Origin of the sequence: Microcoleus sp. Pol8_D6, assembly GCF_036700965.1 — a bacterium.
Taxonomy (GTDB): domain Bacteria; phylum Cyanobacteriota; class Cyanobacteriia; order Cyanobacteriales; family Microcoleaceae; genus Microcoleus.
Window position 1 is genome coordinate 1 of the sequence record NZ_JAUBPW010000003.1, and the last position, 211772, is coordinate 211772.

Genomic DNA, 211772 nt, shown 5'->3' on the forward strand with positions numbered 1-211772 from the left:
AATCGCATCTATCACGGGATGGGATTATATTCTATCGGCACTAAATACTGTAGCATAATTTTGGAGAATTGGTATTACTTTCATACAATCGTCCTTTTGCTAGAAGTGCTATTGTAGCATATTTTTGGAGAAGTGGTATAACTTATATCAGGCATCATTCTCAATCACCTGTTTAGCAACGGGCAAGATGCCCGTTCCACAAGAAAATGGAGTTTTCAAGAACGGGCATCTTGCCCGTTCTTGAAAACTGTACAACCTATGACTATCAACCTAGGCGATCGCCAAAATACTTCTGATACAACCGACATCTCGGAATGCAATGATTTACATCCAATTTCACCAACCCCATACTATTTAACTTAAACCCCAATTCTGACCTCAATCTAACTGGCTGGGAAACACTCACAACCTCTCTCATCGCCTCCATTAATTCCGAATATTTCTCTAAATTCCATAAATGCCGCCGCAAATGATCGCTATAAATTCCCGCTTCAGTTGCAGATTCTTTCACTAACCGATCTAAAGTCACATCTTGACGCGAAATATGATACATTCCTAGTCGCACTAAATAAGGATTTCCGCCCACTAACCCCATCAATTCTGCAACTTCATTTCCACTCCAATTCAATCCGTGTCGCGCTGCTAAGTCTTGGACTTGCTGGGAATTAAACTCAGGCAATTCAATCGGCAATCCCACATTAAACGGCGATTTATTCACATCCAGCGGAATATATACTTCCGTAGAATGCACCACAATCAAACGAAACTTTTTCCAAATATCTCGCCGTTTTGCTTCTTCGTGTAAAGCGCGCAATAACCCAAAAAAGTCGTCGGCAATTTCCGGCGATTCAAACAGGCGATCACTCTCATCTAAGCCTAACGTCAGAGGTTGTGAGGATTCTGAAAGCAAATACTGTTCAAAATAAGCCTTGCAGCACTGATTGCTGCCAATCAAATCGGCTAATTCCCAACACTTGGGCAACTGCTCCAGCATTCCTAACTCTTGACCGATGCTAGCACAAAACCACTGCAAAAATGTATCTGAACTAGCGAATATTTTCCGATTTGCTAGATGAAAACTCAGCGCTACCGTGCGAGAACCTTGCTCTTCTGCATGATGCAAAATCCTCGCCATCAAGGAAGTTTTGCCCATTTGTCTGGGTGCTTTTATGCGGATGAGGGCTCCCGGTTGGGCGATCGTCTCGTAACAGCGGGATTCGATCGGAGGGCGATCGATATAAAAACAAGAAGCTATTTCAACTTGTCCTCCCGGCAATTCTGGCGGTGCTGCTGGCAGGGGTTGAATTATTGACTGTTTGGTGCTAGTAATTACTTTCCATTCTACAGCTAACTCATGGTCGGCAGTTAAGGATGTGCGACCTTCTTTGATAATCGTTAAAATTTGTGATAATAACTTAAATGAGTCGCCAACACCGCGCCACAGCCAGGGCTGAATTCCTGCTAAATATCTCAGTAAATCAAAAGAAAGCGGTGTATTTAATTCAAGTAAAATCGGTAATATTGTGGGTTTATGAGCAGTTGAATTGTGCAGTTCTTTGGCTAGCTGCACTTGTTCCAATATCATTTCGCTAGCCGCCGATTCTTGGGAAATCAGCAACAGCAAATAATCGCAACTCTTTAAATATGAAGCTGAGTCGCTGCTGTTGTTAATAAAAAAGACTTCGTGGCCTCCCGCACTCAAAGCTTGGTGTAACTGCTGGGAAAGGGTGTTGTTTGAGGTTGATCGATGGTTGGCGTTAGCGAAGCGATCCGAAGCAAAGCCCTCGAAGACGATCGCCACTTTTGCCCTCAGCAGCACTACCTCGTCTGGCTCTGAATTCGCCTCAAAATCGGCTATATCGCGCCATTCCTGCCCCAATCCGCGACAAATTTCGATGAAATTGGCATAATCCACAGGTTTGCCATTCAGAAAATGACTGACAGTAGATTGGGCCATCCCTAAATCCTCAGCCAGGATTTTCTGACTGGGGAAGCCATTTCTCAGGAGACAGGATTTAACTGCGCGAATGCACTCTTCGCGCACCCTTAGCGATCGTGGCATTGCTTATCACAATCAAAACACTGAAACCATCATAAATGCCAACCGTACCTAAAGTCGATGAAAAGTCGATGAAAAGTCGATGATTTTTCAAATAACTCAGTCGCCAACTCAAATAGCCACCTGATTAGATTAGAAATAACAAGGTTGAATCCCATCAAAACGAGGTAAAAGCATTGTGTATTCTATCTTAATTTGGTCGCTGGCGTCAGCCACTAATCAACCAGGTTTCGCCTTCACCCCGCCCCTATTCTGGTTGGTGATCGGAGTTGTGCTTAGTGTGATGGAGCTATTAATTATCAAAACTCAGCCCCAAAAATACAGATTTTACCTGCTAATGATGGGAGCTTCGGCTTTAATTGAAGCCTTTATTTTGTGGAGAGGATCTGTAGCATTTCAGTTTAGTTGGGCGAACATAATGTATGAAGATTTTGACTGGCAAATCTTCTACTGGATGGGGATAGCCCTCGCGCTGAGCATCTGGATTAGACCAATTTTTATTGTTCGCAAAAAGTTTGTCATTCCCGAAGCAACCGAAGCAACAACAATCTCCGAAATTTTCCCCGGAGAAACCGGAATGGTGATTTATGAAGGGGCTTCTTGGAAAGCTCGCAACGAAGATTCCCAAGGGGCGATCGCACCCAGACAAAAAGTTTACGTTTTGCGCCGCGAAGGAAACACGCTGATTGTTGTACCTGACAGATTAATTCATATCAACAGCTAAATCTGAGTTAGCTCTTTTGTGACTCGGCGATTGAAATCGCTTCTTGCCAAACACAGTCCCTCTAAGAGACTAAGAAATCATCACTATCAACTGTCAACTGTCAACTGTCAACTGTCAACTATTTACCAGGAGATTCACTATGTATCAGTATTTTTTGACGGTATTGTTTGCAATCACCGGAGTATCCTTAGCCAACAGCGTAAAAATTGTCCGTCAAGGAGATGAGGCATTAGTTGAAATTTTCGGAAAGTATGATCGAAAAAAGCTCGAACCGGGTATAACATTTTTGATTCCCTTTGTCGAAACAGTCGCCTATAAACAAACTCTGCGCGAGCAAATTTTAAACTTGCCACCGCAAGAATGCACAACGCGCGATCGGGTGGCCGTCAATGTTGATTTTATTGTGTACTGGCGAATCATTGACTTAGAAAAAGCTTCCTACAAAGTGCAGAATCTCAAGGAAGCGATGTTAAATATGCTGATTCTTTCAATTCGCACTCACCTTGCTAAATTATCTGTTGAGGAACTCTACACGGCTCGACATGAGATTAATAATGCTTTAGTGGAAGAGTTGGATACAACGACAGATCCTTGGGGTGTGAAGTTTACGAGAGTGGAATTGCGCGATTTTGCGATCGGCAGCAAAGTGGTTCAGCCCACATCCATTGACAGGAAAGAAGTACAAAAGCTGCGAGCTTAGAGATTAGTATTTTCTCCTTTTTCTCGTTACCAGGCTCTGCCTGGTAACGCAGAGTCCGAGGCTCTGCATCGCCGACTTTAATTCGCATTGTATATACCATATAAGGAGACAAAACCATGACTAAATATCAAGAATCAAGTATTAGTAATTCAGGTTATAAAGGTTGCGGATGCTTATTGCTTTTAATTGGCATTGGAGCAATTGGTGCGATCGCTCTGCCATCATTTCTGAATAGTACCCATCAACCTATGATTTCAGAAGCCAAACAGTATGTTGGCTCAATGAACCGCGCACAGCAAGCCGTATTTATAGAAAAAAGTGCTTTTGCTACTTCTGTCGATGCTTTGGGAATTGGGATTAAAACCGAGACAAAAAATTTCAAGTATTCAGTTCGCGCCACTAAGAAAGCAGCATTTAATTATGCAGTTTCAAAGCAAAAAGACCTTAAAAGCTATGTCGGTGGTGTTTTTCTGGTGCCTGCTAAAAACTTTGAGCCAAATGCTGCTAAAGAGGAAAGAACTACAACCTCCATATTGTGCGGATATGATTCTCCCGGTACAATTAAACCAGCGGAACCCACCTATGAAAATGGTAAAATTGATTGTGGTAAAGGCACAACACAAGTGACCAGATAATCTCACTATAGGTAAGCTTATGACAGTCGATTACCACTATCAAATCGGCGGCAGTCTCCCGCAAAATGCACCTACTTATGTAGTGCGACAAGCTGACTCAGAGCTTTATCAAGCCCTGAAAGCCGGAGAGTTTTGTTACGTGCTCAATTCCCGACAAATGGGCAAATCCAGTTTGCTGGTGCGAACTGTACAAAAACTCTCGGCTGATGGCATTGCCTGTGCTACGATCGACCTTTCGGACATTGGCAACCAGCAAGTCTCTCTAGATAAGTGGTACGGCGGCGTCGCTTACAAACTCTTGTGCAGTTTCAACCTGTTTAACCCAGTCGAGTTTATGACTTGGTGGCGGGAGAGAGAGTTGATGCCGCCGGTGCAGCGCTTAGGAGAGTTAATTGAAGAGTTGCTGCTGGTCAAAATTTCTCAAAACCTGGTCATTTTTATTGATGAAATTGATAGCGTTCTGAGTTTCCAAGAACCGTTAGACGATTTTTTTGCATTAATTAGATGTTGCTACAATAAACGCGCTCACAATTCAGAATACCAGCGCATTACATTTGCTTTGCTGGGAGTAGCTACGCCATCGGATTTAATTAGCGATGCAACTCGCACACCCTTTAATATCGGTTTAGCTATTGAATTGCAGGGTTTTAAGTTACAGGAAGCCCTGCCTTTAGCAAAGGGGTTTGAGGGAAAAGTAGACAATCCTCAAGAGGTGTTAAAAGAAATTTTGGACTGGACTGGAGGACAGCCATTTCTGACTCAAAAGCTTTGCAAGCTGATTCTACCCCATTTAAAAAGCTTAGCGTCGGCTTCTATTATATCAGATTCAACGGATGAAATCAAAACTAAAAAAAATACTACAAATCACTTATTAATTAGCAAAATAGTGCAATCTAATATTATTGATAATTGGGAATCATCGGATGAACCGGTACACATCAAAACAATTCGCGATCGCCTTCTCAGAAGTCAGCACCACGCCAGTAGGTTATTAGGACTCTACCAAAAAATATTGCCACTTTCAGAACCCCCCGATTGTAGGGGCGGTGCCCCCGTACCCGCCCTGGTAGGAGGAATCTGGGCGGATGATACTCCCGAACAAACAGAATTGCGGCTGAGTGGGTTAGTAGTAAAACGAGCCGGCAAATTAACCGTATCCAACCGCATTTACGCAGCTATATTCAGCCATAACTGGGTAGAAAAAGCACTCGGCGACTTGCGCCCCTATGCTGAATCCCTAACAGCATGGATAGCTACAAATTGTCAAGACGAATCTCGCTTGTTGCGCGGTCAAGCACTGGAAGATGCCCGACAGTGGGCGGCAAATAAAAGCTTGAGTACCCAAGATTATCAATTTTTAGGTGCGAGTCAAGAAGCGGAATTTGCAAAATTGCGCGATCGCGAAAAACAAACTCAAACAGAAATTGAACAACTGCGCCGCGAAAAAAAGTTACTAGAGGAACTAAGCGAAGCACAAAAGCAGAAAAAAGCGATTGCAGTTAAACTTTGGCGCGAGCAACAACTGAGAGTGCAAACAGTTACAGGAGCCGCAGCCATATTAATATCAATCCTGATAGTAGCTTTTTGGGTTAAACCGTCAATCGAAGAAAGAAACAACAAAATTCTCACTCTCAGTTTGCTATCTGAAACGCTATTTGCTGCGGATAAAAAAGAAGAAGCTTTGCTAGAAAGTATCAGAGCTGTTACAGAAATGAAACGATCGCTCGGAGTGAGTTCAGATATTCAGATGCGAGTGGCGATCGCCCTCGAACAGGCAGTTTACAACTTTCGGGAACGCCGCCGCTTGCAGAGTCAAGCGAGTACCCTTGCTTTCGTGAGTTTCAGTCCCGACAGTCAAACAATTGTGACTGCTACCGATGATAATTATATCAAGCTTTGGCAAAATAATGGCACTTTGCAAGCAAGTTTGACAGCGCATACTGATAAAATTAGAATGGCAATTTTCAGTCCTAGCGGTCAGATACTCGTCTCTGCAAGCAACGATAAAACAGTCAAAATTTGGCAAAGAAATGGCGAATTGATTCACAATTTAAAAGGACACAGCGGTCAAATAACAAGCGTTTCTTTTAGTCCAGATGGTAAAATCATTGCTTCAGCAAGTACCGATGGAACATTTAAACTATGGAAAACAGACGGTGAAGAATTCTTAAGTTTAAAAGTGGAGCGAGGTTGGATAACCAGCGCAAATTTTAGCCCAGACGGTCAGATAATTGCTGCGGCTGGCACAGATGGCACTGTTAAACTTTGGAGTTTGAGAAAGGTTACGGAAAAGTTGCAAAAACAGCAGTCAATCGAAGCCAGCACCGATATCAAATTGCTCCGAATTTTACAGATAGAAAGTGATAAAATTATGAGTGTAACTTTCAGTCCAGACGGAGCAATGCTGGCGACTGCAAGTGCTGGGGGAACTGCGAGAATTTGGAGCAAAGACGGCACACCGCTAAGTACTTTAAAGCATACAAGTGGAGTGACAAATATCAGCTTTAGTCCCGACAGTCAAATGTTGCTATCTGCAAGCACAGACAAAATGCTGAGGCTGTGGAACATTGACGGTACATTGCTCAAAACTTTAAAAGGTAACAAGGATGCTGTGTGGAGTGCGACTTTTAGTCCAGACGGCAAAGTGATCGCTAGTGCTAGTGCTGACGGTACGGTGATGCTGTGGAATTTGAATCTTGACGATTTGTTGCTGCAGGGTTGCGATGGAGTCCGCAATTATTTGCAGACAAATCCGATTGCAAATCAAAACAATCGCCACCTCTGTGACGGGATTGGAACTCAGTCGGAACTCACGCAAAAAAAACCTGGTTAAGATTCAAAAGCTTAAGTTTAGCAGAAAAGTATTTTGGCAAAAACTAGCTTTTTGACCAAGAATTTCTTGATGGTACCCGCCACGTAATTTATCCGTGGAATCAATCCAAAATCTAAAATCGAAAATCCTCAAGCCCCCGCATTTATCGGTGGGGTAAATCTAAAATCTAAAATCTAAAATCGATTGACCGCCCCTGCGTCTAGGGCTGATATCGTTACAATTGGTAGCAGCTAATAGGTAATAGGTCAACCCGATCGGTGTATTCAACTCTAGAACAAAAGTACCAGCGCCTGCAAAAAGACTTAAGAAACGGAGTCATCGCCCTTGGTGGCATTTTCTGCACGGGTACTCTCTGGTATTGCCTGGTGGAAAAATGGTCTTTGCTCGATGCCGCTTACATGACAGTATTTACCCTAGCAACTGTGGGCTACGGTGAACTTCAGCCCCTCGGTCAACGCGGGCGAATATTTACTATATGCCTGATTTTGATGGGTGTGATTGTGATAGGTTTCATCGTCAACCGCTTTACAGAAGCGCTGATTGAAGGATATTTTCAAGAAGGAGCAAGAATTAGGCAGCAGCGACGATTGGTAGATTCTTTGATCGGGCATTACATTCTCTGCGGTTTTGGGCGCACTGGCCGCCAAATTGCCTTGGAATTTCAGGCAGAAAACATCTCTTTTGTGGTGATAGATTCGGCAGTACAGTCGGTTGAGGCAGCTTTGACGCTGGGGTACATGGCTGTCCAAGGAGACGCGACTTTGGACGAAATTTTGCTGAGTGTAGGGATCGATCGCGCAATTTGCATAGTAGCAGCTTTGCCTTCGGATGCCGAGAATTTATACACTGTCATGTCGGCGAAAACTCTGAATCCGAAGGTGCGGGCGATCGCCCGCGCCACCACAGAAGAAGCCGTAAAGAAGTTGCAGCGGGGCGGCGCCGATGCCGTCGTATCCCCCTACATTACCGGGGGAAAGCGGATGGCTGCGGCTGCTTTGCGGCCTCAAGTTATGGATTTTTTAGACGGTGTTTTGACCGGCACCGATAGTTCTTTTTACATGGAAGAATTTCTGGTCGATCCCAATAGTTGTGTCTACGTCGGGGAAACTTTGAGAGATGCCAAGTTGCGATCGCAATCGGGGGCCTTGATTTTAGCAGTGCGGCGCGCTGGCGGGACTTTGATTGTCGGGCCTACCGGAGAAACTGTGATCGAAGGAGGAGATATGCTGATTTGTTTGGGCACTGCTGAACAACTGCGAACTCTCAATCAAATCCTCAGTCCCCTGAGTTTTCGCCTCCCCCGGCCCCCGAACTAATACGATGTCATATCAATTCCGGTTGCAGTCCTCTTGACTGTTACTGTTGACTGTTGACGGGCGGGTCGAAAAACTGAATTGTTGAGTGTTAAATGTTGACTCGATTTTATTATTCCGATGCAACCGGAAACGATATGAGATCAAATCCCTTGGCATCGTCGTGTATTCATCTCTCTCTTCCCTTTCTCTGTATCCTCTGTGTCCTCTGCGGTTTCATCATTCCGATACAACCGGAATTGATATGACAACTGACTGTTTGGACATTTGAACAATACCGATGCAACCGGAAACGATATGAATTTAAAAAATTCATAATCTCCACCACACAAGGATTTAGAGCAAATAAAAATGCTCTCGGCTATTTTGCCGAGAGCATTTTTGATCCCTTAAACTGCGTTTTGCTCACAGTTTGATCTCACTCATAGACGAAAGCGTAGACAAAAATCGCTGAAACCCAAAGCCGATGGTGGGATTTGAACCCACGACCGTTCGATTACGAATCGAATACTCTACCCCTGAGCTACATCGGCACAGACAATTTTGAATTATAGCACAACCTAAGCGAAAAAAGCAAGGAGTTGTAGAATTTAATTCACAACTCCACAACTCCTAGCTCACCAACAGTTAAACGGTCACTTCCGCATCAGTTGAGCCACCTCTGGCCCCGGAATAAACTAAACCCCGCTGCATATCCAGCGTCAGCATAGTTCCGTCCCGAATTACCCGCGTGGCATTCTTGACGCCCACCATCACCGGCACGCCCAAGCGCAAACCGATAATCGCCGCGTGAGAAGTCAAACTGTCCTCCTCCGTCACCACACCTGCGGCTTTCCGAATCATCTCCACAAAAGCGACGCTTGTGTGTTCCACTACCAAAATTTCTCCAGGGTGGAAATTGCCTACATCCGCAGCAGTGCGAGCAACCCTGGCCAGGCCACTCACCGAACCCAAACCGACACCGGTTCCTTTTCCTAAAACTGCTGTCACTACTTCAACTTTGATCAAATCCGTCGATCCGGCAACCCCTTGCAGAGTACCGGCGGTCATCACAACTAAATCTCCGTCGCACACTAACTCTTTTTCCTGGGCGACTGTCATGGCAGAGTGAAATGTCTGGCCGGTGGAGGGCAAATCGAGCACCAGCAAGGGTTTTACTCCCCATACTAATTGCAGTTGTCGGGCTACGTCTACGTGAGGAGTAACTGCCAAAATCGGAGTTTTCGGTCGGAACTTCGAGACATTGCGCGCTGTGGCGCCGGTTTTGGTCAGCGTCATGATGGCCGCAGCGTTCAATTGTTCGGAGATTTGGCTGACTGCTTGGCTGATGCCGTTGGGGATCGATCGACCAATATCTTCTACATTCCTAATATTCCGTTTAATTCCTTCCCTCTCCATCCGCACCGCAATTCTCGCCATCGTCGCCACCGCTTCGACGGGGAACTTGCCGACAGCAGTTTCATTCGATAGCATCACTGCATCAGTTCCGTCAAGAATCGCGTTGGCCACGTCGGAAATCTCGGCGCGGGTGGGACGGGGATTGTTGACCATGCTGTCGAGCATCTGGGTAGCGGTAATTACCGGAATACCCAGGCGGTTGGAGGTAGCAATCAGCCGCTTTTGCAAAATCGGCACGTCTTCGGCGGGCAGTTCCACTCCCAAATCGCCGCGGGCGACCATCACGCCGTTGCAAAGGGTCAGAATTTCCTCCATTTGTTCGATCGCCTCGTGCTTTTCGATCTTGGCAATCACCGGTACTTGCTTGCCCGCACTGGCAATGAGCTCTTTAATTTCGAGCACATCTTGGGGATTCCGCACAAAGCTCAGGGCCACCCAATCGACACCTTGGTCGAGGCCGAACATTAAATCTTTGCGGTCTTTATCAGTCAGCGCTTTAATTGACAGGTAAACTCCCGGAAAGTTCACGCCTTTGTTGTTGGAAAGCGGCCCGCCGACGACGACGCGGCAGTACAATTCCCGCGCCGCGCGGTCTACTTTTTCTACCAGCATTTCCACTTTGCCGTCGTCAAGCAGAATCACTGCTCCCTCTGGAACTTCGTCTGCTAGGGGGTCGTAGGTGACGGAAGAAATGAGTTCGGTACCTGGAACTTGGCGACTGGTGAGAATGAAAGGATCGCCGTTTTTGACAACTATAGAGCCTGTCTCAAAGCGCCCTAAACGAATTTTCGGCCCTTGGAGGTCTTGGAGGATGGCAACCGGCTGGTTGAGTTCAAAAGACGTTTGCCGGATTAAGCGAATGCTGCGCTGGTGGTCTTCTTCTGTTCCGTGGGAAAAGTTGAGTCGCAAAGTTGTGGCACCTGCTTCTATGAGCTGGCGCAGCACTTGTGGGTCGGAAGTTGCTGGGCCAATGGTGGCGACGATTTTAGTCCGGCGTAGGGCTTTTGGCAATTGCATCAGCGGTGTTCTGGGGAGGCAGGTGGATTTCTTGTTTAAATTTCGGCTAACGTTTCATCTTTGCACTACAAGCAATGACGCTAGTCTCAAGTCTTAAAAATTTTGATAGTCGTCAAAAAAGCAGGTATTGAACAATATATAGAATATCTGACTTTTTACCGATCGGTAATCTTTTCTTGGGGAGCGCCCTTTTTTGCAAATTTTTCCGCTCTCAGGCTTGACATAAATACAGACATACCCATTGATTTTGTTTCTTCTGCTGAGTTCTTTTGGCTAATCTAGGACTGGTATCCTTGTACAACAGCAATACTTTGTTGTTTGTGCAGACGCTAGTGTCTGGCGATCGAACTCTGTTCTTTCATAAAACTTTACTATTGTCCGGCTTGTATCTTATACTACGCAAGAGTGAAATATTAAGGAGTCTTAACAAAGATGTCGGAGGCAGGACGGCCGCTGACAGTGCCGAAAGAGTTTCTGAGTCCTCCCGGTGACTTTAATCCGACACTGCTGCTATTTTTGAGTGCAGTAGCGATTATCGTGATTTCTTACTTGGGTTTCTGGTATTGGGAATGGCCCCAATGGTGCTGTTTTTTATTGAACGTGTTGGCTTTGCACATGGCTGGAACTGTGATTCACGATGCGTCTCACAATGCGGCCCATCGCGATCGCACAGTTAATGCTATTTTGGGACACGGTAGCGCGCTGATGTTGGGTTTTGCTTTTCCGGTGTTTACACGGGTACATATGCAGCATCACGCCCATGTCAATGACCCAGATAACGATCCAGACCATTATGTTTCTACGGGCGGGCCTTTGTGGTTGATTGCTGCGAGGTTTTTTTACCACGAGATTTTCTTTTTTAAGCGCAAACTGTGGCGGAAATACGAATTATTGGAATGGTTTCTCAGCCGTTTGTTTGTGATCGCGATCGTGTATATCTCGATTCAATACGGCCATTTAGATTACGTCCTGAATTTTTGGTTTTCTCCGGCTTTGGTGGTGGGGTTGGCCTTGGGGTTATTTTTTGATTATTTGCCGCACCGTCCGTTTCACGAGCGCGATCGCTGGAAAAATGCCAGAGTATATCCGAGTCCGATTCTGAATATCTTAATTTTGGGGCAGAATTATCATCTGATCCATCACTTGTGGCCTTCGATTCCTTGGTACAATTACAAGCCTGCTTATGAGGCTGTCAAGCCGCTGTTAGATGAAAAGGGTTCTCCTCAAACTTTGGGAATATTGGAAGGGAAAAAGGACTTTTGGAGTTTTATATATGACATTTTTTTAGGGATTAGGCTGCATCACAAGAAAGCATCTGATTGACAAAAAACCCGGTTTCTTTGAGAGGCCGGGTTTTTTTATAATAAAACCTTTTAACCATATATAGCAATCCTAAATCATTCAAATAAATTTGTAGGGGTAGTGCCCCCGTGCCTACCCCTATCTATCGGGGCAACCACGGGGGAATTGCCCCTACAATAATTACGCAAATCATTTAGGATTGCTATATACCCAGGGGTGGTTTTTTAATGTATCAAGTCCCGTAAAAAATCAACCCACCTATAATGGTGAGTTAACTTTTAAATCAAGCCCAAAGTGAATCTATAGTGAATCTATTACTTTTCTCCAACCACCGCCACTGCTAAATTCCTATCCGGGCGTAAATTTTGAGCTCCCCGCAAATAAGGATGATAAATTTCAACGTGTGTCGGCCAATTGACGTGAATTAAAAACCGGATGCAGCGTTCCAAAGCACCCTCAACGTGCATTTGCTGGACATCCAACAAAGGAACATTACACCAGTGAGGACGTTCGCGGGCGATCGCGGCCGGAAACACAGCATCTAAATCGCGAGTAGCAGAAAACGTAGCACTAATAATTAAATCTGGATTTATATCATTTTTTGCTTCTAATTCATCTAACAATTCTCTCACCGCTTCTCGAATTGCTGCCACCGAATTCTCGCTAGCAGTAGTTGCCCCACGAATCCCCCGCACTTGCCACTCCACGCAAATTTCCTCCATATTTTTGTTATTAGTCAGTTGCTAGTTGTCAGTTGCTAGTTGTCAGTTGCTAGTTGTCAGTTGTCAGTTGCTAGTTGTCAGTTGCTATAGCAATCCTAAATCATTCAGATAAATTTGTAGGGGTAGTTCCCCCGTGCCTACCCCCTATCTATTGGGGCAACCACGGGGGGATTGCCCCTACAATAATTACCCAAATCATTTAGGATTGCTATAGTTGCAATTACCCATTACTAATTACCAATTACCACTGTCAACTGACTACTGCCAACTGCCAACTGACTATTTAATCACGGGCGATACATCCACAGCGGCAAACCGCTAGTAGAAAGCTCGAATTCCAGCACATTATTGTAAGCTGAAAGCCCGGATATATCCAGACTACTCCCCAAGACGCGATTTAGGAAAGGTTTTTGTTTTTCTAGGGTGCAAGACTCGGTTTTTTCCGGGTCGAGGCCTGCGAGTTCGGCGGCAAGGCGGCGAGCGTCCTCTTCTGTTCCCAGTCGATCGACCAAACCCAATTCTAAGGCTTGCTGACCGGTAAAAACCCGACCGTCTGCAAAACTTTTGACTTTTTCAACAGCCAATTTCCGGGCTTCAGCAACGGTTTCCACGAATTGCTGGTAGCTGGTGTCGATCAAGTCTTGCAGAATTTGCTGTTCAGGATCTGTCAATTCTCGATCGAATGCCAAGATATCTTTATACGGCCCCGATTTAATCACCTGAAAAGAAACGCCTACTTTTTCTAACAGCCGTTCTAAATTGTTGCCCCGGATAATCACGCCAATGCTGCCGGTAATTGTACCCGGATTAGCAATGATATGCTCGGCTCCCATGCCGATGTAAACTCCGCCAGAAGCTGAAATATTGCCAAAACTGGCAACAATTTTGACTTTTTCGCGCAAACGCTTGAGTGCGCTGTAAATTTCCTGGGAATCGCCGACAGTGCCGCCGGGGCTGTCTATCCGCAGCAGCAAGGCGGGAAATTTGCGTTCTTCAACGGTTTTGAGAGCTTCTAGCACTCGTTTACGGGTTTCTCCGGCAATGGCTCCGGTGATTTCGATACGGGCGATTTGTTTGCGGTAGCGGGGCTTGAATGGCCAAATCATGGGCAGTTTTCGGGCAATGTTACGGATTTTTGTAGCTAACTTCTTATAGTGTGCCTTATTCATCGGGGTAGATGTTGTGCCTGTGTTCGCAACAGGCAAGATGCCTGTTGCACAATCAAGCAATTTCTTGTGGAACAGGCATCTTGCCTGTTCATAATTGCCACAACAGGCAGGATGCCTGTTCCACCTTGATTTTGTTGTGGAACAGGCATCTTGCCTGTTCATAATGGCCGAGATTTGTGCGATCGAATTTAACTCAACAGCGATATATAATTGTAAAAATTGCTTAACAAAACTACATCCTTCTCGTGAGAGCCACTCTCATCAATTATTTGGAGTCTCCGCCATGCAGCTAAAGCTTACCGATTCAAAATTGCCTTTTGCCCCGCTGTTGCTAATTGCGCCGTTTTTCCTGTGGGGAACCGCGATGGTAGCCATGAAAGGCGTGATGCCGCACACAACGCCGCTGTTTGTGGCATTCGTGCGTTTAGTACCTGCGGGCGTGTTAGTGCTGCTGGCGGCCGCATTCATGGGAAAACCACAGCCGCAGGGTTGGAAAGCTTGGCTGTGGATTTCGCTGTTTGCTTTGGTTGACGCTACTTTGTTTCAAGGCTTTTTAGCTGAAGGTTTGGCGAGAACCGGTGCGGGCTTGGGTTCGGTGATGATTGACTCTCAACCGCTAGCTGTGGCGATTTTGTGTTTGTGGCTGTTTCAAGAAAAAATTGGTTTTTGGGGCTGGTTGGGATTAGTGATTGGCGTAGTCGGCATCAGTTTAATTGGGTTGCCGGATGGCTGGATTTTGGGGCTGTTTCATCCTGAAAACGTGCAGGTTTCTGCGGGTATCGAACAGTTATTTCAGGGTGGAGAATGGTTGATGCTGTTGGCGGCTTTGTCGATGGCTGTGGGTACGGTTTTGGTGCGCTGGGTTTGCCGTTATGTTGATCCGGTGGTGGCGACTGGTTGGCACATGATTTTGGGCGGTTTGCCGCTGTTGGCAATTTCGGCTGCAACTGAGTCCGAACAGTTTGTGAATATCGACTTTTCGGGCTGGATGGCGTTAGGTTATTCTACCGTGTTCGGAAGTGCGATCGCCTACGGTTTATTCTTTTATTTTGCTTCTACCGGCAGTCTAACCAGTTTAAGTTCTCTTACCTTTCTTACGCCTGTATTTGCGTTGCTATTCGGCAATTTGTTCTTGGGCGAAGTCCTCAATCCGCTGCAATCGATGGGAGTTGGGCTGACTTTGGTGAGTATTTATTTGATTAATCAGCGGGATACTTTGGGTGAGAAATTGCGAAAAGTGCGGCACGGTGAAGCGAGTGCAGAAGTTGAAGCAACAGGATTGTTAGAGTCGTCTGAGTTGAATTCTGTAGAATTACCCGTGCAGTTGCGGGTTAGCGAATTGGAATCAGAAGTGTAGCAGGTGGAAAAGTTTAGGCAAAATTGCCTAAATTTACCACTCGTCTTCTAAAGGAATAACAATTTTCTTGCTTTCAATCTCTACTACAAAACTTGTCAAACTGGGATTGTGTTGGTAACAATCCATCAAATCTCTATGCTTTCTATATTTTTCGGAAATTTGCCGATAATATTGAGGCTTTTTAGCGTCAATTGTAAAACCATCTTTTTTATAAAGCTGCTTATTTAACGTACCTAAACAATTCTTGAAGTGAGATTTTTTATGGTCTTTATAATAAAGTGGCAACAACCAACACTCAATAGAGTGTACTGATATAGCCCAAATAATTCGCTGTTGACATTGACTGTAGAAATATTCGCCAATTATTTCCTCTTTAAACTTTTCGATAACTTTTTCAATCAACTCTTTAGGAGTAAATTCGCCATTTTCATCTCGCTGTGGGATATCATAACCATGCTCTTCTGAAACATCAGTATCTATTTGGATAATTATATAGTCATTAAATTGAAACGCTTCTTGAAAATCTTTTAAACGGCAATAAGCAAAAACTTGACTCCAACTACCATAACCTTTAAATTTGTTTTCATCTTTTTTATCTCTTTCTGGTTGAAGCGGTCTAATATCTAGATCGGGATTCTTGAAATATCCTGCTAAAATATTTTCAATCACAATCTGGTCAGTCAATCCCTCAGTAATTAATCCAAAACTAATCATATTAAAAATTCTTAGGAAGTCCTCCGATATAGCCCCTCAAAAAAGCCTCGGATAATTTTACAGGTTCCTGTCCTTCGAGAGGTTCAGGTTTGAGAATGCGTCTAGCTTTAGTATGCCCTAATTGGTTGCGGTAGATCACAAACAGCCGCTGTTCATCATCACCTAAATCTAAACCGTCCAAAACTGCCGGGTTGTGAGTTGTAAAAATTACTTGTTTGTCGTGTTTTTTTGCTAATTGGACTAATTCTTGCATTAATCGGCGGCACAATCTGGGATTGAGAGAAGCATCAATGTTATCTATTGCAAAAAAATTAGGTGTGAGATCGCTAATGAACAAGGCAAAGTAAAAGAGTAAAAATAAAAAGCCTTCATTAGAACTTCTTTGGTCGAAATAACTTAAATCTGCATCTAAGTACCTATCTGTGATTTGGATAGAAGTTTGCATTGCTGCTAAATTCTGAGGAACTTGAAAATCTTTAAACCAATCTATCAATTGCAGATTTTCTTTGATTTGATTGAGTTTATCTTGTTTTGGGTCGGCGCTCAAGACATTTATAAGTTTAAATAAGCCTTCGCCATTAATGCCTAACGGTTGAATTTGCCCTTCTTTTTCAAAAGTTCGTAACGCTGGGTTTTCAGGAGAGTAAATTATAAATTCATTTAACTTAAGTATTGGAATAAATGATTCGGCATCCTTTTTAAAGCTTGAGAATACTTGTTTGGAAAGCTCGGTTTCTTCTTCTAAGAGAGATTTTAATTTGTTTTTTCCCCCATATTTTTGAATAAGCAAATTAGCAGCATCCTTTATAGAGGTTTCAGTATTGGCTAAAAAGTTCTTGCTAATCCACTGAGAATAGGGAGAATTATCATTTTGTAAAATACAACTAAATTGTTCTTTATCATTCTGTCTTAATTCAATGCTGATCTCTTTAGTAAGATTATCTTTTTCAAAAGCCGATCGCATAAATCGAGGTTCAGTCACTCGAATCCCCCGTGCAGCTAGGAACTCATTATCAAGTTTATCATTAGCAGCCGCAGAAGCCAGGGCAATCGCCTCTAGGATGTTGCTCTTGCCGCAACCATTTTCCCCAATCAATACGGTGACTCGTCCTAATTCTAGCTTCAGCTTTTGAATGGACTTATAATTTTCGATTCTGACTTCTCCAATCATAATTTAATCCCATATAATCTTAGTGTACTCATTGTATCTCCGATCGCATGAATCTCAAAGAACGCTTGCACAGCCATCTGATTCAAATTGTACGCGATCGCAACCCATACCTCGCATCCGAAGGGCATTTTTATACTCAGCAATACATCCGCGAACAGTTGGCACAGTGGGGAACTGTAGAAATTGACGATTTTTCGGTGCGCGGCCGAATTCATCACAATTTGATTTTGGATTTACCCCCCCTCAGTCCCCCCCTTGCTAAGGGGGGGAAGCAAGAAGAATCACCCCTTGCTCAGGGGGAGAAGCAAGAAGAATCACCACTTGCTAAGGGGGGGAAGCAAGACAATGTAGGTATTGAAAAGCAGATTAAAAAGCGGTTGCCACCGATCGTAATTGGTGCTCATTACGATACTGTACCCGGAACACCTGGGGCCGATGATAATGCTACTGGTGTTGCTGTTTTGCTGGAACTCGCAAGGGATATCGCATCTGCGCCACTCACATATCCCGTGCAATTAGTCGCCTTCGATATGGAAGAATACGGTTGTTTGGGAAGCCGTCATCATGCAGCTAAATACAAGCAACAGCAAAAGTCAATCCGGTTAATGATTTCTTTGGAAATGTTGGGTTATTGCAACCATAATCCTAATTCTCAAAGCTATCCCGCCGGCTTGAAAAATTTTTATCCAAATAGTGGTAATTTTATTGCTTTAATTGGCACTTTCCGGACGGTTCCCGATTTGATTAATTTGAGTGGCAAAATTCGCAAATCTGGTCAGCCCTGCGAGTGGCTGCCGGTGCCGAATCGAGGTTTAATTGTGCCGGATACTCGCCGCAGCGATCATGTTCCTTTTTGGGATAATGGTTATCCGGCTATCATGGTGACTGATACTGCTAATATGCGAAATCCGCATTATCATCGAGAAAGCGATAGGATTGAGACTTTGGATTTGGATTTTCTGGCTGGTGTTTGTCAGGGGTTAGTCCAGGGCATTCGACATCTATAATTAACGCGAGTGATCGCCTGCTAGTTTGAGCTACGATAAATTATGACTTTTATGACCAGAAGCTATGAGTTTTATGAATTGACTTCAACAGAAGTTTGTTGAATACTTGTAAATTAATCAAGCAAAAATTTCAAAAAAAAGAGATATGAATCCTACTTATCCCGATCGCAGTCGCTGGCAATTTTGGATCGATCGCGGCGGTACTTTTACCGATATTGTCGCCAACAGCCCCGACGGTAAATTAGTCATTCACAAGCTGCTGTCGGAAAACCCGGAACGCTACACCGACGCCGCAGTCCAAGGAATTCGCGACATTTTGGGAATTCCCGCCGACGCAGCCATACCCGCCGCCGAAATTGAAGCGATTAAAATGGGGACGACGGTAGCGACAAATGCTTTGCTGGAACGAAAGGGCGATCGCACAATTCTGTTAATTACTAAAGGTTTCCGCGATGCGCTGAGAATTGGCTATCAAAACCGCCCGAATATTTTCGCCCGCCACATTGTGTTGCCCCAGATGCTGTACGATCGAGTTATGGAAGTTGCGGAACGCTACAGCGCTCAAGGTGAGGAGTTAACTGCTGTCAATCCCGAGTTTATCCCGTCTTTGCAGCAAGCATACGATGAGGGAATTCGCAGTTGTGCGATCGTATTCATGCACGGCTACCGCTACTCGGAACACGAAAAACAAGTTGCTCAAATAGCGAAAGAAATTGGCTTTACTCAAATTTCAGTATCTCACGAAGTTAGCCCGCTGATGAAACTGGTTTCGCGGGGAGATACTGCGGTTGTCGATGCTTATTTATCTCCGATTTTACGGCGTTATGTCGAACAAGTAACCAGTCAATTATCTGTAGGGGCGGTGCCCCCGTGCCCGCCCTCCTCCTCCTCCCCGTGCCCGCCACCCAAATTAATGTTCATGCAATCGAATGGCGGCTTAGTGGACGCGGCACAATTTCAAGGAAAAAACAGTATTTTATCCGGGCCTGCTGGGGGAATTGTCGGTGCCGTTCAAACGAGCAAAAAGGCAGGTTTTGATAAAATTATTACCTTTGATATGGGCGGAACTTCCACAGATGTTGCCCATTTTAACGGCGAATACGAACGCGAATTTGAGACGGAAATTGCTGGGGTGAGATTGCGATCGCCCGTGATGGCAATTCACACTGTAGCAGCCGGCGGCGGTTCAATTGTCTTTTTTGACGGGGCTCGCTACCGCGTCGGGCCGGAGTCTGCTGGGGCCAATCCTGGGCCCGCTTGCTATCGCAAAGGCGGCCCTTTGACGGTGACTGATTGCAATGTGATGTTGGGGAAAATTCAACCGGATTTTTTCCCGAAAGTATTTGGATTGAATGGCGATTTGCCGATCGCCCCTGACGTAGTAAAGCAAAAATTTGGGCAATTAGCGAGGGAAATTGGGGGCGAGAGGACGGCGGAACAGGTGGCGGAGGGTTTTTTGGCGATCGCGGTGGAAAAGATGGCAAATGCTGTCAAAAAAATCTCGCTTCAGCGCGGTTACGATGTTTCGGAGTATACATTGTGCTGTTTCGGCGGTGCGGGCGGCCAACACGCTTGTGCGATCGCCGATGCTTTGGGGATGAAACGGGTGTTTATTCACCCTTATGCGGGTGTGTTGTCGGCTTACGGTATGGGTTTGGCTGATGTGCGGGCTATTCGGGAAAGGGCGATCGAGCAACAATTAAATGCAGAATTATTAGCGGATTTGCATCATATTTTAACTGCATTGGAGGCTGAGGGGAAGAGGGAATTGAACCGCAGAGGCGCAGATAACGCAGAGAATGAGTCAGAGGTTTTAGTTATTAGGAAGCTGCGCTTAAAATCTCAGGGAAGTGACTCGGTTTTGGCGGTAGATTTTGCTGACAATATTGAGGTCATGCAGGCTGAATTTGAAGCAGCACACCGACAGCGTTACAGTTTTATTATGCCAGAAAAACCGCTGATTGTGGAAGCGGTTTCGGTGGAAGTTGTAGAAAGAATGGATGTGCCGGAAGCATCCACAATTTCCCCCTCTGGTGGTACGGGCATCTTGCCCGTGCAACCAATTTCAACGGTGCAAATGTATGTTGCTGGCGGGTGGCGGGCAACGCCTGTTTATCGGAGAGACGATTTGCGATCGGCCGACTGCATAGAAGGCCCTGCTATGATTGTTGAAGCTACGGGAACTAATATTATAGAACCGGGCTGGTTCGGGGAAATCACCGAAAATAATGATTTAATTTTGAACCGCAGATGCACGCAGATGGACGCAGATAATATCGGCGTTCATTCGGGTTTATCTGCGGTTAAATCCGATCCGGTTTTGCTGGAAATTTTTAATAATTTGTTTCGGGCGATCGCGGAACAAATGGGCGTCACATTACAAAATACAAGTACCTCAGTCAACATCAAAGAACGTCTCGACTTTTCCTGTGCAATTTTCGACAAAAACGGGCAATTAGTTGCCAACGCGCCGCACATTCCCGTACATCTGGGTTCGATGAGCGAAAGCGTTGAAGCTTTAATTTTAGCACAAGGCAATGCGATTCAACCCGGCGATGTTTATGTTTCTAACAATCCCTACAACGGCGGCACGCATTTACCAGATATCACCGTTATTACTCCAGTATTCGATCGTGATTCCTCCCTTCCTTTGTTTTATGTTGCCTCGCGGGGACACCACGCCGACATCGGCGGCATTACTCCTGGTTCGATGCCTCCTAACAGTACAACAGTAACTGAAGAAGGTGTATTGCTTGACAATTTCCTGTTAGTAAGCGAGGGCAATTTTCGAGAAAAAGAATTACTAAAAATTCTGACATCAGGGAATTTTCCTGTTCGCAATTCCGCTCAAAATATAGCCGATTTGCAAGCACAAATTGCTGCTAACAAGCGCGGCGCAGAAGAACTGCTCAAGATGGTAGATCATTATGGATTAGAGACTGTGCAAGCTTATATGGGCTTTGTGCAAGACAATGCTGAGGAGTCGGTACGCAGGGTAATTGATGTTTTGCAAGATGGCGAGTTTACTTATCCGATGGATAGTGGCGGACAAATTAAGGTAGCGATTACAATTGAGAAATCTGCGCGCAGTGCAAAAATAGATTTTACTGGCACTTCTGCTCAACAAACCAACAATTTTAATGCTCCCGCAGCCGTGTGCAAAGCCGCTGTTTTGTATGTTTTCCGCACATTAGTAGATGATGATATTCCTCTCAATGCGGGGTGTTTGAAACCTCTCGAAATTATCAATCCCGAAGGCTGTATGCTGAATCCTCGCTATCCAGCGGCGGTGGTTGCAGGTAATGTGGAAACTTCGCAGAATATTACCGATGCTTTGTATTGCGCTTTGGGAGTGATAGCTGCTTCTCAGGGAACTATGAATAATTTTACCTTTGGAAATCAGCGCTATCAATATTATGAAACTATTTGCGGCGGTTCGGGTGCTGGTGCAGATTTTGACGGTACGGATGCGGTTCAAACTCACATGACTAATTCGCGTTTAACCGATCCCGAAGTTTTGGAATGGCGGTTTCCGGTGTTGTTAGAAAGTTTTGCAATTCGGGCTAATAGCGGGGGGAATGGATATCATCGCGGCGGTAAGGGAGTGGTACGCAGGGTGCGGTTTCGGGAAGCGATGATGGCGGGAATTTTATCGGGGAGAAGGGTTGTTTCTCCTTACGGTTTGAATGGGGGAGATGCGGGGAAAGTTGGGCGGAATTATGTTGAAAGGGTTGATGGTAAAGTTGAGGAATTAGGAAGTACGGCGACTGTGCAAATGCAGCCTGGGGATGTGTTTGTAGTCGAGACTCCTGGGGGCGGAGGGTATGGTATGCGTGACAGGGTTGACGGTTAATAACTTTTATGTGCAGACAAATTTTGTTAATTTGCTTAATTAAACATGGTAAGCTGTTATAGCAATTTTCAGGTCAGAACTGTAGATAGACTCGACTCTAGGAAAAGTCAAATGACTCCACCAAAATTTAACTCTACTGCCTTTTGCGGGAGCTGAGCCAATACGAGTATAACCAGCATCTAACATGAGTTGTTCAAAAGCAGCAACAGGCAAAGTTTTAGATAAAATCGGCGAAACACCTTGAATTGTGTGCTTGTCAAGGGTCATAACTACCCTGGTAAGTGCTATAGATTCGATACCCTGGCAATACTAGCGCTGTGCCAGCAAAATTGTGAAGTGTACCGGGATATGTTTCTTCGGCATCACTACCGCCAATGCGGATTTTAAAAGGGCCAAACCAAGCATAAAAGCCAGGAATCAGAGCATCCATACTGTACGCGATCGCTCTTAATTTTTCGTCATGAACCGACACAGATTTTTTGCCTGAAGGTTCTTTTTGGTGGGGAGGGATATTGCCCAATTTTTTCATGGCTTTTATTTTATATGAAAAGTTAAATTTTATGATTCAAAAATATATATTATCATAACGTTAGCGATCAAAAAGGCGGCTCGTTTTTCGCCATGGGTTCTTGCAGCCGAGCCGTTAGGAAAATTAGTTCAGCGCCGGCAACAACTTAATTATATAATTAATTGAATTAAGTATCAACATAATTTCAACGCTGTTGCACCCAATGTAGATCGTAGTGTAGAATCGGGCTGCACCAGCACTTATTCTCAAAGCTATTCCAGAACAATTGTGCAAACACCTAATTTTTCCGAACTCAACCATCCTGTGGTCAAATCCCTGTTCCATCACAGCGACCAGGAATTATTGACTCTGTTTCAAAACCATCCCGATCAAGGTAGGTTCTTCACGGCGATTTTTTGCCGCTACGCTCAAATTGTCCACTCCCTGATTCGCCATTCCGTGCGATCGCCTGTACAAGGCGATTACCTATTTGCCCACACTTGGCTGCACATCTATCACGAACTCCGTGGCCTCGATTTGCGCCGTGAAACCCAAGAGTCTGATGGCGGAAATCTCAGTCTCCAAAACTGGCTGATTAATGTCACCGCAGTCTGCATAAATCAAGCTGAATTGCCCCCTGTTGAGTCGATTCACTACTCTTTACAATCGGCTCCACCTCCCCTGTGGTGTTACGTCAAACAAGCCTTAGAATTGTTAGCGCCACTGCCGCGTTTAGTGGTGTTGATGGCTCAGACTTTCCGCTGGAGCGAAACTCGAATTGCAGCTTATTTGCAAGCAGAAGGCGAAGCTATTTCGCCCGCTCAGGTAAAGGCTTTACTGCAAAAAGGATATCAAACTTTAGAATCAAATTTGCCGGAGGATATTCGGGCTATTTATCTCGATGAAAATCTCGATTATCAAGAAGCACTTGTCTAGATATACACCATATAAATCCGCCCTTTCTATTTGTAGGGGCGGGTTTTACCCGAAATATTTGCTAGGACTAACAGCATCGTAAACCCGCCCTTTCGCGAGGAATAAGAAAAAAATGGCAGTTTATCAAGTTCGGTTGGTAAATCAGGAACTTGCGCTCGATCGCACGATCGCAGTACCAGACGACCAGTATATCTTAGATATGGCAGAAGATGCCGGCATCCGCTTGCCGAATGGATGCAAGCAAGGAGAGTGTTCTGCTTGCGTTGTCAAACTGCTGAGCGGTGAAATCGACCAAAGCGAACAAAAGTTTTTGAAGCCCTCAGAATTGCAAGCTGGCTATGCTGTTACTTGTGTGGCTTACCCGCTTTCTGACTGCACTTTGTTAACTCATCAAGAACAAGTTTTATATCAAGCCGCTCTTTATTTTAAGTAATACGAAATCATTTTTTTACCATCTTTTCTTCTAGCCTCGCGGGGCGCGAAATTTGTTTGTAGAAGAGCGCATTATATTCGCCGATCAAATCGTTATCAAAGTAGATTTGGTATGGTGTCATATCGTTTCCGGTTGCATCAGAATAATAAAATCGAGTCAACAGTTAACACTCAACCATTCAGTTTTTCGACCCCGATTCAACAGTCAACAGTCAACAGTCAACAATCATGTATGAGTGCAACCGGAATTGATATAAGGTGCGTGACTTTCTAGCATCTCGCTGTTAATTGAGGAACTAAAAAGCCACGCACCCTAACGAGTATAGATAAACCCGCCCTTATTAATTCAGCAATTGTAGAATCCGCTGAAGCGGAATTTCCGCGAAATCTAAGCGGTAATTGAGTTCGTAGGCTAGCTCGGCAACCGCTTTTTCCAAAATGTAAGCATCCAGCAAAACTTGTAGTTCCGGTATAGATTTGGGCAAGAAACTTGCATCGGCTGCAGTCGCCAAATAACTCTTGACAAAAGTTAGGCTGACCCAGCGGTGCCAAACGTTCGCCCACTGCTGCATCTCCGGGAGATTTTCAGGGCGAATCATGCCGCTTTCTACTTCATTGCGGAGTGCCAAAGTAACAGCGTAACTTATAGATTGCAGCATTCCTGCAACATCTCGCAGGGGCGACCTCTTCATCCGCCGCTCGCTTAAGGGTCGATCGCGTTCTCCTCCGAAATCAATAATTACGAAGTCTTTACCTGTATAAAGAACTTGCCCGAAATGAAAGTCCCCGTGACAGCGAATTCTATCGGCGGTGATTCTCAAGTTCAAAATAGACTTGAAACGTTCCATGAGCAAATCTTCGCGATTGAGGAGCTTTTGCGCCGATTTTTGTATTTCTGGCGGCAGTTTGGACAGCCGTTTTTTCAGATCCAGCAAAGTTCTTCCCGCCAGATTTCTCATGTGTTGATAGATGGAACGCTGGTAAAAGGAGGTGAAGCTTTCTGGGGCAAAAGCGGGATTTTCTGCGTCAGACGCTAAAGCGAGGTGAAGTTCGGCTGTCCGTTGACCTAAAAGTTCGGCTGATGCTAAGTAAGAGCCGATGAGTTCGCGAGCTAATGGCGGAATTTCTAGGGATAAATCCGCTACTAGCGAGTTTGGCTGTCGCTGGGTTTGTCCGGTCAAAGCGTTCGGCAAATAATTTTCCGGGGCAGTAGATAAATTCTCGCCAGAATGCTTTGCTTCTACTGTCATTACTTGCTCGAAATAGTCGCGCAGTGTGTCTAATGTATAAGACCAAGCATCTACGCTGTCGGGGATTAATTTTTGTAGGATTCCGACTGTAAGGACTTGTTTTGCTGGTGTGTGATATTCCAATGCTCCGGCAATTGGAGCATAGTGTTGGATCGAGTTGCGCTCTGTTAAAAAGCGTCCTATTTCTAATTCGGGGTTGATTCCTTCCTCGATTTTTCGCAATATTTTCAGGACGAAGCGGTCGCCGTAACCTGCGGATGTATTGCTTTGTTCTTTTTTGAACAGGTGAGGTTCGAGCTGCGCTAACTCTTCTTCTGATTTGAATGCACTGTCGGCAATTCCTAGCAGTTGACCTGCAACACCTCTGTAACTGCGAGAATTGCCGATCGCCCCCAGCAGCGCGCTCAGAAAACCTTTCTCCCCAGCAGCATCAAATAGTACCCCGATTTCCTTTTTGGTTTCTGGGAAGTGCAGGCGCGCGATCGCCCGATCGTCCACATCGCCTTTAATCTCTTCCCACCCTAAAGGCAAAACGTAAGTTTCCGGCATACCTTCAGTATAATTCAACCGCAAAAACAGAATGTAAACTTGAGATTCCTCTCCCGCGCTATCTTTACATTCAATCGGTACAACCTCACTTATTTCTAAAGATTGAATTGTCCTATCAGAACCGCTAAACCAGCGATTACGCCGCAAGTATCCCGGCAAAAGATTAAGCAGCATATCGCTTAACTGACTTGTAGCAAAAGCAGTTTTCCAATTACCTATGACCGCCAAAGTAGGCAAGTCTGTGGGAACACCGTGCAGCGAAAAATCTTCGTGTTTAACAGTAAGAGTAAACCAGTAAAACGTGTGAGGACTCAAACTCAAAAAGTAAGGCGAATCGCCAACAGCAGGAAACTCCGTGCGACCGAAAATCTCCACCGGAACAGCACCTTTAAAAGGCGCCAGGTCTAATTCTGCCGTCTGGACGAAGCGTGACAAATTAGCCACTACGAGGATGTGTTCGTCTTGATAAGTGCGTACAAAAGCTAAAACTTTGCGGTTTTCCGGGTACAGAAACTCGCAAGTTCCGCGGCCGAATGCTTGGAAGCGCTGCCTAATTGCAATCAGGCGTTTCATCCACCACCAAAGAGAACTCGGATTCGCCCGCTGCGCGTCCACGTTAACAGATTCGTAGTGATATTCAGGGTCAACAATTGGCGGTGCGTACAGGCGCTGCGGGTTCGCGCGGCTAAAACCGGCATTGCGATCGCCACTCCACTGCATAGGAGTTCTCACCCCGTTGCGATCGCCCAAATAGATATTGTCTCCCATGCCAATTTCATCGCCGTAGTAAAGCACCGGCGTACCCGGAAGAGACAGCAGCAAAGCATTCATCAACTCAATGCGGCGGCGGTTATTTCCCATCAAAGGAGCCAAGCGGCGGCGGATGCCCAAATTAATTCTCGCCTGAGTGTCTTGAGCATAAACCCGATACATATAATCTCGGTCTTCATCACTCACCATTTCCAGCGTCAATTCATCATGATTCCGCAAAAATAATGCCCACTGACAATTATTGGGAATATGTGGAGTTTGCTGGAGAATGTCGCTAATTGGGAAGCTATCTTCCATATGCAAAGCCATAAATAAACGCGGCATCAGCGGAAAATGAAAGTTCATGTGACATTCATCCCCATTAGCGTAATATTCAACCGCATCCTCCGGCCACTGATTCGCCTCAGCCAGCAGCATCCGGTTCGGGAATTTCTCATCTACGTGCTGCCGCAATTGCTTCAGGAATAGGTGAGTTTCGGGCAGGTTTTCGCAGTTAGTACCTTCGCGCTCGTACAGGTAAGGCACCGCATCCATTCGCAGTCCGTCTACTCCCAGTGCCAACCAGAAATCTACTACATCTAAAATGGCTTGGCGGACGGCGGGATTGTCGTAATTCAAATCTGGTTGGTGGGAATAAAAACGGTGCCAGTAATAAGCTTTTGCTACCGCATCCCAAGCCCAATTAGATGTTTCAAAATCTTGGAAAATAATCCGAGCATCTTGATATTTTTCTGGCGTGTCACTCCACACATAAAAATCTCTTTCGTTACTGCCTTTCGGGGCGCGACGCGCTCGCTGAAACCAAGCGTGCTGGTCGGAAGTGTGGTTAACAATTAACTCAATAATGACCCTAATTCCCCGTTGGTGCGCTGCTTCTAAAAGGTCTTTAAAGTCCTCTAATGTGCCGTAAATCGGGTTGACCGTAGTATAGTGAGATGTATCGTAGCCGTCGTCTCGGAGCGGTGAAGGAAAAAATGGAAGTACCCAAATTGCTGTTACTCCCAAGTTTTGCAGGTAATCCAGTTTTTCTGTCAGTCCTCTAAAGTCGCCGATCCCGTCTGCATTGCTGTCGGCAAAAGCCCGAACTGGTACTTCGTAAATAATCGCGTCTTTGAACCACAAGGGGTCGTCATTTAACATTGAGTTGGGCATGATTTGTAGCGATGATTGGTAATTAGTAATTTGTACTTAAAATTTGGTAATTGGGATTTGTTAGTTCCCATCCAAACCGATAAATCATAACTCATAATTTGACCGCAATTCCTCATGCCAGCGGCAGACTTTTAATCGTAATTTATTAACGCAAAACTTATAATTTCTTAACTATAAAATCTCAAAAATCTGTTTTGCTATTTCGGATACAGTTCACAATCCGGGTACATATGCGCGGTGCACACCCTACCAAGCTAGCCCCGTCTAGATCCCCCTAAATCCCCCTTGATAAGGGGGACTTTGAGAACACTCTTGTTCCCCCCTTATTAAGGGGGGCTAGGGGGAATCGAGCCCTTGTTGACACTAAGCGCACCCTACAGACTCAGGATTAGGTGCGGTATTTACTACCTGCCGGACGGTTGCCACGACATTACACTACCTTGACGTTTATTAATAATATTCGTTACATTAGTTTACATAAAGCAACAAAAGTTAAGGAAAAAGCAAAAATGACTATTGTAATCGCTCTTTTAATCGTCGGTTGGGTCGCGGCCTCAGTAATTGGCACTCAAGCATATTTCCTGGGCGAACAGTCAAAGCCCATCCACGAGCGGAATTGGAACGATGAATCTTTTGAACAACTGGCAAAATCAGTGACGGGAACAGAAATTGATTACCGCGTTCGCGTTCCCGCCTACAGCATGGATGCCTATGGCAGCCGCACCATGTCTAATTCTTGACATTTTTCACCATTTTTAATAACAGGCAAGATGCCTGTTCCACAAGAAAATTGATCGTTTGTGGAACAAGCATCTTGCCTGTTCCTAATTTTCAATAACAGGCAGGATGCCTGTTCCACAAGAAAATTGATCGTTTGTGGAACAGGCATCTTGCCTGTTCCAAACTATTCGGCAACTACAAACTATTACCTACTAGCGCCGGACGAGACTCTTTTTTGCGAAACTGCAAAGTGTTATTTTCGCAGTCGATCGCAATTGTATCGCCCTCCACAAACGCATTTTCCAGAATCTTGTTAGCCAGCGGGTTTTCCAACTCCCGCTGGATAGCGCGTTTCAATGGACGAGCGCCGTAAACCGGGTCGTAACCGACATCTGTGATATGGTTTTTCGCCGCATCGGACAGTTCCAAAGTAATTTTTTGCTCGGCCAACAAACGCTCGATCCGCTTGACTTGAATGCTGACAATTTGCCGCAATTCGACCTTGCTCAAAGTGTGGAACAAAATTATCTCGTCCACCCGATTGAGAAATTCGGGCCGGAAGTGCGATCGCAGCGCTGTCATCACCCGTTTTAACATCTGTTCGTACTCTTGGTCTGTCTCCCGGTCTTGAGTCAATAAATTTTCATTTTCACTCTTGTTTTCAGTCTTGTTTTCACTCTTAGTTACAGTATCAACATCAACTCGCTGGGCCGACACCTCAACAGTACCATCGGCAGCCACTTTATAATCTGTCTTTTGACTTGACAAATCTTTCGTTTCCTGCTTCCGGCTAGCAGGTTTTTTGACGGTTTTTTCCTTCTTAGTAAACACGTCTAAAATGTGGTCGCTGCCGATATTGCTAGTCATCACAATTACGGTATTTCTAAAGTCAACCACTCGACCTTGAGAATCGGTAATTCTGCCGTCATCCAACACTTGCAGCAAAATGTTAAATACGTCGGGGTGCGCTTTTTCCACTTCGTCAAACAGCACTACCGAATAAGGATGTCTCCGCACTGCTTCGGAAAGTTGTCCGCCTTCGTCGTAACCGACATATCCGGGAGGAGCTCCTACCAACCGGGAAACGCTGTGCTTCTCCATGTATTCCGACATATCGATGCGGACGATCGCATCATCGCTGTCAAACAAAAACTCCGCCAACGCCCGCGCTAACTCAGTTTTGCCGACACCTGTGGGGCCCATAAACAAGAAAGAGCCGATCGGCCTTCCGGGGTCTTTCATCCCCGCCCTAGCGCGCCGAATTGCCGCTGCCACGGCTGTTACAGCTTCCTCTTGACCGATGACTTTTTGGTGCAAGTGTTTTTCCAATTGCAGCAATTTTTGGCGTTCGGATTCTAACAACCGGTTAACCGGAATGCCCGTCCATTTAGCGACAATTTCCGCAATGTCGCCCTCAGTAACTTTTTCGCGCAGCAGGGAAGAACCTTGAGCTTGCTGTTTCAAAAGTTCCGCTTCTTTCGCTTCGCGATCACGCACCGCAGTTTCCAATTTGCCGTACTTTAACTGTGCGGCTTTATTCAAATCGTAAGCCCTTTCTGCTTGTTCAATTTGCACTCGCAATTGGTCTTCTTCTGCTTTCAATTTATTGATTGCATCCAACAACTGCTTTTCGCCCAACCACTGAGAGGACAATTTTTCCTGCTTGACTTTTAAAATGTCAATCTCAGATGTGATGCGTTCGACGCGGAAGCCGAGCCCAGGGGCTAGAGCACCTTTTCCTTCGCCTTCGATCGACAATTTTTCCATTTCCAACTGCATCACCCGGCGGTCGATTCCTTCCAATTCCACAGGTTTAGAGGTAATCTCCATTTTCAAGTGGGCGGCCGCTTCATCTACCAGGTCGATCGCCTTGTCCGGCAAAAATCGATCGGAAATATAGCGAAAAGACAGAGTTGCAGCAGCTACCAGGGCAGAATCAGTAATTTTTACCCCGTGGTGGCGTTCGTAACGGTCTTTCAATCCGCGCAAAATCGAAACAGTATCTTCCACGCTGGGCTCGCCGACAAATACTTGTTGAAAGCGGCGTTCTAGTGCAGGATCTTTTTCAATATTCTTGCGGAATTCGTCGAGAGTTGTAGCGCCGATGCAGCGCAATTCGCCTCTCGCCAACATTGGTTTTAACAAATTTCCCGCATCCATTCCCGAACCGGAACTGCCACCGCCGCCAGTTCCGACAACCGTGTGCAATTCGTCAATAAATAGGACAATTTGCCCGTCGGAATCAATGACTTCCCGCAGAACAGACCGCAATCGTTCTTCAAATTCGCCCCGGAATTTTGCCCCAGCAATTAAACTGCCCATGTCGAGGCTGAATAGCTGGCGATTTTTCAAAGATTCCGGTACGTCGCCGTTGACAATTCGCTGGGCTAAACCTTCGGCGATCGCAGTTTTTCCGACTCCGGGATCGCCAATTAACACCGGATTGTTTTTTTGACGGCGAGAAAGAACTTGTACCACGCGGCGGATTTCCTCGTCGCGGCCGATTACTGGGTCGAGTTTGCCGGCTTTGGCGGCTTCTGTCAAATCGCGGCCATACTTGCTGAGGGCGTCGGAGTTAGCTTCGCCATCTTGATCTTGGGCTTTAGCGCTGCTGCGGCTGCCTTTCCCTGTTTCGGAATTTTTTTCTTGGGCTTTAGCAGTGGCGCGGAAAGATTTGATTGCTTCTTCGAGTTTTGGTCGATCGAGCGTACCGGCTGGGGGTTTGCGATCGTAACCGGGGCGGCCCGGCGGGCCGTCGCCTTTTGTCAGCAACCTGCGGCCGACTCGTTCGTCTTCTACTAAGCCAATTAATAAATGTTCAACGGCGATAAAATTATCTTGCCAAGTCGCCCTGGTGGCCTCGGCAACATCTAACATAACTTCTAAGCCGCGACCGAGGTATAGTTGGTCAGCGTTGGCAACTCTGGGCTGTCGTTTGGCAAAAGCATCTAACTGCTGGGCAAAGCGGGCGGCATCGACTCCAGCTTTGCTGAGAATGCTGTTGGCCTGGCCTTGCTGTTCGAGAAGGGCGATGGCTAAATGTTCAACCTCTAGCTGCTGATTGGCAAAGCGGCGGGCTACATCCTGGGATTTCACAATGGCTTCCCAGGCTTGATCTGTAAATTTGCTAGGGTCTGTTGGCTGCACGTTGGTTCCTCGCAATCAAGGGGATTCCTGTTGTTATCCGTTAATACATCGTCTCACAACCATCATAATCTTTAAACAGGATTATGAATTTATGAGTGCGGTTAACTAAGGCGGAAGTTGTGGCCTAATTGACCTGTTGCAAAAGCTTACACTCCGCAATCCACCCCGAAATTTGGTGCGCTCAGACCGACTCTGGCGATACCCTTGGGGATAGGTTCGCTAGCCGTACTTATAAAAATATTGCCAGAAACAAGATTTTTTATCGGCTGAGACTTATGCTATTTCCCACTTACCAATTTCTAGTTTTTTTCCTCATTATTTTTAGCCTGATCGTCTCTGTGAAACCCCAAGTCGATTTGTATAAAATTGTCTTGTTAGTTGCGAGTTTATTATTTTATTCGTTTTGGAGTTTTGACTTTCTCTTGCTCCTCATTTTCTCTACAGTCTACAATTATATCATTCTCCGGGTTCTCTGCAAGAGTAAGTATAAAAAATTTGCTTTAATCTCCGGTCTAATTTTCAACATTGGCTATCTCGGCATCTTTAAATATTGCAACTTCTTTGTAACTTCCTTATTTGAGATCCTGAACCAGCTAAAAATTCCAGCCAACTTTCCAGTTTTGCAAATAATCGCCCCCGTCGGCGTGTCTTTCTATACTTTTAGAATGATTTCTCATTTAATCGACTGCTACCAGCAAAAAATACCCTGTCCAAAATTTATTGACTATGCCGCCTACATTACCTACTTTCCGCAAATTGCCTCCGGGCCAATCTCGCGAGCTCGCGAATTTTACTTGCAGCTAAATTCACCGAAAAAATACGACTATCAAATTGAAGAAGTTATAATTTTGATTTTGTCGGGACTGTTTAAAAAATATACTTTATCCAGCTTTTTGTTTAACTTCACTGACTTGCCATTCAAAGTCCCCCAGCAGTACAGCAGCATCGATTTAATCCTCGCGGCAATTTCCTATTCCTGTTTAATTTACGTAGATTTCAGCGGCTATTCAGATTTAGCCAACGGCATCTCCTGTTTGCTGGGTTTCAAACCCATTGCCAACTTTAATATGCCATACCGATCGCTCAGTCTGCAAGAATTTTGGAAAAGGTGGCACATCAGTCTTTCCGAGTGGCTGAGGGATTACCTTTACTTTTCCTTGGGCGGCAACAAATACGGCAAGTTGAGGAAGTACCTAAATTTACTGATGACAATGGCGATCGGCGGATTGTGGCACGGCGCCGGTTTAAACTTTATTTTCTGGGGAGCAATTCACGGTTTAGGATTAATTGTCAACCATTTATGTAAAGATATCCCCCAAGCTATCCACTTTAAATTAGACTATGCCTTTCCCAGATTTGCTAGATTTTGCAGTTGGCTGCTAACATTTAGTTTTGTTACTTGTAGTTGGGTATTTTTCGGCACTCCCAACTGGGAAACTGCGGTGAGTTTTTTTGAAGGAATTGTCAATCCTGCTGTAGCCACTTTTCAATTTAACTTTTGGCAATTGTATTTAGTAATTGCAGTTATTGGCGCGATCAACTTGTGGGGCGATCGCATCTCCCAACTACTGCAAACCGTATTGTCAGTAAAAAACATTTTCTTTCGGGTTGTCTTAGTTTCACTGCTCGTGTATACTATCTTGATGTTGGGGCCGAGTACCGTTCCGCCTTTTATTTACTTTAATTTTTAAGAAATATGAAAGACCGGGAATTTTTGTTGATTGTTACTTCTGTAATTCTCACTTTAATATTTTCAAACTTATCATTATTTCTGAAAAGCTTCGCTTCAACTCCTTTCGCCAGTGCAGAAATTAAACAAGCCGCGCGCCTGATCGAAATAGACGGTTTCCGAAAATCAGAACAAGATTTTTGGAGCAAAATTAAAGATATTAACTTCGATAGTCTCCCCAAAGAACCAGAACTTCCTCCTGTCCCAACCGAAATAAAAGCGGCCTTTAAACCCCCAAAGCCTGCTAATGCTAAAAAACCAACCCCAGCTAAAAAACCAACCCCAGCTAAACCCAAACTGACCAGGCCTTATCGCAGATTTTTATTTATTGGAGATTCCGTAATGTTCGACTTAGGAATTCAACTCCAGTACACTCTTAAGAAAAAATACAATCTCGCCGATACGAAAATTGACTACAAGGTGTCGACTGGATTAAATCGGATAGATTATTATGACTGGTATGCCAGAACTCGCCAAATTATTAATAATTACCAGCCGGATGTAGTGATAGTTTTGTTTGGAACCAATGACCGTCAAAATATCATTGATTATCAAGGAAAAGCCTGGGCTGTCATGACCAAAGAATGGCAAAAAGCTTATCAAGAAAGAGTTGAAAGATATGCCAATTTACTCGATTCGTCATCTGTGAGAAAAGTTTATTGGGTCGGTCAATCGATGCCTAACAAATCTTCGTATCTCAAAGCTTTTCCCATCATGAACGCGATTTATAAAACTGCGAGCAAATCTTCATCCAAAATCGAATTTATTTCTACTTGGGAGACATTTGGACAAGCCGGAAAATTTGTTCCTGTAGTGGCTAATAAATCCGGTAAGCGAGGCTATGTAAAAAGTAATGACGGCTTGCACTTTACCTCCCACGGAGCTCAAATTATCAGCGACTTAATCGTTGATCAAATGGCGAGCGACAAAATCTTAAAAGAGCCGACAAAGAAATGAGTATAGTAGGTTGGGTTTCGTAGCCAAACCTAAAGTTTGGACATTTGACCGATTATTGCAAAATAATATATTTTAGTTCGGGACTCACATTAGTCTTGGTCAACTAGGTTTATAGGGAAAATATCGGCTTGACTTATAATAAATTTACTTGTGAAACCTGGTTTATAATTGCCTATACGTTCAGGACTAATATTGACAAAAAGCAGCAGTAGATATAAAGTTGAATTGAGCATCAAACAACAGCGTCAAGATATAGTAATTGTCATCGCGACAAATTATGACGAGCAATCTGTGGAAACTCGATCGCACTAACATCCCTGAGTCAAGGGGGTGCAGCGGCACAGCACTAATCTTCCTTCTCACTAAATATACTCAACCTTGGCAAAGAATAAACCTAGTTGAAAAATTCCTGCAACAGTGCGGCATCGAGCCTTTTGCTGAAGTTTTGGGCGTACCCAACAGCGGAATATTCAGAGAAAATATACCCATATCCGTCAGAAAACCGCATCCGAATTTGCTGTTTCGCGCTTTGGCAATTCAGGCATTGGGGAAGGTGCGAGAGGGGCTGATATCAAGTGAGAAAGCAGCTAGAGCAAGTGATTTTAGCAAAAATCTGCTGGCGGCGTTAGAACAGGAAGCGCGAGGGGGAGCGACTCCTTTAATTCGGTGGTCTGCGGCTGTTAGTATTAAGTCAATTTGGTTGGATGAAGCAGGGCAAGGGCAAGGCAAGGAAGGTGCTGTCAATTCCACAATCAATGCAGAGGAAATTGAGCGACGGGTTGTAGAAGAGCAAATTCAACTATTAGCAAGCAACAAATTTGCTTTAGGTGACAGCAGCAGACATGACAGCCACAAGGAATATGAGAATTGTCTCGATTTTTGGGTGTACGGCCCTAGCTGGCTGCTGCCCATTCTGCCAATGGATTGCGAAGAATATCTGTTTTGGATCGATCGAGTATTTGCTGCGATCGCACTTACGGGCCCGTACAAATTGAATGCTGAAAACGATGCAGCGGTAACAAACTTTTTGGAAGTTGCAGAAAATAATTTTAATGACTGGGAATTCTCTAAAATACTTGCCAAAATTTTTGAGTTCCTGCACCACCCGGAAGCGAAAGTCAAAAATCTAGCTACAATTATTTTAGAACCTTACAAAGATAAGCTAGACCGAAAATCGGCGCAGATTATGACAGCGCTGGTATATCAATTTAATGTAAAATATCAGCCCTTAGAATGTCTGACTCTTCCCGAAATAGAAGAGTACAAAGCGTCACTGTATTTCGGTAAAATGGAAATTGACGACTTGTATGGTGAGGCTTTGTCGCTGTGTGGCGATCGGGATGTCGAACTCGCAAGTTTATTGTCAGCTAAACAAAGGGAATCCCAAAATACTTTAGAGGAGCATATCAACAATCTGAGCAAGTTAGTTAAGTCAATCATAAATTGCCAGAGCTTGTTAGATGCTAATAGGGAACTTTTGTATTTGACTGTAGATCGGCTGGAAAAATGGGATTACACTCTAGACAATAAACTGGCGGCGCACCGCAAACAAATCCAAAACCTGAGCTTGGATAAAAGTACATCCGAGCAGTGCATAAACCTGGACAATGAACTCAATTATATCAGAGATGCTTTGCAGTATACTTTGTATGAAATCACCTCAAATATTAACAGCCAAATTAGAGAGTTAGAACTTTCTGTGTCCAAAAATAGCAAGACGGCAACAGATATGTTTAGGTGGACGTGGCTATTATTCAGGGTGGGGTTTTCAGTAGGGCTGTTTTTGTATTTATCGGATTTAGTGATTAAGTGGATATTCGCGGTCAGCTACACAAGCGAATTTCTAGTTTATTGGACTATTTTATTTAGTGTGATAGTAGTATTTTTGTTAGTATTATCTGTATTTTTTTCTGGGATCGCTGCTTTAGACCAGCGCCGAGAATCTAAATTAATTCCAAAATTTGATAGCTTAAGCCAAATAGGGAGCAGTTTTTCTATATTGTGGCAAAAAATTTATTTGCAGCAGTTTGTCCCGTCGGTGCGATCGAATTAAAAGTTTCAGTTGACAGTTGACAGTTGACAGTTGTGGGTACGACTGTTGTCCAAAGGAAAACGGAAGAGGGAAGATAGTTTTTCCTTCCCCTTCCCCCTCTTAAGAAAGTTAAGATGCGGTTGTTGCTGCTACTTTCTGGGTGTTGCTACCTTGATTTTCCAGTTGAATTAATTCAACTTTATATCCATCTGGATCTTGCACAAAAGCGATGACAGTTGAACCGTGCTTCATCGGGCCGGGTTCCCGAATAACTTTACCGCTGCGGGCTTTAATTTCTTCGCAAGTACCGTAAATGTCGTCAACGCCGATCGCAATATGACCGTAAGCATCCCCCAAATTGTACTCTGTGACGCCCCAGTTGTATGTTAATTCCAAAACTGTAGTGTCGGATTCATCGCCGTAGCCCACAAAAGCCAGAGTAAATTTACCGTCTGGATAGTCCTTTTGCCGCAGCAATTTCATGCCCAGAACCTCAGTGTAAAATTTGAGGGACTCTTCCAGGTTGCCGACTCGGAGCATCGTGTGTAGTAGTTGCATTTAGCTCACTCCAAATTTTTTAAGCTTTCATCTATTTTAGCGATTTCTTGCTGAAAAAACTCGCGCCTCAACCGTCGCAATTGCCACAGGTTGACAACTGTCTATTTGATTTATCTTTGTACTTCCACCACACCCCTAAACATATTCATGCCGCAAGTAAATAGGTATCGTCCAGGTTGTTGAGGGGTGAATTCAACAGCCATTACCTGATTTAGAGGTAATTCTCGCACAATGTGAAAATCTGGTAACACCACTTTTTCAAGACAACTGTTGGGGTCGCGCCTTAAGAAATTGAGCCTGACTAATTGACCTGCTTTCACAACTACAGTGGCAGGCTCATAACCCCCGTCTACAGTAATAATCAACTCTTGTATCCCCTGAATATATTCAGCTTGCTGCCCTTTAGCTTTACTGAACAAAAACCACCACAATTCCAAACCAATTAATGTCAAACCACCTATTGTGATGCCAACTTTTAAACCTAGTGGCTGTTCAATGCTGCGGAATTGAGTCGTTGAAGTAGAATGCGGGACGGACATTTCGGAAGCTTGAACTCCCGATGCCATTCCCATCACAAGTCCTAAACTCGCGAGACTTCCCCAAATTTGACTAGGCTGTAACATTTTTCTAATTTCTCCCAATTTATGCACTAGATTTGGCTTTAAAATTCCGCAATCGCAAAGCATTAGTAACTACAGAGACTGAACTGAAAGCCATTGCTGCACCGGCGATAATTGGATTGAGCAGCCAGCCGAAAATAGGGAACAAAATGCCCGCCGCGATCGGTATTCCAGCGATGTTGTAAATAAACGCAAAAAATAAATTTTCCCGGATGTTCCGCATGGTGGCGCGGGAAAGTTTAATTGCTGTAACTATGCCTTGCAAATCTCCTGAAATTAAGGTAATGTCACTGGCTGCGATCGCCACATCGGTGCCGGTGCCGATCGCAATTCCCACGTCTGCTAAGGCCAAAGCCGGTGCATCGTTAATCCCGTCTCCCACCATCGCGACAATTTTTCTTCCCCGTTGCAGGGCTTGGATTTGAGCTGCTTTTTGGTCGGGTCTAACTTCGGCAAAAACGCGAGTAATGCCCACGGATTGGGCGATCGCCTCCGCAGTCGCGCGGTTGTCCCCCGTCAGCATCGCCACCTCCAAACCGAGTTTTTGAAGCGCTTTCACCGCCTGCGCTGACGACGGTTTGAGAGCATCAGCAATGCCCAGAATTGCCTCTATTTTGCCTTCTACAGCCATCCAAACAACCGTTTTGCTCGCAGCTTCCAAAGCTCTCCCGCGCAGTTCCAGATATTCAGTATCGCAGCCTAGTTCCTGCATCCACCTCAGCGTTCCCAGGGCGATCGACTTTCCGGCTACAACTCCGCGAACACCACTCCCGGCGATCGCCTCAAAATCCTTAACATCCGTCAAATTTACCTCTTGAGATTGAGCGTATCTAACAACAGCTTCCCCCAAAGGATGCTCCGAATTTCGCTCGACAGACGCCGCCAATTGCAGCAACTTTAACTCATTGCTATTCTCCGTTCCTTTAATTGTCACAAAATCAGTTACAGTCGGCTTACCTTCAGTAAGAGTTCCTGTTTTATCTAACACAATGATTTGGATTTTGTGAGCCAATTCTAAACTCTCCGCTCCTTTAATTAAAATTCCGTTTTCTGCACCTTTACCCGTGCCAACCATCACAGCAGTCGGAGTCGCTAAACCCAAAGCGCAGGGACAAGCAATAATCAAGACTCCCACCATTGTCACGGTCGCTAGAGTGAAGTTTCCGGTCGTGTTAAACCAGATAATAAAAGTAGCTAAAGCGACGGCAATTACTACAGGAACAAACCAACCAGTAACTTGGTCTGCTAACTTTTGAATCGGTGCTTTTGAACCCTGTGCATCCTGCACCATCTTGACAATTTGAGCTAAAAATGTATCTTTGCCAACTCTTGTCGCCCGAAACTTGAAGCTGCCAGTTTTGTTGATTGTGGCTCCGATAACTTCGTCGCCAAGTTGCTTTTTGACAGGCAAACTTTCTCCCGTAACCATTGCTTCGTCTACTGTGGAATAGCCTTCAATTACCTCTCCATCTACGGGGATTTGCTCTCCCGGCCGCACCTGCACGACATCGCCAATTTCCACTTGGGCGATCGGCACTTCCAACTCTTCCCCGTTGCGAATTATCCGAGCAGTTTTTGCTTGCAAACCCATGAGTTTCCGAATGGCTTCGGAAGTCTCTCCCTTCGCCCGATTTTCTAGGGTTTTTCCCAACAAAATTAAGGCGATAACGCTGGCTGCTACTTCATAGTAAACGCTAGGAGTCAAACCTTGGGCTGTCAAGAAACCGGGAAAAAATGTCACAAATACAGAATAAAAGTAAGCAGCACTCGTTCCCAAGGCAATCAAGGTATCCATTGTCGCCACCCGCCGTTTGAAAGATTTCCAAGCTCCTACATAAAACGATTTGCCACACCAAAATTGTACGGGTGATGTTAGGACTAATTGCAGCCAAAAATCGTGCAGCCATGCGGGAATAAATGGCAGATGCAAGCCGGTCATCGCTGGAATAGCGCCCACAACTAGCAGGATGCTGATGATACCTGCTGTCCAGAGTTTCCGCTGCAAGGTTTGAAATTCAGATTTGCGATCGGCTTGTTCGGAATCATCCTCTGTCGCCGCCATTTCTTGAAGCGGTAAAGCTTGGTATCCCGCATCATCAACCGCTGATTGAATTGTTTCTAAATTGGTTTGCTTGGAGTCGTATTGGATGGTTGCTTGTTCCATCCCAAAATTGACACGACAGTCAATTACGCCGGGAACAGATTGAATTGCTTGTTCGATAGATGAAGCACAAGAAGCACAACTCATGCCCCGCAATTTAAGAGTCAGATTGTCCATAGATGCCATCCTCAATGAGACATTTACCTTTTGTCTTTAAAGAGTTGGATAGCCCGCCGATGCGATCGCTTTCCTCACTTCACTTTCGGACTTAGCGGTTTGAATCGTGACCAATTTTGTCTTGAGATCCGCCTCAACGGTTGAGGCTGAGTCAATGGCTTGGACTGCTTTTGTGATTGTAGTCGCACAAGCAGAACAAGCCATCTTAGGCACTTTTAGCTGTAAAGTCATAATTTGAACCTCAGCAGAAACTACTCTGCTCAATCAATGAATTAACTCTATTGTAAAGTCTCCAGTACACAGGAGAGTCAAGGGGAATTGCAAAATAAATCAGGAATTATGAAAAAACTGGTTTGACACGCTACCCCTAGGGGTAAGGCGCGCACTGTGTACCCTACATAATTAGGTTGTGAGTCCTGTAAATCTTAACTTTGAGTGCGATCGAGGGCACAGCAATAATTTTTTACAATTCCCACTAAAAAATTTCATCCTAATTTCATTTATAGGTGAAAAGCTGAAGATAAATGACCGTTTTAAGGATATAAGCTCTATGAAACCAATTTCATTGAAAACAGGCTTTGCAGCGCTGATGTTGACCGCCACAGCCGTTGTAACCAGTGGAGTGCTTGCAGCTTGTTCCAAAGCCCCTTCCAGTAAAACTCCCGCCCCAAATGTTACCGCTGCAACCGAAGCAAACAACCAGCAAGACGTGGTACAAGGCGGTGGCATGGGTGGCATGAATCATGGCATGAATCACGATATGTCAATGGATTTAGGCCCTGCTGATGCCGACTACGATTTGCGGTTTATTGATGGGATGACTGTACACCATCAAGGTGCTGTAAACATGGCAAAAGAGGTGCTTAACAAATCCAAACGCCCGGAAATGAAAAAACTTGCCACTGATATAATTGCTGCTCAAAACCGCGAAATAAATCAAATGAAAGAGTGGCGAAAAACTTGGTATCCCAAAGCCAGCAGTACGCCGATGGCTTATCACGCTCCAATGGGTCACATGATGGCAATGACTCCTGAACAAATGCAAAGCATGATGATGAGCATGGATTTAGGGGCCGCTGACGACCAATTTGACTTGCGATTTATCAATGCGATGATTCCTCACCACGAAGGAGCTTTAGTGATGGCTGAAGATGCTTTGAAGAAGTCAAAACGCCCGGAAATGAAGAAATTGTCTCAAGAAATTCTGACTTCGCAAAAGCAAGAAATTGAGCAAATGAAACAGTGGCGGCAAGCTTGGTACAAACAGTAATTTAGCTACCCTAAACAAAAGGTGACATAAATCCCCAAAATGAGTGACATTAATCACAGTAGCTCAAGAGTTCCGAAAATACTTGCTTCACAAAAGCAAGAAATTGAGCAAAGGAAAAAGTGGCGACAACCTTGGTAGACAAAGTAATGTAGCTCGACTGTGGCTGTCAGCATTTGTCTGACTCCACCTCAGTTTCCTGAGAGTACCTACACATACTGTAGATAATTGAACCGTCCTACCTCTAAAGTAGTAGAAAATTACGTAAGAATACTGTAGACACTGGATTGACTCTACCTCTAAAGTAGTAGATAGGTCAGCAAAAAGCTATATAGATAGAGAGGGTAGTTTATGATATTGAATAGCTTGGAATTAAACACCACTTATAAATCAAATACAGCCGTAGATGATCTAGTGAGCGCATTGACAAACGAAATTGAAGCGCGAGCAGAGATTAAAAAACCGGAAAAAAATATACAGCCCAATCGCTTGTCATTAGGTGAAACTTATCTTCGTATTTTAGAATCTGGTGGGCATCTGGGCTGCTGATGCGAAATTTCATCCTAATTTCATTTGACCGTGAAATACTAGGTTGAGTAGAGCATTTCTAGCTCTTGGTCATTGCTTAGCGGTCGCTTCTTGGAAAATGCTAATAAGTAACTTTACTTAATGGGTATCACTTACTTACCTTGGCACAATACCAACTGCTAAACCTGTGGCACTCAACCTGATTTCAAGGAAAATGCCAACGATGATATTCCACAAATATGCTCAATGTCCAGCAATTATTAGCAGCTTTTCGGGAAGTTTGTTCAGCCTAATTTTGCTAAGTTCTCCTGCCGCTGTTTTTGCCCACGCTGGTCACGGAAATGAATTTCACCATAGCGGCGAAACAACGGAAACTCCTGCTGCTATTTCTGTGGATGCCGAAACAGCAAAACGATTAGGAATTAAAGTCTCCCCTGCCGCTCGCCAGCGACTAGATATCGGCATCAAAACCACAGGACAAATTGAAACTTTACCCAACGAAAAAGTAGAAGTTACGGCTCCTGTTGCTGGGAAAGTAGTAGAGTTGCTGGTTAAGCCTGGGGACAAAGTATCAAAAGGTCAACCAATTGCGGTTTTATCGAGTTCAGAATTAGGACAATTGCGGGTTGAATCTCTCTCGAAACGTGCGGAAGCTGAGGCAGATTTGCAGCAAGCGGAAGGCGATCTAAAACTAGCACGAGAAAATTACGATCGCCAAAGTCAAATATCCGCAGCAGAAATCGCCCAAGCCCAAACCCAATTGACAGCGGTAACTAAGCAGTACCAGCAAGAACAAGAATTAGTAAATAATCGTTCCGTGGTGCAAGCCGCTCAAGAAAACTATCAGCGTCAAGTTGAAATAGCGCAAGCAGAAATAGCGCGGGCAGAAACAGAATTAACTGTTGCTAAAGAACAGTTCGATCGCGACAAAGAATTAGCGGCATCAGGAGCGATCGCGCGGCGCACAATGCTGGAATCGCAAGCCCACTTCGCAGAAGCAAAAGCCGCTGTTGCTAAGGCAAAAAGCCGTCCTGAAGTTATCAAAGCCCAAACCGAAATTAAACAAGCCGAAGTAGACCTGCCGATGCGGGAATTGCGGGAATCTCAAGGCAGAGTAGCAGAAGCAAAAGCTCAACTTACCAGAGCTCAGAGCCGCCGGGAAGTCCTAGAAGCCGAGAACCAACTCAAACGCGGCAAAACTGCCGTCGAAGTCGCTCAGTCGCGTATTCGCTTGGCTGACGCAGCCTATCAAGCGCGGCTGCAACAATTAGGAACTGCTGCCAACGATCGAGGACTCGTTACCGTAGTGGCTCCGATTTCGGGGACGGTAGCCGATCGCGAAATCACCCCAGGAGAGTCAGTAGACGCAGAAAAACCGTTGATGAGTCTGTTAAATGACAGCCGCGTTTTTGCCACAGCCAATATTTACGAAAAAGACCTGAATCAAGTAAAAAAGGGTCAGGAAGTCAGAGTAAATGTCGCTAATTTACCCGATCGCACTTTCAAGGGAAAAATCGCCTTAATTGGGTCATCCGTGTCAGGAGAAACGCGGGTGGTGCCGGTGAAAGCAGAACTAGATAATATTAACGGTGAATTAAAGCCAGGATTGTTTGCGGAGTTGGAGATTTTAACCGACAAAACTACAACAAATATTTTAGCAATTCCGAGTGCGGCGGTAGTGGATGTTAGCGGGAAAAAAACCGTTTACCTCCAAAATGGTAATGCTTATCAAGCTGTTGAAATTGAACTGGGTCAAACGGCCGGAGATTTAGTTGAAGTGAAGAGGGGTTTATTCGAGGGAGATTTGATAGTAACGCAGCGAGCACCTCAACTTTACGCACAATCTTTGCGGGGGGACAGCAAGCCCTCAAAAGACGAGGCAAAGAAAGACGCAACTCCAAAGGTAACAGAAATTAATTTTAATAATTTACCCGTGTCTTTATGGTGGGCGGGAATAGGGGGAGGAGTGGCGATCGCATCCCTGACTTTCACAGCCGGCGTGTTGTGGGGAAATCGCCGCAAATTGCCAGCAATAGCAGCGGATTCTGGAAACAATGCTGCAAATAATGGTTTTTCCGCCTCTACATCGACCTGGGACGAGGAATTGCTGTTAAACAATAACAACCATCACGTTAAAACTCAAGAGACAGAAGTCAAGAGTTTAAAGTAACAGCACGACACGAAAGTCACGGATACATGGAGAGCTGTTTTTATCAAGGCCCAATGCCCAATTCCCAATTCCCAATTCCCAAATTATTAAATGTTCAGCACAATTCTGAGATGGGTAATTAACCGTCGCTGGCTAGTCGTTGTCGCCACGATTATTGTTAGTCTGTGGACATTTTCTATCATCCCCAAAATGTCGCTTGATGTCTTCCCTCCTTTTGCACCCCCGCAAGTCGAAATTCAGACGGAAGCACCGGGACTCGCGCCAGAAGAAATCGAGTCTTTGGTAACACTACCGATCGAAAGTGCGATTAATGGAACTCCTGGGGTGACAGCAGTGCGATCGTCTTCGGCTGTGGGCCTTTCTGTGGTTAAGGTAATCTTTGATTGGGGAACTGAAATTTATCAAGCGCGCCAATTGATAACAGAACGGTTGCAACAAGCGCAAAGCAAACTCCCGGCTGGAGTAGAAATACCACAAATTTCTCCCACAACTTCTCCTGTGGGCACTGTTATTACCTATGCTTTTACCTCGGAAACTACTCCTTTGATGGAAGTGCGCCGTCTAGTTGATTGGCAAGTCACAAATCGGCTTTTGGCAGTGACTGGCGTTGCTCAAGTGGTGGCTTATGGCGGGGAAGAAAGGCAGTATCAAGTATTAGTAGAACCTGCCAAATTGAAAGCTTTTAATGTGTCTTTGCAGCAAGTTGCTGAAGCGGCGGCGGCTGCGAATGTTAACGCGCCTGGGGGGTATTTAATTACGCCGGATCGAGAAACTTTAATCCGGGGGGTGGGGCGGATTGAGTCTCTGGAAGATTTGCAGCAATCGGCGATCGGCTCTCGCCACGGAACACCTGTCCGAATTTCTGATGTAGCTGATGTCAAGATTGGGGCTGCTATCAAGCGGGGCGATGGCAGTTTTAACGGCAAAAAAGCTGTGATTGTGATGGTAAACAGACAGCCAGTTGCTGATACTCCGACGGTAACGAAAGCGGTTGAGACAGCAATGGCTGAGGTGCAGCAAGCTCTGCCCAAAGATATTAAAGTTACTGTGACTTTTCGACAGGAAGAATATATTAATTCCTCGGTGGAGAATGTGCGATCGGCTTTAGTTGAAGGCAGCATTATCGTCACGCTGATTCTCATCCCGTTTTTGATGAATTGGCGCACTCTGGCGGTTGTTTTGCTGGATTTCTTCCTAACTTGGCTGTTGGCGCTGCTGGCAATGTATTGGCTGGGGCTGGGATTAAATACGATGACTTTGGGGGGTTTGTCGGTGGCGATCGGTACTGCGATCGACGATGCGATCGTCTATGCCGAAAATACCTACCGCAATTTGAGAGAAAATACGTCTTCTCTGCATCCGCGCCCGGTGATGGATGTGATTTTTGATGGCAGTCAGGAGGTGCGCGATTCGTTAATTGGAGCGACTGTTATTGGCATTGTGGTGTTTTCTCCTATTTTTACTTTGCCCGGTGTAGAAGGTCGAATTTTTACGCCGATGGGGATTACTTATTTGGTAGTTGTTGTGATTTCTAGTCTGGAATCGCTGTTAATATCTCCGGCCCTTTGCGCTATTTTGTTGCCTACCAAACGTATGAATGGTAAAGAACCTTGGTTGCCGAGATTTTGCAAGCATATTTATCATTATTGTATCAGAATTTCAATGCGTTATTCGGCGATTATTTTAGCTTTTGCTGCTGCTAGTATAGTGGCTGCATTAATTTTTTTGCCATCTTTTGGGCGGGTGTTTTTGCCGGAGTTTCAGGAGCAAACTTTGGTGAATACTATTATGCTTTATCCGGGGGTGTCTTTGGAGACAACAGATAGCGCGGCTTTTGCTATTGAAGATGCACTTCAGGATGATACCAGGTTTCAATACGTGCAAGTGCGATCGGGCAGAGCTCCGGGTGATGCTGATGCTGCGGGAGTTAATTTAGCTCACATTGATATCGGTTTGAGCGAGGAGGGCATGAAAAACAGGCCGAAAACTTTGGAGTCGCTGCGGCAGGAGTTTGGTAAATTGCCGGGAGTTGCACCAAATATCGGCGGTTTTATTTCTCACCGGATGGATGAGGTTTTATCTGGTGTCAGGAGTCAGATTGCTGTCAAAATCTTTGGCCCGGATTTGGATCAGCTTCGCAGCATCGGTGCCAAAGTTGAAGAGCAAATGAAAACAGTGGAAGGCATTGTGGATTTGCAACTAGAACCGCAGGTGCCAGTGCAACAAATTCAAATTAAGTTTAACCGTCAAGCTGCGGGTAGATACGGTTTAAAAATCGGAGAGCTTTCTGAAATAATTGAGACAGCTTTAAACGGCAAGGTTGTTTCTCAAGTTTTGGAAGTGCAGCAAACTTTTGACTTAGTTGTTTGGTTGCAGCCGGAAGCCCGAAATAACTTAGAAACTATTCAGAATTTGCTGGTTGATACTCCAAGCGGTAACAAGATTCCCCTCGCCCAAGTTGCGACTGTTAAATACGGTACGGGCCCCAATACGATTAACCGCGAGAATGTTTCTCGCTTGATTGTAGCGGCGGCTAATGCTAAAGGTAGGGATTTGCGATCGGTTGTGAATGAAATTCAAGCTAAAGTCAAACGAGAGGTGCAGTTGCCTTTTGGCTATTTTATCCAGTACGGTGGTCAATTTGAAGCCGAGCAAAGAGCTTCGCAAAATATTATGATATTTAGTGCGATCGCCTTTTTGGTAATTACAGTATTGATGTACTTGTCCGTCAAGTCAATTCCTTCAACTGCTATGATTATGATTAATTTGCCTATCGGCTTAGTGGGAGGAGTAATTGCGGTAGCTTTGACGGGCGGCATCATCTCTGTAGCTTCCCTGGTTGGCTTTGTCACATTATTCGGCGTTGCTACCCGTAACGGCTTGTTATTAGTAGACAACTACAACACTAAATTTGCTGAAGGACTGCCTTTTAAGGAAGCAATTATTAAAGGTTCGATGGAACGGCTCAACGCCATCCTGATGACCGCTTTAACTTCAGCTTTGGGTTTAGCACCTTTAGTATTTGAAGGTGGGGCGGGCAAGGAAATTTTGCAACCGCTGTCCGTCGTAGTTTTAGGAGGGTTATTTACTTCTACTGCCTTGACTCTGTTAGTTTTGCCAGCTTTGTATGCTCAATTTGGGCATTTTTTACGACCTAAACAACCTCAGCGAGTTATTGAAGACGGCAAGGTAGTTAATGTGTGATATTTTCTAATTATTGTCAGTCAGCAAGGAGTCAAACAAATGAAATCGCTTAAGTCAAATTTAATTGTTCTAGGTAGTGTGGGATTGATGTTTTTGGGAGGTTGCAGTAAAGGCGACCAAGCAAGCGATCCAAATACTACTCCAGCCTCCCCTCCTGTCGCCTCTCAACCTGCGTCTTCGCCTCCCGCCCCTGCTCCTGCAACAGCAACTCAAGGGGGGCAAGTTGTAAAGTCGGGAGCTTACTATTTAGAGTTTGTACCGGAAAAAGAAGCTACGGGAACTCATTTAGATTTATTTTTGCAAAAAGGGGAGAAAAAGGAACCAGTTCCTAACGCCAAAGTGACGGCTCAAGTGCAGTTGCCGAATGGAAAGCAGCAAACCTTAGCTCTCAAGTATGATGCTGAGGGCAAACATTACGCTGTGGTGTTTCCCGGCAAAGATGCAGGAAGTTATCCCGTGAAAGTGACTGCGGATATTAACGGAGAAAAAGTTGACGGTCGTTTTACCTTCAATCAATAGATAGCTAATAACTAATGCGCTCTAAGTTAGGGGCGCATTAGTTATTAGCAACAAACAACTGCCTTCTGCATTTCCACTAAAAAGCCGATCGCGTTTCGATCGCACTTAATTTCCTATTTCGTTACCTGAGTTTTTTTGAATGGGAAGAAAACTCTACCTGCCAGACTTTGGAAGTAGATGCCACCGACAGTACCTAAAAATACCAAATAGGCGATCGCCTGCACGACATAGAGCTTATCCGTGTAGCCAAACAGCGCACTCAACAACAAACCGGGAAACTTTTCTTCGGGAAGCAATTTCGAGGTATTCCACACCATCGGCCCGAGAATGCAGGAGTGGATTTTAGTAAATCTTTCGTAATAGAAACACATCCCTGCTGACTCGCGATTTGCTTGCGATAAAATATTCACCGCGCTGTCAAATAATCCCAAAGTAGATACCACTAAACCCGCTACAATGAAGAGCAATAAAATGCCCATATATTTGAAAAACAGGCGGATATTAATTTTGACTCCCCATTTAAACAGCAGGACACCAAGTCCGGCTGCTGAAAGTATTCCTCCCAAAGCGCCGAGGGCTGGAATAATGCCTTGTTGAAACTTGGCGACGACAAACAAAACAGTTTCAAACCCTTCGCGCAAAACGGCAATAAAAACTAAACTAAATACGCCCCAACCGGCATGAGATTTGTGCGTTAAGGCGGCACTCACAGCGCCTTCGACTTCGGCTTTCATAAATCGCGCTTGCTTGGTCATCCAAATCAGCATCCAACTCAGCATTGCGATCGCCACAAGCCCAAAGATTGCCTCTAGCAGCGACTCCATAATCGGTGCAAAAGGCTGATTGGATGCGGACAAAATTTGAATAGTCCAGCCGAAAAGTATACCTATCAAAGCGCTGGCAATCAGTCCAACGCCAACACCGCCGAAAACCCAAGGACTTAAATAACTTTGTCCCGACTTTTTGAGACAAGCGAGAACGATTCCGACAACTAAGGCGGCTTCGACTCCTTCGCGGAGAGTAATTACAAATGTGGGCAATGCTTCGCCAAAATTCATTTTTTTACTTGAGGTAATATCGGGAGGTAATTGGTAATCTTTTTACCAATTACCGTGGTTTCAGTTAACTTTTTTAAGAGGCGGGTTTGAGAACTTTTTGGCTGTCGCTTTCGATGGTTTTAACTAGCTGGTTGACTTGTTCGGTGGTTTTGACGGGGGCAGGCGGTGCGATCGCCGTTGGCCAATTTGTCTTCAGTTCTGTCATGTTAGCCACAATTGCTTTGTCAATTTCCGGGCTGGTTTTAGCCACTTGCTCGGCTATATCTTTGTACAGCATTTCCGCGTACATGACAAAACCCCGCGAATCTTGATATTCAATAATTGCGGAAATTTTGCCGTTAGCAACTGCGGCTCCGTATTCGGAATTAGCTGTATCTAGCAAGCCGTTAATCACTTGCAGCACGAATTTCGGATCTTTGCGCTGCGTTTCGGGAAGGGCGGCAATTGCTCTGTCAACTGCTTGCATTGATGTGTCAAATTCCGCCTTCACTTGAGCCGGATCTTTTGCACCCGCTTTAACTAAATCCTGCAATTTAATTAAAGTAGTCTTAAATTCAGGAATTTTACGATCGTTTAGCTGATCTTCCACATCGGCATAAATTTCTTCGACTGGATGCCCGATGTGCGGTTCTGCCTGGTCTGGTTTGCCTTGATCCAAGAGTTCTTTTGCTACGATAAGATGCCCTTTCATCAAGCCAAGTTTAGTCATGTAGTCTACATCTTTGGGTTCGCCTGTCAGCACCACATTTTCAATAGTTACCAAGTCTTTGATTTGGTCAAATTGGGCTTGAGTAATGACATTTTTTGAAACCAATTCTTCGACTTTTCCGTAAGGGCGGCTGGCTTGAATTTTGTTAGAAAGTGCCGGTACTCCTAACTTGGCTTCGAGTTTATCTAACTCTGAAAGAATGGCAGTATTGATGTTGATGCCGCCTTTGCCGCCGTGGTTCATGCTGTGACCGCTTGTGGATGCGGGACTGGCTGTAGCAACGGGTGAGGCGCTGCTGTCGGTGTTGCTGGCCGTGGGGGTGGAAGCGCAACCAGCCAGAGCAACGAGGATGGCTGTAGCCGTGGCGGTCGGTAATAAGCGAAAGGATTGTAACATGGCAGTTGCTAATTTTTACGTTATGTGCTTTTCGACTCACAAGTTATTAAGAATAATTCTCAATTATTTGTGAGCTATTCATTCTACCTATTTGCGATCGAGCTTGTCAAATAATTTCATACTTTATTTGAATCGCCCCACTCTGGTAGCAGAATTTGGTTTAAGTGATGACTTCAAATACCCCCATGCAGCCAGCTTCGGCGATCGCATCTTGATGGGGATGAAACATATATTTTCCAGGGTAGCCGTAGGTAAATTCTAATATATGTCTTTCAGCTACTCCCATGGTGATGACATCAGCTCTTTCACTGGGAGTTAAAGTCATTCCCGTGCGATATAAGTCAAAAAAGTTGGCGTGCAAGTGGAAAGTTACTGCTGCTTCGTACTCAATCAGGTTGAGAACATAGAGCCGGATTAACTGATTTTTGTAAATAGGTATTGGGTTATTCATATAATAATTTGGCAACCCATTAAAAGCGTATAGTTCGTTTTTTTCATCCTCGTTTACGTCATATCCTCCCATGATTAACAATATTTCATCGGCTGGATGGCGGGGTTTTGGCGGATCGATAATGAACATTCCATATAGTCCTTTACCGATGTGGCGTGTTACGGGAGCAATATGGCAGTGATATAGATGGACTCCATAAGGATTGGCATCGAATTCATAAATAAATACCGAACCGTTCCTCACTGGTTTAACGCCATCCATTTCTGTGGGGTGAATGCCGTGAAAGTGCAGCGAGTGAGAATGTCCACCTTTGTTAGAAAAGATGACGCGGATACGATCGCCCTCAGTTGCCCTCAATGTCGGCCCCGGCACGCGATTGTTGACGTTCCATGTGTTGAAAGTGACCGCGCTGTTAAGTTGGACGATCGAAGTATTAGCTTCCAGGCGAAATTCCCGAACTGTGCGCCCGTTTTCGTGCGTCACCGTGCCGTAATCAAAATCCCGCGCAATTTGCATCGGGTTGATATTGCTGACGGTGATTGCATCTGCGGGCATAGGCGGTATTCTCGCGACTGATGTCGGTTTGCGAGCCAAGTTTTGAAGTGCGATCGCGCCGCCCGCTACCCCAGCCCCAGCTATTCCTAGCTGTAGCAGTTGGCGGCGACTCCAGCGTCCCGGCTTTTTCATGGCGGGACGATCGGATAAATCTGTCATACTTATTGAAAAATATTCTCAAAATTTTGATTGCGTTTGAGTATAAGACATTTCCAGCTTGTTGTCAATTATTGTCAACTGTGATCTTTTTCTGCGAAGTCAATCAATTTTAGATCGTAGATTTTAGATTTATTCCCGTCAGTCAGCCTGTGCGTTGGAATCAATCCGGGGGCTTGCGATCCAATTAGTTTCGGTCATAAAATTTCATGCTGATTTCATCTCAGTATGTGAGGTTAGATGTTGGGGTAGATGCTGCCGATCGCTAACAATGTATAAGAATTTACCGCTATAAATTATAGTTATGAGAGTTTTGCTAGTTGAAGATGAGCCCGATTTAGGGAAAGCGATCGAGCGAACCTTAAAGCAGGAAAAATATATAGTTGATTGGGCCCTAGATGGCAATGAAGCTTGGGAATATTTAGACAGCCAGTGGACGCAATACACCCTCGCTATTTTTGACTGGTTGCTACCAGGATTGTCAGGATTGGAACTGCTGCGGAGATTGCGTGCTAAAAATAGCGCTCTGCCAGTTTTGATGCTAACAGCAAAAGACCGAATGGAAGATAAAGTTGCGGGACTAGATGCCGGGGCTGATGATTATTTAGTTAAACCGTTCGGGATGGCGGAACTGTTAGCAAGATTGCGGGCTTTGCAAAGGCGATCGCCCCAAATTCAGCCACAACAGCTACAAGTAGGGAATCTCGTTCTCGACTGCGGAAATCGCACTGCTTGTCATGTCGATCCCCAGGGCAAAAACCAGATAATTTCGCTGACAAACAAAGAATTTCAACTGCTAGAATACTTTATGAAACATCCCAACCAAATTATCACCACTGACCAAATTCGGAATCAGCTATGGGAGGCGAGTGCAGATAGCTTTAGCAATGTGGTAGCAGCTCAAGTGCGCTTGCTGCGGCGCAAACTTGAGTCGGTTGGCGACGCTAATTTAATAGAAACCGTTCACGGGGTCGGATACCGCATGAGAAATTAAAGCTGTAGGGGCAACAGCGGGCGGATTATATCTCGTTTCCAGTATCTGGCTATAATATAGAAAATTCTATCGTCAAAATGACTGCTATGAAAGATTTAATCCAACAAGAGTTAGAAAAGCTCGATCTAGAACAACTAAAACAAGTATTTGAATTTATTGCCTTCCTAAAATTCCGTGCCCTATTAGCTACTATTCCAGCAATCGATGAAACTAACTTAGCTGCACTCTACGGCGAATTTGCCGAAGAAGACCGACAACTTGCGGAACTCGGAATAAGCGAATATGCAGAACTCCTAAAACATGAGTGATAATGTGGCATGAAAGCCAAATATAAAAAATGTATTATTACCTGGAAATGTTTATTTTTATGGGACTTAAAAACGGGTGTCATAAACCTGATTATTTAAGAGCTTATTCTCTCTTTTCTCCTTCTCTGCGTCCTCTGTGGTAGGTAAAAAAATATCATCTTCAACTAATTACCAATTACAATTACTAGCCAGATATGAAAGGTGAATCAAAATAAACTATTTAATCGAACTCGCTGGCAATTAGCCATTTCCTATGCAGCAGTAATGGGTTTGATTTTAAGCTTGCTGGGATTTGGTGTATACAAGGCGATCGCCCACGCTCACTGGGTAGCCATAGACCGGGAATTAGAATCGGTAGCGGGGACGCTACACGACAGCCTAGAACTCAAATTGCAGCAGCCCGGACGCTTGGAACCCATAGTAAACGAACTTTTGCCCAACCTCTGCCTCATTGGAGTTAAAGGCATTAAAGAACAGTTGCCAAGGCGCCATATTTTAAGCGCTATCAACCAAGGCTATTACTATATTCGTTTATTTGATGATTCGGGCAAATTAATTGCTACCGCAGGCGCTTATCCCGAAGAATTACCACCAGGATTTAACTCCCAATATTGGCAAACAATAACTGACACCAAAGGTAATGTTTATCACCAAATTTCTGTAGCGCTCCACACCCAAACACAGCAAGATTGGGGATATTTTCAAGTTGGTCGGAGCCTGCAAGACTTCAATGATTATCTCAGTACAGTGAAATGGGTTTTGAAGTTAGGATTGCCTACAGCATTGATTCTGATAGGGTTTGCTAGTTGGTTGTTGGCAGGATTGGCCATGAAACCGATTTACTCTTCCTACCGACAGATTCAACAGTTTACAGCCGATGCCGCCCACGAATTGCGGACGCCTTTAGCGGCTTCGCAGGCGACTGTAGAATCAGCGCTGTTGACGCCTCAATTAGATGAAAAAGAGGCGCGGGAAATTTTGCGGACGATCGATCGCCAAAACCGACGACTGACTCAGTTAGTGGCTGATTTGCTGCTACTGGCTCGCATGGATAATCAAGTGATACGCGATCGCCCTCAATTGTGTTGTTTGAATGACCTTGTTAGCGATTTAGTAGAGGAATTGGCCGCTTTGGCGATCGCCTCAAAGGTAGCCCTAACATCCGAAATGCGCGTACAGCAGCAATTAAATGTTGTCGGCAATTCCGACCAACTTTATCGTTTAGTTGCTAATTTAATTGTTAATGCCATTCAATACACTCCGGCGGGCGGGAAAGTAACAGTTATTTTAGATTGCAATCACATCGAGGCGATCGTTCAGGTTCAAGATACCGGTATTGGGATCGCGGCGGCAGATCTAGAGCGAATATTTGATCGATTTTACCGAGTCAACAGCGATCGATCGCGCCATACCGGCGGTTCGGGACTGGGATTGGCGATTGCCCAAACCATTGCCCGGGCACATCGTGGCAGCCTCAGCGCCAGCAGCGAATTGAGGCAGGGCGCTACTTTCCTGCTGCGGTTGCCTTTGTGAGCTACTATGTGAGGGAAACTGACATCTTGCACCATGCTCAAGAACAGGCTTTCCGGCCTGTTCCACAAAGAGTGATTCTTGTTGTGGGGTGGGCATCCTGCCCGCCCGTCAAAGGCTGATTGAGAATTGTGCAAGATGTGGGGAAAACCGAATCATCTTTTTGTGGTAATCCCTTTTGCAGAAGAGAGCACGATCGCCGAAAATCATTAAATAGCTATTTCTAAGCAATTAGCAGTCATCAGAGAGAAAAATTATGACAGTTTTAGAACAGGGAACAATCTCCATCCATACCGAGAATATTTTCCCGATTATCAAGAAGTCGCTATATACTGACCACGAAGTCTTCTTGCGGGAACTAATTTCTAACGGAGTGGATGCCATTGCCAAACTCAAAATGGTTTCTCGTTCCGGCGAATATGGCGGCGACATGGGCGAACCGCAAATCACCATAGCGATCGACAAAGAAAACAAAACCCTCTCAATTTCCGATAACGGCATCGGCATGACCGCCGATGAGGTAAAAAAATACATCAACCAAGTCGCTTTCTCCAGCGCAGAAGAATTTATTCAAAAATACCAAGGCAACGGCGACGACGCAATCATCGGTCACTTTGGTCTAGGTTTCTACTCTTCTTTCATGGTGGCGAAGAAAGTAGAGATTGATACTCTTTCTTACCAAGAAGGCTCCCAAGCAGTACACTGGTCTTGCGACGGGTCTCCCGCTTTTGAACTATCAGAATCTTCCCGCACGGAACGCGGCACTACTATTACTCTTACCCTCCAAGACGAAGAACAAGAATATTTAGAACCCAGTCGCATTAAGCAGTTAATCAAAACTTACTGCGATTTCATGCCAGTTCCCATCAAATTTGAGGGAGAGGAACTCAATAAGCACAAAGCAATTTGGCGGGAATCAGCCAGTAATTTGCAAAAAGAAGATTACTTAGAACTTTACCGCCACCTTTACCCGTACCAAGACGAGCCGCTGCTGTGGGTACACCTGAATACAGATTATCCTTTTATTGTCAATGGGATTCTTTATTTTCCAAAACTGCGGCCGGATGTCGATGTTACCCAAGGCAATATTAAGCTATTCTGCAACCAGGTTTTTGTCAGCGACCACTGCGAAGAAATTATCCCGAAATTCTTGATGCCGCTGCGGGGCGTTATTGACAGTACCGACATTCCACTGAACGTTTCTCGCAGTTCTTTGCAAAGCAATCGCACTGTGCGGAGAATCGCTGATTATATTGCGAAAAAAGTGGGCGATCGCCTGAAAGAAGTCTACCGCGACGACCGTAACGAATACATCCGCTGCTGGCAAGATATCGGCACTTTTGTCAAGTTCGGAACTCTCAACGATGACAAGTTCAAAAAGCAAGTCGAAGATATTTTAATCTACCGCAGCACCTACGAACCAACAGCCGAGAAGCCAGACACTGTAACGCCCGAAGTTCAGGTGCAAAGTGAGGAAGGAGATTTGTGGCAGGATGTGACTCCGAAGTCGGAAACTTCTACTTCGACGCAACCTTACACGACGCTGAAAGAGTATTTGGAACGCAATCAAAAACGCCACGAAAATCGCGTGTTTTATTGTACCGATCCTGCCTCTCAAGCAACTTACGTGGCAATGCACAAAAGCCAAGGTTTAGAAGTGCTGTTTATGGATTCTTTCATCGACACGCACTTTATCAGTTTCTTGGAACGAGAACACTCAGATGTCAAATTCTCGCGGGTTGATTCCGACATCGACGACACGCTAATTGACAAAGAAAAAGAAGCGGAAATTGTCGATCCGGCGACGAATAAAACTCGCAGCGAACAAGTTAAAGAAATGTTCCAAAAAGCTCTCAATAAGCCGAAAGTGAACATTCGCACAGAAGCTTTGAAGTCTGACTCTGCGGAGGGGACGCCACCTGCGATCGTACTTTTGCCGGAAGATGTGCGCCGGATGCGGGACATGACGGCGCTTTTGCGGCAGCAAGCGGCCGAATTCCCCGAAGACCACGTTTTGCTGGTGAATACGTCTCACCCGCTGATTCAAAATCTGGCGAGTTTGAGTCAGGGTGCGATTATTCAAGGCGGCGGGGAGTCTCCGTCAAGTCAGTTGGCGAGTATGATTTGTCACCACGTTTACGACTTGGCTTTGATGGCCCAGAAGGGTTTCGATGCTGAAGGGATGAAGGATTTTGTCGAGCGATCGAATCAAGTCTTGACAAAGTTGACTGAACGTGCAATGTAATTAACCCCCCCCAACCCCCCCTTGCTAAGGGGGGGAGTAAGAGTTTATTTGTATTGATAAAGGGATAAGTCAAGCCTTCTTCCTTCTTCCTTCTTCCTTCTTCCTTCGGGTATAATAAAAGGCTGCACGCAAAAAAACGGTAATCTGGAGGGCAATATGTCACGGAAATGTCAGCTAACGGGAAAGAAGGCGAATAACGGTTTTGCAGTTTCTCACTCGCACCACCGCACTCACAAATTGCAAGACGCCAATTTGCAGTGGAAGCGGGTTTGGTGGCCACAGGAGAAGCGCTGGGTAAGATTGCACCTTTCTACAAAAGCAATTAAAACCTTGCAACACAAGGGTTTGGAAATCATGGCGAAGGAAGCTGGAATTAACCTGTACAAGCTTTAAAAAACTTGGCTAAATTAAAATGAGGGCGATCGCACATTTGAGAGTGCGATCGCCCTTATTTTTAGAGAAAAACCTTTACTAAAGCTATTTTCGGCATTGTAGTAAATAAGTAGTCATCTGACCTTTGCCTTTAACTTCGATCACGCCGCGGTTTTCAAAGGAATACTTTTCTCGCAATTGCTGATAAGTTGTCTCTGTTACGTGAATGCACCCCGGCAAGCCGTGAGATTCCATGCGGGAAGCAGTGTTAACGGTGTCTCCCCATAAATCGTAAATAAATTTTTTAATTCCAATAACTCCGGCAACAACCGGGCCACTGTTAATGCCGATTCTGATGCTGAAATCTTGATTGTGGAGATTGCTGAAGTCAGTAATTGCCTCCTGCATATCGATCGCCATTTGGGCGATCGCTTCTGCGTGATCCTGGCGAGGAATGGGCAGACCTCCAACTACCATGTAAGCGTCGCCAATCGTCTTAATTTTTTCCAATCCGTGCTTTTCTGCTAGGTTGTCAAATGTCGAAAAGATGTCATTCAGCAAGGCAACTAATTGCGTTGGAGAAACTCGCGAACTAAGTTGAGTAAAGCCTACTATGTCCGCAAATAAGACAGTAACATCAGCAAAAGTGTCTGCGATCGTACTGTCTCCCCGCTTCAACCGATTTGCTATTTCTTCAGGCAAAATATTTAACAGCAAGCGTTCTGATTGTTCCTGTTGAACTCGCAGTGCACTTAAAGTCTCATTCAGAGCATTAGTTCGTTCTTTCACTCTAAACTCTAACTCGTCATTCAGCTTTACAAGCTGCATTTCAGCCCGCCTGCGGTCTGTGATATCCGTACCGATTGCCAGCATTCCCGCGAACTTTCCTGCCGCGTCAAACAGCGGTTTATTTGCCCACGATACCCAAACCCGCTCGCCGCTGCGCCGGATACTCTCATTTTCATTGCGCGTATATTGTTCTGGGTTTTCCAAAATATCTCTCAACTTGGCTGCCAAGTCATTTCCTCTTGTATCTCTCTGGGGAATGATTGTTCCCACGGCGTTTTTGCCAATTATCTCTTTTTCATCGTAACCAAAAAAATTCTGTGCAAATTCGTTAAAAAAAGTAATATTTCCTGCCCTATCTATTTTTAAAATAATGCTGTTAGCATTTTCTACTAATTCCCGATACTTAATTTCGCTTTGGCGCAGCGAATTTTCGGCTGAGGCGCGTTCGGCTACTGTCGCCGCCAACAGCAGCGATGTAACTACAATTACGCTCATAAAAGCCTGCAAAAATAAGATTGCCTGATTGATATTTTCCGCTTTGGCAATAAAGGGGCCCCCTCCCTGAGAACCGCCCCAAATGGCGATACTGGATACAATGAAAGATGCTAAAACCGCCCCTACCTGACCGAATTGAATGGTTGCCCAAATTACCAAGGGAAATGGCAAGTATTCGAGGGGATAACCGGACAGATTACTTTCACTTTTTGAGTTGTATACTAGCCAACTGACTGTTACTAATAACACCAGGCATATTGCGGCACTGATTCGATTTACAATTATTTGAGAACCTGTATTTTGTGAAGGAGTTGGTGCTGGTTTTGGGCTGTATATAATCAACAGCAGGGGAGTGAAAATTAAAACTCCTAATGTATCTCCGAGATACCAATTCCATCGAATGTGCCAATATTCGCTCCACTCAACTAAACCAGTTACACAGAGGCGAAGCGTGCCGAGAGTGCAGTTAATTTGAGTGGCAACTACAGCCCCGCAGAAAATTAAATTGACTACATCTATGAGCCGCTCTAGTGACGGGCGAAACTTTAGTTTCTGCAACAAACTAAATGCGATAAAAGCTTGCAGACAAGCACTTAAGGCAGATACTAATCCACTTATTAAGGATACTTTTTGGTTAATAGTATCGAAAAAGAAAACCCCTAAAGCTATTCCCGGCCACACCTGCCGCCCGAACAATAAAAGTGCAGCTTGTGCAATTCCTGCGGGTGGCCAGACGCACGTACCTAATGTATTTACGCCTGGGATTGAAACAGCTATTTTTGCTCCCACAGCGTAAGCAAAAGCAATGGCAGATACTCGTGCTAAGTATTGCCAATTTCTAGATTTAGGAAATCGCAGAAACTGATTTTTTTGGGGAATCATACTGATGGTTAGATTTTTAACTAACTATAGCAACTGCGCCCGAAGATTAGGGAATTCTTAATTTTGAAACATGACTTCTTATATTGCTTCTTCCTTCTTCATTTTTTTTGATGCTATAACTTGATGCCTGTAAGAAAGTAAGTGTTCATCTCGCCTTTTCCTTTAACTTCGATCGCGCCGCGACTTTCAAATACATACTTGTCCTGCAATATATCATAAATTGCAGAGGTGACTTGAATACACCCCGGCAAGCCGTGGGATTCCATGCGAGAAGCGGTGTTAACTGTGTCTCCCCACAAATCGTAAATAAATTTTTTAATACCGATTACTCCAGCGACAACTGGACCGGTGTTAATGCCAATTCTGATGTTGAAATCTTGATTGTGGATATTACTGAAGTTAGTAATTGCCTGCTGCATATCGATCGCCATTTGGGCGATCGCCTCTGCATGATCGCTGCGGGGCATCGGCAGCCCTCCAACTACCATGTAAGCGTCACCAATCGTCTTAATTTTTTCCAATCCGTGCTTTTCTGCTAGGAGATCGAATGTGGAAAAAATGTCGTTAAGCAAGGAAACTAATTCTGGCGGAGAAATTTGGGAACTAATTTGGGTAAAACCGACTATATCTGCAAATAATACTGTTACTTCGGCAAAAGTATCGGCGATGATGCTTTGGTCTTGTTTTAATCTGTCGGCAATGGGTTGTGGTAAAACGTTTAACAGCAGACGATCGGATTTTTCTTGTTCTAAGCGCAAAGCTGCTTCAGCTTGTTTGCGAGTTGTGATATCTTGAACAGTACCTTCGTAATAAAGCAAATTTCCGTAGGAATCGCGCACTGTATAAGTATTTTCCGAAATCCAAATTATGCTGCCATCTCGGCGGTAAACTTGAGATTCAAAATCCGATACTTTGCCTTGTTCTTCTATTAAGCGGACAATTTCTGCCCGGCGTTCGGAGTCAACATAAAGCTGTTGGCTAATATCAGTTAATGTGCCGACCAATTCCTCGCGTGAACCGTAACCGTAAATGCGAAGCAAAGCAGGATTGGCGCTGAGATATTGCCCATCTGGAGTAGTTTGAAAAATGCCGACGATCGCATTTTCAAAAATGCTGCGGTATTTTTCTTCAGCTTGCCGCAGCGCTTCTTCAGCCCGCTGCCGTTCTCGCGCTTCCATTGCGAAAGTTACAGAGTCTGCTAGAGAAACAGCGAAACTTTGTTCTTCAATCGTCCAAAAGCGGGGCATTCCTACGTGTTCTAAACAGAGAACTCCTGCTGTTTCTCCGCCTATTTGAATCGGCGTATCTAGCATAGAAGTGATGCCCAAGGGAATTAGGTAAGATTCCGCAAATTCTTTAGTTCTAAAATCGTTTTGCGCGTCAAATGCAGCAATTGCGCGTTCTTCTCGCAGTGTTTGAAAATAGACAGGATAGTCTGCTGCTGCTAATTTCAAACCGTGTGAGTGGTGGTTGAGAGTGCGATCAAACAAATCCAGGCACTCCATCTTGGATTTAGTGCGATCGTACAGCCAGACGCTCGATCGGGCAACTTCCAGAGTACGGCTAGCAGTTTCAGTTATTTCTTGAAGCGCTTTGGTTAAGTCGCCTTGATTCAGCGCTTTATTTTTGGCTAAATCAATTAATGCCGATTTCTGTTTCTGTAGCTGAAGTTCGCTTTGTTTCAGGGCATTTGTCCGCTCTTCAACTCGGATTTCCAGCTTTTCATTCAGCTTTTGCAACGCTATTTCAGCTTTTCGGCGATCGGTGATATCTGTCCCGATGCAGAGGATGCCCAAAAGTTTGCCCACTGAATCAACCAGCGGTTTATTTGCCCAAGATACCCAAACGCGCTCGCCACTGCGCCGGATATTTTCATTTTCATAGCTGGTAAAGCGATCGGGATTTTGTAAAAGTTGACTATAAACCAACTCTAAGTTATTCCCTTCCATGTCCGTCTGTGGAATAATGGTTCCCAAGGCATTTTTTCCCAGAATTTCTTCCTCCTTGTAACCAAAGAATTTTTCGGCAAATTCGTTAAAAAAAGTAATATTGCCGTCAGCGTCCAGTTTCAGAATAATACTGTTAGCATTTTCCACCAATTCTCGATATTTAATTTCGCTCTCCCGCAGAGAATACTCTGCAGATGTGCGTTCAGCTACTGTCGCTGCCAATAACAGCGAGGTAATCGTAATTACACCCATAAAAGCTTGCAAAAATAAGATAGCCTGATTAATATTTTCTGCTTTGGCTGTGAAGGGCCCCCCTCCATGAGAACTGCCAAAAATTGCGATGATTGAGACAATAAACGATGCTAGGATAGCGGCTCGCTGACCGAATTGAAGCGCAGCCCACATTATCAAAGGAAACGGCAAATATTCTAGGGGATAACGAGAAATAGAAGCTTCTTGTTTCGACTCAAAGACCAGCCAGCTCACCCCGATCAATAATATTAACCATACTCCTCGCTCAATTAAATAACTTTTCTTGGTTTCTGTTTGTATTTTTAAACGATTTGCGGTTACTTGAGGACGAATAAATATTAAAATTAATGGAGTTATAATTAAAACTCCCATGGTGTCTCCCAACCACCAATTCCACCGAGCAGACCAATATTCACTCCACTCTATTTTGCCAGCTAAATATAGAGAAAACGCGCCAATAGTGCAACTGATTTGAGTAGCAATTAGACCGCCAAACAAAATTAAATTAATTACATCTTTCAATCGCTCGATAGAGGGACGAAACCGGAACCAGCTCAGGGCGGTTACTGCAAAAACCGCTTGCAGAATTGCCCCGGCGTTTCCTCCCAGCCAAAGTGCAAATATCTGTTCACTTGGGTTAACGAAATTGAGCAAAAATGTGCCCAAAACTATGGCCGGCCAGACTTTACTCCCAAACAATAAAAGTCCGGCTTGGGCAATTCCTGCGGGTGGCCACACCGAGGCAGCAAAAGGATTGACACCTTGAATTGAAATTGCTAGCCTCGCCCCCACGGCGTAAGCGACAGCAACGACAGTTACTTGAACTAAGTACCGCCCAATTCGGGATTGAGGGAATCGAAGAAACTGATGGAGGTTCAGATTCATACCGAGTTTTAAGTTTTAGATAATTTCACATCTCAAGGAAGTTCGGCAACGGATTCGCTCGACGGATGTAACGGATGTAACGGATGTCAGTCCGATGTCCGTCGGAAGAAGGAAGAGGGGGGAGCATCTCATATTTGTAAAAACACTTCTTCTGGCTTCTTCTTTCTTCCTCTTTCCTCCTGCATTCTGCCTCCTGCCTCCTGTCTCCTGCCTCCAAACTCCAATTTCTAGCTGGAGTGCTTTCATTGAAATGCTCCCAAAAGGGGAACTAATGTAGGGTGTACACCGCGCACATTGCGAGCCTAAATGTAGGGTGTACACCGCGCACCTTACTGGTTAAAAAGTCTTAGCTGATGGCGGCTTCAATCCACTGTTTTAAAGTAGAATTGACTTCATCAACAAGAATTTCCTGGGATTTGTGAGTTGCTCTTTCCACAACTTCAACTTTGCCTGCTTTCAGCGAACGGCCCGGAACAATGCGATAGGGAATGCCGATTAAATCAGCATCTTTGAATTTAACTCCGGCTCGTTCATCGCGGTCATCTAGTAGGGTTTCAATGCCAGATTTGTTGAGTTCTGCATAGAGTTTTTCGGCGACTTCTACTTGTTGGGCATCGGAAATATTTGGGATGCTAATGATGGCGTGATACGGGGCGATCGCCACTGGCCAAATTATCCCGTCTTTGTCGTAGGATTGTTCTACAGCCGATTGAGCTAGCCGCGACACGCCGACGCCGTAGCAGCCCATCACAAAGGGCATTTCTTCGCCTTGTTCGCTGGTGTAGGTAGCGCCCATTGCTTGGGAGTATTTGGTTCCTAATTGGAAGATGTGGCCGACTTCGATGCCTCTGGCGCTTTGCAAGGTTTGTTCGGGGTTGTGTACTGCCCGATCGCCCTTTTTGGCTGTTCTGACACTTACAACCGTTGCTAGTAGCGGAAATTCTTTGTTCCAATTAGCACCGACAACGTGGTATCCTGATTCGTTTGAACCGGTGACAAAGTTTGTCAGGTCAACTGCAGTGCGATCGACTAAACGCAAAAACTTAGAGTTTACCTGCTTGCTTCCAGCGATATAATCATCAGCAACATCGGGAGCCATATAACCGAGAGGTAAAGATTTAGCCGCCCATTTCCGCTGAGCTTCCGCATCGGGAACAGTCAAAAATAAAACTGTTTTAGCTTGATAATTGCCCGCTAACTTCGTCAATTCATTTAGCAACTTTACCTGATTCACATCTTGGTCGCCGCGAATGCTTACCAATACCAAGACTGTGATACCATTGTCGTAAACAGCTTGGTAAAGCACATTTTTGACAACTTGCGTCGGAGAACATTTCAAAAACTTGCATAGTTTATCAATTGTTTCAGTTCCCGGCGTTTCCCGCTTCTCAAAAGTTGCAAAGGGCGACGGTTCGGCATCAGCAGGCATCGAGACAGCCTTTTCCACATTCGCGGCATACTGACCGTCTTCAGTATAGAGAACTTCATCTTCTCCCGCTTCAGCCAGCACCATAAACTCTTGAGAACCAGAACCGCCAATTGCTCCCGAATCAGCATCTACTGCTCGGAATTGCAAGCCCGATCGGCGCAGCATATTGCTGTAAGCTTGAGCCATATCCTGATAAGTTTTTTTCAGGCTTTCTTCGTTAGTGTGGAAAGAATAGCCATCTTTCATAATGAATTCGCGACCGCGCATCAAGCCAAAACGCGGGCGAATTTCATCGCGAAATTTAGTTTGAATTTGATACAAATGTACGGGCAATTGCCGATAGGAACGAATCATATCTTTAGCAATTGTAGTAATTACTTCTTCGTGAGTTGGGCCCAGTCCCAATTCTCGCTGCTGCCTATCTGTCATAGCAAACATAATACCTTCAGCTTGAGTGTAGGTGTCCCAGCGACCGGATTCCCGCCACAAATCGGCCGGTTGCAATTGCGGAAGGAGGCATTCTTGAGCGCCGGTAGCGTCCATTTCTTCGCGCACAATTTGAGATACTTTTTTGAGAACTCGCCACATTAAAGGTAGATAAGCGTAAATTCCGCTACCGATGCGCCGGATGTATCCGGCACGGAGTAATAATTTGTGACTGGGAATTTCTGCTTCTGCCGGGTCTTCGCGCAGGGTGACAAAAAGCATTTGAGAGAGTCGCATGGCTGATTTCCTTAAAATACCGGATGATTGTAATCTCAGATTAACTTCTGATATTATCAGACGTGAGGCGGATTTGATTAAATATATGAATAAAATTTGGCAAAACTACGAAAAAGGTATGGCAGTATTTGATAATTGTCACTCTCCTACTGTGCAATCTCAGTGGCTTGCCTTAAAAGATGAAATAGGAGAATTTGTTCGAGAACCTAATTTAAGCGAAATTTGGGATATTGTTCATGCTGCTGGTCGATTGCTTTACAAAATAATCGGAATTCCTTTACATTTGCTTGCATATCCTACTGTTCGCAAACACAGTCAACGTTTCGAGGAGTACGGCTGTATTCGCAGCATTCGCAACTGTGAGGGTAAATGCTGTGGCAAAAATTTGTAAGGTACGCTACGGCGCACCTGATATCATGTTTGTTGAATGAGCCGCAGTTACATTCTAATGACCTGATTAAAAAAACCCTGCAACTTTAGGTAAGCGCCAAACCCATATCCAGTAACTAATGCCAAATCTAAAATCTAAAATATAAAATTATCATGACTAGATTCATCCACGACCAATTTGCTAAACAGTATTTGAAAGAACTATTAACCCCTCTCGGTAATGTAGAAACCAGCCGGGATGTCGCTGGAGAAGTAAGGCAGGTTGACGTTTTATTTTCCCCGAAAGCAGAACCGGAAGTAGAAGCAACAGCCCTCGGCATTCTGGGTCAAATCGCAGCAAAACCCGCTGTATTTGAACCCTTCCGCAGCCCCGTCCAAATCGGAGAAATTCGCAGTTGTCTGGGCAAACTCTTCGATATCCACGGCGAATTTGAACGCGCTGCAGCTAGAGAAAATACCCGGATTGCAGAGGCAGACTTGCCCCAACTCTGGATACTGTCGCCGACTGTTTCCGATACGATGCTAGCTGGATTTCGAGCGATTCCCGAACCGGAAAATTGGGTAAGTGGAGTTTATTTTCTGGGTGCGTCTCTGAAAGCAGCGATTATTGCCATTCACCAACTCCCCCGCACTCCAGAAACGCTGTGGCTGAGAGTTTTGGGGAAGGGAAACGTGCAGAAGCAAGCTATTGCCGAATTGAGAGAGTTACCCTCAGATAATGTCTTTCGGTTGAATGCGTTAGAATTGTTGTACAACTTGCGAACTATTTTAGAAGTCCGCCAAGACATAGATCGAGAAGATCGGGAGTTAATTATGGAACTGTCACCCCTCTACTTGCAACGGTTGGAAGATGCTACTCAGCGCGGTATTCAGCAAGGTATTCAGCAAGGTATTCAGCGCGCTCAACGCCTGATAGTAGAGAATCTGCTACAAGTAAAATTTGGCGAGATTGATGAAGAATTAGCCCAAATAATCGAACCCTTGATTCAGCTAGAATCCCTCGATCGCACGCGACTGATTATGCAGCTCGATCGCTCTGAATTACTAGCTCGTTTCGATGCCTCGAAAAACCAACCGGAATCCTAACTCTGCAGCGCGCTCTACGATATGTAGGGGGCGCTAAATATCACTTTACTATTTATTATATATCGAGAAAATCGGGAGTTAATAATGGAACTGTCACCACTCTATTTACAACGGCTTGAAGAAGCAACTCAGCTAGGTATTCAGCAAGGTATCGAGCAAAGTATTCAGCAAGGTATCGAGCAAGGTATTCAGCAAAGTAAACGCCAGTTTCTTGAGAGTATCTTACAAGTAAGATTTGGCGAAATTGATAAAAAGTTAGCCCAAATAATTGAGCCTTTGATTCAACTAGAACCCATCGAGATCGCGCGACTGAGTATGCAGCTCGATCGATCGCAATTACTCGCTGGTTTTGAGCCAGAAAATCAAACGGAATCCTAACTTGCTAGCGCACTCTACGATATGTAGAGTACACCACATCGCACTTTACTACTATTTAGAACTGGTGGCGATCGCCCCCGCCTCAAACTTGCCACTTTTATGCGAACTCTGCTGCTATTAGTCCCAGAAAGACTGATTTCTGACTTTAGACGGATTTATTTTTTAGCTTCCACAGCCATAATAAGCAGTAAGGATGAGATAACTAGAGAACTGATTTACTACTCATCTCAATTTCACTAATAAGGCTTTCCGTAAGATAAAGCCGAACCAAAACAAACCATCATCTAAAGATTACAAAATCCCCTATAAAAAAGTTGGGGACTCTTTTCGCTATGCCGAGTTAGGCATAAAAACTTAGGAGGTAAATTATGTTTCAAAGCGAGTTATTAATGTCGCTGTACACTCCCCAAGTCAATAGGGGCCAAATGCCAGTAGAAATGCCAGTACAAATGCCAGTAGAAATGGATGTGCCATTTGACCACCCCGATCTCGGAGGCCTGATGTTTTTAAGCCCGCAGTTTTTCGTGGCATTAATCGCCGGAGTCATCATGGCTTTTGGCTTTCAGTTTTTGTTAACAAATTTCTCGATCGCCGCCAAAATCTCAAATTGGGACGAGGCTTTACCCGACGATGACGATGATGAATCTGAAAGTTTGGGAACAAAAGTTCGTAAGACTGAAGGTCTAGTCGGGGGTTGGATTTTAGTCACAGTTAACCTGGCTTTATTTTTGGCTTGTTTTCTGGCCGTCAAACTAACTTCAATTGCCTCGGTAGACGGAGCGGCAATTATTGGTATAGTCATTTGGTCGGCGTACTTTTTAACGCTGGTGTGGCTCGGTTCTAGCGCCGTCGGTTCCATGATCGGTTCCTTGATAAAAACTGCTTTTTCAGGGGTTCAAGGCGTCATGGGTACTGCTGGTGCTGCGATCGGCAGCAAGATGGCTAGCGACCAAATGGTCAACACTGTAGAGGCCTCTGTGGCTGCTGTCCGCCGTGAATTGAGTTCGGCGGTAGACCCGGATAGCATTCGCGAAACACTGCAAGATTATGTGGGTTCTTTGCAGTTACCGAAACTAGATGTTAAGGAAATTCGCGGTCAATTTGAAAAGTTGCTGGGCGATGCAGATATCAAATCTCTTGCGGGAAGCGACGTTCTGAAGAATGTTAACCGCCAGACTTTTGTGGATTTAGTTAAGAGTCGCACAGACTTTTCTCAAGAGGAAATAACTCAAGTTGCTGACCAACTAGAAGGCGTTTGGAAGCAAACTTTTGGCAAGCAGCAAGAGCAGAAAGACCCGAATTTAGAGTTAGTTGATTTTCTCAAGTTTGCGGCTCCCGATTTGCTGAAGTCTGACGAACTCAACGCCAAGCTGTCTCAAATTCTGGAAAGTCGGGAAAACAAATCGGAATCCAGCAGCGGCATGAAGCGAGCGATGCAGTTGGGTGTGGAAGCTCTTGTGGGCACTGTTTTGTCGCGGACGGATTTGTCTGATTTGGATGTTGAAAAAATCTCTGGTCAGTTGCAGCAACTGACAGCCAAAGGGACGGAACAAGCTAAATCTTTGGCTTCTAAGGTGGGCGACAAAGTGCCTGCGCTGCCTTTCAATACAGGTAAGGCTGATGTGGAAAACTACTTGCTGAATACCCAACCTTGGCATCTCAACCGGGAGACAATCAAGCAGGAATTTAGGGATGTGATTTACGACCCGGAAGCTTCGCCGGGAGCCGTTTTGCGCCAGTTAGAGCAGTTTAATCCCGATTATTTTGTAGGGATTCTAAGCCGCCGCGAGGGGTTTGCTCCTGAACAGGTGACGGAAATTGCCGAACAGCTTGAAGGTGTCCGCCAAGAAGTGTTGGAAATCGTGCGAGATGCTGCTGGTGAAGAACAGTCTCAAGATTTACGCAGCCGGATTGAAAATTATTTGCGATCGACTGGCAAAGATGAGCTGAATCCGGAAGGTATTGAACGGGATTTCCAAGCGCTTTTGGAAGACCGGGATGCTGGTTTTGAGGCTTTGCGCGATCGCCTTTCGCAGTTTAACCGCGATACTTTGGTGCAGTTGCTGGGTCAGCGGGAAGATTTCAGTCCAGAGGAAGCCGATCAGTTAATCGGGCGGCTCGAAAGTTCGCGTGATCGCGTTATTTCTAGAGCTCAAGAATTGCAAGAGCAAGCGCAATCGAAAGCCCAAGAATTGCGGCACAAGGTAGAAGACTATCTCCGCAATACTAATAAGGAAGAACTCAATCCTGAAGCGATCGAGCGCGAGTTTCAAACGCTGTTAAGCGACCCGGAAGCCGGATTTAAAGCGCTGAGAGAACGCTTGTCTCAATTCGACCGCGATACGCTGGTGCAGTTGCTGTCACAGCGCCAAGACCTCAGCGAAGAACAGATCAATCAGGCGATCGACCGGATCGAATCTGTGCGCGACAACATTATCCACGCCCCGCAAATAGTAGCAGATAGAGCTAAGCAGCAGTACGAGGAAGTTACTGCAAAAATTGGCGAATACCTGCGGAATACAAACCTGGAAGAACTCGATCCAGAAGGCATCAATCGGGATTTGACTAAATTGTTTGAAAATCCGAAAGAGGGTGCTTTGGCACTTCGGGACAGACTTTCTCAGGTCGATCGCGAAACTTTGGTCAAGTTGCTGTCGCAGCGGGAAGATTTGAGCGAAGAACAGATCAATCGGACGATCGATCGCGTGCAAGATTCGATTCGCAGCATCGTGAAATCGCCCCGCCGCTTGGCATCTCGCGCTCAAAAAACAGTCCGGGATTTCCAAGGCAGTTTGGAAAATTACTTGCGGAATACGGACAAGGAAGAACTCAATCCTGAAAGCATCAAACGCGATTTGCAGTTGCTGTTTAGTGAGCCGGGAATGGGGATGCAAAGTTTGGGCGATCGCCTGAAGCACTTCGATCGATCGACTCTGGTAGCATTGCTGTCGCAGCGGGAAGACATCTCGTCCGAGGAAGCTAACAGAATTGCCGACCAAATTGAATCTGTCCGCAACCAAATTGTCGAACAAGTTCAAATGGTTCAGGACAAGTTTCAGTCGGCAATGGACGGTATTTTCGGAAAAATCCGGGATTACCTCAATTCGCTGGAGCGACCCGAACTCAACTACGAAGGCATCAAGCGGGACTTACGCAAAGTGTTTGACGACCCGCAGGCTGGATTTGACGCGATTAAAGAGCGTTTAGGTGAGTTCGATCGCGGTACTTTAGTTGCTCTGCTGAGTTCTCGTTCCGATATTTCCGAGGCTGATGCTCACCGAATTGTTGACCAAATGGAAGGAGCCCGAGACAGCGTTTTATTGCGCTCGGAACGCCTGCAATCTGAAGCCAAAAAACGGATCAAACAGCTCAAGAACAAGGCCAAGCAGCAAGCAGAAGATGCGCGCGAAGCCGCAGCAACTGCTGCTTGGTGGCTGTTCGGTACGGCTCTAACTTCTGTAGTTGTTTCGGCTTTGGCTGGAGCAATAGCAGTCGGTGGTATTTCGGGTTTGTTTAGCTAGATTTTCAACGAGTTTGAAATAAAGTTCTCCTGATTCTAGGCTGGCTGTTTGCCAGCCTATTTTCTTTGACTAACACCCATTTGTTTGGTGTTGCATAATAATTGCAGAATAATTTTAATTGTTTTGTGGGATGGGCGTCCCGCCCGTCCGGTGTATTGTCAAAGCAGGCGGGACATCCCACAATAATTATCCTCCAATTGTGCAACGCCGTTTTTTTAGTCCGCCCGACCCACGTCCTGCCACGTCAACTGCGGCGGATTTTGTTTATGTAGCGCATTCTATTCCCCGATAAAATTAGGAGGAAATACTTTAGATAAGTCGAGGGACAAATCCCCAAAATTAGGGATGGCAACTGTCTCGTTCGGCAGAAAAATTCTCTTGAGGCGATAACCAAATTTGCCTTGGGAATTCTGATAAGGTTCGCTGTAACATTCCAAACAAGTCTCTAATAAGTTAAATATCCAATAATCAGAAATACCCGCTTCCGCATAAAGGGGCAACTTGACTTGTTTGTCGTAATTCAAAGAAGAATCCGCAATCTCAATCAGTAACAATATATCCGCTGTTGTGGGGTGAGAGGATAGATAGTCATCAGGGCGATTTTGCACGATCGCACGATCGGGTTCTGGTTCGCTGTCATCAGGCAGAATAATCGGTTGTTGTCCCCGCAGTGTCGCCCTTTCTCCCAGCAGCTTAAATAACTCGCGTTCCAAGCGTGTCTCGCAAACCGAGTGAGCGGTACCTTTAGCTGCCATTTTCACAAGTTCTCCCTTGATTAACTCAACTCGATCGTCCTCAGTAAAAAATCCCAGTTCTGTCAAGCGGTGATATTCCGCTGTGGTGAAGCGTTTAGCAGTTGCGGACATAACAGCCACCTAAATAGAGGTCTGTTGCGATTATAGGCGATCGTCGATCGGCTAAACAATGCTAATCATGAGCTCCGCTAACAACAATCTTGTCAAATTTGCCTCATCCTTTGGTTGCAAATTTTCCCAAATTGGGTGAATTTACTCCACGAACTTATGTCCGGGATCATCTCTGTCTTAAGCAAGATTCTAGCATCACTATTTATTAGGTACTTTAACTTAAGTAGCAAACAAAAGTTTTCTCACAAATAAGAAAACTGAGCAATACATATTATTTTGGAGGCTTGAATGACCTTTACTACCAGTGCTTACGACCAAGGAAAAGCAGATATTAAGCAGTTGAGTGTAGACGACCAATTAGGTTTGCTGTGGTTTGTTTACACCGAAATGGGCAAGTCAATAACGCCAGCGGCTCCCGGTGCTTCCGGTTCCGAAATCGCTCAGGGTTTGTTCGAGCAAGTCAAGCCTCTGCCCCACCAAGAACAACTACAAGTAATGCGGGACATTGCCTCAAAAGCCAATACCGAAATTAGCCGGATGTACGGCTCAATGAGTCCTGAAACCAAGCTGGCTTTTTGGTATTTCCTCGCGGTAGGAATGGACGAAGGAACTATTATTCCTGTGCCTCCAGACTATCAACTTCCCGACGCAGGAAAAGCTTTATTAGGAAAGATTGAGGGCATGGATTTCCAGCAGCAAATTGATTTCCTTCGCGGTACAATTTTAGACATGGGTGCTGAAGCGGCTCCGGGGGCTGGCATTTAAAAATAGGGCTTACGAAAAAAAACCCGGTTTGTAGGGGAATATGGGGTGCCGCAACGAGGCATCTAAGAAGAAACCCGGTTTTTAGCCTTTTGATGCGTAAGTCCTCAAAAAGATTAGTAAGTAGATCAAACTAATACCCCGCGCCAGAAACCCGGCTTCTTCAAGAAACCGGGTTTCTGGCTGTTCGGTTTTTTTAGGTTTACGGCGAATACCCGCACTTTACAGCTAATAATTGAATTCAAGGGATTTGTTCCCCACAACTTCCGGCGCAGCGACTGTTAAACGCATATCTTCGGAGCCAAAAGTTAGCAAGGGCTGGCCTAAGTTTAAACTGGCAAAAGGACTTTCTTCTGCCACTTCTAATTCGCCTTTTATCAAACCGATGCCAGACTCTAATCCTCCTTTAAACAACAGCAAGTTTCTGCGGTCAGCGCTGAAAACATTTCCGCTAAAAGGCAGCGGTAAGGCTAAAGTTTGCTTGCTGTAATTGAGGCTGCACAGTTGACGGTTTTCTTGGCTAACTGTGACTCGGTAGCCTAGCGGTGCTGCCTTTACCGACTCGCTGCCTTCCCAGGTAAATTGAGCTAATTCTTTAGGAAGTCCCCAAATTTCGCGCCCGGCGGCTACCGAGTTAGGATTGTCTACATAAATATGGGAAATCCAAGCACCCCATTTTCCTGTATAATTGGCGATCGCGCTAACTACAATTAACTCATTGTACTCCATCACCGAACCCAACCCGTAGGAGGATATATAAATGCCACCTAGGGTTTTTCCTGGGAATAAAGAGACAATTTCTAACTCAGAGGGAACCAAGGGGCGCACTCGTGCCACATCTACCAATTGTAAAGTCTCAACAGCATAACCTTGCAGATTCCAAGGTGCAGATGGATATACCATTTTCAGTGATTAAATTTATGAGATTTTATATTTATTTTAGCTTGGCGCTTCAAAAAGCAACTATTTTTGGTATTTCTTCACAAGTTGTTAGTGATTTACTTTATTTAAACAAATTAATATGTGACGATTAATTTGATGAATAGTTGACGTGGGTTATCTGTTGTATGGGGGCGGGTTTAGTAATATTATTAGTAGGAATTAGATATTATTCGTAAAACCCGCCCCTACAGATATTATCAGCGTTTATCCGCGTTCATCGGCGGTTAAAAACCTCCTAATCTACTTACTAGAATAACCAGTGCTCACCAAAAACTCCCGCAACTTTCCAAAGAATTGAGTGCGATCGCGCCCTTGATAAACCCTCTCCAACAACTGCCAACCTTCCGCCTCCTGGCCCATGACATACTTGTTCGCCATGAAGGCCGCCAAAACCCCTTTCACCTCCCCATTTTCACTCAGACGCTTGTTAGATTCCAGCCAAAGCTCAGCAGAATTTGTGTATACTTCCACCGGATACTGTTTGCTAACATCTTGCATTTTACCTTGGCGGTACTGCCAAATTTGCAGCGGAAAGCGAGAATCAGCGTAATTTGTAAAAGCCTCGGAAAATCTGCCGTCCTGACTCTTAAACTCTGGGATATCATTTTTGCCCAAATCGACTATTTCGTAACTCACATTGCCCCAGAAATGCTTGATATGAGTGTATTTGTTAGCTGCCGAGTCGTAGCGGTAAATAAACGAATAGTTGCAGCAGCGGACGCCGCTTTTGGTTGAAACTAAATCTGCCAGCACTTCCGGTTCCTTGTCGCCGTCTAAATCACGGATTCGTAGCGATAAAAAACGTCCTTCTGATATTTCTTCGCTGGCTCTTTGGTCGGGGTTATCTACTAGAGAGCGAGTCGGAATCAGCACTGGTTCTTCCAATAAACTTTTACCGTCGCGGATAATTCTGATGCGGAGATTTTTAGCATTTTCTGCTTCTTTTACGAAAGAAACTTCCGCCCGAACTTTCCCCGCTTCCGAGGTTTCTGTTGTTCTAGGCGGGCCGATATTCGGGGGAACTTGGGCAATATATTGGGCAGGAACTAAGGCAGTTTGGCCGGGTTTGGCGATCGCCTGACAGAAAAAAGTTGCGACTTCGGCGCGAGTAGCATTCCGAGTAGGTTCTAGCTGTTTTACAGCCGGATAATTGACCACAAGTTGTTTTTCTGTGGCGGCGGCGATCGCACTTCTGGCTAGTTCGGGAATGTCCCGCGCATCTTCAAAAGTCGCATCCAAAATCTCAGCCCCCGACCCCGTAGGTGTATATTTCAAGCCGCTGGTTAAAGCTACCAAAGCCTGCCAGCGGGTAATATTCAAAGTGGGGTTAAAGATACTGCCACTGTATCCAGACATAAAACCCGTCTGATAAGCTTCTCGAATTGCTTTAAAACCCCAGTAATTTGTAGGAATATCTGCAAAGTCGATCGGAGCTCGGACGGTTTTGGCATCGGGAAAAGCCATGCGAACCATCGCCGCAAACTCAGCGCGGCTGACGGGGCGATTCGGGCGAAAACTGCCGTCTTCGTAGTAGCCACTGATAATTTTTTTATCTGCTAACTCCTCAATACAAGCTTGCGCCCAATGGTTGTTAACATCCTTAAATTTGGCTTGAGCAAATGCCGGCGCTACATTCAGACCCGGAAACATTAAATTCCCGATGATTATCACTAGGGCTACCACTAAACCGATAATAGCTTGCCGTCTGTGCGATCGAATCATAGAACAGACTCCTCTACTTACAAATTGTCGTTCCAAACTTTGGGAAACTTTGTTTATATAATATCAGCTATGTTAACCAGATTTAATACCATTTATTAAAAATTTACCGACGACCAAGGACACGGCAGTGCCGTGTCCCTAATTTTTCGAGTTCCTATAATAAAGCTTACTTCGACTCTAAAGTCATCTCCATCGCCATTTTTGTTCTGATTGTTAATTCTTCAGAACTGCCAGCATTTTTACCACTCATTTCGCTATTTGAACTAATAGACACAGTAGAGCGAAAAGGATTTAATCTATCCAAGCGCATTGTGGCTGCTCCCCGACCCTGAGAACTAAAAGATTTTAGGGTTAGGGTAGTTCCAGCAGGCAGTTGGGGAGAGGTAAGATTTTGGGGGTTGGCTTGCTGCTCTATACTTACATTCAGAGACACAACCCCATCTTGCCAGCTATCCAATTCATAGGTAGCAATTTCATTCACATTCATGCCACTGAAATCAGAGGAAGAAGAAACGCGCCATTTGGCTCCTTTTCCGACTGCTTCGGCAGGCAGCGGCGAGGCTAGTTGTTCTAGAGATTTAGACATTTGTCGAACCATTTGTTTGAGGTTGTTGTCAGCTCCTTCGGGCAAAATAATGTCGCCTCCTTTATGAAAACCGCGATTGTCCATGATGAAAGAGCCTTTCACTCCCACCATGCTTTTGAGTGCGGAACGCATGGCATCTCGGACGGCTGGCGGCATATTTCCAGTATCGTCGGCGATATCTGAGTTAGTATAAGCAAACTCGTAGTGAATATCGCCGTTGGGATCAATTTTAGTGACTTTTGTCTCGAAAGTCATCACCGATACTGGAATTTTAGCCCCAGGCGAAGACCGACCGGATGCCGATATTTCCATATCCATTTTTACGGTCATCACAGTTGTTTCTTTGACATCAATAGCTGGTTTTAAACGCAGTTCCTGTCGTGGTTCCACTCCCGGATTTAGCAGTTCCACTTGTGGGGTTTTGGAGTTGGGGGCAGGCGCGGATACGCCAGGGGCTGGCTGCTGCACTAGAAGTGGAGTTTCAGCACTTAGGGAAGCAGGAGAAAGCTCGATCGCCCATCCGGCACTCGCCAAACAAAGAGATGCTAGAAATAGTGTTTTTTTCATGGATTTAATTTCCTGTTATTTGAATGTTGGTCTGTTCCCACAGCCGATCGACTGTCACGAATTTGTAACCTTTATACAAAAGCAATGGAATTATTTTATCCGCCGAAGCTGCAACATCTTCACCGCCACAATAGCCGTCGTGCAGTACAATAATTGATCCGTTTTCAGTTTGCTGCACAATGCGACTAATAACTTTCCTCACCCCCGGTCGCACCCAATCTTCTGGGACGACACTCCACATTACAGGGCGATATTCCCACTGTTGCAATAACTCTAATGTTCGCGGCGTAAAAATGCCGTTGGGTGGCCGCACGTCCAGGATTAATTTTGGGTCTAAATCACAAGCTTTGGCAATTGCTTTCTGCGTGTCTTCTAAACTTTGTTTAAGTTCGTGGGTTTTGAGTTTGGGAAACGATATATGCTGATAGCCGTGGAGACCGATCCAGTGTCCGCGATCGTACACTTCTTTAGCCGTTTCTGGATGCCTGTCCACGCAAAAACCTAGCCAGAAAAAACTAGCTTTGATGTCGTATTTATCTAAAATTTTTAACAGTTCAGGTGTGTGCTGACGGTGCGGCCCGTCGTCAAATGTGAGGGCGATCTCTCGGCTGTTGATATCTCCAGTCCACAGACATCTGGGAAAAGCAGATTTGAGGATGGGATGAACGACAGGAAACAGGGGTGCTAATGGCATTGATTAACCTTGATAAATGCGATCGGGTAGAAATGAAGCTGCGTTACAATAGAATAAAGTTAACTCAATCGAGGTAAATATGACAACTGCCGTTGATATTGGAACGCTAATTGTCCGCACGCCGGGAACTTGCGACTGCCGCCCCCCATTGCCACAACCCGAATTACCGTAAAAAATATTGCTATAGATTTTAATGCTGGGCTGACTCCAGAAAAAATCATTAATTAAAAACCGCATTTGACTCGCTCGCAAATTTATGGTCTACTAGCCTAATAGTAGGCGAAACCAGACACAATTGAAGCAAATCTAGCAGCCAAAAAAGCTGATGGAAAGCGCTTGCTATCGGAAGTTACGATAAAATTTAAGCCTTTAAGATAGAATAAAATAGCAATATTAAAAAATTATATTATCTGAATAACTATCTCGAATAATAGATGAGCAATCGCACTTAAAAAAAAGTTTAACTCTTTTGATAGAGCCTCAAACTATATCCGATCGCATCGACCTCTATCTCGCGGTTGATGCGATCGCCCTGCGGTCTCCTCCTATACTGAAAACCAGCATAACTAATCGAAAAACCATCAAGGAGGAAAAATGACCGAGGAATATTTAGCCGAACGCACAGTTTCAGCCGTATTTAAGGAAGAAGAACAATTAGACGGCGTAATTCGGCGGTTGCTCGATCGCGGAGTTTCCCGCGACCACATCTCAGTAATGGGAAAAAACTTTCAATCTAAAACTAAAATTGCCGGCTTTATTACTAAAAAAGATGTGATATTAGGCGGTCTGCGAAGCGGGGCGATTTTTGGTTCCTTATTCGGTTCTTTTTTGGGTTTGCTAACAGGCGTCGGCGTGCTGTTTATTCCTTTTGTCGGTGCAGTAGTATCGGCGGGCCCGCTGGGTGCTGTACTGTTGGGTGCTGCTAGCGGGGCGATCGCAGGTTCGGCCGGTGCGGGTCTAGTTTCCGCTTTAGTCGCTTTGGGAATGCCCGAAGACAAAGCAACTATCTATCAAACCCGTGTTGAAGCAGGCGAATTTCTCGTGATGGCAGAAGTTCCCGCAGATAAATCGGGCGAATTTCAACTCTTGCTAGAAAGTGCAGGTGGCGAAGAAGTTTCAGTTAGCGAAATGACGCTGCCGCGCGCCGTCAAAGGTCGCTGCAATAGTCCGGCAGACTTATCTCCCGAAGTGCGATCGCACCTGTCGGAAGCAGCTCAAAAAACCTTTATGGAATCCTACAACGCGGCATTTGATGAAAACAACGACTCGATACAAGCGGAACACACCGCTTGGAACGCCATTCACCAGCAGTACGAAGAAGATGAAAACGGCGTTTGGACTAAGCCTTTAGCGAAAGTCTAGTCTTGCAATCGCGGTTAACTAATAAAAGATAGAATGCAGCCTCTAGAACCCAAGTTCTAGAGGCTTGTAATATTTGAGAGTTTAGATTAGAAAATATTGTCTCAGTCTTTTTAATCAAATTTTGGGACACTGCTCAAAGCCCATCCCACAAGAAAAAAAATTGTGGGATGGGCTTTGAGCAGCGTCCTATTTATTTTTTCAATCTTGTCTATTTTATAATTGTGAATTGTAACTTGTGAAAAAAGATTTAATTTTTCTGGTATTGCACTAGGTGGCGTTGTCAAGTACAATCTACAGGCTTACAATATAAAATTGAGTTAAGCAAATGCAAAAATACGTTTGTACAGTTTGCAATTACGTCTACGATCCAGCAGAAGGCGACCCCGACGGAGGCATAGAGCCCGGTACTGCCTTTGAAGATATCCCCGACGATTGGGTTTGTCCCATTTGCGGGGCGGCAAAATCCGATTTTGAACCAGAATAAGCGAGAAAAAATTTGTCCGATCGAATCCTCAAAATTACAGTCATTGGCGGCGGTGCTGCAGGTTTTTTTAGTGCAATTACCTGTGCCAAAACTTACCCGCAAGCCCGCGTCACTTTACTAGAAGCTGGCCGGCAACTCCTGGCAAAAGTTCGCATCTCTGGCGGCGGGCGTTGCAACGTTACTCACGCTTGTTTTGACCCTGGTATTTTAGTGCAGAATTACCCCAGAGGTGGGAAAGCTCTGCGCGGTGCTTTTACTCGATTTCAACCCCGCGATACTGTTGAATGGTTTGCCGGTCACGGCGTGAAGTTGAAAACAGAAGAAGACGGGCGAATGTTTCCGATCACAGACGATTCGGCGACAATCGTTAACTGTTTGATCCGCGCTGCTGAGGATGCAGGCGTGAAAATTCGCACCGGCGATGCAGTAGTTTCTGTAAATAAATTAACAGGAAATACGGCCGAGGGCGAACACGGTTCGGGCGGGCACGGGGGCACCGCCCCTACATTTGAAATTGAGTTGAAATCCGGGGAAAAATTGAAGTGCGATCGCATTCTTCTCGCTACAGGCAGCAATCCGTCGGGTTATAAGTGGGCTAAAGAGTTAGGTAATACTGTAGAACTGCCCGTTCCTTCTCTATTTACTTTTAATATTTCCGACAGCAGAATCAAAGATTTAGCCGGAATTTCTGTTCCTAATGCTAAGATGAAATTGCCGGGAGCTAAATTAGAACAAAGCGGGCCTTTGCTAATTACTCACTGGGGTTTGAGCGGGCCTGCTGTACTCAAACTTTCTGCTTGGGGTGCGAGATTTTTGCACGATCGCCATTATAAAACATCTGTGCTGATTAATTGGCTTCCCCAGTACAATGCGGAAGTTTTGCGGCAGCAACTGCTAGCAGTTAAGTCGCAGTTGTCGCACCGATTGATTGTCTCTAGCTGTCCGTTTCCGGTGCCGCGCCGCCTCTGGGAACGTTTGACAAGTTCGATCGGGATTGATGAGCAAAAACGCTGGGCAGACTTATCTAACAAAATCCTCGATCGCCTCCTGCTAGAACTCGTTCAAGGCGAATATCAGATTGCCGGAAAAGGCGCATTTAAGGAAGAATTCGTCACCTGCGGCGGTGTCAACCTCAAAGAAGTCGATTTTAAGACAATGGAAAGCCGCCGCTGTCCCGGACTTTTCTTTGCTGGCGAAATCTTGGATATCGACGGCGTGACGGGGGGTTTCAACTTCCAAAGTGCTTGGACTACAGCGTGGTTGGCCGGGAACGCGATCGGCAAATGATACGATTTTAGATTTGGGAATATTTGCTCTGTAAAGGTTTGGGACTTGCGATCGCGCGATCGGCTTGCCAGTATTAAATTTTGTGTTATTTTTGAATTAAGACGCACCAAATGTGCATCAACTTCAGCTTGTAGACAAAATTCGCAGTTTTGCGGAGTTAACATTGGGTGAGATACATGAAAAACTTGAATCTAAAAACCCTAAAGTTCGATCGCAACCTTGAGGGCCATCTTGACTCACCTTTCATCGAAAAAAATGGCTTGCTGGAATTCAACCCCAAATTTATCACTCCCGAATATTTAACAACCTGGACGTTTGAAACACACCTGTACGACGAACAAGTTGCGATCGACCACTTTGTCATCACATTTCCTAGCCGCACCGAACTCGAAAACTACGCCAAATCTTTTTACCCCTTCGGCGCCAAAACAGTTGAAGGCCCCGACTTGTTCCCGATTAACTTTTGTGCGGAAAACATTAATGTTCCCTCCGACTTGTGGCTGCATTTAATGACCTTATTAATGCCAGCGGGCGGCTTAGTAGTATTAGATGCGCCCCACGCACCGGGCGACCAAACAGACCGCTTCCAGCAAGAAAGAGGATTAGAAGCCGTTCACCACGTCGCGATTCGTGTTGAAAACGTGCAGAATGCTGCTAAAATATGGCAAAATCAAAACTTTAAACCGCTATCAGAGCATCCTCTAAACTCCGGCTCATTAACTCAGTGGTTTCTGCAAAACCCCGCCGGACAAATTCTCGAATTAATAGAACGTCGCCCCGGCAACAACGCCACCTTTGACTGCAAAAACATCGCAGGTTTGCGCCTTAGTGAAGTCGCCAGTCAGTAGGGCAGGCAAGATGCCTGTCCCACAATTCCCAATTATCTCGTTCCCAGTCTCTGACTGGGAATGCCGATTTGGAGGCTCTGCCTCCTGTCTTGTCACTAATAAAATATATGGTTGCAATAAAAATCCCCAAAGTCACTTTTCAACCCCCAACATTCAACTCAGTTGAAGAAGAACGCCGCCACCGCAAACAGCGTTTAGCCGCCGCATTTCGATTATTTGCCCGCTTCGGATTCAGCGAAGGAATTGCCGGACACATCACCGTCCGCGACCCCGAACACCTAGACCATTTCTGGGTCAATTCCTTTGGAATGCACTTTAGTTTAATTCGAGTCAGCGACCTAATTTTAGTCAACCACAAAGGCGAAGTTGTTGAAGGAAATAAACCCGTAAACGAAGCAGCATTTGCCATTCATTCCCAAGTGCACAGCGCCCGCCCCGACGTAATCGCAGCAGCCCACGCTCATTCTCCCTACGGCAAAAGTTGGTCGAGTTTGGGCCGCCTGCTTGACCCCCTGACGCAAGATGCTTGTTCTTTTTATGAAGACCAAGCTTTATTTGACGATTACACCGGAGTTGTTTTGGAAATCGAAGAAGCTAAACGCATCGCCAAAACTTTAGGTGAGAAAAAAGCCATTATCTTACAAAATCACGGACTGTTAACAGTAGGTCAAACAGTAGATGAAGCGGCTTGGTGGTTTATTTCAATGGAACGTTCTTGTCAAGCGCAGTTAATGGCCGAAGCAGCGGGAAAACCAATTATCATCAAGCCAGAATGTGCGCGTTTAACACAGCAGCAAGTAGGCTCTCACCGCATGGGATGGTTTAGCTTTCAACCGCTTTATGACATGATAGTGCGTCGGGAACCCGACTTATTAGATTAGAAACTCGGCGGTTGAAACCGCTATTACACAAACACAGTCCGCCTGCGGCAAATAAAGAATGAAGGGGGTATTAAAGCCGGATTTAGTATCAGAAGTGCAAAAGTTATAAATTCAGGCTGAAGCCGATTCCAACCAAGCTATCAAATCCTCTTGAGTGGTAAAGTCTAACAAGATTTCTCCTAAATTATCCAATTGTTCGAGAGATAGCTGCTGGATGCGAGTTTGAATTTCCGGCGAAATTTCACCAGTACGCCGCGCGATTTGACGCAAGATTAATTCTGTTTGACCCTCAATTATGCCTTCTTGGCGACTTTTAATAATAGCGCCGCGCTGGTCTTCAAAAAACATTTCCCGCTTTTCCACTTCCTCTAATTCCTTAAGGGTTAAATTAGTTCTGCTGGCGATGGAAAAAGCTGTTTTAATTTCGGGAATCGAGGCAAATTTTTCAGGAATTTCCTCGAAGAGGGGAGCATTTTTTATAAAATAAATCCAGCTTTGAATTATGTTTTCGACTTGTTCCAGTTCTTTGTTGAACTTGGGGAGTTCGACAAACACTAATTCGATTTCTCTGTTATAATACTCGAAGTTTTATTCGAGTTCTTTAAAGACAAAATGGGTGAAAAATTTTTCTGTATTTTAAAATAGAATAAAATCAGTAATTGTTAAAGCAATGAGAGGATTTAATTTCGAGTATCCTTCCCTGGGTCGGAGTTGAGTTGCGTAGGTTTTGGCGGCATTGTACACTACCCGTTTAGTAAAAGCTTCTACATTTATTACCTGCATTTCGATAATCACAGTTTTGTTGCCTGTAATTTTGGCTTTAACATCCAGGTAAGTGTCTTTTAATCCAGTAACGCTCGGCGCGGCGTAAGGGTCAATAATTTCTAAGTCTTCAATGGTTGGCTGTGCGTCATAGAGCATAGCATTGAGGAAGCTAATCAAAATGTCTTTGCTCTGGGGCGAAGCAAAGATTTTTTTGAAACCAAATTCTGTCTTAGGATTGATGTAATTGATAATTGGAAATTAGTAAATGGTGTGTAAGTGTGGTAATGATATCACAAAAGTCCTTCCATTTCTAAATCTTCAATAATCTGCAATCCGCGCGGGTCGCCGACTCGCAATAGCGAAGATTTAGCATCTTCCCGCACGCCCATATCTTCATCTTCTTCTAAAGCTTCAATTAGACCATCGATCGCCCCAGCGTACACTATATTATTCGGCAATTCGCGAGCCAGTTGCCCGATCGCCCAAGCGGAATTACTTCGCACAGCAGACACAGAATCTCCCCGCAGCGCCTCAATCAACGGCGGAATCGCAGCAATCACCACATAGTAACCAACTTTTGCCATTTGACCCAGAGAACTCGCCGCCCACAAACGCACCGCCGAAATATCAGTTTTCAGAGCATCAATTAAAGATGGCAAAGCGCGGTGGTCGCTGCAATTTCCCAAGGCCCAAACTACCCCTTTGCGAACGTAACCGTTCCAATCGCGGTTAAGCTGAAAAATCAGCGGTTCCACAGCATCGGGACTCGGATTTCGCCCCAAAGCATAAGCCGCGCTCACTCGCACCAAGGGGCAACCGTCTCTCAATAAATTAATTAAATGCGAAATTGCTCGATCGTCCTGCAGTTCGCAAAAAGCCCGCGCCGCAATCATCCGGTGCTGAGGTTCCGGGGATTCCAGCAAAGGCAGCATTTCCTCGGGATCTGGCAGCGGGGGCTCGGATTCGTCAAAATGATCCAAAGGGCTTTCCAGTTCCGTGTCAGTATCAAGGGCGTTGGAGTAGTCGTTATTGTTCATAAAAAAACTTTACCGCACAGAGGATGCTCCTAAGCAACTCAGTCAGCAGTCACCAGTCAGCAGTCAATAATTGTAGGGTGCGCGCGATATTGCACCATTGTCAGCAACAGGCTTTCCGGCTTGTTCCACAAGAAGAAAATTTATCTTTTGTGGAACAGGCCCAAAAGCCTGTTCATAAAAGGCTAATTGAGAATGGTGCAACATATGAGTTACTACAAACGAATATCTCTGCTTTTACTTAAGTTGGTAGTGAGGAATTCAGCCCTCATAATTTGGATGAATCAGGACTTTAGCCATGATTCCAAACCAGTAGAATTTATTTTTCAAAGAGACTTGAGCATCGAGACGGAATGACTTTGATAGCCTAACTTTTGATAGAGATTCACCGCCGGCTGATTGCTGAGAAATACTTGTAAACCCATTTGCCGATCGCCCCTTTCCCGCGCCCAATTTTCAGCATGAATAACTAAAGCTGCACCGACTCCTAGACGGCGATGTTCCGGTGCTACGTACAGCAAAAAAATGTGAGCGTAGCGTTCTCCGGTGGTTTGGTCGATCGCATTTCCCAACCACAAACATCCGACAACAGATTGGAGATTTTGGGCTTGAGATGAGGGATTGAGATACTGCGAGGGAAGCGACGGCAAAATTTCTGCCTCTTCCTGGCTGTTTTTCTGGCACTCTACCCACCAAACCGGCGTCTGGTTAGAAAAATACTGCTCGACAGTTTGAGCCAAATGTCCCAATTCCCCATCCGGGTAAAGCTCTCGGTAAGTCCGGTGCATAAATTTTACCAGTTTTGCTCGATCGAGTCCCGATCCCGATCGCAGCCAGTAACCCGGTATTAGTTGAGCAGACATCAGCTCAGCGGACACGGAGAGCCGCATCATTTAGCCCCAAGAACATTGGATTGACTACTGCCGCTTGCTTTTGGGGGATCGCTTCCTCAATCGGTGCCGGGGCAGCCATGTCACCAGGCAAAAAGATGCGAGCACTGACTGCTACCAGAGCCGCGAAAAATACTAATACCGCTATTAATGGAGCAATGTATTGACGAATGATACCCATAACCGCAAAAACTTAATTCTTGAGTTGATATTATCAAGTGTACCATACAAATCTTGTCAGCTATAATTGCTGCCATTGGACAATTAGCTCAAGCCTGAGCGCTCGCAAATACCAACAAACAGAAAATATAATATTATGAGTGCCTCGCCTGCTGTTTATGAAGCTCTAGCTAAAACAATTGTTTTTTTGAATCAAAAGCCGAGCGCGCAAAATGAAGTTTCGACTTTCCTAGATACTAATGGCTACTATATCGATCGCATATTCGACGACCCAGAAACCAACTTTTATGCGATCGGATTCGGTTCATCCAATCCCGAAAACCCGCCCGCCCTCGTATTTAAAGGTACAGACTTCATCGACGGCGACGCTATCTTTTCCGACTCGCGGGACATTGGTTTACCTGAATTTGAAAAGAACAAAGATAATATCAAAAATTGGCTCACAGAAATAGGTCAAAATACTGGTAAAAACCCCAGCAAATTATTGCCAGATGTCATCGGACACAGTTGGGGCGGAGCAGTCGCTCAAATTGTAGCAACCGAATACACATCTCTGATCGGAGATATCTTTACTTTCAACTCTCCGGGAGTCTCCGCGAATACATTCACCAGTTTTCGGAGAAATCTCGGCAGAGTCGGCAACAAAAATGTCACTCACTACATTGTCAGCGGAGATTTCGTCAGCTTGTTTGGTGAAGCATTTATTCCGGGTAAAGTATTTATCCAAAGTTTTACCGATCCGAGTATTAATCCCTTAACTGTTTTGGCAAAACATCGAACTGAAAATTTGTTAACTACTCCGCCCGTGGGTTTTTTGCAGAGGCAAATTTCCGTAGAACAATTAAACAGTCCTGAATTTACTTATAACAACGATTCCGATTTTAACGAGTTTATCGGTGCGATGAATTTTGCCCTGCCCAATGTCTCAGTAGCGATCAGAAGCAGAGGCGGTGCAGAGAGTGTGAGAACAGCACCAGAATTTTCTTTTGTGCAGTTAATCAGACAAATGCAGTACGGTTTAGCTCCCTTGCAACCGAATTATTTATCAGGCGACGCTCGGAACAATACTGCTACCGGCGGCCCTGGAGAGGATACAGTTATCGGCAACGGCGGTAACGATACTCTCAGAGGCAATCGAGGTAATGACAGCATCATCGGTGGTGATGGCGACGATTTCTTGTACGGCGGCAGAGATAACGATTATTTGGAGGGTGGCGACGGAAATGATTTGGTTTCCGGCGAGTTTGGCAACGATTTTTTAATTGGTGGTGCGGGGCGCGATCGCTTTGTATTGGAATCCGGCGGCGGAGCAGATGTGATTTTAGATTTTCAAGATAGTGAAGATTTAATTACACTGTCGAGGGGTCTAACTTTTCCTCAAGTTATAGTAACTCAAGGTGTTGACGGAGCTTTAATTACTATCCCGGCTACTGGGGAAATTCTTGCTACTCTCAGAGGCGTAGGTGCCAGCGCTATTACCCGGGTAGATTTTGTATAGCTTTAGGGTGATCAAAATTTGTATTTTTGGTGGCGCAAAACCTGCCTGGGTTTTGTAGCGAGAGTTTTTTTGTATTAAAAAATCTCTATAAATTTGCCCCTAAAAAGCCCATAAAAATGACCAATTAATATGGTAAATAAACGAAGTTTATAGTAAACTTAGTTAAGTAGCTTAAAAACTAATTCCCCCTCAAACGACAGGAAATAAAAAAATATGCCGTCCTCCCCCGCCGCTTACGAAACTATAGCCAAGCAACTTGCTTATATAGATGACCAGCCCCAGTTTCAAACTTTAGTTCAAACAGGCTTGAGTGCTGCTGGCTACCAAATCGATCGCACCTTTGACGATCCCGGAACTGGATTTCACGCGATCGGCTTAATTTCCACCACGCCAGACAAACCGGCCGTTTTAGTATTTCGCGGCACCGACTCGCCCGTAGACGATATTGCCAACGCAGACCCGCGCGGCACCGGTTTTAACCAATTTGAAGCCAACAAACAAGCATTAGGAAATTGGTTGACAGAAATCAGTCAAGATACAGCCAAAAACCCCAGCCGCTTGCCACCAGACCTTCTCGGACACAGCTTAGGCGGCGCCATAACGCAACTAGCCGCCACCGAATTTACATCTACTATCGGAGATGTTGTCACCTTCAATTCTCCCGGAGTTGCTCAGAGTACAGTCAATACATTCAAGCAGAAAGTCGGCCCCGGAAAAAATGTAACTCACTACGTAGTTGAGGGCGATTTTGTTAGTTTGGGAGGAGAAGCTTTTCTCCCCGGAAAAGTAGTTCTTCAAACATTTACTAACCCGGTTATCAACCCGCTACTTGTCTTGGACAAGCACAAGCAAAGCGGTTTGTTAACTTCTCCTCCTCCCGGCTTTACTCAGAGAGAAATCTCTGTAGACCAGTTGAACCGCCCTGATTTCACTTTCCCAGATTCAGATTATTTAGAGCTGTTAGCTGGCTTAGACTTTGCACTGCCCGACTTGGCAACATCGCTGGAATCGCGCAGCAGTTTAGAGCAATTAAGAACCACTCCGGGAGCCTCATTTTTAGCAAAGGTTGCAGCAATGCAAACTGCTCTCGATCTCTCCCAAATTAATAATTTAGTAGGCGACGATGCCAACAATACAGCATCAGGTTTTGCAGGGGACGATATTATCACTGGCAATGGGGGAAACGACACTCTCAGTGGCAACAAAGGCAACGATATTATCAGCGGTGGCAGTGGCAACGACCTGGTATTAGGCGGCAAAGGAGATGATAACTTGAACGGTGGAGAAGGAGACGATACACTCATTGGCGCAATGGGTGCGGATCTCTTGATTGGCGGCGCTGGACGCGACGTATTGGTGTTAGGAGCAGGTGCCGGTACAGATACACTTGTAGACTTTCAAAAGGGTCAAGATTTAATCGGTTTGAGCGGAGGTTTGACCTTCAACCAAGTGAGAGTTACTGCAGGCGATTTTATAACGACGATCGAAATTGCCAGTAACGGCGAAGTTCTTGCCAGTATTCCTGGCATTCCAAGTAGTCCGCTAACAGCTAGTGATTTTATTGCGATTTAGTTCGCGGCTGGCCATACAGATATTCGGTAGGGACACAACATTGTTGTGTCCTTATTTTATGAACGCAAGCGCACATAATTTATACTCCAATACGCTTGGGATAAGAATAATCTGATTTCCTTTCACAAGTCGGGAACTCTCATAAATGCGTGAAATGAAATTCGTCGGAAAGCGCTAACCCAAGCGTATTGATTTATATTCATTCCATGATTACAAACATCAATATTTCTCTAGGGAGGGGTTCACCGAAATCTCCAAAAGTAGTGCAGACATTGGTAAACCCGACCCGCCCGAATATTATAGTTATAGCGATCGCACTTGATATTAATCGAAATCGTCCAGTCCAGGTCTGGGCATCGATGCTAATTTTTTCTCATCTTCTAGGGGCAGAAAGAAAATCGTCAGCATACCGGGAATCACAGCCAGCGCGCTCATCAAGAAATAATTTTGATAGCCGAGACTCGCCTGCAAGTAGCCACTAAAAACGCCCGGAATCAGCACTCCAGCGGCCATAAAAGCCGTTGTAATTGCATAGTGGGATGCTTCGTATTCAGGGCGGACAGTCCGCATCAAGAACACTGTATAGGCAGCTACGCCAAGTCCGTAAGTAAATTGCTCGATCGAATTTACGGCATAAGCCCATTCAATCCCCGGTTGATTGATAGCCAATAGCCAATAAAGCACGTTAGTCGAATTTTGCAGAATAGCCGTCGGCCACATCCATTTTTTCAATCCTTGTTTGGCAATTAAATAGCCGCCCAGCAACCCTCCTATTAACAGAAACATTACCCCTAAAGTACCGGATAATAAGCCCATATCCGACGTAGAAACTGCTAATCCTCCTTTCTCAACTTTATCCATTAAAAATGGAGGAGCCATTTTAAACGTCAAGGCATCGCCCAAGCGAAAAATCAAGACGTAAGCCACAATCCAACCTATTTTATCTTGCTGAAAATAAGTTTTAAATGCTTCGATAAAGCTGGTTCTTTGTTGAGGAGTGTCGGATTCCAGAGCGTAATTTCGAGGATAGGGAAGATACCACCGCTGAAAGAGATATATCAGCACAAACATAATCGCACAAATGCCAAAGGCTGTCGCCCATCCGTAGTTAAGCGCAGACACGCTAAAATCCGAACCGAAAAGTGACAGTGGAATGTTTTGATAGATTTTGGTGTCGCCTGTATTTCCGGTGACTAAATGGTTTTCGGCCAGTTTCCCGGCTAAGAACACCAATAAACCGCTACCGGCAATGACAGCACCTCTATAAGCCGTGTTGCGAACCCCGACAAATAGTGCTTGTTGGTCTTTATTGAGAGTGTTTAAATAAAATCCGTCAATAGCGATGTCGTGAGTAGCTGACACAAAGGCGATCGCGGTAAAGATAACAAGCGATATAATAATCGGTGCCGGCGTCAATACACCAAAAGCCAGGAAAGCAAACAGAAAAGCACAAATGATTTCGGTGGTTAAAATCCACTTGCGTTTGGTGGAATACAAATCAACCACTGGGCCCCACAAACCTTTTAAAACCCAAGGAAAAGACAACAGACTTGTCAATCCGATGAGTTCGTTGCTGGTGCCCATACCTTTCAAAAAAATCACCGACATTAAATTAACGACGGTGTAAGGGAGACCTTGAGCGAAATACAATACTGATACCCACAATCCAGCGTTATGCTTTTTTTCCATTGCAGAGATATTTTACCTAGTTACTTATTTGATTTACTGAGTGCGATCGACAATTCCGGTCAATTAAACCGCTTGCATCACAGTATATGTCATTCCGATGCCAGCGGCAGCCATATAAACAGTGTATTTTAGCAGCCTTCGGACTCACCAATACTTTCATTTTTAGAATAAGCCTGCAAAAGATGTTCTCCGTTAAAATGAACCAGGTGAGTAGCATCTTCTGCTACCCAGACATCCGTCTCCCAGGAAATATCAGATAAATATTCCGCCATTGCCTTGCGGCTGAGGAAAGCTGTCACCATCACCAGAGGTACTGTCGAATTTCTAAAAAGATGCTCAAGCTCAGTTTTGCGTTTTGGATTAATAGGGCCGTGAGAAGTAACAGCTTCAATCAACACCAACCAGTTTTTTTCAGTGAAGTGAACAATTACATCTGGCATCTTACCGTGAGCATCGACTGTAACGCCTAATGCAGTTAGCGATGCTTCATTGAAATGAGCAAACTTATCATCGGTATCTCCGACATAAAGCAGTCTGCCAGCAGGAGTAAAGCGCTCAGCAAACTCACTGACAATCTTTGATATTAAGACGTTATGAGCTCCGGGCGAAATAGTTTTTACATCACCTTCGATTGTAATTGGAATTCGCGCCATTTCTCGCTCTTGTGCATATCGTTGCTTCAGCGTATCGACGGAGGCGAGGTAAGCGCGAAGATTCTTGTCCCAGTCAGAAGTGTCATAAGTTCGCAGCAGTTCCAAAGCACTTTCTTCTATCTGATATGCAGTTTTTGGACTATTCACCGGACGTTCGGGACTGTCAGGATTAACAACAATTAAACCTGCATCTAGAAACTGATGGACAGTCTGGCGACGCACAGTTTCCCGCGTATTTGGTGCATATTTTTTACCGTATTGCTGCTCCATGAAGTCCATAATGGGTGTGATTCCCCGAAGTGGAGATTTCGCCGATTCCCAAGCATCCTTTGGCTTGAGGTCAAGCAAAGCCAGAAGGGTTAAGGCGGAACGTTCGTTAAGCTGACCTTTGGGAAAACCCAGCGCTGCAAGTATTTCTAGAGATTCATCAATACGGTTCTTGATTGTCATTGGGCTATTTTCTAACGGATTGGTCGCCTTCAGCAGTTGTCTCTCGACAAGTTTATCAATCTCCCGCTGTGTAGGAAATATTTCTCTTATTTGAGCGCCAAGTAAAAGTAATTGCTCTACATTAGGATACTTCAAATTGCGTAAATCCGTAGCATTAACTTGAGTGTGTCCGTTGAACAGTCGGAAAAACGCATCTACCAAACTCGAATTTAGATAAACGGCCAATCCCCGCGCCAGGGTGAGGTCTAATCCGCGTCCCTGTTGGTGAAAGTAATTCAAATGGTTCTCAAAACCCACGCTAGAACTATTAATTTTATTGGCATCCCAGACAACTGCAACAATTCGCTTTTTCTCTTCCTTCGACGAGAAGCGCTTGATCAAAACATAATGTTCGTTAGGTACGAGGAGTGCAGCAGTTTTTTCCGTGACAGCTAAAGCTTGAGGCTTTCTCGTTGCGGTGGGATATTCAACACAGCCAGCCGAGAAGTGTGCGGGATAAATCAGCGGAACTGTACCGTTTTCCGGTTTTAGCCGCAAGTCAGAGCGAACACGAAAATCTACAACTTTTCCCGTAGAAACTGTTAAGCCTAATTCCTCTAGGGTGCAAGTAAATTGAGCCATTTGCTCGGCTACTTTCTGGCTGACCGAATCCGGTAAAATCCGAATAAATTGCTCGGAATCATTGGGATTAATTAGGGCAGTATAGGGCAGTTGGTGAGACAAAACCAGGTCGTCGCCCACGCTGCTGCTTGAGGTAATTAGTACAGTATCTGGCTGTTCTATTTGTTTGGTGGCGCGCACAATAATAGTTTCTTGCAGCACCGCATCATCGCGAAATGGCAACTGTCGGGATTCAAAGATGTGTACTTGGCGTAAAGCCATCATGTGAAGGAATACTTTGCGGAAATCTCGAAAGTATAAACCGTTGCAAAAGCTGCGGGGAGTAATCGATACTAATTCACCGTTTGGTTTGAGCAGGTGAGCGGCAGCAACTGTAAAGCCAGCGTAGAGATTGCTGGTTTCTAGTCCTATAGAACGCAGCAAGGTTCGGGCGTGGGATTTAGCGTCTATCTTGGCATAGGGAGGATTGATAATTGCATGGGTAAATTCCAGTTTTACTGGCTGTGTAAATAGATTGGGCTGCAACATATCGGCGCTGTCTTGAATAAAATCAATTTCGCGAACCTCACAGGTAAAAGATATTCCAAAACGCTGACATTCAATACTGCATAATTCTAAAGTTTGCTTGAGGTATTCAATCAAAATAAAGTCAATTTCATAAGCTGTAACGTGCAGGCTGCGCGGTTTGTTTGGGCGCTGGCAAAGTTCGGAAACAACGGCTGCTAACAGGGAACCAATTCCTGCACCGGCATCTAAAAGCGATATATCGGGACAGTTAAATTCAAACATTCGGGCCATCAAAGTTGCGACTGAGGAAGGTGTTAAAAATTGTCCTTTTTCTCCTCTCTGGCTTTGCTGCAACTTTCGGGTTGCTTCTTGGCGCCAGCTATCTACTCGATCGAGTAAATTGCTGTCAGGCGGCAGGGCTAGGGTTTGAAAGTGAGGTGCTATCATTTGTTGAGAAAAGTGCGATCCCGAGTTCAGTTTATTTTCGCCCAAAATTGCACCGATGTGCGAAAATGTCAAGCGGACGCGAAAATCTACAACTTTCCCGGTGGAAACTATCAGGAGGTAGCTGACGATGACAAAAACTCAAACCAAGCGTTTTCCCCGTAGCCTTGACTTATTTTGCGGCATGGGAGGGTTAACTCTGGGTTTTAAACGTGCTGGTATCCAAGCCATCGGTGGCATAGATTACTGTGAAAACGCCAAACAAACTTTTGAACGCAACCTATCTCCACTTCCGTGTCTGGTATCTGACTTAACCCAGACAACTGTTTCCGAAATAGAGGAATTCTTTAAAATTTCGGCAGCAGAAATCGACATTATTACGGGGGGAGCACCGTGCCAAGGATTCAGCACTGTTGGCAAGCGAGAGATAACAGATCCTCGCAATTCTTTATGGCGCAATTTTCGCGACTTGGTGGCTGAAATTCGTCCTGCTTATGTCATTATCGAGAATGTTGAAGGAATGCTGGTAATGCAGGGAGGCAAAGTGCGCGATTCAGTCATCGCTAGCTTTGCTGATATCGGCTATCACATGAAATGTCGCCTTTTAAAAGCGGCTGACTACGGCGTACCCCAACTGCGAAAACGTGCTTTTTTTATAGGTTGGCTTGATGGATTGCTGCCACCTGAGTTTCCAGTGCCAATTTCTCACTATTATGTGACTGTAGCTGATGCCATTTCAGATCTACCGCCATTAAATGCTGGAGAAATATGTAAATCTTACCAGAGTATGCCACAAACTGACTATCAAATAGCTAGGCGCAAGACCGCCAACATACTGCTACATCACGAGGCTGCCAATCATTCACAAAAGTTAATTGAAATTCTGAAGTATATCCCAGATGGTGGAAACCGAAAGTCTATTCCCGAACGCCTTCAACCAGCCAGCGGTTTTCACAATAGCTATGCTCGACTAGCTAGTAATAAACCAGCTATTGCTGTAACATCTAACATGAGAAAACCTTCGTCTGCACGAGCTACTCATCCTAGTCAGCATCGAGGACTGACGGTCCGCGAAGGATTGAGGCTGCAATCTTTTGATGATGATTTTGAGGTTATTGGTTCGAGAACATCACAGTACCTTCAAGTCGGAAATGCCGTACCGCCCCTACTAGGCTTGGCGGTAGGCAAGGAAGTTGTCAAGGCTTATCAAAGCCACTCAGATGATGAAATTTTTAGAGCCAGAGGGCAAAAAGTAAAGTCGCTCAATGCAGACTTAAAGTTTCCCATTCAGCTTGCTCTTGAAATCATAGTTTAACTTTGATAATAAGTAAGAGAGTTGTGTTCGGGATCTCGCTCGCCGATAAATGCCAGTAGCCTGGCAACAGCACTAGGATTCTGTTCAACGTGAGCAAGATAGTGAAGCATTTCATGCACTGCAGCATCCTGCTTTTGCCAATCCCAGATCCTCACGGCTCTAATTAGCTCGTCTTGTGCGAAGGAAATGATGCCGTCGTCGCTCAGTAGAGAACGCGCTTCGCTGTCTATGGAAAGTACAAAAGCCACGCCAAGAATTTGATTACCTGTTACTTGTTTCTGGAAACTTCCCAATTGTTGCTTGAGGTTTTTAAGCGAAATGTGGCAGTCTTTTACTTCTATTGATATTTCTAAATCCAGACCGTAATAACAGTCAATATCTCCAAAACGGCGCTGTCTGGACGACCCTGTTCGTACCTTATCAACGACAAAGCTGAGATGAGGCCTATCGGCTTTGAAATAGCCGCAAGCAATGGCTTGAAAAACTAAACCCCCATTCTCATCTGGATCGCTGCGCGGGTAATTGTTTATTATTTCGGGAAATAAACGAACTCGTAACGATTCTCTAGTAACAAATATGTTCTTTTGCAATCGTTCAAGACCAAAATCAATAAGTTTTTGGCAGAGTTGAAAGCGTCCAGACTCGGACAGACGAAAACAGAGAATCAGCAGGTCTTGAAACTTTTGCCATTGACCTGTATTGTAAACATAAGCACTGGGATATTTAGAACGATTTAGACTGTGAAAAAATTGAACAATAGACTCTTCTATACGTCGGATACCTACTTGAGTAGATTGAGCAAATTTTAAAGTTAGTGTATTTGCCTGTTGTTCTCCCCGTTCAGTGACAACTTGGTAACGTTTAAATAATTCTTCAATTGTAAGCTGCTCTCTTAATTCTTTGGCAGAGTCATCAACATTAGATAGACGCTGTGCGACGATCGCAAAATCAAGGGCAAGACCGAGGATATACTTCATCCGGGTAAATCGGCTACCTACGTATTCCAATACCTGTTGGATTATTATCTGTTCGCTATTTGCTACTTCGTCAGGCTCAAAGCCATTCCCAAAGTGTGGCGAAAGAAGTTCTTGAATTGCTTCTATCTCACTATCAGTGCGTTCGTACATTGAAAAAATAGAGCGATCGTATACAAAATACCAGAGTTCAGTATAAGCGATCGCTATTCCAGAACACAGCTTGGCCCCATAAGTTGCTTTAACGCAAAGATGTGCGAAAATGTCAAGCGGACGCTCAAACTAAAAGTCCGTAAAGGACTGTTAAACGCTCTCTCACACATTTCTGATGCGAAATACCAAAACATTCTTTTTGTCAAGCTTGTTCCTGATTGGCTTAACAATTAGTTTTCTGCTGACTCCTGGTTGGTTCTCAAACTTCCCATCCCGCGCTAGCGCAACTATGCCTCCGCAAACCCAAACCGCCGAATTTCGCGCCTTCTGGGTGGACGCCTTCAACCCCGGCTTCAAAACGCCTCAAGAAGTCACAAAATTGATCGCAGACGCGCAGCGGGCAAATGCCAACGCGATCGTCGCCCAAGTCCGCCGCCGTGGCGATGCTTTTTACACGAGTGCGATCGAACCCCGCACTCTCGATCCCAACGTTCCTGCGGGTTTCGATCCACTGCAAGATTTGATTGACAAAGCCCACGCCGCAGGCATTGAAGTATACGCTTGGATGGTGACGCTGCCGGTGGTTTCCGGCACCAAACTTCCCGCCGGTCACGTTTGGCAACAACACGGGCCCAATGCGCCGGGAATCAACAATTGGGCGATGCTGACTTCGAGTGGCGAATCACCCGGTTTCCTCGATCCCAGCCATCCAGACGCCGTAGATTATACTGTTTCCGTCTATTTGGACTTGATCAAGCGCTACGATGTGGACGGCGTACAGTTGGATTATGTGCGCTACGGCGGGCCGACTTGGGGCTACAATCCGACTGCGATCGCCCGTTTCAATCAGCAAACAGGTCGATCGGGCAAACCCGCACCCACAGATCCTGCGTGGATGCAGTGGCGGCGCGATCAGGTGACAAATTTAGTGCGGAAGCTTTATGTAGAAAGCCTTGCAATCAAACCGCGCGTTAAAATTACCGCCGCCACGATCGCCTGGGGCGACGGCCCGAAAAACGATGCCGGATGGTATCAAACGCAGCCTTACAAAGAAGTATTGCAAGATTGGCGCGCTTGGCTGGAAGAAGGGATCGTAGACATGGCGATGCCGATGACCTACCAGCGCGAGTACAAACCATCGCAAAAACTCGCTTATGACCACTGGATCGAGTTCGCCAAAGACCACCAGTACAACCGCCAAATTGCGATCGGCCCGGGCAATTACCTTAACTACATCGAAGACACTCTAGGCCAGATTCGTCGCGCCGAACAGCCGTCTGCGAAAGGAAATCACGTCGCAGGTACGGTGCTCTATTCCTACGCTAGCAGCAACGTGTACACGAATGTGGAACTGCGATCGGGCGGCAGCGGAGATTTGCCCCGCCAGCCTTGGAAATACGTTCCCCAAAGCAACGATTTGTTTTACACCGCACTTTCGCAGCCGAGTCAATACGTTGACGCTGCGACGGGCAAAACCTATGAAACTCAACCTGTGTGGGCGACAGCAGCAGCGGTTCCCGATATGCCTTGGAAGTCGCGGCCGACTACAGGTGCGATCGCCGGAAATTTGCAGCGGTGCGCTCAAACTTGCGACGGTGCGAGCTTGACATTGCAGTCGATCGATGATGGTGCCCAGGTGCGTCAACTGCGCGCCGATGGCAAAGGATGGTTTGGGGCGATCGAGCTTTCTCCGGGAACTTATCAGTTGAAAGTTGACGGAAGTCAAATTCAACAAACAGTTAATGTTGTCGCCGGTGAAGTTGCAAAAATCAATTTCGGAGCATCTTAATCACTTTTTATGGTGCGCCGAGGTGGGCTATTGCGATCGACTTACAGCGTATCCCGGGTTTATAGAACCCATGTAGGATCTTTTTGTTGTCTAACCAGTTTTTGAGGTATCTAGGTTGTATCTGGTTTGATGCCTGTTAGCTTAAAGTCCTGACTCTGGTATTAAATCCTCTGGTAAAACGATCCCCTCAAAACCATATAGTTCGCTCAAGAAGATACCAAATGGGTTCTATAAAGTTTCTAAGATTTCTGATTTAGGGAATCTTACTTTTGCGAGTGAAGCATACTTATCTGCTTCAGAGCGATAGCCAGCCGCACAAGCTACGACGGTAGTAAAGCCTTTTGCAGAAAGACCCAACAGGCGATCGTAATTGACAGGTTCAATTCCTTCCATTGGACAGGTGTCAACACCAAGCAATGCAGCACTGGTCATAAAGTTGCCCAGTGCAATATAAGTTTGGCGCGTTGACCATTGATTGATATTAAAACTGCGGGCACCATCCACCAAGTCACTGACGATTAGATTCCGATATCCTGCCATTGCCTCTACTGTCCCCCCCCGCAGCTCGACAGTGCGAGCCATAAAGCGATCGACATCCTCGGCAGTGAGATTCTTTTTAATCGCGAACACGACATAATGAGAGCAATCAGTAACCTGTGACTGATTCCAGGAGTGGGGCTTGAGCTGTTCTTTAAGTTCCGAGCTGGTAATAATCAGAAATTTCCAAGGTTGAAGCCCATAAGAAGATGGTGTTAACACTAACGCATCTTCTAAAGCTGTCCAGATTTCTGGAGCAATTGTTTTGGCTGGATCGAACTGTTTGGTGGCATATCGCCATTTGAGATTTTCGAGTAAGTCTGTCGTAGTGATGTGATTCATTTCTTTTACTTAAGAGATTGCAATTAATCATGGTTGAAACGGATAATTACAGGCTGGTTGCAAATAATCCTGGTTCAAATGAAATGATAACGGCAGCGGTCTGCAAAAAGTAGCGAGCAGGTCGATTTGCTCCCCCGACAGACTAATTTTTAGCTAATCCCTAATCGCTTTCCAGAATGCTTGCGAGCAAAGCTTGCTGAGCGTGCATCCGATTTTCTGCCTGATCCCAAACGCGCGATTGACTGCCCTCAATCACGTCATCCGTAATCTCTTCATCCCGGTGTGCGGGCAAACAGTGCAATACAATTGCATTCTTATCTGCTAACTTCAGCAATTGTTCATTTACCTGATATGGCTTAAACAAAGGAATCCTGATTTTTGCTTCCTCTTCCTGTCCCATACTCGCCCAAACATCAGTATAAATTACTTGAGCATTCTTCACTGCATCTTCTGCGTCCGCCGTCACAGTAACTTCTGTTTTTCCATTAGCAATATTCTTAGCTTTTTCCACAATCTCCGCATTCGGCTGGAAATCTTGAGGGCAAGCAATTCTGACATTCATTCCCGTCATTGCACAGCCCAACATCAGCGAATTTGCCATATTATTGCCATCGCCCAAATAAGTCAAAGTCACCCCTTTCAACTTGCCAAAACACTCTTTTACTGTCATTAAATCCGCCAGCACTTGGCATGGGTGTTCGTCATCGGTGAGTGCATTAACCACAGGAATTTTGGCATAGTTAGCAAAAGTTGCTAAATCCTTTTGCTCGAACGTGCGAATCGCCAAAATGTCTAAATATCTGTCTAAAACCCTGGCTGTATCTACCAAAGGTTCACCGCGGCTGACTTGTGTAACGTTGGGATTGAGGTCAATCACTTGCCCTCCCAATTTATACATTGCCACCGTAAAACTTACCCGCGTTCGCGTTGAAGCTTTGGAAAATAACAAGCCGAGAACTTTATTGCGTTTCAGCTTGACCATTCCCGATTTTAAACTGGCTGCTAGATCCAGCAAATAATTTAATTCATCTATGCTTAAATCTGCCAGACTTAATAAATCTCGCCCTTTTAATGAGTCCATGCTTTCCCCCACACACAAATTTTTAACTGTGTCTTAAATCTTAGCCCGCAGAGGTGGGTTTTGTTTCTGTAATCCCTAGTTGACATCTGCGGGTAAGGTTTATGCGGGCAATTGCTCGATCGCGCGATCGATCGAATCGCAACCTTGTTCAACCGTTTCTACCACAGCCAACACGCCCCGCAATTCCCCAGCCCCGGGGAAACCCTTAGCATACCAGGTTAAGTGCTTGCGCGCTTGGGAGACACCGCTTTCACCTTTATATTCCCACAAAGCCCGCAAATGTTCCTTAGCACATTCGAGGCGTTCAATTGGTGTCGGAGCTATCTTTTCCACACCAGTTTTCAAGAAATAATCAACTTCTCCCACCAAAAAAGGATAGCCCAAAGTTCCCCGCGAACACATCACTCCATCAGCGCCGGTTTCTTCCAGACATCGCATCGCTGCTTCCACTGAAAAAATATCCCCGTTAGCAATAACTGGAATCGATAAAACTTCTTTAACTCGGCGAATCCACTCCCATTTTGCCGGGCCGGTGTAACCTTGCGATCGAGTGCGGCCGTGCACGGTAATCATTTTTGCTCCCGCATCTTCCATCCGCTTCGCAAATTCCAAAATATTAATTTCTTTGTCAGTCCAACCAATCCTAGTTTTAACGGTGACAGGAACATCTACCGCTTCCACAACCGCCCGCACAATTGCCTCGGCAGTTTCCGGATCTCGCAGCAGGGAAGAACCGCCGCCGTTTTTAGTAATTTTGTTAACCGGACAGCCCATATTAATATCAACAGTATCGGCTCCTTCTGCCACTGCTTTCTGGGCCGCTTCTGCCAAGAAATCCGGCCGGCAGTCAAACAATTGAATACTAATCGGGCGCTCGTTCGGGTCAACTTCCATAATTCTCGGCAGTTGCTTCACGTAGTGCAAACCCGTAGCGTTCACCATTTCCGTGTACATCATCGAATCCGGCGCGTAGCGGCGCACCAGGCGGCGAAATACCAAATCGGTAACGCCGGATAAGGGCGATTGCAGGACGCGGCTTTTAACTTCAAAATCGCCGATTTTGAGCGGAGTTGCTAACCTTTCTTTTAATTCGGGAGATAGAGTAAGCATAGTCGATCGCACTTTAATTCTAATATCTGTATATTATACTACACTTCCGATAGTTGACAGTTGTTAATTATATTTTTAGCCGATTATTGAGTGGCAGCTAAAAGTATATTTAACCTGACCGCAATGCCTATTTTACACATCCCGATCGCCCGAATTTGAATATTGTGAAACCAGGGCCCAAACGCCAACGCCGACCACACTTAAATCTCTGTGCCACTTCGATCTATCTATGGGGTGTGGCCATTAATGGGGGATCTACCTACTAAGAGTGTTGCCCAAGTCATATTTTTATTGTTTAATTCTGCCGAATGCTCTGCTTGCCTTCAGAACCGGCTGCCTTCAGACGACTAATGATTAAATTTATTGGGATTGTGCAAAAGCCGTACATCAGATCGTTTTAAACTACAATTGGTGGATTCCTGACGACGCCGATCGAACATTAAAAAAATTGTAGAGAATTCCTATGGACGCCGCAGCACTCTGGCAACGCTATCAAGACTGGCTTTACTATCACGAGGGATTGGGACTTTACCTCGATATCAGCCGCATGGGATTCGACGACGCTTTCGCAGCAGCACTGAAGCCCAAATTTGACAAAGCTTTCAAAGACATGGCAGCTTTGGAAGCAGGTGCAATCGCCAATCCCGACGAAAACCGCATGGTGGGCCACTACTGGCTGCGAAACCCTGATTTAGCTCCAACTCCAGAATTAAAACAAGAAATAGTCGAAGGCATATCACAAGTCGAAGCATTTGTCAAGAAAATTCAAAACCGCGATATTAAACCGCCCTTTGCTCCGCAATTTACCGACATAATTTCGATCGGCATCGGCGGTTCCGCCCTCGGCCCCCAATTTGTCTCCGAAGCTTTATCCCCAGACATTCCGCCCCTAGCAATACATTTTATCGACAACACAGATCCGGCTGGGATCGATCGCATCCTTAACAAAATCAAAGACAAACTCGCCAGCACCCTAGTAATTACTATCTCCAAATCCGGCGGCACCCCCGAACCCCGCAACGGGATGATCGAAGTTCAAAAAGCCTTCGCCACCGAAAAACTGGATTTTGCCAAACAAGCAATTGCCATCACCGGAGTTGACAGCCAACTAGACAAATTAGCCAAATCCGAAGGCTGGATTACCACTTTTCCAATGGCAGATTGGGTGGGAGGACGCACTTCCGAATTGTCAGCAGTCGGACTTTTGCCAGCAGCTTTGCAAGGCATCGACATTCGGGCGATGCTCGACGGCGCTAAAGTCATGGACGAAGCTACCAGAACCACCGAAATCAAACATAATCCCGCCGCCTTGTTAGCAATGTCCTGGTATTTTGCTTGCAACGGACGTGGGGAAAAAGATATGGTAGTTTTGCCGTACAAAGATTCACTGCTATTGTTCAGCCGCTACTTGCAGCAATTAGTCATGGAATCGATCGGCAAACAGGAAGATTTAGACGGCAACACAGTTCATCAAGGAATCGCAGTTTACGGCAACAAAGGCACCACCGACCAACACGCCTACGTCCAGCAACTTCGAGACGGCGTGCCGAATTTCTTCCTAACATTTATCGAAGTTTTGCAAGACAGGCAAGGCATTTCCCCAGAAGTAGAAACCGGCGTCACTTCAGGAGATTATTTGTCGGGTTTATTGCAGGGAACTCGACAAGCTTTGTACGAAAATCACCGAGATTCCATTACTGTCACAATTCCCCAAGTCAACCCTCGGACAGTAGGAGCATTAATCGCCCTCTACGAAAGAGCCGTAGGTTTTTACGGTTCCTTGGTGAATGTCAATGCCTATCACCAGCCAGGCGTCGAAGCAGGCAAAAAAGCAGCCGCTGCTGTATTGGACTTGCAGCAACGGGTACTGCAAGTGCTCAAAGACGCCCAAAAACCTCTGTCTGTAGCAGAACTAGCAAAAAAAGCAGGAAAACCAGAGCAAATCGAGACAATTTACAAAACTCTGCGGCATTTGGCCGCCAACGGGCGCGGCGTAGCTTTGGAGGGCAAATTAGGACAACCGGCTACTTTAACTGCAAGTTATCAAGAGAATTAAACAGTAGAATTAAACATTAAAAGTGAAATTAGTCACTTTTAATGTTTAACTTTTAATTCCCCCATGCCATTAACGATTCTGGTTGCTGACGACGATTTCGCGACTCGCTTGTCAATTACCGATTATCTAGAAATTACCGGATACTCTGTAATCGCTGCTGAGAACGGCAAAGAAGCTTTAGGCTTGGTAGATGAATTTCAGCCTCACTTGATTGTTACCGACATTACAATGCCCGAAATGGATGGCTACGAATTTGTGCGGCGAGTTCGGACTCGTCCCGCTTTCCGCTTGCTGCCGGTGATTTTTTTGACGGAACGCACGACCACACAGGAACGGATTCGCGGCTATCAGATGGGGTGCGACAATTATCTGGCTAAACCTTTTGAACTCCAAGAATTGGGGGCGGTTATTCGCTCTTTGCTCGATCGCTACGCTCTAATCGCTCAGGCCCCCTCTCGTTCCCCCGAACCCGAACCGATGCCAACAGAGGCACGCAGCAGAGCCAACGACAAGCCAGAAGCAGATTTTTTAACTCAAAAGTCAAACACAGGCGATTCCCTACGGGATAGCTCCGCTTCACGGGCATCTCCCAGCCAAAATGCTCCGAGTTTGACGCAGCGAGAGCGACAAGTGCTAGATTTGCTGACAGAAGGTCTTTCTAATATTCAAATAGGCTCCACACTCCACCTCAGCCCTCGAACGATCGAAAAGCACGTCAGCAGCTTGTTCCGAAAAACTGAAAGCAACAATCGAGCAGAACTCGTTCGCTTTGCTATGGAACACCATTTAGTCAGATAACCGCCAACGCTCTGGCAAAGAAAATTACCTGCACTTACTACGCTGAATAAATAACATCATGGTCAACAATTACTTAAAAAATCAGAAAATTCTATATGCTGTAGCATTAGCAGCTTCTATAATTTTCTGTATTGCCATGACCTCCATGGGAATCACCAAGTATTATAGCGTTTTACAGGGTGGAGACAACTATAACGATTTCCCTACCAGCGGTTTCAGCCTCATCCGAGTTCTAATTAACGGTTCATACTTGATAGCAACAGTTACATATATTATCTGGTTAATTCAAAAAAAACAGACAAGTTCTAGCTTTCTAGATATTTGCAAGTATGCAATTCCCTTTCTGGCACTGGCCCTCATAACTTATCCCCAAAGCAGTGACATTTATATGTACTTGCATTACGGAGCGATGAGCTTACATAAAATTAATCCTTACCTGAATAATTCCGATACCTTAATTTCTAACGTATCTCCCTTCCTCCACTGGGGGCAAACTTCTACCTACGGCCCCGTTTCTTTATTCTTTTTTGCCCTATCAGCACTTGCTATACCAATTAGCCCTTTACTAGCCGTTTATATTTTTAAAATAATCTGCGTGTTGGTACACACACTCAATGCCTACTTAATTTGGCGATTGCTCACAAATGCTGAATACCGTAACCTCATAACACTGGCCTATTTAGTCAATCCCATGCTATTGAACGAGCAAATAGCTAATGCTCACCTTGACGTTCTTATTGCCAATACATTGATAGTTTTAATAGGGTGTATTTATTACCAACGTTATGTTTTGGCAATTTTGGCCATTTGGGTAGGTTTTTTAGTAAAAACCTTACCTATAATTTGGCTACCTTTAGTTGTTGCTTTCCTCTGCAAGCAGCGTCGGTGGAAAGATTTAGCAGCATCATTCTTGCTTTCTTTATTAATTATCGCGGTGATAACTTATACATTTATGCCAACCGTTTCAGCTTGGAGAAGTCTTTTAAATCCAGGAACCGCCGGGGCGACGGCTCGATCGTTTCACCATGCAATCAATTTATTTATGAATTTTTTGCCCAATGTAAGTGTTGAAACTAGGAAAAGTATTCTATTATTAGTCAAATATTTTGCGTATTTAAGCTGGATTGTTTACTATACAGGAACGTTAATGAAATCATTATTCCGCAAAAAATATTCGGAAATTAATTTGGTATCAGATATTGGATGGACGACTCTCACTTTGTTTTTGTTGGCTACACCTTGGCTAATGCCTTGGTATCCATCTATTTTGCTGCCAATTGTGGCTTTGAGTATCGATTCTCCCCATTTTGTATTGACAAGTTTAACTTTTTCATTGTCACCCAGTCTCATTTTGGGAGCTGGATCGGGAACAACTGTGATCTCTCTAGTTACGAGTTTTGTTAGCGTTGTCCCCCCTACAGCATGGCTAATATTCGGGCGGAAAAAGGCACTTTTTTAATTTAAATTGATTGCTGACCGCCAACTGTTAATTTTTCTTGACTGACAACGTACTCCAACAAACCCTCGCAAGCATCGTGCAGCAAATCAATCACTCGATCGAATCCCTCCGGGCCACCGTAGTAAGGATCTGGCACTTCTTTAAGGTCGTATTTCTGGCAAAAATCGCACATCAGCCGCACTTTATCTTTATACTTTCCAGCCGCATCCAGGGCAAGAATATTGCGATAATTATCCCGATCCATCGCCAGAATCAAATCAAAATTTTCAAAATCTTTCCTGGTAAATTGGCGGGCTTCGCCTAACAATTCAATGTCTCGCTTCCTGGCCGCCAATGCCATCCGCCTGTCAGGGGGGCTGCCAATGTGATAGCTAGCAGTTCCGGCAGAATCGCAGCTAATACGATCGCTCAAACCAGCTTCTTTAATTAAGTGATTCATAATATTTTCTGCTGAGGGTGATCGGCAGATATTTCCGAGGCAGACAAATAATAATTTAGTCATTAGTCATTAGTCATTAGTTATTAGTTATTAGTCAGTCAACACTGCTAATTTGTAGGGTGCGTCGCTTTCAGAGTCAATCTGCAAGTTCTATCGAACATGGAGCAGCGACGCACCTTACTATAGGGGTTTTCCAGAAAGTTTAATCAGTCAACAGTCAACAGTCAACAGTTAACAGTCAACAGTCAACAATTGACTGATGACTAATGACTAACCGAAACCGGGGAGATTTAGTCCACCGGTGAGTTCTTCCATTTTCTCCCGCATCGTCATCGTAGACTTAGCGTAAGCATCCTGCATCGCCACCGTGACGAGTTCAGAAACCACATCAGCACCTTCACCGAGGGCATCCGGTGAGATTTCTACGCGGCGGGGTTCTTGGTTGCCACTGAGAAAAACCTTGACCAAGCCGCCGCCGGCTGTTCCCTCAATTTCCATTACATCCAACTCTTCTTGGAGCTTTTTAGCTCCTTCTTGAACCTGCTGAGCTTTTTTGAAAGCTTCAGTCAGTTCTTTCATTTTTCCCAGGCCGAAGCCAAATCCTTGTCCTGATTTTGTCATAACTACTTTTTGATGGTGTGTGGGTTGGCAGTCTGCCGTTTCCGTATTACTTCAATGATGCCTTAGAAGGGAAACTCTCCCAGTATTCTAACTTCTGGCTCCAACAACAGCGACCACCGCTGCTCGACTTGCTGTTGAACGTGGCGGATCACTTGAAAAATATCATTGGCCGTTGCCGACCCGCAGTTAAGAATAAAATTAGCATGGCGCTGAGCCACTTGTGCGCCGCCGATCTGATATCCCTTCAGTCCCGCTTGTTCGATGAACCAACCTGCCGTCTTGGGGCCGGGGTTACGGAAGACTGAGCCACAGCTCGGTAAGTGGTAAGGTTGAGTTGTCCGCCGCTGGCTGAAATGGTCATTAGTTTCTGCCATTACTTGCGATCGATCGAATCCCGGCTGTAACTGGAAAGTCGCTTCTGTTACTAGCCGATCGCCCCCTTGCAGCACCGAAGTCCGGTAGCGGTACTCCAACTCTTGGGGAGTCAGAATTTCCACCTTGCCGCCAGGGGATAGGACGCGGGCATTGACTAGAATATCAGCAGTACAGCCTCTGTGAGCGCCTGCATTCATCACCACAGCCCCGCCCACCGTACCCGGTATGCCGACTGCCCATTCTAGACCTTTCCAGCCCCGTTTAGCCGCCAACCAAGCGAGGCGGGGAATTGACTCTCCCGCCCCCGCTGTAACTTGACCTGTTTCTGGATTAAAATTCACCTGTTTCAGGTAGCGAGTGCCGACGACCAAACCGGACAAACCCCGATCGCTCACCAACAAATTAGAACCTGCACCCAGCAGAGTCACCGGCACCCCCTCATCGTGTGCCCAGGCAAAACTCGCTTGCAAAGCCTCCATACTGCGGGGAGCAACGTACCACTCGGCCGGGCCACCGACTCGGAAGGAAGTCAGGCCCGCCAGCGAAACTTGGGAATTAATCTTGCAATCAGTTCCCCGCAAAGAAATAGGAGAATACACTCGCCGATTGTCCTTAACAGAGGAGTCATTCGAGATAGTCACCATCTTGAAAATCCTTAAAAATACCTTCGCTCGAAGACGTGGTTGAAAATTCGTTTAGCTAACTTATGTGGCCGCTTTGAGCGAGCCGTCCGACAGAAGTTTCGGCACAACGTGCCACGCCATAATGTCGATCAACTCTACTCAGTTCGCGAGCTAATCGGGGCGATCGGCTTGTTGATAAAAAGCCATAACCTCTGGAATAATCTGATTCAGATTACCAGCGCCCAAAAACAGAGCCAAATCCCCCGGTTGCAGATTTTTGGTTAAAAACTTAGTGACTGACTCCAGGGAAGGCGCAAACTCAACCTCTCGGCCTTCTTTAGCAATCAAATCAGCAACCTGTTGCCCGCTAATCTCTCCTAAATTCGGTTCCCCAGCACTATAAATATCGCAAGCCACAACCAAATCAGCATCCCCAAAAGATTGAGCAAATTCTGGTAAAAATGTCAGAGTCCGGCTGTAACGGTGGGGTTGAAAAATTGCAACTACTCTTCGGGATTTGGGATTTTTTTCGCTACCTTCGATCCGCAAGCGAGCCGCCGCCAAGGTGACACGAATTTCGCTAGGATGGTGGGCGTAGTCGTCCACAAACAGGATGTCATTGTGAAAACCCCGCACCTCAAAACGGCGGCGAGCTCCTTCAAAGCCAGCAATCGCTTTGGCAATCGCCGAAAACTCTAACCCCAACAATCGGCCCACTGCTACCGCAGCTAGTGCATTGCTGAGATTGTGTGTGCCCAGCAACTTCAACTCCATTTCCCCCAGAAAAGCTCCTCGCTCCCAAATCCGGGCCGTGGTGCTTTCTGCTCCGTACTCCACGCCCGAAGCCGTGTAGTCAGCACCGCTGTCTGGCTGCAAGCTATAACTGACTTGAGGCTGAAGGCAGTCTTTGACGATTTGGTCGTCAATACAGCCCACCAAGATTTGACAGTTTTGGGCAAACACCTTAAATGTGTCTATTACCTGGTCAAGGGTATCGTAATGGTCTGGATGATCCAGTTCCACATTCGTCACTATGCCAATTTTGGCTACCAGCTTAACGAGAGAACCATCAGATTCATCAGCCTCGGCCACTAAGTAGGGGCCTTCCCCCAAACGGGCATTGCCTTCCCAAGCATTTACTTCGCCTCCTACTACGATGGTCGGGTCTAGACCTGCAGCCATCAGCATGAAGCCGATTAAGCTGCTAGTAGTAGTTTTGCCGTGAGTCCCGGCTACGGCTATGCTTTGGTAATCTTGAATTAATGCTGCCAACACATCCGATCGATGAAAAATCGGACAGCCCAAATCTAAAGCAGCTCGATATTCGGCATTAGCTGGGTGAATTGCCGTCGAACATACTACTTGAGGCAATCCCCCAATTGCTTGGGCGCTTGAACCGTTGCCGTTCAATTGGAGAGCTTTGGCTGTCGCGACAGAAGTTCCTACCGTACCCGCGACTATCGAGGATACTGCCCTTTCCTGTTGCCCGCAGTCGGGACTGCTACCGTTGAGGGCCGTTTGAAATAATTCAAAATTGCTGGCGTCTTGACTCCAAAAAATATGAGCTCCCATTCCTTGCAAGCGCTCGGTTATGTGACTCGATTTAATGTCGGAGCCGTACACAGGCAACTTGCGTTTAGCTAGAATGTAGGCAAGGGCTGACATCCCAATCCCACCAATGCCGATGAAATGAAATGGTCTACCGCTAAAATCAACAGAACTCGGCATCTTTGCTCCTCACACACCACACCACGCCAATAACACGCGATATCATATCAAGAATTGTTTTTTCAGGATACAGTTCGCTAGAGATTTTGTACAAAATTCTCTGCGCGTCCCTAGATTTGCGGGACTTGTAGAGATGTTTGTCTTGTATCCTATATGACTTAGTACCGAGTAGTTTTCCGGAACAGTCACAGCTCGAAAATTGCAGGTAACAGAAAACGGGGTCTGGGGTCGGGGTCAATAGACTAATTTTGGGTGATTGCATACTCCTGCATTCTTTCTATTTCGATCCGCCTGCTGTGCTGGGATACGGCAGCAAAAGCCCCACAACCTTTCTACCAAGATTGAGGGTAAAACCCATAAGGATTTACAAACACTACCACGAACAACAAAATTTCGCTCATTTTGTAGTCATTTATCTAGTTGTACGGTCATTTTTTCTTGAAAGTCAGAGATTGACACGATCGCAACTCAACTATAGATAATATGTATTCTCACTTAATTGTATATATACCAAGTTATGCAGTTAGTCGAATCAGTCGAAAAGCGATAGAGCTTACGGTTAAAAGTGTATAAACATAAAAGTGGCGCGATGTCTGTATTAATCCTGATTTTGGGGAAATATGGGGAAAATAGCGATTTTGGGGGGGACTTTTGATCCGGTTCACTGGGGTCACGTGTTGGTGGCCGAGACGGCGGCGAGTCAATTTAATCTCGATCGAGTCATTTGGGTACCGGATCGCTCTCCTCCTCACAAAGAGCGCCCGGATTTGGCAAGTTTTGAGCAGCGCCGGGAAATGCTCGCTCTGGCGATCGGCGATCGCCCCGACTTCCTAATTTCGCCGCCGTCGGCCAATCCCAGAGGCAGTTGTTTTGCGATCGACACCCTGCTGTATTTGCAAAAATTGTATCCAGACCATCATCGCTGGTACTGGATTATTGGTAGTGACGCACTCCTTACTCTCCCCAAATGGTACCGGTGCGGCGAAATTGCCGGGTTGTGCGACTGGTTGGTGGCCCCGCGTCCGACTCAGGGAGATCGAGAGACTGCAGAAAGCGGGGAGATTGGGGAACTGTCAGAGTGGGGAGATTGTCCGAGTGGAAAACCCATCGATTCCGGGGGAGACAGGATGCAGGTTCAGGCAAATGCTGTGGGCCGACGAGTTGCCGAACAAATGGCTCTTATGGACGTGGAAATTCGCTGGGAGGTGCTGTCCATGGCTGCGATCGAGATTTCGTCGAGCCACATCCGCCGCTGCTGCGCCGAAAGGATCAACCTCCGCTACTTAGTCCCGGAAGTTGTACAAACTTATATTGCTGCCCATCAGCTTTACCAGTAACCAGCTGCAGAAAGCCTAATGCCTTCTGCCTTGCAATTTCAGCCTTCTAGAAAAGTTCAAGCTTTTTTGATCGACACAAAAAGTTAGAAAGGATCGACCTTTGCGATATGATCTTGTCTCATAAGTCAATTCTTAAATTTTTCCAAAATTTAAGCCTGAGCTAAGGGCTGCCATCGTTAGGAGGTACTAAAGTGATTCGAGTCGCGATCAATGGTTTTGGACGTATCGGGCGCAGTTTTGCGCGCTGCTGGCTGGGCAGAGAAAACAGCCAGCTAGAGTTGGTAGCTATTAATGACACTTCCGATCCCAGAAGTAATGCTCACTTGCTGAGATACGATTCCATGATGGGAACGTTGAAGAATGTGGACATCAGTGCGGATGAAAATTCCATTACTCTCAACGGCAAGACAGTTAAATGCGTGAGCGATCGCAACCCGCTAAACTTGCCTTGGAAAGATTGGGGTATTGATCTGATTATTGAATCGACCGGTGTCTTCGTTGACCAAGCTGGTGCATCGAAGCATATCACTGCCGGCGCTAAAAAAGTGCTAATTACCGCTCCCGGCAAGGGTTCAGAAGTTGGCACTTATGTGATGGGAGTCAACCACCACAACTACAAGCATAGTGACTACACAGTCATCAGCAATGCTAGCTGTACTACCAACTGTCTGGCTCCTGTACTGAAAGTGCTGCACGAAAATTTTGGCATCGTCAAAGGCATGATGACCACTACCCACAGCTATACTGGCGACCAGCGCTTGCTGGATGCCAGCCACCGCGACTTGCGGCGGGCCCGGGCGGCAGCAATGAATATTGTGCCGACTTCTACCGGAGCAGCCCAAGCTGTGGCTCTGGTGATTCCAGAATTGAAGGGCAAGTTAAATGGTATTGCCATGCGCGTGCCGACTCCCAATGTGTCCGTAGTCGATTTTGTGGCTCAGGTAGAGAAAAAGACTTTTACCGAGCAAGTAAATCAAGTGTTCCAAGAAGCTGCCTCTGGCTCCATGAAAGGGATTTTGGAGTACAACGATTTGCCTTTAGTTTCATGCGACTATCGCGGAAGTGATGCTTCTTCGATTCTGGATTCCAGCTTGACGCTGGTGATGGATGGCGACATGGTAAAGGTTTTGGCTTGGTACGACAATGAGTGGGGCTACAGTCAGCGGGTGGTTGACTTGGCTGAATTGGTCGCCGAACGTTGGGAAGCTTAATCCCAAGTCAGAAGGCATTAGTCATTCGGCAGAAGGTAAAAAATGCTGACATTTTGTACTTTTGAGTCGATTTCTAGCTGACTGGTTATTTCTGTTTTCGAGCGGTAGAGACTTTTTGCAGTCGATAGTTTGCGAGTAGAAGATGAAATATAGTAGGGACACGGCAGTGCCGTCCCTACTATATGCTTATGCTGCTACTCCCAGCTATCGATCGCACTTTTTGCAATCATACTTCGATCGTGCTTTCGGGCCTGGATGATAAATTTGTTGTGTGTTCGTAGTAAGCGCTTAAACTGGCTCGGGTAAGGTATCGGAAAATCCAAAATATTAAAAATAATAAAAATTCCGACTTCTAAAAGTTAAACAACTGGAAAAAGAGCAACAGCTACGGTGTAGTTTTTGAAGCAAAATGTGGTATGAGAAAAGCGCTAATTTGTGGTATATCAGGTCAAGACGGAACTTATTTAGCTAAACTTTTGCTCGATCGAGGTTATGAAGTTTGCGGCACCTCCAGGGACGCCCAAATATCTAGTTTCGGAAACCTGGCCCGTTTGGGCATTCGAGACAGAGTAAAACTAGAATCCATGTCTCTCAACGATTTCCGCAGCGTCTTGCAAGTGCTTGCCAAAATAGAGCCAGATGAGGTGTACAATCTAGCCGGTCAAAGTTCCGTCGGTCTGTCTTTTGAACAACCCGTAGAAACCCTCGAAAGCATTGCCACAGGCACATTAAATCTGTTAGAAGCAATTCGGTTTACAGGCGGAAAAATTAAACTTTACAACGCCAGTTCTAGCGAATGTTTTGGGGATACCCGAGGCAATCCAGCCGATGAGAATACGCCTTTTCGCCCCAGAAGTCCTTACGCCGTGGCGAAAGCAACGGCATTTTGGGAAGTAGCAAATTATCGGGAAGCGTACAATTTGTTTGCGTGTTCTGGTATCCTGTTCAATCACGAGTCGCCGCTGCGGCCGGAGAGGTTTGTTACCCAAAAAATAGTATCTGTGGTGTGCCGAATTGCTGCGGGTAGTGCCGAAAAACTGCATTTGGGTAATATTTCCGTCCAGCGGGACTGGGGTTGGGCGCCGGAATATGTGGAGGCGATGTATTTGATGTTGCAGCAGGATGAACCGGATGATTATGTAATTGCCACGGGTGTAAGTTATCCTTTGGAGGAGTTTGTGCAGACAGCGTTTGTTGCTGCAGGTTTGGATTGGCAGGAACATTTAGTAACCGATGCGAGTCTCTACAGACCAACGGAGATTGCAGTTGGGAGGGGAAATCCGGCTAAAGCAAAAGAAAAATTGGGATGGGAGGCGAAGTATAAGATGCCTGATGTGGTGCGGATGATGGTGGAAGCGAGGCAGATTGGAGGGGAAATTATCAGGTGAAAATATGGAGGCAGAATATACGACAGCTAAGGAGTGGTATAAGGCCAATCGCCGTGAGTTGAAAAAATATCGGGGTCAGTGGATAGCTTATACTAACTAAGGTGTGATTAGTTGCGATCGCTATTATCTAAAGATGAAGGACGGGATTACGGCTGATATACCTAAATTGGGTTATTTGCTCGATTGTATATTTGAAAGTGAATTTGTGGAACCAGTTAGGTTTTATCTTGTCAGAAAGAGGTCTTTGAAATCTCACGGGCAGCCAGGATATGTTAATGTCTAAACACTGCCAAAAAAAAGGCTGGTTCAGAGAGACTGTAGGTATGTGTTTAAAAAAAATGTATAGGAGTAATTAAGATGGGTTTGGGAGATTGCAAACAGCTAATGTTGGTGCTGAAAAATGAATATAATTTGCCAACATTTGTAGAGACTGGGACTTTTCAAGGCAGTACATCTGTGTGGGCGGCAGAGCATTTTCAAAAGGTATTCACAATAGAATTTGCTAAGCACATATATGAATCTACATCCAGTGCTTACAGCCATGTAAAAAATATAGAATTTTTGTGGGGTCATACAAAAGAACAACTTAAATTAGTCGTTCCTCAACTCAATGACCCTGCTCTGTTTTGGTTAGATGCTCATTGGATGGGCGGCGGTACAGCGGGAGAAGATGATGAGTGTCCGCTGCTTGAAGAATTGGAAATAATCAATAATTCTGAATGCGAACATTTCATCCTGATTGACGATGCTCGATTGTTTTTGTCTCCCCCACCCAGTCCTCACCGTATAGAACAGTGGCCGAGCCTTAATGAAATAATTGCTACACTATCGGCGAAAACAAGCAGATATACGGTTATTTTTGAAGATGCCATAGTTTCTGTGCCTGAACGAGCGAAATCAGTTTTAGCTCAGTTTTGTCAAGATGCTAATACTAAGGCATGGGAAGAGTTTTCGCGAACAGGTGAACTGCGGGTAGCTACTGCTTTGCCCAAGCCCCCAGAAGAAAAGAAAGAAACAGAAAAAATAATAAATACCACCTTTCAAAGTAGTGGTGAAAGCCAAGTGGTCGCGAGATTTATTAAGGAAAAAAATGTAGTTTTTGATGTAGGTGCTAATGCTGGGGATTGGACAGCGGAAGTGGTGAGCCAAGGAAATGATGTAGAAATTCACCTGTTTGAACCAATTCCTCATGTCTACAAAAAGCTGATTCAGAACCTAGATAAAAAAGTAATTTCAAACAATCTAGCTGTAGGGCAGAAGGAAGAAGTTAAGACATTTTATTATTACGAAGCAAATCCACTCTTGAGTACATTTTACCGCCGATTCGATGTTGAAAAAGAAGGGTGGCTGAATCCGCCTAAAGAAATACCAGTTTTGACGACAACTATCGACAATTACTGTCAGCGCCACGGGATTAAAAGAATTAATTTTATCAAAATAGATGTTGAGGGGGGCGAATTAGATGTTCTCTATGGAGCTAAATATTTTCTAGAAACAGGTAGAGTAGATTATCTGCAATTTGAATATGGTGGAACTTATCTCGATTCAAAAACAACGTTAAAAGAAGCATTTGAGTATTTGGAAAAATTCCGCTATTCAATTTTTAAGATTTGGCCGGATAGGTTAGAATACAAACCCACCTTTTTGCCAGAGGATGAAAACTTTGAATTCAGCAATTTCTTGGCTGTTAATGAGCGATTCCGCTCCAATGTTTTGGGTGAAGTAACCGACGGAAAGCTTAACATACAGGAACTTGGTCGGCAGTATGCCATCGCGCCACGTGGCGTGATTCATGTTGGGGCTCATGAAGGCATAGAAATCACGGCATATCAACAAATGGGCGCGCAAAAAGTGCTGTTCGTAGAAGCCAACCCAACGGTATTTGAACGCCTGCAAACAAATCTAACCGGGATGCCCGATGTCCGATCGGTCAACTGTGCGATCGGCGATCGCAATGGTACTGTGGATTTGCACGTTACTTCCTTCGATCAAAGCAGTTCTATTCTGCCTTTGAAGCACCATCAAGAGATTTATCCCCATATCACGGAAACTCATCAAATAACAGTACAGTCCAAAACACTCGATACTCTACTGCAAGAACAGGAACTCAATCCTTCAGACTTTAATATATTAAATATAGATATCCAAGGTGCAGAACTCTTGGCTTTGCAAGGAGCAACCAATTGGTTGAAATCTGTTGAGTTAATCAACACAGAAGTTAATTACGAAGAACTGTATGAAGGCTGCGCGTTAATTGACCAGTTAGACGAATTTCTCGAAGGACACGGTTTTCAGCGGGTAGCCACCACAACCCCAATTCACCCATCTTGGGGAGATGCAATCTATGTGAAAAAACCAGCGATTACCTCATCCGTACTGGGCATGGAGAATATGGCTGGGTTGGGAAATCAAATATTTCTGTATGCGTTTTTGAGAACTTACGCAAGGGAACACAATCTCAGGGTAGTAACACCAGCTTGGATCGGTCAGTATCTATTCGGTCACCATGATGCGCCTATTTCTCAGCCTTTACCTCTAGTTGGAGAACAAGCGCAGCCTTACAAACTTTCCGAGTCGGCAATTCTCAATGCACCGGAACCGTTGAAAAATGTAGACTTCCAGGGCTATTTTCAGTTTCACACTCAATATCACGCCCAACATAAAGAATATTTTCAGTCTTTATTCAAACCTGTGCCAGAAGTCGCAGCAAAGGTGATAGAAGCTCTAGATCTTTTGCGTTCCAAAGGTAAAACAGTTGTTGGATTACATTTGCGGCGCGGTGATTACAAAAGCGTTCATACTGTTGTGCCGTATCTGACCGTTGCTCCGAGTGGATGGTACAAGGAATGGCTGGACGGTTTGTGGGAAACTCTAGATGAACCGGTCTTGTTTATTGCTAGCGATGAAATCGAAACGGTTGTCGGGGATTTTGCGGATTACAACCCCATAACAGTCAAAGATTTGGGTGTAGAAATGCCAGAAGCACCTTTCTATCCTGATTTTTACATTTTGAGCCAATGCGATGTTTTGGCAATTTCCAATAGCACATTCTCGTTTACAGCAGCGATGCTGAACGAACGGTGCAAATTTTTCTTCCGGCCTAACTTGCGAAAGCAAAAAATGATTGCATTCGATCCTTGGAATAGCGAGCCACTGCTGCGCGATAATCCTAATCAGGCGATCGCCCCAGAGTTTCAACACCAAGTGAAAAGTGTGAAAACGATAGATTCCGTATCAATATCTTCAGAAGATACTGAGTTGCTGTGGGGATTTAGTATAGACGCGCCCGCGAAAGGTTCCCAACATACTGGTAAGATTTTGATTGGCGGGTGGGTGTTAGGTAAAAAATCTTTAGCTAAGAGTGTTGAATTACTGGTTGACGATCGAGTTATCAGCAGCCTTCCTGTGTGGAAATATCGCCCAGATGTGAAAAATGCCTTTCCTGGAATCCCTAGATCGGAATACAGCGGTTATTCAACCGTATTAGAATTAACAGAAAATCTCACGGAATCAAAAATACATATTGAAGTCATCTTGGAAGATAACACCCGCGTTCAGATGGGATGGCTGCAATTGCAACCAACTGAAAACGAATTTCAATCAACTGTAACTGTTCAACAAAATAAAAGAGGAAAGTGTCACCTCAGCGTTTGTGCAATTATGAAAGATGAAGCTCCCTACCTAATAGAGTGGTTAGAGTTTCATAAAATAGTAGGGGTTGAAAGATTTTATTTATACAACAATAATAGCAGTGATGGCACGATTGATATTATTGAAGAGTATGTTCGTTCTGGGCAAGTAATTTTGCACGATTGGCCATTTGTTCCCGGACAAATATTGGCATACGAGCATTGTCTGGAAAATTACAGACAAGAATCAGAATGGATGGCTTTTATAGATGTGGATGAGTTTTTATTTCCTACAGAAAAGGAGGATTTAAAAGAAGTCTTGGCAGAATTTAATGGGGTGGCTGGAGTAGCAGTCAATATGCTATATTTTGGCTCTTCAGGGCATCAAACTAAACCCGAAGGACTACAGATACAAAATTATACTAGGCGCTCGGAAGATGACTATGAGCCAAATAGGTATGTAAAAAGTATCGTACAACCGGACAAAATCCTGCGCCCTCAGTGTCCTCATTTTTTCCTGCCAGCAAATCAAGAACATTCTATAGTTACAGAAAACAAAGAATTTTTAGGTGGTTCAATAACAGAAAGAGTTTCAACCAAAAAGTTGCGGCTCAATCATTACTATACTCGCTCTCGACAAGAAATGAAAGAAAAGGTGATGCGAGGCGATGCTGTTTTCTTTATCAAAGATTTGGAAGTTGTAGAATCCAGAGATCGAAATGAAGTGGAAGATTTGACTGTCCAGCGTTTAATTCCTCAAGTGAAGCAAGCTGTTAATTCAGCAATATCTCAATCTAAAATAATGCAACTTGTGATAGAAAAAGACTGCTGGCAATCTAAGGTGAATCGGATGCAAGTAGAACTAGAGAAATATCAATTTCAATCGCGCGCTCGCATTCAAAGACTAGATGATAAAGCTTCCTTGAAAAAGAATCAAATAAAATGGTTTTTTGCTGTTAATAGTGATAGCCCGGCATTTGAAGCTTATGCTCAAATGATTAAAGTTGCCGTTTATACAGCCATCAAAAGAACATCTTTACAACCGTTTTGTATTTATGATGGTCAAGAAAACGAACTAACTGATTGGTTAAGGAGAAATCATGTGGAAATCATACATCATAGAAGTCGCCACTATGATAAGCTCAATACCCCACGACACGAACCTGGCAGGAGTGTAGCAGCAGGAGCTTTACTGAGAATAGACATTCCGCAAATTTTAGAAATTTATGACATAGATGATGAATACATTTTCTACACAGATTGCGATGTGATGTTTGTTGACGATGTGTGCGAATATTTGGAGGAATTTGATTGTAATTTTTTAGCAGCAGCACCTGAATTTTCGCCAGATGATTGGAGTTATATGAATAGTGGGGTTTTGTACATGAATGTCAAAAACCTCAAAAAAATAGACAAAGAATTCAATGAATATATTGATAGGAATTTTGACGAACTTATCCAGTTAGCTTTCGACCAAGGTGCTTATAACAGGTTTTTTGCAGATAAGTGGGAGAGGCTAGATGTTACGCTGAATTGGAAGTCTTATTGGTCTATAAATCCAGCCTCGAAGATTTTGCACTTTCACGGCCCTAAACCGACTCAAATAGAAGATATTAAAAGCCAAAACGTACCTGCCATTATTTTAGAGCTTGCCAATGATAATTATTGGCATAATGTTCAACTCTGGCAAGAAAGTTACAGAGAGTTACAGCTTGAAGATGCTGGAACAGATGCCTTATCCAAAGAAGTCAGACAACTGGATTCTCAGCCAGACGAAACCCAGGAAGAATTGAAGCGATCGCAATCTCAGACAAAACTGCACAAAAATGCAGGGGGATTTGAGCAATTTACAACTAAACTACAAGAAGTTCAAGAAGAACTGCAACCAATTAAAGAAGAGCTTGAACTCCGGCAGGTTCAATACCAAAAAACTCAGGAAGAACTCGCACAAACTAAGTCTCAGCTCATCGAAGCTCAGACTCAACTGCAACAAATGGAGGGTGTTGCTGCTCCGTTAAATCAACTGGCAGAGTTGTATTTAGTTCAAGGAAAGTTAGAAGATGCGATCGCAGTATGCGAGCAAGCATTAAAGATTAGCCCCAAATTTGCTCCGGCGTACAAGACTTTGGGGAATGTCTTGCAAGCTCAGGGTAAACTGGATGAGGCAAAGAGTTGGTACCTTCGCGCTTTGGAAGTTCAACCTGATTTTGCTCAAGCTTTAGCAAACCTGGGGACTATTCACGCACAGCAGCAACAGTGGCAAGAAGCGATCGCATCTTACCAAAAGGCGATCGCGATTCAACCGAATTTTGCTGGTGTTTACCGTAACTTGGCTAAGGTTTTTTCGCAAATTGGCAAGCCAGGTGAAGCTGTCGAGTGTTCTTATGCAGCCGTGATTTTGGAACCTCAAACAACGGCAGAGGAATACTTTAACCTTGGCAATACTCTGTTAGAGCAAGGGAAGCAGGATCGGGCGATCGTGTGTTATCGCAGGGCTGTTTATTTAAACGCAAGTTTTTCTGAGGCTCATGATAAGTTAAAGGAAATTATGACTGTGGTTGGCGAATAGGATGCAGCGATCGCGCTTATTATCAACAAGCGATCAAACTACAGCCAAGTCTCTCTTATACCTTCAATTAACCATCAGCCACCTAATGCTGCGCCGGCTCTTGCAACTTAATCAATTGACTTAGTGTATGCTTTCAGCTTTAGCGAAGCTGAAAGCATAGGGAACATAACACTTAAGTATTTGGTTTTGGGTAATGGCTGCCTGGTATCAAAACATCTTCCAGTGTTACATCCCATCGGAACTTGTCAGAATTAATCTCTGCTACTTTTTTAGCAAGGATGACTACTCCTCCAAATACAGGAGTAAGCGGAAATCTTTCTTGGCTAGGCCTCAGATAATCAAAGTGCAAGCGCATCGGTTCGTGAAAAGCAGCTTTGATCACTTCAAATCCTAACGCTGGCGTAAATAAAGCCTTAAGACCTTCGTCCGTGAAACGCCAAAAGTCCCAAGGTATCTCATGGGAAGGCCAGGAAAAATGAGTGTGATGAAAGGTAAATCCTCCTATTTCTAGTACCTTATTAATTTCCATTGCGGCTACCCAAGGCATTGCTAAATGTTCCAACACGGACATAGAAAAAACAGCATCAAACCGCCTATCGGGAAAGTATTGAGACAATTTATGAGCGTCCCCCACCACATCTGTATTTGCATCTGGATAATAGTCAAAGCCGGTGTAAGAAGCTGCGCCACTCAATAATTGCCTGTGGCTGACAGTTCCGGGGGAGACGATTCGCGAGCCAATTTCTAAAACTTTGAGATGTTTATCATTGACTAACTGCATAAACTCGCCGTGAATTCCACCACCTTCGGGGAAGATATTTCTGTCCGGTTCAGGTGGTCTCGATCCGGCGAAAGCTATGGTCTTACTTGATGTTCCTCCTGGAACTTTCACAAAAAATGTGGCATTGTGCTGAGCAGTGCGGTTTAGATGAACCACAAAGCCACATTTTTCGTTGTAGTATTGCGGTAGCGCTATCGCTATGTCAGGGCGCGGATGCCAAGAAGTAATTGGCACGCAAGTATTGCCCACACAGATTTCAACTTGCTCTAAACTTCCCTTTTTGCTGACAATCCAGCCCCGAATCCCAATAGCATAGTCATCCGACCAAGACTCATCTACGCACAAAATTAAGTTCTCATCTTGTTCTACCATGTTGGTCATGTCGCTTCTCCTTAAGCTATTTCCAAATTTTTATTTCCGAGCTACTTGTCGGATTTGATGTTAATTTGCTATCTGTGGTGCAGTTGAGGCTGTTAGCTCTCTAGACTTACCTCCTTGTAGAAGTTGATTGCCTTTGTCGAATTTGGTCACAGCTTTTTTTGGGTTGATTTTGGCTTGTTTACTTTTTGGATAGATAATTTTGTTCCAAGCTGAATGGCTTAGGGCTTGGCGGGCGATCGCCCATCTATAATACCTGGTTTTGCGGGAACATCCTCAGAGAGCTGAAGTCTGATATCCTTGGGAAGGCAACGGCTTGAGTTCATTGGGATCTCATTGGGGCGCTCGGGCAAAACTTACCCTATGTAGTAGAATGGGATACAAAAGCCCGATCGCGACCAAAGTAAATTATGTTTGAGAAAATTTTGTAGCGACAGATATCATTAACCCAACTATAAATGATTTTCTAAAATACAAGAAAGTGATTTAATTATGACACCCGAGTATCCTACAGCCAATGATTGGTATAAAGCTCATCGACCGGAGTTAAAAAAATATCGGGGTGAGTGGATAGCTTATACTAACAAAGGGGTGATTAGTCACGATCGCGATGCTCGAAAGATGAAGGATGCGACCGAGCCGAGTTGAGCAGGTTTAGATGATGTAATTAAAGGGATATTTGAAAGCGAGTTTGTCGCTCCAGTCAGATTTTCTCCAGTCAGAATGAGAATATGAAAATCTTACAATTGACAACCTAAATACCAGTTGTTATTGAAATTTTAGCATACCGTAGCAGTGAAAATTCTGGTTGATTCAGGTGCAGAACTTAGTTTGATTGGCTCTCCTGGATTTGTGGTAGAAGCGGTAGTGTGAGCGTCTCCCTCACGCAGGCTTTCCTGTCCCTACCACGGGAAGTTTTATTTTTATTAGCAAGCACCTAAAACTCACGAGAACCCTTCACTCACGGCTACAGGTTCATTATCCAATTGCTTTGGAGCAATGTTTATGCGGTGTATAGTCAATGTTTTATCAGAGGCAATTGCGTCATTTTTTTCACCATCACTTGGCGCATTAACTGTTGCCATTCCAGGGAATTAGTTAAACTTTCGGAGTCTAGTTCCAACCCTTGGGCTACGGAAAATTTAGAAAAACTCTCTAACCAATTCATAATTGTTTCGCTTGCTGAGGTTTTAGTTAATTTTAAAGCGTTTTGAAGGTGCTGCTTCATCACAGGCAGTTGACCATTGCAGTAAGCATTCCAGGCATCCCAAACTAACAGATTGTAATCCACTTTGCTTTGTTTTTCTGGAGATTCAGCTACGATTTGTTCTAGCTGGTGCCGTTGTTGGATTTGGTCAATATAGGTTTTAGCTTGGGCTAATTCCTGTTGTATTTCGTGGAGTTGAGATTGCGATTGTTTGAATTCTGTTTGCCATTGATGAATTTGTGCTTCTTTTTGTTTGATATCTCCTTCTAGCTCTATTTTTAGTTGTATAAATTTGTTATTTACCAGTTTAAAATTCTCTTGCTCTTGTTTAAGTTTAGTTGCGGTTTGCTCTAACTCTTCTAAAGTTTGATGCTGTTGAATGTTGATTCGTTCTTCTCGTTTTTTTGCTTGCTGTAACTGATCCATCAACTGACTTAAGGCTACCTCGGCTTGATAAAGTTGAGATTGCGATTCCTCCCAAGCTTGGCGGTGCAGTTCATAGTATTCTAATTCTTCTTGAGTTTGATGTAGTTGAATATGTAAACGCTCTTCACTTTTTTCGGTTTTCTGTAACCGATTCATCAATTGACTTAAGGCTACCTCGGCTTCATAAAGTTTGGATTGCGATTCCTCCCAAACTTGGCGGTGCAGTTCATAGTATTCTAATTCTTCTTGAGTTTGATGTAACTGCGATTGATAACGCATAACATCAAATTGAGCTTGACCAAGTTGATTTTTTGTGTGTTCTAATTCCTGGCGCGTGTGATTAAGTTGAGCATGGGATTGTTGTAAAACGTACTCGGTTTGTTGTAACTGAGTTTGAGATTTCTCTAAAACGCTTTCTGTTTCATGTAACTGAAATTTAGATTGTTCGAGGAGATTTTCTGCTGTTTTCAGTTGAGCTTTTGTCTGTTCTAATTCTGTTTGACGAGACTGAGATTCTTGCAATTCCGGTTCTTGTGCGTGCAATTTAGTTTTCAAGGATTTATTATCCTGTTCTAATCGGCGCAAATTCGCCCAATCTTGAAAAGCCCAAGTTCGATAGAGAGACGGTTTTAATAATTCTTGCCAAGAAAAATCCGGCGTTTGTTCAGGATGCCATGCTCTGCCTTCTAGTTCCTGATAAAGTTCAATAGCTTCCGGAAAGTAATAATCAATTACAGTGGGTTGCTGACTGTTGGATGAAACCTCTGTTTTCAACATTGATGGATCGTAAGCTGTAGGAGAAGGATGACTTAAATCAACGTTGAACTTTTGATTAATCGTATCAATATAGGCGGCTTGGTATTGAACAATCGTTTTAACATTTGCAAGCAGACAACGATTTTGTTCCTGGTTATAAAAATTAAGAATTGTTTGGTTGTAATGCTGCCAATATTTAATGGCTAATTCTGGTTGACTTTGAAAAAGTTCATCTTTCCGCCGATATAGAGAGTCCGCCACTTCCCAGGGAGAGCGATAAATTAATAAAAACCTGGCTTCTGGTAACAGTTTTGCCCAAAAGTCTAAAAAGAGAGTGGTTCGAGGTTCTTTCCATCCCCAAACAGAACTTAAAGCATTATTTTCTATAATTTGTTTAGCTCGATCCACTAATTGGTCTTCTATCTCTAAGTTTTCTTGTAGTGTCCAACCATCGATATTCAGACCTAATGAACTCAAGGCATCTAAATGAAATTGAAAAAAATCTATGTTTTCAAAATGTCCTTTGGCATTAAAATTGGTTGCTTCCATTAAGCGACGACCAATGTGAATACCGGCACTCTGCAAAATAGATGCGGTTAAGGATGTTCCTGAACGGTGCATTCCGGTGATAATGAAAACGGTTTGTTCTGTGTTGGATTTTTGCATTATTTTAGAATGGTTTTCTTCAGGTAAACGTTTATGGACTTCTATTTTTAGATGACAGTAACTCAAAACTCTAAATAATTTAGGTAAGACAATATTACCAAAATTTCCGAATATTCTCTAGAATTTCTAAAAAAGCCTGACGCTCTTTGAGAAGACTATGCTCATTGGCAGTTTGTTTCGCTTGGGTTAAAATTTCCCTAATTTTACTTCGAGGATATTGTAATGCTTGTTGGATTGCATTCAATAAACTTTCTACCCGATACTCTGGACTGATACAATTATACCAGGAAAGGCAAAAAGAGCGATTGCCAATACAGTCTGGACAGATCACCAGTGTTCCTAGCGCCATCCCTTCTAAAGCCGGAAGATAAAACCCCTCTCCTTCTTGTTGATTAGGAAGAAATACCGTCATCTTTGCACTATTTAGCTTTTGTAAATATTCTGCTCTGGAAAGTTGGGCTGTGAGAAATTCCACTTTGTTTTCGGTTTTTTCTAATTCTTTTTTTAACTGTTGTCCTAAAATAGGTTCTTTTAACGCGCAAATTAAAATATTACAATCTTTTTGTTCCCAAGCTAAAGGTTGGGGTAGTTCACTCTGATCCAATCCACAAGGAATAACGAATAGTTCTCCGTTGACTTGATGAGTTTCTTCTAAATAAGTTTTGATTTCAGGACTGACACAAATCCGAAGGGCTTTATACTTGAGAAAGGAATAACGAGGATTATCAGGATAGGCCTGTCTGACGTGCTGAATTAAATTAATAATCGGAATCTGTGAATTATTTTTATAGTGTTCATCAAGGAAATGCCAATCTAATCCTTCCATGAAAATTAGAGCGGGATTTACTAGGGGGTCAGATAAGAGGAAAGTTTTATCGGAATTTAACCAACGATGGTTTTGCTCCCAACTGCTTTGAGGTGTGAAATAAATAAAGGGAGCATAACTATGGGAAAATTTGACATGATTAAAATAGTCCCAAACCTTTAAGTGCCCACCTGTGAAAGCTCCATAATCTCGGTAAAATAACATCGACTGACGAGAGGGCCCCGCTAAGCGGGATGAGGGTGGTAGAGTTGTTAGCGATTCCCAAGATGCCATATCGCTTTGAATTTGCTGTAGCCACGACTGCGATCGCTCTAGTTTGTTTTTAATTTCTGGCAATTCCGAAGGCAAGGGCATATATATAAAGTTATTAAGAACGGGTTGAGAAGGGCAAAAACGGGACGGAAACAATCAGGTAGTGACTGGCATATCCATCTCTACAGGTTGAGTGACTGTTGGCAACTTCCCTGAAGTGTCCATAACCAACATAATATTATTGTGTCTGCTGGCATCCTTCTTGCTGGTAAGATTTAACTGCTGTTCAAGGCCAATGGAATCAGATAACTGCTCAAAAAAGTTGTGATAACTTGTTGACACTCAAGGCTACCCGACATGATATAATTTAATCCTGGAAATAATCGAGAGTTGTGATATGAGTATTAGCCATTTTGAGACAGCAAATCAACACTTACGGACAAGTCATTTGGAAAAGGCAATTCTCAGCTATCAGCAGGGGATACAAGAAAACCCATCATCCCCTTGGCTTTATTATAACTTGGGGGAAGCTCTCAGTCAACAGGGAAGTTTTGAGGACGCGATCTCAGCTTATCAGAAAGCTGTTGAACTCAACGCCAATTCCCCTTGGTTCTATGACCGCTTAGGTACTGTGGAACTGCAAGCCGGACATTTGAGCCAAGCGATCAGTTGCTTTAAACAAGCCATTGCCTTAGAGCAGAACTTTTATGAGTTTTACACGAATTTGGGGATTGCTCTCACCCAGCAAGGCAATATTGTAGAAGCCATTTCTTCGTTTCACAAGGCATTAGAGCTTAAACCCAAGGATGCCGAAACCTATTATAATTTAGGACTGGCTCACGCGCAACAGAACCAAGGTCAAGAGGCGATCGCGGCTTACCATCAAGCCTTAGAGATTAATCCTTATTGGTCAGAATGTTATTTATCCTTAGCCAAAGTTCAAGAACAGTGCGGTCAAACTGATGAAGCACTCAAACATTATCGTCGTGCTTGTCAACTCAATCCTAATTTAATAGAAGCTTACGAAAAAGCACGAAAATTATTAGAAGACCAGGAACAATGGGAGGAAATCATTAGTCTCTCGCGTCGGAGTTGTCAGGTGAATCCTAACTCTGCAACTGCTTACTATAATTTGGGAACGGCATTAATGCACCAGCAGGAATGGAAAGAATCTGTAACAGCATTAGGTCGAGCTTGTGAACTTAATCCTAATTTAGCAGAGGCTTATGACCCGTTAGGAAAAGCTTTAGCTGCACAAAATGAATGGGAAGAAGCGGTTAGGGTTTATCGTCGAGCCGTTGAACTGCATCCTAATTCTAGTCAGCATCAATGGGGTTTAGCTCAAGCACTGGTGCAAACTCGTAACTTGGAAGAAGCGATTACTGCCTATCATCAAGCCTGTGCTTTGAGCCCAAGTTCGGCTGAGTTATATGATGAATTGGGCCAGGCGTTAGCACAATTTTATCAATGGGAAGAAGCGATCGCTGCCTATCGCCAAGCCTTAGAATTAAATCCAGCCAATCCGCGTTCCATTGAAAATCGCTTAGAACAAATTTTAGGCAAACAACGCCAATTTGAAGAGGCCATAGCCTCCTACCGTCGCAGTCAAGATTTTAATCCTGATTCCTTTGAGTCCTATCAAAACTTAGGACAAACCCTGCGACAACAAGGCGCAATTGAAAATGCTATTGTTGCTTTACGTCGAGCTTATATTCTCAACCCAGGTTCGGCCGTTGCTTATCACGTTTTAGGTCATACTTTTGCTATGCTTCAAAAGTGGGATGAAGCGATTAGTTGTTATCGCCGCGCTTGTGAGATTTATCCAGATTCTCCCGATATTAATTTACATTGGGGAGAAGCATTAGAACAGAAAGGAAATTATCAAGAGGCAATAGCTTATTTCCAAAAAGCAATTAACCTCAAACCGGAGTTGGATTTGGCTTATGAAGGGATGAGTCGGGTGATTTCAAAAAAAAAAGGGAGTTAATTTAGAGCCTCTCTCTCGCTATCAAGAGGTATTGAAAAAGAATCCTAATGCTCCTGAGATTTATCAGGATCTGGGACAATAATTGCATCGTCAAGGCGGTTTAAAAGAAGCCATTGATTGTTACCGCAAAGGGATGGAATTGCCAAGCGAACCGATTCATTTATGGTTCTATCGGAATTTAGGAGAAGCGTTGTTAGAACTTGAGCAAGCTATTTGAGATTAGCAGACCCCAACCTAGACTTTGATATCGAATCTAAATCATTGGTGTCGATTGATAAACTCCTTTTTAGATAAGAATGATAACGGTCTAGGAATTTTGCTTTCTGCTGTTCATTGCCGATATCTGACATCAAACGTACTAGCCATAGGAATGTTTGAGTATAGGCCTGGGACTCCAAGGGACGCATCCAAGGTTTAACGGTGGGGCGTGAAAAATAGTTTTGCAGAAGTTGTTCGGACTCTTGCGCCATTTGAACGATGGTTTCAGGAGTATAGGGTTGGGGTTCTCGACAGCAAACTGTTGGCTGTTCTAAACAAACCGCGGCCGCCCCCCTTGAGGATAAATTCAGTAGCAGGTCAAGGGTAGCAGCTTTTTGAGAGAGTTGGGGGTTAAAGCCACCATAACGCTGTAACCAACTGCGCCTCAATAGAATCGGTCTAGTTAGGATGAATTGCCACAGTGTTGGTAACATCCAGGCATGAACCCCATGTAACCCTTCCTGTCCTTGTAAAACGGAATTAAAGGCTGCAATATTAATGGCATCCCCCCTATCGCCGGAAGGGGTTTGCCAAGCACTGAGAACCATTTCTAAAGAACCTGCTTTCTGTTCAAAGCAAGAAACTTGTTGGGCGAGTTTTTCGGGCAAAAATACCTCCGAGGTATTCAAAAAAGTCACAAATTCCCCTTGGGCGATGTCCAAACCGCGATTACAGGCGGCGACAATCCCTTGAGAGGGTTGATGGATGTAGCGGATTGAGGGATATTCTGCTTTGAGTCGCGATCGCATTTCCGGCGTAAAACTATCATCAACGACGATAATTTCAAAGTCAGTCAGGGTTTGTTGGTAAACACTGTCAATGCTTTGACGCAGAGGGAGAGATGCAAAATCTTGCTTCTCTACATTGGTGGTGGGGATAATCACACTAACTCTAGGGGTGTGCTTGGGAGAGAAGGGAGTTAAGTAAACAGTCGCATCGGCACTATTGCCCGCAAAATGACCTTGGAGAAAGGTTTGATTCTGTTGTGCTTCGGTTCATTGAAATGCTTCTAAACGATGTCCTGGTAAATGGTTGTAATCGTGGTTTTGATGAATCGCGGTAATTAATTGACTGGCATTGATGACCGGAAGCTTCTGTTTGATGGCTTCTCCTACCATCCAGTTATCCCAGGCTGCGCGTCCAACGGCAAATTTTGGTAGTTGGGAAAATAAAGGTTTGGGGAAAACGAAATAATCTAAGGCTCCAACGCCACTGAAGGTTCCGGCTTGATGAACGCTATCGCGTAAATTTTGTTCCCAAGGGGAATGATGAAAGTTTAAGGGTTCAGTGATATCCAGATTCCAACGTCTTCCTATGATTAAAAATTGCTGGTATTGGGTGATAATTTGTTGAACCGTTGGTAGGAAATCGCTGGTTAAAATAATATCCGAGTTAACATAAGTCAAAATCGGGTAACTGGCTTGTTGGGAAGCTTGGAAAAAAAGATCATTTAACAGGGAAGTTCCCTGAGTATTGAGTTGGATGTTGGGAATGTGGCGTAAACCCAACTCTCTGGCAGTTTCTCTTGTTCCCTCATCATTTCCCAATAAGATAATTTCCGCTTGGGGTTGCAAGTGTAACCAACTTTGAATGGCATTGCGTTGAATAATACCAATCTAACCTAGAAAGGGTTTAGGAACTGCAAAAATTGTGAGGTTTAATGTGGGTTGAAGATTAGGAAGAATTGATAAAGGGCTAGCTGTCATAATCTATGCTCACTAATCTTCTAGGGTTTCTGCTAGAACTTTTGCCAATAGTTTGACTATCGCTGCATTATCTGATTTAGATTTTGTGCTAACGGTGAGTTCAGGTTGGGGTTGAACTTGAGTTAATTGGGTTTTAGTTTGTTCCAGTTCCGTTTGGAGTTTGGTGATTTCTTCTTTCTGTTGATGAAACTTAGCAACATATTGTTCTAACTCAACTTGTACTTCATCCAGTTGGAATTGGGTTAGTTCCAATTCTTCTCGAACTTCATGGAGTTCAGAACGAGACTGATCAGATTCTTTTTGGGTTTGTTGAAGTTGGGTTTGTAATTGTTCCTGTTGGGTTTGAGATTGTTTAAGGTCGGTTTTGGTTTGTTGAAGTTGGATTTTGGTTTGTTGAAGTTGGGTTTGAGATTGTTTAAGGTCGGTTTGGGTTTGTTGAAGTTGGGTTTGGAGTTGTTCCTGTTGGGTTTGAGATTGTTCTAATTCTACTAATATTTGATCCCGTTGAGATTCTAACTCAGCTAAATTTTCTGCTTTTTGTTGCAGTTGATCTTGGGTTTGTTCCAACGTTCCCAAAGTTTCTTGGTATTGTAACTGTAAAGTTTCTAACTCCTGTTGGGTTTCCTGAAGCATTTGAGAGGTTGGGGAGAGGGGTTGAACGGGAAGCAGCCCATCCTCAGTTCTAACAGTCTGACGGACATAGAACGCTTCTCCCCAAGCGGGGTGGTAGGGAGTCCCCTCTGCTACACACTGAAATTGGTAGTTGGTGAGGAACTGATCGATTTGTTCGGCTAAGGCCCCCCCTTTAAACAGTTCTTGATAATGAACGGTGGTGTAAATGGCATCTAGGGTGTTGAGGAGTTGGGTAGCGCCTTCTAAGGCGAAGAGTTCAGCACCTTGGATATCGAGAATCAGAATATTAAAGTCACTGGGAGACAAATGCAGTTCTTCGAGGAGGGTATCGAGGGTACGGGAGGGGAGGGTGAGTTGTTGAGTTTCTTTAATATTGGGGTAAATTTCGCTGTACTGTTTCCAGGGTAGGATGGAACTGCTAGACTCAAGGGAAGTTAGGTGCAGGGTCACGGTGTCGTTGTGGTTGGCAATGGCAGCTTGAACAACTTGGATATTGGGGCGATCGGCAAAATTTTCTTGCAATCTTTCAACAGCAGTGGGGTTGGCATCGATAAGTAGGGTTTTAACGGTATGGGGGATGTTGAGGCGTTTGAGGGTTTTGCCGTCGTAAGCGCCTATGGAGATAATACCGCGTGGAGTAATGGCGTGTTGTTGACAGAGGTTGAGAAAGTCGATTTTCATGGAGGAAGCCTTGAATTTTAATGCGTTTGGGGTTATTGTATCAGGTAGTAGAATAATTAAGCAGGTTCAGTATTAGATTGGAGAGTCTCAATATGAGTGCGGGGTATCTGATCAAAAAAGCTAATAAATTGAAGCGTCAGGGGAAGTTGGATGAGGCGATCGCTCTTTATCATCAGGTGATTGAAATTAACCCCAATTTTGCTTGGGCTTATCATAATTTGGGAGACACCCTGGTTAAACGGGGGAATTTAGATGAAGCTGTTGCTTGTTATTCAGAAAGTTTAAAAGTTAATTCCTATTCAGCTTGGTTATTGTATAGTTTGGCTGACGCTTTAGTTCAACAGGGAGATTTAGAAACTGCTGTTGAATATTTACAAAAGGCTATTGAGACTAAACCGAACTGCGATAAATTACATAACAGATTGGGTCAAGTATTGGCTCAAAACGCTCTCAAAAGTAAGACGCTTGAAGAATTATATTCACAACATACCGGAAAAGTATCTGATAAATGGTCTTCATACTTACTTGTATATGATCAAATCCTAAAAACTTACAGAAATATGAAGGTCAGATTACTAGAAATAGGTGTTCAAAATGGTGGTTCTCTTGAAATATGGTCAAAATATTTTGCTGATGCGAAATTAATCGTAGGCTGCGACATCAACCCTAAGTGTGCCAACTTGACCTATGAAAATTCAAGAATTCATGTACTTGTAGGTGATGCCAACTCTGATGAAGTTAAAAGTAATGTGATTGAATTATCTAAAAGTTTTGATATAATTATTGATGATGGTTCTCATCATTCTTCAGATATTATAAAATCTTTTGCCACATATTTTCCTCTTTTAGAAGAGGGCGGAATATACATAGTCGAAGATCTACATACCTCGTACTGGAAACAATATCAAGGTGGCTTGTTTTACCCTTTTTCATCTATTGGTTTTTTCAAAAATATTGTTGATATAATTAATTATGAACATTGGCGAATTGACCAAAAACAAGCTGACTTATTCAACGAATTTTGCCATAAATATAAGTTTAAAATTGACCCAATTACTCTTGAAAATATCCACTCAATTACATTCTTTAACTCCCTATGCGTGATTATCAAATGCAAACCAGAACGTAATAATCTTGGAAAACATTGTATTGCAGGATTAATGGATAAAATCGAAGAAGTAGAGAGAATGGTCAGTTCTACTTATAGCGTGTTTCAAGACAAAACAAATAATCAATGGTCAGAGACTAACAAATACACGATAAATACAACAATAATTTCATGTTCACAAGATGGCTCAGAAGCACTTTGGGGATTTAATCTGGAGGAAGTAGAACAACTCAACACCAGCAATACAGTTCCACTTATGTTGAAAGGTTGGGTATTAGGAAAGAAATCAAAAGTAGAGGCTATAGAAATCATCCACAATCATGTAGTTGTTAAACAGGTGTTTGTAAATGTTCCCCGTCCAGATGTTGCTGAGGCTCATTCCTATGTGCGTGATGCTGAGATGAGTGGATTTGAAACTATTGTTAACATCGGTGAACTTTTAGATCAGGGAGAGTTCCTCATACAAGCGCGTTGTTCCGATAAAAGCTGCGTTCCCCTCAAAAAAGTTCAGTTTCAGGTATTTGCAAAAAAAAAGTGATTTTTTAATCACAATCCATTAAAATATGAGCTTTCTACCTTCTCAAAAAAACATACAAGTAGTCGGACATAAATTATCCTAACTGCATACAGTCTTGTTTATTTATGTCTGACTATTTAAAACTGATGTGGCTGTATTAATCAACACTATTCGCTAATGAAAGAATCGTCGCATCTTGCCCACCATCCGGCTCTGGATAATAACCTGACCAAGAACCTCCCACCAGTTGGACTAATCTCAAACCCGATTCTGAAATCATCTGCTCAAAGGAATCCAAAGTATAAGCTACCGCTCCAGTCGGCATTTCCAGATTATTAATACGGCAGCCATCTTCCACTTCATGTTCAAAGGTCAAATTCCACTGCGTCAAGTTCGTTTTACGTGCGCTTGCAAGAATATCATCATTGATGATAAACAGTGTCGTATACACCCGACCGGATGGCTTGAGTAATCTTCTAAATTCCTTCAGATAATGCAAAATGTCTTTTGGAAGAAGGTGGGTGAACACCGACTGAAGCACTATCAAATCTAGTATACCATCAGCTAGAGGAATGCGGATGTCTTGTGTAGCAATTGTTCCACCTGGATTATGGAGCGCATCCTTAACGTCAAAATGCACAAACTTGAAGTTCGGGTATTTTTTTGCGATGCTTGAATTACACCAATTGATAGATGGGGCAATAATATCGATACCCAAATACTGCCCAGATGATAACAGACGAGTTAACGGAATGGCATCTCGACCAATCCCACATCCGACTTCAAGTACCGAAAAATGGGGTTTAAGTCTTCCATATTTCTCTAGGTGTGAAATATGCAGCTTAGAAATTACATCGAATGTATCGGGTCCTCCCCCCGTAAGAAGCATTAAATTAATGGGGATGTCAAATCCCTCATAGTGAAAAACATCCATAATTAACCTCTGTTTGTAGTTCTACTAGAATAACATAACAATCCTTCATATCAATCGTTACCTATTTTTTTCAGTCCTACATAAAACTCACATCCCCATTGCGGATAGTAAGAATTGATTTGAAATCTAAACAGATTTAAGTTTTTTAGCTCATCCATGATGGGCAAAAAAGTATCCGATGTAAAACACCATGAATGCACGTCTAAATATTCTCCTTTAGATGCTCTTTTAGCCATTTCCAATGCCTGATTATCAGCATAAAGATGGACTAAATCATCTTGATTTATTTGTTCGCCCCAAGTGATCCCACCTTGATATGATACGGCATTTCTGTAATAATCAAACACTGCTTTTGGGCTGGGTTTGTCTCTGTTCATTAAGTAGGCATCAATTAATTCTGCTACTGACGATAGTTGCCGAAGGTAGTCAAAACAAAATCTTTTATCAGGAATAATTAAGGATAGTATACCACCTGGTTTTAAAAGATTATAGAGTTCATTGAACCATGATATCGGATTAGGAACATGCTCTATAACATGAGAAGCTATTATATAATCGAAGGGCATATCTTTTTCTAAAACTTGATTCAAGCTCTGCCCCTCTCTGATTACATAGTCAACTTCTACAATCTTGTTTTTCCATGGCTCATTTTCAAATTTTTTCTTTAACTCTTCTGTAGATAAGTAATCTAGATATAAGATTTGGGGAGACATTTCTTTACTGACAATCGGCCTCCATAGAGAACCGATCTCCAATCCCTTCATCTCTTGCAAGTTAATATCGTATAAGACTTTATCTGTTCTATCCATGTTTTTACGCGTCATATCCTCATAGAGTAACACATCTTTTAGATATCTTATTTTTTCAACATAACCTTATTTTTTTTGTGAGATAGCTGAAAAATCGTTGGTGTTCATCCTCAAAATTTAAGTCTTGATAAATAAACTCAAGCTTTTGATTTTTTTCCATATCGTCGATTCCTAAGATGTTACATATCCTTCTTGCTTCCAGTTGAGCAGATGTCCGGGAGAGATTTGTATAATCTTTTCAGGGTTTGCAGATAAAAATGTTTTGTCCAGACCTAATAGTTCTGAAACGCAATTAAACAGGTTTTTATAGTCACATGAAACTAATCGAAAATGACTACCATGTTCAACCACCCGCCTAGAAAAATAGGAAAGCCAATCACAGTCTGCTTCTTTTTTGACTACATGATCAGGAAAACTTAGGTTAGATATATTGCTTTTTATCTTTTGAGAATAATCGGATAACAACCAGCTACTCGGTTCTCTGATAGCCGTAACAATTACCATATCTTCAAATTCACTTTTGATTTCGTTATAAAGTTTAGTCAATTTATGTTTGTCTATTAGCCCAAAAAGCATCTCTTGTGATACAATCGTACTCCTCCTGCTTTGTTTCCGCCCAAAATTTATAGCTAGAGCTAGGTTATCGACAGTTTCCGCTTCAAAATAATTAAATAATGGATTGGCATTCCCTTCCCCTGTCAAACCTCGACTATACTCTAATGGGAATGTAAACCCAATTTTGCTCAAATCACCATTTCCCTCCTTAATTTCGAGTACCGATTGTAATGATGTGCTTCCACATTTGGGCGCACCTGCATGAATAATCAATTTTTTCATTTTCCATTCCTCCTGTGCAGTTAACGATCAATCAGATGAAAAAATAGGTTACCAGACCTCTTTAAAGATATTAGCAATTTCTAGGTAATTTACCACTGGGACGGTAGTAGGAATCGTGCCTATATTGCCAAGCGGTGTAATCTCGTTTAGATCAATAATTTTCGTGGCTTGATCAAGAGCGCTTTTCAGGTGGAGAGGTGTAGGAGGCCTTATGGACAAGATATTAGGAGACCGCAGGGCTAAATTTTTATTGTAGTAACCATTAGTAATGGTAACACATCCTGCGCTCGCCATTTCGAGGGGCGGATAACTGGGATGAGGGCTTTCCATAAGCGAAATTCCAATTGCTGTTTTATTGAGAGTCTCAGAATAGTCTTCAAGGGATAGCTTACCAACAATTGAAGCATTTTCCAAATATACTATTAATTTTTCATCAAAATCCTCGCCGGCAAAAATAAGTTTAAAAATTGTATTTTTCGCTGGATTATCTGCTTGCCACATTTGTAATCCTTCGAGAATGATTGGAAATAAATTTCTTTCAACTGAGGGGCGACCATAAATTAAAATCATGGGTTCTTTTTGAGTGGGATTTAACTTTGAGGCAAGTGTTTCATTTAATATATACGGATAATGATAAGCGGATCTAAAAGAGTATTGTTTTGTTAAAAAGTTGGCCAGTTCCTCGGAGTTAATCAAGGCAATTACATTTTCTTCTTCATAGGTTGCACGAGCCATGACTGAACGACGCGACCAAGTATAAAATCCGGGTTCATAATCTTGAATTAAGTAAATTAAAGGCATCTGAGGAGAACCGAAAGCCTCAACTTGCTGGCGACGCAATCTAAAGCCAAGATCAGCCGTCCACCAAGCCGTTGCCAAAAATACATCAGATGACCTGATCGATAATGGCACATGGCGGTAGTGATAAAAAGGAACAATTGTTGGCGAGGAAATATCCTCATTGGGTCTTGAGCTAAAAAACTGAAAATCGAGCCTATAACACGCCTCCAAGATGCTTTCTTGATCTACTCTGTTAGAGGTAACAATTAACCGCAAATCAACGCTATTGCCAAGTTGACGAAACAATTCGCCGCCGACTTTTATGGCAGTGGAGACGCCACCATAAATATGTTCGGGTTGCATAGTAGGTATAAGCAGATTGAATCGCGGACGTTGGCAAGGCGACACTGTAATATTAACGGGGTATGTTTCTGCATTAGCATTGGGTGAAGGAGAGCCGGAACTACCTAAAAGTTTAACAGGTCGTAGTTGGGACAGCCCATAATCTAGTTCATCTGCGTGAAGTTTCCAGCAGGCAATTTTTTGCTGACTAAATTTGTACAAAACTTTGATGCCATTAAATCCTTGATGTTCAACTACATATAAAAGGCTGCGCTCTATTGCATGGGCAAGAGTACCGTCTATTTGACCAGATTCTTCTTCAAAATCCCCGTAGTTAAGATTTAGGTCAAATAAGGGTTGAATCGCCTCTATTCGCGCCCAGAACATTGTGCTTGAAGGGAATTCGAGGAGCATATCACTTGATAAATTTACTCCCAAGCATTGTAGTATTTCTTTTGCATGATTAAAATCAAATCCCCAATTTCTTAAATCTTTTACCTCGGAAAAATGCTCTGAATAGACTAAGCCTACTGTTCCTTGTGAAAGGAGCAGCAAGTTGGAAAGAATTATGTCTTTGGAACCAATCAAGTTATCAAAAAGAAAATCGCCCCAATTAGACATTTTCGAGTGGTGAGGCGACTTTTTAGTATGAAGATGAAGTATAAATTTTGCATCCTTGATATATTTTGCTCCTTCAATTAATAATGGCGCAACATCCCGGCCACGATTTTGAGTGATAACAACAAAACCATCAAGCTGATATTTCGCTAACAATCGGTTTAATTCAGTTGATTTTTCCGATGTATCTGTGGTGCAAACAACTTGAAGTTGTAGAATCGACGAAACGGTTGAGATGCGTTCCAAGATTTGTGCTGCTATATCAACGTAGAAGCAATGAATCACTGCAAGAATTGGAACTTTGCTTAATTCAGATAGTTTTATATTATCGATTCCGTATAAAGGTACTTCTACTGAAGGGATATGTGACGACGGTGGGTTATAAGCCTGAAGCTGTCCAATATCGCCGAATCTAGCCGGAGTTTGTAAAGCACTCTGGGGAGGAGAATTAAGCTCAAGGTCAGGATGATGATAGTACGTTATTGCTTCATTTCTTTCATTCAAATGTTCTTTAATCAACTCAATCTGAGATGGTTTCAATACCGCCATAAATTCGGGATCTTCTAGTTTGTAAAGCCCAGAGGTAAATAATTGTAGTTTTAAAAACGGAAACCCCTGATCGCAAAGCTCTTTCCAATAATGGATAGTTGGATTTTTTCTTTCATCGACCGATTTCTGATGTGCAAAAACCTCTGAAATTTTTAAACCTAGAGCAGATAATTTGTTCCATAGATCAAGTTCAATCATCCCGATGACTTGATTTTTTAACAAATAATAATCCTTATTAATAAGGACAGATAATGCTCCTTTTTTAATTGCTGTTGACTTTAAGGTAAAAAAGTATTTTTGTAAATGATTTATGTTTTCAGTGTTCTGTGTTAAACAAACAACATTGGCACTAGAATCATTTATGCCTAAACGCAGTAATTCAGAATTTTTACAATCATCCAACAACACAATTGAATCGTTGGCAAACGTAATGCTGTGAGCCTTATTAAGCGATAGGAAAATTCTGCAAGCTAATCGCCACGCGCCAAAATCATATCCAATATTCTCTCTTGTAATGCAAGCAGAGGCTTTAGTGATACCAGGGTGAACGCACAATGAATAATGACCAGAGTTAACTACAACAATAACCTTATACCCTTGATTAACAAATGAATTTACAGTATCTATTTGTAGATAAGATAGTTTTCCACTAGGGCAAAATGCAACATAGATAAGCACATCATCATCAGAGTTGATTTCGCAAGTAGATTCGATTCGATAAGGAATAATATCATCATGTTCTTTAATAGAACGATCTTCTTGCTGTCCTGATGAAAGGTAATGCCATAAAGGATTTAAACCTACAGATGCTACATCTTGATTATGATTGAGATAACTGCTACTAGAAAATATGGGGGAGGGGTCAAATGAATATGGCGGTACTTGTGTAGCGTAATGCTCTAGTGGGGTTAAGTTATTTAACTCACTAGAATATAATTGCAGATAGAAACTTGTGCTAAAATATGGGTTTGGATCATATTTTTTCCAGCCATATTTTAAATAATGAAGCAGTGGATTTTTATGCGTTTTATCTACACTTGAAAGTTGAGAAAAATAATAATTAGTATTAAAAAAAGGTGAGGGATCAAAACCCCGAGAAGCTCCTTCTGTTAAATAATGAGTAACTGGATCAATATCTTGAGCTATAAATTGAGCATATTTCGTTACATACCATGATTCATCGAATAATGATGATTGTGTAATAATCTCTCGCTCAGATAAAGATGAAGGTTTTACTAAATTAGCATCAAATGGTTCCTTCTGGGCAGGATCAACCCTGTGATTAGCATGATTAACTTCTAAGATATTCTCTTTGATACTTGAGCAATTTCCCGCTAATCCAACTAACTTTGGCTCAATCTTCGCGGCTTTTTCCCAAGCCTGTTGAGCTTCCTCAATCTGTCCCAACTGTTGCAAAATCTGACTTAAATGCCAAAAAGACCAGGCTGCATCCGGCTTTAATTGAACTGCCCACCGATACATTTCAACCGCTTCATCTAAACGCCCCAACTTCCCCAAGGTTTCCCCTAAATTTTGATAAGCACCATAAAATTGCGGATTCTGCTCAATCGCTTGCCGATAAACGACTACCGCCGCTTCTAAATTTCCTTCTCTTAACAATTGGTTGGCTTGCTGAAAGGCTTTCACTGTCATGGATTCTATACTCTCAAAAAATAAGGGTTATTCGTCAGGTTTTAGTCAACATCAAACATCCTATCACCATTTCAACCTTGAAACCGACAGGCTCAACTTGCAGCAAGACGATTAACATCTTGCTGATAAATCACTCTACTCAAGTCTAAAATTGCCTGAAACCCACTAATTCCTGCTTCTGTTACTTGGGGATAAGTTTGGACTACATCAGGACGAGGAACATTCACCGCAATGGTTTTCAGGAATCTCCCCTGATGAATTACTTCTACCGCTATCACCGGAGACATTTTCCCCAGAACCCAACCCCGAAAGTCAACGGCCCCAGCATTAGTTTGAGTTCCTGTTTCTGGTGCATCGAGATTAAACGCTAGTAACCCTTGAGATTCTGCGAGGGGGGCACTAAGCACTTCTACAACGTCAATCATTTTTTTCATTTCAGATTGCTGAATCCTGAGTTAATTGGTTCCTTAAGCGTAAAGCCGATGATTCCAGAGAGACGGAGGGTTTTACTGTTCACTTGATACGACGGGGGGATGCCAGAGGGAGCGAGATTTTATTAGTACAAACCAGAGAGACAGAGGGCTTTAGACTTAAGTTGACACCCTAAACTCATGGGGATGTTCCTAATGACTCGGCCGCCAATTCTCGTCCTCCAATCTAATACCGCTGTCTTGACAAGCTCGGGTTAAATGGGGACTGTAGTAAGGGTCATTCTCAATATATTTTTGCCACCTGCTTTCCATCAGCTTCGATTCCTTCCTCAGCCGCTCTTTCTTTTCAGGCGAGTCCTCGTAACCTCGGCTTTTAGATTCGTGGTGGTAGAGAACTACATGAGGCAGGTAAATATTGCGGTACCCTTTCTCTAGCATCTTCAAACACAAATCCACATCATTGTAAGCCACTGTTAGCTCCTCGTCAAATCCCCCAACACTTTCAAACACTTCGCGGCGGCACATTAAACACGCAGCAGTTACCGCTGAAACATTGTTCATGCCTACCACATTCCCGAAATATCCAGGAATCGATCGCGGCATATGGTAATAACTGTGACCGGCAACCCCGCCGCCGAGTCCCATCACCACTCCCGCGTGCTGGATTTTGTTATCTGAATATACCAACAAATTGCCCACAGCCCCGATCGAGCTTCTCTGAGCTTGTTCAACCATCCCGTCAATCCAATCGGGAGTAATTACCTCTGTATCGTTATTCAAGAACAACAAGTAATCTCCCTCGGCTTTGCTAGCAGCGTAGTTGTTAATCTTAGAGAAATTGAACGGAATATCTAGGCGATAACTTTTAAATCTCGCTGATTCCTTAGCCGTCCATTTAGCCAGAATTTCCCCCGTGTGTTTCTCTTGACTGCCGTTGTCGATGACGATAACTTCGTAGTTGGGGTACACGCTTTTAGTAAAGATAGACTCCAAGCAATTGTCCAAAACATCCCCCAAATCCCGCGTCGGAATAATGATGCTGACCCGTTTGTAATCCGCTATTTTGTAGCGTGCAATAAAGTGTCCCAAAAAGTAGGGAACCCGTTCAATTTTCCCCGGTTCGCCCCGGCGTTCGATCGCCTCTTGCAAAGCTTTTTGCCCTGAATCATAGGCATAGGGTTTAGCCTCTACACCTCCAGCAGCCGAACCCGCATGCATTCTCCAGTGATAGAGAATTTTGGGAATATGAAAAATTTTGTCTGTTTTTTCCGTAAACCTCAAAACCAAATCATAATCCTGAGCTCCTTCAAAACCCGGTCTAAAACCGCCGATTTCATTGATTAGCGATCGCCTGTAAGTTCCCAAATGGCAAGTGTACATCCGAGATAAAAATGAATCCGGACTCCATTCTGGCTTGAAGAAAGGATTTATCAGTTCCTGATCCTGATAAATCTTGTCTTCATCTGAATAAATCATGTCCGCTTCCGGGTGGCGGTTCAGCAACAGCACCACTTCATACAACGCCTCTGGTGTCAGCGTATCGTCGTGGTCTAATAAAGATACAAATTCACCCGTCGCCAACTCCAAAGCAGAATTAGAACAGTGAGAAATGTGACCGTTTTTGGTTCTGTAAGCTACTTTGATCCGGCTATCTTGGGCTGCATATTCTTGCAAAATTTGCTTGACATGAGGCGCGGTTGATGCGTCATCCGCAATGCACAATTCCCAATAAGGATATATCTGATTGAGAACTGATTCTATTGCCTCCTGCAAATAATTTTCTGGCGTATTGTAAGCAGGCATGACAATACTAATCAGCGGCTTGTAGTTAAAGATTTCTAATGTTTCCGCCATCTTCCGCAAGTCAGCTTCTCTGGGGCTGTTCTTAGCGCGCCACTTGGTGTAAGCTGGGTCTTGACCGAGGAATAGCGAATCTCGTAAGTTTTGATAATCCAAACCAAAAAGTTTCGGATCGAGTTTGCTCGCCGTCTGATAAGCTTCCAAAGCTTCCGAAAGCTTGTCTTGTTTAGCTAAAGTTTTGGCTAAATTGTGGTACGACCAGCCAAAGTCAGGAGCAACCTCGATCGCTTTCCGATAAGCAGCAACAGCTTCATCAAGCCGACCTTCTTCTTGAAATACATCCGCTAAGTTGTGGTGGGACCAAACAAAATTTGGATTCAGTTCAGCCGCTTTCTGATAGCTTTTAATAGACTCATCAAATTTACCCATCCATTTGAGGACATCGCCTAAATTGTGGTGAGTTCCAAAGTAATTGGGATTAATTGAAATTGCTTTGCGGTAGGCGGCCACAGCCTCGGCAAATTTACCTTCTTCTTGCAGAGACGCCCCTAATTCGTGGTACTCGGTAGCTACCCCAGGGGTGTGTTCGATCGCACTTCCAGAATTTCCGTGAACAGCGCGATCGCTCTTTTCCGCCCCCCTACTTACACCCTTTTTTTTTAACACCTCTTCTAACCGCCCAGAAATAGCCTTGTCATCAGGCCGAATCTGCAACGCCATCTGATAAAAGACGATCGCCCCATCCGGCCAACTGTGCCGCACCAAAGCATTAGCCAACTCAACATAAAGATCCGCATCATTCGGCGCAATCTCCAGCGCCTTGTGATACAACTGCACGTCATTAGGATTCTCCTGAATCGCGCGTCGGTACAAACGCATCGCCTCCTTCAAATCCCACTGCGATCGCATCCTCAAAGCATCAGCCAACTTTTGCGGAAGCCATGGCAAATCCGCCTGAATTTCCGCAGCGCGGCGGTAAGCGGCGATCGACTCATCCCACCGTTCCAGCTTCTCAAAAGCCGTTGCCAGGTTGTAATAAGTCCACGGAAAATCAGGATTTAACTCGGCTGCGCGCCGGTAAACATCGATCGCTTCCTCCCACCTTTCCATTTCTAGTAGCACGTCGCCCAACTTGCTCTGCGACCAGAAAAAATTCGGATTAACTTCGTTAGCACGCCGGTAGGCCACAACTGCCTCATCCCAACGTTCCAAATTCACCAGCGATTCTGCTAAATTGTTGTGCGCCCAAAAATGGTCGGGATTGAGTTCGATCGAGCTTTGGTAAGCCGAAATTGCCTCTTCCCACCGTTCCAATTTAATCAGCGAGTCTGCTAAGTAGTTGTGCGACCAGCTAAAATCAGGATTTAATTCTGTTGCTTTGCGGTAAGCCTCTACAGCTTCTTCCCACCGTTCCAGCTTCAGCAACACATCGGCTAAATTGTTGTGAGACCAGCTAAAATCAGGATTTAATTCGATCGCCTTGCGGTAAGCATTTACAGCTTCTTCCCACCGTTCCAACTTAACCAGCGACTCAGCTAAATTGTTGTGCGACCAAGAAAGATCAGGATTGTTTCTAATAGCGTTAGTGTAAGCTTCTACCGCCGGTTCCCACTGTTCTTGACCCTTAAGAATTTCGCCCAATTCGTGATAAGCTGCGCCAGCATTTGGGTTCAACTCAACCGCGCGCCGGTAACACTCAATTCCCTTATCTACCTTACCTTGCTCGATCAAAGTTTTGGCTAAATTCTCGTGTTCCTCAGCCGTGCCCGACTTGGGATCGATCGCAAATGCTCGATACCAAGCCTCAGCCGCCTCCTCTGACTTGCCTAACTGCGTCAAAAGTTTTGCAAAATTGCGAAAAGCACCTGCAAAATCCGGTTTCAGGGATATCGCCTTTTCGTAAGCAGAAACCGCTTGCTGCCACTGTTCCTGCTGCGCGCAAATGCTGCCGTAATTAGCATAAGCTTCGGCAAAATTAGGGTTAATTTCTATTGCTTTGACATAGCAACTTTTAGCTTCATCAATTTTTCCGCCAGCTTGTAGCGCGTTGCCCAGCATTTTGTAAAGTGGCGCTTCCGGCTTAATTTGCAAAGCCTTCTTGCAAGCTGCGATCGCCTGTTCCAATTTGCCCTGAGCAAAATAGCCTTCTGCTAGTATTTTGTATGCTTCTGGATCTTCTATATTATTAATTGTAGAATTAACTGCCTGCTGAACTGCCTGCTGAACTGGCGGCTGCACTGCCTGCTGCAATGGTGGCTTAACTGCGGTTGCTGCGGGCTGCTGCTTAACTGCACCGTTTGTCGCCGTTGCACCCGCCAAGGTTTGCTGTCCCTCGCTGCCATTTCTCGCATTAGCTGCGTTCAGTTCAATAGCTTTGCGATAATATGCTGTCGCTTCCTCTAACTTGCCTTGTTTTTTTAGCGCTTCGCCCAAATTTTGGTAAGCAGTAGCGACATTAGGATTTAATTTTATGGCGCGATCGTAACAGGCGATCGCTTCGGGGTATTTTTCCTGCCGAAAAAAAGCGTCGCCCATATTCAAGTGTTCCCCTGGCGCTACTTTTTCCGGTTCCAAACTAAATGCTTGATACCAGCACTGCTGGGCTTCTTCCGGTTTGCTAATTTGTCCGAATACTTTTGCTAAATTCCGGTACACCCCCGCGAAATTCGGCTTAATCGCGATCGCCTTTTGATAAAACCCGATCGCCTCCTGCCATTTTTGCTGCTGCGCGCCAAGGCTGCCCAAATTCGCGTATACTTCCGCAAAATTCGGTTCTATTTCAATCGCTTTAGCGTACCAGTGCCGCGCCTCTTCCATCCTGCCTTGAGCTTGCAGCGCGTTGCCCAAAGTCTTGTAAGCTGGTGCAAAATTGGGGTGAATCTTCAAAGCTTGCTCGCAGGATGCGATCGCTTCTTCTATTTTTCCTTGGGATAAGTATATTTCTCCCTGTTGGTTAAATTGAACCGCTGTTGATTCTGTATTCACTGTGGATGGCATATGGGCGGCGGCTCCAGAGGCAGGAATTAAATAGGGTAGTCAAAACGTTTCACAATTATACTCGCGTTTGACACTAACAGTAGCGGGCTTGTTCCCCGAATTCTTAATTTTTTTGGCTCCGGGTGCTGGGGAGGAACCGGGATTCTCGGCTAATTTTTTGATTTTACGGCTAAATATGTAAGAATCAGTAAGATTTCTGGCGGATTTGCGCGCCAGTTCCGACTCTTGTAGCTTCTGGTTGATCGCAGGTTTTGTAAAGCAAAGTAAACACTGCCGGTTTTTGCTTGTGGGATGATTGCTGGTGGTGTGGAGGGGAACGCGCCTAAAAAGATATTACGGGCTAGCTCTAAGCCCACCCCACAAGAAAGTAATTCACTGTTTGTGGAACAGGCATCTTGCCTGTTTCTGAGCAGGGCGCAAAATGTGCGATCGAACCCAAACGAGAATAGCCTTTTTAGCAAAAAACGATCGCCCTTTTGGGAGAAAGCGATCGCCCTTTTTTTTCTACAATTAGTTAACAACTATTAGCACTTACTAATTAAGCTGCTGCGGCTGCGTCTTCTTCTGCGTCTTCGGCTTCAGAACCTGCTTGAATTCCCAGCACGGTAACAACCACCTGATCTGGTTCGCCGAGAGCTACCACTCCTGCAGGCAAAACTAATTCGTGAATGTGCAGCGCATCCCCAACCTTTAAATGAGAAATATCTACTTCAATTGCTTCAGGAATGCTGTCTGGTTTGCACTTAACTGCCAGTTGCGTCAGCACCGTATCCAAAATGCCGCCTTCTAACTTGACGCCGACAGGTTCGCCGACAAAACGCAGTGACAATTCAACTTCCAGGCTGTCTTGAGTCGCCACGGAGAAAAAGCTCAGGTGGTAAGGATAGCCCTTCCAAGGATGAACTTGCACTTCCCGGAGCAAGGTTTTGCCGCTCCAAGAGATGTCGGGAATGCTGAGGTCAATTAGGGCATTGTTGACTACGTGCTTTTTGAGCAGGTGTTCAACTGTTTTGGCTTTGATGGTAAGGGAAATGGATTCAGAGCCTTTGTGACCATAGAGGACGGCGGGAATCAATCCAGAGCGGCGGAGGGCGTTAGGTTTGCTGCCTTCTGCCCGCTTTTGACATTCTACTGCGAGTTCCATTTTCTGACTTTCTGCTAATTGTTTTCACATTTTACCAGAATTGTGATATTGCGATCGCGCTCAATTAAATTCGCTGGAGGTATTGATAGTTTTCGTTTTCCACACACTTCAGCAATTCCAGCATTTTTCTCAGACGGTACGTTCCTGATTGATACTCTTCTTTTGAAGGGTAATCACCAAGCTTAGTAAGAACTGCATCGCTTTCACTGATGATTGCTTCGCTGAAAATTTTCTTGAACTGCTGGCGAATATCTTGATTTAATTCAACTAAAGGCAGAATTAGATTTTCTTCATCTTCTTCATCTAGATAAATTTGGGTTTCGATTGATTCGCCACCTATTTTTGAAAATGCTGATTTTGCTAACCACTCGTAAGTAGCTGCTGTTATTCTTACACTATCGGACTGTTTACCATTGGCTGAATAAAAACTGATGTCAAACATTGGGATTACTCCTGCTACTAAACATCTAGAAACTCGTTCAAAGGAATATTTTATGCATAAGCTATAACTGCTTTAATAAATTTAGCCTTGCCAGGTCCAGAAATTCTATCGGCACTTTCAACTGCAATGACAGTCGCAGTATCAATAATTTCATTAACTGCTTTTCCTGAAAGGTATGTGGTTTTGATTTCTATATGCGGTAAGTTTGTTTTTCTTTCCTCTAAGGTTGACTGTGAATCTTTGATATTTTCTCTCGTGTATTGATTATGAATATCCCGGATTATTTCTTTTACTTGCGATGCCTCATTTGGAGCGACAATCAAAATGTCTCCTTTCGGATCGTTGCCAGTAGTTCTCTGGGATGCAATGCCAGCTTCAGCTAACTTTCCGATTACCCAGCCAACCAAATCTCGATGAAGGGTTAGTTGGTAGATCAGACGATCTTCATCGGTCATTGGAGCCTCATCACACATGAGATAGACCCTTTTTCTCTATTATAACTAAACCTGTTATGATTGTGCTGCTACAGGCGTACCGTCAGCAGAGAGCAAAGCGCGCTTTGGCCCGTGAATCGGGTCTTCTACAATAATAGTTTGGTCGCGGCTGGCACCGAGAGAAACGATCGCGATCGGCACTTCCATCAAATCTGCCAAAAACTTCAGATAATTCAAAGCTTGCGGCGGCAAATCTTCCAAATTGCGGCACTCTTCCGTAGACTGTTTCCAACCGGGAAGGGTTTCGTAAATAGGTTTGCAGCGAGCAAATATCCGGGAACTTTTCGGGAAATCAACACATCTTTCGCCGTCAATTTCGTAAGCAACGCAAACTTTTATTTCTTCTAATTCATCCAAAACATCTAGTTTGGTAATTGCCAGACAGTCAAGGCCGTTGATGCGGACTGCGTACCGACCGATTACCGCATCGAACCAACCACAGCGGCGTTTTCTGCCCGTTGTCGTGCCGAATTCTGCACCTCTCTCGCCCAAAATTGCGCCAATTCCATCTACCATTTCGGTAGGGAAGGGGCCTTCTCCGACGCGGGTTGTATAAGCTTTTGCTACGCCAATTACGCGATCGATCGCTGTTGGGCCGACTCCTGTTCCCACACAAGCCCCACCAGCGATGGGATTGCTCGAAGTAACGTAAGGATAAGTACCGTGGTCTAAGTCTAATAAAGTGCCTTGTGCGCCTTCAAACAGAATATTTTTCCGCTTGTGAATTCCCTCATAAATCTTCAGGGAACTATCAACTACGTGCGGCCGCAAACGTTCGGCATAAACTCGATATTCATCAATTACGTCTTGCGGATTTAAAGGCGGCAAATTGTAGAGTTTTTCGAGAAGGACATTTTTACAATTAATCGTCCATTCCAATTGTTCTTGCAACCCGTCCAAGTCCATTAAATCGAGCATCCGAATGCCCGTGCGTTCCGACTTATCGGCGTAAGTAGGGCCAATGCCGCGTCCCGTCGTCCCGATTTTATAATTTCCCCGCTGCGTTTCCGATGCTACATCAATTAATCGATGATAGGGCATCGTGACGTGAGCCGTCTCCGAAATCATCAGCGAGGCTGTCGAAATATTCAGTGCCTCTAGCTGATCTAACTCTGCAATTAAAACTTTAGGGTCGATGACCGTGCCACAGCCGATAATACACTCTTTATCAGGGTAGAGAATCCCGGACGGAATTAAATGCAGCTTGAAAGTCTGACCGTTAACTACCACGGTGTGACCCGCGTTGACGCCCCCTTGGTAGCGGACAACGATATCTGCGGATTTGCTGAGCAAATCAGTAATTTTGCCTTTTCCTTCATCGCCCCACTGGGCGCCGATCACAACTACGTTAGCCAAGGGTTTCTCGCGTTCAGTTCAGGTTGACACAATCTCCGATTATGTACGAACGTGTCCCGGATGTCAAATAAATTTTTGTTACAATTGAAATACTTGAGGCTGTATTGCTCTCATCAACCCGCTTCCAGCACTATCGGGGGACTTGGGAAGGGAGAGTAGGAGAGGCGAAGAAGGGGAGAGGATTTGACGAGTTTTTATGGGAATCCCATGTGCAGCTTAAATATGGAAGAGTTTACCTGCTGGATGTTGTTGGCTAGTATTTGGGAAAACCCGGTTTCTGGCCACTGATGCGTCTAGGACTAAATTACAAATTCTTCAATCCTTCAATTCTTCAATCCTTCAATTCTTCAATCCTTCAATTCTTTCAATCTAAAATCTAAAATCGCATGACTTTACACGCTGAGTTGCACCGCCATCTGGGTGGTTCTGTCGTTCCTAGGGTGCTGTGGCGGTATTTCGATCGCCACAATGCTGAGATGGTTAATCGATTTCAAAAATACTCGGAGTTTGAGGATTTTTACACTCGTCCACGCAATACTCTCAATGAGTATTTGGAACTGCACACGCTGGTAGAAAGCGTTCAAACTGTTGAGACGTTGCCTTATTTTATCTATCGGTTGATGCGGGGCGCTTACGTGTTTGAAAATATGGCTTATTTGGAGTTGCGCTATACGCCTTATTTGCGGACTCCAGAACATTTGAATCAGTCAGAACGCATTGATTTGATGGCAGAAATTGTACAGGTTGTGGGCAAGGCAAGTCAAATTAGCGATTGTCCGATTGTTACTAGCCAAATTTTGTGTATGCACTCGCGTTTGCCTTATGAAGTGAATCGGGCGATCGTAGATTTGGCCGCACAAATGGGAGAATATGTTTGCGCGATCGATCTAGCTGGGGGCGATGATTGTATTGGCGAGCGTTTGGAGGAGTTTGTCGGATTGTACCAGTACGCGAGGTCGATCGGCATCAAAACTACCGGCCACCTCTACGAAACTACCTCTGGCTGTTATCCCGAACTTCTGCCTTATCTGATGCGTATTGGCCACGGGATTCAAATTCCGTTAAAATATCCCGAACTGCTGCCAGAAGTCGCGCGCAGGGGTCAATGCTTGGAAGTTTGCCCGACTACCTATCTCAAAACGGGGACGTTGCAGGATATGCGCGAATTGAAGGTTGTGTTCGATCGATGTTTTGAAGCTGGTGTCGATATTGCCATTTGTACCGACAACGCGGGATTGCACAACGTGCGATTGCCTTTCGAGTACGAGAATTTGTTAACTTTAGATATCATTGATTTTCGGCAATTGCAAGCGTGTCAAGAAGCTGCTTTCCGCCATGCTTTCGCGTGGCCTTACGGAGAGCAACCGGCCCAAATGCTGACCGGTTTGTTGCAGCATGAGTCTGTGGGGGCGATCGTGAATTAGCTATCTAAGCTTCTCTCAATGGTTCACAGCATCGGAATGCAAGTCCTTCTTCATAGAAAGGACTTGCATTCCGATGCTGCGAACCGAATAATTTTTCAATCAAAAACGGGTGGCCACAAGTCAGAAATTGGCAATTCCCAGCCTGGGAAAAACTCTGGAATTGTCAATATGTCTCCATCTCTGAGCACTTCCGGCTCGGCTACTGTACGATATACTGTGAGAGTTAATCTGTCCGGGTCAATCAATATTCCCACTTCCGTTCCAAGACTCAAAAATAATTGTATTTTTTCTTTGATAGGTTGGATGCGATCGGTTTTAGATTTAATTTCCACCATCAAGTCAGGAACCAATTCTACAAAATCCCGCCGACTCCGCTTCAGCTTTTCTGCTTTGACAAAAGATACATCTGGTGCGCGCAAGTCACTATTTGGTAAAATAAAGCCAGCGCTGGAACCCGTTAATCGACCCAGCTTGCGTGGCAGTACCCAGATTCCCAAAAGAATAATTAACCTAGAACCGATTTCATCTGAGGTGTAATCGCATGGGCCCATTGCAATGATATTCCCCTGTATTAACTCTAGTCGCCATTCAGGATGTTCGGCTTGTACTTTTTCTAAGTCTTTGACAGTTAGTGACATGATCGAGTCTCCGTCTAATACCTAAGTCTATCATAAACTAAGCTTTAATTAAAAGAGCCAAGAGATCTTTGTAAAATTATAATAAGCGTCTGGCGATCGGCAATCGGTAGCAAGCTATAGTTTGGATGCAGAAGCATCAATATAAAAGGATAAAAAAACATGACGAATATGGACGCTTACTGGATGCCCTTCACTGCCAACCGACAGTTTAAAGCGAATCCGCGAATATTGGTTTCGGCCAAAGATATGCACTTTACAACTGATGATAACCGCTCAATTTTAGATGGTACTGCGGGGCTGTGGTGCGTGAATGCAGGACACGCCCGCGAGACAATTGCCGAAGCTGTTAAACAGCAGGTTTTGCGTTTGGATTACTCCCCGGCTTTTCAGATGGGACATCCGGGTGCTTTTGAATTGGCGGAACGTTTGGTAAAGATGATTCCGGGCAATTTCGATCGCGTTTTCTTTACTAATTCGGGTTCTGAATCTGTAGAAACTGCTTTGAAAATTGCGATTGCTTATCACCGGGTGAAAGGTGAAGGAACTCGCCAAAGATTAATCGGTAGGGAACGCGGCTATCACGGCGTTGGTTTTGGGGGAATTTCTGTCGGGGGTATCGGTACAAACCGCAAGTTTTTTGGCAGTTTGCTAACGGGAGTCGATCATTTGCCTCACACTCACAATCTCGAACACAATGCTTTCAGCCGCAAACAACCGGAATGGGGAGCGCATTTGGCGGATGAATTGGAGCGGATTGTCGCTTTGCACGATGCGTCTAATATTGCAGCGGTAATTGTCGAACCGGTGGCTGGTTCTACAGGGGTTTTGATTCCGCCGAAAGGTTATTTGGAGCGGCTGCGGGCGATTTGCGACAAATACGGAATTCTGCTGATTTTTGATGAGGTAATTACCGGATTCGGGCGACTCGGCTCTAGTTTTGCTACGGAATATTTTGGGGTGGTTCCCGATATTGTGACGGCGGCCAAAGGGATAACTAACGGTACGGTGCCGATGGGAGCGGTGTTTGTAAAACAAGGCATTTATGATGCTTTTATGAATGCTCCTGAAAATGCGATCGAGCTTTTTCACGGTTATACTTATTCGGGTCATCCTCTGGCTTGTGCGGCTGCTTTGGCGACGCTGGATATTTATGAGGAAGAAAGGCTGTTTGAACGAGCTGATAAGATGGCTGGTTATTGGGAAAATGCGGTGCATTCTTTGAATGGGGTGCGGCACGTAATTGATGTTCGGAATCTGGGACTTGTGGCGGGGATTGAGTTGGAATCTATTTCTGGGAAGCCGGGGAAACGGGCTTTTGATTGTTTCTTGCAGTGTTATGAAAAAGGTCTGCTAATTCGCACGACAGGTGATATTATCGCTTTGTCGCCACCGCTGATAATTGAGAAGGAACATATCGATAAAATTGTGGAAATTTTGACAGGGGTTTTGCAGGAGATGGAGTGAGATTAAACTGAGCTATTGCCCAATGATAAACACCAGGCAAGATGCCTGTTCCACAAAGAGTGAATTTATTGTGGGGTGGGTATCCTGCCCGCGATTAAACTCACTATTTGTACTATTTTTAAGAACAGGCAAGATGCCTGTTCCACAAAGAGTGAATTTATTGTTGGGTGGGCATCCTGCCCGCCCATAGAAGGCTTGTTGAAAATGGTTCAAAAAATTGAAAAGCGCTATAATAATTAACAACTAACGACGAATGACGAATAACTATGGTGCAATTAACTGCAAAAATCTCTGCTAACGAGTTAGCAAATTTGGCTGTAGATTTGATTCGGAAAACAGGTTGCGAGTACGGTGATGTGCGTTTTTGCAGTTACCGAAAGCAGAATCTTTACGCGCGCGATCAATCTTTAAGTCAACTGTCAGATAATGTAAGTTCCGGTTTTGGCGTGCGAGTGCTTCTAGACGGCGCTTGGGGGTTTGCAGCCAGTCACAGCAAAACACCCGCAGAGGTTGCAAGAATAGTCGCTTTGGCTGTAGAAATCGCTAAAGGCAGCCGCTTAACTCAAAAGGAACCGGTGCGGTTAGTACCTGTCGAAAAATATGTCGATACCTACATTACTCCCATCACCATTGACCCTTTTTCTGTACCCGTTGCTGAGAAAGCTGAACTGCTGCTAACTATCAACGAGAAGCTGCTAGCACACGGCGCACAAGGCATCAAAAAAGCTTCTTCTTTTTTGCAGTCCAGCCGCGAAGACAAGGTTTTTGCTTCCACAGAAGGCTCGCTAATCGAACAAACAATCTACCGCAGCTATCCGGGCTTTGACTGTACGGCAATTGCGGGCGGCGATGCCCAAAGTCGCAGTTACGAACGCCCGCCACTTAATATCGGTTACGAACATATTAATCCCGATGATTTGTTGAGTCAAGTTGAAAGAGTTGCTGCCGAAGCTATTGAGAAAGTCCGCGCTCCTAAAATCCCGGCTGGTATTTGCAAATCCCTGATTCTTAAGCCGACAAATTTGTTTTTGACAATCCACGAATCAGTAGGACATCCAACTGAATTAGACCGGGTTTACGGCTACGAATCTAATTTCGCTGGCACGAGCTTTGCTACTACTGATAAGTTAAATAAACTGCAATATGCTGCACCTTGGGTTAATTTTAAGTGCGATCGCACTCAACCGGGCGGTCGCGGTACAATGGGTTACGATGATGAGGGCGTAAAATCACAAGATTGGTACGTTGTCAAGGATGGAATTTTAGTTGATTATCTCACTGACAGAGAGACGGCTTATCGCCTCGGACGCGGTAGCAGCAACGGTTCTGCTTACGCTGACAGTTGGTCGAGCGTGCCGATGGTGAGAATTCCCAATTTAGGATTGGAACCGGGCCCGGATGGCGGCAGCCATACTGCTACTTTGGCAGAGATGATTGCGGATACGGAAGACGGGATTTTAATCGACGGTATGGGTAGTTATTCGATTGACCAGCAGCGGCGCAATTTTCAATTCGGCGGCGATGCTTTTTGGAAGGTGGAAAAAGGTAAAGTTGTCGGTATGTTGAAGGATGTAACTTATCAGGCGATGACTACTGATTTCTGGAATCAAATAGATGCCATCGGGCCAGCTTCGGAGCTGGTTCAGTGCGGTACTCATATATGCGGAAAGGGCGAGCCGATGCAGGTTGCTCAAATGACTCACGCTTGTGTGCCGGTGCGAGTGAGGGATATTCAAATTGGGTAATAGGGCATGGGGCATGGGGCATCGGTTCTTAGTTATTAGTTAATTGCTAACAATACCCAATTCCCAATGTCCAATTTGCAATGCCCAATTCGCAATGCCCAATTCGCAATGCCTAATTACCAATCATGATTGTAACAACATCGCCCGCACTTTTAAGTGAAGACCAAGCCTTATCTGTAGTAGAAAAAGCAGTCAAACTATCCAAAGCAGAGGAAGTATTTGTCAGTCTCTCTACTGGCGAGGAATCTCTTTCGAGATTCTCGGAAAATCAAATCAGCCAAAATATCAGCAAAACTGTATTTAACCTGAGCATTACTAGCTATTTTGGCAAAAAAAGCGCCTCTGCTGCTGTTACAGAATTTGATGAAGATGCGATCGCCTCCGCAGTCAAGCGATCGGAAGAATTGGCCCGAATTGCGCCGGCAGACCCCGAATGGATGCCGCTGCTGCCGCCTCAAACCTACGATTTGCGATCGCCCGCATTCGACGCAGCAACCGCAACTGTATCGCCTCTAGCGCGGGCAGAAATGGTGCAGCAAGCGTGCGCGAGATCCTCCCAGGGGGGGGCTCATGGTTCGGGCACTTTGAGCGCTGAGGCGTCGCTGTACGCGATCGCCTCGTCAACCGGACTCCGCGCCTGCAACCACTCTACACACGCTGATTTCAGCTTTACTGCTCGCGTTGAAGACGGTTCTAGTTGGGCGAGGAGCACTGCTTGGAGTATCAACGAATTGCCGATCGCCCAATTAGCAGAACAAGTGCTCGATCGGGCGATCGCATCCCGCAACCCGCGCCCCATCACTCCGGGCGTTTATCCGGTAATCCTTGACGGCGCTGCTTTTGCAGGCTTGCTACCGTGGGTAATTTGGAGTTTGGATGCGAGGGCGGCGGATGAGGGGCGATCGTTTATGTCGATCGCCGATGCAGAGGGAAAACCAGCGGGAAACCGCGCGGGGGAACAACTTTTTAGCCCGTTAGTGCAAGTGCAGCGCGATCCGGCTCATCCTTTGCTGCGATCGAATACTTTTTTCGGCGACGGATTGAGCAATAATTATTTGGAAATCATCAAAGATGGCGTGCCTCAAAGTTTGTCTTATTCCCGCTACTGGGCCGCACAAAAAGGCAAAGAGGCAAAAGGTGCTTATTACCCGATCGTGATGACAGGTTCCGACCAAAGTTTAGCAGATTTAATTGCTCAAACCGAGCGAGGAATTTTCGTCAGTCGAGCTTGGTACGTGCGCTACGTTAATCCGAAAACATTGGAAGTAACGGGGATGACTCGCGACGGTACTTTTTGGATTGAGGATGGCAAAATTGCTTACCCGATTAAAAACCTGCGTTTCAATCAAGTTTTACCTGATATGTTGCGCGATGTGGATGCAGTTAGTGCGGTGAAGCGTTACGGCAGTAATGTCGTGCCCGGAGTGCGCGTGAAAGCTTTTAATTTTACGAGTATTACTGACAGTTTGTGACTTGCAAGGGTGAGGTGCGCGGAAACCCACCGGGAGGAGTCAGAATTATTCATCTCTCTCTTCTCTTTATCTGCGTCAATCCGCGTCAATCTATTGTCATCTGCGGTTCTAGAAATTCTCTTTTTTTAACCGCAGATACAGGCAGATAAACACAGATTAACGCAGATGAATTATATCAATTGCGGTTGCACCGTCGGTGATTGTTGGCTGTTGACTCGATTTTACAATTCCGATGGTACCGGATTTGATATAATTTAGGGCGAGCGAGAAAAACCAATTCCCAATTCCCAATTCCCAATTATCAATGAATCAATATTTTGCTACAGTTGCGCGCGGTTTAGAAACTATTGCTGCCCAAGAATTAGAACGTTTAGGGGCCCAGGATGTCAAGCCAGATTTTACTGGGGTTTACTTTGCGGGCGATCGGGCTTTATTGTACCGCGTCAATCTTTGGTCGAGAACAATTTTTCGAGTGCTAATGCCGATCGCCGAATTCCGGTGTTACAACTCGGATATGCTCTACCGCGAAGTGCAGAAAATCCCTTGGGACGAATACTTATATCCCGAAAATACTTTAGCAGTAAACTGCACAGGCGGCAACGAAAAGTTGAACCACACTCACTTTACAGCTTTGCAGGTCAAAAATGCGATCGCCGACCAACAGCGCCTTCAATTTAACAAGCGTTCTAATGTTGATGTAGAGCATCCCGATTTGCTAATTAACCTTCACATTCATCAAGATAAAGCTATTTTAAGTTTAGACAGTTCTGGCGGTAGTTTGCACCGCCGGGGATATCGACCGGCGATGGGGCTTGCTCCCCTCAAAGAAACCCTAGCTGCGGCTTTGTTGGAGATGGCAGAATGGACGCCAGATTTGCCGTTTTTAGACCCGATGTGCGGTTCTGGAACTTTGCCTTTGGAAGCGACTTTAAAGGGATTGAATATTGCACCGGGATTGTTTCGAGAAAAGTTTGGATTTATGACTTGGCGGGATTTTGACGAACCTTTGTGGGATAAATTGTGGGCCGAAGCTGAAAATAGCGAATTGCCGGAGCTTAAAGAGGTGATTGCAGGGTGCGATCGCGATTCTGATATGTTAACTCAAGCTCGCACGAACGCGCAGCAAGCGGGTATTTCCGGTAAGATTCAGTTTGCTCAAACCGAGTTATCTCAGTTGGAAGCACCCGCAGACAGAGGCGTTCTGATTTGCAACCCTCCCTACGGAGAGCGGCTCGGAGATGCTAGCGAATTAGGAGATTTGTACAAGATGTTGGGGGATATTTTCAAGAATCGTTTTAAAGGTTGGAATGCGTTTATTTTGACTGGGAATAAGGAGTTGGGTAAAAAGGTTGGACTCAGGACATCGCGGCGGATTCCGGTTTTTAATGGATCGATTCCGTGTACTTTGCTCAAGTATGAACTGTATTAGGGGATGGGAGCAGGGAAAATAGCGGTAATCAGGAAGCTACTACAAAAGTGGAGAACGAAGAAAGCACAAGAGAGGTGACAAGGCAGAGAGAGGCACTAATAGTAAAGGAAAAAAAGAATATCTGCCGAATTAAATGGCTCAACAATAATCAAATTCAAATACCGACTGGGGAAATTATTTCACCTTTATCGGAGGTGTATCACCGCTCATCCCTCTATCGGCAACAAAGAAACGTGAGCGGAAACAATCTTCCAGCCTTCAGGAAACTTTCGCCACATCTGACTCTGCCGCCCCAGCCGCACCACTCCATCCATCACACGGCGAAATTCCAGCGTCACAGCGGCTGTGTCTGCATCGAATGTCACGACTTTGAGGTTGAACATTTCTCGATCGACATTTACAGGCGATCGTCCTTTGCGAAAAGCCCTCACCTCATCGCTCCCGTACAGGTTCTCCGTCACCCCAAACCGCACCACTTCCGGCGCATCCCAGAACAAATTATCGAGAGTTTCAATATCATTCGTACAAAGAGCTTTTTCGTATTTTAAATATAGTTCAGTTAACTCAGCCACCACACCAGAATCATTGATAACAGTCATAAATTATAGATTTTAAAACTCTTAATTTTCACAAGTTTTGTTGGCAATAAGCACTTTATTCCTTATTGCCAACAAAACTAATTACTGGAAATTAATGCTCAATTTTGAGCGAAATAATCTTGTCACCTTGGCGGATAGCATTGACGACAGACATATCCTCAGTTTTGCCAAAAGTTGTATGAACTCCATCTAGATGAGACTGGGGAGAATGGCAAATAAAGAATTGGCTGCCACCCGTATCGCGGCCTGCGTGAGCCATCGATAAAGTTCCTGCCAAGTGTTTGTTGGAGTTAATTTCGCACTTGATTTTGTAGCCGGGGCCGCCCGTTCCATTGCCTTTGGGACAGCCACCTTGAATCATAAAGTTAGGAATGACTCGGTGAAAGGACAATCCATCGTAAAAACCTTTTTCCGCCAAGTCAACAAAATTCTTCACTGTGTTAGGCGCATCCGCATCGAACAATTCCAAATTGATTGTGCCTTTGTCGGTTTCCATAATAGCGCGGGTCATGATTTCTCCTGGCTTCCTAAAATGAGTGTGTTGCCTGCGTTTTAATTGCGGACTTCGCTTTTATAACCACAGGTTTCAAACTGTCGTTATATTGTGGCTTTCAGAAGTGTAGCATATTCCCGCAACTCTCATAGGACTTATGTGTGCTTTCTGAGGAAACTCGGTTTATTGCGAGATTTCTGGTTAGCAAAGCCAATATTTTCGGAGACACCGGGTTTGTTACCCTCTGTCATATTTTAATTGTTGGTCACTTGCGGGTGTTCGGGTTCTTCCTGAATATCGTTCATATTAAAAATGAAAGGAACCCGACTCGAACCTGCGCCCATAACCAGCACTTTTGGCATCTGAGCGCCGCCGCTTCTCCAAGCTTCGATCGCCTCTTTTTGCAGAACTAAATTGCCGCCCTGAGCCTTCAAAGTTTCAGCCAAAAGTCTTTGAGCTTCCGCCCTACCTTGAGCGCGGTTAATGTCAGCTTGAGCCTGCTGTTCTGCTTCCTGAGCCACATAAACAGCTCTTTGCGCCCGCTGTTCAGCGACCTGTTTCTCTTCAACCGCTTTTGCAAAATCTGTGGAGAATCGAATGTTAACAACGCTCGTATCGAGCACGATTACATCATACTTGGATAGCCTTTCCTTCAGCGCAGTATCAAAGTCTCGCTTCAGTTCACTTCTTTGAGTAATAGATTGTTCGGCAGTTCTGAGTGCAGCCGCTGTTTTAAATGCTTCTTGCGTCTGAGGAGCAATAATTTTTGAGACTATATTTTCCAAAGTTCCTTGAGTCCTTCTGATATCCACTATTTTCTCAGCATCAAGGCGAAAATTGATCGCAAAACTAGCATTTAAATCCTGAAGATCTTTAGTAGCACTCTGGGCGGGAACTTCAAATTTTTGCACTGTTACATCGTACACATCTACCTTGGATATTAGCGGGGGTCTGAGGTGAAACCCCTCTAACAATGCTCCATCTGTGGCTTTTCCTAAAACGCTGACAACGCCTGCTTCGCCTGGATTGATGACGACAAAAGAGTTTAATCCGAGGAGTAGCGCGCCTACTAATAGAATCCCAGCGAGTGCTGATGATATGCTCTGGAAATTTTGACTTTTCAAAATACACGCTCCTTTGTGATAATTTCATTATAATGGTTAAATAGATTCGGTTGCCTCTAAAGTCTAAAATCTAAAATTAAAATCTAAAATGGATGGGGTTGCCTCTCAAATATAAGAGGGATTGACGGATGGTCAAAATTGTTAAATATCCTCGAACTTATCACATCGAAGGTTCGCGTTTCCAACCGGGTGATGAAGACCTCGACAGCGTGCCATTTAGCGCCCTGATCGATCGCCCTCTAATTATAGAAGAAAAGGTAGACGGCGCTAATACAGGCATCAGCTTCGCACCAGATGGACAAATTCTGCTGCAAAGTCGCGGCCACTATCTCACTGGCGGGCCGAGGGAAAAACATTTTAACTTATTCAAACAGTGGGCTTTCAGTCTCAGCGGGGCGTTGGGAGAAGTGCTGGGAAATCGCTACATTCTTTACGGCGAATGGCTGTATGCGAAACACACTGTTTTTTATGATTTTTTGCCGCACTATTTTATGGAATACGACGTGCTCGACTTAGAAACAAATCAATTTTTGAGTACAGAATCCCGCCGCAAGTTGTTAAACCGACTGCCGTTAGTGTCCGTTCCCGTGCTGTTTTCTGGAGTGCTGAAATCGCCCAAGCAAATGATGCAGTTTATGGAAAAATCTAATTTTATTCAACCTGGACATTTGGATCGATTGCGTTTGTACTGCCGGGAATTGGGATTAGATGAAGAACGGTGTTTGAAAGAGACTGACAAGAGCGAGATTATGGAAGGTCTGTACATTAAAATCGAAGAAGATGGCATAGTAAAAGCGCGTTACAAATACGTGCGTGCCAGCTTTTTGACTGCTATTAAAAATGCCGAAGGACATTGGCTCAATCGCCCAATTGTACCCAATATTCTGCGTCCCGGTGCAGATTTATTTAATTTTAGTTAACCAGCAGGTGAATTTATGAATACACTGTTATCGCCCTTGCCAACTTGGACTTTTCCCTTTTGTCCCCAACCCCCCGATTGGTTCCTGGATTGGGAGGGTATTCAAAATCATTTCGACTGGATTGACAGCCTTAAAGGATGTCAGCAAGATCCGATTTACCATGCCGAAGGAGACGTTTTAATTCATACCAGAATGGTCTGCGAAGCATTAACATCTTCTCCAAATTGGCGGCAACTTCCCGAAAAAGAACGATCGATACTTTTTGCCGCCGCTTTGCTGCACGATGTCGCAAAACCAGCCTTTACAAAAATAGAAGCCGACGGCAGAATTAGTTCAAAAGGTCACGCCCGCCAAGGTGCGAGAATGGTCAGACAAATTTTATCTCAATTCGAGCCGCCTGTGCAGTTTGAGATTCGCGAAACAGTGGTGGCGATCGTCCAATTCGACAGTTTACCCATCTGGCTGATCGACAAACCCAACCCGCAGCAGTCTGTAATTAAAGTGAGTCAAGTTGTCCGCTGCGATTTCCTCGCACTTTTAGCCGAAGCAGACGTGCGCGGCCGCCACTGCGCCGACAAACAAGAATTGCTCGATAAAATACAACTATTTCGGGAGTTTTGTCAAGAAAATAATTGTTTGGATTCTCCCCGACAATTTCCATCAGCACACAGCAGATTTATCTACTTCCGCAAAGAGAACGGCAACCCGGATTACGAAGCATTTGACGATACTCGATGCGAAGTAATTTTGATGTCTGGCTTGCCAGGAAGCGGTAAAGATTATTGGATTCGGAAAAATCTGCCAGATTTGCCAGTAATCTCGCTGGATGCACTGCGAAAAGAGATGAATGTGCCTCCCGACGAAACACCTGGAAATGTGGTGACAGCCGCAAAAAAAAGAGCACGCGAATACATGAATGAGGGGCGCTCTTTTGTGTGGAACGCCACGAATACTACTAAACAAATGCGGCAGCAATTAATTAATTTTTTTGCTGCTTACCAAGCGCGCATTCGCATTGTTTATCTAGAAGTACCTCTAGAAGAAATAGTGCAGCGGAATCGATCGCGCACAGCAACAGTACCGGAAGCAGTCATTCGCAAATTAGCTGCGCGGCTGGATATTCCAGATATCACAGAAGCGCATCAAGTCGAGTGGATCGTTAACAATTAATCTCCCTTTTTACCTCAAACTGTTAGAGCCCCGACTTCTTAAAGAAGTCGGGGCTCTGGGCATTAGGTTTGGGGTTTCCCTTGATATCAATGAGTTTGATAATTTTCCTCAGTCCAGCAGCGCGGCAGAGCTTCACCGGAAGGAAAGACTAAATTACTTTTTGCAAAAGTTGCTTTCTCTTGCTCTTCCTGACCAGCTTGATTTTTTCCCGGCACTTCTTGTTTTGTAGGGCTGATTAAAGCATCTACATCGAGGATTTCTATCAAGTCGCCTGATTCTTTTTCTTGTAAAAGCATAGTTTTTCCGTGAAGGGTAAATGCGAGTTAGGGTTTGAGGACAACTTTGATGCAGTTGTCTTTTTTGTTTTTGAAAATGTCGTAGGCGTGGGGCGCTTCATCCAATTTCATTCGGTGCGTAATTACGAATGACGGGTCAATTTCGCCTTTTTGAACGCGATCGAGCAAAGGCCGCAAATAGCGGTGAACGTGCGTCTGTCCCATTTTCATGGTCAAGCCTTTGTTGAAAGCTGCACCTAATGGCACTTTGTCAACGAAACCGCCGTAAACGCCGGGAATTGACACTGTGCCACCCTTGCGACACGCGAGGATCACTTGTCGCAGGGCGGTGGGTCGATCGCTCTCCAAACGCACGGCTTGCTTGGCTTTGTCGTACAAAGCGTCGAGACCGGTGCCGTGGGCTTCCATCCCCACCGCGTCGATGCAAGAGTCGGGCCCGCGTCCCCCCGTCATTTCGGTGACTGCTTCCCCGGCGTCCATTTCTTCGTAGTTGATGATTTCAGCTTTGGCTGCGGCCGCCATTTGCAAGCGTTCCGGTATGCGGTCGATCGCAATTACTCGATCGGCCCCCAGCATAAACGCGCTTCTGATCGCAAATTGTCCGACTGGCCCGCATCCCCAAACAGCTACAGTATCCCCCGGCTGAATGTCGCAGTTTTCGGCCGCCATGTAACCGGTAGGAAAGATATCGGTGAGGAACAATACTTGTTCGTCAGAAAGTCCGTCGGGAATTTTTAAAGGGCCGACATCTGCAAACGGAACTCGCGCGTATTCTGCTTGTCCGCCTGCATAGCCGCCCGTTAAATGCGAGTAGCCAAACAGTCCCGCCGGGGAATGACCGAACATTTTTTCAGCCAGCCCAGCATTGGGGTTGGAGTTGTCGCACAGGGACCACAAATCGCGGTTGCAAAAAAAGCAACTGCCGCAAGAAATAGTAAAAGGAATGACGACGCGATCGCCCTTTTTTAAGTTCTTGACTTGGCTGCCGAGTTCGACTACTTCCCCCATGAATTCGTGCCCCATGATGTCGCCCGATTGCATTGTCGGGATGAAGCCATCGTAGAGGTGCAAATCCGAGCCGCAGATTGCTGTAGACGTGATTTTAACTATCGCATCGCGCGGGTTGATAATTGTTGGGTCTGGTACATTATCAACTCGCACATCATTTGCTCCGTGCCAGCAAAGAGCTTTCATTATTTCGTTCTCCTCTAGTTAACTACTAGCTAGCAAATTTTTGCTTCTAAATCTTAAATTTACTGCGCCGATAAATTACCTGATTGGATGTTTTAATTTTAAGCATATAAAATATAATTTCTCTCTATCCGAGGTATAATTTATAAATCTATCTTCCGGCTGTTTTCAATAACAAAAATGTAAAGTTTATCCTCCAACTAAAGTGTGGGGGATTTCACATTCTTCTGTTATGCCCCAACAGTTATAGCAACCGCGCCCGACGGTTAGAACGTTCTTAATTGCTGAAACCGTTGCGAAAGATTGTTTCTTCCTTCTCTCGCAACGATAACTAAAGCCTTCTTCCTTCTCTTCTAGGTAACTAAAGCCTTTTTCCTTCTTACTTTTTACTTCTTATTTCTTCCTTCAACATCTGCTATAACAGCTAACAACTACATAGCTGAGATTGTTTTTGTTGATCGCCCAGCGCTCCCCTCTCACAATCAATAAAATTTCCGCATTTTGCCTCACTATAGCCGATATTTTGGCTCACTTTAGATAAAGAGCGACCGAAAACTTCTCACGTAAAAGCGGGTTTATCAATTATTAAGCAGGGTGCGTGACTTTTGTATAGCTCAACACTTGACCCCAATCAGGAGAATCCTGCACCCTGCTTAAGGAGGATTAATCGTCAAATATTGTATATTAGTTAGAGCTAAAAGCCGAGCTTGCGCTAAAGTTGTTAAAGATTAAAATTTATCGATCGCCTTTTATGCCTTACACTGCATCTACCCCAACAGACCCCAGTCAACCCAACATCCGCAATGCCGACCACCGCCTACTAGAATTCACCAAGCTGACGCCGATGATGCAGCGGTATGTGGAAGTGAAAGAACAGTATCCCCACGCACTTTTATTGTTTCGAGTCGGAGATTTCTTTGAGTGTTTTTTCCAAGATGCAGTTACGATTTCGCGGGAATTAGAACTTGTTTGTACGAGTAAAGAAAGCGGCAAGGAAATCGGCAGAGTGCCGATGACAGGAGTGCCGCACCACGCCCTAGACCGCTACACTTCAATGTTAGTAGAAAAAGGCTATGCTGTGGTAGTTTGCGATCAAGTGGAAGATGCCTCGATTGCTGCAAAAGAAGGCCGCCAAGTCAAGCGAGAAATTACCCGCATTCTTACTCCCGGAACTTTGACTGATGACGGAATGCTCAAACCCAGACAAAATAATTTTTTAGCAGCAGTCGTCATTGCTGGGGAACATTGGGGATTGGCTTATACAGATATTTCTACGGGAGAATTTGTCACTACCCAAGCAGATAGTTTAGAACAATTAACCCTAGAATTACTGCGTTTGCAGCCTTCGGAAGTCTTGGTACCGACTAATGCGCCGGATTTGGTGACTATGTTGAGGCCCGGAGAGAAATCAGAGCATTTGCCCGATTGTTTGCCGAATTCGTTTTGCTATTCTTTGCGATCGCAAATTCCGTTTACTTTGTCCGAAGCAAAACAGAGAATCCTGCAAAAGTTCAAAGTGCGATCGCTTGAAGGTATGGGATGCGGACACCTTTCCCTCGCAGTGCGCGCCGCAGGCGGTTTGTTGCAATATCTCGAAGAAACTCAAAAGGAAAAAGCAGTTTCTTTGCAAAGATTGCACACTTACACTCTCACCGATTTTCTCATCCTCGACTACCAAACCCGCCGCAATCTCGAAATTACTCAAACAGTGAGAGATGGGGTTTTTCACGGTTCGCTGCTGTGGGCTATAGACAAAACCAGCACCGCAATGGGAGGCCGCGCTTTGCGCCGCTGGGTGCTGCAACCTTTGCTCAGCATTAAAGGCATTTGTGCCCGACACGACACGATTCAAGAATTAGTAGAAAATAACGCCCTGCGCCAAGATTTGCAGCAGTTGCTGCGCCAAATTTACGACATCGAAAGACTGACAGGCCGCGCCGGTTCAGGAACAGCTAGCGCGCGGGATTTGGTGGCTTTAGCTGATTCTCTCGGAAAACTGCCGGCATTAGCCTCGATCGCAGCCCAAGGGCGCTCGCCCTATTTGAAAGCGCTGCAAAATGTACCGCCAATTCTAGAAGAATTAGCAAGTAAAATTCACGCTCATTTAGTTGATGAACCGCCGATTCATTTAAAAGAAGGTGGTTTGATTCGACCGGGAATCAATGCCATGCTAGATGAAATGCGCCACACTGCATCAGCCGACCAAGAATGGATTGCAAATTTAGAAGCAACTGAGAGAAAAAGAACGGGAATTTCTAATTTAAAAGTAGGCTACAATAAAGCTTTTGGCTATTACATCAGCATTACCAAATCGAAAGTAGACCAAGTGCCGAAGGACTACACTCGCAAGCAAACTCTCACCAATGAAGAACGCTACAGCACTGAAGAATTAAAAGAAAGGGAAGTGCGAATTCTAACAGCGCGGGAAGATTTAAATCAATTGGAATACGATATTTTTGCTCAAGTGCGATCGGAGGTAGGAGAACACGCCGAAATTATCCGCAACGTTTCCCGCGCCGTGGCGGCGGTCGATGTTTTGTGCGGTTTGTCCGAAGTAGCAGTTTACCAAAATTACTGCCGCCCGACTATGACAGAAAGCCGGGAAATTAAAATTATTGAAGGTTGTCATCCTGTGGTGGAAAAGTCTTTGCCGCCGGGATTTTTTGTACCTAATTCTGCTTTTTTGGGTCGGGAAGACTCGTTAAATCGCCCAGATTTAATTATTTTAACCGGGCCGAATGCTAGCGGGAAAAGCTGCTACTTGCGACAGGTGGGTTTGATCCAGTTAATGGCGCAGATGGGCAGTTTTGTGCCGGCAAAAGCTGCGAGTTTGGGAATTTGCGATCGCATTTTTACCCGCGTCGGTGCAGTAGATGATTTGGCAACGGGTCAATCTACCTTTATGGTGGAAATGAACGAAACTGCAAATATTCTCAATCACGCCACGCCGCAATCATTAGTTTTGTTAGACGAAATTGGCCGGGGAACGGCGACGTTTGACGGACTTTCTATTGCTTGGTCTGTGGCAGAATATTTAGCAACTGAGATTCGGGCGCGGACAATTTTTGCGACTCACTATCACGAATTGAATGAGTTAGCTTCTATTTTAGATAATGTCGCAAATTATCAGGTGACAGTTAAAGAATTGCCGGATCAAATCGTATTCCTGCACCAAGTTCAGGCGGGAGGTGCTGACAAATCTTACGGCATTGAAGCGGGGAGATTAGCCGGTTTGCCACCGTCGGTGATTGACAGGGCGAGACAGGTGATGAAGCAGATTGAGAAACATAGCAAAATTGCGATCGGGCTGCGGAAAGGTGTTAAAAAAAATGGTAGAAAAGAGTCGGAGGGCGAACAGTTGGATATTTTTGATGATTGAAATTTCCGGTGGTAAAAAAAGTTTGTAGTAACTTCTATATTGCACCATTTTCAATAAGCCTTTCAGGGGCGGGCAGGATGCCCAACCCCTACTCCCCACAAGAAAATTTAATTTTTGTGGCACAGGCATCCTGCCTGTTCTTGAGCATGGTGCAAGAGCTCAGTTACTACTTTTACAACAAACCAGGAACGCTGCAACAACTCTAACGTCCATTTTGCAACTTTCTTACCTCTTTGTGCACGCTCATCCCAATTTCCAAAGCCTCATTTAGCAACCGGCCGTATTCAGTCGCCCGATCGCTCACATCCATCGCCATCAAAGCAGCTAAATTACTTTCAATATTAGCAAATAGCTCGTAACGGCGACCGATAAATTGCTGATTCTCCCTGAGAATTCTTTCTGTTTTCAAAGCACAGACTAAACTTTCTCTAGTAATTTTTAATGCCTCAATTGCATCTCCTCGGTTAATTAAGTTGGCTTGTAAATTGCCAGCATCCGTTAGGCGATCGATAATATCTAAAGCCTGAATTACCTCATGATACTTCTCAACTTCATCCAGCAGACCCGCCAGCGTTGCCAGAGGCTTGGCCTTAACCCATTTATAGATGTTCCAAGCAACAGTAATCGCCAGCGACAAACCCAAAGTTATTTGTAAAACCCGGACAAATATCTCTGAATCGCTAAATAAACCAACATTATGTTTATTAGCCAGTAAAGCAACAGGCAGCGAAACAACTAATGTCACGCAAAATATCAGCAACTCATTCACCAAAAGAGAAAACAGCTTTTTGCCGTCCCGGAGTGCAGCAGGTCGGTAAAAATCCGCTGCAAAACCGTCGCTCAAAGCTATTCCACTCAAATCCTCCAACTCCTTATCAGAAATTTTTAACTGTTCCAAATCCGCTTGTATCACTCTTCAAAATCTCCTTTAATTGGAATTAATTACGATCCTCCCAGAGACATAATTGATTGCCACAGACTCATATAAAAATTGCTTTCTCGGTCTCGGAACAGTTGAAAAGCCATTCCCGGCGACCCCAAAAACGGTCTCAGCGTCCATCCCAACTGAGTCCCAACAAACGCATAAAGTCCCAACCAAAAGCGCAAAATATTTAACCTGATGTCTTTGCCTTCCGCATCTTGTTCTGAAAGAAAGTGCATTCCTTGATAAATGAAACTTACTCCCAAAAATCCTGTGATTGCCATGATAGCAACATTCAGCAACAGATAAAAATTGTAATTGGTACTGCTTATGAGGAAAAACAAACTAACAGGTGCAAATCCAAACAGCAAAACGCTAATCATCGCCATCGCTGTCATCAACAATGTCAAATACTGTTCAAAAGTTCGTTTAGAACCAAACATGACATTAAAAAAGTACAGTGTGGGAAAGCAGATAATCAGCGTCAGCAAGTAAAGTGCTGGCAACTTAATTGCTGAAACTAGACATTGCATCCACGTACTAGAGGCACCTAATATCGCTCCGTAAATGCCAAAAAATACGGTACTAGAAATCAACAAACCGAAAATTTTAGATTTGAGCTTGACACCTTGGCGAATTTCTTCAAGAAATTGTTGCCGTTCCCGCAGCAAATACATTACTACTGAAAAATATTTCACGGGCTCTCCTTGTGACTGATGCGACTCCGAATCAGTCATAACTCAAGCTGAGTTCGATCGGCAATCTTGCCAAACCAGGGCACTCTATGTTAACTAATGATTCTTGTACCCTGCTCACCGCAAGCTGAGAGGTGGAGGCGTTTTGAGAGATACTTGCCCAGCTAAACGGCTCAAACTGAATACAGTTATGCTTTGTATTCCATTTGTATTCATTTGTCTCCAAATTGTCTCCAAAAAGGGCGATCGGGTAGTCATTGGATACTCAGTTGATACTCAGTTTGGTCGTTCCGTAGTCAAATCGTAGTCATTTTGTCTCCAATTTGTATCCAATTTCTAGTCAATCCGACCGCTTGACAACCGAAAAAATCAGCAATAAAAAACCTCAAACCGTTGATTTATCGTTGGCTTGAGGTTCTTATAGGCGCAAGCGGGCAGCGGGAATCGAACCCGCATAGTTAGCTTGGAAGGCTAAAGTTTTACCACTAAACTATGCCCGCGCACAGAAACTAAACATACCACAAGTCTCTGGGGATTGCAATAGGCCTGTGCAAAAATTTTGAAGACCTCCCTCACAGTGGCTGAATCGGGGCTGAATCGGGACTTGCGGCCCGATCGCCGCCTCGCCCCAAAAATCCCCGTCTCCGATGCTGCGTAAGACTTTACGGGTGGAAATAATCGTAAATTTGCTGCGCCAGACGCGGGCCAATCCCAGAAACTTCTGCCAACTGTTCGGGAGTCGCTAAACGGAGGTAGTCGATCGACCGAAAATGTGCCAACAATTGTTTTTGTCGGTGGTGTCCCAATCCGGGAATTTCATCAAGGCGCGATCGCTTCATTCTCTCGCTTCTTCGATCGCGGTGAAAACTCACAGCAAATCTGTGGGCCTCATCCCGCACCCGGCGCAATAATTGTACCCCAGGCTGCTCAGAATTAGTTTGCAGCGGCAAAGATTCCCCCGGCAAAAATATCTCCTCTCGCTGCTTTGCCAAACTGACAACGCGCAACTCTTCTAGCAAATTCATTTTCCGCAAAACAGCCACAACTGCTGACAGTTGACCTTTGCCGCCATCTATCATAATTAAGTCGGGTTTGTCGGAAATAGTATGAGAAACAGAAGAAAAACTACTGATTTCTTCCGGTTCTCCTAAATTACTCAATTCATCTTCCTTTTTTTTATCCGTTAAATCCGCTACAAAATCCGTTGCCGAACTTTCTTCTTCCTTCAATCCTCGGAATCGGCGACCGATAACTTCTGCTAAACTAGCAAAATCATCAGAATGACCCGATTTAATTTCAGGATTTTTAATTTTGTAATGGCGGTAGTGTTGATTGGCCGGCAAACCGTCAATAAATACGACGCGGGAAGCTACGGCGTCAGAACCTTGAATGTGAGAAATATCGTAACCTTCAATGCGGCGAGGAACTTCTGGCAAATCGAGAATTTCTGCTAAATCTTCCATTGCTTGAGAATTGCGATCGCTCAATCTTTGCATTCTCGCCAATTCATACTCAGCATTGCGTTCCACCATCTCAATCAACTCAGCCTTAGTTTGGCGCTGCGGCGTCAAAATCGTAACTTTTCGTCCCTTACGGTTGCTCAACCAATCTGCTAATATTTCCGCTTCTGGCAAGTCGTACTGCACAGAAATTTCGCTGGGAATTTCTACGGATTCGACATTTTGATAGTGTTCTTCCAACACCCGCTGCAAAATCGCTCCGGCCTCTACCCCCCCCGATTGTAGGGGCGGTGCCCCCGTGCCCGCCCTGGGTTGGGGAGGTATTTCCGCCATAAATCCCAATCTTCCGACTAATTGACCGGCCCGAATTTGGAACAATTGAACGCAAGCGTGCTGGGTGTCGGCCGCAAGTGCGATCGCATCTCTAGAAACCGTATCGTCGGGCAAAGACACTTTTTGACCCGCACTCAAAGACTGCAAACCCTTAATTTGGTCGCGAATGCGCGCCGCCATTTCAAAGTTTAAATTTTCCGCCGCTTGTTCCATTTGGGGCGCTAACAAATCGAGTAATTCCTCAGTTCTTCCCTGAAAAATCATCGCTACTTTTTGGATGATTTTTCGATATTCTTCCGGCGAAGTTAACCCTTGACAAACTCCAACGCAGCGCCCGATGTCGTAGTTCAAACAGGGACGGTCTTTAAACAGCGGTTGAGGGCGCTGCCGCAGGGGGAAAATTCGCTTAATTAAATGTAGCGTAGTCCGCAGCGCCCCTGTATCGACGTAGGGGCCGTAATAGCGGTCTTTGGCACTACCTGCGCGGCGTTTGCGGGTGATAAAAATGCGCGGGTATTCCTCAGACCAAGTTATGCACAAATAAGGATATTTTTTATCATCTTTGAGGAGTACATTAAAGTAAGGTTGGTGCTGTTTTACGAGGTTTGCTTCTAAAGCTAAAGCTTCCGCTTCTGTGTCGGTGGCGATGAATTCTATTTCGCGCACTTGCTGCACCATCATCGCGATGCGGGGACTGAGATTTTGGCTTTCGCGAAAGTAGGAACGGACGCGGTTTCGGAGTTTTTTGGATTTGCCGATGTAAAGGATGCGATCGCTCTCATCGCGCATTAAATATACACCAGGAACCGCCGGAATTTCTTTGAGGCGACTTTCTAGGCGTTCCGAGTCTTTAACTAACGGCAGAGTTTTTGTGGATGGCATTGCAAGCTATCTCAGCAAAATAGAGACTGATTGTACACTCTTTTATTTTACCTTAATTAGGTCGATTTTGACTGCTGCGACCGTCGCCAAACGCACCGATTAAACTGGAAAATCAGTTACAGTATCTGAGATAAAAACTTGCGGGTGCGTTCTTCCTTCGGGTTCTGAAAAAACTCTTCTGGTTGGGCTTCTTCCACTAAAACGCCGCCATCCATCAATACAATGCGATCGGCAACTTCGCGCGCAAACCCGACTTCGTGAGTCACCACTACCATTGTAATTCCTGTTTGAGCCAAATTTCGCATTACATCTAACACTTCCCGCACCATCTCCGGGTCTAATGCTGATGTCGGTTCATCAAACAGCATGATTTTAGGCTGCATGGCTAGAGAACGTGCAATAGCGACCCGCTGCTGCTGTCCTCCAGACAACTGTCCGGGATATTTTTTTGCTTGTTCCAAAATTCCCACTCTTTCTAACAGTTGCATTGCAACTTCTTCGGCTTTTTTCTTCGGCCAGCGGCGCACCCATACTGGCGCTAGCATGACGTTTTGCAATACTGATAAGTGGGGAAATAGGTTGAATTGCTGAAACACCATTCCTACTTCGCGGCGAATTGTCTCGATGTTGCGTAAGTCGTGGGAAAGTTCGATTCCGTCGATCGTAATTTTACCTTGTTGGTATTCTTCTAAGGCGTTGAATGTGCGAATAAACGTCGATTTTCCCGAACCAGAGGGCCCCATCACGACAACGACTTCGCCCCGGTCTACGGTCATGCTGACGCCGCGCAGTACGTGAAATTGTCCGTACCATTTGTGGACGTTTTCTGCTACGATTACTCTTTCTGGGCTTGTTTGCTGAGTTTCCATAATTTTTGACTTTTTAACCGCAGATGAGCGCTGATGAACGCGGATGAACGCAGATATTTTTTTACCTTAGACCTACTCCTAATGTTCGCTCTATTTTGCGACTGGCTAGGGATATGGAGTAGCAAAATATCCAATAAATGATGCCTACGAAGATGTAAACTTCGGCGTACCTGCCAATATAGGATGGATTTGCTAAAACTGCGCGGGATATTCCGATTAATTCTAACATTCCGAATAGAGATAGCAGGGATGTATCCATGAATAATCCGATGAATTGACCGCCGATCGCCGGAATGACAATTCGCAGTGCTTGAGGCAGTACAATGAGAATTGTAAGCAGGGGTGTATTGAGTCCGATCGACCTAGCTGCTTCTATTTGTCCCCTGGGCACGGCCTGCAAGCCACCGCGCACGTTTTCCGCCAAGTAAGCTGCACTGAATAGAGTCAGTCCCGCAATCGCTCTAATTACTCTATCCAATTTGGGATATTCGGGCGGCAAGAAGAGTTGCAGCATCACTTGGCCTAAAAATAAAATGCCAATTAATGGTAAACCGCGAATAATTTCAATGTATAAGGTTGATAACAGTCTCACCACTGGCAAAGAACTTTGTCTGCCGAGTGCTAACAATACTCCCAAAGGAAAGGAAAGCACAATACTAATAACTGCTAAAAACAGCGTCAATACTAAACCGCCCCAATCATTTGTTGAAACTTCGCTCAAACCCAACCCGCCTTTAATTAACCACAAAACTATTGGGAAGGAAAGAACCCAGATTGCAGGCATCCAACTCATTATTTTAGGGTTAATTTGTCTCCCCGCCCAATAGCTAGCAGCCGCTACAATAATATTTGCTAGCAGGTAAAAACGAGATGTTAAGTCGATCGGGGAAATGACCGCACCCACAACCGCAGCACCGAGTATAATTAGTAAAAGCGGATTCCAAAGACGTTCTTGCCGCTGAATGTTTCCCCAAGTTAATCCTCCCAACAAGGCAATTATGGCCGTTACTATCCACAGCCGCCAGTAGGATTCGCGGGGAAATCTGCCGACAAAAAATAACGGCAAGTTGGCTTCTAACACGTGCCATTGAGCTTTGGTTGTTGCCCAAACAATAATTCCTTTAATAGTTTGGAAAGCGATAACTAGGCAAACTACCGTCAGAATGCTGTTGTACCAGGTACTAAATAAATTTTTGCGCGCCCAATTCCAAGGGGTAGGCGATTCGGTGGCTGGGGGCGGTAATATGGGGACAGTTTCCATATAGCGGTTTTCAATCCTATGACGTAGAGTAACAACCAGTTATTTTATTAACCCACGTAGGCGGGTTTTGTTTGTGTAGACGCGATTTCCAATCGCCACGGCTAAAAAAAATCCTACTTATTTTCGCCGATTTATCCAATCTTCTCCACCTGGTAACTGACTTAAATGCTGGGCTAACACTGCGGGTAAATCTTTGGCGGAATGGATATAAGTCAAGTTCAATAACCTCACAGCGGTTTGAAGAATCAGGTTTCTATCCATCATCTCTGCAAGTTGAAATTGAGTATAAACACCATTCAATACTTCCTCCGCAGCCTCTGCGATCGCATCCTCAATCACCTCCTCCTCTATAAAACTCTCCCATTCATCAGAATTGATGTAATAAGATGTTTTATTATCTTTAATATTTGCCTTCTTAATTTCTCGGATTGCATTGCGAATCGAACTTGCCCAAGAACCAGTTAATCGCTGTTCAACTTGATTTTTAATCAAGTGAATCAGCAAAACATTTAAAAAAGATTGGATTTGTCGCAAAATAGCCTGTTTGCTCATTCCATCTAACTCATCGACTATTGCCAAAGCATCCGTATACCTTCCTTCCAATATGCTCTTTCTAAGAGCAATTAATTCTTGTGTCATTTGATTCCCCTCCAATTTGATACTCGCAAGTCAAAGATAGTTGTGATTTATTTATTTATTATTGCTTAATCCTCAACTCACAAGTTTTAGTTACTCGGTCTAAGCTAAACTCACTGTATGCCATTTAACGCGCTCTCCTTTTATTTCCATTAAAATAGATTAAATATAAACTATTTACCTCTCCTTGATTTGTACGGTTTTATTGTACCAATTCATGAACAAAGAAACTATCAAACTAATTGTGAGGTATGTTACCATGATAATTAACATTGCTTCGATCGCCCGACCGGTCTGATTCAAGGTCGGAGAACCCACCACAAAATAAACGTCGGGATAAGCAACCGCAACCGCTAAACTCGAATTCTTAGCTAAATTCAGATACTGACTGGTTAAAGGCGGCACAATCACCCGCAAAGCTTGCGGCAAAATTACCATCCGCATCATTGTTCCAGACTTCAGCCCTAAAGACTTTCCCGCTTCCCACTGGCCTTTCGATACTGACTGAATTCCGGCCCGCACAATTTCTGCAATGTAACTGCCAGTATACAAGCTGAGTCCTGTCACCAAGGCGGCAAATTCTGGAGTTAATTTTAATCCTCCTTCGAGTTGCAATTCTGGTGTCAGGCGGGGGAAATCAAGACGAAAAGGCAGATTTTTGGTGATAATAAAAGCTAAGATTGCACTCAGCCCGATCGCACCTACAGCCCAAAACAACTGTCTTCCCGGCTTAGCTTCTTCCAACATCACCCGCGCCCGCCACATCCACAGCCCCGCCGCCGCCAAAACTCCCACAGTTAGCAAAATCACCCAAATCTCAAAACCCGGCAAAGCCACTGGCCAAGGTACACCAATGCCGCGATTTGTCAAGTAAATCGGCCCCCTCATCTGCTGATTGTCTTCCAGTTTTGGCAGGGAAATGAAAACTGCAAAATACCAGAAAAATAATTGCAGCAATAACGGCGTATTTCGCAAAATTTCCACATACAAACCAGCCAAACTCCGCAGCAGCCAATTGTCGGAAAGGCGCGCAATTCCTACCGTCAAACCCGCAACCGTTGCGAAAATAATGCCGATACCCATCACCCGCAGCGAGTTGATTAAACCGACAAAATAAGCTTGTCTGTAACTGTTGGCGGGACTGTAGGGGATTACACTTTCGCCGATGTCAAAAGATGCTTGGGAATTGAGAAAATCAAATCCAAATGCAATTCCCAGTTGCGAGTAATTGGCACTGAGATTGTCCCAGAGAATGGCAATAACAACTATTACTAAAATTAGGGAGATCGCCTGTCCGGCTATTTTCCAGAAGCGATCGTCCCGCAGCAGTGTTGATATATCTTTAAATTTGGGCAATTTCTGCGATTTGCCCGGTTGAGGTTCTGGATTCATAACTGTTTATTTAATGTATAGCCTTTCGAGTTCTCATATGAGGTACTATAGGGCATAGGGCATAGGGCATAGGGCCTACCTCACTTTTTTGAGAACCGCTGTAGATCGAACTATACCTAACTTTAGCCTGCTTAAAATATCTTGTAGGGTACAGCGAGAAAGCACCTTAAAAGTCGGGTAAGCGCTGAGTACCTTGCTGTCTAAAATATCTTGTTGGTTAACTGTTAACAGTCAACAGTTAACAGTCAACAGTTAACTAAAATTAACGGAACGGCGGCGAGTAAAGCAAACCGCCATCTTTCCAGAGTCTGTTTTGACCCCGTTCTAACTTGAGTGTACTTTTGGGGCCGAGGTTGCGATCGTACATTTCCCCGTAATTCCCGACTTTCTTCACAACGCGGACTACGTAGTCGTTCGGGAGTCCCAAACCTTTACCTAAATCTCCTTCTGTTCCTAGCAAACGTTTGACGTTTGGGTCTGTAGTGCTTGCAACAATTTTGTCTACATTTCCCGAATTAATTCCCAAATCTTCAGCTTCAATCGCCGCAAAAACGATCCATCTCACCGCGTCAGACCATTTAGGATCGCCGCTTTTCACCGCTGGGGCTAACGGTTCTTTTGACATCACGATCGGCAAAACAACATTATTCTCGGAATTTGGCAGAGTTGTCCGCTTCGAGACTAGCTGCGATCGATCGGCTGTAACACCTTGACAGCGACCTTCTTGATAGGTAGCAAAGGTAGCATTCACATCTTCAAACACCACAGGAGTGTATTTAATTCCTAATTTTCGCATTTGGTCGGACAAATTTTGTTCGGTGCTCGTACCTGTCTGCACGCAGATAGATTTGCCCGCAAAATCTTTTAAACTTTTGATGCCACTATCTTTTTTGACCATGATGCTTTGAGAGTCATAAAAGATCACCGGGGCAAATTCCAGTCCGGTAGTGCTGTCGCGACTCGCGGTGTAGGTGGTATTTCGGCTGAGAATGTCGATTTCTCCGGCCTGCAAAACTGTAAATCTATCTTTGGCGTTGAGTTTTCGGTACTCGACTTTTTCTGGGTCGTCAAATATTGCCGCCGCCACAGCCCTGCACACATCCACATCCAGTCCCGAATATTTGCCTTTTTCGTCTACAAAGCTAAAACCCGGCAGTTCGCCGCTGACGCCACAAATCAGTTTGCCGCGGCTGACAATTGTATCTATCCGGCTGGAACCTTGTTGCGAGTTGCCACCTGCAGTAGTTGTTGCTGTTGTTTGTCCGGTTTGTGCCGATCGATCCCTACAAGATGCCAACGGTGTCACAAATAACACACTTGCTAGTAGCAGAAATCCCCATTTACGCATAGATTTTAGTAGAACGCTTTCCTGACAATCCTACCTTGTAGCTGTCGAGAACTGTGGCGATCAGCGATCTACAAAAGCCTCCGGCTTCAAATTAGCCATTCTGCATCCGGTGCTGCACTGCGGCAACTGCACCGACTACCCGCCTGTTTTTTTTTGAGCCAACTGGGATCCCAGAGTTAGAAACCCGGTTTCTGGCTGGAGGCCTGGTTGTCCAACCTAAGATTTATCCTCGAAACCCGGTTTCTTTTCTGCTATTTCTGCCCAGCGCGAGCGATCATCGCCGTTCCCTGGAATATTTATCCGATTTTGATTGAATCCGCTCACAGTAGCTCTGGTGCTAGCCGCTGCTCAGCTAAATCGCGGATTAGGGAAAGCCGAGACTGGATGTATTCGTCCAACACATCTGCTTCTTTGCCATTGAGCGCAGAGTTTGTCTTTAACTGCTTCAGCAGCCACTGTACCAGGGTGGCATCGTCTAAATTGACTAACAGAGTAGCTTGGGTGGTCTCAATTAATGACCAGAGTTGGCGTAACATGACTGGAGTCATAAAACCTCGTTGAGCGTAAATACGCACTTAATGGGCGGGGATAGCGAAAAGCGGGTCTTGGTGTCTCAAGCCGATAGACGAAAAGCACCCTTATGTCGATCGGCTTAATGATTATTTTATATTTGACCACAATAACTTAAGACAGTAGTGTCACAAGTTACAACACACAAGATGTTATAAGAGTTCCCAATTCCTTCACATTGAGATAAACATCTTGATAAAAGATTAACAATCTTTACACGCGCTCGCTCGCCGGGGCTGCCAAGAGCTGTCCGGGATCGCGCCCGATAGCCGGGTTCAAAAGAAAATTGATTGATTACTCAGCAGCCACCAACTTTTGAACCCTCGCCAGAATTATGTCTAATTCAGCGATGATTGTTGTAGCCCCCTCCAAATCATTAGACTCAGCCCGACTTTGAAGCTGATCTGCCATATCGGGCATTAACCGCACCGCCGCCGTAGCGCTAACACCTTTAATTTGATGAGCATGGCGGGCGAGTGTCTCCATATCTCCCGAGGCGATCGCCTCCTTAGCAGCTTCTAAATAACTAGCAGTATCCACCACAAAAGCTTGCAGTATTTCCCGCTCAAACTCTACATCAGCGCCAGAAATTTCGTGCAAACGTGCCATATCGACTACCGATTCGATATCGGGATCAGAATTTTGAAGTTCCTCGCCATTAAACTTGGGAGTTTCAATTTTTAGCTTCGCAGACCAATTTGCTAGTACCGATTTTAACTTTTCGATCGCAATAGGTTTGCTAATATAATCGTCCATGCCCGCTGCCAGACACTTTTCCCGATCGCCCTTCAAAGCATTCGCAGTCATTGCAATCACCACCGTCTTTTGATGCGGCTCCCTCTTCCCAGCAGCAACATCTGCAGCTTCCCGGCGGCGCAATTCCAGCGTTGCTTCGTAACCGTCCAAAATCGGCATCTGACAGTCCATCAACAAAATGTCATACTTTTTCAGAGCAACCATAGATAGCGCCTCTGCACCGTTATTGGCTACATCCGCAGTGCATCCCAAAACTCTGAGTTGATTGAGACCAACTTTTTGATTGATTGGAGTATCTTCAACTAACAAAATCTTTAAACTTGCTAACTCCCGGTTGTCAATAGCTGAGGCTCGATTGGACGTTGGGTTTGCCTGCGACTCATCAATCAGCGTGATCGGGGCGATCGCATTCGCCAAGCAATCAAATAGTCGGTGAGCTTTCACAGGTTTAGTTAAATACCCGCTAAAACCGCTATCTACCAAGCGTTTCGCCTCTGCAAGCTGAGTCATTGAAGTCAGCACCACCCAATGCGTCTGCTGCATTGCAGGCTCAGAAATCCTCAAGCGTTCGAGACTTCCCGCCACCATTTCGGGCAACTGAATATCAACCAAAACGATATCGTAAGGGGAATTAAGGCTGACAGCTTTGTACAGAGATGCGATCGTCATCCAACCGTTCTCAACCTCCTCAACATCCATTCCCCACACAACAGCCATTCTCACTAACACTTTTCGCACTGTCGGCTTGTCGCTGGCAACTAACATTTTTCGCCCCGCCAGCACCGTTTCAAAATTCACTTCGCACGCTGTACCGACAGCAGTTGAATTTTCCGCAACTGTCGGCACGGTAAACCAAAAAGTCGAGCCTTTGCCAGGGGTACTTTCCACACCGATTTGCCCACCCATCAACTCCACCAACTCCTTAGAAATAGCCAGCCCCAAACCTGTGCCACCATATTTTCTTGTCGTAGAGGCATCAACTTGAGTAAAAGATTGAAACAGCTTTTTTTTGTCTTCTGGAGCAATCCCAATTCCTGTATCTGTGACTTTAAACAGCAGGAGCATCGAGTCATTGTTTTCTATTTTTAACGGTTCGATATTCTCTAAAATTTTCTGATTATCGCTAGCTGCCAATAACTCAGGATTACTAGCATTAGCCACCTCAATGACCACTTCTCCTGCTTCTGTAAACTTTATAGCATTGTTGATCAAATTAGTGAGTATTTGCCGCAACCGTGCTGCATCACCTTTAATTTGCAGCGGCACGTCGTTGTCAATAAGTGCCACCACTTCTATACCTTTTTCTTGTGCGGGAGTTGCCAACAAATCCAGCACTTCATTCATACAGATACTGAGGTTAAATTCTAGTATTTCTAAGCGCATTTCTCCGGCTTCCAGTTTGGAGAGATCCAGAATATCATTAATGATGGAGAGTAAATTTTGACCGCTGAGTTTCAGCGTCTGTACAAAGTCAAGCTGTTCGGGAGTAAGATTCGTTTTCAGCAGCAAATCAGTCATCCCCATCACTCCATTCATCGGAGTACGGATTTCGTGACTCATATTTGCTAAAAATAGCGACTTCATTCGAGACGCTTCTAGGGCTACTTCTCGGGCTTGCTGCGCTTGTTCAAAAAGAGTAGATTGCTGAATGGCGATCGCCAACTGCACGCTCAACCTTCCCAGCAAATCCATCTCAGAATCAGTCCAAACACGCGGAGCGCTGCACTGATGGGCAATGAGCAATCCCCACAACCGATTTTGACTCGTTTCCAAACTCCTTTCCGGCAGTTCAATGCGAGTTTCCGGCGAATATTCTGCTGCCAACCCCTGACTTTCATCGCCTATAAAAATTGGTACAACTAAATTAGCCCTTACCTGCAAACTAGCAAGTAAATCTCGGTGTTCCTCGCTCAAATTTGCCGTATAAATATCTGCCATTGTTTGAATCGTTCCTGCACTGTACAGCCATACATAACTTTCCCCAAAGGATGTTCTTTGAACTTTTCTGCCCAGCAGGGGCATCCAATCATCCCCTACAGATTCCACAACAACCAGCGCTGTTTCCTCGGACTCAAAACGATAAATTACCGTGCGGTCAGTTGCCAGCAACTGTCGCACTTCGTGTACAGCAGTGCTCAGAGTTTGAGTCAGGTTGAGAGACTGGCGGACTCGCTGGGCGATCGCCGAAACCAGCCGTTCTTGTTCTGCTTGTTCGCGCAGCATTCTCTCAGCTTGCTTGCGTTCGGTGACATCGCGAATTACCGCAGCAAAGCACAGCGGTTCGGTGGTTTGAGGGTGCTTGACCAGAAAAGCATTCATCACAACATCAATGGGTTGTCCGTTGCCCAAGTGCTGCATTTGACCTTCGCCTTGCCACTGGCCATGACTGATAATTGTTGGTAAAATCTCTTGACTGAATTTCTGTTGAAAATAGGACCCAATATAATCCCATATCTCCGTATAAAGCACTGCCGAAAGATTCTCTACACCCACCAGTTTTCGTCCGGCTTCGTTGACAAACAGTGTTTTGCCTTTCAGGGTAGCCATACCGATAAAATCGCTGCTGTTTTCAATCAGCGACACAAATTTTTGCCGTTCTTCTTCTCCTTTTTTGCGTTCGGTAATGTCGCGCTTGACGCAGACATGACAAATTACATCGTCGGCGTTGTTAATCACAGAGTATGCCGCAACGTCGATCGCCAGCCTCTGGCCTTTTTTAGTGTAGTTAGTAATTTCGCCCCGAAAAGTTCCTGTTTTCGATAAACTTTGGGCAATTGCCGAAAAGCGCTCCCCCGCAACCAGCGGCGACGCTTCTGCTTCTAATTCCGCGTCTGTGTATTCTAAAAGCGTTTGGTGAGCAAGATTTTGTTCGAGGAAAAACCCGTCAGCATCGATAATGACGATCGCATCATTGGAGTTTAAAAATATTTCTCGGTAAAGCTTTAGTTTTTCCTCAGCTCGCTTGCGTTCGGTGATGTCTCTTTTGACATTTACGTAGCAAACTACATCCCCAGCATCATTTAAAACCGCAAAAGCCGAAACCTCCACCTCAACTGTTCCTGCTTGCATAGCCTTAATACAGGTCATTTCGCCTCGGTAACTCCCTGTTTCTGCCAAGCTTTGCAGCACAGACATAAATGCCTGTTCTCCCATGTGAGTGGCCGGCGTTTTTCCCCACAATTTTGATGCGCTGTGACCCAGCAAAGCCGTGTGAGCTTGATTTGTTTCTAAGTAATAGCCTTCGGGGTCTAAGATCGCGATCGCATCGTTGGATTTCAAAAAGATTTGTTGATAAAGTTGCAGCTTCCGTTCAGCTTGTTTCCGGGCGCTAATATCCGTGAACAAGCCGTAGTAAACTATCTCCCCCGATGCTTGGAATTCTGGCTGGGAAGCTCCTTGCACCCATTTAAGTTTTCCTGACGGAGTGACAATTCTTCCTTCCCACCGCCAAGGCTGCAAATTTTCAGCAGAAAGCGTCACCGAGTTGAGAAAATCATCTCGATCTTCGGGATGAATCATGTCAACAATTACATTAAAATCCTGCTGAGCCACCTCTGGTTCTATTTCATACAATTCTCGGCAGCCCGCGCTCACAAACGAGAAAGCCATCGAGCCGTCTGGATGCAAGTCAATTTGATATACCGTACCGGGTACGCTAGCAGTAATTTTTTGCAGTTTGGCTTGGCTTTGATTCCTGGCTTCATCTGTGGCCTGCAATTGACCAATCTCTCTAGAAAAACCCAAAACCCCAAATATATTACCCTCTGCATCGAACAGTGGCACTTTTTGCGTATCAAAGACGTGCTGTTTGCCACTGTCAAAGACGATCGCCTGGTAGGGATTGCGAACCCTCTCCCCACCGATCACAGCTCGATCTTCCTCGCGGATGCCCCTAATTGAGTTGTTGCGAGCGCCAAATACTAATTCGGCTGAAAACCCTAATTCAATATCATCTTTGCCGATAATTTCCTCAACATTTTTCCCCAAATATTCAGCAAAACTTTGATTGACAAAAATGTATCTAAAGTTTCTATCTTTCACAAAAACTCTGTCCGGAGCCTCGTCCATTACAGCCCGCAACAATAGTTCTTGACTTTCCGAATCCAGAGCCAAAATATTTGGGAATTTATCCTTGACACTGGTTGTTTTAGATGCTAATATATTTAACTGTTTGGCGCAAATTTGAGCGACAGTGTGGAGCAAACAAAGGTGTTCCAAATTAAAAGCAGTTGCCTGCTCTGCACCAATGAAAAATACTCCCAACAATTCTTCACTTTCATCCAGGTTGGCTGGTGCCATCAAGACCGACTGAAACTGAGCAATTGGTGGCGGAGTGATGTTGTGCGCCCAGTCCCGATTGCCAGCGAGCCATTCAGCGCAAGCAGCTTGCAAGCGCCCTTCTATTTCGGCTTTGGTGCTACCACTTAACTGCTGTAAGTGTTCCAGGTATATTTGATCGTCCGGTAGCGTCAAAATTGCGATCGCCTGTGTGGGAATGAGGCGATCGAGATGTGCCAGACACGCAGACCAAATTTCCTCAACACTGAGAGCGGCTTGAACTTTTGCAGTAAGTTCGTTGAGAACTTGCAGTTCCAAGGTACGCTGGCGGACTTTTGCTTTGAGGCTGGCGGCTAGGATTTGCATAGTGCTCACCACACTGGTTTGCTTATATTATAATTATTAATTTTTCAACTTTTTCAAACAATCATCTTAAAATACATCCGCCGAAAAGACAACTTTTTTATATTGAAATTACCTTCAACCGGTAAAAAAAAACGTGCGATCGGGAGCAAAGCGGCACCGCAAAGCACCTGCTTGGCTCCCCCAGCGAGATTAGACGGCGAAATTATCCCATTAAAATCACGTTATCGATCACATGGATCACGCCGTTATCAGCTTCGATATCCGCAGCGACAACAGTAGCATTTTTCACCTCAAAACCGTCTGAACAATCAATTTTAATCGGCGAACCTTCTAAGGAAGTAACAAAACCGAGTTTTGCCAAATCAGCCTTCATAAACTTCCCCGATACGACGTGAAACATCAAAATCCTGGTTAGTTGGGGAACGTTCTGCACTAAGGTTGTGATAGTTCCCGGTGGCAATTTGGCAAAAGCATCGTCAGTGGGTGCAAAGACAGTGAAAGGGCCAGGACTTTTGAGCGCATCTACTAAATTAGCTACTTGCACCGCCGTTACCAGGGTTTGAAATGAACCCGCACCTACGGCAATATCAACAATATCAGGCATTGTGTTTTACCTCATCTGGGAAAAAAGTTCTATTAAGTATCGTAAACTGAGGCGGGCAACAATACCTACTGTCTTTTTTGAAAAATGGGTAATTATTTTGTAGTGAGGACTTCAATACTCATATTTTTGCTGAGGACTTCAGTCCTCACTACAAACCTAATAATATAGGACTTACGCATGGGGGCCCAGAAACCGGGTTTTTTACGAAAATACTTCGTTAAAACCCGCAGATTAGGTAAAAAACCCAGTTTCGAGGAGTCGGAGTGCGTCCATGACTGTAATAGTTATTTTACACGACATAATATTACTAACCTCTTAGCAATTTAACGGCGCGGTGCTTTTAAATTCCTACAATAATGCTGGCGATTGTGATACCAAAACCTCTGTCTCTAAATCTTCAGCATTGACGTTTTCTCCCTTGTGAATGCTAAAACTGCCGTACAAAATTGAAATTTCAAAAATATCGGTATGAATCAAAGCTGCTTTCCGGTGCGCGTTTTCACCCAAATGAAAACCAATCAAATCAGCTAATGGTTCTTTTACTTCTTCTTCATCATGAACCTCCCACATAATTTCTCGGCAGTCTTGAAAAACTAAACAGTAAGGCAATTGATCGCCTGTAGGATCGTAGATACATTCCAGTAAGACTTCATTCCCCCACAAAGACACATTGACATTTTTTACGAGGGATGTAAGTCCACCTAAATTAAGCAAGTTGTAGTCATCAGGCATATTAATTACTCACTTTTTCTCCAGTAATGTGCGTATCCGGAATCTGATTGCCAAATTCATCGCGTGTTTGGAGTACGCTACCATCTTTGTCAAGACGCAAACCCCAGTTTATTCTTCTACCATCTGAGCCATATCGCGGTGCTGGGAGGCGAACAACTTCACTATTAGTGCGGATTATGACTTTTGACCTGTCAGAAAATTTGTATTCAACATAATTTCCTGAAGAACTTTTTACCTTAGCACCCAGTCCGCGCAAAAAGTTATCGACTTCTTGGCGAGTCATCCCAGTTAAGTCTCCAAACTCAGATGCAATTCCATTTCCTCCCACTCCCTGACTCGGCACGCAAGTCTCCTCACCAACCATTGCATCTTCGAGTTTAGCACAGTTGCATAATCGGAAAAAGGAAGTTCGGCAACGGACTCGCTTTCTGAAGATGTAACGGATGTAACGGATAAAGGGAAGGAAGAAGGAAGAAGGAAGGAGGATAAAGGATCAAGGAAGAATCATTCATAAAATTCGCAATTGCCAATGCTTTTCGGCCCAATTTTCAATTCCCAATGACCAATTTTCAATTCCCAAAACAAATAGGGGGTGCCTTGCGCCCCCTACTAATTAACTAAAACTAACTAAAGTAGGAAACAATTATTAGCCGCCAATTTGAACTTTCACCACGCGGTTCTTTTCTGCTTCCGCTTTAGGCAAATTCAGGTGCAAAACTCCATTTTTGTACTCAGCTTCTACACTGTCATTTTGTACCCGTGCGGGTAGGGGAATCACCCGGCGGAACGAACCGTAACGGAACTCAGAGCGAGTCATGCCTTTATCTTCACTCTTAGTTTCCAGACGGCGTTCGCCGCTAATAGCAACGGCTTCTGCCGTTACTTGTACATCCAAATCCTTAGCTTCCATGCCCGGAACTTCTAATTTAAGGTGGATGGCTTCGGGAGTTTCATCGAGTTCGGCGGGGGGTACAAAAGCAACACCGTTAGATGCGCGATCCGTTGCCGGTGACAAGCTATCAAACAACCGATTCATTTCTCGTTGCAAGGAGTCCATTTCCCGCAAAGGTTCCCAACGAATAAGTGCCATAACTAATACCTCGACTATCTGACGTTTTTAAGGTTGAGAAACACTTGACTCAACCTGTATTTAATATATTCCAGCTTCCGAAATAGGGGGATTCGGTTTTCCGCCAAAAAGCCGATCACATTTCCGAACATTCGCGATCGATACTACTAAATAATTGCAGGTGCGGATATCCGATCCAACCCGAACCAAGCAATTTTAGATTTTAGATTCGAGCCAGGAATTCCCATCTAAAATCTAAAATCGAAGGTTCAATTAACTCCACCGCGAATGCTGATAAGAAGCGTAGGTATCAAACAAAGCACCCACCAAACCAAAAGTTATACCGATGACGAAAAAACCCTGGAGGGGACAGCCGCTGCCGAAAGTAGCTAAGAACTGCAAAATCAGGTCTTCTCCAGAACGGCCTAATCCTTGGAGAGCAGGCACGAAGCGGATCAGCGAAAAGCTAGTCAATCCCGCACCGATTAACAATAAGGGGGCGACAAAGCTCAACAGGCTGGTGAGCAGTACAGAGCGAAGAAAATTGGGAAAAATGCTCATAAGAGTCAGTAAATTCAGCTAAACTGCCGAAAGGTGCAAGCAAACAAAACTTGTCCTTTTCTACGATAGGCAGCGATCGCCCTCCGTGGCCAGTTCTGTCAGAAATCTTAAATGTTATAGAAAAAACTTGTTTAAGATTTGTAGATAGATTTCATTTTTGGCAGTTGTTCTATACTCGAAATCCCCTTGAGCACCAGTACATCTTCGAGCCTCAGTTTGTGGAGTCAGCGGTTGCTGGCAGCAGCTTTATTGGGCGGCCAAGTCATGCTGCACTTGCTGAAGGGCAAAATTCACCGCCGCAACACCCTCGATCAAATGGCAGCAGTCGGTCCGGAATCTCTGCTGATTGCTTTGCTGACTGCGGGTTTTGTCGGCATGGTATTTACTATTCAGGTAGCGAGGGAATTTATTAACCTCGGTGCCGGCAATGTCGTCGGTGGCGTTTTGGCTTTGTCTTTGACGCGCGAACTCGGCCCCGTCTTAACAGCCGTAATCGTGACGGGGCGAGTAGGTTCGGCTTTTGCGGCGGAAATCGGCACGATGCAGGTGACAGAACAGATAGATGCCCTGCTGATGCTCAGAACAGACCCGATCGACTATTTAGTAATTCCCCGCGTCCTTGCTTGCTGCTTGATGCTGCCAATTTTAACCATCATGTGTCTCGTCACCGGCGTCCTCGGCGGACTGCTGATTGCTACGACGATGTACGGCATCTCTCAAAGCGTGTTTTTAGAATCAGTCCGCAATTTCCTGAGTTTGTGGGATATTTGCAGCGCGGCAATTAAGGCTTTTGTATTCGGTGGCTTGATTGCTGTAATCGGCACTAGCTGGGGTTTGACCACCACCGGCGGGGCAAAAGGCGTCGGCCAATCGACTACTACGGCGGTGGTGACGGCTTTACTGGCTATTTTTATTGTGAACTTTTTCCTGACTTGGCTGATGTTTCAGGGGACGGGCTCTAGCGTACTCAAAGGCCTGTAAGCTAGGAAACGGATAAAATATGAATAATTGGCAACATTCGTTTACTACCCTTGATTTAAACCCGTGACTACAACTGCCTCTTCGACTGCGCCGACAAATACGATCGAGCTCGCTCCGAGTTATGCGATTCCCCTAGTCCTGGTACTGGCGGCCGTACCGCTGCTGTTCGTGCAGAAGTGGGTGAGTTTGCCGCTTTCTGTGTTCGGCTTGTTTCTGATGTACCAAGCCGCCACCATCCGGCTACAATTTACCCCAACAGATTTGGACATTTATCGATCGTCCAACTTAATCCGCCACTTTCCTTACCGAGAATGGCAAAATTGGCGGATATTTTGGCCCGCTGTGCCGATTTTGTTCTATTTCAAAGAAATTAACAGCATTCACTTTCTGCCTGTTCTGTTCGATCGTAAAATGCTACAGACCTGCTTAGAACAGCGCTGTCCCCGTCAAGACTAAAAAAGTTGTTAATTTTTAATTTTTAACTTTTCCGTGCCCACGCCGAACAAAATTTCCCATGAATTCAGACGAATCTCCAACCCAAGAACCGCAACCACAACCAGCCGCCCCAAGCGGTGAAAGCGAAGTCGATTTGCCCGTGAATGAGACGGAATACCAACTTCTATCTCAAACAGAGGATTTGTGGCTCGACGAAAATGAACTGCCAGCCCAACTCCCGCCAGAAACAGACCCGCCGCTGGCAGAGGAAGATGCCGAAATCGCCGAATTCGTGGACGAAGCAGGCACAATCGCCCAAATTCCGCCCAACACCCACGATGGCGAATCAGAAAGTCCGATCGCTCAAATCGAGCTTCCAAAAGACTCTGTGCCAACAGCAACCGCAGAAACGGTAACGCCCATCCCAGACAATGTTACCCAACAGTTGGCAGAGAGAGTCAAAGAATTGCACCAGCAAGAACAAGCTTTGACTGAAAAAATTGCAGCCTTGGAAGCCGAGAAAGCCAATGCTATAGAAGCGTTGGGCCAGGCTCAAGCATCGATCGGGCGTTTGGTACAAGACGGCTTGATTCAACTAGATCAGCGCAAACAAGCGCTACAAATCGAAGTAGAAAAACTCGAACGCCGGCGCGATCGAATTCAAAAGGAAATGCGAACCACTTTTGCCGGCGTTTCCCAAGATTTAGCAATTCGAGTCCAGGGTTTCAAAGACTATTTAGTAGGCAGTTTGCAGGATTTGGCCGCTACCGCCGAACTCTTAGATTTGACACCGCCCGCCCCTGAAACACCACAGCGAACTGGTGCTGAAGATTCTCAATCCTCAGCACCAGTAAATCCCAAATTTGCCGAACAGGGATTTCAAGAACAAGCCAAACAAATTCGCCGCACCCTCGATCAATATCGCACTGTCCCCGACTACTACGGCCCGCCTTGGCAACTTCGCCGCACTTTTGAACCCATCCACGCGGAACGAGTTTCTAACTGGTTTTTCACCCAAGGAGGAAGGGGTGCTTTGCGAACTATGGGTTCGCGCTTGCAAAATATCTTGATTACTTCGACAATTATTTCTGTACTCAGAAGCGTCTATGGTGGACGGGTGCGGACTTTGGTGCTCGCCAACAGTCCCGAACGTTTGGGAGAGTGGCGCCGGGGTTTGCAGGACTGTTTGGGCATTACTCGCAGCGATTTTGGCCCGGAAAGGGGGATTATTATGTTTGAGTCTGCGGAAGCTTTGGCTCAAAAAGCCGATCGACTGGTGAAAGATGGCAAATTGCCGCTAATTGTGATTGATGAAACTGAGGATTTAATTAGTTTGTCAATCCTGCAATTTCCGTTATGGCTGGCCTTTGCTGCCGATCCGCAAACTTTGATGGCTGCTAAGGATTTTTGAGCAAGTCCGGGCGAATATAATTCGCTGCTATACAAACTTTCGTCCGCCTGCGCGGACTGAAGAAAATCCGGGGGAAATTAACCGGAATTGGTTCTTCCTTCTTCCTTCTTCCTTCTTCCTTCTTCCTTCTTCCTTCTGCTGTACACGAAATCTCAAATTAAAAAATGGCTAGCTGGATAATTTTAAATGGCGCATTGCTAATAGCAGCTTATCTGCTGGGATCGATTCCGACTGGGTACGCCTTGGGGAAATGGATGCTAGGAATTGATATTCGAGAGGTTGGTTCGGGTTCGACGGGGGCGACTAACGTACTGAGGACTTTGGGGAAGTGGCCGGGGTTGGCGGTGTTGTTGGTTGATGTGTTGAAGGGGGTAAGTGCGATCTTCCTAATCCGCTATATTTACTCTCTCACTTTTACCAGCCAGCTAGCAACCGCAGCAGGTTTAGAAAATGCTGCAACTGTCCTCCCTTGGATGGCAACTTTGGCGGGTTTCTCTGCTGTTTTGGGCCACAGCAAATCAATCTGGCTGGGGTTTACCGGCGGTAAATCAGTGGCTACGAGTTTGGGAGTTTTGCTTGGTTTGTACTGGCCAGTAGGTTTGGGAACTTTCGGAATTTTCGGGATAGTATTTGCGGTATCGCGAATTGTCTCTTTAAGTTCGATTATCGGGGCAATTAGCGTTGCTGGATTGATGTTTGCTTTACATCAGCCGCTGGCTTATGTATTGTTTGGAATTGCGGGCGGTGTGTTTGTAATTGTGCGGCACCGGAGCAATATTCAGCGGCTGTTAAATGGTACGGAACCGAGGATTGGAGAGAAATTGGAAACAGCAAGTAGCGATTAATCTGAAACGGCCTGACACCTTTTCAATTATTTCCCATAACTGGCCCTAGTTCCAACACAAATCCGGGCAAAACATTTTCCCCTGACAGCGTAACAGGGGACTGCAATATTTCTATTTCTTGATCGATCCTATCAATTTCCACACTCCGCGTTTGCGGGTCAATCAACCACCCCAAACAAACGCCATTTTCCCGATATTCCTGCATTTTATCTCGAGTTTCTCTGATAGAATCAGTGGGCGAGCGCAATTCCACTACAAAATCAGGACACAGTGGCGGAAATTTCCTTTTTTGTTCGGGAGTTAAAGCTTCCCATCTTTCGCGTTTTATCCAAGAAGCATCGGGAGAACCAGTTGCACCGTTTGGGAGTCTAAAACAGGTGGAAGAGTCAAAAGCAATTCCTAGATTCGGATTTTGGCGACTCCAAGCTTGCAATTGATAGGATAAATCCATATTACGGTTTCCAGTTTCTCCTCCCGTTGGTGGAATCATCAGCAGTTCTCCTTTTGCATTCCGTTCAAATTTATAATTGGGGTGATGTTGGCACAGTTCGTAAAACTGATCGTCTGTCAACTTGATCCACGGACTTAAATCTAATTTTAAAGTCAGCATGGCACTAACACCTATTTACCTAATTCTTGAGAACGCAAAGAAGCTGCTTTCACTGCTTCGATTAGCGCAGAACGAAAGCCGCTACTCTCTAATTTAGCAATTCCCGCAATAGTTGTACCGCCGGGACTCGTAACTTGATCTTTCAATTGTGCCGGGTGCATTCCCGTTTCTTGCATTAGCTTCGCCGTACCGAATACAGTTTGCAAAGCTAATTGAGAGGCGATCGCCCGTGGTAGTCCTGCACAAACTCCGCCATCTGTCAAGGCCTCTATCAAAATTGCTACATAACCAGGCCCGGAACCCGAAAGCCCTGTCACCGCATCCAGCATACTCTCAGGTACTTCTACCACTTCTCCTACGGCCTGAAAGATGCGCTTTACCAATTCTAAATCAGCCGGTTGAACAAGTTTTCCCGGAGCGATCGCGCTCATTCCCGCTCCTACTGTGGCTGGAGTATTCGGCATCACCCGCAGCACTCCCCGCCCCGGAAAGGCTGGTTCGAGCTTGCTGAGTGGCACTCCTGCCAAAATCGACACTACCAGCGCTTCTGGCTGGGAATCAGCCGTTTCTCCATTATTTCCCTGTTTGCGATCGGCCGCCACCGCCAACTCCAAAGCTACGGTATCAAAAACTTGCGGTTTAATTGCCAAAAACAGCACTTCTGTAGCGGCAGCAACTTCTAGATTGCTGGCTGTTGTTCCAATCCCGTATTTCTCAGTCAAAAAATCGCGGCGCTTTACCCCAGGCTCGCTCACCAATATTTCTGAAGGCAAATAAACTTTTTCTGCTATTAAGCGGGATAAGAGAGCTTCTCCCATTACCCCGCCGCCGATCGTACCAAATTTTATGTTTGTCATTAGTCAGTTATTAGTTAGTTGTTATTAGTTAGTTATTATTAGTTATTAATTATTTTTCAATAGCCAACTGCCAACTGCCAACCGTCAACTGCCAACAGTCAACAGTCAACAGTCAACAGTCAACAGTCAACAGTCAACAGACTACTGAGCTACTGGAGCTTGTTCTGCCGGCCAGACTGTCGGCGCAGGAGCAGCAGCACGAGGCCGTCCTTGAGCAGGAGGCACTTCGTGAACCACACCAGACTGAGTTCTCACCTGCACGCAGCTAGGCGTAAACAAGAAAATACTTTCGCCAATTCGCTCTTGATGACCGTCAAGGGCATAAGTACCGCCAGCCACAAAGTCCACAGCTCTTTGCGCTTGGTCTGGGTCCATCACCGTCAGGTTCAAAACCACAGACTTGCGTTCCTTAAGAGCTCGAATTGCTGCCGGCATCTCTTCAAAAGTGCGCGGCTCCATTACTACTACTTCCGAAATCCCGTTCATAGCTCCAGGCATTCCAATCACGTTATTCATTACTGACCCTACTCCCCCGGTTGGTGCAACGACATCCATACCTGTCGATCCTACTACTGACCGCTCTCGCATTCTACGATTTTGACGACGTTCTTCTTCGGCTGCTGCGACGGCAGCGGGGTTGGGTTCAGGCGCTTGGTAGAAGTTCTGATAGCGCTCCCCTTCCGTTTCGTCGTAAACGTCATCGTACTCAGGCTCATTGTTGATGCCTACAAAATCTCGCAGTTTAGAAAAAATATTCATGATTTACGCTCCTTCACGACTTTGCTGCCCCGACTATACTCGCGTTGCGCGTTAGTCGCGGGTGGCTGACTATTCTATATTTAACCCAAATTGTCTTTATCAGAAGATTTCAATTACTTATCCCCTCCTAGAGCCAAATAAGGTTTGTCCTAGCCGTACCATAGTAGCACCTGCTTGAATTGCCAAATGATAATCTCCCGACATCCCCATCGAGAGCTGCTGCATTTGAATGCAGGGCAAATTTTGCTGCTGGATTTTCTGTGCAAGTTCGCGAGTGCTGTTAAATAATTCGAGGATTTGCGAGTCATCTAATCCCAGCGGAGAAATTGTCATCAAACCTTGAATTTTGATATGCTGACATTTGTTGAGTTCTGGAAGGTCGGCCAGCAGTTCTGGAACGCTCCAGCCGTATTTGTCCGGGTCGGGCAACATTTTGACTTGCAGGCACACTTGTGGAGAGGAGGACATTTCCCCCGCCAAGCGCGAAAGTCGCTGAGCGAGTTTTAAATTGTCGAGAGAGTGAATCCACTGGAAATGCTCTAGGGCCTTGGCAGCTTTGTTGGCTTGCAAGTGCCCGATTAAGTGCCAGTTGATATCCGGCAAATCTTGCAGTTGGCTTTGTTTTTCGGCAGCCTCTTGAACCTTACTCTCGCCAAAATCCCGGATACCGGCGTCGTATGCTTCGCGGATAGCATCAGTGGGTACCTGTTTGGTAACGGCAATTAACCGCACTGAGTCCGGCAAGTGTTGGCGAATGCTGTTAATTCGAGAGGCTATGGTCATGGGTACTCAACGCTCTTGACGGGAGGGAAGGAAAATTAAGACAGTTACCAATTACCAAGTTACTGATTTTCGTTATTGAAATGTGCGCTGGTGAATGGTCTGCAATTGGTCGTACTCGTGATATTGACCGCTGCGACGCAGGGTTCGCAGGCGAATTTCAACCATGAGGCGAGCGTCGGAGCGGCTGATTGGTTCAAATCTCAGCCCGCCAGGGCCGTTTGTCACCAAAAAAAACAGGCGCTGGGCGTATAGGGTGGTAAATAATTCTTGGCTGTCTTCAACCTGGGATACCCTGAAGAGGAGGCCAAAGTTTGGATGATTCAGGTAAGTTTCGGTAGTCATTCACGCTCACAATCGATCAATTTTAGATTAAAGATTTAGATTTTAGATTTTAGTTTCGCTCGATCGCCCGACGGCGTTGTTTGACGGCGGGCTACAAAGGGCGATAGCCGTAGCCGTGCAGTAGTCTCCGTCGTGGCTGAGGCTTAATTGCCACTGGCAATTTCCCCAAATAGAGGCTTGCGCTGCTGCGGTTCCGTGCAGTTGCACATTTGGAGCACCGTTTTCGGAGCGCCGAATCTCCACATCTGCATACCGTATTCCCCGCCATCCCGTGCCTAGAGCTTTGACAACGGCTTCTTTTGCTGCCCAGCGCCCCGCTAGCTGGTTGCAGGAAACTCGATTCATTTTACCTTTAATGCTGCTGTGTTGAGAATTTAGTTGCCCGCAATCCCTTTGTTCGGCGGGTGTGTAAACTTTTTCGAGGAAGCGATCGCCAAACCGGTCTAATGCGGCTTGAATGCGCGGAACATATACGATATCTGTCCCAAGATAGATGTTCAAGGTCTTGGTTCTCTAAATATTTGTCTCCATTACTGTAGCAGGACTGTCGCGTAGCAGACAAAACTTACTCAACTCTAGGCCCGTGCTCCAAACGACGAGCTTCATCACTTATTCCCAATTCTTCAAAATTCTTCAATCTAAAATCTAGAATCTAAAATCTAAAATCTTAACTGTCCCAACCCCAAACGAAGCGGGCGCTCCAGAGGACGAGCAAGCAGCCGAGGGCTATCCAGTCTCGGATTTTCAATTGCAACTGGTGCCATTCTACCCGGTGTCGATCGGGACTGGTGAAGCCGCGAACTTTCATGGCGCTGGCAATTTGTTCAGCTCGCAGGAGCAAGTTTTCTAACAGTCGCTCGGCTATCATCAACCACACTTGAGCGGCGCTGCGAAATCCGAGTTTTTTCCAGTTTATCGCTCTGGTTCTGACCGATCGCACTAAATTTTGTATTTCTTCCAATACTAGGGGAATGAATCGCAAAGATAAAGTTAATGTTAAGGCTATTTCGGTAATAGGCCAGTTCAAGCGGCGCAAGGGCTGCATTAAGTTTTCAAGGGCGGCGGTAATTTCTTCGCTGGCTGTGGTGAGAAGGTAGAGGTTGGTGCTGTAAATTACTGTAAAAAATAGGGTGCTGACGTTTATAGCTAAATCTAGGGATTTGCGGGTGATTTTAATCGGGCCTTGTTTGAATACAACGTAACGGTAGTTTGTGGGTTGGGGGAGTTGATTTGGGCTTTGGGCTTTGGGATTGGGGATTGGGGAGTTTGAGCCTAAGTTAAAAGATTGGTACCAGGGTTTGGGCTTTTGAGGGGCCCGAAGGGTTGCGGGCTGTTGGGAAAAGGTTAATTCGTCGGCAGGGATGCGGGGCTGGTGTTCTGCGGGGAGTCCGTCGGGGGCGATCGCGCTGAGGCAAAATACTAATAGGCAGAATAGCAGCAGCATTCCCATTTGCTGTTTCCACACGCGCAAGGGAATTGCTGCTGTTAGTGTCAGTACGATTAACATTGCTACTAGCATCAACCGCCAGATGGGATTGGCGAGTATTGGCGCAATCAGAAATGTCATCAGCCAGGCTAGTTTTACGCGGGAGTCTAGTCGGTGAAGCCAGGTTACGGGCTGTTCTAGGTAAAGTCCTATGGGGAGCGATCTAAGTAAGTCCATTTGGGGATTTTAGATTTTAGATTTTAGATTTTAGATGGTCGATTATTAATAATAATTTATTGAACCGCGAAGACACGAAGGAAGAGCAGAGAAAAAAACGCAATTTGCTTTGGTCGTTAAATTGCGTTTTTTATTGAATCTAAAATCGAAAATTACTTGACGCGCAGTGCTCTATTTGTTGTGCTCATTTCTGTGGCACGAACTTTTTTGCCTCTCCAAAGTAGCCGCATTGGTGTACCGGTAAAGCCTAGATGTTTGCGGAATTGGCTTTCCATGTAGCGGCGGTAATTTTCGGTGAAGCGTTTGGGATCATTGACAAATAGGGCGATTGTCGGTGGCTGCGATCGCACTTGAGTACCGTAATAGATTTTGCCTTGTTTTCCTTGGCGGGTAACTGGGGCTGAGTGCCAGGTTGTGGCTTCTTCTATGACTTCGTTAATGACGGCGGTAGGGACGCGACGTTTGTGTTCGTCGGAGGCTTTGTCTACTAATTCAATGATTTTTTCAACTCGCTGTCCACTCATGGCGCTAACAAAAATCATTTCTGCCCAGTCGAGGAAATAAAGTCGGGTTCTTACTTCTCTTTCGTACTCGTAGATGGTGTCGGAGTCTTTTTCTACCGCATCCCATTTGTTGACGACTATGATACAGGCGCGACCTTCTTCGCTGATGCGATCGGCCAATTTTTGGTCTTGATCCGTAACGCCGTCAATTGCGTCAATTACTAACAGTATGACATTGGCGCGGCGGATGGCTTTGAAAGCGCGGTTGATCCCGAAAAATTCTGCGCCGTATTCGACGTTTTTCTTTTTGCGGATTCCTGCTGTGTCGATCAGGCGGTAGGTTTTACCGTTGCGTTCTACTAAGGTGTCGATCGCGTCGCGGGTTGTGCCGGAAATCGGGCTGACTATGGCGCGATTTTCTCCGAGAAATGCGTTTAACAAACTCGATTTTCCGACGTTGGGACGACCGATAATTGCTACTTTAATTTCCTCAACTTCTGGTAATACTTCCGTGGGAAGGTAAGTAATTAATTTGTCAAGCAATTCGCCGGTGCCGTTGCCGTGAATGCCGGAAATTGGGTAAGGTTCTCCCATTCCCAATTGCCAAAAGTCGGCTGCTTGGGTGAGTCCTGTATTTTCCGATTCGCATTTGTTGACGGCGAGAATGACTGGGACTTTTTGCAGTCTCAGCCAAGATGCAATCGCTTCGTCGCCGCCGGTGAGTCCAGTTTTTCCGTCTACTACGAAAATGGCTGCGCTGGCTTCTGCGAGGGCCGCCATGGCTTGTTCGCGAATTAAAGGCAGAAATTCTGTCTCGTCGTCGAATACTAGCCCGCCGGTGTCTACGACTTGATATTCCCGATCGCCCCAGTATGCTGGTCTGTAAGTGCGATCGCGCGTGATTCCTGGTTCGTCGTGGACGATTGCGTCTTGGGTGTTGGCTAAACGGTTGACGATCGTCGATTTGCCTACATTGGGGCGTCCAATAATAGCAACTATAGGTAGAGACATAAAAGTAGCAGCAATGAGGCTGCGCCGTAATTTTGAGCTTTAGTCTTGTATTGTAAGCTAATCTGACGAGATTTTTATAGATTGAGGCTGTGTTTCTGTCTTTTCATGCTGTAGGCGGTGTTTTACCGATCGCCCGTTTAAACATCGAACCCTAAAAAATAGCCACAGCCTATGGATCTGCATTCCCAGCCCCACTCTGAGAATTAGAAATAAAACTTAAATAACTCAACAAATCATCTCATCTGTGGTAATTCTTTGATGATTATGAAGGTAGATATAGGATTTTAGCGATCGGCTATTATTGAAAAAAAGCAGGAGTTTAGTTTTTGACGAAAGCTTAAAACAGCAGCTTAAAAATGGAAACTAAATTTCCCTCAAAGCTCAAAACATTAGGTGGTAATATGGCTGTTCTGCAACTAGAAGACGGTAGAACATATACGGATATCCGGGCGATCGCGAGTCAACTGGCCGTTTTAAATATTGAGATCGATTCCCTGCCCACAAACAAAAATCCGGCGTTTCAGGAACTGCTAGTTCAAGACATTCTCAATGTTACAGAAAAACAGCAGATTCTCGGAGCATTTAATAGCGAGTTTGAAGAGTTTAAGCGCGCCAGCGGATATAAGTGGTGCGACTTGAAAGTGCTGCATCCAGGTTCGCAGCAGATTTACGCGCTCATGACTCAAAGTGATCGCACTCACACCCACACAGATGCAGAAGTTCTTCACATTTTAGCTGGGGAATGCGTTTTTGGGTTTGTGTATTCTAACGGCTCTCAGGTACAATTAATGCTGCAAGCTGAAGAATACATTAAAGTACCTGCCAATACCGAACATTGGTTTTATCTCACTCCGTCGTTGTACTTGAAAGCCTTGCAGTATTACACCACCGCTCAAGGCTGGGTTCCTCAGTATACTAACAGGAAACTAAAAATTAAAAACTAAATCTAGGGTGCGCTTCGGCGCACCTTTCTCTATCAAAATAGGCGAGTGAAATGGCAACAATACAAACAAAGTATCTCTCTAAAAGACGAGAATTAAATGCTCTCTACTTCATTAGGTGCGGCCATTTCAATTTCTTCGCAACGCTGCAAAAGCGCTTCTATTTCCTGAGCCAAAAAAATTACTTCCGGCCAAGAAGAACCGTTAATTAAATCTTGAGCGTGAGCTAATTTGTTTCTCAATGCTTCTGCTGACTTTAAAAAACGCTCCCCGTAGCGTTTGGATTTGAGCCCCAGCCGATCGACTATTTCAGCAGAAGTCAGGATTAAATCTCGCTTGTCGCAGAATTGCAGGTAATCAATTAAGTCAATTGCTTCATTTCGCGATCGCCCCATTTCCCATAGGTGTTTGGCGGCTAAAATGCGATCGCCCTTAAGCAATTTTTGCCAAGAATCTTGGGGAAAGTAAATCCGCACGATCCGCAATAAATTCATTTCCAGAAGCGTCACCAATCCAAACAGCAGCATCCGCACCGGTGCTTTTTGCAAATCGCCGCAGGTAACGATCCCGTCGATCCTGTTGCTTTCTAATACAAATAATCTCGGTTTTTCTCGCAGCAGCGGCAGCAATTCCATCAAAGGAGTGGCGGCGGCAATTAATTGGGAGGGGTGAAAAATTTGCTGGTAGTCGCTGCACTTGCCTGTCTTTAAGTGCGATCGTTCTACATAGCCGCAAACCGTGCCGTTTTCTTCGATACCGAGCACGTCAAAATCGCGGGTCTCCATCCACGATCGCAACTTGGCTGCGTCTTCGCAAGCGGGGACAGCTTTCAGCGGTTCCGCGAGATATTTAACTGTAATGCTGTCTTTGAATAAATCCCGTAAGTCGGCGGAACTTGATTTTAAATGTTTCATTTCCGGTAATTTCATGGATCGTTGCTGCAAGTAGAGACGCGGCATTACCGTGGGAAGCATCTCAGTTTTGTAACAAGTATTTTTTAGGAGTGGGAGGCGGACGATCGCACAGGGATAGTAAAAGCAAAACTGAGATGCTCGCTTAGCGTGTCTCTCCAAATTTCATGATATTACTTACTGGCTAACTCCGGGCAATAATGGTTGGCGGCAAGAGTAGTAATAATATCGGCATCCGCCAGAAAACTTTCTTTGACAGTTGGATTTTCGATACTGACAGCTTGCCCGATCGCTCTTAATTTAACTTCCGGCAGAGAAACTCCCGATTTTGCTTCCGCACACATTCTTTTAGCGGCCGCAATTTTTTGACCAGGTGCCCTTTGGATGGCTTGCAGTAAATTATCCGTTGCTTCGGGAGAGTAACTTTTTGCTAAGCGTTTGTAGTCTTCGAGAAATTTCCCATCGTTTCCTGTCAGCTTAATGTCGGATTCTTGAGGCGAACACAACAAATTTAAGTTAATTACTTCTCCCACTGAATTAACAAGAAAACATCCTTCGCGTTCTTGGGCGATCGCGCTTTGGTTGCTCGGTAGAAATTGTATAATAACGGCGGACATAACAGCAGTTAAACGCGAGTAATTTAGCATGGGAATTATGTAATATATTTGGCATTTTTAACCGCACAATGCGGAGCAAGACGGGTGTTTTTGAGTTAGAGCGTGTCTGGTAAATTAACCAAAATAATTGTAGGGGCTGGTTTCACCAACAATCTGTAATTCTAACTAAAAATCTACATAAACCCGCCCTCCAAGCTGTCGGTAATTCAACAAACATAATATTATCAGATGAGCATTTCGTTGTCTATGGAAGTTTTCATTAACAGCAAACATCCCCCTTGTGTGAGGGAGGAATGTATGGAACCGGGAACCGATCGAATGTAGTCGCCTTCATGGCAAATTTCCCCTTCTACAATTAAGTCTCCTTCTAATACAAACACTTCCTCCGAGGCAGCGTGTCGGTGCAGGGGAAATGTTACTCCCGGTTTGAGTCGCAGCAAGCAGGTAATTTGGCGATTTGTTTTGTCAATATAAAGCTTGCCAAATGAGACTCCCGGAACTCCATAAGATTTCCATTTGACATCATTCGATCGCACGATTAAAGATGGAGCATTGTTCTCCGTTGGAGAGGTAACAATTGGCTTTAAATTGGCTGATTCTGCCTGGGTTGGTGGCAGTTCGCCTATGCGCTGTAACAGGCGGTTTTTGAGGTCGTGGGCGACTGGAACTGGGGGGGCTGTGTAGGCGATCGCGGCAATTGTTGATTCCAAAGCAGCTAATTCACTTGTAAGTTCTGCGGACTCTTTCAATTTCTCTGCAAATGCGCCGCGTTCTGACTCGTCGAGGATATCGAGAGCTTGAAGGGCTGCAAGGATTTTATATTCCTCGTCTGGCATCATTTCCATCTGTTTTCCGCCATTAATTGTAATTCAGCCTAGGTTGATTTTAAACTGGAAATTGGTCTGCTGCCCTCGCACTCAAGATGGATGATTGGAGAGGCCATAATTTTAGATTGAGGTTAAACAACTTAAATTTTGTTTTTTGACCATCTAAAAAAAATGTTCGCTCAAAGCTTGACGCAATTTGGAAATACCCAACCGAATTCTGGTTTTAATTGTACCTGTCGGGATACCAGTTTTAGCTGATATCGCCGCGCAAGTCAGCCCTTGGTAGTAGGCGAGTTCGATCGCCTCTTGCTGTTCCTTTGGCAGTTTTTCTAAGGCTGCTTTGACTTGTTCCCTGCGTTCTTTAAACATTGCATCTTCCATCGGTTCTGCAACGCTAGAGATGGGTATTTTAGCATTTTCGAGACAAGCTTCAGCAGCCCGGACTGTTCGCTGAATCGCTCGGAGCCGATCGAGGGAACGACTGCGGGTCAGCATGAACAACCACGTATCTGCTCGACTGCGAGAAGGATCGTAAGTTGCTGCTTTTTGCCAAATTTGGGAAAAAACATCGATTACCACTTCTTCAGCTTCTTCTACCGAACCCAGGATTTTGTAAGCGAGAGCGTAACTTGGGCGACCGTAGCGATCGTAAAGTTTAGCTAATGCCGTTTGGTCTTTCCGGGCAATCTGCACTAAAAGCAGCGATTCATCGCCTGACTTCTGGCCTGTCATTTCAGTGTACCCAAAATTTTTGTTTTGACGGCACAGATCCAAAATTAACAATTCGACGTATATCACTACAGAACATAATTGTAAGTTTGAAGTTGGGGGTACAAGCTGGAGGATGCCTTTTCAGGCTAATTTTGTCGTGCTTTGAATTGTAAAAATCCCAAGTCATCTTGGATTTTACCACCTAATTAGTGATTTTTTGGAGACTTACCAATCCGCTTTATGCAGAACGAAAAAATCCCTGAGCGTGAAGAGTCAAAACCGCGCCATTCACTCGTTCCCAAGCTTTGTTCGATCGCTCCCAAGAAGAGTCTGGAAACCCATATAAGCGATGCTCTGTTTCTTGTAGAGCGAGGGAGGATGTGTCTCCGATCGGGCATTTCCAAGAATAGTCCGGGAACGAGTAAATCCTTACTTACCCACTTTTTTACATAAATTAGTCTGGCAGCACAGATCCAAAATTGCCAAACCTTCGTATACCACCAATAGGAGAAGGCTCAGCAATAGCGCAAAAGCCCGACAGGTTGACAGATTTCAACCTGTTGCTACAAAAGTAAAACCCGCGAAGGCGGGTTATTTACCATTGATTTGTGCAAAAATTTCATTGAAATAAAGGTGCTAACTGTGAAGCTCACAAAAAAAATTCGCCGAACCATACTAGCTATTGAAGTAGCTCTAATTGCTCTATTAACTCCAGGGATAATTGTCGCTTCTGACCACGACGACGGCGAAGTAGATATCAAAGGTCGCGCGGTCAATTTAACTGACCTGTATGTATATCGCGAAAAAGACCAAAACTCCGGGGCTGCAGACGGGGATTTAGTATTTACCATGAATTCAAATCCCAGGTCTGTAGCCCGTTATCAATATTATTTCAGCACTACAGCCCTCTACCAATTTCACATCACGCAAGTAGGTGACGTGAATTCTACACCTACTGGACGTTCGGATATTATCTTGCGGTTTGCCTTCAGTCCGCCTAACAATCAAGGTATGCAAGCGGTAGCTGTAACTGTTGTTCGCAACGGCTCGGAGACAACTACTAAGGCTACAGTTAACGGCGGGCTAATTGCCACAACTCCGCTGAATTCTAATGCTGTTTTGAATACAGTACCTGTGGGCGGTTCTAACTTGACTGTATTTGCGGGTTTACGGGAAGACCCGTTTTTCTTTGATGTAGAACAATTTTTCCGAGTTCGCGCTGCAGCTTTGGGAACAGGGCCGCGCACTGCTTTTAAGCAACCGAATCAAGCGGTTGACTTTACTAAAGGTTACAACGTCAATACAATTGCCGTGCGCGTTCCGAAAGCGTTTTTGCAAGCAGGAAGTGCGGCGAATACTTTTGATGTTTGGTCAACTGTTTCTATCAGAGACGGAGCTGGCGGTTTCAAACAATTCGAGCGTTTGGCCAGACCTGCAATTAATGAGGGTTTAATAGTTACTCCCGCTTATCTGGAAGCATTCAATAATATTCCTCCGAGATCTGATTTAAGCGCTGCAGCAGCTCCGGTGCGTCAGGAAGCTGTTGCTACTCTGAATGCTGTGGATCTTTTGGACGGTCGGGATAATGTCGATCCAAATGCGATCGCCGGAGCTTTCTTACCCGATGTCATGCGGATCGATACCACAAAAACTAGCGGTTACGCTAGCGCGACCAATGCTCAAGGAAGCTTGATCGGAGGTCGTATGCTGATGGACGATGTTATTGATATTACTCTGGGAGCTTTGGTGGGTTCTCCGGTTGGCGATAATGTTTCATATAACGGAACTCCGGGAAATCCGGCTCAGGGACACAAACCTTTAGAACGGAATTTTCCTTATTTGGCTTTGCCTAATTAGTCATTAGTCATTAGTCATTAGTCATTAGTCATTAGTCATTAGTCATTAGTTATTAATCATTAGTTATTAATCATTGCTTATTGGCTAATGACTGATAGAAAATGCTTTTTTTAACCGCAGATGAACGCTGATTAACGCGGATGTATGAAAACTAAAACCAAACCGGAAATAAAATCGGATATTTTGTCGTGGTGGCTGCTGATAGTCGTTCCTTTAGTTGGCATGGTAGTAGTGAATTTACCACCTAATTTGCGTGTTATTTTAGATAATTTTTCTAGCCAAAGTTCCAAAAATCTAGATGCTAATTACCGCTATCATTTCTCGGAGAATTTGAGAAATAATCCTAATCAAAAGGAAGCTATTCAGCAAGAGATTACTTTTTACCAGCAGCGATTGGCTGTTGATTCCCGCAGCGGTTTGAACCGGGCGGCGCTGGCGGGATCTTATTTAAAAATGGCTCGCGCAACAGGGGAGGGAGGTTGGTTTTTATTGGCAGAACAAGCGGCTCAAAGGTCGATCGCCGATTTGCCTTTTGACAACCAAGGTGCGCTGTTAGTTTTAGCTCGAATTGCCGAAGCCAGACACGATTTTGCTACTGCTTTGCGCTTTGCTAAACAGGCGGGTTCTGACAATGAAGATGCGATCGCCCTTTCAGTTACATCTCACTTAGCGATGGGAAAAGTGAGCGAGGCAAATGCAGCCGCAGAAGCTTTAGTTAACCGGATTCCGAACTTGGGTTCCCTCACTTTGAGAGCTTTAGTGAGAGAGTCTCAGGGCCGAGATGCTGAGGTTTTGCAGGATTACCGCCAAGCAATGGTGGCGGAGGAACCGGGAGAGGTTGGTGGTTCGGCGCGGGCCCGATCGCTCTTGGGTCGATTTTACGCGCGTCGTGGGCAGTTTGTGCAGGCTAAAGCGCTGTTTTTGGAGGCGCTGCGGTTGGTGCCACGATACCCGCTGGCGCTGATTTATTTGGCGGATTTGGAGACGCGGCAGGGCAATTATCGGGAAGCGGAAGGCTATTACAGCAAGGTTTCTGCGTATTCTGGCGGGGTTGAGACTGTGTTCGATCGCATTGTCGATCGCGGTATGGCGAGGGTGAAGGATTTGCAGGGAGATGCGATCGAGTCCCGGCGACTTCGTGACAAAGCAGAAGCTGGGCTGCGACAGGAACAGGTTTCTGGATCTGGGGGTTTTGGCCACCGCAGGGATTTGGCAAGTTTGCTGCTGGAAAAAGGTCGATCGCAGGATGTCACGGAAGCGCTGGCGTTAATGCAGGAGGAGGTGAAAATTCGGCGGGATGCGGTGACGCTGGATACTTTGGCTTGGGCGCTTTCCGCCGCTGGGGAATGGCAAAAGGCCGATCGAGTGATGGCCGAAATAGTGCGATCGGGGATTCGGGATGCGGGGATGTTTTACCGGGCTGGTGCGATCGCCCGGACTTTAGGTAAGGATACCGAATCTCGCGCTTATTTTCAAAAGTCCAAGGAAATTGACCCGAGTTTTGACGATCGATCCCGCCAAGCATTGGGTTTGGGAAGTTATGAATTTTGAGATTAACTAATAGCAGCCATTCTGCAAAGTTCGCCATTCCCTCAATCCGCCAGGGGTTTCAACCCCTGGCTAAAAGCTTAAGTCCTCTTGCATAGAACTGAAATGCACAATTGTTGAATTTGATTAGCTATTCAGTCGGTTTCAACCGACTTTCGCTATGAGACGGGGATTTCAATCCCCGGCGGGCTTGCGGGTAAGCGCCCCGGAAAAATCACAACAAAAACAAATAATTCATCCGAAAATTACTAACAAAACAGGTATTTATGCAGTACAAACTTAACCGAATATCAAAATTATTCATCCTATTTTTCGTAACACTTTCATTCTTACTAACAACCTCAACCAGACCAGTTTACTCCCACTGGTCAGACTTATCCGTAGCAGAAATAGTAGTCAAGGATTTGCAAACCGAAATAACATTAACTTTCCCAACAGGCTTAACAAACTTCGCCGACGACAATCGAGACAGCCAGCTACAACCTGCTGAAATTCGCACCCACCAAACACAGCTAGAAAAGTTTTTCAGCCAACAAATCCACCTGACCAACAGTAGCAACATTCAAGGATCAGTAGCCATAACACCGCTAGACATAGCAGCTAAAACCGCCAGTGTTATCCAGCAGCCCAATACCCACAGCACCTTAATTTTAGAATACACCTGGCCCGCACCTTCTCAAGATAAAACCCCCCATTTAGCTGACTCAATTTCCATCTCCAAACCAGAGAAATTGCGGATTAATTACAATCTGTTTTTGCCAGAAGTTCCGACAGCTAGCTGCCAAGCTACGATTGTACAAGCGGGTGCTGTAAAAAGCTTTGTGTTTACGCCGCAAAACCGCGACTTTTTGTTAGCCGGAAATGAATCTATCTGGGATTCCGGTTGGAGTTTTCTGCTCGCAGTAGCGGGAGCATTTGCTTGGGGATGCGTGCACGCGATGTCGCCCGGACACGGAAAAACCATAGTCGGCGCTTATTTAGTGGGTTCGCGGGCTACTCCGGTACACGCTTTATTTCTAGCAGCGACCACTACAATTACTCACACTGCCGGCGTGTTTGCTGTGGGCGGAATTACTTTGTTTGCTTCTAACTTAATCGACGCGGAAAAATTAGATCCTTGGCTGAGTTTAATCTCTGGTTTATTAGTAGCCGTAATCGGGTTAAACTTACTCTTATCCAAAATTAAGACTAGGTTGGTAGTGAGGACTGAAGTTATCCAAAAAATCAAAACTAAAATTTTTAATAAAAACTGGTTTTTAAGGAGTAAAGTCCTTGCTGCGGAATGTGAAGAACCAGTAAATCTTTTGAGTCGAGGAAGTTGGGAGCGAGAATTCAAGCCTGTAAAAGCCGATATACCTCACCACTACCACCATCACGGAGACGGCCGGATTCACTCGCATTTGCCTCCCGGTGCTGACGGTTCTGCTATTACTTGGAAAAGCTTATTAGCGTTGGGAATTTCCGGCGGTTTGTTGCCTTGTCCTTCCGCTTTGGTGATGCTGTTGAGCGCGTCGGCTTTGGGCAATGTTGGTTTGGGAATGACGTTAGTGGTAGTGTTTAGTTTGGGATTGGCTTTAGTGCTGAGTGCGATCGGATTAATCTTAGTTTATGCCAAACGAAATTTTGATAAACTGCCAAAACAGATAACAGCAGTTAAATTTCTGCCGACGATTAGTGCGATGTTTGTAATGTTTTTGGGGTTGGGAATTACCGGACAGGCGATGTTGAAAATATTTGCTGCAAATCAGTGGGTAATTGGCAATGGATAAGCATAAAATTAGGACTCTTTCTCCTAACTGCAAACTTACGAATAAGTCTGCTTTTAGATACCCGATTTCTGGAAGAATCCGGGTATCTGGTATCCTGTTTTTTAGCCGTTGCTCACTTATCAGGCCGCACTATGTTTATTAATAATTTGGGCTAAATCCGGTACTCCCTTTTCTACGTAAGTCTTAGCTGAGGGGCGGAGTTTGGCATAGGCGCCTTTAACCATCCCTCTTGTGCTTTTCTCGACCCTTTTGTCACTTATCTGGAGCAATTCGTCTGCTACTTCACCTTTTCTTTGAGCAAAATATTCGACTGGGTTGCCATTGTTTACGGCTTCAGTCCACATCGGATCGAGTGCGATCGAGATTTCTGGCAGAAGTTGATCGACGACTTGGGCGCAATAGTCAGCCCGTATCCCCTTGACAGTAGAGTAGGCAGCTTTAAGAGCCATACCACCCAATCCTGACGCTGCAGCAACTTGTTGGTCAATCAACTTTACACAGTCATCAACAAAAGTTTCTCTGTGGTTTTCATTCAAGAGAATATCACTAAGTCCCATTTTCACTTTCCTTGATTTAATAGTCAATGTGCTTATTAGCTTTAAGCTTAATTTGACATCATATATCTATTTTGAGCCTTTACTCAAGGTTTCCCAAGTTTTTTAAGGTTTGAATGTCTCTATAAGACAACCTGATGTTGAGATTTGTTTAGTATTTTATGGGGATTAATGTTCGATATACTAATTATTGGCCTACGGTTTGTAGTAAGGGCTTTAGTCCTTATTAGGTGATATTAATGAGGACTAAAGCCCTTACTACAAACTGATGAGTTGTGAACACTCACATAAAGAGAAGAACTCGAAAAAAATATTAGAAAGGCTCTGCCTAAGTCCGATCGCATTTGCACGTATGAGCTGGCACGTATCATTAGGATTGGACATTCGGCTGGATGCCTGCAGGTACTGCAACGATCGGAAGTTTCTGGGTTTGAGCCGGCCGATCGCTCGATCGCAATACCAAATTTTTCGGTAACGGCGCGGAAGTGCTTAGTCCGGGAAATATTTGAAGCGATAAGGTTAAGCCGGCAGCTAATAATAGTTTTTCTAACATGGCATTGTCTCCCATACATACGCCCTAGGGCATAATTCCTCTTACACCTACAACATATAAACATCCTCAGTCCCTTGGTGCGATCGCACGGGCATAGTTTAAGTGACATCTATCACCACTGAGCAGGGGGTGATGGGAATAGGGGGTGTGGGGATAGGGGGGTGTGGGAAATAGGGGGTGTGGGGAAGATTGGGAAATCTTGACTCGCACTTCTGGCGTCAACATCCGTTGAACGTGTTAAATCCTATACACGGCGCATTGCCAAACTTCCCTAAAAATCAAGAATTGTCCTAGAGAAAGAAGCCGTTGAGTCTCTGTCAAAGGTAGAATTAGCGCGTAGAAGTTATTTGACACAGCGGAGGTACCGACAATATGCTTGCATACATTCTGGCGTTGGCGGTCGGTCTAGGCAGCTTCAGTATTTACATGGCGGCCTTCTTTTTTCCAGAAGTGCACCGCAAAAGTGATTTTACGTGGAGCGGGGTAGGGCTTTTTTATGCGTTAATTTTATGGGCTTGTGCGGGACGAATTACTGGTGCTCTCCTGCTTGGTCAAATGGCGGGCGTGGCGATGTTGGGCTGGTTTGCCTGGGAAACTCTGACTTTGCGCCGGCAGGTGACACCGGTTGCTGAGCAAACGCCGATTCCTCAGTCGGCGAATTTGGCGGCAGCAGGCGTGCCGTTTGCTGGCTTGTTTACCAAGAAAAAAGAACCCGCAGCAGCGAAAAAACCTAAGTTTGTTCGATCGCCCAAACCGAAAACTGATGTGGTTCCAGCACCCACTCTCGATAAGGGCGAGGTAAAGCTAGAGGAACAGCCGGCGATTCCCCCCATAGCTGAAAGTATTGCCGAAAGTTCGATCGAGCCGACGGCCGAAAGTGCGCTCGCCCCTGACTTGAAAATTCCCGACTCGAAACCACCTGCAATTGCAGAAATACCAGTGTTTTCAGTCGAAACTCCTGCTGCTGAGACTTCACCAACCCCAGCAGAATTAGCCAGCAGCTTCACTCCTCTACCTCTACCTCTAGAAATTTCAGAAATAGCCGTTGCACCAAGTGTGGAGCCAGCAGAGGCTCAGCCAGAACCTCCACAGCAGCCAGAAGCCGATGATTTTGACGAGGAAACAGAATGGAGGACAGCCGTTAAAGAGTCGCAGGCGGCAGCGGCAGCGGCGGCCCCAACTCCTCCTAAACCAGCTAAAAAATCCGGCGGTTTCGCAAGTCTGTTCGGCAATATCAAAAATAGTCTCGGCGGTATGTTGGGAAGAGGTGCGGGTAAAAACAAGTCTGATGCAACTCCGCAGACGCCAAAACCTTCAGTGACTCCAGAATCGATCGCACCTGAATCTAAAATAACGGCAACTCCTGCAGCGGGGATCGACCAAATTCTCGAATCCGAATTAGCCGAGGCGGCTGCGGAAGTGGCAGCCGAAAGTAGCAACACAGTTGTGGAAACAAGCCTTGGAGTGCCGTTTCCCACCGATGTTGAAGCAATGGCCGAGTTGATGGCGGCAGACATCGCGAGTTTTGACAAAATAGGGGAAACTCCGATCGAAGATCGATCGTCTGCTGACACCCAGACACCTCTGGTTGCAGTTGGTGAACCGGAAGCAGCAGCAGGCGTACTAGAAGCAGAAGCCCCTGCTGTATCTCTGGAAACCCAGACACCGCTGGCTGCGGTTGGTGAACCGGAAGCAGCAGCAGGCGTACCGGAAGCAGAAGCCCCTGCAGTATCGATAGAAATGACTGTGGTGGAAATGGCAGAGCCTGTAGAGATAGAAGTACCGGGAGAACCTGGGTTGAGCGTGCAGGTGGAAACGGTTTCAGTATCAGTGATCTCGATCGAATCTACAGGTGAAGAACTCTCTTCTGAGGCAGAAAAAACTGAATTGAGTCCCCCGAATCACCCCGATCCGAATCTAGTCGAAACTGCTAAACCGGCCACTGAATCCAAGTCTGAGAAGGTATCCGGCGAAGATCAGCCGTCATCTTGAGGCAGAAAGTAAAAGGTAGAAACCAGAATTTTTTTTATTCTGCCTTCTGCCTTCTTACTTTTTACTTCTTACTTTTTTCTTCTGCCCTCTTCCTTCACGCTTGACTTCAGTCCTCAACATCGATCGGTTAAATCCGTTAAATCCGTTATGTGGTTTCCGATTGCATCGGGATAATAAAATTGAGTCAACAGTTAACACTCAACCATTTAGTTTTTAGACTCCGAGTCAACAGTTAACAGTCAACAATCAACAATCACGGACGGTGTAACCGGAATAGATATTAAATCCCTTACACTGCGCGTTGCCGAACTTCCTTCTCCCTTAATATTATGAAAGCAATTATGGTCGTGGGAACAACATCTCACGCAGGGAAATCTTTACTCGTGGCAGCTTTGTGTCGAATCTTTTCTCGGCGAGGCTGGCGGGTAACTCCGTTTAAAGGTCAGAATATGGCACTGAATTCCTATGTCACAGCGGCCGGCGGAGAGATTGGTTACGCTCAAGCAGTGCAAGCTTGGGCTGCGGGCGTCGCACCTTGGGTAGAAATGAATCCGATTTTGCTAAAGCCACAAGGAGACATGACTTCTCAATTAATTGTCAAGGGTCGGGCGATCGCCAATGTGCGAGCATCTCAATATTACGAGCAGTATTTCGATATCGGCTGGCAAGCTATTCGGGAATCTTTAGAATTTCTCAAGCAAGAATTTGACATGATTGTGTGTGAGGGAGCCGGCAGCCCTGCTGAGATTAATCTCAAACACCGCGATTTAACAAATATGCGGGTAGCTAAATATTTAAAAGCTCGAACTTTGCTAGTAGTTGATATCGATCGCGGCGGTGCTTTTGCTCACATCATCGGTACTTTGGAATTGCTCGATCCCGACGAACGAGCTTTAATTAAAGGATTCATTATTAATAAGTTTCGAGGACAAAAATCGATCTTAGATCCGGGTCTGACTTGGCTAGAAGAAAGGACTGGAATCCCGGTAGTTGGGGTGATTCCTTGGATAGACGAAGTGTTTCCCTCAGAAGATTCTCTCGATTTGCTCGATCGACGTTCTCCCAATTCTCAAACCGACATAAATATTTCGGTCATCCGCCTGCCCCGAATTTCCAATTTTACCGACTTTGACCCCTTAGAGTCGGAAACTTCCGTCACCGTCAAATATGTCAGCCCAAAAGACCATTTAGGCCATCCAGACGCCGTAATTTTACCAGGCTCTAAAACTACAATTTCCGATTTGCACGTGCTGCGCCAAACAGGTATGGCAAAAGCTATTCAAAATTATTTAGTAGCTGGCGGTACAGTCATGGGAGTTTGTGGTGGCTTTCAGATGCTGGGAGAAAGTATCACGGATAAAGAAGGCGTGGAGGGAGAAAGGGGAGAATTTCCAGGATTGGGATTGCTGCCTTTGAAAACTGCGATGGCACCGAACAAAATTGCCCGCCAACGCATCGTAACATCTAACTATCCTCAACCGGGTTTGCCAGTTTCCGGTTACGAAATTCATCAAGGAAAAACACAAATCCTAGAGTCAGATTTGACTCAACCGCTATTTGACGATGCTAGTTTAGGCATTGTCAATACTTCTCAATCAATTTGGGGTACATACCTGCACGGCATCTTTGACAACGGAGCTTGGCGGCGAGCTTGGTTAAATCACTTGCGGCAGCAGCGGGGACTCCGCGCCTTGCCTACTGGTATTCCTAATTACAGAGAACACCGAGAAGCTCTGTTAGACTCTCTAGCAGATACAGTGGAAAAGCATTTAGATATCAAGCATATTTTAGGTTAATTAGTTAACTGTTGACTGTTGACTGTTGACTGTTGATTATTGTTTATTAGAGTTGAGGTTCAAATTCAATGACAAAAGTTTGTTTTTTACCTGATAACGTGACAGTTCAAGCTGAACCGGGAGAGCTTTTATTAGATGTAGCCAAACGTGCAGGGGTTTCTATTCCTACTGGCTGTCTCATGGGTTCTTGTCACGCTTGCGAAGTAGAAATTGATGGCGGAGATACGATTTGTGCTTGTATTTCAGGCATCCCTTCGGGGAAGAAGCAAGTGACAATTAATCTGTATGTTGACCCGACTTGGTAATTTGTTAGTTGACGGTTGACGGTTGACTGTTGACTGTTAACTGTTAACTGTTGACGGACAACTGACAACTGACTAATTTTTTTGCCATTCTTGCTGTTTTTTGCGAGCCGATTGCAGCCATTTTTGGGATTCGGGATAAACCGTTGTGCCGGGTTTGACAGATTCTAATTGATTGATAATTTGTTGCAACTGGCTGAGGGAGTAACCGGGATTTTGAGAATTCACATCTTTTTGCAAGTTTGCCAACAAGCTTTTAGCTTCTTGCAAGGCTTTGGCAGAATCTTTTTCTGCTTCCAGTCTAATCTGGGTAATTCCTAAATTTTTTTGATATTCAGCGAGTTTAGTTTGAGCGTCGAGATAACCAGGGTTATCGACAGAAATCAATTTTAGTCGGTTAATTCCTTCTTGCCACAATTCTGCTATTTGCTCCCACTGTGCCGCGGGATGGGGAGGCTTTTGGGAGGCGACGGCGGCGGATAGAGCAAATTCTTTAGCAGCTTCAATTAAGTTGTCAGCCTGCACAGAACCGGTGGCGACGCCGCCCATTGCTTGAAAGTCTCTTTCTGCTGCTTTGAGTGTTTTCTTAGCCGTTTCTCCTGCGAGGGTTTCGGCGGGAATTTGATTGAGTTGGTCGATCGCACTTTGCCAATTTACCGTCGCTTTTTGTCTATCCGCAGCAGTTTTGGCTTGCTGATACTCCTGTTTCGCGGCCTTTAGCGTTTGTTCGACTTGATTTAACTGAGTAAAAGCATTTTTTTGCTGGAAAATCTGAGCCTCCATCCGCCCCACATTTTTGCGGGCGGCTTGAAATTCATCGACTGTAAACCGCCAACGGCAGCCGAAAAAAGAGCAGTAGGTTTGTGGATAATAACCTAAAAACCAAACTGGCAAGGCGTCGAGGTGTTTTTGCGCCTCTTTTGCTTTAATTTCGCCCAAGTCAAAATCAGCGACAGCCGTGGCTTTATTGATTAGTTGATCGGATTGTTCCACAAGGGCGATCGCCTGGCGGTAATTGTGATCCATACTCATAAAACTCGGCAGCAACAATATCGGCATTGTTTTCGCCACGGGCCAGCGAATCATCGGAAAAGGTAGATTTAGCAGCCAAATTATCCCTGCAGCACTTCCCAGCAAACTCCCAGCAAAGATGATTTTACCGAACAATCCGGGCGGGCGGTTGGCTTTGACGGCAGCTTTGAGAGCTTGTTCGCTGAAGTTGGGAAATTCGTCTTTGAAGGTATCGCGGATTTCTTCTATTGAGGCGAAAGTGCCGTTTTGCAAGCGTAATTTCTCCAACCGCTTGATTACCATCCGTCGGTAGACATCACCGGCTAGACTATCAGCCGCCGCGCACTTGTCAACTTCGGCCCGCAAAATTTCAAAAGCTCGATCGGTAAGACGCGCCATAAAACTCACCTATTCCCTTTTAATTATTTTACAGGTTCCCGTGTAAATAATTGTTAAAATATATAAAGCCCACATCAAATATCCGAATTAATTTCATGCCGACTGCTTTAATCACCGGTGCTTCTGGCGGAATTGGTGCAGCCTTTGCCGCCGAATTAGCCAAACGCCAGCACAATCTAATCTTGGTAGCTCGATCCGAAGACAAATTGCAACAGCTAGCTGCTACACTGCAACAGGAATTCAATATTTTAGTCGAAATTATCGTTCAAGATTTGACCGCACCGGCCGCTGGAACTGCTGTATTTGACGCAGTTGTTAAAAAAGGTTGGACGGTTGATTTGTTGGTGAACAATGCGGGTTTTGGTGATTACGGTGTTTTTGCCGATCGCCCGCTTGACAAACAAGTAACCATGGTCCAACTAAATATTGTAGCATTAGTTGAACTATCGCACTTGTTTTTGCAGGGAATGAGGCAGCGAAAAGCAGGAAGTATCATCAATGTTAGTTCGATCGCAGCTTTTCAACCGATGCCGTACTTGTCGATGTATGCAGCTACTAAAGCCTTTGTTTTGAGTTTCAGCGAGGCACTTTGGGCGGAAAACAAAGATTTAGGAATTCGCGTTTTGTGCCTTTGTCCAGGGCCGACCGAATCGGACTTTTTCGCAGTAGCTGAATTTCCTAAATCAATGGCATCCAGTAGCGGGCAAAAACTCGTTCCCGCAGCGGAAGTAGTGCGAGATGCTCTCAAAGCTTTAGACAAAAATGAGTCTCATGTTGTGACAGGGGGAATTCCCAATCAAATCATCGCCAATATGCCTCGATTGATGCCGCGAGAACTTTTGGTGAAGTCGGTAGAAAAGGTGTTTCGGGCGAAAGCTTAATTACGAAGGAAGTTCGGCAAGGAAGTAGTCTATCTACGGGATTTAACGGATTTAACCGAGGTGGGTTCTAGGAAAGTTCGGCAACAGATTGTGTACGAGATTTAACCCATTTAGCCGAGATTGGGAAAAAGGAACAGGGGAAAAATTCCTAATTCCCAATTCCCAATTACTAATTCCGAGAATTACAAATATCGAGTTAACTGGACTCGATAGCGTTCCTTCTTAGTAACCGCAACTTCTCCAATTTCCAATCTTCCCTTGCCGGTAACAGCAATTAAATCTCCCGACTTGACATTATAACTAGCTTGAGTAACGTCTTTCCAGTTAACTCGCACGTCACCGCTGCCAATTAAATCGGCCATTTTGCTGCGAGACATTGCGAATCCAGCGGAGGCGACAGCATCCAATCTCATGGATGCTTCAACGGTTGTCATTTCTTTCTTTTTGGGTTCTCTAATTTTGAGTTCGCTCAACTCAATGCGCCGCGTTTGCACAGGAACCGATCGCACTTGCTGCAAACTCATCTCCAAATACTCTACCATCTCCGGCATGACAATCGCTTGGGCGCCGCGTTCTCCCAAAACAATCACATCGCCAGTTTTCTCCCGGACAATTCCCGTACCCAACATCGCCCCCAAAAAGTCGCGGTGAGAAGCTGTATCGAACAAGAAATTGCCAGCGATTTCTACTGCCGCAACGTTAACGCTACCAGAGTCGATCGGGATATCCGATCGCGCGATCGCAATTCTTTGTCTTTCAGCTTGCGGGTAGCCGCCCCAAGCCACTAATTCCACGTCTGTTAAGCGCTTAAATACCGTCAGAGTGTCCGCCAATTCTGGAGGCGACAGAAAATCAGTCAGAGTAACTTCCCAAGTTTTAATTGCTTGTTCCGCTTGGTCGATCGCCCGCGCCACACATTCGCGGTTTTCAATGCCTTTTAACAGTTCTTCTCTTGGTAACATCAGTCAATTTTAGATTCTAATTTGCAATTGCCAAAGCTTGCTGTAACTAAAAAGTCTACTTTTTTAACAGTCGCACTAACTTAATTATAGTCTAAAATCATCAAATAACGATCGTATGATTTTAGTTGCTGGTAAAGCTGATATGATGAGCACGATTATTGTACCAAATCGATGAAATCTTCGAGTTAAAGTTTTTGCAAGAGTTCGATCGAGTATGGCAGCAAAATTGTCCACCCAATTACTTATTCTTCTTCACCCGCAAATACAACTCTTCCATCGCCTCAATAAACGAACCATCCTTGTGCCAAAACTGTGGAAAATCTCCCTGTTTCTTCACCACGATCGCACTTACACCACTCTGCGCTGCCACCTCAATCGTCTGCGGTAATCGCTTCGCACCATGCCAAAACTCTTTCAGGCTGACCGTTTGCGCCTCACTGGCGATCGCCTGCGTGTAATAGGAATCCACCGCCACAGGGGCCGCTGCATCCGCCGTTAACTCGGCAGAAAGCGCCATTCCCAAAGGCGTTTTTGCTAATTCCCGGTGCAGCACTTCCTTAGAAAGCCCCCGTAATTCAAACAGTAAAAATGGATCTTTGTCCAATTCGGCCGCCACCAAATAATAAACTCCGGCAATATGTTTGCAGGGATTGCTATAGTCTGGGCAAGAGCAAGTAGTCTTAAAGTCCTCGCGGCTGCTGGGTAAAAGGTGCAATCCGAGGGGTGCAAAAGCCTTTTCAATATTGTCGGGCATTTCGTTGAGTAGCAGCCGGGAAATGAAGCTGGCTTTTGATGCCATTTGGGCGATCGCCACTTTCCACTTTGCCTGACTAATTGGCTCAAACTCAATTTTAGTTTTGTACAGAGGCTCCTTATAAACCCCAAAATAAGGATTTACCGACCCCCTTACTTCTGCCATCACTAAGCCATCATTAATCTTAAAGCTTTTTACCTTGTCATTCCTGGCATAGGAACGTCCCCTTCCGAGTCGTCCAGAATCGGTAAATCTTTCCAGCCCATCGATAAATTTATTTCCCCACCAAGTCCGAGTAAATTGTGACATAAGCTGTTCTGCATTTAAATTGTATATTTCGATGACAATCAAAAATCCTCTCCCTCTCTCCCCCTCTCCCCCTCTCCCTCTCTTATGTTGTTTCTCCTAATCTAGAACCGCATTTTTATTAAGCCTAATTAATTTCTTAAATGCCTCATTATCCAACTCAGTCAACCACGACTCATCCGCACCAATAATTGACCCTGCCAATTTCTTTTTGTCCTCAATCATTTGGTCAATCTTTTCTTCCAACGTGCCAATTGCCACAAACTTATGCACAAACACATTTTTTTCCTGTCCAATCCGAAACGCCCGATCCGTCGCCTGATCTTCCACCGCCGGATTCCACCAGCGATCGAAATGGAACACGTGATTGGCTTTTGTCAGCGTAATTCCCACGCCGCCCGCCTTCAGTGACAGAATAAATACCGAAGGTTCAGACTCTGGATCTTGAAACTCTGAAATCATCCGTTCCCGTTTTTCGCGACTCGTTCCCCCGTGGATGTAGTAAGTGTTGTAATGTAGCGTTTGTTTAATATATTTTTCCAACGCGCTTCCCAGTTCTGTAAACTGCGTAAATACCAATAAACTTTCGCCTTCTGCTTTGACTTCCTCAATCATCTCGATCAGCCGTTCCAGTTTGTGCGATCGCTCTGGTGTAAACTCACTTTCATCCTGCAAAAACTGGCGCGGATGGTTACAAATTTGCTTCAGCTTCAGCAGTGTCGCCAAAATCATCCCCTTGCGCTTCATCCCTTCCGCCGCGTCAATTTCTTGTTCTACCTCTTTGACAATTGCTTCATAAAGCGAAGCTTGCTCGCGGGTGAGATTGCAGTAGAGCTTTTGCTCAACTTTGTCGGGGAGATCCTGAATAATCGACTTATCGGTTTTCAGGCGCCGGAGAATAAAGGGTTCTACTAATTTTTTGAGCGCTGCCGATTGCGTGCGACTCGCATTTTTTTGAATCGGGATCTCAAACAACTTCCGAAACTGTGCCTCTTTGCCCAGATAGCCCGGATTGAGGAAATTAAAAATTGACCATAAATCCAGCAATCGATTTTCCACGGGTGTTCCAGTCAATGCCAGTCGATGGGTAGCGGGTAACTTTAAAATCGCCTTGGTTTGCGCCGCTTTCGGATTTTTAATATTCTGCGCTTCATCAATTACCACGCGATGCCACGCTACGCTGCTCAACAGTTTCTCGTCTTTTCGCACCAAGGTAAAGGAAGTAATCAACATATCGCAACCTTGGACGGCGGCTTTGAATGCTTTGGCATCTTGCAAACGTTGAGGGCCGTGGTGGATGAGGGATCGCAATTCTGGAGCAAACTTTTCCATTTCCTTTTGCCAGTTACCAACTACGGAAGTGGGCGCAATTAGCAGCGTGGGTAGAACCGAATGTGCGATCGCTTTTTCTGTCTTCTTTTCTGTCTCTTTTGTAGTAGATAAAATTTCCCGCTCTTGCAATAATCGAGCAATTACCTGCGCCGATTTACCCAAACCCATATCATCGGCAAGACAGCCATTTAATCCCAAACTTTCCAAATAACTCAACCAAGAAACGCCGCGCTTTTGGTAATCCCGTAACTTGCCCTGAAACTTTGCTGGATCTGCAATTAACTCTAACCGACTCTTATCGTTCAGCTTCTCCAACATATCCGATAAAGCCCGATCGCGCTCAACCTCCAACTGTTCGCTCGCTTCTCCTTCTGCCGTCAACTTCATAAAGTCAATTAGGCTTAAATCGGGATGTTCTTGGCGATGTTTTTTCCAAAACTCCAACATCTCCTGCATCTTGTCTTTGTCCAGTTCCATCCATTGTCCTCGGAACTGCACCAGCGGTGTTTTGCTATTTACTAACGCCTGCCATTCTTGTTCGCTAACCCGTTCACCCCCGATCGCCAATTCATATTGATATTCCACCAAGGAATCCGCCGAAAACAATCCTTTGCCCTTGATTGCAGCGCTCTTGCTGCCCTTCCCTTTGACTTGCAGGCGAATCTTCGCCCGCTGCCGTCCCTTCGGCGTCCACCAAGCGGGGACAATCACTTTGTATCCGGCATCTTCTAATACCCAAGCGGACTCGCTGAGAAAGGTGAAAGCATCATCTAAGCTGAGGGTAATGTTAACGGGTTTGTCGGTTTCTAGCCCTTGCCAAAGTTGGGGATAAATGCGGGCAGCGTAGCCGAGATTTGTCAGCAAATGTTGCTCAAAGTTGTCTCCGAATTGTGTTTGCAACTGTTTTTGTTGAGTCGATCGCGATCGCCAATAATCCTGCAACGGCATCCGCAGAGATGGGTCTTTTTTCGCAGCCACCTGAAACTCTAAAACCCAAGGCTGTTCGGGGTTTTCGGGGGATTGTAGTTGAAAGCAGAGGGAGAATGAATCAGCAGATTGATTGCGCGTAATGCGATCGCGCCAGGTTTGCCATTGCCGATATTGTTCAAGGCTTACTCGCGCGATTTTTCGTGTTTGGTTGAGGCAGATTTGCAGTAAAGAATCCGCAATCTTATTTTCAAACGATGCTGGAATGGGGGTTTGAGTGACAATTTCCGCGATCGCACACTCGGAAAAATGCCGCAGCAACCGTTCGCGATCGTAGAACTTTGGTGTATCTTGTAGCTGGATCTTCCGAAAACCGGACACACAAACTAAAGGCATCCATTCAACATAGCGTTGTAAATCAGTTTCGTACTGTGTTGAAACAATTTCCCATCCCGGATAAATCTCAAAGCTGGGTGCAATTTTGGCAGGTGTTTTTGGAGTTTTTGCAGTTGTTTTGGTTTTTGTCTCGCCCGCTTTCTTACGCCCGCGCGTGGCTTTCTCAGCGGGTTCAGATGTTTCGATGGGTGCGATCGCGATCGGAGCAGTTTCTCGATAACGCAACGCCGGAATATAATGATCTTTCAGAACAATTTGCTTAAAATTTTGGGTGTAGTGATACCAAAATAGCAAGTCTGAACCAAACTGAACTTCTGCTACATCGTAGAGGGCAAAAAAATGCAGATCGTTCAATACTTTAGTCAAAGTGTGGGTGGCGATGCACACACAATCAACTTGCCAATACTCCAACTCAAATGTTTCGGGTAACTCTGTCTCTAAATATCGCGCTAGTTCTAAAGATGGCAACGGCTGGTTGTCGGCAGTGGGCAGTAAAAAATACCGAGGGACGATCGCGTATTCTCGCCCCATCGCACTTGTATTGCTGACTGGTGGCAGTTGAATCCCGGCTTCTTTCGTTAGAAACTCTCTTAACTGTGCCGTCTCCAATTGTCGGGGATGAACCTTAGCAGGCTGTTTTTTCTTTTGAGTGGTTTCAACCCAAAGACAAAAAGTTCCACCTTGAACAAAACTCTCTTCTATTTGAGGAATCCAAGTGCCGTGGAGGATTTTCATAGGTCATACCAAACGCAACCTTTGGCAGCCTATCATATCATCTATTAGCGGGAAAAGATAAGAAGGTGGTTGAAACCGCTGCTATACAAACGATCTCCGCCTCCGCGGACTAAAGAAAATAACGTAATTTTACCGCGCTATCTTTAACCCGCGTCGGCGGGTTTTGCTTGTGGAGACGAGGTTTCAACCGCCGAGTCCTCTTTAACCAGCCTCTGCGGGTTTTGACTTGATAGATGCGGTTTCAACCGCCGAGTCTTCTTACCCAAAAATTGGGTTTGGTTGAGTCGATGGGAGGTATTACCCTCCGCACCTCTCAGTTAGATCCGGACGTGCGATTTTCACCGCATCCGGCT

At 45.0% G+C, this 211772-nt stretch carries 163 protein-coding genes, 2 tRNA genes and 1 pseudogene; 70 read left to right on the forward strand and 96 right to left on the reverse strand.

Annotated features, from left to right (window positions below; translation table 11 throughout):
* Positions 1 to 265 precede the first annotated feature (265 nt).
* Positions 266 to 2062 (reverse strand): AAA-like domain-containing protein, encoded by a 1797-nt coding sequence (locus QUA10_RS01865; protein WP_333080922.1) that lies wholly within the window; start codon positions 2060 to 2062, stop codon positions 266 to 268.
* 175 nt (positions 2063 to 2237) lie between these two features.
* On the opposite strand from QUA10_RS01865, the gene QUA10_RS01870 reads away from it, so the two are divergent.
* The 5 genes from QUA10_RS01870 (at position 2238) to QUA10_RS01890 (ending at position 8267) form a co-directional block, all read left to right on the forward strand.
* On the forward strand, positions 2238 to 2783 hold the full coding sequence (locus tag QUA10_RS01870; protein WP_333080920.1) for an NfeD family protein: 546 nt from the start codon (positions 2238 to 2240) through the stop codon (positions 2781 to 2783).
* 139 nt (positions 2784 to 2922) lie between these two features.
* The gene (locus tag QUA10_RS01875) at positions 2923 to 3483 is read left to right on the forward strand and encodes an SPFH domain-containing protein (protein ID WP_333080919.1); all 561 of its coding nucleotides are present in this window, start codon (positions 2923 to 2925) and stop codon (positions 3481 to 3483) included.
* 116 nt (positions 3484 to 3599) lie between these two features.
* Complete coding sequence (locus tag QUA10_RS01880) at positions 3600 to 4118, forward strand: type IV pilin-like G/H family protein (protein ID WP_333080918.1); 519 nt, start codon at positions 3600 to 3602, stop codon at positions 4116 to 4118.
* Between the two features lie 19 nt (positions 4119 to 4137).
* Positions 4138 to 6951 (forward strand): AAA-like domain-containing protein, encoded by a 2814-nt coding sequence (locus tag QUA10_RS01885; RefSeq protein WP_333080917.1) that lies wholly within the window; start codon positions 4138 to 4140, stop codon positions 6949 to 6951.
* A 257-nt stretch (positions 6952 to 7208) separates the two neighbouring features.
* Positions 7209 to 8267 (forward strand): potassium channel protein, encoded by a 1059-nt coding sequence (locus QUA10_RS01890; protein WP_333080916.1) that lies wholly within the window; start codon positions 7209 to 7211, stop codon positions 8265 to 8267.
* A gap of 458 nt (positions 8268 to 8725) precedes the next feature.
* Here the strand turns inward: QUA10_RS01890 and QUA10_RS01895 are convergent.
* Together QUA10_RS01895 and pyk are read right to left on the reverse strand one after the other, a co-directional pair.
* Positions 8726 to 8797: transfer RNA gene (locus tag QUA10_RS01895), tRNA-Thr, on the reverse strand.
* Positions 8798 to 8891: 94 nt separating this feature from the next.
* Positions 8892 to 10679 (reverse strand): pyruvate kinase, encoded by a 1788-nt coding sequence (gene pyk / locus QUA10_RS01900; RefSeq protein WP_333080915.1) that lies wholly within the window; start codon positions 10677 to 10679, stop codon positions 8892 to 8894.
* Between the two features lie 432 nt (positions 10680 to 11111).
* On the opposite strand from pyk, the gene crtR reads away from it, so the two are divergent.
* Positions 11112 to 12002, forward strand: a complete 891-nt coding sequence (crtR, locus tag QUA10_RS01905; RefSeq protein ID WP_333080914.1) for a beta-carotene hydroxylase — start codon at positions 11112 to 11114, stop codon at positions 12000 to 12002.
* 293 nt (positions 12003 to 12295) lie between these two features.
* Here the strand turns inward: crtR and aroH are convergent, their stop codons facing one another.
* Both aroH and sppA read right to left on the reverse strand, forming a co-directional pair.
* On the reverse strand, positions 12296 to 12703 hold the full coding sequence (aroH, locus tag QUA10_RS01910; RefSeq protein WP_333080912.1) for a chorismate mutase: 408 nt from the start codon (positions 12701 to 12703) through the stop codon (positions 12296 to 12298).
* A 287-nt stretch (positions 12704 to 12990) separates the two neighbouring features.
* A complete protein-coding gene (gene sppA / locus QUA10_RS01915) occupies positions 12991 to 13809 on the reverse strand; it encodes a signal peptide peptidase SppA (RefSeq protein WP_333080911.1) in 819 nt (272 codons plus the stop codon).
* Positions 13810 to 14155: 346 nt separating this feature from the next.
* On the opposite strand from sppA, the gene QUA10_RS01920 reads away from it, so the two are divergent.
* Positions 14156 to 15229 (forward strand): DMT family transporter, encoded by a 1074-nt coding sequence (locus QUA10_RS01920; protein WP_333080910.1) that lies wholly within the window; start codon positions 14156 to 14158, stop codon positions 15227 to 15229.
* 33 nt (positions 15230 to 15262) lie between these two features.
* Here QUA10_RS01920 and QUA10_RS01925 read toward each other — a convergent pair whose 3' ends face one another.
* Together QUA10_RS01925 and QUA10_RS01930 are read right to left on the reverse strand one after the other, a co-directional pair.
* Positions 15263 to 15943: a phage tail protein gene (locus QUA10_RS01925; protein ID WP_333080909.1), complete on the reverse strand. Its 681-nt coding sequence runs from the start codon at positions 15941 to 15943 to the stop codon at positions 15263 to 15265.
* 1 nt (position 15944) lies between these two features.
* Positions 15945 to 17114: an AAA family ATPase gene (locus tag QUA10_RS01930; RefSeq protein WP_333080908.1), complete on the reverse strand. Its 1170-nt coding sequence runs from the start codon at positions 17112 to 17114 to the stop codon at positions 15945 to 15947.
* Positions 17115 to 17161: 47 nt separating this feature from the next.
* On the opposite strand from QUA10_RS01930, the gene QUA10_RS01935 reads away from it, so the two are divergent.
* Positions 17162 to 18121, forward strand: coding sequence for a M20/M25/M40 family metallo-hydrolase (locus tag QUA10_RS01935; RefSeq protein WP_333080906.1), 960 nt, complete (start codon positions 17162 to 17164; stop codon positions 18119 to 18121).
* Between the two features lie 145 nt (positions 18122 to 18266).
* Positions 18267 to 21974: a hydantoinase B/oxoprolinase family protein gene (locus QUA10_RS01940; protein ID WP_333080904.1), complete on the forward strand. Its 3708-nt coding sequence runs from the start codon at positions 18267 to 18269 to the stop codon at positions 21972 to 21974.
* A 39-nt stretch (positions 21975 to 22013) separates the two neighbouring features.
* Here the strand turns inward: QUA10_RS01940 and QUA10_RS01945 are convergent, their stop codons facing one another.
* Complete coding sequence (locus QUA10_RS01945) at positions 22014 to 22241, reverse strand: hypothetical protein (RefSeq protein ID WP_333080902.1); 228 nt, start codon at positions 22239 to 22241, stop codon at positions 22014 to 22016.
* Positions 22231 to 22503, reverse strand: a complete 273-nt coding sequence (locus QUA10_RS01950) for a hypothetical protein (RefSeq protein ID WP_333080901.1) — start codon at positions 22501 to 22503, stop codon at positions 22231 to 22233. Before QUA10_RS01950 ends, QUA10_RS01945 begins: the two co-directional genes overlap by 11 nt.
* Positions 22504 to 22770: 267 nt before the next feature.
* On the opposite strand from QUA10_RS01950, the gene QUA10_RS01955 reads away from it, so the two are divergent.
* Positions 22771 to 23418 carry a sigma-70 family RNA polymerase sigma factor gene (locus tag QUA10_RS01955; protein WP_333080899.1) on the forward strand — a complete coding sequence of 216 codons (648 nt, stop codon included), beginning with the start codon at positions 22771 to 22773 and terminating at the stop codon, positions 23416 to 23418.
* Between the two features lie 112 nt (positions 23419 to 23530).
* Positions 23531 to 23851, forward strand: a complete 321-nt coding sequence (locus QUA10_RS01960; RefSeq protein ID WP_242724852.1) for a 2Fe-2S iron-sulfur cluster-binding protein — start codon at positions 23531 to 23533, stop codon at positions 23849 to 23851.
* 340 nt (positions 23852 to 24191) lie between these two features.
* Here QUA10_RS01960 and treS read toward each other — a convergent pair whose 3' ends face one another.
* Positions 24192 to 27572, reverse strand: coding sequence for a maltose alpha-D-glucosyltransferase (gene treS / locus QUA10_RS01965; protein ID WP_333086155.1), 3381 nt, complete (start codon positions 27570 to 27572; stop codon positions 24192 to 24194).
* A gap of 509 nt (positions 27573 to 28081) precedes the next feature.
* Here treS and QUA10_RS01970 point away from each other — a divergent pair.
* Entirely contained in the window at positions 28082 to 28312 is a 231-nt protein-coding gene (locus QUA10_RS01970; protein ID WP_006634333.1) for a photosystem II protein, Psb35-related, read from the forward strand.
* A gap of 175 nt (positions 28313 to 28487) precedes the next feature.
* On the opposite strand, the gene QUA10_RS01975 is transcribed toward QUA10_RS01970, so the two are convergent.
* Positions 28488 to 31439, reverse strand: coding sequence for an AAA family ATPase (locus QUA10_RS01975; RefSeq protein WP_333080897.1), 2952 nt, complete (start codon positions 31437 to 31439; stop codon positions 28488 to 28490).
* 620 nt (positions 31440 to 32059) lie between these two features.
* Here QUA10_RS01975 and QUA10_RS01980 point away from each other — a divergent pair.
* The 3 genes from QUA10_RS01980 (at position 32060) to QUA10_RS01990 (ending at position 36178) form a co-directional block, all read left to right on the forward strand.
* Entirely contained in the window at positions 32060 to 33130 is a 1071-nt protein-coding gene (locus QUA10_RS01980) for an MBOAT family O-acyltransferase (protein ID WP_333086156.1), read from the forward strand.
* Between the two features lie 5 nt (positions 33131 to 33135).
* Positions 33136 to 34125: a DUF459 domain-containing protein gene (locus QUA10_RS01985; protein WP_333080895.1), complete on the forward strand. Its 990-nt coding sequence runs from the start codon at positions 33136 to 33138 to the stop codon at positions 34123 to 34125.
* Between the two features lie 277 nt (positions 34126 to 34402).
* Positions 34403 to 36178, forward strand: a complete 1776-nt coding sequence (locus tag QUA10_RS01990; protein WP_333080894.1) for a hypothetical protein — start codon at positions 34403 to 34405, stop codon at positions 36176 to 36178.
* Between the two features lie 108 nt (positions 36179 to 36286).
* Here QUA10_RS01990 and gloA read toward each other — a convergent pair whose 3' ends face one another.
* The 4 genes from gloA to QUA10_RS02010 form a co-directional block, all read right to left on the reverse strand.
* Positions 36287 to 36715: a lactoylglutathione lyase gene (gene gloA, locus QUA10_RS01995; RefSeq protein WP_333080892.1), complete on the reverse strand. Its 429-nt coding sequence runs from the start codon at positions 36713 to 36715 to the stop codon at positions 36287 to 36289.
* Between the two features lie 110 nt (positions 36716 to 36825).
* Entirely contained in the window at positions 36826 to 37338 is a 513-nt protein-coding gene (locus tag QUA10_RS02000; protein WP_333080891.1) for a cupredoxin domain-containing protein, read from the reverse strand.
* 19 nt (positions 37339 to 37357) lie between these two features.
* Entirely contained in the window at positions 37358 to 39613 is a 2256-nt protein-coding gene (locus QUA10_RS02005; protein ID WP_333080889.1) for a heavy metal translocating P-type ATPase, read from the reverse strand.
* A gap of 36 nt (positions 39614 to 39649) precedes the next feature.
* On the reverse strand, positions 39650 to 39844 hold the full coding sequence (locus QUA10_RS02010) for a heavy-metal-associated domain-containing protein (RefSeq protein WP_333080888.1): 195 nt from the start codon (positions 39842 to 39844) through the stop codon (positions 39650 to 39652).
* A gap of 319 nt (positions 39845 to 40163) precedes the next feature.
* Between QUA10_RS02010 and QUA10_RS02015 the strand changes: the two genes are divergently transcribed.
* The 6 genes from QUA10_RS02015 to QUA10_RS02040 all read left to right on the forward strand — a co-directional run bounded on the left by QUA10_RS02015 (position 40164) and on the right by QUA10_RS02040 (position 47301).
* The gene (locus QUA10_RS02015) at positions 40164 to 40883 is read left to right on the forward strand and encodes a DUF305 domain-containing protein (protein ID WP_333080887.1); all 720 of its coding nucleotides are present in this window, start codon (positions 40164 to 40166) and stop codon (positions 40881 to 40883) included.
* 43 nt (positions 40884 to 40926) lie between these two features.
* The gene (locus QUA10_RS02020) at positions 40927 to 41064 is read left to right on the forward strand and encodes a hypothetical protein (protein WP_333086157.1); all 138 of its coding nucleotides are present in this window, start codon (positions 40927 to 40929) and stop codon (positions 41062 to 41064) included.
* A gap of 167 nt (positions 41065 to 41231) precedes the next feature.
* Complete coding sequence (locus QUA10_RS02025; RefSeq protein WP_333080886.1) at positions 41232 to 41429, forward strand: hypothetical protein; 198 nt, start codon at positions 41232 to 41234, stop codon at positions 41427 to 41429.
* 202 nt (positions 41430 to 41631) lie between these two features.
* Positions 41632 to 43578: an efflux RND transporter periplasmic adaptor subunit gene (locus tag QUA10_RS02030; RefSeq protein WP_333080885.1), complete on the forward strand. Its 1947-nt coding sequence runs from the start codon at positions 41632 to 41634 to the stop codon at positions 43576 to 43578.
* 90 nt (positions 43579 to 43668) lie between these two features.
* Positions 43669 to 46782 (forward strand): efflux RND transporter permease subunit, encoded by a 3114-nt coding sequence (locus QUA10_RS02035; RefSeq protein WP_333080884.1) that lies wholly within the window; start codon positions 43669 to 43671, stop codon positions 46780 to 46782.
* Positions 46783 to 46821: 39 nt separating this feature from the next.
* Positions 46822 to 47301 carry a hypothetical protein gene (locus QUA10_RS02040; RefSeq protein WP_333080883.1) on the forward strand — a complete coding sequence of 160 codons (480 nt, stop codon included), beginning with the start codon at positions 46822 to 46824 and terminating at the stop codon, positions 47299 to 47301.
* Positions 47302 to 47414: 113 nt separating this feature from the next.
* Here the strand turns inward: QUA10_RS02040 and QUA10_RS02045 are convergent, their stop codons facing one another.
* From QUA10_RS02045 to QUA10_RS02055, 3 genes are all read right to left on the reverse strand, one after another.
* Positions 47415 to 48359, reverse strand: a complete 945-nt coding sequence (locus QUA10_RS02045) for an FTR1 family protein (RefSeq protein WP_333080882.1) — start codon at positions 48357 to 48359, stop codon at positions 47415 to 47417.
* A gap of 73 nt (positions 48360 to 48432) precedes the next feature.
* A complete protein-coding gene (locus QUA10_RS02050) occupies positions 48433 to 49464 on the reverse strand; it encodes a helix-hairpin-helix domain-containing protein (RefSeq protein ID WP_333080881.1) in 1032 nt (343 codons plus the stop codon).
* A 160-nt stretch (positions 49465 to 49624) separates the two neighbouring features.
* Positions 49625 to 50629 carry a multicopper oxidase domain-containing protein gene (locus QUA10_RS02055; protein WP_333080880.1) on the reverse strand — a complete coding sequence of 335 codons (1005 nt, stop codon included), beginning with the start codon at positions 50627 to 50629 and terminating at the stop codon, positions 49625 to 49627.
* A gap of 301 nt (positions 50630 to 50930) precedes the next feature.
* On the opposite strand from QUA10_RS02055, the gene rppA reads away from it, so the two are divergent.
* From rppA to rpmB, 5 genes are all read left to right on the forward strand, one after another.
* A complete protein-coding gene (gene rppA / locus QUA10_RS02060; protein WP_333080878.1) occupies positions 50931 to 51620 on the forward strand; it encodes a two-component system response regulator RppA in 690 nt (229 codons plus the stop codon).
* A 77-nt stretch (positions 51621 to 51697) separates the two neighbouring features.
* Complete coding sequence (locus QUA10_RS02065) at positions 51698 to 51928, forward strand: hypothetical protein (RefSeq protein WP_333080877.1); 231 nt, start codon at positions 51698 to 51700, stop codon at positions 51926 to 51928.
* A 201-nt stretch (positions 51929 to 52129) separates the two neighbouring features.
* Positions 52130 to 53461: a two-component system sensor histidine kinase RppB gene (gene rppB, locus QUA10_RS02070; RefSeq protein ID WP_333080876.1), complete on the forward strand. Its 1332-nt coding sequence runs from the start codon at positions 52130 to 52132 to the stop codon at positions 53459 to 53461.
* 253 nt (positions 53462 to 53714) lie between these two features.
* Positions 53715 to 55703: a molecular chaperone HtpG gene (gene htpG, locus QUA10_RS02075; RefSeq protein WP_333080875.1), complete on the forward strand. Its 1989-nt coding sequence runs from the start codon at positions 53715 to 53717 to the stop codon at positions 55701 to 55703.
* Positions 55704 to 55859: 156 nt separating this feature from the next.
* Positions 55860 to 56096, forward strand: a complete 237-nt coding sequence (rpmB, locus tag QUA10_RS02080) for a 50S ribosomal protein L28 (RefSeq protein ID WP_006634309.1) — start codon at positions 55860 to 55862, stop codon at positions 56094 to 56096.
* 84 nt (positions 56097 to 56180) lie between these two features.
* Here the strand turns inward: rpmB and QUA10_RS02085 are convergent, their stop codons facing one another.
* From QUA10_RS02085 to proS, 3 genes are all read right to left on the reverse strand, one after another.
* The gene (locus QUA10_RS02085) at positions 56181 to 58241 is read right to left on the reverse strand and encodes an adenylate/guanylate cyclase domain-containing protein (protein WP_333080874.1); all 2061 of its coding nucleotides are present in this window, start codon (positions 58239 to 58241) and stop codon (positions 56181 to 56183) included.
* Positions 58242 to 58354: 113 nt separating this feature from the next.
* Entirely contained in the window at positions 58355 to 61327 is a 2973-nt protein-coding gene (locus QUA10_RS02090) for an adenylate/guanylate cyclase domain-containing protein (RefSeq protein ID WP_333080873.1), read from the reverse strand.
* Positions 61328 to 61673: 346 nt separating this feature from the next.
* Positions 61674 to 63479: a proline--tRNA ligase gene (gene proS / locus QUA10_RS02095; RefSeq protein ID WP_333080872.1), complete on the reverse strand. Its 1806-nt coding sequence runs from the start codon at positions 63477 to 63479 to the stop codon at positions 61674 to 61676.
* On the opposite strand from proS, the gene QUA10_RS02100 reads away from it, so the two are divergent.
* The 4 genes from QUA10_RS02100 to QUA10_RS02115 all read left to right on the forward strand — a co-directional run bounded on the left by QUA10_RS02100 (position 63478) and on the right by QUA10_RS02115 (position 68854).
* Positions 63478 to 63870 carry a hypothetical protein gene (locus tag QUA10_RS02100; protein WP_333080871.1) on the forward strand — a complete coding sequence of 131 codons (393 nt, stop codon included), beginning with the start codon at positions 63478 to 63480 and terminating at the stop codon, positions 63868 to 63870. The two genes, proS and QUA10_RS02100, sit on opposite strands and share 2 nt — an antisense overlap.
* A gap of 152 nt (positions 63871 to 64022) precedes the next feature.
* Positions 64023 to 64955 carry a hypothetical protein gene (locus QUA10_RS02105; RefSeq protein WP_333080870.1) on the forward strand — a complete coding sequence of 311 codons (933 nt, stop codon included), beginning with the start codon at positions 64023 to 64025 and terminating at the stop codon, positions 64953 to 64955.
* An 84-nt stretch (positions 64956 to 65039) separates the two neighbouring features.
* The gene (locus QUA10_RS02110) at positions 65040 to 65333 is read left to right on the forward strand and encodes a hypothetical protein (RefSeq protein ID WP_333080869.1); all 294 of its coding nucleotides are present in this window, start codon (positions 65040 to 65042) and stop codon (positions 65331 to 65333) included.
* 368 nt (positions 65334 to 65701) lie between these two features.
* Positions 65702 to 68854 (forward strand): MFS transporter, encoded by a 3153-nt coding sequence (locus QUA10_RS02115; protein ID WP_333080868.1) that lies wholly within the window; start codon positions 65702 to 65704, stop codon positions 68852 to 68854.
* A 278-nt stretch (positions 68855 to 69132) separates the two neighbouring features.
* Here the strand turns inward: QUA10_RS02115 and QUA10_RS02120 are convergent, their stop codons facing one another.
* Positions 69133 to 69720, reverse strand: a complete 588-nt coding sequence (locus QUA10_RS02120; protein WP_333080867.1) for a Uma2 family endonuclease — start codon at positions 69718 to 69720, stop codon at positions 69133 to 69135.
* Positions 69721 to 70008: 288 nt separating this feature from the next.
* Here QUA10_RS02120 and QUA10_RS02125 point away from each other — a divergent pair, with 288 nt between their 5' ends.
* Positions 70009 to 70485 carry an orange carotenoid protein N-terminal domain-containing protein gene (locus QUA10_RS02125; protein WP_333080866.1) on the forward strand — a complete coding sequence of 159 codons (477 nt, stop codon included), beginning with the start codon at positions 70009 to 70011 and terminating at the stop codon, positions 70483 to 70485.
* Between the two features lie 225 nt (positions 70486 to 70710).
* On the opposite strand, the gene QUA10_RS02130 is transcribed toward QUA10_RS02125, so the two are convergent.
* The 4 genes from QUA10_RS02130 to QUA10_RS02145 form a co-directional block, all read right to left on the reverse strand.
* Positions 70711 to 71385, reverse strand: coding sequence for an acetoacetate decarboxylase family protein (locus tag QUA10_RS02130; RefSeq protein WP_333080865.1), 675 nt, complete (start codon positions 71383 to 71385; stop codon positions 70711 to 70713).
* A 279-nt stretch (positions 71386 to 71664) separates the two neighbouring features.
* The gene (locus QUA10_RS02135; RefSeq protein ID WP_333080864.1) at positions 71665 to 73146 is read right to left on the reverse strand and encodes an S-layer homology domain-containing protein; all 1482 of its coding nucleotides are present in this window, start codon (positions 73144 to 73146) and stop codon (positions 71665 to 71667) included.
* A gap of 166 nt (positions 73147 to 73312) precedes the next feature.
* Positions 73313 to 74299 carry a DUF6263 family protein gene (locus QUA10_RS02140; RefSeq protein ID WP_333080863.1) on the reverse strand — a complete coding sequence of 329 codons (987 nt, stop codon included), beginning with the start codon at positions 74297 to 74299 and terminating at the stop codon, positions 73313 to 73315.
* Between the two features lie 4 nt (positions 74300 to 74303).
* Positions 74304 to 74993, reverse strand: a complete 690-nt coding sequence (locus tag QUA10_RS02145; protein WP_333080861.1) for a polysaccharide deacetylase family protein — start codon at positions 74991 to 74993, stop codon at positions 74304 to 74306.
* Between the two features lie 594 nt (positions 74994 to 75587).
* On the opposite strand from QUA10_RS02145, the gene QUA10_RS02150 reads away from it, so the two are divergent.
* From QUA10_RS02150 to QUA10_RS02170, 5 genes are all read left to right on the forward strand, one after another.
* Entirely contained in the window at positions 75588 to 76355 is a 768-nt protein-coding gene (locus tag QUA10_RS02150; RefSeq protein WP_333080860.1) for a ChaB family protein, read from the forward strand.
* A 325-nt stretch (positions 76356 to 76680) separates the two neighbouring features.
* The gene (gene rd, locus QUA10_RS02155; protein ID WP_333080859.1) at positions 76681 to 76839 is read left to right on the forward strand and encodes a rubredoxin; all 159 of its coding nucleotides are present in this window, start codon (positions 76681 to 76683) and stop codon (positions 76837 to 76839) included.
* Positions 76840 to 76863: 24 nt separating this feature from the next.
* Positions 76864 to 78126, forward strand: a complete 1263-nt coding sequence (locus QUA10_RS02160; protein WP_445243549.1) for an NAD(P)/FAD-dependent oxidoreductase — start codon at positions 76864 to 76866, stop codon at positions 78124 to 78126.
* Positions 78127 to 78302: 176 nt separating this feature from the next.
* On the forward strand, positions 78303 to 78974 hold the full coding sequence (locus tag QUA10_RS02165) for a hypothetical protein (protein WP_333080857.1): 672 nt from the start codon (positions 78303 to 78305) through the stop codon (positions 78972 to 78974).
* Positions 78975 to 79081: 107 nt separating this feature from the next.
* Complete coding sequence (locus QUA10_RS02170; RefSeq protein ID WP_333080856.1) at positions 79082 to 79855, forward strand: class II aldolase/adducin family protein; 774 nt, start codon at positions 79082 to 79084, stop codon at positions 79853 to 79855.
* A gap of 111 nt (positions 79856 to 79966) precedes the next feature.
* Here QUA10_RS02170 and QUA10_RS02180 read toward each other — a convergent pair.
* The 4 genes and pseudogenes from QUA10_RS02180 to QUA10_RS02195 form a co-directional block, all read right to left on the reverse strand.
* A pseudogene (locus QUA10_RS02180) lies at positions 79967 to 80869 on the reverse strand (Rpn family recombination-promoting nuclease/putative transposase).
* Between the two features lie 41 nt (positions 80870 to 80910).
* A complete protein-coding gene (locus tag QUA10_RS02185) occupies positions 80911 to 81657 on the reverse strand; it encodes a HEAT repeat domain-containing protein (protein ID WP_333080855.1) in 747 nt (248 codons plus the stop codon).
* A 323-nt stretch (positions 81658 to 81980) separates the two neighbouring features.
* Positions 81981 to 82517, reverse strand: coding sequence for a GNAT family N-acetyltransferase (locus QUA10_RS02190; RefSeq protein ID WP_333080854.1), 537 nt, complete (start codon positions 82515 to 82517; stop codon positions 81981 to 81983).
* A 4-nt stretch (positions 82518 to 82521) separates the two neighbouring features.
* Complete coding sequence (locus QUA10_RS02195) at positions 82522 to 82725, reverse strand: hypothetical protein (protein ID WP_333080852.1); 204 nt, start codon at positions 82723 to 82725, stop codon at positions 82522 to 82524.
* Between the two features lie 135 nt (positions 82726 to 82860).
* Here QUA10_RS02195 and QUA10_RS02200 point away from each other — a divergent pair, with 135 nt between their 5' ends.
* Together QUA10_RS02200 and QUA10_RS02205 are read left to right on the forward strand one after the other, a co-directional pair.
* Entirely contained in the window at positions 82861 to 84222 is a 1362-nt protein-coding gene (locus tag QUA10_RS02200; RefSeq protein WP_333080851.1) for a calcium-binding protein, read from the forward strand.
* Between the two features lie 213 nt (positions 84223 to 84435).
* Positions 84436 to 85794, forward strand: coding sequence for a lipase family protein (locus tag QUA10_RS02205; RefSeq protein ID WP_333080849.1), 1359 nt, complete (start codon positions 84436 to 84438; stop codon positions 85792 to 85794).
* 324 nt (positions 85795 to 86118) lie between these two features.
* Here QUA10_RS02205 and QUA10_RS02210 read toward each other — a convergent pair whose 3' ends face one another.
* Positions 86119 to 87483, reverse strand: coding sequence for an MFS transporter (locus tag QUA10_RS02210; protein ID WP_194070054.1), 1365 nt, complete (start codon positions 87481 to 87483; stop codon positions 86119 to 86121).
* 128 nt (positions 87484 to 87611) lie between these two features.
* Positions 87612 to 90161, reverse strand: coding sequence for a BsuBI/PstI family type II restriction endonuclease (locus tag QUA10_RS02215; protein WP_333080848.1), 2550 nt, complete (start codon positions 90159 to 90161; stop codon positions 87612 to 87614).
* A gap of 127 nt (positions 90162 to 90288) precedes the next feature.
* On the opposite strand from QUA10_RS02215, the gene QUA10_RS02220 reads away from it, so the two are divergent.
* Positions 90289 to 91473: a DNA cytosine methyltransferase gene (locus QUA10_RS02220; RefSeq protein WP_333080847.1), complete on the forward strand. Its 1185-nt coding sequence runs from the start codon at positions 90289 to 90291 to the stop codon at positions 91471 to 91473.
* On the opposite strand, the gene QUA10_RS02225 is transcribed toward QUA10_RS02220, so the two are convergent.
* Positions 91470 to 92600 carry a hypothetical protein gene (locus QUA10_RS02225; RefSeq protein WP_333080846.1) on the reverse strand — a complete coding sequence of 377 codons (1131 nt, stop codon included), beginning with the start codon at positions 92598 to 92600 and terminating at the stop codon, positions 91470 to 91472. The two genes, QUA10_RS02220 and QUA10_RS02225, sit on opposite strands and share 4 nt — an antisense overlap.
* A gap of 289 nt (positions 92601 to 92889) precedes the next feature.
* Between QUA10_RS02225 and QUA10_RS02230 the strand changes: the two genes are divergently transcribed.
* Positions 92890 to 94389 carry a family 10 glycosylhydrolase gene (locus QUA10_RS02230; RefSeq protein ID WP_333086158.1) on the forward strand — a complete coding sequence of 500 codons (1500 nt, stop codon included), beginning with the start codon at positions 92890 to 92892 and terminating at the stop codon, positions 94387 to 94389.
* Positions 94390 to 94617: 228 nt separating this feature from the next.
* On the opposite strand, the gene QUA10_RS02235 is transcribed toward QUA10_RS02230, so the two are convergent.
* The 3 genes from QUA10_RS02235 to dusB all read right to left on the reverse strand — a co-directional run bounded on the left by QUA10_RS02235 (position 94618) and on the right by dusB (position 97459).
* The gene (locus QUA10_RS02235) at positions 94618 to 95268 is read right to left on the reverse strand and encodes an NAD(P)H-dependent oxidoreductase (RefSeq protein WP_333080844.1); all 651 of its coding nucleotides are present in this window, start codon (positions 95266 to 95268) and stop codon (positions 94618 to 94620) included.
* A gap of 160 nt (positions 95269 to 95428) precedes the next feature.
* On the reverse strand, positions 95429 to 96349 hold the full coding sequence (gene argF / locus QUA10_RS02240; protein ID WP_333080843.1) for an ornithine carbamoyltransferase: 921 nt from the start codon (positions 96347 to 96349) through the stop codon (positions 95429 to 95431).
* A 99-nt stretch (positions 96350 to 96448) separates the two neighbouring features.
* A complete protein-coding gene (gene dusB, locus QUA10_RS02245) occupies positions 96449 to 97459 on the reverse strand; it encodes a tRNA dihydrouridine synthase DusB (protein ID WP_333080842.1) in 1011 nt (336 codons plus the stop codon).
* Between the two features lie 463 nt (positions 97460 to 97922).
* Between dusB and QUA10_RS02250 the strand changes: the two genes are divergently transcribed.
* From QUA10_RS02250 to QUA10_RS02260, 3 genes are all read left to right on the forward strand, one after another.
* Entirely contained in the window at positions 97923 to 99515 is a 1593-nt protein-coding gene (locus QUA10_RS02250; RefSeq protein ID WP_333080841.1) for a glucose-6-phosphate isomerase, read from the forward strand.
* Between the two features lie 63 nt (positions 99516 to 99578).
* Positions 99579 to 100313 (forward strand): DNA-binding response regulator, encoded by a 735-nt coding sequence (locus tag QUA10_RS02255; protein WP_333080840.1) that lies wholly within the window; start codon positions 99579 to 99581, stop codon positions 100311 to 100313.
* 58 nt (positions 100314 to 100371) lie between these two features.
* On the forward strand, positions 100372 to 101772 hold the full coding sequence (locus tag QUA10_RS02260) for a hypothetical protein (protein WP_333080839.1): 1401 nt from the start codon (positions 100372 to 100374) through the stop codon (positions 101770 to 101772).
* 1 nt (position 101773) lies between these two features.
* Here QUA10_RS02260 and QUA10_RS02265 read toward each other — a convergent pair whose 3' ends face one another.
* The 4 genes from QUA10_RS02265 to murC all read right to left on the reverse strand — a co-directional run bounded on the left by QUA10_RS02265 (position 101774) and on the right by murC (position 105558).
* Positions 101774 to 102274, reverse strand: coding sequence for a low molecular weight protein-tyrosine-phosphatase (locus tag QUA10_RS02265; RefSeq protein WP_333080838.1), 501 nt, complete (start codon positions 102272 to 102274; stop codon positions 101774 to 101776).
* Between the two features lie 207 nt (positions 102275 to 102481).
* Entirely contained in the window at positions 102482 to 102832 is a 351-nt protein-coding gene (locus QUA10_RS02270; RefSeq protein ID WP_006634273.1) for a YbaB/EbfC family nucleoid-associated protein, read from the reverse strand.
* Positions 102833 to 102894: 62 nt separating this feature from the next.
* Positions 102895 to 103851 carry a UDP-N-acetylmuramate dehydrogenase gene (gene murB / locus QUA10_RS02275; RefSeq protein ID WP_333057143.1) on the reverse strand — a complete coding sequence of 319 codons (957 nt, stop codon included), beginning with the start codon at positions 103849 to 103851 and terminating at the stop codon, positions 102895 to 102897.
* A 150-nt stretch (positions 103852 to 104001) separates the two neighbouring features.
* The gene (gene murC / locus QUA10_RS02280) at positions 104002 to 105558 is read right to left on the reverse strand and encodes a UDP-N-acetylmuramate--L-alanine ligase (RefSeq protein WP_333080837.1); all 1557 of its coding nucleotides are present in this window, start codon (positions 105556 to 105558) and stop codon (positions 104002 to 104004) included.
* A 620-nt stretch (positions 105559 to 106178) separates the two neighbouring features.
* Here murC and nadD point away from each other — a divergent pair.
* From nadD to QUA10_RS02300, 4 genes are all read left to right on the forward strand, one after another.
* Positions 106179 to 106895 (forward strand): nicotinate (nicotinamide) nucleotide adenylyltransferase, encoded by a 717-nt coding sequence (gene nadD / locus QUA10_RS02285; RefSeq protein WP_333080836.1) that lies wholly within the window; start codon positions 106179 to 106181, stop codon positions 106893 to 106895.
* Between the two features lie 191 nt (positions 106896 to 107086).
* On the forward strand, positions 107087 to 108106 hold the full coding sequence (locus QUA10_RS02290) for a type I glyceraldehyde-3-phosphate dehydrogenase (RefSeq protein WP_333045021.1): 1020 nt from the start codon (positions 107087 to 107089) through the stop codon (positions 108104 to 108106).
* A 416-nt stretch (positions 108107 to 108522) separates the two neighbouring features.
* Positions 108523 to 109494, forward strand: coding sequence for a GDP-mannose 4,6-dehydratase (locus QUA10_RS02295; RefSeq protein WP_333080835.1), 972 nt, complete (start codon positions 108523 to 108525; stop codon positions 109492 to 109494).
* Between the two features lie 357 nt (positions 109495 to 109851).
* Positions 109852 to 115692 carry an FkbM family methyltransferase gene (locus tag QUA10_RS02300; protein ID WP_333080834.1) on the forward strand — a complete coding sequence of 1947 codons (5841 nt, stop codon included), beginning with the start codon at positions 109852 to 109854 and terminating at the stop codon, positions 115690 to 115692.
* A 172-nt stretch (positions 115693 to 115864) separates the two neighbouring features.
* Here QUA10_RS02300 and QUA10_RS02305 read toward each other — a convergent pair whose 3' ends face one another.
* Complete coding sequence (locus QUA10_RS02305; protein ID WP_333080833.1) at positions 115865 to 116854, reverse strand: methyltransferase domain-containing protein; 990 nt, start codon at positions 116852 to 116854, stop codon at positions 115865 to 115867.
* 489 nt (positions 116855 to 117343) lie between these two features.
* Between QUA10_RS02305 and QUA10_RS02310 the strand changes: the two genes are divergently transcribed.
* A complete protein-coding gene (locus tag QUA10_RS02310) occupies positions 117344 to 117499 on the forward strand; it encodes a DUF5678 domain-containing protein (protein ID WP_333080831.1) in 156 nt (51 codons plus the stop codon).
* Between the two features lie 370 nt (positions 117500 to 117869).
* Here the strand turns inward: QUA10_RS02310 and QUA10_RS02315 are convergent, their stop codons facing one another.
* The gene (locus tag QUA10_RS02315; RefSeq protein WP_333080830.1) at positions 117870 to 119906 is read right to left on the reverse strand and encodes a sulfotransferase; all 2037 of its coding nucleotides are present in this window, start codon (positions 119904 to 119906) and stop codon (positions 117870 to 117872) included.
* 94 nt (positions 119907 to 120000) lie between these two features.
* Positions 120001 to 121005 (reverse strand): glycosyltransferase, encoded by a 1005-nt coding sequence (locus QUA10_RS02320; RefSeq protein ID WP_333086159.1) that lies wholly within the window; start codon positions 121003 to 121005, stop codon positions 120001 to 120003.
* A gap of 376 nt (positions 121006 to 121381) precedes the next feature.
* Between QUA10_RS02320 and QUA10_RS02325 the strand changes: the two genes are divergently transcribed.
* Positions 121382 to 122971, forward strand: coding sequence for a tetratricopeptide repeat protein (locus tag QUA10_RS02325; protein ID WP_333080828.1), 1590 nt, complete (start codon positions 121382 to 121384; stop codon positions 122969 to 122971).
* A gap of 209 nt (positions 122972 to 123180) precedes the next feature.
* Here QUA10_RS02325 and QUA10_RS02330 read toward each other — a convergent pair whose 3' ends face one another.
* The 3 genes from QUA10_RS02330 to QUA10_RS02340 all read right to left on the reverse strand — a co-directional run bounded on the left by QUA10_RS02330 (position 123181) and on the right by QUA10_RS02340 (position 126249).
* Positions 123181 to 124113 (reverse strand): glycosyltransferase, encoded by a 933-nt coding sequence (locus tag QUA10_RS02330; protein ID WP_333080826.1) that lies wholly within the window; start codon positions 124111 to 124113, stop codon positions 123181 to 123183.
* A 111-nt stretch (positions 124114 to 124224) separates the two neighbouring features.
* The gene (locus QUA10_RS02335; RefSeq protein WP_333080825.1) at positions 124225 to 124803 is read right to left on the reverse strand and encodes a glycosyltransferase family A protein; all 579 of its coding nucleotides are present in this window, start codon (positions 124801 to 124803) and stop codon (positions 124225 to 124227) included.
* A 144-nt stretch (positions 124804 to 124947) separates the two neighbouring features.
* Positions 124948 to 126249 (reverse strand): FkbM family methyltransferase, encoded by a 1302-nt coding sequence (locus tag QUA10_RS02340; protein ID WP_333080824.1) that lies wholly within the window; start codon positions 126247 to 126249, stop codon positions 124948 to 124950.
* A 92-nt stretch (positions 126250 to 126341) separates the two neighbouring features.
* Here QUA10_RS02340 and QUA10_RS02345 point away from each other — a divergent pair, with 92 nt between their 5' ends.
* The gene (locus QUA10_RS02345; RefSeq protein WP_333080823.1) at positions 126342 to 127895 is read left to right on the forward strand and encodes a tetratricopeptide repeat protein; all 1554 of its coding nucleotides are present in this window, start codon (positions 126342 to 126344) and stop codon (positions 127893 to 127895) included.
* A 136-nt stretch (positions 127896 to 128031) separates the two neighbouring features.
* Here the strand turns inward: QUA10_RS02345 and QUA10_RS02350 are convergent, their stop codons facing one another.
* From QUA10_RS02350 to QUA10_RS02395, 10 genes are all read right to left on the reverse strand, one after another.
* Positions 128032 to 128808: a class I SAM-dependent methyltransferase gene (locus QUA10_RS02350; protein WP_333080822.1), complete on the reverse strand. Its 777-nt coding sequence runs from the start codon at positions 128806 to 128808 to the stop codon at positions 128032 to 128034.
* 50 nt (positions 128809 to 128858) lie between these two features.
* Complete coding sequence (locus QUA10_RS02355; protein ID WP_333080821.1) at positions 128859 to 129632, reverse strand: methyltransferase domain-containing protein; 774 nt, start codon at positions 129630 to 129632, stop codon at positions 128859 to 128861.
* Positions 129633 to 129788: 156 nt separating this feature from the next.
* A complete protein-coding gene (locus QUA10_RS02360; protein WP_333080820.1) occupies positions 129789 to 130454 on the reverse strand; it encodes a hypothetical protein in 666 nt (221 codons plus the stop codon).
* 48 nt (positions 130455 to 130502) lie between these two features.
* The gene (locus QUA10_RS02365) at positions 130503 to 134396 is read right to left on the reverse strand and encodes a rhamnosyltransferase WsaF family glycosyltransferase (RefSeq protein WP_333080819.1); all 3894 of its coding nucleotides are present in this window, start codon (positions 134394 to 134396) and stop codon (positions 130503 to 130505) included.
* Between the two features lie 92 nt (positions 134397 to 134488).
* Positions 134489 to 134830, reverse strand: coding sequence for a hypothetical protein (locus tag QUA10_RS02370; protein ID WP_333086160.1), 342 nt, complete (start codon positions 134828 to 134830; stop codon positions 134489 to 134491).
* 189 nt (positions 134831 to 135019) lie between these two features.
* The gene (locus QUA10_RS02375) at positions 135020 to 139624 is read right to left on the reverse strand and encodes a tetratricopeptide repeat protein (RefSeq protein ID WP_333080817.1); all 4605 of its coding nucleotides are present in this window, start codon (positions 139622 to 139624) and stop codon (positions 135020 to 135022) included.
* A 538-nt stretch (positions 139625 to 140162) separates the two neighbouring features.
* Entirely contained in the window at positions 140163 to 140768 is a 606-nt protein-coding gene (locus tag QUA10_RS02380) for a 50S ribosomal protein L25/general stress protein Ctc (protein WP_333080816.1), read from the reverse strand.
* A 64-nt stretch (positions 140769 to 140832) separates the two neighbouring features.
* Entirely contained in the window at positions 140833 to 141210 is a 378-nt protein-coding gene (locus QUA10_RS02385) for a hypothetical protein (RefSeq protein WP_333080815.1), read from the reverse strand.
* Between the two features lie 50 nt (positions 141211 to 141260).
* A complete protein-coding gene (locus tag QUA10_RS02390; RefSeq protein ID WP_333080814.1) occupies positions 141261 to 141665 on the reverse strand; it encodes a hypothetical protein in 405 nt (134 codons plus the stop codon).
* A 54-nt stretch (positions 141666 to 141719) separates the two neighbouring features.
* Positions 141720 to 143060: an adenylosuccinate synthase gene (locus tag QUA10_RS02395; protein WP_333080813.1), complete on the reverse strand. Its 1341-nt coding sequence runs from the start codon at positions 143058 to 143060 to the stop codon at positions 141720 to 141722.
* A gap of 386 nt (positions 143061 to 143446) precedes the next feature.
* Between QUA10_RS02395 and QUA10_RS02400 the strand changes: the two genes are divergently transcribed.
* Positions 143447 to 144484 carry an adenosine deaminase gene (locus tag QUA10_RS02400; RefSeq protein ID WP_333080812.1) on the forward strand — a complete coding sequence of 346 codons (1038 nt, stop codon included), beginning with the start codon at positions 143447 to 143449 and terminating at the stop codon, positions 144482 to 144484.
* Between the two features lie 95 nt (positions 144485 to 144579).
* Here the strand turns inward: QUA10_RS02400 and QUA10_RS02405 are convergent, their stop codons facing one another.
* Positions 144580 to 145122 carry a Uma2 family endonuclease gene (locus QUA10_RS02405; RefSeq protein WP_333080811.1) on the reverse strand — a complete coding sequence of 181 codons (543 nt, stop codon included), beginning with the start codon at positions 145120 to 145122 and terminating at the stop codon, positions 144580 to 144582.
* Positions 145123 to 145281: 159 nt separating this feature from the next.
* Here QUA10_RS02405 and QUA10_RS02410 point away from each other — a divergent pair, with 159 nt between their 5' ends.
* The 4 genes from QUA10_RS02410 (at position 145282) to QUA10_RS02425 (ending at position 151232) form a co-directional block, all read left to right on the forward strand.
* Complete coding sequence (locus QUA10_RS02410) at positions 145282 to 146586, forward strand: aspartate aminotransferase family protein (protein ID WP_333080810.1); 1305 nt, start codon at positions 145282 to 145284, stop codon at positions 146584 to 146586.
* Positions 146587 to 146852: 266 nt separating this feature from the next.
* On the forward strand, positions 146853 to 148331 hold the full coding sequence (locus tag QUA10_RS02415; protein WP_333080809.1) for a TldD/PmbA family protein: 1479 nt from the start codon (positions 146853 to 146855) through the stop codon (positions 148329 to 148331).
* A 125-nt stretch (positions 148332 to 148456) separates the two neighbouring features.
* On the forward strand, positions 148457 to 149803 hold the full coding sequence (locus tag QUA10_RS02420; RefSeq protein ID WP_333080808.1) for a TldD/PmbA family protein: 1347 nt from the start codon (positions 148457 to 148459) through the stop codon (positions 149801 to 149803).
* Positions 149804 to 150107: 304 nt separating this feature from the next.
* A complete protein-coding gene (locus QUA10_RS02425) occupies positions 150108 to 151232 on the forward strand; it encodes a THUMP domain-containing protein (RefSeq protein WP_333080807.1) in 1125 nt (374 codons plus the stop codon).
* 206 nt (positions 151233 to 151438) lie between these two features.
* On the opposite strand, the gene hpxZ is transcribed toward QUA10_RS02425, so the two are convergent.
* The 3 genes from hpxZ to QUA10_RS02440 all read right to left on the reverse strand — a co-directional run bounded on the left by hpxZ (position 151439) and on the right by QUA10_RS02440 (position 153448).
* The gene (gene hpxZ / locus QUA10_RS02430; RefSeq protein WP_333080806.1) at positions 151439 to 151831 is read right to left on the reverse strand and encodes an oxalurate catabolism protein HpxZ; all 393 of its coding nucleotides are present in this window, start codon (positions 151829 to 151831) and stop codon (positions 151439 to 151441) included.
* Positions 151832 to 151922: 91 nt separating this feature from the next.
* Positions 151923 to 152342 carry a peptidylprolyl isomerase gene (locus QUA10_RS02435; protein ID WP_190732048.1) on the reverse strand — a complete coding sequence of 140 codons (420 nt, stop codon included), beginning with the start codon at positions 152340 to 152342 and terminating at the stop codon, positions 151923 to 151925.
* Positions 152343 to 152578: 236 nt separating this feature from the next.
* Positions 152579 to 153448: a prohibitin family protein gene (locus QUA10_RS02440; RefSeq protein WP_333080805.1), complete on the reverse strand. Its 870-nt coding sequence runs from the start codon at positions 153446 to 153448 to the stop codon at positions 152579 to 152581.
* Between the two features lie 128 nt (positions 153449 to 153576).
* Between QUA10_RS02440 and QUA10_RS02445 the strand changes: the two genes are divergently transcribed.
* On the forward strand, positions 153577 to 154368 hold the full coding sequence (locus QUA10_RS02445; RefSeq protein WP_333080804.1) for an RNA ligase family protein: 792 nt from the start codon (positions 153577 to 153579) through the stop codon (positions 154366 to 154368).
* Between the two features lie 15 nt (positions 154369 to 154383).
* Positions 154384 to 155538, forward strand: a complete 1155-nt coding sequence (locus QUA10_RS02450; protein WP_333080803.1) for an AAA family ATPase — start codon at positions 154384 to 154386, stop codon at positions 155536 to 155538.
* Between the two features lie 86 nt (positions 155539 to 155624).
* Here QUA10_RS02450 and QUA10_RS02455 read toward each other — a convergent pair whose 3' ends face one another.
* Both QUA10_RS02455 and QUA10_RS02460 read right to left on the reverse strand, forming a co-directional pair.
* Positions 155625 to 155834: an acetyltransferase gene (locus QUA10_RS02455; protein ID WP_333080802.1), complete on the reverse strand. Its 210-nt coding sequence runs from the start codon at positions 155832 to 155834 to the stop codon at positions 155625 to 155627.
* Between the two features lie 27 nt (positions 155835 to 155861).
* Complete coding sequence (locus tag QUA10_RS02460) at positions 155862 to 157028, reverse strand: zinc-dependent alcohol dehydrogenase (protein WP_333080801.1); 1167 nt, start codon at positions 157026 to 157028, stop codon at positions 155862 to 155864.
* 748 nt (positions 157029 to 157776) lie between these two features.
* Between QUA10_RS02460 and mutS the strand changes: the two genes are divergently transcribed.
* Positions 157777 to 160404, forward strand: coding sequence for a DNA mismatch repair protein MutS (gene mutS / locus QUA10_RS02465; RefSeq protein WP_333080800.1), 2628 nt, complete (start codon positions 157777 to 157779; stop codon positions 160402 to 160404).
* A 202-nt stretch (positions 160405 to 160606) separates the two neighbouring features.
* Here mutS and QUA10_RS02470 read toward each other — a convergent pair whose 3' ends face one another.
* The 16 genes from QUA10_RS02470 to QUA10_RS02545 all read right to left on the reverse strand — a co-directional run bounded on the left by QUA10_RS02470 (position 160607) and on the right by QUA10_RS02545 (position 179138).
* Positions 160607 to 161317 carry a hypothetical protein gene (locus QUA10_RS02470; protein ID WP_333080799.1) on the reverse strand — a complete coding sequence of 237 codons (711 nt, stop codon included), beginning with the start codon at positions 161315 to 161317 and terminating at the stop codon, positions 160607 to 160609.
* Between the two features lie 29 nt (positions 161318 to 161346).
* Positions 161347 to 162024 (reverse strand): actin-binding WH2 domain-containing protein, encoded by a 678-nt coding sequence (locus QUA10_RS02475; protein ID WP_333065673.1) that lies wholly within the window; start codon positions 162022 to 162024, stop codon positions 161347 to 161349.
* Positions 162025 to 162450: 426 nt separating this feature from the next.
* Positions 162451 to 162521 (reverse strand) — tRNA-Gly (locus QUA10_RS02480).
* Positions 162522 to 162683: 162 nt separating this feature from the next.
* Positions 162684 to 164696: an excinuclease ABC subunit UvrC gene (uvrC, locus tag QUA10_RS02485; RefSeq protein WP_333080797.1), complete on the reverse strand. Its 2013-nt coding sequence runs from the start codon at positions 164694 to 164696 to the stop codon at positions 162684 to 162686.
* A gap of 116 nt (positions 164697 to 164812) precedes the next feature.
* Positions 164813 to 165565, reverse strand: a complete 753-nt coding sequence (locus QUA10_RS02490; RefSeq protein ID WP_333080796.1) for an amino acid ABC transporter ATP-binding protein — start codon at positions 165563 to 165565, stop codon at positions 164813 to 164815.
* A 61-nt stretch (positions 165566 to 165626) separates the two neighbouring features.
* A complete protein-coding gene (locus QUA10_RS02495) occupies positions 165627 to 166826 on the reverse strand; it encodes an amino acid ABC transporter permease (RefSeq protein ID WP_333080795.1) in 1200 nt (399 codons plus the stop codon).
* A 117-nt stretch (positions 166827 to 166943) separates the two neighbouring features.
* Complete coding sequence (locus tag QUA10_RS02500) at positions 166944 to 167465, reverse strand: DUF29 family protein (protein ID WP_333080794.1); 522 nt, start codon at positions 167463 to 167465, stop codon at positions 166944 to 166946.
* A gap of 174 nt (positions 167466 to 167639) precedes the next feature.
* Positions 167640 to 168854, reverse strand: coding sequence for an ABC transporter permease subunit (locus QUA10_RS02505; RefSeq protein ID WP_333080793.1), 1215 nt, complete (start codon positions 168852 to 168854; stop codon positions 167640 to 167642).
* A gap of 262 nt (positions 168855 to 169116) precedes the next feature.
* Positions 169117 to 170202: an amino acid ABC transporter substrate-binding protein gene (locus tag QUA10_RS02510; RefSeq protein ID WP_333080792.1), complete on the reverse strand. Its 1086-nt coding sequence runs from the start codon at positions 170200 to 170202 to the stop codon at positions 169117 to 169119.
* Positions 170203 to 170522: 320 nt separating this feature from the next.
* On the reverse strand, positions 170523 to 170750 hold the full coding sequence (locus QUA10_RS02515; protein ID WP_190656515.1) for a hypothetical protein: 228 nt from the start codon (positions 170748 to 170750) through the stop codon (positions 170523 to 170525).
* 316 nt (positions 170751 to 171066) lie between these two features.
* The gene (locus tag QUA10_RS02520; protein WP_333080790.1) at positions 171067 to 176172 is read right to left on the reverse strand and encodes a PAS domain S-box protein; all 5106 of its coding nucleotides are present in this window, start codon (positions 176170 to 176172) and stop codon (positions 171067 to 171069) included.
* Positions 176173 to 176374: 202 nt separating this feature from the next.
* Complete coding sequence (locus QUA10_RS02525) at positions 176375 to 176776, reverse strand: fasciclin domain-containing protein (RefSeq protein WP_006634220.1); 402 nt, start codon at positions 176774 to 176776, stop codon at positions 176375 to 176377.
* A 348-nt stretch (positions 176777 to 177124) separates the two neighbouring features.
* Positions 177125 to 177508 (reverse strand): hypothetical protein, encoded by a 384-nt coding sequence (locus tag QUA10_RS02530; protein WP_333080789.1) that lies wholly within the window; start codon positions 177506 to 177508, stop codon positions 177125 to 177127.
* A gap of 1 nt (position 177509) precedes the next feature.
* Positions 177510 to 177872, reverse strand: a complete 363-nt coding sequence (locus tag QUA10_RS02535) for a hypothetical protein (protein ID WP_333080788.1) — start codon at positions 177870 to 177872, stop codon at positions 177510 to 177512.
* Between the two features lie 282 nt (positions 177873 to 178154).
* Positions 178155 to 178598 carry an Hsp20/alpha crystallin family protein gene (locus tag QUA10_RS02540; protein WP_333080787.1) on the reverse strand — a complete coding sequence of 148 codons (444 nt, stop codon included), beginning with the start codon at positions 178596 to 178598 and terminating at the stop codon, positions 178155 to 178157.
* 252 nt (positions 178599 to 178850) lie between these two features.
* Positions 178851 to 179138 carry a hypothetical protein gene (locus QUA10_RS02545; RefSeq protein WP_333080786.1) on the reverse strand — a complete coding sequence of 96 codons (288 nt, stop codon included), beginning with the start codon at positions 179136 to 179138 and terminating at the stop codon, positions 178851 to 178853.
* Positions 179139 to 179324: 186 nt separating this feature from the next.
* Between QUA10_RS02545 and QUA10_RS02550 the strand changes: the two genes are divergently transcribed.
* From QUA10_RS02550 to plsY, 4 genes are all read left to right on the forward strand, one after another.
* Positions 179325 to 180119, forward strand: coding sequence for an MlaE family lipid ABC transporter permease subunit (locus QUA10_RS02550; protein WP_333080785.1), 795 nt, complete (start codon positions 179325 to 179327; stop codon positions 180117 to 180119).
* A gap of 63 nt (positions 180120 to 180182) precedes the next feature.
* Positions 180183 to 180575 (forward strand): DUF3119 family protein, encoded by a 393-nt coding sequence (locus QUA10_RS02555; protein ID WP_333080784.1) that lies wholly within the window; start codon positions 180183 to 180185, stop codon positions 180573 to 180575.
* A gap of 58 nt (positions 180576 to 180633) precedes the next feature.
* The gene (locus QUA10_RS02560) at positions 180634 to 181965 is read left to right on the forward strand and encodes a DUF3086 domain-containing protein (protein ID WP_333080783.1); all 1332 of its coding nucleotides are present in this window, start codon (positions 180634 to 180636) and stop codon (positions 181963 to 181965) included.
* Between the two features lie 164 nt (positions 181966 to 182129).
* Positions 182130 to 182810 carry a glycerol-3-phosphate 1-O-acyltransferase PlsY gene (gene plsY, locus QUA10_RS02565; RefSeq protein ID WP_333080782.1) on the forward strand — a complete coding sequence of 227 codons (681 nt, stop codon included), beginning with the start codon at positions 182130 to 182132 and terminating at the stop codon, positions 182808 to 182810.
* A gap of 22 nt (positions 182811 to 182832) precedes the next feature.
* On the opposite strand, the gene QUA10_RS02570 is transcribed toward plsY, so the two are convergent.
* From QUA10_RS02570 to der, 8 genes are all read right to left on the reverse strand, one after another.
* On the reverse strand, positions 182833 to 183420 hold the full coding sequence (locus QUA10_RS02570) for a Uma2 family endonuclease (RefSeq protein WP_333080780.1): 588 nt from the start codon (positions 183418 to 183420) through the stop codon (positions 182833 to 182835).
* Positions 183421 to 183431: 11 nt separating this feature from the next.
* Positions 183432 to 184277 (reverse strand): pyrroline-5-carboxylate reductase, encoded by an 846-nt coding sequence (gene proC, locus QUA10_RS02575; RefSeq protein ID WP_333080779.1) that lies wholly within the window; start codon positions 184275 to 184277, stop codon positions 183432 to 183434.
* Between the two features lie 141 nt (positions 184278 to 184418).
* Positions 184419 to 185036 carry a cell division protein SepF gene (locus QUA10_RS02580; protein WP_333080778.1) on the reverse strand — a complete coding sequence of 206 codons (618 nt, stop codon included), beginning with the start codon at positions 185034 to 185036 and terminating at the stop codon, positions 184419 to 184421.
* 117 nt (positions 185037 to 185153) lie between these two features.
* Positions 185154 to 185819, reverse strand: a complete 666-nt coding sequence (locus tag QUA10_RS02585; protein WP_333080777.1) for a YggS family pyridoxal phosphate-dependent enzyme — start codon at positions 185817 to 185819, stop codon at positions 185154 to 185156.
* A 72-nt stretch (positions 185820 to 185891) separates the two neighbouring features.
* Positions 185892 to 186161, reverse strand: coding sequence for a transcriptional coactivator PipX (pipX, locus tag QUA10_RS02590; protein ID WP_333058020.1), 270 nt, complete (start codon positions 186159 to 186161; stop codon positions 185892 to 185894).
* 42 nt (positions 186162 to 186203) lie between these two features.
* Complete coding sequence (gene acpS / locus QUA10_RS02595) at positions 186204 to 186662, reverse strand: holo-ACP synthase (RefSeq protein WP_333080776.1); 459 nt, start codon at positions 186660 to 186662, stop codon at positions 186204 to 186206.
* A gap of 166 nt (positions 186663 to 186828) precedes the next feature.
* Complete coding sequence (locus tag QUA10_RS02600) at positions 186829 to 187824, reverse strand: energy-coupling factor transporter transmembrane protein EcfT (protein ID WP_333080775.1); 996 nt, start codon at positions 187822 to 187824, stop codon at positions 186829 to 186831.
* Between the two features lie 152 nt (positions 187825 to 187976).
* Positions 187977 to 189338: a ribosome biogenesis GTPase Der gene (der, locus tag QUA10_RS02605; protein ID WP_333080774.1), complete on the reverse strand. Its 1362-nt coding sequence runs from the start codon at positions 189336 to 189338 to the stop codon at positions 187977 to 187979.
* 356 nt (positions 189339 to 189694) lie between these two features.
* Here der and QUA10_RS02610 point away from each other — a divergent pair, with 356 nt between their 5' ends.
* Positions 189695 to 190282: an acireductone dioxygenase gene (locus QUA10_RS02610; RefSeq protein ID WP_333080773.1), complete on the forward strand. Its 588-nt coding sequence runs from the start codon at positions 189695 to 189697 to the stop codon at positions 190280 to 190282.
* Between the two features lie 92 nt (positions 190283 to 190374).
* Here QUA10_RS02610 and QUA10_RS02615 read toward each other — a convergent pair whose 3' ends face one another.
* The 4 genes from QUA10_RS02615 to QUA10_RS02630 all read right to left on the reverse strand — a co-directional run bounded on the left by QUA10_RS02615 (position 190375) and on the right by QUA10_RS02630 (position 193366).
* Positions 190375 to 191352: a hypothetical protein gene (locus QUA10_RS02615; protein WP_333086161.1), complete on the reverse strand. Its 978-nt coding sequence runs from the start codon at positions 191350 to 191352 to the stop codon at positions 190375 to 190377.
* An 11-nt stretch (positions 191353 to 191363) separates the two neighbouring features.
* On the reverse strand, positions 191364 to 191837 hold the full coding sequence (locus QUA10_RS02620; RefSeq protein WP_333086162.1) for a DUF732 domain-containing protein: 474 nt from the start codon (positions 191835 to 191837) through the stop codon (positions 191364 to 191366).
* 194 nt (positions 191838 to 192031) lie between these two features.
* The gene (locus QUA10_RS02625; RefSeq protein WP_333086163.1) at positions 192032 to 192652 is read right to left on the reverse strand and encodes a cupin domain-containing protein; all 621 of its coding nucleotides are present in this window, start codon (positions 192650 to 192652) and stop codon (positions 192032 to 192034) included.
* Between the two features lie 144 nt (positions 192653 to 192796).
* Positions 192797 to 193366: a sigma-70 family RNA polymerase sigma factor gene (locus QUA10_RS02630; protein ID WP_333080769.1), complete on the reverse strand. Its 570-nt coding sequence runs from the start codon at positions 193364 to 193366 to the stop codon at positions 192797 to 192799.
* Positions 193367 to 193987: 621 nt separating this feature from the next.
* On the opposite strand from QUA10_RS02630, the gene QUA10_RS02635 reads away from it, so the two are divergent.
* The 3 genes from QUA10_RS02635 (at position 193988) to QUA10_RS02645 (ending at position 198519) form a co-directional block, all read left to right on the forward strand.
* Positions 193988 to 195202: a DUF4331 domain-containing protein gene (locus tag QUA10_RS02635; RefSeq protein WP_333080767.1), complete on the forward strand. Its 1215-nt coding sequence runs from the start codon at positions 193988 to 193990 to the stop codon at positions 195200 to 195202.
* 144 nt (positions 195203 to 195346) lie between these two features.
* Positions 195347 to 196753, forward strand: a complete 1407-nt coding sequence (locus tag QUA10_RS02640; RefSeq protein WP_333080766.1) for a tetratricopeptide repeat protein — start codon at positions 195347 to 195349, stop codon at positions 196751 to 196753.
* A gap of 263 nt (positions 196754 to 197016) precedes the next feature.
* Positions 197017 to 198519 (forward strand): HoxN/HupN/NixA family nickel/cobalt transporter, encoded by a 1503-nt coding sequence (locus QUA10_RS02645; RefSeq protein WP_333080765.1) that lies wholly within the window; start codon positions 197017 to 197019, stop codon positions 198517 to 198519.
* A 119-nt stretch (positions 198520 to 198638) separates the two neighbouring features.
* Here the strand turns inward: QUA10_RS02645 and QUA10_RS02650 are convergent, their stop codons facing one another.
* Positions 198639 to 199076 carry a DUF6918 family protein gene (locus QUA10_RS02650; RefSeq protein ID WP_333040283.1) on the reverse strand — a complete coding sequence of 146 codons (438 nt, stop codon included), beginning with the start codon at positions 199074 to 199076 and terminating at the stop codon, positions 198639 to 198641.
* Positions 199077 to 199443: 367 nt separating this feature from the next.
* Complete coding sequence (locus QUA10_RS02655; RefSeq protein ID WP_333080764.1) at positions 199444 to 199626, reverse strand: hypothetical protein; 183 nt, start codon at positions 199624 to 199626, stop codon at positions 199444 to 199446.
* A 372-nt stretch (positions 199627 to 199998) separates the two neighbouring features.
* Here QUA10_RS02655 and QUA10_RS02660 point away from each other — a divergent pair, with 372 nt between their 5' ends.
* The 3 genes from QUA10_RS02660 (at position 199999) to QUA10_RS02670 (ending at position 203719) form a co-directional block, all read left to right on the forward strand.
* Positions 199999 to 201618, forward strand: a complete 1620-nt coding sequence (locus QUA10_RS02660) for a Ycf66 family protein (RefSeq protein ID WP_333080763.1) — start codon at positions 199999 to 200001, stop codon at positions 201616 to 201618.
* 329 nt (positions 201619 to 201947) lie between these two features.
* The gene (gene cobQ / locus QUA10_RS02665; RefSeq protein WP_333080762.1) at positions 201948 to 203414 is read left to right on the forward strand and encodes a cobyric acid synthase CobQ; all 1467 of its coding nucleotides are present in this window, start codon (positions 201948 to 201950) and stop codon (positions 203412 to 203414) included.
* 68 nt (positions 203415 to 203482) lie between these two features.
* A complete protein-coding gene (locus tag QUA10_RS02670) occupies positions 203483 to 203719 on the forward strand; it encodes a 2Fe-2S iron-sulfur cluster binding domain-containing protein (RefSeq protein ID WP_333080761.1) in 237 nt (78 codons plus the stop codon).
* A gap of 72 nt (positions 203720 to 203791) precedes the next feature.
* Here the strand turns inward: QUA10_RS02670 and QUA10_RS02675 are convergent, their stop codons facing one another.
* Complete coding sequence (locus QUA10_RS02675; RefSeq protein WP_333080760.1) at positions 203792 to 205126, reverse strand: hypothetical protein; 1335 nt, start codon at positions 205124 to 205126, stop codon at positions 203792 to 203794.
* 95 nt (positions 205127 to 205221) lie between these two features.
* On the opposite strand from QUA10_RS02675, the gene QUA10_RS02680 reads away from it, so the two are divergent.
* Positions 205222 to 206007 carry an SDR family oxidoreductase gene (locus QUA10_RS02680; protein ID WP_333080759.1) on the forward strand — a complete coding sequence of 262 codons (786 nt, stop codon included), beginning with the start codon at positions 205222 to 205224 and terminating at the stop codon, positions 206005 to 206007.
* 182 nt (positions 206008 to 206189) lie between these two features.
* Here QUA10_RS02680 and QUA10_RS02685 read toward each other — a convergent pair whose 3' ends face one another.
* From QUA10_RS02685 to QUA10_RS02695, 3 genes are all read right to left on the reverse strand, one after another.
* Positions 206190 to 206969, reverse strand: coding sequence for a photosystem II S4 domain protein (locus tag QUA10_RS02685; protein ID WP_333080757.1), 780 nt, complete (start codon positions 206967 to 206969; stop codon positions 206190 to 206192).
* A 238-nt stretch (positions 206970 to 207207) separates the two neighbouring features.
* Entirely contained in the window at positions 207208 to 208032 is an 825-nt protein-coding gene (locus QUA10_RS02690) for an SWIM zinc finger family protein (protein WP_333080756.1), read from the reverse strand.
* Between the two features lie 96 nt (positions 208033 to 208128).
* Positions 208129 to 211419, reverse strand: a complete 3291-nt coding sequence (locus QUA10_RS02695; protein WP_333080754.1) for a DEAD/DEAH box helicase — start codon at positions 211417 to 211419, stop codon at positions 208129 to 208131.
* Between the last annotated feature and the right edge of the window lie 353 nt (positions 211420 to 211772).

Excerpts from the sequence above, each read along its gene's own strand:
- plsY (WP_333080782.1), top strand. The coding sequence starts at position 182,130 with ATGGCTAGCTGGATAATTTTAAATGGCGCATTGCTAATAGCAGCTTAT.
- QUA10_RS02030 (WP_333080885.1), top strand. The coding sequence starts at position 41,632 with ATGATATTCCACAAATATGCTCAATGTCCAGCAATTATTAGCAGCTTT.
- QUA10_RS02315 (WP_333080830.1), bottom strand. The coding sequence starts at position 119,906 with ATGCAAAAATCCAACACAGAACAAACCGTTTTCATTATCACCGGAATG.
- QUA10_RS02005 (WP_333080889.1), bottom strand. The coding sequence starts at position 39,613 with ATGGACAATCTGACTCTTAAATTGCGGGGCATGAGTTGTGCTTCTTGT.
- QUA10_RS02690 (WP_333080756.1), bottom strand. The coding sequence starts at position 208,032 with ATGTCACAATTTACTCGGACTTGGTGGGGAAATAAATTTATCGATGGG.
- QUA10_RS02125 (WP_333080866.1), top strand. The coding sequence starts at position 70,009 with ATGACCTTTACTACCAGTGCTTACGACCAAGGAAAAGCAGATATTAAG.
- QUA10_RS02300 (WP_333080834.1), top strand. The coding sequence starts at position 109,852 with ATGGGTTTGGGAGATTGCAAACAGCTAATGTTGGTGCTGAAAAATGAA.
- QUA10_RS02625 (WP_333086163.1), bottom strand. The coding sequence starts at position 192,652 with ATGGAAATGATGCCAGACGAGGAATATAAAATCCTTGCAGCCCTTCAA.
- QUA10_RS02530 (WP_333080789.1), bottom strand. The coding sequence starts at position 177,508 with ATGCCTGATGACTACAACTTGCTTAATTTAGGTGGACTTACATCCCTC.
- rpmB (WP_006634309.1), top strand. The coding sequence starts at position 55,860 with ATGTCACGGAAATGTCAGCTAACGGGAAAGAAGGCGAATAACGGTTTT.
- QUA10_RS02525 (WP_006634220.1), bottom strand. The coding sequence starts at position 176,776 with ATGCCTGATATTGTTGATATTGCCGTAGGTGCGGGTTCATTTCAAACC.
- QUA10_RS02235 (WP_333080844.1), bottom strand. The coding sequence starts at position 95,268 with ATGAATCACATCACTACGACAGACTTACTCGAAAATCTCAAATGGCGA.
- QUA10_RS01945 (WP_333080902.1), bottom strand. The coding sequence starts at position 22,241 with ATGACCCTTGACAAGCACACAATTCAAGGTGTTTCGCCGATTTTATCT.
- QUA10_RS02270 (WP_006634273.1), bottom strand. The coding sequence starts at position 102,832 with ATGACAAAATCAGGACAAGGATTTGGCTTCGGCCTGGGAAAAATGAAA.
- QUA10_RS01950 (WP_333080901.1), bottom strand. The coding sequence starts at position 22,503 with ATGAAAAAATTGGGCAATATCCCTCCCCACCAAAAAGAACCTTCAGGC.
- QUA10_RS02370 (WP_333086160.1), bottom strand. The coding sequence starts at position 134,830 with ATGAAAAAAATGATTGACGTTGTAGAAGTGCTTAGTGCCCCCCTCGCA.
- QUA10_RS02150 (WP_333080860.1), top strand. The coding sequence starts at position 75,588 with ATGACCGAGGAATATTTAGCCGAACGCACAGTTTCAGCCGTATTTAAG.
- QUA10_RS02375 (WP_333080817.1), bottom strand. The coding sequence starts at position 139,624 with ATGCCATCCACAGTGAATACAGAATCAACAGCGGTTCAATTTAACCAA.
- QUA10_RS02385 (WP_333080815.1), bottom strand. The coding sequence starts at position 141,210 with ATGTTTGACATCAGTTTTTATTCAGCCAATGGTAAACAGTCCGATAGT.
- QUA10_RS02000 (WP_333080891.1), bottom strand. The coding sequence starts at position 37,338 with ATGTTACAGCCTAGTCAAATTTGGGGAAGTCTCGCGAGTTTAGGACTT.
- QUA10_RS02390 (WP_333080814.1), bottom strand. The coding sequence starts at position 141,665 with ATGACCGATGAAGATCGTCTGATCTACCAACTAACCCTTCATCGAGAT.
- murB (WP_333057143.1), bottom strand. The coding sequence starts at position 103,851 with ATGGTGACTATCTCGAATGACTCCTCTGTTAAGGACAATCGGCGAGTG.
- QUA10_RS02105 (WP_333080870.1), top strand. The coding sequence starts at position 64,023 with ATGACTAGATTCATCCACGACCAATTTGCTAAACAGTATTTGAAAGAA.
- QUA10_RS02500 (WP_333080794.1), bottom strand. The coding sequence starts at position 167,465 with ATGACACAAGAATTAATTGCTCTTAGAAAGAGCATATTGGAAGGAAGG.
- QUA10_RS02115 (WP_333080868.1), top strand. The coding sequence starts at position 65,702 with ATGTTTCAAAGCGAGTTATTAATGTCGCTGTACACTCCCCAAGTCAAT.
- QUA10_RS02205 (WP_333080849.1), top strand. The coding sequence starts at position 84,436 with ATGCCGTCCTCCCCCGCCGCTTACGAAACTATAGCCAAGCAACTTGCT.
- QUA10_RS02305 (WP_333080833.1), bottom strand. The coding sequence starts at position 116,854 with ATGACCAACATGGTAGAACAAGATGAGAACTTAATTTTGTGCGTAGAT.
- QUA10_RS02250 (WP_333080841.1), top strand. The coding sequence starts at position 97,923 with ATGGACGCCGCAGCACTCTGGCAACGCTATCAAGACTGGCTTTACTAT.
- QUA10_RS02640 (WP_333080766.1), top strand. The coding sequence starts at position 195,347 with ATGAAAACTAAAACCAAACCGGAAATAAAATCGGATATTTTGTCGTGG.
- pyk (WP_333080915.1), bottom strand. The coding sequence starts at position 10,679 with ATGCAATTGCCAAAAGCCCTACGCCGGACTAAAATCGTCGCCACCATT.
- QUA10_RS01935 (WP_333080906.1), top strand. The coding sequence starts at position 17,162 with ATGAATCTCAAAGAACGCTTGCACAGCCATCTGATTCAAATTGTACGC.
- QUA10_RS02610 (WP_333080773.1), top strand. The coding sequence starts at position 189,695 with ATGGAAACTAAATTTCCCTCAAAGCTCAAAACATTAGGTGGTAATATG.
- QUA10_RS02460 (WP_333080801.1), bottom strand. The coding sequence starts at position 157,028 with ATGAAAGCTCTTTGCTGGCACGGAGCAAATGATGTGCGAGTTGATAAT.
- rppA (WP_333080878.1), top strand. The coding sequence starts at position 50,931 with ATGAGAGTTTTGCTAGTTGAAGATGAGCCCGATTTAGGGAAAGCGATC.
- QUA10_RS02680 (WP_333080759.1), top strand. The coding sequence starts at position 205,222 with ATGCCGACTGCTTTAATCACCGGTGCTTCTGGCGGAATTGGTGCAGCC.
- QUA10_RS02350 (WP_333080822.1), bottom strand. The coding sequence starts at position 128,808 with ATGGATGTTTTTCACTATGAGGGATTTGACATCCCCATTAATTTAATG.
- QUA10_RS02190 (WP_333080854.1), bottom strand. The coding sequence starts at position 82,517 with ATGTCTGCTCAACTAATACCGGGTTACTGGCTGCGATCGGGATCGGGA.
- QUA10_RS02600 (WP_333080775.1), bottom strand. The coding sequence starts at position 187,824 with ATGGACTTACTTAGATCGCTCCCCATAGGACTTTACCTAGAACAGCCC.
- QUA10_RS02225 (WP_333080846.1), bottom strand. The coding sequence starts at position 92,600 with ATGTACGAACGCACTGATAGTGAGATAGAAGCAATTCAAGAACTTCTT.
- QUA10_RS02365 (WP_333080819.1), bottom strand. The coding sequence starts at position 134,396 with ATGACAGTGAAAGCCTTTCAGCAAGCCAACCAATTGTTAAGAGAAGGA.
- QUA10_RS02345 (WP_333080823.1), top strand. The coding sequence starts at position 126,342 with ATGAGTGCGGGGTATCTGATCAAAAAAGCTAATAAATTGAAGCGTCAG.
- QUA10_RS02685 (WP_333080757.1), bottom strand. The coding sequence starts at position 206,969 with ATGTTACCAAGAGAAGAACTGTTAAAAGGCATTGAAAACCGCGAATGT.
- QUA10_RS02110 (WP_333080869.1), top strand. The coding sequence starts at position 65,040 with ATGGAACTGTCACCACTCTATTTACAACGGCTTGAAGAAGCAACTCAG.
- proC (WP_333080779.1), bottom strand. The coding sequence starts at position 184,277 with ATGACAAACATAAAATTTGGTACGATCGGCGGCGGGGTAATGGGAGAA.
- QUA10_RS01920 (WP_333080910.1), top strand. The coding sequence starts at position 14,156 with ATGCAGCTAAAGCTTACCGATTCAAAATTGCCTTTTGCCCCGCTGTTG.
- argF (WP_333080843.1), bottom strand. The coding sequence starts at position 96,349 with ATGGACTCATTAAAAGGGCGAGATTTATTAAGTCTGGCAGATTTAAGC.
- QUA10_RS02090 (WP_333080873.1), bottom strand. The coding sequence starts at position 61,327 with ATGAATCTGAACCTCCATCAGTTTCTTCGATTCCCTCAATCCCGAATT.
- QUA10_RS02295 (WP_333080835.1), top strand. The coding sequence starts at position 108,523 with ATGAGAAAAGCGCTAATTTGTGGTATATCAGGTCAAGACGGAACTTAT.
- QUA10_RS02325 (WP_333080828.1), top strand. The coding sequence starts at position 121,382 with ATGAGTATTAGCCATTTTGAGACAGCAAATCAACACTTACGGACAAGT.
- QUA10_RS02085 (WP_333080874.1), bottom strand. The coding sequence starts at position 58,241 with ATGATTCCCCAAAAAAATCAGTTTCTGCGATTTCCTAAATCTAGAAAT.
- QUA10_RS02520 (WP_333080790.1), bottom strand. The coding sequence starts at position 176,172 with ATGCAAATCCTAGCCGCCAGCCTCAAAGCAAAAGTCCGCCAGCGTACC.
- mutS (WP_333080800.1), top strand. The coding sequence starts at position 157,777 with ATGCCTTACACTGCATCTACCCCAACAGACCCCAGTCAACCCAACATC.
- rd (WP_333080859.1), top strand. The coding sequence starts at position 76,681 with ATGCAAAAATACGTTTGTACAGTTTGCAATTACGTCTACGATCCAGCA.
- QUA10_RS02540 (WP_333080787.1), bottom strand. The coding sequence starts at position 178,598 with ATGGCACTTATTCGTTGGGAACCTTTGCGGGAAATGGACTCCTTGCAA.
- QUA10_RS02675 (WP_333080760.1), bottom strand. The coding sequence starts at position 205,126 with ATGGCGCGTCTTACCGATCGAGCTTTTGAAATTTTGCGGGCCGAAGTT.
- QUA10_RS02065 (WP_333080877.1), top strand. The coding sequence starts at position 51,698 with ATGACTGCTATGAAAGATTTAATCCAACAAGAGTTAGAAAAGCTCGAT.
- QUA10_RS02010 (WP_333080888.1), bottom strand. The coding sequence starts at position 39,844 with ATGACTTTACAGCTAAAAGTGCCTAAGATGGCTTGTTCTGCTTGTGCG.
- QUA10_RS01925 (WP_333080909.1), bottom strand. The coding sequence starts at position 15,943 with ATGATTAGTTTTGGATTAATTACTGAGGGATTGACTGACCAGATTGTG.
- QUA10_RS02145 (WP_333080861.1), bottom strand. The coding sequence starts at position 74,993 with ATGCCATTAGCACCCCTGTTTCCTGTCGTTCATCCCATCCTCAAATCT.
- QUA10_RS02435 (WP_190732048.1), bottom strand. The coding sequence starts at position 152,342 with ATGACCCGCGCTATTATGGAAACCGACAAAGGCACAATCAATTTGGAA.
- nadD (WP_333080836.1), top strand. The coding sequence starts at position 106,179 with ATGGGGAAAATAGCGATTTTGGGGGGGACTTTTGATCCGGTTCACTGG.
- QUA10_RS02420 (WP_333080808.1), top strand. The coding sequence starts at position 148,457 with ATGATTGTAACAACATCGCCCGCACTTTTAAGTGAAGACCAAGCCTTA.
- QUA10_RS02040 (WP_333080883.1), top strand. The coding sequence starts at position 46,822 with ATGAAATCGCTTAAGTCAAATTTAATTGTTCTAGGTAGTGTGGGATTG.
- QUA10_RS02515 (WP_190656515.1), bottom strand. The coding sequence starts at position 170,750 with ATGACTCCAGTCATGTTACGCCAACTCTGGTCATTAATTGAGACCACC.
- QUA10_RS02220 (WP_333080847.1), top strand. The coding sequence starts at position 90,289 with ATGACAAAAACTCAAACCAAGCGTTTTCCCCGTAGCCTTGACTTATTT.
- QUA10_RS02265 (WP_333080838.1), bottom strand. The coding sequence starts at position 102,274 with ATGACTAAATTATTATTTGTCTGCCTCGGAAATATCTGCCGATCACCC.
- QUA10_RS02490 (WP_333080796.1), bottom strand. The coding sequence starts at position 165,565 with ATGGAAACTCAGCAAACAAGCCCAGAAAGAGTAATCGTAGCAGAAAAC.
- QUA10_RS02015 (WP_333080887.1), top strand. The coding sequence starts at position 40,164 with ATGAAACCAATTTCATTGAAAACAGGCTTTGCAGCGCTGATGTTGACC.
- QUA10_RS02170 (WP_333080856.1), top strand. The coding sequence starts at position 79,082 with ATGGTTGCAATAAAAATCCCCAAAGTCACTTTTCAACCCCCAACATTC.
- QUA10_RS02340 (WP_333080824.1), bottom strand. The coding sequence starts at position 126,249 with ATGAAAATCGACTTTCTCAACCTCTGTCAACAACACGCCATTACTCCA.
- QUA10_RS02215 (WP_333080848.1), bottom strand. The coding sequence starts at position 90,161 with ATGATAGCACCTCACTTTCAAACCCTAGCCCTGCCGCCTGACAGCAAT.
- QUA10_RS02230 (WP_333086158.1), top strand. The coding sequence starts at position 92,890 with ATGCCTCCGCAAACCCAAACCGCCGAATTTCGCGCCTTCTGGGTGGAC.
- QUA10_RS02425 (WP_333080807.1), top strand. The coding sequence starts at position 150,108 with ATGAATCAATATTTTGCTACAGTTGCGCGCGGTTTAGAAACTATTGCT.
- QUA10_RS02400 (WP_333080812.1), top strand. The coding sequence starts at position 143,447 with ATGACTTTACACGCTGAGTTGCACCGCCATCTGGGTGGTTCTGTCGTT.
- QUA10_RS02025 (WP_333080886.1), top strand. The coding sequence starts at position 41,232 with ATGATATTGAATAGCTTGGAATTAAACACCACTTATAAATCAAATACA.
- QUA10_RS02200 (WP_333080851.1), top strand. The coding sequence starts at position 82,861 with ATGAGTGCCTCGCCTGCTGTTTATGAAGCTCTAGCTAAAACAATTGTT.
- QUA10_RS02585 (WP_333080777.1), bottom strand. The coding sequence starts at position 185,819 with ATGACCATAGCCTCTCGAATTAACAGCATTCGCCAACACTTGCCGGAC.
- QUA10_RS01990 (WP_333080894.1), top strand. The coding sequence starts at position 34,403 with ATGACGAGCAATCTGTGGAAACTCGATCGCACTAACATCCCTGAGTCA.
- QUA10_RS02580 (WP_333080778.1), bottom strand. The coding sequence starts at position 185,036 with ATGAATATTTTTTCTAAACTGCGAGATTTTGTAGGCATCAACAATGAG.
- QUA10_RS02055 (WP_333080880.1), bottom strand. The coding sequence starts at position 50,629 with ATGACAGATTTATCCGATCGTCCCGCCATGAAAAAGCCGGGACGCTGG.
- QUA10_RS02410 (WP_333080810.1), top strand. The coding sequence starts at position 145,282 with ATGACGAATATGGACGCTTACTGGATGCCCTTCACTGCCAACCGACAG.
- htpG (WP_333080875.1), top strand. The coding sequence starts at position 53,715 with ATGACAGTTTTAGAACAGGGAACAATCTCCATCCATACCGAGAATATT.
- QUA10_RS02535 (WP_333080788.1), bottom strand. The coding sequence starts at position 177,872 with ATGGTTGGTGAGGAGACTTGCGTGCCGAGTCAGGGAGTGGGAGGAAAT.
- cobQ (WP_333080762.1), top strand. The coding sequence starts at position 201,948 with ATGAAAGCAATTATGGTCGTGGGAACAACATCTCACGCAGGGAAATCT.
- QUA10_RS01885 (WP_333080917.1), top strand. The coding sequence starts at position 4,138 with ATGACAGTCGATTACCACTATCAAATCGGCGGCAGTCTCCCGCAAAAT.
- QUA10_RS02130 (WP_333080865.1), bottom strand. The coding sequence starts at position 71,385 with ATGGTATATCCATCTGCACCTTGGAATCTGCAAGGTTATGCTGTTGAG.
- QUA10_RS02260 (WP_333080839.1), top strand. The coding sequence starts at position 100,372 with ATGGTCAACAATTACTTAAAAAATCAGAAAATTCTATATGCTGTAGCA.
- QUA10_RS02510 (WP_333080792.1), bottom strand. The coding sequence starts at position 170,202 with ATGCGTAAATGGGGATTTCTGCTACTAGCAAGTGTGTTATTTGTGACA.
- QUA10_RS01960 (WP_242724852.1), top strand. The coding sequence starts at position 23,531 with ATGGCAGTTTATCAAGTTCGGTTGGTAAATCAGGAACTTGCGCTCGAT.
- der (WP_333080774.1), bottom strand. The coding sequence starts at position 189,338 with ATGTCTCTACCTATAGTTGCTATTATTGGACGCCCCAATGTAGGCAAA.
- QUA10_RS02630 (WP_333080769.1), bottom strand. The coding sequence starts at position 193,366 with ATGACAGGCCAGAAGTCAGGCGATGAATCGCTGCTTTTAGTGCAGATT.
- QUA10_RS02165 (WP_333080857.1), top strand. The coding sequence starts at position 78,303 with ATGAAAAACTTGAATCTAAAAACCCTAAAGTTCGATCGCAACCTTGAG.
- QUA10_RS01940 (WP_333080904.1), top strand. The coding sequence starts at position 18,267 with ATGAATCCTACTTATCCCGATCGCAGTCGCTGGCAATTTTGGATCGAT.
- QUA10_RS02100 (WP_333080871.1), top strand. The coding sequence starts at position 63,478 with ATGGCTGATTTCCTTAAAATACCGGATGATTGTAATCTCAGATTAACT.
- murC (WP_333080837.1), bottom strand. The coding sequence starts at position 105,558 with ATGCCGAGTTCTGTTGATTTTAGCGGTAGACCATTTCATTTCATCGGC.
- QUA10_RS02185 (WP_333080855.1), bottom strand. The coding sequence starts at position 81,657 with ATGAACAATAACGACTACTCCAACGCCCTTGATACTGACACGGAACTG.
- QUA10_RS02620 (WP_333086162.1), bottom strand. The coding sequence starts at position 191,837 with ATGCTAAATTACTCGCGTTTAACTGCTGTTATGTCCGCCGTTATTATA.
- QUA10_RS02035 (WP_333080884.1), top strand. The coding sequence starts at position 43,669 with ATGTTCAGCACAATTCTGAGATGGGTAATTAACCGTCGCTGGCTAGTC.
- QUA10_RS02445 (WP_333080804.1), top strand. The coding sequence starts at position 153,577 with ATGGTCAAAATTGTTAAATATCCTCGAACTTATCACATCGAAGGTTCG.
- hpxZ (WP_333080806.1), bottom strand. The coding sequence starts at position 151,831 with ATGACTGTTATCAATGATTCTGGTGTGGTGGCTGAGTTAACTGAACTA.
- QUA10_RS02405 (WP_333080811.1), bottom strand. The coding sequence starts at position 145,122 with ATGTCACTAACTGTCAAAGACTTAGAAAAAGTACAAGCCGAACATCCT.
- uvrC (WP_333080797.1), bottom strand. The coding sequence starts at position 164,696 with ATGCCATCCACAAAAACTCTGCCGTTAGTTAAAGACTCGGAACGCCTA.
- QUA10_RS02545 (WP_333080786.1), bottom strand. The coding sequence starts at position 179,138 with ATGAGCATTTTTCCCAATTTTCTTCGCTCTGTACTGCTCACCAGCCTG.
- QUA10_RS02455 (WP_333080802.1), bottom strand. The coding sequence starts at position 155,834 with ATGCTTTTACAAGAAAAAGAATCAGGCGACTTGATAGAAATCCTCGAT.
- QUA10_RS02560 (WP_333080783.1), top strand. The coding sequence starts at position 180,634 with ATGAATTCAGACGAATCTCCAACCCAAGAACCGCAACCACAACCAGCC.
- dusB (WP_333080842.1), bottom strand. The coding sequence starts at position 97,459 with ATGCTTACTCTATCTCCCGAATTAAAAGAAAGGTTAGCAACTCCGCTC.
- aroH (WP_333080912.1), bottom strand. The coding sequence starts at position 12,703 with ATGGAGGAAATTTGCGTGGAGTGGCAAGTGCGGGGGATTCGTGGGGCA.
- QUA10_RS02360 (WP_333080820.1), bottom strand. The coding sequence starts at position 130,454 with ATGAAAAAATTGATTATTCATGCAGGTGCGCCCAAATGTGGAAGCACA.
- pipX (WP_333058020.1), bottom strand. The coding sequence starts at position 186,161 with ATGACTACCGAAACTTACCTGAATCATCCAAACTTTGGCCTCCTCTTC.
- QUA10_RS02320 (WP_333086159.1), bottom strand. The coding sequence starts at position 121,005 with ATGGCATCTTGGGAATCGCTAACAACTCTACCACCCTCATCCCGCTTA.
- proS (WP_333080872.1), bottom strand. The coding sequence starts at position 63,479 with ATGCGACTCTCTCAAATGCTTTTTGTCACCCTGCGCGAAGACCCGGCA.
- QUA10_RS02140 (WP_333080863.1), bottom strand. The coding sequence starts at position 74,299 with ATGAAAAAAACACTATTTCTAGCATCTCTTTGTTTGGCGAGTGCCGGA.
- QUA10_RS02255 (WP_333080840.1), top strand. The coding sequence starts at position 99,579 with ATGCCATTAACGATTCTGGTTGCTGACGACGATTTCGCGACTCGCTTG.
- gloA (WP_333080892.1), bottom strand. The coding sequence starts at position 36,715 with ATGCAACTACTACACACGATGCTCCGAGTCGGCAACCTGGAAGAGTCC.
- QUA10_RS02135 (WP_333080864.1), bottom strand. The coding sequence starts at position 73,146 with ATGATTCGATCGCACAGACGGCAAGCTATTATCGGTTTAGTGGTAGCC.
- treS (WP_333086155.1), bottom strand. The coding sequence starts at position 27,572 with ATGCCCAACTCAATGTTAAATGACGACCCCTTGTGGTTCAAAGACGCG.
- QUA10_RS01880 (WP_333080918.1), top strand. The coding sequence starts at position 3,600 with ATGACTAAATATCAAGAATCAAGTATTAGTAATTCAGGTTATAAAGGT.
- QUA10_RS02355 (WP_333080821.1), bottom strand. The coding sequence starts at position 129,632 with ATGACGCGTAAAAACATGGATAGAACAGATAAAGTCTTATACGATATT.
- sppA (WP_333080911.1), bottom strand. The coding sequence starts at position 13,809 with ATGATTTGGCCATTCAAGCCCCGCTACCGCAAACAAATCGCCCGTATC.
- QUA10_RS01985 (WP_333080895.1), top strand. The coding sequence starts at position 33,136 with ATGAAAGACCGGGAATTTTTGTTGATTGTTACTTCTGTAATTCTCACT.
- QUA10_RS02695 (WP_333080754.1), bottom strand. The coding sequence starts at position 211,419 with ATGAAAATCCTCCACGGCACTTGGATTCCTCAAATAGAAGAGAGTTTT.
- QUA10_RS02495 (WP_333080795.1), bottom strand. The coding sequence starts at position 166,826 with ATGGAAACTGTCCCCATATTACCGCCCCCAGCCACCGAATCGCCTACC.
- QUA10_RS02120 (WP_333080867.1), bottom strand. The coding sequence starts at position 69,720 with ATGTCCGCAACTGCTAAACGCTTCACCACAGCGGAATATCACCGCTTG.
- QUA10_RS02045 (WP_333080882.1), bottom strand. The coding sequence starts at position 48,359 with ATGAATTTTGGCGAAGCATTGCCCACATTTGTAATTACTCTCCGCGAA.
- QUA10_RS01970 (WP_006634333.1), top strand. The coding sequence starts at position 28,082 with ATGACTATTGTAATCGCTCTTTTAATCGTCGGTTGGGTCGCGGCCTCA.
- QUA10_RS02415 (WP_333080809.1), top strand. The coding sequence starts at position 146,853 with ATGGTGCAATTAACTGCAAAAATCTCTGCTAACGAGTTAGCAAATTTG.
- QUA10_RS02645 (WP_333080765.1), top strand. The coding sequence starts at position 197,017 with ATGCAGTACAAACTTAACCGAATATCAAAATTATTCATCCTATTTTTC.
- crtR (WP_333080914.1), top strand. The coding sequence starts at position 11,112 with ATGTCGGAGGCAGGACGGCCGCTGACAGTGCCGAAAGAGTTTCTGAGT.
- QUA10_RS02655 (WP_333080764.1), bottom strand. The coding sequence starts at position 199,626 with ATGTTAGAAAAACTATTATTAGCTGCCGGCTTAACCTTATCGCTTCAA.
- QUA10_RS02050 (WP_333080881.1), bottom strand. The coding sequence starts at position 49,464 with ATGTTACAATCCTTTCGCTTATTACCGACCGCCACGGCTACAGCCATC.
- QUA10_RS01865 (WP_333080922.1), bottom strand. The coding sequence starts at position 2,062 with ATGCCACGATCGCTAAGGGTGCGCGAAGAGTGCATTCGCGCAGTTAAA.
- QUA10_RS02310 (WP_333080831.1), top strand. The coding sequence starts at position 117,344 with ATGACACCCGAGTATCCTACAGCCAATGATTGGTATAAAGCTCATCGA.
- QUA10_RS02660 (WP_333080763.1), top strand. The coding sequence starts at position 199,999 with ATGCTTGCATACATTCTGGCGTTGGCGGTCGGTCTAGGCAGCTTCAGT.
- QUA10_RS02195 (WP_333080852.1), bottom strand. The coding sequence starts at position 82,725 with ATGGGTATCATTCGTCAATACATTGCTCCATTAATAGCGGTATTAGTA.
- QUA10_RS02505 (WP_333080793.1), bottom strand. The coding sequence starts at position 168,854 with ATGAATCCAGAACCTCAACCGGGCAAATCGCAGAAATTGCCCAAATTT.
- QUA10_RS01875 (WP_333080919.1), top strand. The coding sequence starts at position 2,923 with ATGTATCAGTATTTTTTGACGGTATTGTTTGCAATCACCGGAGTATCC.
- QUA10_RS02380 (WP_333080816.1), bottom strand. The coding sequence starts at position 140,768 with ATGGAACTCGCAGTAGAATGTCAAAAGCGGGCAGAAGGCAGCAAACCT.
- QUA10_RS02210 (WP_194070054.1), bottom strand. The coding sequence starts at position 87,483 with ATGGAAAAAAAGCATAACGCTGGATTGTGGGTATCAGTATTGTATTTC.
- QUA10_RS01930 (WP_333080908.1), bottom strand. The coding sequence starts at position 17,114 with ATGATTGGAGAAGTCAGAATCGAAAATTATAAGTCCATTCAAAAGCTG.
- QUA10_RS02570 (WP_333080780.1), bottom strand. The coding sequence starts at position 183,420 with ATGCTGACTTTAAAATTAGATTTAAGTCCGTGGATCAAGTTGACAGAC.
- QUA10_RS02450 (WP_333080803.1), top strand. The coding sequence starts at position 154,384 with ATGAATACACTGTTATCGCCCTTGCCAACTTGGACTTTTCCCTTTTGT.
- QUA10_RS02670 (WP_333080761.1), top strand. The coding sequence starts at position 203,483 with ATGACAAAAGTTTGTTTTTTACCTGATAACGTGACAGTTCAAGCTGAA.
- QUA10_RS02650 (WP_333040283.1), bottom strand. The coding sequence starts at position 199,076 with ATGGGACTTAGTGATATTCTCTTGAATGAAAACCACAGAGAAACTTTT.